179 protein-coding genes and 53 pseudogenes (1 of these 232 only partly in view) are annotated in these 229,548 nt (G+C 70.4%); 107 read left to right on the forward strand and 125 right to left on the reverse strand.

The window, feature by feature from the left end:
• From WJ438_RS38475 to tpg (WJ438_RS38495), 5 genes and pseudogenes are all read right to left on the reverse strand, one after another.
• Positions 1–295: pseudogene (locus WJ438_RS38475) on the reverse strand (ISAzo13 family transposase) (it extends 1,810 nt beyond the left edge of the window).
• A gap of 22 nt (positions 296–317) precedes the next feature.
• Positions 318–905 (reverse strand): annotated as a pseudogene (locus WJ438_RS38480) (IS6 family transposase); the annotation flags it as partial.
• Between the two features lie 265 nt (positions 906–1,170).
• Positions 1,171–2,607 (reverse strand): NAD(P)-binding domain-containing protein, encoded by a 1,437-nt coding sequence (locus WJ438_RS38485; protein WP_406729250.1) that lies wholly within the window; start codon positions 2,605–2,607, stop codon positions 1,171–1,173.
• Positions 2,608–3,138: 531 nt separating this feature from the next.
• Positions 3,139–4,020 carry a hypothetical protein gene (locus WJ438_RS38490; RefSeq protein WP_406729251.1) on the reverse strand — a complete coding sequence of 294 codons (882 nt, stop codon included), beginning with the start codon at positions 4,018–4,020 and terminating at the stop codon, positions 3,139–3,141.
• A gap of 210 nt (positions 4,021–4,230) precedes the next feature.
• Positions 4,231–4,784 (reverse strand): annotated as a pseudogene (gene tpg / locus WJ438_RS38495) (telomere-protecting terminal protein Tpg).
• Between the two features lie 484 nt (positions 4,785–5,268).
• Here tpg (WJ438_RS38495) and WJ438_RS38500 point away from each other — a divergent pair.
• The 6 genes and pseudogenes from WJ438_RS38500 to WJ438_RS38525 all read left to right on the forward strand — a co-directional run.
• A pseudogene (locus tag WJ438_RS38500) lies at positions 5,269–7,049 on the forward strand (aminotransferase class I/II-fold pyridoxal phosphate-dependent enzyme).
• Positions 7,046–7,414, forward strand: coding sequence for a hypothetical protein (locus WJ438_RS38505; RefSeq protein WP_406729252.1), 369 nt, complete (start codon positions 7,046–7,048; stop codon positions 7,412–7,414). The pseudogene WJ438_RS38500 and the gene WJ438_RS38505 overlap by 4 nt, the downstream one beginning before the upstream one ends.
• 96 nt (positions 7,415–7,510) lie before the next feature.
• Positions 7,511–7,834: pseudogene (locus tag WJ438_RS38510) on the forward strand (helix-turn-helix domain-containing protein); the annotation flags it as partial.
• Between the two features lie 112 nt (positions 7,835–7,946).
• Positions 7,947–8,543 carry a transposase gene (locus WJ438_RS38515; protein WP_406729253.1) on the forward strand — a complete coding sequence of 199 codons (597 nt, stop codon included), beginning with the start codon at positions 7,947–7,949 and terminating at the stop codon, positions 8,541–8,543.
• A 16-nt stretch (positions 8,544–8,559) separates the two neighbouring features.
• Positions 8,560–9,030, forward strand: a pseudogene (locus tag WJ438_RS38520) (phosphatidate cytidylyltransferase); the annotation flags it as partial.
• 259 nt (positions 9,031–9,289) lie between these two features.
• Positions 9,290–11,770 (forward strand): annotated as a pseudogene (locus WJ438_RS38525) (Helicase associated domain protein); the annotation flags it as partial.
• Positions 11,771–11,993: 223 nt separating this feature from the next.
• Here the strand turns inward: WJ438_RS38525 and WJ438_RS38530 are convergent.
• Together WJ438_RS38530 and WJ438_RS38535 are read right to left on the reverse strand one after the other, a co-directional pair.
• Positions 11,994–12,548: an SMI1/KNR4 family protein gene (locus WJ438_RS38530; RefSeq protein WP_406729254.1), complete on the reverse strand. Its 555-nt coding sequence runs from the start codon at positions 12,546–12,548 to the stop codon at positions 11,994–11,996.
• 809 nt (positions 12,549–13,357) lie between these two features.
• A complete protein-coding gene (locus WJ438_RS38535) occupies positions 13,358–14,344 on the reverse strand; it encodes an NAD-dependent epimerase/dehydratase family protein (protein ID WP_406729255.1) in 987 nt (328 codons plus the stop codon).
• 747 nt (positions 14,345–15,091) lie between these two features.
• Here WJ438_RS38535 and WJ438_RS38540 point away from each other — a divergent pair.
• From WJ438_RS38540 to WJ438_RS38550, 3 pseudogenes are all read left to right on the forward strand, one after another.
• A pseudogene (locus WJ438_RS38540) lies at positions 15,092–15,457 on the forward strand (transposase); the annotation flags it as partial.
• 148 nt (positions 15,458–15,605) lie between these two features.
• Positions 15,606–16,130, forward strand: a pseudogene (locus tag WJ438_RS38545) (PA14 domain-containing protein); the annotation flags it as partial.
• Positions 16,131–16,193: 63 nt separating this feature from the next.
• Positions 16,194–17,457, forward strand: a pseudogene (locus tag WJ438_RS38550) (IS701 family transposase).
• Between the two features lie 120 nt (positions 17,458–17,577).
• Here WJ438_RS38550 and WJ438_RS38555 read toward each other — a convergent pair.
• Complete coding sequence (locus WJ438_RS38555; RefSeq protein WP_406729256.1) at positions 17,578–18,783, reverse strand: erythromycin esterase family protein; 1,206 nt, start codon at positions 18,781–18,783, stop codon at positions 17,578–17,580.
• A gap of 58 nt (positions 18,784–18,841) precedes the next feature.
• Here WJ438_RS38555 and WJ438_RS38560 point away from each other — a divergent pair, with 58 nt between their 5' ends.
• From WJ438_RS38560 to WJ438_RS38585, 6 genes and pseudogenes are all read left to right on the forward strand, one after another.
• Positions 18,842–19,594 carry a TioE family transcriptional regulator gene (locus tag WJ438_RS38560; RefSeq protein WP_406729257.1) on the forward strand — a complete coding sequence of 251 codons (753 nt, stop codon included), beginning with the start codon at positions 18,842–18,844 and terminating at the stop codon, positions 19,592–19,594.
• A gap of 233 nt (positions 19,595–19,827) precedes the next feature.
• A pseudogene (locus WJ438_RS38565) lies at positions 19,828–20,609 on the forward strand (ABC transporter ATP-binding protein).
• Positions 20,606–21,409, forward strand: coding sequence for an ABC transporter ATP-binding protein (locus tag WJ438_RS38570; RefSeq protein WP_406729258.1), 804 nt, complete (start codon positions 20,606–20,608; stop codon positions 21,407–21,409). Before WJ438_RS38565 ends, WJ438_RS38570 begins: the two are co-directional and overlap by 4 nt.
• The gene (locus tag WJ438_RS38575; protein WP_406729259.1) at positions 21,406–22,302 is read left to right on the forward strand and encodes a branched-chain amino acid ABC transporter permease; all 897 of its coding nucleotides are present in this window, start codon (positions 21,406–21,408) and stop codon (positions 22,300–22,302) included. Before WJ438_RS38570 ends, WJ438_RS38575 begins: the two co-directional genes overlap by 4 nt.
• Complete coding sequence (locus WJ438_RS38580; RefSeq protein ID WP_406729260.1) at positions 22,295–23,446, forward strand: branched-chain amino acid ABC transporter permease; 1,152 nt, start codon at positions 22,295–22,297, stop codon at positions 23,444–23,446. The genes WJ438_RS38575 and WJ438_RS38580 overlap by 8 nt, the downstream gene beginning before the upstream one ends.
• Positions 23,443–24,728: pseudogene (locus tag WJ438_RS38585) on the forward strand (ABC transporter substrate-binding protein). The gene WJ438_RS38580 and the pseudogene WJ438_RS38585 overlap by 4 nt, the downstream one beginning before the upstream one ends.
• Positions 24,729–24,846: 118 nt before the next feature.
• Here the strand turns inward: WJ438_RS38585 and mgrA are convergent.
• Positions 24,847–25,890, reverse strand: coding sequence for an L-glyceraldehyde 3-phosphate reductase (gene mgrA / locus WJ438_RS38590; RefSeq protein WP_406729261.1), 1,044 nt, complete (start codon positions 25,888–25,890; stop codon positions 24,847–24,849).
• Positions 25,891–26,135: 245 nt separating this feature from the next.
• Between mgrA and WJ438_RS38595 the strand changes: the two genes are divergently transcribed.
• Positions 26,136–26,720, forward strand: coding sequence for a snapalysin family zinc-dependent metalloprotease (locus WJ438_RS38595; RefSeq protein ID WP_406729262.1), 585 nt, complete (start codon positions 26,136–26,138; stop codon positions 26,718–26,720).
• A gap of 275 nt (positions 26,721–26,995) precedes the next feature.
• On the opposite strand, the gene WJ438_RS38600 is transcribed toward WJ438_RS38595, so the two are convergent.
• The gene (locus tag WJ438_RS38600; RefSeq protein WP_406729263.1) at positions 26,996–28,165 is read right to left on the reverse strand and encodes an alpha-lytic protease prodomain-containing protein; all 1,170 of its coding nucleotides are present in this window, start codon (positions 28,163–28,165) and stop codon (positions 26,996–26,998) included.
• A 128-nt stretch (positions 28,166–28,293) separates the two neighbouring features.
• Complete coding sequence (locus tag WJ438_RS38605; protein WP_406729264.1) at positions 28,294–29,172, reverse strand: hypothetical protein; 879 nt, start codon at positions 29,170–29,172, stop codon at positions 28,294–28,296.
• A gap of 298 nt (positions 29,173–29,470) precedes the next feature.
• On the opposite strand from WJ438_RS38605, the gene WJ438_RS38610 reads away from it, so the two are divergent.
• From WJ438_RS38610 to WJ438_RS38625, 4 genes are all read left to right on the forward strand, one after another.
• A complete protein-coding gene (locus tag WJ438_RS38610; protein ID WP_406729265.1) occupies positions 29,471–30,121 on the forward strand; it encodes an HD domain-containing protein in 651 nt (216 codons plus the stop codon).
• Positions 30,122–30,216: 95 nt separating this feature from the next.
• Positions 30,217–31,212 (forward strand): GlxA family transcriptional regulator, encoded by a 996-nt coding sequence (locus WJ438_RS38615; protein ID WP_406729266.1) that lies wholly within the window; start codon positions 30,217–30,219, stop codon positions 31,210–31,212.
• 485 nt (positions 31,213–31,697) lie between these two features.
• Positions 31,698–32,897: an RNA-guided endonuclease InsQ/TnpB family protein gene (locus tag WJ438_RS38620; RefSeq protein WP_406729267.1), complete on the forward strand. Its 1,200-nt coding sequence runs from the start codon at positions 31,698–31,700 to the stop codon at positions 32,895–32,897.
• Positions 32,898–33,185: 288 nt separating this feature from the next.
• Positions 33,186–33,686 (forward strand): ATP-binding protein, encoded by a 501-nt coding sequence (locus WJ438_RS38625; protein ID WP_406729268.1) that lies wholly within the window; start codon positions 33,186–33,188, stop codon positions 33,684–33,686.
• On the opposite strand, the gene WJ438_RS38630 is transcribed toward WJ438_RS38625, so the two are convergent.
• From WJ438_RS38630 to WJ438_RS38640, 3 genes are all read right to left on the reverse strand, one after another.
• Positions 33,671–36,070 (reverse strand): ATP-binding cassette domain-containing protein, encoded by a 2,400-nt coding sequence (locus WJ438_RS38630; protein WP_406729269.1) that lies wholly within the window; start codon positions 36,068–36,070, stop codon positions 33,671–33,673. The genes WJ438_RS38625 and WJ438_RS38630 overlap by 16 nt on opposite strands.
• Positions 36,071–36,159: 89 nt before the next feature.
• Complete coding sequence (locus WJ438_RS38635; protein WP_406729270.1) at positions 36,160–36,573, reverse strand: VOC family protein; 414 nt, start codon at positions 36,571–36,573, stop codon at positions 36,160–36,162.
• A 10-nt stretch (positions 36,574–36,583) separates the two neighbouring features.
• Complete coding sequence (locus WJ438_RS38640; protein ID WP_406729271.1) at positions 36,584–37,027, reverse strand: helix-turn-helix transcriptional regulator; 444 nt, start codon at positions 37,025–37,027, stop codon at positions 36,584–36,586.
• A 183-nt stretch (positions 37,028–37,210) separates the two neighbouring features.
• On the opposite strand from WJ438_RS38640, the gene msrA reads away from it, so the two are divergent.
• Entirely contained in the window at positions 37,211–37,723 is a 513-nt protein-coding gene (msrA, locus tag WJ438_RS38645) for a peptide-methionine (S)-S-oxide reductase MsrA (RefSeq protein ID WP_406729942.1), read from the forward strand.
• 69 nt (positions 37,724–37,792) lie between these two features.
• On the opposite strand, the gene WJ438_RS38650 is transcribed toward msrA, so the two are convergent.
• Positions 37,793–38,266 carry a carboxymuconolactone decarboxylase family protein gene (locus WJ438_RS38650; RefSeq protein WP_406729943.1) on the reverse strand — a complete coding sequence of 158 codons (474 nt, stop codon included), beginning with the start codon at positions 38,264–38,266 and terminating at the stop codon, positions 37,793–37,795.
• Between the two features lie 332 nt (positions 38,267–38,598).
• On the opposite strand from WJ438_RS38650, the gene WJ438_RS38655 reads away from it, so the two are divergent.
• The 3 genes and pseudogenes from WJ438_RS38655 to WJ438_RS38665 form a co-directional block, all read left to right on the forward strand.
• Positions 38,599–38,823, forward strand: a complete 225-nt coding sequence (locus WJ438_RS38655; protein ID WP_406729272.1) for a hypothetical protein — start codon at positions 38,599–38,601, stop codon at positions 38,821–38,823.
• A gap of 76 nt (positions 38,824–38,899) precedes the next feature.
• A pseudogene (locus WJ438_RS38660) lies at positions 38,900–39,199 on the forward strand (ATP-binding cassette domain-containing protein); the annotation flags it as partial.
• A pseudogene (locus tag WJ438_RS38665) lies at positions 39,185–39,427 on the forward strand (iron chelate uptake ABC transporter family permease subunit); the annotation flags it as partial. The pseudogenes WJ438_RS38660 and WJ438_RS38665, both read left to right, overlap by 15 nt.
• A 93-nt stretch (positions 39,428–39,520) precedes the next feature.
• On the opposite strand, the gene WJ438_RS38670 reads toward WJ438_RS38665, so the two are convergent.
• Positions 39,521–39,973 carry a phospholipase gene (locus WJ438_RS38670; RefSeq protein WP_406729273.1) on the reverse strand — a complete coding sequence of 151 codons (453 nt, stop codon included), beginning with the start codon at positions 39,971–39,973 and terminating at the stop codon, positions 39,521–39,523.
• Between the two features lie 789 nt (positions 39,974–40,762).
• On the opposite strand from WJ438_RS38670, the pseudogene WJ438_RS38675 reads away from it, so the two are divergent.
• Positions 40,763–41,544 (forward strand): annotated as a pseudogene (locus tag WJ438_RS38675) (SAM-dependent methyltransferase).
• A gap of 99 nt (positions 41,545–41,643) precedes the next feature.
• On the opposite strand, the pseudogene yicI reads toward WJ438_RS38675, so the two are convergent.
• Positions 41,644–43,824: pseudogene (yicI, locus tag WJ438_RS38680) on the reverse strand (alpha-xylosidase); the annotation flags it as partial.
• A 96-nt stretch (positions 43,825–43,920) separates the two neighbouring features.
• On the opposite strand from yicI, the gene WJ438_RS38685 reads away from it, so the two are divergent.
• Positions 43,921–45,297: a GH1 family beta-glucosidase gene (locus tag WJ438_RS38685; protein WP_406729274.1), complete on the forward strand. Its 1,377-nt coding sequence runs from the start codon at positions 43,921–43,923 to the stop codon at positions 45,295–45,297.
• 65 nt (positions 45,298–45,362) lie between these two features.
• On the opposite strand, the gene WJ438_RS38690 is transcribed toward WJ438_RS38685, so the two are convergent.
• Entirely contained in the window at positions 45,363–46,025 is a 663-nt protein-coding gene (locus WJ438_RS38690) for a CBS domain-containing protein (protein ID WP_406729275.1), read from the reverse strand.
• A 219-nt stretch (positions 46,026–46,244) separates the two neighbouring features.
• Here WJ438_RS38690 and WJ438_RS38695 point away from each other — a divergent pair, with 219 nt between their 5' ends.
• Positions 46,245–46,445 (forward strand): type II toxin-antitoxin system VapB family antitoxin, encoded by a 201-nt coding sequence (locus WJ438_RS38695; protein WP_406729276.1) that lies wholly within the window; start codon positions 46,245–46,247, stop codon positions 46,443–46,445.
• 10 nt (positions 46,446–46,455) lie between these two features.
• Here WJ438_RS38695 and WJ438_RS38700 read toward each other — a convergent pair whose 3' ends face one another.
• A complete protein-coding gene (locus tag WJ438_RS38700) occupies positions 46,456–47,238 on the reverse strand; it encodes a YqjF family protein (RefSeq protein WP_406729277.1) in 783 nt (260 codons plus the stop codon).
• 115 nt (positions 47,239–47,353) lie between these two features.
• Positions 47,354–47,518: pseudogene (locus tag WJ438_RS38705) on the reverse strand (sulfate ABC transporter substrate-binding protein); the annotation flags it as partial.
• Here WJ438_RS38705 and WJ438_RS38710 point away from each other — a divergent pair.
• Complete coding sequence (locus tag WJ438_RS38710) at positions 47,519–47,992, forward strand: dihydrofolate reductase family protein (RefSeq protein WP_406729278.1); 474 nt, start codon at positions 47,519–47,521, stop codon at positions 47,990–47,992.
• A gap of 136 nt (positions 47,993–48,128) precedes the next feature.
• On the opposite strand, the gene WJ438_RS38715 is transcribed toward WJ438_RS38710, so the two are convergent.
• Positions 48,129–49,034, reverse strand: a complete 906-nt coding sequence (locus tag WJ438_RS38715; RefSeq protein WP_406729279.1) for an endonuclease/exonuclease/phosphatase family protein — start codon at positions 49,032–49,034, stop codon at positions 48,129–48,131.
• Between the two features lie 303 nt (positions 49,035–49,337).
• On the opposite strand from WJ438_RS38715, the gene WJ438_RS38720 reads away from it, so the two are divergent.
• Positions 49,338–49,637 carry a hypothetical protein gene (locus WJ438_RS38720; protein ID WP_406729280.1) on the forward strand — a complete coding sequence of 100 codons (300 nt, stop codon included), beginning with the start codon at positions 49,338–49,340 and terminating at the stop codon, positions 49,635–49,637.
• 17 nt (positions 49,638–49,654) lie between these two features.
• Here WJ438_RS38720 and WJ438_RS38725 read toward each other — a convergent pair whose 3' ends face one another.
• The 7 genes and pseudogenes from WJ438_RS38725 to WJ438_RS38755 form a co-directional block, all read right to left on the reverse strand.
• Positions 49,655–50,446: an enoyl-CoA hydratase/isomerase family protein gene (locus WJ438_RS38725; RefSeq protein WP_406729281.1), complete on the reverse strand. Its 792-nt coding sequence runs from the start codon at positions 50,444–50,446 to the stop codon at positions 49,655–49,657.
• Entirely contained in the window at positions 50,443–51,729 is a 1,287-nt protein-coding gene (locus WJ438_RS38730) for a cytochrome P450 (RefSeq protein ID WP_406729282.1), read from the reverse strand. The genes WJ438_RS38725 and WJ438_RS38730 overlap by 4 nt, the downstream gene beginning before the upstream one ends.
• Positions 51,730–51,831: 102 nt before the next feature.
• A pseudogene (locus WJ438_RS38735) lies at positions 51,832–53,132 on the reverse strand (cytochrome P450).
• 103 nt (positions 53,133–53,235) lie between these two features.
• A complete protein-coding gene (locus WJ438_RS38740; protein WP_406729283.1) occupies positions 53,236–53,838 on the reverse strand; it encodes a GTP-binding protein in 603 nt (200 codons plus the stop codon).
• A complete protein-coding gene (locus tag WJ438_RS38745) occupies positions 53,813–54,187 on the reverse strand; it encodes a DUF742 domain-containing protein (RefSeq protein WP_406729284.1) in 375 nt (124 codons plus the stop codon). Before WJ438_RS38745 ends, WJ438_RS38740 begins: the two co-directional genes overlap by 26 nt.
• The gene (locus WJ438_RS38750; protein ID WP_406729285.1) at positions 54,184–54,585 is read right to left on the reverse strand and encodes a roadblock/LC7 domain-containing protein; all 402 of its coding nucleotides are present in this window, start codon (positions 54,583–54,585) and stop codon (positions 54,184–54,186) included. The genes WJ438_RS38745 and WJ438_RS38750 overlap by 4 nt, the downstream gene beginning before the upstream one ends.
• A complete protein-coding gene (locus WJ438_RS38755) occupies positions 54,582–55,787 on the reverse strand; it encodes an ATP-binding protein (RefSeq protein WP_406729286.1) in 1,206 nt (401 codons plus the stop codon). Before WJ438_RS38755 ends, WJ438_RS38750 begins: the two co-directional genes overlap by 4 nt.
• Positions 55,788–56,165: 378 nt before the next feature.
• On the opposite strand from WJ438_RS38755, the pseudogene WJ438_RS38760 reads away from it, so the two are divergent.
• Positions 56,166–56,908: pseudogene (locus tag WJ438_RS38760) on the forward strand (class I SAM-dependent DNA methyltransferase).
• Between the two features lie 126 nt (positions 56,909–57,034).
• Here WJ438_RS38760 and WJ438_RS38765 read toward each other — a convergent pair.
• The 3 genes from WJ438_RS38765 to WJ438_RS38775 all read right to left on the reverse strand — a co-directional run bounded on the left by WJ438_RS38765 (position 57,035) and on the right by WJ438_RS38775 (position 59,075).
• Positions 57,035–57,610: a TerD family protein gene (locus tag WJ438_RS38765; RefSeq protein WP_406729287.1), complete on the reverse strand. Its 576-nt coding sequence runs from the start codon at positions 57,608–57,610 to the stop codon at positions 57,035–57,037.
• Between the two features lie 85 nt (positions 57,611–57,695).
• Positions 57,696–57,962, reverse strand: coding sequence for a GlsB/YeaQ/YmgE family stress response membrane protein (locus WJ438_RS38770; protein ID WP_406729288.1), 267 nt, complete (start codon positions 57,960–57,962; stop codon positions 57,696–57,698).
• Between the two features lie 108 nt (positions 57,963–58,070).
• Positions 58,071–59,075 (reverse strand): sporulation protein, encoded by a 1,005-nt coding sequence (locus tag WJ438_RS38775; RefSeq protein ID WP_406729289.1) that lies wholly within the window; start codon positions 59,073–59,075, stop codon positions 58,071–58,073.
• A gap of 357 nt (positions 59,076–59,432) precedes the next feature.
• Here WJ438_RS38775 and WJ438_RS38780 point away from each other — a divergent pair, with 357 nt between their 5' ends.
• Entirely contained in the window at positions 59,433–60,584 is a 1,152-nt protein-coding gene (locus WJ438_RS38780; protein WP_406729290.1) for an acyltransferase family protein, read from the forward strand.
• 119 nt (positions 60,585–60,703) lie between these two features.
• On the opposite strand, the gene WJ438_RS38785 is transcribed toward WJ438_RS38780, so the two are convergent.
• The 3 genes from WJ438_RS38785 to WJ438_RS38795 all read right to left on the reverse strand — a co-directional run bounded on the left by WJ438_RS38785 (position 60,704) and on the right by WJ438_RS38795 (position 64,396).
• Positions 60,704–61,456 carry a cation transporting ATPase C-terminal domain-containing protein gene (locus tag WJ438_RS38785; protein WP_406729291.1) on the reverse strand — a complete coding sequence of 251 codons (753 nt, stop codon included), beginning with the start codon at positions 61,454–61,456 and terminating at the stop codon, positions 60,704–60,706.
• Between the two features lie 113 nt (positions 61,457–61,569).
• A complete protein-coding gene (locus WJ438_RS38790) occupies positions 61,570–63,471 on the reverse strand; it encodes a cation-translocating P-type ATPase (protein WP_406729292.1) in 1,902 nt (633 codons plus the stop codon).
• Between the two features lie 127 nt (positions 63,472–63,598).
• On the reverse strand, positions 63,599–64,396 hold the full coding sequence (locus WJ438_RS38795; RefSeq protein WP_406729293.1) for a VOC family protein: 798 nt from the start codon (positions 64,394–64,396) through the stop codon (positions 63,599–63,601).
• A 1,043-nt stretch (positions 64,397–65,439) separates the two neighbouring features.
• On the opposite strand from WJ438_RS38795, the pseudogene WJ438_RS38800 reads away from it, so the two are divergent.
• Positions 65,440–66,305, forward strand: a pseudogene (locus WJ438_RS38800) (RNA-guided endonuclease InsQ/TnpB family protein); the annotation flags it as partial.
• Between the two features lie 3 nt (positions 66,306–66,308).
• Positions 66,309–67,474: pseudogene (locus tag WJ438_RS38805) on the forward strand (glycoside hydrolase family 1 protein); the annotation flags it as partial.
• A gap of 462 nt (positions 67,475–67,936) precedes the next feature.
• Here the strand turns inward: WJ438_RS38805 and WJ438_RS38810 are convergent.
• Positions 67,937–68,959: a LacI family DNA-binding transcriptional regulator gene (locus WJ438_RS38810; RefSeq protein ID WP_406729294.1), complete on the reverse strand. Its 1,023-nt coding sequence runs from the start codon at positions 68,957–68,959 to the stop codon at positions 67,937–67,939.
• Positions 68,960–69,097: 138 nt separating this feature from the next.
• Between WJ438_RS38810 and WJ438_RS38815 the strand changes: the two genes are divergently transcribed.
• The 6 genes and pseudogenes from WJ438_RS38815 to WJ438_RS38840 all read left to right on the forward strand — a co-directional run bounded on the left by WJ438_RS38815 (position 69,098) and on the right by WJ438_RS38840 (position 76,938).
• Positions 69,098–70,402 carry an ABC transporter substrate-binding protein gene (locus tag WJ438_RS38815; RefSeq protein WP_406729295.1) on the forward strand — a complete coding sequence of 435 codons (1,305 nt, stop codon included), beginning with the start codon at positions 69,098–69,100 and terminating at the stop codon, positions 70,400–70,402.
• 10 nt (positions 70,403–70,412) lie between these two features.
• Entirely contained in the window at positions 70,413–71,366 is a 954-nt protein-coding gene (locus WJ438_RS38820; protein ID WP_406729296.1) for a carbohydrate ABC transporter permease, read from the forward strand.
• Positions 71,363–72,182 (forward strand): annotated as a pseudogene (locus WJ438_RS38825) (carbohydrate ABC transporter permease). Before WJ438_RS38820 ends, WJ438_RS38825 begins: the two are co-directional and overlap by 4 nt.
• Positions 72,179–74,554, forward strand: coding sequence for a glycoside hydrolase family 3 N-terminal domain-containing protein (locus tag WJ438_RS38830; protein ID WP_406729297.1), 2,376 nt, complete (start codon positions 72,179–72,181; stop codon positions 74,552–74,554). Before WJ438_RS38825 ends, WJ438_RS38830 begins: the two are co-directional and overlap by 4 nt.
• 11 nt (positions 74,555–74,565) lie before the next feature.
• Positions 74,566–75,023 (forward strand): annotated as a pseudogene (locus WJ438_RS38835) (FAD-dependent oxidoreductase); the annotation flags it as partial.
• Positions 75,024–75,474: 451 nt separating this feature from the next.
• A complete protein-coding gene (locus WJ438_RS38840; protein ID WP_406729298.1) occupies positions 75,475–76,938 on the forward strand; it encodes a short-chain fatty acid transporter in 1,464 nt (487 codons plus the stop codon).
• Positions 76,939–77,669: 731 nt separating this feature from the next.
• On the opposite strand, the gene WJ438_RS38845 is transcribed toward WJ438_RS38840, so the two are convergent.
• Positions 77,670–77,870, reverse strand: coding sequence for a DUF397 domain-containing protein (locus WJ438_RS38845; protein ID WP_406729299.1), 201 nt, complete (start codon positions 77,868–77,870; stop codon positions 77,670–77,672).
• Positions 77,867–78,739 carry a Scr1 family TA system antitoxin-like transcriptional regulator gene (locus tag WJ438_RS38850; protein ID WP_406729300.1) on the reverse strand — a complete coding sequence of 291 codons (873 nt, stop codon included), beginning with the start codon at positions 78,737–78,739 and terminating at the stop codon, positions 77,867–77,869. The genes WJ438_RS38845 and WJ438_RS38850 overlap by 4 nt, the downstream gene beginning before the upstream one ends.
• A 162-nt stretch (positions 78,740–78,901) precedes the next feature.
• Here WJ438_RS38850 and WJ438_RS38855 point away from each other — a divergent pair, with 162 nt between their 5' ends.
• Positions 78,902–79,405, forward strand: a complete 504-nt coding sequence (locus tag WJ438_RS38855; RefSeq protein ID WP_406729301.1) for an ATP-binding protein — start codon at positions 78,902–78,904, stop codon at positions 79,403–79,405.
• Here the strand turns inward: WJ438_RS38855 and WJ438_RS38860 are convergent.
• A complete protein-coding gene (locus tag WJ438_RS38860) occupies positions 79,350–81,938 on the reverse strand; it encodes a DUF262 domain-containing protein (protein ID WP_406729302.1) in 2,589 nt (862 codons plus the stop codon). The two genes, WJ438_RS38855 and WJ438_RS38860, sit on opposite strands and share 56 nt — an antisense overlap.
• A gap of 741 nt (positions 81,939–82,679) precedes the next feature.
• Between WJ438_RS38860 and WJ438_RS38865 the strand changes: the two genes are divergently transcribed.
• Both WJ438_RS38865 and WJ438_RS38870 read left to right on the forward strand, forming a co-directional pair.
• Positions 82,680–83,198: an SRPBCC family protein gene (locus WJ438_RS38865; RefSeq protein ID WP_406729303.1), complete on the forward strand. Its 519-nt coding sequence runs from the start codon at positions 82,680–82,682 to the stop codon at positions 83,196–83,198.
• A 56-nt stretch (positions 83,199–83,254) separates the two neighbouring features.
• Positions 83,255–85,564 (forward strand): annotated as a pseudogene (locus tag WJ438_RS38870) (FdhF/YdeP family oxidoreductase).
• A 40-nt stretch (positions 85,565–85,604) separates the two neighbouring features.
• Here the strand turns inward: WJ438_RS38870 and WJ438_RS38875 are convergent.
• The 5 genes and pseudogenes from WJ438_RS38875 to WJ438_RS38895 all read right to left on the reverse strand — a co-directional run bounded on the left by WJ438_RS38875 (position 85,605) and on the right by WJ438_RS38895 (position 90,814).
• The gene (locus WJ438_RS38875; RefSeq protein WP_406729944.1) at positions 85,605–86,867 is read right to left on the reverse strand and encodes an amidohydrolase; all 1,263 of its coding nucleotides are present in this window, start codon (positions 86,865–86,867) and stop codon (positions 85,605–85,607) included.
• Between the two features lie 144 nt (positions 86,868–87,011).
• A pseudogene (locus WJ438_RS38880) lies at positions 87,012–88,944 on the reverse strand (TOMM precursor leader peptide-binding protein).
• A 29-nt stretch (positions 88,945–88,973) separates the two neighbouring features.
• A pseudogene (locus WJ438_RS38885) lies at positions 88,974–89,282 on the reverse strand (ABC transporter permease); the annotation flags it as partial.
• Positions 89,283–89,604: 322 nt separating this feature from the next.
• Positions 89,605–90,133: pseudogene (locus WJ438_RS38890) on the reverse strand (BTAD domain-containing putative transcriptional regulator); the annotation flags it as partial.
• A 510-nt stretch (positions 90,134–90,643) separates the two neighbouring features.
• A complete protein-coding gene (locus tag WJ438_RS38895; RefSeq protein WP_031128743.1) occupies positions 90,644–90,814 on the reverse strand; it encodes a thiazolylpeptide-type bacteriocin in 171 nt (56 codons plus the stop codon).
• Between the two features lie 250 nt (positions 90,815–91,064).
• On the opposite strand from WJ438_RS38895, the gene WJ438_RS38900 reads away from it, so the two are divergent.
• Entirely contained in the window at positions 91,065–91,649 is a 585-nt protein-coding gene (locus tag WJ438_RS38900; protein WP_406729304.1) for a TerD family protein, read from the forward strand.
• 262 nt (positions 91,650–91,911) lie between these two features.
• On the opposite strand, the gene WJ438_RS38905 is transcribed toward WJ438_RS38900, so the two are convergent.
• The 8 genes and pseudogenes from WJ438_RS38905 to WJ438_RS38940 form a co-directional block, all read right to left on the reverse strand.
• On the reverse strand, positions 91,912–92,298 hold the full coding sequence (locus WJ438_RS38905) for an ASCH domain-containing protein (RefSeq protein ID WP_406729305.1): 387 nt from the start codon (positions 92,296–92,298) through the stop codon (positions 91,912–91,914).
• Positions 92,299–92,415: 117 nt separating this feature from the next.
• The gene (locus tag WJ438_RS38910; protein ID WP_406729306.1) at positions 92,416–92,781 is read right to left on the reverse strand and encodes a hypothetical protein; all 366 of its coding nucleotides are present in this window, start codon (positions 92,779–92,781) and stop codon (positions 92,416–92,418) included.
• Positions 92,782–92,925: 144 nt separating this feature from the next.
• Positions 92,926–93,696, reverse strand: a complete 771-nt coding sequence (locus tag WJ438_RS38915; RefSeq protein ID WP_406729307.1) for an ABC transporter ATP-binding protein — start codon at positions 93,694–93,696, stop codon at positions 92,926–92,928.
• On the reverse strand, positions 93,693–94,493 hold the full coding sequence (locus WJ438_RS38920; protein ID WP_406729308.1) for an ABC transporter ATP-binding protein: 801 nt from the start codon (positions 94,491–94,493) through the stop codon (positions 93,693–93,695). The genes WJ438_RS38915 and WJ438_RS38920 overlap by 4 nt, the downstream gene beginning before the upstream one ends.
• Positions 94,490–95,335, reverse strand: coding sequence for an ABC transporter permease (locus WJ438_RS38925; RefSeq protein WP_406729309.1), 846 nt, complete (start codon positions 95,333–95,335; stop codon positions 94,490–94,492). Before WJ438_RS38925 ends, WJ438_RS38920 begins: the two co-directional genes overlap by 4 nt.
• Positions 95,332–96,296: pseudogene (locus WJ438_RS38930) on the reverse strand (ABC transporter permease). Before WJ438_RS38930 ends, WJ438_RS38925 begins: the two are co-directional and overlap by 4 nt.
• Positions 96,296–97,816: an ABC transporter substrate-binding protein gene (locus WJ438_RS38935; RefSeq protein WP_406729310.1), complete on the reverse strand. Its 1,521-nt coding sequence runs from the start codon at positions 97,814–97,816 to the stop codon at positions 96,296–96,298. Before WJ438_RS38935 ends, WJ438_RS38930 begins: the two are co-directional and overlap by 1 nt.
• 53 nt (positions 97,817–97,869) lie before the next feature.
• A complete protein-coding gene (locus WJ438_RS38940; RefSeq protein ID WP_406729311.1) occupies positions 97,870–98,616 on the reverse strand; it encodes a DUF1684 domain-containing protein in 747 nt (248 codons plus the stop codon).
• 115 nt (positions 98,617–98,731) lie between these two features.
• Between WJ438_RS38940 and WJ438_RS38945 the strand changes: the two genes are divergently transcribed.
• A complete protein-coding gene (locus tag WJ438_RS38945) occupies positions 98,732–99,448 on the forward strand; it encodes a hypothetical protein (protein WP_406729312.1) in 717 nt (238 codons plus the stop codon).
• On the opposite strand, the gene WJ438_RS38950 is transcribed toward WJ438_RS38945, so the two are convergent.
• A complete protein-coding gene (locus WJ438_RS38950; protein ID WP_406729313.1) occupies positions 99,375–100,301 on the reverse strand; it encodes a LysR family transcriptional regulator in 927 nt (308 codons plus the stop codon). The two genes, WJ438_RS38945 and WJ438_RS38950, sit on opposite strands and share 74 nt — an antisense overlap.
• A gap of 49 nt (positions 100,302–100,350) precedes the next feature.
• On the opposite strand from WJ438_RS38950, the gene WJ438_RS38955 reads away from it, so the two are divergent.
• The gene (locus tag WJ438_RS38955) at positions 100,351–101,307 is read left to right on the forward strand and encodes a nitrilase-related carbon-nitrogen hydrolase (protein ID WP_406729314.1); all 957 of its coding nucleotides are present in this window, start codon (positions 100,351–100,353) and stop codon (positions 101,305–101,307) included.
• A gap of 163 nt (positions 101,308–101,470) precedes the next feature.
• A complete protein-coding gene (locus WJ438_RS38960; protein ID WP_406729315.1) occupies positions 101,471–102,676 on the forward strand; it encodes a cysteine desulfurase-like protein in 1,206 nt (401 codons plus the stop codon).
• Between the two features lie 184 nt (positions 102,677–102,860).
• On the opposite strand, the pseudogene WJ438_RS38965 reads toward WJ438_RS38960, so the two are convergent.
• Positions 102,861–103,459, reverse strand: a pseudogene (locus WJ438_RS38965) (ABATE domain-containing protein).
• An 86-nt stretch (positions 103,460–103,545) separates the two neighbouring features.
• On the opposite strand from WJ438_RS38965, the gene WJ438_RS38970 reads away from it, so the two are divergent.
• Together WJ438_RS38970 and WJ438_RS38975 are read left to right on the forward strand one after the other, a co-directional pair.
• Entirely contained in the window at positions 103,546–104,094 is a 549-nt protein-coding gene (locus WJ438_RS38970) for an MBL fold metallo-hydrolase (RefSeq protein WP_406729316.1), read from the forward strand.
• Positions 104,095–104,215: 121 nt separating this feature from the next.
• Entirely contained in the window at positions 104,216–104,776 is a 561-nt protein-coding gene (locus WJ438_RS38975) for a DUF6939 family protein (protein WP_406729317.1), read from the forward strand.
• 614 nt (positions 104,777–105,390) lie between these two features.
• On the opposite strand, the pseudogene WJ438_RS38980 reads toward WJ438_RS38975, so the two are convergent.
• Together WJ438_RS38980 and WJ438_RS38985 are read right to left on the reverse strand one after the other, a co-directional pair.
• Positions 105,391–106,770, reverse strand: a pseudogene (locus tag WJ438_RS38980) (IS1380 family transposase); the annotation flags it as partial.
• A 117-nt stretch (positions 106,771–106,887) separates the two neighbouring features.
• Entirely contained in the window at positions 106,888–107,136 is a 249-nt protein-coding gene (locus WJ438_RS38985; RefSeq protein ID WP_406729318.1) for a Rieske 2Fe-2S domain-containing protein, read from the reverse strand.
• A 412-nt stretch (positions 107,137–107,548) separates the two neighbouring features.
• Here WJ438_RS38985 and WJ438_RS38990 point away from each other — a divergent pair, with 412 nt between their 5' ends.
• From WJ438_RS38990 to WJ438_RS39015, 6 genes are all read left to right on the forward strand, one after another.
• On the forward strand, positions 107,549–108,307 hold the full coding sequence (locus WJ438_RS38990; protein ID WP_406729319.1) for an ABC transporter ATP-binding protein: 759 nt from the start codon (positions 107,549–107,551) through the stop codon (positions 108,305–108,307).
• A gap of 1 nt (position 108,308) precedes the next feature.
• Positions 108,309–108,992 (forward strand): ABC transporter ATP-binding protein, encoded by a 684-nt coding sequence (locus WJ438_RS38995; RefSeq protein ID WP_406729945.1) that lies wholly within the window; start codon positions 108,309–108,311, stop codon positions 108,990–108,992.
• Positions 108,993–109,177: 185 nt separating this feature from the next.
• Positions 109,178–110,425: an ABC transporter substrate-binding protein gene (locus WJ438_RS39000; protein ID WP_406729320.1), complete on the forward strand. Its 1,248-nt coding sequence runs from the start codon at positions 109,178–109,180 to the stop codon at positions 110,423–110,425.
• Between the two features lie 77 nt (positions 110,426–110,502).
• A complete protein-coding gene (locus WJ438_RS39005) occupies positions 110,503–111,369 on the forward strand; it encodes a branched-chain amino acid ABC transporter permease (RefSeq protein WP_406729321.1) in 867 nt (288 codons plus the stop codon).
• Positions 111,366–112,463: a branched-chain amino acid ABC transporter permease gene (locus WJ438_RS39010; RefSeq protein WP_406729322.1), complete on the forward strand. Its 1,098-nt coding sequence runs from the start codon at positions 111,366–111,368 to the stop codon at positions 112,461–112,463. Before WJ438_RS39005 ends, WJ438_RS39010 begins: the two co-directional genes overlap by 4 nt.
• Positions 112,464–112,675: 212 nt before the next feature.
• Positions 112,676–113,752 carry a P1 family peptidase gene (locus WJ438_RS39015; RefSeq protein WP_406729323.1) on the forward strand — a complete coding sequence of 359 codons (1,077 nt, stop codon included), beginning with the start codon at positions 112,676–112,678 and terminating at the stop codon, positions 113,750–113,752.
• A 73-nt stretch (positions 113,753–113,825) separates the two neighbouring features.
• Here the strand turns inward: WJ438_RS39015 and WJ438_RS39020 are convergent, their stop codons facing one another.
• The 4 genes from WJ438_RS39020 to WJ438_RS39035 form a co-directional block, all read right to left on the reverse strand.
• On the reverse strand, positions 113,826–114,110 hold the full coding sequence (locus WJ438_RS39020; protein WP_406729324.1) for an MGMT family protein: 285 nt from the start codon (positions 114,108–114,110) through the stop codon (positions 113,826–113,828).
• A gap of 7 nt (positions 114,111–114,117) precedes the next feature.
• Entirely contained in the window at positions 114,118–114,645 is a 528-nt protein-coding gene (locus tag WJ438_RS39025; RefSeq protein ID WP_406729325.1) for a DUF488 family protein, read from the reverse strand.
• 123 nt (positions 114,646–114,768) lie between these two features.
• Positions 114,769–114,978, reverse strand: a complete 210-nt coding sequence (locus WJ438_RS39030; protein WP_406729326.1) for a DUF2945 domain-containing protein — start codon at positions 114,976–114,978, stop codon at positions 114,769–114,771.
• A 374-nt stretch (positions 114,979–115,352) separates the two neighbouring features.
• Positions 115,353–117,224 (reverse strand): SpoIIE family protein phosphatase, encoded by a 1,872-nt coding sequence (locus tag WJ438_RS39035; protein WP_406729327.1) that lies wholly within the window; start codon positions 117,222–117,224, stop codon positions 115,353–115,355.
• A 412-nt stretch (positions 117,225–117,636) separates the two neighbouring features.
• Between WJ438_RS39035 and WJ438_RS39040 the strand changes: the two genes are divergently transcribed.
• The gene (locus WJ438_RS39040) at positions 117,637–117,843 is read left to right on the forward strand and encodes an STAS domain-containing protein (protein ID WP_406729946.1); all 207 of its coding nucleotides are present in this window, start codon (positions 117,637–117,639) and stop codon (positions 117,841–117,843) included.
• A gap of 393 nt (positions 117,844–118,236) precedes the next feature.
• On the opposite strand, the gene WJ438_RS39045 is transcribed toward WJ438_RS39040, so the two are convergent.
• From WJ438_RS39045 to WJ438_RS39060, 4 genes and pseudogenes are all read right to left on the reverse strand, one after another.
• Positions 118,237–118,722 carry an Asp23/Gls24 family envelope stress response protein gene (locus WJ438_RS39045; RefSeq protein WP_406729328.1) on the reverse strand — a complete coding sequence of 162 codons (486 nt, stop codon included), beginning with the start codon at positions 118,720–118,722 and terminating at the stop codon, positions 118,237–118,239.
• Positions 118,723–118,845: 123 nt separating this feature from the next.
• Positions 118,846–119,133 (reverse strand): hypothetical protein, encoded by a 288-nt coding sequence (locus WJ438_RS39050; RefSeq protein WP_406729329.1) that lies wholly within the window; start codon positions 119,131–119,133, stop codon positions 118,846–118,848.
• Positions 119,123–119,830: a 2-phosphosulfolactate phosphatase gene (locus WJ438_RS39055; RefSeq protein ID WP_406729947.1), complete on the reverse strand. Its 708-nt coding sequence runs from the start codon at positions 119,828–119,830 to the stop codon at positions 119,123–119,125. The genes WJ438_RS39050 and WJ438_RS39055 overlap by 11 nt, the downstream gene beginning before the upstream one ends.
• 170 nt (positions 119,831–120,000) lie before the next feature.
• Positions 120,001–120,380, reverse strand: a pseudogene (locus tag WJ438_RS39060) (ABC transporter permease); the annotation flags it as partial.
• 197 nt (positions 120,381–120,577) lie between these two features.
• On the opposite strand from WJ438_RS39060, the gene WJ438_RS39065 reads away from it, so the two are divergent.
• A complete protein-coding gene (locus tag WJ438_RS39065; RefSeq protein WP_406729330.1) occupies positions 120,578–121,681 on the forward strand; it encodes an amidinotransferase in 1,104 nt (367 codons plus the stop codon).
• 406 nt (positions 121,682–122,087) lie between these two features.
• Here the strand turns inward: WJ438_RS39065 and WJ438_RS39070 are convergent, their stop codons facing one another.
• The gene (locus WJ438_RS39070) at positions 122,088–123,326 is read right to left on the reverse strand and encodes a PP2C family protein-serine/threonine phosphatase (protein WP_406729331.1); all 1,239 of its coding nucleotides are present in this window, start codon (positions 123,324–123,326) and stop codon (positions 122,088–122,090) included.
• Positions 123,327–123,634: 308 nt separating this feature from the next.
• On the opposite strand from WJ438_RS39070, the gene WJ438_RS39075 reads away from it, so the two are divergent.
• Positions 123,635–124,729, forward strand: coding sequence for a glutamate--cysteine ligase (locus tag WJ438_RS39075; protein ID WP_406729332.1), 1,095 nt, complete (start codon positions 123,635–123,637; stop codon positions 124,727–124,729).
• A 242-nt stretch (positions 124,730–124,971) separates the two neighbouring features.
• Here WJ438_RS39075 and WJ438_RS39080 read toward each other — a convergent pair whose 3' ends face one another.
• The 4 genes from WJ438_RS39080 to WJ438_RS39095 all read right to left on the reverse strand — a co-directional run bounded on the left by WJ438_RS39080 (position 124,972) and on the right by WJ438_RS39095 (position 127,649).
• Complete coding sequence (locus WJ438_RS39080) at positions 124,972–125,400, reverse strand: hypothetical protein (protein ID WP_406729333.1); 429 nt, start codon at positions 125,398–125,400, stop codon at positions 124,972–124,974.
• A 77-nt stretch (positions 125,401–125,477) separates the two neighbouring features.
• Positions 125,478–126,062, reverse strand: coding sequence for a class F sortase (locus WJ438_RS39085; RefSeq protein WP_406729334.1), 585 nt, complete (start codon positions 126,060–126,062; stop codon positions 125,478–125,480).
• Between the two features lie 52 nt (positions 126,063–126,114).
• Positions 126,115–126,951: a DUF4397 domain-containing protein gene (locus tag WJ438_RS39090; RefSeq protein ID WP_406729335.1), complete on the reverse strand. Its 837-nt coding sequence runs from the start codon at positions 126,949–126,951 to the stop codon at positions 126,115–126,117.
• Positions 126,952–127,040: 89 nt separating this feature from the next.
• Positions 127,041–127,649 carry an RNA polymerase sigma factor gene (locus WJ438_RS39095; protein WP_406729336.1) on the reverse strand — a complete coding sequence of 203 codons (609 nt, stop codon included), beginning with the start codon at positions 127,647–127,649 and terminating at the stop codon, positions 127,041–127,043.
• A gap of 161 nt (positions 127,650–127,810) precedes the next feature.
• Between WJ438_RS39095 and WJ438_RS39100 the strand changes: the two are divergent.
• The 6 genes and pseudogenes from WJ438_RS39100 (at position 127,811) to WJ438_RS39125 (ending at position 134,621) form a co-directional block, all read left to right on the forward strand.
• Positions 127,811–128,813 (forward strand): annotated as a pseudogene (locus WJ438_RS39100) (MerR family transcriptional regulator).
• A gap of 236 nt (positions 128,814–129,049) precedes the next feature.
• Positions 129,050–130,297 carry an NAD(P)/FAD-dependent oxidoreductase gene (locus tag WJ438_RS39105; RefSeq protein ID WP_406729337.1) on the forward strand — a complete coding sequence of 416 codons (1,248 nt, stop codon included), beginning with the start codon at positions 129,050–129,052 and terminating at the stop codon, positions 130,295–130,297.
• Positions 130,298–130,379: 82 nt separating this feature from the next.
• Positions 130,380–131,105: an SDR family NAD(P)-dependent oxidoreductase gene (locus WJ438_RS39110; protein WP_406729338.1), complete on the forward strand. Its 726-nt coding sequence runs from the start codon at positions 130,380–130,382 to the stop codon at positions 131,103–131,105.
• Positions 131,102–132,328, forward strand: coding sequence for a lycopene cyclase family protein (locus WJ438_RS39115; protein WP_406729339.1), 1,227 nt, complete (start codon positions 131,102–131,104; stop codon positions 132,326–132,328). The genes WJ438_RS39110 and WJ438_RS39115 overlap by 4 nt, the downstream gene beginning before the upstream one ends.
• Entirely contained in the window at positions 132,325–133,056 is a 732-nt protein-coding gene (locus WJ438_RS39120; RefSeq protein ID WP_406729340.1) for a class I SAM-dependent methyltransferase, read from the forward strand. Before WJ438_RS39115 ends, WJ438_RS39120 begins: the two co-directional genes overlap by 4 nt.
• A 56-nt stretch (positions 133,057–133,112) precedes the next feature.
• Entirely contained in the window at positions 133,113–134,621 is a 1,509-nt protein-coding gene (locus tag WJ438_RS39125; RefSeq protein WP_406729948.1) for an FAD-dependent oxidoreductase, read from the forward strand.
• A 9-nt stretch (positions 134,622–134,630) separates the two neighbouring features.
• Here WJ438_RS39125 and WJ438_RS39130 read toward each other — a convergent pair.
• From WJ438_RS39130 to WJ438_RS39160, 7 genes and pseudogenes are all read right to left on the reverse strand, one after another.
• Positions 134,631–135,636, reverse strand: a pseudogene (locus tag WJ438_RS39130) (DUF5914 domain-containing protein).
• Positions 135,629–136,627, reverse strand: a complete 999-nt coding sequence (locus tag WJ438_RS39135) for a phytoene/squalene synthase family protein (protein ID WP_406729341.1) — start codon at positions 136,625–136,627, stop codon at positions 135,629–135,631. Before WJ438_RS39135 ends, WJ438_RS39130 begins: the two are co-directional and overlap by 8 nt.
• Complete coding sequence (gene crtI, locus WJ438_RS39140) at positions 136,614–138,194, reverse strand: phytoene desaturase family protein (RefSeq protein ID WP_406729342.1); 1,581 nt, start codon at positions 138,192–138,194, stop codon at positions 136,614–136,616. Before crtI ends, WJ438_RS39135 begins: the two co-directional genes overlap by 14 nt.
• Positions 138,191–139,333 carry a polyprenyl synthetase family protein gene (locus tag WJ438_RS39145; RefSeq protein WP_406729343.1) on the reverse strand — a complete coding sequence of 381 codons (1,143 nt, stop codon included), beginning with the start codon at positions 139,331–139,333 and terminating at the stop codon, positions 138,191–138,193. Before WJ438_RS39145 ends, crtI begins: the two co-directional genes overlap by 4 nt.
• A gap of 137 nt (positions 139,334–139,470) precedes the next feature.
• Positions 139,471–140,055: pseudogene (locus WJ438_RS39150) on the reverse strand (cryptochrome/photolyase family protein); the annotation flags it as partial.
• Between the two features lie 70 nt (positions 140,056–140,125).
• On the reverse strand, positions 140,126–141,499 hold the full coding sequence (locus tag WJ438_RS39155; protein ID WP_406729949.1) for a cryptochrome/photolyase family protein: 1,374 nt from the start codon (positions 141,497–141,499) through the stop codon (positions 140,126–140,128).
• A 200-nt stretch (positions 141,500–141,699) separates the two neighbouring features.
• Entirely contained in the window at positions 141,700–141,984 is a 285-nt protein-coding gene (locus WJ438_RS39160) for a DUF2867 domain-containing protein (protein WP_406729344.1), read from the reverse strand.
• Positions 141,985–142,183: 199 nt separating this feature from the next.
• On the opposite strand from WJ438_RS39160, the gene WJ438_RS39165 reads away from it, so the two are divergent.
• The gene (locus tag WJ438_RS39165) at positions 142,184–142,639 is read left to right on the forward strand and encodes an SRPBCC family protein (RefSeq protein WP_406729345.1); all 456 of its coding nucleotides are present in this window, start codon (positions 142,184–142,186) and stop codon (positions 142,637–142,639) included.
• An 80-nt stretch (positions 142,640–142,719) separates the two neighbouring features.
• Entirely contained in the window at positions 142,720–144,339 is a 1,620-nt protein-coding gene (locus tag WJ438_RS39170; protein ID WP_406729346.1) for a phytoene desaturase family protein, read from the forward strand.
• A 165-nt stretch (positions 144,340–144,504) separates the two neighbouring features.
• Here WJ438_RS39170 and WJ438_RS39175 read toward each other — a convergent pair whose 3' ends face one another.
• Positions 144,505–145,338, reverse strand: a complete 834-nt coding sequence (locus tag WJ438_RS39175; RefSeq protein ID WP_406729950.1) for an SDR family oxidoreductase — start codon at positions 145,336–145,338, stop codon at positions 144,505–144,507.
• 1,058 nt (positions 145,339–146,396) lie between these two features.
• On the opposite strand from WJ438_RS39175, the gene WJ438_RS39180 reads away from it, so the two are divergent.
• Positions 146,397–147,812, forward strand: coding sequence for an FAD-binding oxidoreductase (locus tag WJ438_RS39180; RefSeq protein ID WP_406729347.1), 1,416 nt, complete (start codon positions 146,397–146,399; stop codon positions 147,810–147,812).
• A 1,335-nt stretch (positions 147,813–149,147) separates the two neighbouring features.
• Here WJ438_RS39180 and istB read toward each other — a convergent pair.
• Complete coding sequence (gene istB / locus WJ438_RS39185; protein ID WP_406729348.1) at positions 149,148–149,972, reverse strand: IS21-like element helper ATPase IstB; 825 nt, start codon at positions 149,970–149,972, stop codon at positions 149,148–149,150.
• Positions 149,972–151,204 (reverse strand): IS21 family transposase, encoded by a 1,233-nt coding sequence (gene istA, locus WJ438_RS39190; protein WP_406729349.1) that lies wholly within the window; start codon positions 151,202–151,204, stop codon positions 149,972–149,974. Before istA ends, istB begins: the two co-directional genes overlap by 1 nt.
• A gap of 357 nt (positions 151,205–151,561) precedes the next feature.
• Here istA and WJ438_RS39195 point away from each other — a divergent pair, with 357 nt between their 5' ends.
• From WJ438_RS39195 to WJ438_RS39205, 3 genes are all read left to right on the forward strand, one after another.
• Entirely contained in the window at positions 151,562–152,869 is a 1,308-nt protein-coding gene (locus tag WJ438_RS39195) for an acetyl-CoA carboxylase biotin carboxylase subunit family protein (RefSeq protein ID WP_406729350.1), read from the forward strand.
• 77 nt (positions 152,870–152,946) lie between these two features.
• Positions 152,947–154,995: a CocE/NonD family hydrolase gene (locus tag WJ438_RS39200; RefSeq protein WP_406729351.1), complete on the forward strand. Its 2,049-nt coding sequence runs from the start codon at positions 152,947–152,949 to the stop codon at positions 154,993–154,995.
• A 961-nt stretch (positions 154,996–155,956) separates the two neighbouring features.
• Positions 155,957–156,553, forward strand: a complete 597-nt coding sequence (locus WJ438_RS39205) for a hypothetical protein (protein ID WP_406729352.1) — start codon at positions 155,957–155,959, stop codon at positions 156,551–156,553.
• Between the two features lie 62 nt (positions 156,554–156,615).
• Here the strand turns inward: WJ438_RS39205 and WJ438_RS39210 are convergent.
• Positions 156,616–157,427 (reverse strand): annotated as a pseudogene (locus WJ438_RS39210) (IS5 family transposase); the annotation flags it as partial.
• Between the two features lie 200 nt (positions 157,428–157,627).
• On the opposite strand from WJ438_RS39210, the gene WJ438_RS39215 reads away from it, so the two are divergent.
• The gene (locus WJ438_RS39215) at positions 157,628–158,464 is read left to right on the forward strand and encodes an MBL fold metallo-hydrolase (protein WP_406729353.1); all 837 of its coding nucleotides are present in this window, start codon (positions 157,628–157,630) and stop codon (positions 158,462–158,464) included.
• 596 nt (positions 158,465–159,060) lie between these two features.
• On the opposite strand, the pseudogene WJ438_RS39220 reads toward WJ438_RS39215, so the two are convergent.
• Positions 159,061–159,213: pseudogene (locus WJ438_RS39220) on the reverse strand (IS5/IS1182 family transposase); the annotation flags it as partial.
• A 283-nt stretch (positions 159,214–159,496) separates the two neighbouring features.
• Here WJ438_RS39220 and WJ438_RS39225 point away from each other — a divergent pair.
• The 3 genes and pseudogenes from WJ438_RS39225 to WJ438_RS39235 all read left to right on the forward strand — a co-directional run bounded on the left by WJ438_RS39225 (position 159,497) and on the right by WJ438_RS39235 (position 160,568).
• Entirely contained in the window at positions 159,497–159,823 is a 327-nt protein-coding gene (locus WJ438_RS39225) for a hypothetical protein (protein ID WP_406729354.1), read from the forward strand.
• 66 nt (positions 159,824–159,889) lie between these two features.
• A pseudogene (locus WJ438_RS39230) lies at positions 159,890–160,102 on the forward strand (DUF2382 domain-containing protein); the annotation flags it as partial.
• Between the two features lie 196 nt (positions 160,103–160,298).
• Entirely contained in the window at positions 160,299–160,568 is a 270-nt protein-coding gene (locus WJ438_RS39235; RefSeq protein ID WP_406729355.1) for a hypothetical protein, read from the forward strand.
• Between the two features lie 29 nt (positions 160,569–160,597).
• Here the strand turns inward: WJ438_RS39235 and WJ438_RS39240 are convergent.
• Positions 160,598–160,868, reverse strand: a pseudogene (locus tag WJ438_RS39240) (SDR family NAD(P)-dependent oxidoreductase); the annotation flags it as partial.
• A 167-nt stretch (positions 160,869–161,035) separates the two neighbouring features.
• On the opposite strand from WJ438_RS39240, the gene WJ438_RS39245 reads away from it, so the two are divergent.
• Together WJ438_RS39245 and WJ438_RS39250 are read left to right on the forward strand one after the other, a co-directional pair.
• Entirely contained in the window at positions 161,036–162,844 is a 1,809-nt protein-coding gene (locus WJ438_RS39245; protein WP_406729356.1) for an acyl-CoA dehydrogenase, read from the forward strand.
• Positions 162,845–163,433: 589 nt separating this feature from the next.
• Positions 163,434–163,592 (forward strand): annotated as a pseudogene (locus WJ438_RS39250) (DNA-binding protein); the annotation flags it as partial.
• Positions 163,593–163,752: 160 nt separating this feature from the next.
• On the opposite strand, the gene WJ438_RS39255 reads toward WJ438_RS39250, so the two are convergent.
• The 8 genes from WJ438_RS39255 to WJ438_RS39290 all read right to left on the reverse strand — a co-directional run bounded on the left by WJ438_RS39255 (position 163,753) and on the right by WJ438_RS39290 (position 170,988).
• On the reverse strand, positions 163,753–164,049 hold the full coding sequence (locus tag WJ438_RS39255; RefSeq protein ID WP_406729357.1) for a GYD domain-containing protein: 297 nt from the start codon (positions 164,047–164,049) through the stop codon (positions 163,753–163,755).
• 790 nt (positions 164,050–164,839) lie between these two features.
• Positions 164,840–165,877 carry a hypothetical protein gene (locus tag WJ438_RS39260; protein ID WP_406729358.1) on the reverse strand — a complete coding sequence of 346 codons (1,038 nt, stop codon included), beginning with the start codon at positions 165,875–165,877 and terminating at the stop codon, positions 164,840–164,842.
• A 293-nt stretch (positions 165,878–166,170) separates the two neighbouring features.
• Positions 166,171–166,881 (reverse strand): hypothetical protein, encoded by a 711-nt coding sequence (locus tag WJ438_RS39265; RefSeq protein WP_406729359.1) that lies wholly within the window; start codon positions 166,879–166,881, stop codon positions 166,171–166,173.
• Complete coding sequence (locus tag WJ438_RS39270) at positions 166,878–167,429, reverse strand: RNA polymerase sigma factor (RefSeq protein ID WP_406729360.1); 552 nt, start codon at positions 167,427–167,429, stop codon at positions 166,878–166,880. The genes WJ438_RS39265 and WJ438_RS39270 overlap by 4 nt, the downstream gene beginning before the upstream one ends.
• 34 nt (positions 167,430–167,463) lie before the next feature.
• Entirely contained in the window at positions 167,464–168,468 is a 1,005-nt protein-coding gene (locus WJ438_RS39275) for a serine/threonine-protein kinase (protein WP_406729361.1), read from the reverse strand.
• Entirely contained in the window at positions 168,465–170,348 is a 1,884-nt protein-coding gene (locus WJ438_RS39280) for an ABC transporter ATP-binding protein (protein WP_406729362.1), read from the reverse strand. Before WJ438_RS39280 ends, WJ438_RS39275 begins: the two co-directional genes overlap by 4 nt.
• Positions 170,349–170,423: 75 nt before the next feature.
• Entirely contained in the window at positions 170,424–170,558 is a 135-nt protein-coding gene (locus WJ438_RS39285; RefSeq protein ID WP_406729363.1) for a hypothetical protein, read from the reverse strand.
• Between the two features lie 97 nt (positions 170,559–170,655).
• Positions 170,656–170,988 (reverse strand): hypothetical protein, encoded by a 333-nt coding sequence (locus WJ438_RS39290; protein ID WP_406729364.1) that lies wholly within the window; start codon positions 170,986–170,988, stop codon positions 170,656–170,658.
• Between the two features lie 384 nt (positions 170,989–171,372).
• Here WJ438_RS39290 and WJ438_RS39295 point away from each other — a divergent pair.
• A pseudogene (locus tag WJ438_RS39295) lies at positions 171,373–172,114 on the forward strand (IS5 family transposase); the annotation flags it as partial.
• Here the strand turns inward: WJ438_RS39295 and WJ438_RS39300 are convergent.
• A complete protein-coding gene (locus WJ438_RS39300; protein WP_406729365.1) occupies positions 172,099–172,761 on the reverse strand; it encodes a hypothetical protein in 663 nt (220 codons plus the stop codon). The pseudogene WJ438_RS39295 and the gene WJ438_RS39300 sit on opposite strands and share 16 nt — an antisense overlap.
• Positions 172,762–172,988: 227 nt before the next feature.
• Here WJ438_RS39300 and crcB (WJ438_RS39305) point away from each other — a divergent pair, with 227 nt between their 5' ends.
• The 3 genes from crcB (WJ438_RS39305) to crcB (WJ438_RS39315) are packed head-to-tail and all read left to right on the forward strand — an operon-like array spanning position 172,989 to position 174,237.
• Complete coding sequence (gene crcB / locus WJ438_RS39305; RefSeq protein WP_406729366.1) at positions 172,989–173,519, forward strand: fluoride efflux transporter CrcB; 531 nt, start codon at positions 172,989–172,991, stop codon at positions 173,517–173,519.
• Positions 173,519–173,866, forward strand: a complete 348-nt coding sequence (locus WJ438_RS39310; protein ID WP_406729367.1) for a DUF190 domain-containing protein — start codon at positions 173,519–173,521, stop codon at positions 173,864–173,866. The genes crcB (WJ438_RS39305) and WJ438_RS39310 overlap by 1 nt, the downstream gene beginning before the upstream one ends.
• Positions 173,863–174,237, forward strand: coding sequence for a fluoride efflux transporter CrcB (crcB, locus tag WJ438_RS39315; RefSeq protein WP_406729368.1), 375 nt, complete (start codon positions 173,863–173,865; stop codon positions 174,235–174,237). The genes WJ438_RS39310 and crcB (WJ438_RS39315) overlap by 4 nt, the downstream gene beginning before the upstream one ends.
• A 38-nt stretch (positions 174,238–174,275) precedes the next feature.
• On the opposite strand, the gene WJ438_RS39320 is transcribed toward crcB (WJ438_RS39315), so the two are convergent.
• From WJ438_RS39320 to WJ438_RS39335, 4 genes are all read right to left on the reverse strand, one after another.
• The gene (locus WJ438_RS39320; protein WP_406729951.1) at positions 174,276–174,623 is read right to left on the reverse strand and encodes a DUF190 domain-containing protein; all 348 of its coding nucleotides are present in this window, start codon (positions 174,621–174,623) and stop codon (positions 174,276–174,278) included.
• Positions 174,624–175,554: 931 nt separating this feature from the next.
• On the reverse strand, positions 175,555–176,802 hold the full coding sequence (fmdA, locus tag WJ438_RS39325) for a formamidase (RefSeq protein ID WP_406729369.1): 1,248 nt from the start codon (positions 176,800–176,802) through the stop codon (positions 175,555–175,557).
• 159 nt (positions 176,803–176,961) lie between these two features.
• Positions 176,962–177,615 carry an AmiS/UreI family transporter gene (locus WJ438_RS39330; RefSeq protein ID WP_406729370.1) on the reverse strand — a complete coding sequence of 218 codons (654 nt, stop codon included), beginning with the start codon at positions 177,613–177,615 and terminating at the stop codon, positions 176,962–176,964.
• A 174-nt stretch (positions 177,616–177,789) separates the two neighbouring features.
• Entirely contained in the window at positions 177,790–178,068 is a 279-nt protein-coding gene (locus WJ438_RS39335) for an FmdB family zinc ribbon protein (RefSeq protein ID WP_406729371.1), read from the reverse strand.
• A 387-nt stretch (positions 178,069–178,455) separates the two neighbouring features.
• On the opposite strand from WJ438_RS39335, the gene WJ438_RS39340 reads away from it, so the two are divergent.
• Complete coding sequence (locus tag WJ438_RS39340; protein ID WP_406729372.1) at positions 178,456–179,613, forward strand: NAD-dependent formate dehydrogenase; 1,158 nt, start codon at positions 178,456–178,458, stop codon at positions 179,611–179,613.
• Between the two features lie 84 nt (positions 179,614–179,697).
• Here the strand turns inward: WJ438_RS39340 and WJ438_RS39345 are convergent, their stop codons facing one another.
• The 5 genes and pseudogenes from WJ438_RS39345 to WJ438_RS39365 all read right to left on the reverse strand — a co-directional run.
• Positions 179,698–180,126, reverse strand: coding sequence for a hypothetical protein (locus tag WJ438_RS39345; protein ID WP_406729373.1), 429 nt, complete (start codon positions 180,124–180,126; stop codon positions 179,698–179,700).
• 477 nt (positions 180,127–180,603) lie between these two features.
• Complete coding sequence (locus WJ438_RS39350) at positions 180,604–181,020, reverse strand: hypothetical protein (RefSeq protein ID WP_406729374.1); 417 nt, start codon at positions 181,018–181,020, stop codon at positions 180,604–180,606.
• Between the two features lie 261 nt (positions 181,021–181,281).
• Positions 181,282–181,563, reverse strand: a complete 282-nt coding sequence (locus WJ438_RS39355; RefSeq protein WP_406729375.1) for a hypothetical protein — start codon at positions 181,561–181,563, stop codon at positions 181,282–181,284.
• Positions 181,564–182,070: 507 nt separating this feature from the next.
• The gene (locus tag WJ438_RS39360; protein WP_406729376.1) at positions 182,071–182,898 is read right to left on the reverse strand and encodes a restriction endonuclease; all 828 of its coding nucleotides are present in this window, start codon (positions 182,896–182,898) and stop codon (positions 182,071–182,073) included.
• 1,385 nt (positions 182,899–184,283) lie between these two features.
• Positions 184,284–184,619, reverse strand: a pseudogene (locus WJ438_RS39365) (transposase); the annotation flags it as partial.
• Between the two features lie 312 nt (positions 184,620–184,931).
• Between WJ438_RS39365 and WJ438_RS39370 the strand changes: the two are divergent.
• Both WJ438_RS39370 and tpg (WJ438_RS39375) read left to right on the forward strand, forming a co-directional pair.
• Positions 184,932–187,715, forward strand: coding sequence for a glycosyl hydrolase (locus WJ438_RS39370; RefSeq protein ID WP_406729377.1), 2,784 nt, complete (start codon positions 184,932–184,934; stop codon positions 187,713–187,715).
• A gap of 73 nt (positions 187,716–187,788) precedes the next feature.
• Positions 187,789–188,293: pseudogene (gene tpg, locus WJ438_RS39375) on the forward strand (telomere-protecting terminal protein Tpg); the annotation flags it as partial.
• A 76-nt stretch (positions 188,294–188,369) separates the two neighbouring features.
• On the opposite strand, the gene recA reads toward tpg (WJ438_RS39375), so the two are convergent.
• Together recA and WJ438_RS39385 are read right to left on the reverse strand one after the other, a co-directional pair.
• The gene (gene recA, locus WJ438_RS39380; RefSeq protein ID WP_406729378.1) at positions 188,370–189,413 is read right to left on the reverse strand and encodes a recombinase RecA; all 1,044 of its coding nucleotides are present in this window, start codon (positions 189,411–189,413) and stop codon (positions 188,370–188,372) included.
• A 232-nt stretch (positions 189,414–189,645) separates the two neighbouring features.
• Positions 189,646–189,869, reverse strand: a pseudogene (locus WJ438_RS39385) (hypothetical protein); the annotation flags it as partial.
• 243 nt (positions 189,870–190,112) lie between these two features.
• On the opposite strand from WJ438_RS39385, the pseudogene WJ438_RS39390 reads away from it, so the two are divergent.
• Positions 190,113–190,337: pseudogene (locus tag WJ438_RS39390) on the forward strand (PD-(D/E)XK nuclease family protein); the annotation flags it as partial.
• A gap of 154 nt (positions 190,338–190,491) precedes the next feature.
• Here WJ438_RS39390 and WJ438_RS39395 read toward each other — a convergent pair.
• The 11 genes and pseudogenes from WJ438_RS39395 to WJ438_RS39445 form a co-directional block, all read right to left on the reverse strand.
• On the reverse strand, positions 190,492–192,963 hold the full coding sequence (locus WJ438_RS39395) for an AAA family ATPase (protein ID WP_406729379.1): 2,472 nt from the start codon (positions 192,961–192,963) through the stop codon (positions 190,492–190,494).
• 18 nt (positions 192,964–192,981) lie between these two features.
• Complete coding sequence (locus tag WJ438_RS39400; protein ID WP_406729380.1) at positions 192,982–194,154, reverse strand: exonuclease SbcCD subunit D; 1,173 nt, start codon at positions 194,152–194,154, stop codon at positions 192,982–192,984.
• A 281-nt stretch (positions 194,155–194,435) separates the two neighbouring features.
• Positions 194,436–194,657 carry a hypothetical protein gene (locus WJ438_RS39405; RefSeq protein WP_406729381.1) on the reverse strand — a complete coding sequence of 74 codons (222 nt, stop codon included), beginning with the start codon at positions 194,655–194,657 and terminating at the stop codon, positions 194,436–194,438.
• A gap of 29 nt (positions 194,658–194,686) precedes the next feature.
• Positions 194,687–195,172 carry a single-stranded DNA-binding protein gene (locus WJ438_RS39410; RefSeq protein WP_406729382.1) on the reverse strand — a complete coding sequence of 162 codons (486 nt, stop codon included), beginning with the start codon at positions 195,170–195,172 and terminating at the stop codon, positions 194,687–194,689.
• A gap of 11 nt (positions 195,173–195,183) precedes the next feature.
• Positions 195,184–196,026, reverse strand: coding sequence for a hypothetical protein (locus tag WJ438_RS39415; RefSeq protein ID WP_406729383.1), 843 nt, complete (start codon positions 196,024–196,026; stop codon positions 195,184–195,186).
• Complete coding sequence (locus WJ438_RS39420; protein ID WP_406729384.1) at positions 196,026–196,538, reverse strand: hypothetical protein; 513 nt, start codon at positions 196,536–196,538, stop codon at positions 196,026–196,028. Before WJ438_RS39420 ends, WJ438_RS39415 begins: the two co-directional genes overlap by 1 nt.
• The gene (locus WJ438_RS39425) at positions 196,535–197,455 is read right to left on the reverse strand and encodes an ATP-binding protein (protein WP_406729385.1); all 921 of its coding nucleotides are present in this window, start codon (positions 197,453–197,455) and stop codon (positions 196,535–196,537) included. The genes WJ438_RS39420 and WJ438_RS39425 overlap by 4 nt, the downstream gene beginning before the upstream one ends.
• 202 nt (positions 197,456–197,657) lie before the next feature.
• Positions 197,658–198,364 (reverse strand): annotated as a pseudogene (locus tag WJ438_RS39430) (DNA replication and repair protein RecF); the annotation flags it as partial.
• Positions 198,365–198,487: 123 nt separating this feature from the next.
• Complete coding sequence (gene ruvB, locus WJ438_RS39435) at positions 198,488–199,576, reverse strand: Holliday junction branch migration DNA helicase RuvB (protein ID WP_406729386.1); 1,089 nt, start codon at positions 199,574–199,576, stop codon at positions 198,488–198,490.
• A gap of 14 nt (positions 199,577–199,590) precedes the next feature.
• Positions 199,591–200,208: a Holliday junction branch migration protein RuvA gene (gene ruvA / locus WJ438_RS39440; protein ID WP_406729387.1), complete on the reverse strand. Its 618-nt coding sequence runs from the start codon at positions 200,206–200,208 to the stop codon at positions 199,591–199,593.
• Complete coding sequence (locus WJ438_RS39445; protein ID WP_406729952.1) at positions 200,205–200,744, reverse strand: crossover junction endodeoxyribonuclease RuvC; 540 nt, start codon at positions 200,742–200,744, stop codon at positions 200,205–200,207. Before WJ438_RS39445 ends, ruvA begins: the two co-directional genes overlap by 4 nt.
• 481 nt (positions 200,745–201,225) lie before the next feature.
• Between WJ438_RS39445 and WJ438_RS39450 the strand changes: the two are divergent.
• The 5 genes and pseudogenes from WJ438_RS39450 to WJ438_RS39470 all read left to right on the forward strand — a co-directional run.
• Positions 201,226–201,928: pseudogene (locus tag WJ438_RS39450) on the forward strand (magnesium chelatase domain-containing protein); the annotation flags it as partial.
• On the forward strand, positions 201,925–202,812 hold the full coding sequence (locus WJ438_RS39455) for a RecB family exonuclease (RefSeq protein ID WP_406729388.1): 888 nt from the start codon (positions 201,925–201,927) through the stop codon (positions 202,810–202,812). The pseudogene WJ438_RS39450 and the gene WJ438_RS39455, both read left to right, overlap by 4 nt.
• A gap of 215 nt (positions 202,813–203,027) precedes the next feature.
• Positions 203,028–203,279 (forward strand): hypothetical protein, encoded by a 252-nt coding sequence (locus tag WJ438_RS39460; protein WP_406729389.1) that lies wholly within the window; start codon positions 203,028–203,030, stop codon positions 203,277–203,279.
• Positions 203,280–203,290: 11 nt separating this feature from the next.
• Positions 203,291–203,419: pseudogene (locus WJ438_RS39465) on the forward strand (IS6 family transposase); the annotation flags it as partial.
• A 154-nt stretch (positions 203,420–203,573) separates the two neighbouring features.
• Positions 203,574–204,655, forward strand: a pseudogene (locus WJ438_RS39470) (integrase core domain-containing protein).
• 114 nt (positions 204,656–204,769) lie between these two features.
• On the opposite strand, the gene WJ438_RS39475 reads toward WJ438_RS39470, so the two are convergent.
• The gene (locus WJ438_RS39475; protein ID WP_406729390.1) at positions 204,770–205,183 is read right to left on the reverse strand and encodes an HIT family protein; all 414 of its coding nucleotides are present in this window, start codon (positions 205,181–205,183) and stop codon (positions 204,770–204,772) included.
• A 131-nt stretch (positions 205,184–205,314) separates the two neighbouring features.
• Here WJ438_RS39475 and WJ438_RS39480 point away from each other — a divergent pair, with 131 nt between their 5' ends.
• From WJ438_RS39480 to WJ438_RS39490, 3 genes and pseudogenes are all read left to right on the forward strand, one after another.
• Positions 205,315–205,665 (forward strand): DUF2071 domain-containing protein, encoded by a 351-nt coding sequence (locus tag WJ438_RS39480; RefSeq protein ID WP_406729391.1) that lies wholly within the window; start codon positions 205,315–205,317, stop codon positions 205,663–205,665.
• A gap of 123 nt (positions 205,666–205,788) precedes the next feature.
• Positions 205,789–206,642 (forward strand): annotated as a pseudogene (locus tag WJ438_RS39485) (IS5 family transposase).
• A gap of 219 nt (positions 206,643–206,861) precedes the next feature.
• Positions 206,862–207,038, forward strand: coding sequence for a hypothetical protein (locus tag WJ438_RS39490; RefSeq protein ID WP_406729392.1), 177 nt, complete (start codon positions 206,862–206,864; stop codon positions 207,036–207,038).
• 488 nt (positions 207,039–207,526) lie between these two features.
• Here WJ438_RS39490 and WJ438_RS39495 read toward each other — a convergent pair whose 3' ends face one another.
• Entirely contained in the window at positions 207,527–208,036 is a 510-nt protein-coding gene (locus WJ438_RS39495; protein WP_406729393.1) for a hypothetical protein, read from the reverse strand.
• Positions 208,037–208,268: 232 nt separating this feature from the next.
• On the opposite strand from WJ438_RS39495, the gene WJ438_RS39500 reads away from it, so the two are divergent.
• The gene (locus tag WJ438_RS39500) at positions 208,269–208,415 is read left to right on the forward strand and encodes a hypothetical protein (protein WP_406729394.1); all 147 of its coding nucleotides are present in this window, start codon (positions 208,269–208,271) and stop codon (positions 208,413–208,415) included.
• Positions 208,416–208,627: 212 nt separating this feature from the next.
• Here WJ438_RS39500 and WJ438_RS39505 read toward each other — a convergent pair whose 3' ends face one another.
• The 3 genes and pseudogenes from WJ438_RS39505 to WJ438_RS39515 form a co-directional block, all read right to left on the reverse strand.
• Positions 208,628–209,398 carry an IS3 family transposase gene (locus WJ438_RS39505; protein ID WP_406729395.1) on the reverse strand — a complete coding sequence of 257 codons (771 nt, stop codon included), beginning with the start codon at positions 209,396–209,398 and terminating at the stop codon, positions 208,628–208,630.
• 319 nt (positions 209,399–209,717) lie between these two features.
• Positions 209,718–209,870 (reverse strand): hypothetical protein, encoded by a 153-nt coding sequence (locus tag WJ438_RS39510; protein WP_406729396.1) that lies wholly within the window; start codon positions 209,868–209,870, stop codon positions 209,718–209,720.
• A gap of 53 nt (positions 209,871–209,923) precedes the next feature.
• Positions 209,924–210,516, reverse strand: a pseudogene (locus WJ438_RS39515) (IS6 family transposase); the annotation flags it as partial.
• A gap of 275 nt (positions 210,517–210,791) precedes the next feature.
• Between WJ438_RS39515 and WJ438_RS39520 the strand changes: the two are divergent.
• From WJ438_RS39520 to WJ438_RS39535, 4 genes are all read left to right on the forward strand, one after another.
• Positions 210,792–211,352, forward strand: coding sequence for a molybdopterin cofactor-binding domain-containing protein (locus WJ438_RS39520; RefSeq protein WP_406729397.1), 561 nt, complete (start codon positions 210,792–210,794; stop codon positions 211,350–211,352).
• Positions 211,353–211,559: 207 nt separating this feature from the next.
• The gene (locus WJ438_RS39525; protein WP_406729398.1) at positions 211,560–212,930 is read left to right on the forward strand and encodes an MFS transporter; all 1,371 of its coding nucleotides are present in this window, start codon (positions 211,560–211,562) and stop codon (positions 212,928–212,930) included.
• A gap of 162 nt (positions 212,931–213,092) precedes the next feature.
• Positions 213,093–213,653 carry a MarR family winged helix-turn-helix transcriptional regulator gene (locus WJ438_RS39530; RefSeq protein WP_406729399.1) on the forward strand — a complete coding sequence of 187 codons (561 nt, stop codon included), beginning with the start codon at positions 213,093–213,095 and terminating at the stop codon, positions 213,651–213,653.
• Positions 213,654–213,767: 114 nt separating this feature from the next.
• Entirely contained in the window at positions 213,768–213,965 is a 198-nt protein-coding gene (locus WJ438_RS39535; RefSeq protein ID WP_406729400.1) for a winged helix-turn-helix domain-containing protein, read from the forward strand.
• A gap of 40 nt (positions 213,966–214,005) precedes the next feature.
• Here the strand turns inward: WJ438_RS39535 and WJ438_RS39540 are convergent.
• From WJ438_RS39540 to WJ438_RS39550, 3 genes and pseudogenes are all read right to left on the reverse strand, one after another.
• Positions 214,006–214,764: pseudogene (locus tag WJ438_RS39540) on the reverse strand (IS6 family transposase).
• Between the two features lie 1,011 nt (positions 214,765–215,775).
• Positions 215,776–216,006, reverse strand: a complete 231-nt coding sequence (locus tag WJ438_RS39545) for a hypothetical protein (RefSeq protein WP_406729401.1) — start codon at positions 216,004–216,006, stop codon at positions 215,776–215,778.
• A gap of 175 nt (positions 216,007–216,181) precedes the next feature.
• Positions 216,182–216,631 carry a copper chaperone PCu(A)C gene (locus tag WJ438_RS39550; RefSeq protein ID WP_406729402.1) on the reverse strand — a complete coding sequence of 150 codons (450 nt, stop codon included), beginning with the start codon at positions 216,629–216,631 and terminating at the stop codon, positions 216,182–216,184.
• Between the two features lie 367 nt (positions 216,632–216,998).
• Between WJ438_RS39550 and WJ438_RS39555 the strand changes: the two genes are divergently transcribed.
• Entirely contained in the window at positions 216,999–217,652 is a 654-nt protein-coding gene (locus tag WJ438_RS39555) for a transposase (RefSeq protein ID WP_406729953.1), read from the forward strand.
• A 33-nt stretch (positions 217,653–217,685) separates the two neighbouring features.
• On the opposite strand, the gene WJ438_RS39560 is transcribed toward WJ438_RS39555, so the two are convergent.
• Positions 217,686–218,090: a PPOX class F420-dependent oxidoreductase gene (locus tag WJ438_RS39560; protein ID WP_406729403.1), complete on the reverse strand. Its 405-nt coding sequence runs from the start codon at positions 218,088–218,090 to the stop codon at positions 217,686–217,688.
• Positions 218,091–218,433: 343 nt separating this feature from the next.
• Here WJ438_RS39560 and WJ438_RS39565 point away from each other — a divergent pair, with 343 nt between their 5' ends.
• On the forward strand, positions 218,434–218,595 hold the full coding sequence (locus WJ438_RS39565; RefSeq protein WP_406729404.1) for a hypothetical protein: 162 nt from the start codon (positions 218,434–218,436) through the stop codon (positions 218,593–218,595).
• A 28-nt stretch (positions 218,596–218,623) separates the two neighbouring features.
• On the opposite strand, the pseudogene WJ438_RS39570 reads toward WJ438_RS39565, so the two are convergent.
• Together WJ438_RS39570 and WJ438_RS39575 are read right to left on the reverse strand one after the other, a co-directional pair.
• Positions 218,624–219,285: pseudogene (locus WJ438_RS39570) on the reverse strand (response regulator).
• Positions 219,282–220,409, reverse strand: coding sequence for a sensor histidine kinase (locus WJ438_RS39575; RefSeq protein ID WP_406729405.1), 1,128 nt, complete (start codon positions 220,407–220,409; stop codon positions 219,282–219,284). Before WJ438_RS39575 ends, WJ438_RS39570 begins: the two are co-directional and overlap by 4 nt.
• A gap of 229 nt (positions 220,410–220,638) precedes the next feature.
• Here WJ438_RS39575 and WJ438_RS39580 point away from each other — a divergent pair, with 229 nt between their 5' ends.
• Complete coding sequence (locus tag WJ438_RS39580; RefSeq protein WP_406729406.1) at positions 220,639–221,013, forward strand: DUF6223 family protein; 375 nt, start codon at positions 220,639–220,641, stop codon at positions 221,011–221,013.
• An 11-nt stretch (positions 221,014–221,024) separates the two neighbouring features.
• On the opposite strand, the pseudogene WJ438_RS39585 reads toward WJ438_RS39580, so the two are convergent.
• Positions 221,025–221,783, reverse strand: a pseudogene (locus WJ438_RS39585) (amino acid permease); the annotation flags it as partial.
• A 96-nt stretch (positions 221,784–221,879) separates the two neighbouring features.
• On the opposite strand from WJ438_RS39585, the gene WJ438_RS39590 reads away from it, so the two are divergent.
• The 5 genes from WJ438_RS39590 to WJ438_RS39610 all read left to right on the forward strand — a co-directional run bounded on the left by WJ438_RS39590 (position 221,880) and on the right by WJ438_RS39610 (position 225,845).
• A complete protein-coding gene (locus WJ438_RS39590) occupies positions 221,880–222,590 on the forward strand; it encodes an IS6 family transposase (protein WP_406729407.1) in 711 nt (236 codons plus the stop codon).
• A gap of 137 nt (positions 222,591–222,727) precedes the next feature.
• A complete protein-coding gene (locus WJ438_RS39595) occupies positions 222,728–222,874 on the forward strand; it encodes a hypothetical protein (protein ID WP_406729408.1) in 147 nt (48 codons plus the stop codon).
• On the forward strand, positions 222,871–224,304 hold the full coding sequence (locus tag WJ438_RS39600; RefSeq protein WP_406729409.1) for an L-lactate permease: 1,434 nt from the start codon (positions 222,871–222,873) through the stop codon (positions 224,302–224,304). Before WJ438_RS39595 ends, WJ438_RS39600 begins: the two co-directional genes overlap by 4 nt.
• A gap of 906 nt (positions 224,305–225,210) precedes the next feature.
• Complete coding sequence (locus WJ438_RS39605) at positions 225,211–225,558, forward strand: hypothetical protein (protein ID WP_406729410.1); 348 nt, start codon at positions 225,211–225,213, stop codon at positions 225,556–225,558.
• Complete coding sequence (locus tag WJ438_RS39610) at positions 225,555–225,845, forward strand: hypothetical protein (protein WP_406729411.1); 291 nt, start codon at positions 225,555–225,557, stop codon at positions 225,843–225,845. Before WJ438_RS39605 ends, WJ438_RS39610 begins: the two co-directional genes overlap by 4 nt.
• 113 nt (positions 225,846–225,958) lie before the next feature.
• Here WJ438_RS39610 and WJ438_RS39615 read toward each other — a convergent pair whose 3' ends face one another.
• The gene (locus WJ438_RS39615) at positions 225,959–226,381 is read right to left on the reverse strand and encodes a PaaI family thioesterase (RefSeq protein WP_406729412.1); all 423 of its coding nucleotides are present in this window, start codon (positions 226,379–226,381) and stop codon (positions 225,959–225,961) included.
• Between the two features lie 270 nt (positions 226,382–226,651).
• On the opposite strand from WJ438_RS39615, the gene WJ438_RS39620 reads away from it, so the two are divergent.
• The 3 genes from WJ438_RS39620 to WJ438_RS39630 all read left to right on the forward strand — a co-directional run bounded on the left by WJ438_RS39620 (position 226,652) and on the right by WJ438_RS39630 (position 229,261).
• A complete protein-coding gene (locus WJ438_RS39620; RefSeq protein ID WP_406729954.1) occupies positions 226,652–227,227 on the forward strand; it encodes an AfsR/SARP family transcriptional regulator in 576 nt (191 codons plus the stop codon).
• A gap of 4 nt (positions 227,228–227,231) precedes the next feature.
• Positions 227,232–228,392, forward strand: a complete 1,161-nt coding sequence (locus WJ438_RS39625; protein WP_406729955.1) for a glutamate--cysteine ligase — start codon at positions 227,232–227,234, stop codon at positions 228,390–228,392.
• A 140-nt stretch (positions 228,393–228,532) separates the two neighbouring features.
• Positions 228,533–229,261 (forward strand): transposase, encoded by a 729-nt coding sequence (locus WJ438_RS39630; RefSeq protein WP_406729413.1) that lies wholly within the window; start codon positions 228,533–228,535, stop codon positions 229,259–229,261.
• Positions 229,262–229,548: the final 287 nt, after the last annotated feature.

Raw genomic sequence — 229,548 nt, forward strand, 5'->3', positions numbered from 1 at the left:
TCAGCAGAGCCGGAACAAGCAGCGGGTCCAGCTCCTCGGCACTCTTACGGCCCCCACCACAGCGGCGGACCTGGCCATCGGGCAGCGGATCCTCGCCGCCCTCCAGTTCGAAGACCCCTTTCCGTACGGTCGTCTCGCTCACGCCCGCAGTGCGCGCGACGGCCCGGACCCCGCCGTGGCCCAGCAGCCGGGCCTCGGTGGCCAGCGCCAGCCGCCGCTGCCGCTCATCCAGGTGCGGAAACAACACCCTGAACCTCAGGGCGAGTTGATCACGAACCTCACTCGGTATGCGCATACCAGACCAACGCGCCAGAGACCGCGAAGCAACGTGTTGATTCTTTACAAGCCCCGACGCTGCGGAAGCCTTTCATCGCCCGTTCGCGCTGGCGGGTGGGCTGGTGGCTGTGCTCGGCCCGGTGGTTCAGACCCTTGTGCGAGCGGTGCTCGACCGAGGGCATGACCTCGCGGTGGGCCGCGCCGTAGGAACGCAGCTTGTCGGTGATGACCACCCGCGGTACCGAGCAGGTCTTCTTGAGCAGTGTGCGGAAGAACCGCCTGGCCGCGGCTGTGTCCCGTCGGTTCTGGACGAGGATGTCGAGGACGGTGCCGTCGGCGTCGACGGCCCGCCACAGGTACTTCTGCTCGCCGTTGATCTTGATGAATACCTCGTCCAGGTGCCATTTGTCCCCGGGCCGGGGCTGCCGGCGGCGCAGCGCATCGGCGTAGGCCTGCCCGAACTTCGCGCACCAGCGCCGGACGGTCTCGTACGAGACGAGCACGCCGCGCTCCAGCATCAGCTCCTCGACCTCACGGAAACTGAGCGGGAAGCGGAAGTACAGCCACACGCAGTGCGAGATCACCTCGACCGGGTACCGATGCCCCCTGTACGACGGCGCACTGTCCACGGGCGGTCCCCCTCCATCATGACCAACCCGAAGATCATCCCACCCGGTCAGCCAACGTGACAGCACCCTTCGCAGGGCTGCGGCTCGATCCCCACCCCTCACACACAAGCCATCCGGCACGGCCCACGGCGCACTCCCCCTGGCCCCGGCAACCGGCAACCGACATCCCCCAGTTGTGCCCACCCCATGGATACGGGTCAGGGGCCCGCAGTGAGAGCTGCTGGGCCCCTGACCCGTAGTGGGGTCCGCCCCCGACCTCGGGGAGTTACGCCGCTGCGCTGAGCTCAGCGTTCTGCGGGGTCTTGGCGGGGTCTTCGGCGAGGTAGCGCTCGATCGAGTCGTCGAGTTCTTCGAGCCACGGTGTGTGGTGCTCGGCGGCCAGGGTTTCCGTCATGACCGAGCGGTAGACACGGTCGCGGTAGCCCATGATGTCGGCCTTCTTGTCGCGCTTCCACGCGAGGAAGATCTCGACGACCCGGTCGAGGTCGAACTCGGGGTAGTCCGTCTGCCGCAGCAGATCACGCACGTAGTCGGCCTGGAAGCGGACCTCTTCGGCGTCCGAGGAAAGCTTCTCGAAACGTTCCCGCCACTCGGCGATGGACGCGGAGCGTTCGGTCTCCGACGGCAGCTCGGCGCGGCCCAGGATGAGGTCGCGTACGTACCAGGCCTGCGCGTCGAACATGTTGAAGGTGAACCACTGGTCCTGCGCGCCGAGGTAGGCCAGACGCGGGTTGTCCTGCCACACGACACCGCGGTAAAGGCCGTCCGGGTACACGTTGTTCGGGGAGGCCAGCGCGAGCTCGTCGGGCAGGAACGGGTACTTGTGCAGGTAGCCGGTGCACAGGATGACGGCGTCGATGTGCTTCGAGGTGTCGTCGGCGAAGTGGACCGTGTTGCCCTCGATGCGCTTGATGACGGGGCGTTCCTCGAAGCCCTCGGGCCAGTCGTAGCCCATCGGCGCGGAACGATAGCTCGCCGTCACCGAGCGTGCGCCCATCTTGAACGCCTGGCTGCCGATGTCCTCGGCCGAGTAGCTGGAGCCGACGACGAGGACGTCCTGCCCCTTGAAGGCTTCCGCGCCGCGGAAGTCGTGCGCGTGGGCGATGTACCCGGGGAAGGTCTCGATGCCAGGGAATTGCGGCACGTTGGGGAAAGCGAAGTGGCCGCTGGCGACGACCACATGGTCGAACTCCTCGGTCGTCGTTTCTCCGGTGGGGAGATTCTCGACCGTGAGCGTGAAGACCTCACGCTCGGCGTCGTATTCCGTCCAGCGCACGACGGTCTGGAAACGGATGAAATCGCGCACGTTCGTCTTCTTCAGCCGGGCGGCGATGTAGTCCCACAGAACCGGGCGCGGCGGGTATGAGGAGACGGCGCGACCGAAGTGCTCGTCGAAGGTGTAATCAGCGAACTCCAGCGCTTCCTTCGGCGCATTCGACCACAGATTGCGGTACATGCTCGAGTGCACGGGCTCGCCGTACTCGTCGAGTCCGGTGCGCCAGGTGAAGTTCCACTGGCCACCCCAGTCAGCCTGTTTCTCAAAACAGACAATCTCGGGGATGTCCACCCCCGCGCGCGCTGCGGTCTCAAAGGCCCGCAACTGAGCCATGCCCGAGGGGCCGGCACCGACAATCGCTACTCTTTTTCTGTTCGTCACGTATGTCCCTTTATTTTCGCCATGCGGCCCCGTGCCCACCCTCACGGGCAGGACGGAGCCATCCGGTCGCCAGAATCCGCACGTATCGACCGGTTCAGAGAGGCGGCTTTCTTTTGACCGTAGCAGGATTGGCTCAGTTGCGCTAATTTGCTGTCGCAATCAACGACGTCAACCCGTCGGAGGTGCGGGCCGCGACAGCCGGTCCGGCCGTGCGGCTACAGGGCGACATCAAGCCCCACTCTCGGCGGATGAACTGCAGCTTCGTCACCTCGTCGGGTGCGACGGGGGGTCGTCCCCCGGGCTGGCCACGAAGGTCGTCGCCCTGCATGTCTTCACCCTTTGAACTTCACATCGGCAACGCAGCAGAAAGGGTGGATGGCGCCCTGGCGGAAATGTGCCCGACCGCAGCTCCTTCCCGGTCTGCGCAATCTCATTCCTCCGAGATGCAGAAGGAAGCGGATCCGCAATCTGGTTCTCCGTCTTGTCCGGTCCTCCCGCCGGCGCGGGGGAGCAGGTGCCGGTCTCCTCAAGCTGTTCAAGGGCAGAGCACGGGAGCACCGCATGGAGGGGCTGTGCTCATCGCCGCATCGGCAGCTCCAGCAGGCCGGCGAGCTCAGCGTCGGTCGCCGGCCTGAGCGTCGACAGAATGTGCCGGGCTGCGGACAGATCGGTATGGAAGCCTTCCACGGTCACGGTGTAGACCAGGCCGTCGCGGCGCAGACGCAGTTCCTGGTGCTCGTAGTCGCCCTCGTAGGTCAGCAGCTGACGGCCTCCGCCGTCGTCCGCGCAGCGGATCGGTTCGCCGATGGGAACGGGGCAGCCGCGGGCGTCGACGCGCCGGGGGTCGTGTCCCACGCGTGTCACGCCGAGGTGTAGTCGTGTGGAGTGGGGCCGCTCGTAATCGGCACCGAAGCCGTCCTCGCTCGCGCCCAGGACGTGCAGTGCGTAGCCCGGCGGCGGGTCGCCGACCCGTAGCAGGGTGTAGTCCACGCCATTGGCGGTGATCCACTTGTCGAGAGTGGGGGGCTGCGTGGCCGCCCAGGTGGCGTACACCCCGCCAACGGCGAGGGCGGTCGCTGCCCCGAGAGCGCCCAGCCTGACGCGGGTGCCTGGAAGGAAGAGCGCGGCTGCGAGCGCGTAGCAGGTGCCTCCGGCTAGGTAGAGCAGAAGACTTTTCTCCAGGTGATTGATCTTGAAGTTCACCACGGCGGCCCCGAACGCGCCGACCGTGCCGAGCGCGTAGACGCTCGCTGCCCATGCCCACAGCCCGCGCGCCCGTCGCATGAGCGGCACGACCGTGCGGACGGCGGCTCCGAGCCCCGCGAGCGCGACTACCGACAGAAGAGCCACACCGACGAGAGCGGCGGTGAACGGAGCCGCTCCATCGGCGAAGAGGGCGACGAGCACCGCCTGCAACTGCACGCCGGTCAGGGCGCACCCGGCCAGCCAGACAGCCACCAGATGAGCGATTGCGCGCCCCGCTTTCCTTCTCTGCGTCATTCGCATGATCACACCGGGCGATCGACTACGGTTCCCCGACCGCAGCAGAGAGCGACACAGAACTCGCCCGACCTGTTCGAACAACCACACTGGCCAGCCAAAGCGCTCAGCGGCCGACCGAGACGCTCAGTCACAGCCGGGAGCGTGACACCCAGTGTCCGGCCGGCTCTACAGGTCGAACTCCAGGTGCTCCACGTCGGTGAACTCCACCACCAGGCCGTGGGCCCGCCTGCTGCTGTCGCGGAAGTAGACCTCGCCGAGGGCTTCCCCGGCGATGCCGCGGAGCTGCTGTTCGCCGGCGCCGGCGTCCTGGGCGTCGAAGAGGCGCGCCGCGTGCTGCGGGGGCAGGGCGAGGGTGAGGTGGCGGACGCGGGCGTCGTCGGTGGTGCCGGGCGCGGCGGTGAAGCCGAACCGGGCACGGGTGTCGACGACCAGGCCGGTAGTAGTGGCGGCCTGGCGGCGGGCGCGCTCGCGGATGCGGGGCTGCCAGCGGGCGCGCACCGCCTCCTGAAGGCGCTGGGCGAGGTCCGCGCGGGGCCGGCGGATCTGGTCCTTCACGTACCGCTCCACGGTGCGCTGGGAGATCCGCAGCATCTGGGCGACGGCCTGGTGCCGTTGAGCTGCCTGACCAGGTAGCGCATCCGCGCACCGGCCGACTTCGGTATGGGGCGGGTGAACGCCTGCTGGACGGCGCGGTGCAGGCCGGCTCCGACGATGCCCATCGGGGGTCTCCGTTCATGATCGGCCGGGGGATAGCTGCCCGGCGCCGGGCGGAACGGGCCGCACAGCGGCGTCCAGGGCACACCGCGGAGCGGCTGAACGCGCTGGCGGAGCTGGGCACGGAATGGGCGTAGGCGGGTGCGGTACCGCCGTTCCAGTTTTCTGGAACGGCGGTACCGCACCCGCACGACAACGGGGGCGCAGCCGCCGCCGGACGCGCCCCAACCACCGTGCGGGTGGGGTCTCTTGCGCTTGGCTGAGAAACGGAAGGCCTGGATCGGATACTGAGGACCTGCGTCTGATGCGATTGCTGCAGCACGTGGGGCAGCAAGTTGTGATCGCTGTGGCGAACCTCCCTGGACGAAGCACGCGGGTGACAACTGCGCCTGAGTAAACGTACTCAGGCTGGTTGCGCCGCTCGGCCCTGGCACGGCCGGTCCAGATTCCCCACCATCAAGTGCTCCCCCATGTCGAGAGAGGATTCCTATGGGCCGTGACCTGCTGCAGCTGCGCCCCGCCACTCCGGAGGATCTGGAGTGGATCTACGAACTGCGTCACCGGGTGTACGCACAGGAGCTGGGCCAGCATGCGCCGGATCCGGCCGGGCGGCTTCGCGACGGACTGGACGGCGACAACGTCTACCTGGTCGCGGCGCGAGGAGCGGCCCGCATCGGCTTCGTCAGCCTGACTCCGCCCTGGTCGGGGCGGTACGCGCTGGAGAAGTACCTGCTCCGTGACGAGCTGCCGCTGCTGATGGAAGACGACCTGTTCGAGGTGCGCATCCTCACCGTTGAGCCGCGCTGGCGGACCACCGCGGCGGCCCCCCTGCTGATGTGGGCGGCGCTGCGTTGGATCGCCGCCCGGGGCGGTCGCCGGGTGGTGGCGATGGGGCGTACCGAGCTGCTCGACATGTACCTGGCCGTCGGTCTGCGCCCGGTCGGCCGCACCGTTCACAGCGGTGCGTTGACGTTCGAGGTGCTGACCGGCAGCGTGACCGAGCTGGCGAAGCTCACGATGGACCGGTACGGCACCACGCTGGAGTGTCTGCGGTCCACCTTGGACTGGCGGCTGGACATGGCGTTCGCACCCCGGCCGGACGGCTGTGAACACGGCGGGGCCTCGTTCACCGCCATCGGCGCGGACTTTCGTACACTGCACCGGCGCCATCACATCGTGGCGGCCGACGTGCTGGACGCCTGGTTCCCGCCGGCCCCGGGGTGCGGGCGGCACTGGCGGACGACCCGGCCTGGGCCGCCCGCACCTCGCCACCGACCGGCGCCGAGGGCCTGCTGTCGGACATCGCCACGGCCCGGGCGCTGCCGGCCAAGACGCTCGCGGTGGGCGCCGGCTCGTCCGACTTGATCTACAGAGCGTTCGGCCAGTGGCTGACCCCGGAGAGCCGGGTGCTGCTGACAGACCCGTGCTACGGCGAGTACGCCCACGTCACGGAAAGGGTGATCGGATGCCGGGTGGACCGGTTCCGGTTGCGCCGTGAGGAGGGCTGGCGGATCGATCCGGACCGGCTGTCCGCTGCTGTTGAAGCCGGCCGCTACGACCTCGTGGTGGTGGTCAACCCGAACAACCCGACCGGACGCCACGCGCCGGCCGCGGAGCTGCTTTCGCTGATCGCCGCCGCGCCGGCCCGCACCCGCTGGTGGATCGACGAGGCATACCTGGGCTATGTCGGCCTGACCGAGTCGCTTGCCGGCCTCGCCGCAACGGACCCGCGGGTGGTCGTCTGCACCTCGCTGTCCAAGATGTATGCGCTGTCCGGTCTGCGGGCCGCGTACCTGGTGGCCGAGCCGACCATTGCGGCACAGCTACGCCGATGGACCCCGCCCTGGCCGGTCAGCCTTCCGGCGCAGTTGGCCGCCGTGGCGGCCCTGCGCGACCCGGCGTACTACAGCGACTGCTGGCTCCTCACTCACGCGCTGCGCCGGCAACTGGCCGGCGCCCTGGCAGGGTTGGACAAGTCCGTGGTGGTCGAGGAGGCTGTGGCGAACTTCCTCACCGTGACCCTGCCGTCCGGGGGGCCGAGTGCCGCGCAACTGGTGAACGAGTGCCGCCGCCACGACGTGTACCTGCGCGACCTGTCGCCGTTGTCGCCGCAGTACCAGGGGCGCACCGTGCGCATCGCGGTCCGGGACACCGCCGAGAACGCGCGCATCGTGGCCGCGTGCCGGGCCGCCCTGGACGTGCTGCGGCCGGATCCGGCCCCGCGTGGTGCGATACCTGCGGGCGTTCCGGCTGCCGGATCCGCTCGATGATCACTGTGGCCTCCCTGGCGCCCTACCTCGGTGGGGCGCTGGTGCTGGGTGGCATCGCGGTGGCAGCCTCCCGGCGCCGTGAGCTGCTGATCCGGTGGTGTGCTTGGGCGGTTGGGGTGCCACTGGTCACCGGGGCGTTCTGGTGGGGCCGCCCGGGCGCTGCTGCTGTCGCCATCGTGGTCGGGGTGATCGCGGTGATGGAGTTCGGCGGGCTGATGCGGCTGGGCTGGGCAGACCGGCTGGTGCTGGCCGCGGCGGTGACAGGCGTGGTGCTGGCCGCCTGGCTGGCGCCCGAACAGGTGCTCCGGGTGGTCGCGATCGGGGCGCTTCTGAGCTTTGCGCTTCAAGGTGCCGGTTGTCCTTGATGGGTGTAGGCCGGTGGTATGAGGTATCCCGATAGCGGCGGCCAGAGTCCGGCCGAGCGGGACCGGCGGGAGCGGGTGCGGTTCGAGGCCGCCGAGATGTTCGAGCAAGGGGTGCGGCCGCCGGAGGCGGCCGGGCGACTGAGGGTGTCGCGCAAGTCGGCCTACGCCTGGCACGCCCGCTGGGAGACAGGGGGCGTGGAGGCCTTGCGCTCCAAGGGGCCCAGCGGCCGGCCGAGCCGGATCAGGCCGGAGTGGCGGGCGTGGCTGGCGGCAGAGCTGGAACGGGGGCCGGCGGCGCACGGCTGGGTGGAGGACCAGCGGTGGACGCTGGCGCGGGTGGCCACGGTCCTGGGCCGGCGTTTCCACGTCTCGCTGAGCGTCGCGCAGACCTCGAGGATCTTGCACCAGATGGGCTGGACGGTGCGCATGCCGGCGCACCGGGCCGCCGAGCGGGACGAGGAGGCGGTGGCCACCTGGGTGCGGGTGGGGGTGCCCCCGCTTGCGGGGGAGTGTGGCCGCGCGTGGAACGACGGTGAGGGACCAGGGCGCTTGGCTGTGCTTCGCCGACGAGGCCGGGCAGGGCCTGCGTCCGCCCAAGGCCAGGACCTGGTCCCGGCGCGGAATCACCCCGGTGGTGCGGGTGAGCGGCAAGGGCTCCGGCCGCATCTCCCTGGCCGCCGTGGTGTGCTGCCGCCCGGCCGCGCGTACCCGGCTGGTCTATCGCATGCTGGTCCGCCATCCCCACCGCAGGGGCGAGAAGACCGGCTTCAGGGAACCGGACCTCGCTGCCCTGCTGGACGCCGCCCACCGGCAGCTCGGCCGTCGGCCGGTCGTCCTGGTGTGGGACAACTCCACCCAGCACACCGACCATGCCATGCGCGAACTGCTCGAGGGGCGTCGGTGGCTGACGGTCTTCCGCCTCCCGTCGTACGCCCCGGACCTCAATCCGGCCGAAGGCGTGTGGGCGCACCTGAAGAAGTCCCTGGCCAACCTGGCGTCCTGCAGCACCGATCAGCTTGCCGCGCACACCCGGACCCGACTCAAACGCATGCAGTACCGCCCAGCACTCCTCGACGGCTTCATCGCCGGGACCGGACTGGTCCTGACGCCCTTACAGACCCCACCTTGAAGCGCAAAGCTCAGTTGCGGTGGCCGCGGTGCCGCTCCTGGCCGGCGATGCCGGCCATGGCCTGCACCGGCTCGGTGCCGGCCTGCTCGGGCTGGCCTGGCTGAGCGTGCTGGCCGCGTTGGTGCCGCTCGGGGCGAGCGCGCTCGTACTGTTCGTGGCGGTCTCGATCGCCGACATCGCGGCGTACTTCGCCGGTCAGGGGCTCGGCGGCCCGCGACTGTCGCCACTGTCACCGGCCAAGCGGTGGAGCGGCACTGTGGTCGGGGCCGCGGCCGGCCTCGCCGTGCTCGCCGTGCTGTCTGTTTTGAACTGGCCGATGGCGGTTGCGGTGGCGGTCGGCGGCCCAGCCGGCGACCTTCTCGAATCCATGATCAAAAGAGGTGCGCAGGCCAAGGACGCCGGCCGCTGGCTGCCCGGCTCCGGCGGGCTGCTGGACAGGATCGATTCGCTGCTCATCGCACTGGCCGTCCTGCTCATCCTGCGCTGACCTGTGAGGCCAGCCGACTCACACCGACATCCCTCATCCACACCCCCGAGCAGACCAACACTCGCCGGCCAGTGGATCAGAACTCACGAAACTGAGACAGCGTCACCCCGCACGCGATAACACCCCCGCGACAGCGATACCCACGGAACTCTCACCCTCATGACAGTGGCCCTACGCCCCGAAACCGCCACCCACCAGCATCAACACGCCCAGGCCCCGCTGTCTCTCACCCCACTGTCCCGAAACCGAGAGATCGCACCCGGGCGGCCGGATCCTGGTGACCGTCCCGACCCTGGATCTGCTCGCACAGACCGCTGAGGCGTGGCGGCTGGTGGGCCACCGCTCCCCGATGGTCGCGGTGTGCTCGCTGGAGAAGGACGAGGTCCTGGAGCGGCTCGGGGTGCGCACCACCACCAACGCGATCCAGCTCGCCCTGTGGGCCGGGAGCGGGCCCGTCGTCGTGTTCGCCACGTACGCCTCTCTCGTGGATCGCGAGGACCCAGAGGACCCCTTGGGCCAGAGGAAGGTGCGTGGGCCGCTGGAGGCTGCCTTGGCGGGCGGGGAGCTCCTGTACGGGCAGCGGATGAGCGGTTTCGACCTCGCCATCGTGGACGAAGCCCACTCAACCGCAGGGGATCTTGGCAGGCCGTGGGCGGCGATCCACGACAACGCCCGCATCCCGGCCGACTTCCGGCTGTACCTGACCGCCACCCCGCGCATCCTCGCGGCGCCCCGGCCGCAGCAGGGCACGAGCGGCCAGGCGCTGGAGATCGCGAGCATGGCCGACGACCCGGACGGGACGTACGGGCCGTGGCTGGCCGAACTCGGGCTCTCGGAGGCGATCGAGCGGGGCATCCTCGCCGGGTTCGAGATCGACATGCTGGAGATCCGCGACCCTTCGCCGGTCCTCGGGGAGTCGGAGGAGGCGCAGCGGGGCCGGCGCCTCGCCTTGCTGCAGACCGCACTGTTGGAGCACGCGGCGGCGTACAACCTGCGCACGGTCATGACCTTCCATCAGAAGGTGTAGGTGACCGCTGTGTTCGCGGACAAGCTGCCGCAGACGGCCGCGGAGCTGTACGCAGGCGACGCCTCCGACGACGACCTGGCGGCCGCAGATCGGCTCCCCGCGTCGTCGATCGACGCGGAGTTCTACGAGCTGGGGCCGGCCGTCACGTCCCGTCGGACCGGGTGTGGTCGGCGTGGCTGTGCGGCGACCATTTGGTGTCCGAACGGCGCGAAGTTATCCGGCAGTTCGCTGGCGGCATCGACGCCACGGGCCGGCGCGTCCACCGCGCGTTCCTGGCGAGCTGTCGCGTGCTCGGGGAGGGCGTGGACATCACCGGCGAACGGGGCGTGGAGGCGATCTGCTTCGCCGACACCCGCGGCTCGCAGGTGGAGATCGTGCAAAACATCGGCCGGGCCCTGCGGCTCAACCGGGACGGCTCCACCAAGGTCGCGCGGATCATCGTGCCGGTGTTCCTTCAGCCCGGCGAGGACCCGACCGACATGGTCGCCTCCGCCAGCTTCCGCCCTCTTGTAACCGTACTCCAGGGCCTGCGCTGTCACGATGAACGCCTCGTGGAACAGCTCGCCTCCCGTGCTCTCACCAGCGGACAGCGCACAGTGCACGTGAGGCGCGATGAGGACGGGCGGATCATCGGCGCCGGCGGCGACGGGGAGGACCAGGAGCAGGACGACGCGCAGGCCGCCGCCGAATCGGCCCTGCTGCACTTCTCCTCCCCCGGGACGCCAGCACGATTGCGGCGTTCCTGCGCACCCGGGTGTACCGGCCGGAATCGCTGGTGTGGCTGGAGGGCTATCAAGCCCTCATCCGCTGGCGGGCCGAGAACGGCATCACCGGCCTGCACGCCGTCCCCTACGACGTCGAGACCGAGGTCGGGGTCACGAAGGACTTTCCCTGGGGAGGTGGGTGCACCAGCAGCGGAAGGCGCTGCGGGCCGGGCAGCTTGAGGAGCGGCGCAAGATCCTGCTGGACGCGCCGGAGGCCGGGATGGTCTGGGAGCCCGGCGAGGAGGCGTGGGAGACGAAGCTCGCCGTGCTCCGGTCCTACCGGCGGGCCACCGGACACCTCGCACCCCGTCAGGACGCGGTGTGGGGTGAGGACGAGGCGATGGTGCCCATCGGGCAGCACATGGCCAACCTCCGCCGCAAGGGCGGCCTCGGGAAGGACCCGGAGCGGGCCGCCGTGCGCGCACAGCAGCTGACCGCGATCGACGCGGACTGGAACTGTCCCTGGCCGCTGGACTGACAGCGCCACTACCGTGTCCTCGCCGACCTGGTCGACACCGACGGCCACCTGCCCGATATCGCACCCGGCGTGCTGATGGACGGCGATCACATCGGGCGATGGCTTCAGCGGCACAAGCAGCCGGCCACCTGGGCACAGCTGTCGAGCGAGCAGCAGGAACGGCTGTCGAAGCTGGGCGTGCAGCCCGCCCAGACGCCGTTTGGCGCCCCGGCAGCCGCGCGTGCGGCGAAGGGCTCCAGCAAGGCCCAGGCGGCGTTCCAGCGCGGCCTGGCGGCCCTCGCGCAGTGGGTGGAACGGGAAGGCCAGCGACCGGTACCGCGCGGCCACGCTGAGGAGATCACGGTCGACGGCGAGACGGAACCCGTGGCCGTCCGGCTCGGCGTGTGGGTCTCCAACACCAAGTCCAGGCGAGACAAACTCACCCCCGAACAGCGCGCCGCACTCGCCGAACTCGGCATGGAGTGGGCGTAAGCGCGCCTGCTGGTCGTCGGAACGCGGTCCAGGCCCCTGGCCGATCGCCCAATCCAGGGCGTCGCCGTCGGCGGCTGCCGGAACCAGGCGGATGGTACTGGCGTGCGGCGGGCGGGTCGGGCTGGAAGCCGACGCCGGCTGGTGCTGCCTCGCGAATGCCGGAACCGCACGCAGGGGCCCCTTATTCACCGGTCGGTGAGGACTCCTCCCGGGGTCCCGCCGCTCAGTCGATGCGGTCGCTCAGGCCCAGCACCTGCGGGAAGTCACTGGGGCAGTTCCCGGGCATGCCCGGCACGTGGAGGGTCCGCCCGTACACGCCGGCCAGGAACTCGACGGCACCAACCGGGAACTCAATCCACTCGCCGTTGTCCGTGCGGACGACCACCGGCCATGCGTCCGGGTCCGCAGGGCTCGTCCTCCAGCAGAAGCAGTCCCCCGAATTGGACTCCGCCCAGCTGATCAGGCCTCCCGGCTGCGGAAAGGGGACGCAGTCCTCGGTGTCGCCCATCTCGTACAGATCCTGAAGGATCTCGTCCTCCCTGGACGCGGACGCCCACAACGCCTCGCCCCCGGGCCGGGGAACGGACACCGCGAGGAAATCGTCGATGAGCAGCAATGGGTACGCCTCCGCCAGCGAGCGGAAGTCCGAGAGCAGTGCCGTCCCGAGGTCCGCCTCGAGGGCGGCCCAGTCCACGCTACGCCGCGCCGCCGCGCGCCACCGTGTCATCGACGGCAGCACGGCCTCCAGCTCCTCGACCCTCAGCATGTCGTCCGCCAATCCGTGAGGTTCTTTGGCACGGGCCAGCTTGACCGCGTCCGCAACCACGACGCCGAGGCGGCCACCTCCACCCCCCGGCACGAGCAGCTCGCCGCACACCCTCCGGCAGCCCCGGCTGGGATTCGCGCGCCGGGCGCGGCACCAGGGCGCGGAGGGAGCGCACGGTACGTGGCCGGCCCGGGCTCTTCGGCCGGGACGCGGCGGCGTGGCGGCACGCGACGGCAGCATCGGGGTGCTCCTGGTGAAAAGTGCTGGTCATGCCGCGGATGTCGAACCTGCGTTCCGCGTAATTCGTCACGCCTAGAGGCTCGAACAGGCTGGTGACCTGCGAAAACAGGTAGGAGCGCATCGGTGGCGCGTTTCTCTAGGCATAGAGAAACGCGCAGGTCAGCAAAGCGCCAGACCATGCTGGTCGGCCGACAATGCCCCAGCAGCTCGCCCCATCAAAGCACCGCAGGGCGGCACAAAACGCCACCTGTACGCCGAGTGAAGCCCTGGGCCTCTATCGTGTAGATCGAACCTGGCGGTCGGACTGCCACCCCGCCGACCGTCGCAGGAAGCCCGCTGACCTGCGCGAACATCAGCACCTAGAGAAACGCCTCTCAGGTGCTCTCACCCATGTCCGCCCAGGTCACACCCCAGATTCGCGTCTCCAGGCCGCGGAATTACGCGGAACCCAGGTCGAAGGTTGAGCCGTACGCCGCGATCCGGCACGACCACCGAGCCGACATGACGATGCGGGAGACCGCAGCAGGCACCAGGCCGCGACAGCACCAAGGTGCGGTGCACACAGCAGCGGCCCGAAGCCGTCAGCCCAGAGCATCGAGCAACTCTCGCTCGCGTTGGGCGCTGAGACCGGCCCGTCTTGTCCGGTCCAGACCCTGTTCGCGTTCCCAGAGCAGCGTGTCGGCCAGCATCTCCGCCCGGGGCCGATGACGCAGCCCCGCGGCGCGCGCCGCAGAGCCGTTGCGGGCCGACCATCCTTCCCAGCCCGGCGCGACCAGCCACATCGGCAGCGACTCGGGCCCCATGTACTGGGCCACCCCGTGCGCGAGCAGCCATGCCGAGTCGGCGGTGATCACCGGACCGGTGTGCCCGCCAATGGCGCGGCACAACTCGATCCATTCTCCGAACGGAACGACCGGACCGACAGCGTTGTAGGTACCGATGCTTCCCGTCTCCGCGGCGTCGAGCAGCCAGGCGGTGAGGTCCCGCACATCGACCACCTGGGTCGGCATGGTCGGTGTGTCGGGAACCAGCAGCGGCCCTTGCGGATCGCGGGCGGCACGGGCCACCCAGTAGCCGGAGCGTCCACTGTGATCGCCCGGGCCGCCGATGAGACCGGCGCGCGCGATGAGCAGGCGGTCGCCCACGGCGGCCGTGGACGTCTGCTCGCAGGCAACCTTCGCCTCACCGTACAATGCGCGGTCGACCTCGCTGCGGTCGGTGGGAGCAAGGAGGGCCGCGGACTCGTCCGCGTCCGGCGTGGCATGGGAGGCGTAGGCGTTGCCGGAGGAGACATAGACCCAGTGCCCGGCCTGGCCGCCCAGTGCGTTGAGCGCCGCACCAACGAAGCCCGGCTGCCATGACACCTCGATGACCGCATCCCATTCCCGGTCGAGCAGCGGCGCGTACGCCGAAGGATCACTTCGGTCGGCGGCCACCAGCACCGCTCCGTTTGCGACTTCTCCGCTTTCGCCGCGGGCGAGGCACGTCACCCGATGACCGCGCTCGATCGCCTGCCGCGACAGCTCCCGGCCCACCCACGCCGTCCCGCCCAGAACCAAGATCTCCATCCCGACACCCAAGCACCGCGAACGCCGAACACCCAGGCGGGTTCGCCGACAGCGGACCCGATGCCGTCAACCGATCGCCGCAGCCCGCACGCAGCGCATCGGGCAAACGCCAAGCAGCCGCAGCCGACCGTCCCCGCGCTCGCGGCCCCGGAGTGCCGTCATTCTCCATGAACATCGGCACGCGCTCGGATCGCCCAGCGCCTCCCCGACCGGTGGACAAATGCTGCTGTGAGCAGTGCACGAAGCCAACTGCGTGAGCTCGGCGTGGAGTGGGCGTAGCCGCCCTGTCATCGGTACTCTCCCCGGGCTCTCGTAGCCGACGCCGGCTGGTGCTGTCTCGCGAATGCCGGAACCGACGGTCAGGGGTGGGCAGCGTGGGAGAACGGACGCTAGGGGCCGCAGAATGCCGGCCCTGTCGGCCGGCCGCTGGGGGAGGCGGACGTGGGGCAGATCGAGCAGGGGCTGGAGCACGCGTTGCGCACCCGGCCCGTTCCCTCAAGCAGCGAGGCCCGTCTGCGGTTTCTGCTGGCGACGCACCAGGGTTCCACCCGGAGGGTGGCCGCCGTGCTGGGTGCGCCGCACTGGAAGCTCCGGACGCGGCCGGGCCTGCTACAGCTGCCCGGCACACCCTGCGTCTGCCAGGCCCGCCGAATCCAGCACCTGACCGAAGAGATCGGCGACCTGAACCAGCGGATAGCCGAGGCCGTCAAGGCAAGTTCGCCCGGTCTGCTCGACGTACGCGGCGTCGGCCCGGACAGCGCCGCGGCCCTGCTCATCGCCGCAGGTGACAACCCTGAACGCCTCACCGGCGAGGCGTCGTTCGCGGCCTTGTGCGGCACCAGCCCGGTCGAAGCGTCCTCCGGCAAGACCCAGCGCCGCAGGCTCAACCGCGGCGGCGACCGCCAGGCCAACGCCGCCCTCTACCGGATCGTCCTCAGCCGCCTGCGCTGGGACGACCGCACCCGGAACTACCTGCAGCGACGCCTTGCCGAGGGCAAGACGCGCCGAGAAGTCATCCGCTGCCTCAAGCGCTACATCGCACGGGAGGTCTACCGGCTCCTCGCCACTCCGAGCCCCGCAGCCAGCCGCGCACGTGCCGCAACCGCTACTTGACATCCATAGGGGCATCAGTGCCTCTCCGTTCAATGGCAGCGAGTCCCGTAACGGTGTCCTGCCTGGGTATCGGCGTACAACCAAGCGCGTTCCTCACGTGTCATGATCGGCGGCGAAGTCCCGCCGCCGATCACGACCGGAGGAACGTATGACCCGACCCAGAGGCACAACTGTCGCCATCGCCAGCGGCGTCGTGCTCGCCACCACGGGCGGCCTGCTCACCGCGGCCACTCCCGCCTCTGCCGCCGTGACCTGCGCGTCTCCCGTCTTCAAGCGGACGTTCTACGCGAACACCACCTTCTCCGGGACTCCCAAGCGCACGGACTGCGACTCTGTGATCAACGAGAACTGGGGCATCCGCGCACCCGGCTACAAGGGCATGCCCGCCAACAACTTCGGCGTCCGCTGGTCCGTGACCCGTGACTTCGGCTCCGGTGGCCCCTTCACGTTCACCGCCTCCTCCCGCGACGGCATCCGCGTCTACCTCGACGGCGTCCGCAAGTTCGACATGTGGAAGGACGTGTCCAAGACCGTCTCCAAGACCGTCAACGTGACTATCCCGAAGGGCAAGCACAGCCTCCGCGTCGACTTCGTCAACTGGAAGGGCGCGGCCAACGTCAAGTTCGCCTACACACCTCGTACTTCGGTGGCCGTCGACAAGGTCAAGCCCCTAGTAGGGCTTTGTTAGGTACCCCGATTGTTCGTGCGTAGGTAGTGTTGTGATCTTCTTTCGGGTGTGACACCGGAGGAGATGGAGACGGTCCGCCCGCGCCTGGAGGCGTTCGCGGCCGAGATGCTGGGCTCGCTGCCGCGGCGGGACCAGCGGGCCAAGGGTGAGCTGTACCTGCGTGGGCTGATGCTGGACGGCAAGCGCAAGTCGATGCAGCCGATGGCCGAACGCCTGGGCGTGGACCACCAGCAACTCCAGCAGTTCGTCTCCTCCTCCACCTGGGACTGGGTCAAGGTCCGTGAGCGGATGGCCCGTTGGGCCGCCGCCCACATCTCGCCGGAGGCGTACGCCATCGAACGACGTGGGCTTCCCCAAGGACGGCTACGACTCCCCGGGGGTGGCCCGGATGTACTGCGGCGCGCTGGGCAAGCGCGGCAACTGCCAGATCGGCGTCAGCGTCAACCTGGTGTCCGACCGCGCCTCGGCGGCCGTCGACTGGCGCCTGTTCCTGCCCGAGAGCTGGGACGACGCCCAGCACGCCGGCGATGTGCTGCTGGCGGAGGCGATCCGGCACCGACGTGCCAGGGCCGGCATCCCCGAGGCCGAGCGGCACCGGGAGAAGTGGCGCCTGGCCCTGGACATGCTCGACGAAGTGCGCGGGGACTGGGAACTGCCGGACCTGCCGGTCGTCGCCGACGCGGGATACGGGGATGCCACCGGCTTTCGCGAGGGGCTGACCGAGCGCGGCCTGGCCTACGCCGTGGCGGTCAAGGGCACCACCACCGCTTACCCGGGTGACGCGGTCCCCGAGCGCCCGCCGTACTCCGGTCGGGGTCGCCCACCCGTCCCGACCTACCCCCAGCCGCACACCACCTTGCGCCAACTCGCCCTGGATGCAGGAAGGTCGGTGGTGCGGACGGTGACCTGGCGCCAGGGCAGCAGGGTCGGCAAGCACAACCCCCGCGCCGAGATGCGCTCGCGCTTCCTGGCGCTGCGGGTCCGCCCCGCCAACCGCACCATCCGCCGCTTCGCCGACGGCTCCCTGCCCGAGTGCTGGCTGCTGGCCGAGTGGCCACCGGGCTCCGCCGAGCCCACCGACTACTGGCTGTCCACCCTGCCTGCCGACACCCCGCTGCGTGACCTGGTCCGGATCGCCAAGATCCGCTGGAGAGTTGAGCACGACTACCGCGAGCTCAAGGACGGCCTGGGCCTGGACCACTTCGAGGGCCGCAACTACTCCGGCTGGCACCGGCACACCACCCTCGCCTCCCTCGCCCAGGCGTTCTGTACCCTGCTGCGACTCGACCCAAAAGTCCCTGCGCCGGCCTGACCCTGTACGCGGTCCTCCGCGAACTCCAGGCCCTCCTGGCCACCTGGGCCGGCGCCTGCTCGATATGCGGCCGGCCCGCACCGACACCAGAACCACACCACAGGACCTAACAAAGCCCTACTAGCCCTGCGGGACGTCCTTGACGAACACCACCCCGTCGATCTCGGTCAGGTGGGCCGGGTCGAGCGGCATGTAGCCGAACCAGGGGGACTCCCGGGGGACGGGCGGCCGGTCGCCGAGGAGACCGGCCAACCGGGTGCCGTCGACGACGCAGCGGTCCTCCGGGAGCGCGTACAGGAGTCCTTCGACGGTGTCCGCCGGCGGGGTGTCCACTCCCCGGTGTCGGATCGTGCCGAGGGCCGTGGCCAGGAAGGCGTACTCCTCGTCCAGGCGGGCACTCACGAGCGCGCCGGCGCTCCACCACTTCAGCAGCGGCTGATCCCACATGCGCATCGTGCTCTTGTCCCGCTGGAGATGGCTGTTGTGGGCGAAGACCAGGGTCGGGCCCCGTTCGGCGAGGGCGAGGAGGTTGTCGGCCATCATCCGGTCCCGCTGGCCCAGCAGCCGTGTCATGCGGCCCGGTGAGGTGCCGGCCAGCCAGTAGTGGTAGCGCAGCAGGCCGGTGGCGGTGCGCCCGTACAGGCGCGCCCGGTCCCAGTCGTCCCGCGAGGTCGCCGCGATCAGGTGCGGCGTCTCGGCGTCGAGCAGCGCCACCAGGTCGTCGGCGAGCAGCAGCAGCTCCCCGGCCTCTGCCGACTGCCCCACGGACCGGGCCGGGTCCATCATGACGGCGGGATGGGTCCACCGGTCGTCGGCGCCGAGCAGGCGGTCCAGCGTTTCCGCGGTGCAGGGCAGCAGATCCGGGGCGACCCGGGCGGCGAGGTAGCCGTGGAGCGCGGTGAGGGCCTGCCGGGGGCTCGCGGCGCCGGTGATCTCCAGCGGACCGTCGAGACCGGCGAAGCGGAGCCGCTCGGACACGGGCCGGCCGTCGTTGTACTCCCGCATCCAACGCACGAGTGCGCGGTTGGCCGCGGACGCGCCGAACCCGTGACTGAATCCGCGCTCCATGACCTCGTCGAGGGTGCCCGTGCCCGAGGTGACGTAGTCGTCCACGACCAGGCCCATCAGACAGTCGCTCTCAATCGCGACGGTCCGGTAGCCCTCCTGCTCGACGAGCTGCCGGAAGACGTCGTTGCGCAGGTCGAGCAGAGTGTCCTCGCCATGTGTGGGCTCGCCGAGGGCGAGCACCCGCGGCCGAGCCCCGAGCAGCTCCATGACGGCGGCGGCGTCGACGGCGTGGGCGGTGTCCTTGATGTCAGTAGGCATGCCATCAACGCTATCGTTGAACTTCCAGTGGAAACCTTCCCGCGATATCGTCGGGTTCGTGGGACGAAACCTTCAAAGCGGGGAACGACTCAGGCCGATCGACCTGGCACGCGGGCACGGTCTGTCCACGCAGGCCGTCCGGAACTACGAGGAGGCCGGCATCCTCCCGCCCGCCGGCCGCACGCCCCATGGCTACCGCACCTATACCCCGCTGCACGCGCGTGCCCTGCGCGCCTTCCTCGCCCTGGTACCCGGCCACGGCCACGCGGCGGCGGGATCGATCATGCGGGCCGTGAACCGGGGCGCGGTCGATGAGGCGCTGCGGATCGTCGACGAGAGCCACGCCCAACTGCTCGACGACCGGCGGACACTGCAGGCGGTGGAGAGCGCCCTCGGCGACCTGGCACCCCCCATGGCGGCCGAACCCGACACGGCGGCCGAACCCGATACGGCGGTGCCCGGGACCGGCGGACGGTTCATCGGGCCGCTGGCGGGGGAGCTCGGCATCCGGCCCGCGACGCTGCGCAAGTGGGAGCGGGCCGGGCTGGTGAGCCCGCGCCGCGACCCGGTGACGGGATACCGCGTCTACGAGGAGGCCGACGTACGGGACGCCCGGCTGACCCACCAACTCAGGCGGGGCGGCTACCTGCTGGAGCAGATCGCCCCGCTCATCGCGCAGGTGCGGTCGGCCGGCGGGCCGGAGCCGCTGGAGGCCGCACTGCACGACTGGCACGGTCGGCTGTCCGCCCGCGGGCGGACCATGCTGACCGGGGCCGCCGAGCTGGAGGCCTACCTCCGCGCGCGCGGCTGAGCCCCCGGCCGTCGGCCCTCGACCCCGGGCAACCGTATCCAGCCGCGGGCCCACGGCTTCGGACAGCCGCGCACCCCTGCCCTGGGCAGCCGCACAACCCACGGCCACCCCCGTTGGGACGTCGCAGCGGGCGGGGCCCGGGACCTGTACCGCCTGCCCGCGCCCGTGCTGTCGTGAGCTCCCCTTCCCGCCGAAGCCGTCGCCGCCGTGCGGTACGGCCCCGAGGAGCCGTGATGCCCGAAGCACCACCCGACGACCGGCCCGCGCTGTGCGTCGAGCACGTCGACGTGACGTACGGGCGAGCCCTGTCCGCCCTCCGCTCCGTGTCCCTGACCGTGCCGCACGGCGGCGTCGTCACCCTGCTCGGCGCCAACGGCGCGGGCAAGACGACCCTGCTGCGCGCCGTGTCCGGCACGCTGCGCCTGCACCGTGGCACGATCACGGCCGGCCGTATCCGCTGTGGCGACACCGTCCTCGACGGCAAGGACCCGGTGACGGCGGTACGCGCCGGGGTCGTCCAAGTCCCCGAGGGACGGCGGGTGTTCGCCGGGCTCACAGTCGACGAGAACCTTCGCAGCGGTGGTCTGGGACTCGGCAGGCGCGGCCGGAAACAGGTCCACGAGGCTCGGGAGCGTGTGTTCGCGCTCTTCCCCGGCTCGCCGAGCGCACCCAGCAGGCCGCGGGCCTGCTGTCCGGGGGCGAGCAGCAGATGCTCGCCATCGGCCGCGCCCTGATGGCCGCCCCCCGGCTGCTGCTCCTCGACGAGCCCTCCCTCGGCCTGGCACCGCAGATGGTGTACCGGATCGCCGAGGTGATCCGCGAGATCAACACCCAGGGCACCGCCGTGCTCCTGGTCGAACAGAACGCGGGCATGGCACTCTCCCTCGCCGATCACGCCCATGTCCTCGAGGTCGGCGAGACCCGCCTGTCCGGCCCCGCCGACGAACTCGCCCGCACCGACGCCGTACGCCGCCTCTACCTGGGCGAGGCGGCCGAGGACCAGGGGGCCGCGTGAACGACCGCACCACCACCGCGCCCCCCGTGCTCAACGTACGGGGCGTCACCGTGCGCTTCGCCGGAATCACCGCACTCGACGCGGTCTCCTTCACCGTCGAACCCGGCTCGGTGCACGCGCTCATCGGCCCCAACGGCGCCGGCAAGTCGACCTGCTTCAACGTACTGTCCGGCCTGTGCCGTCCGGCCGCCGGCACGGTCGGGCTCGGCGACACCGAGCTGACCCGGCTCGCCCCGCACCGCATCGCCGCGCTCGGCGTGGCCCGCACCTTCCAGAACATCGTCACGACCCACGGCACGGTCGCCGACAACCTGATGCTCGGCCGCCACGCCCTGTCCCGCGCCGGCTTCGCCGCCGGCGCGCTGCGCCTGCCACGGGCCGTGCGTGAACAGCGCGAGCACCTCGTCCGGGCCCGCGAGATCGCCGAACTGACCGGTCTCGGCGCCCACTTCGACAGCCCTGTGGCACTACTGCCGTACGGCGACCGCAAGCGTGTGGAACTCGCCCGCGCTCTCTGCCTGGAGCCACGCGTGCTCCTGCTCGACGAACCGGTGGCGGGCATGAACTCCGCCGAACGCGCCCGCACGGCCGAGGTCGTGGGCGAACTGCGGTCCGAACTCGGCCTCTCCGTCGTCCTGGTGGAGCACGACATGGGACTGGTCATGCGTCTCGCCGACGACGTCACCGTGCTCGACTTCGGCCGTCCCATCGCCCACGGCACTCCCGACGAGGTCCGCCAGGACCCCGAGGTGCTGCGCGCCTACCTCGGCACCGACACACAGGGGGAGGACGCGGCATGACCGGGTTGCTGGACAGCATCCTCGGCGGCATCGCGCTCGGCGCGGTCTACGCGCTGGTCGCCCTCGGCTTCGTCGTCATCTTCAAGGCGTCCGGCGTCCTCAACTTCGCCCACGGCTCCCTGCTCCTGTTCGGCGGGTACCTCACCGCCGTCCTGCACGACGACCTCGGCTTCGCCGGCGCACTGGCGCTGGCGGTCCTCACCACCGCGGCCCTCGCGGGCGCACTCGACCGGTTCCTGCTGCAACGCGGCGGACAGGACGCGCACTCCGCCCATGTGCAGACCATCGTCACCATCGGCGTCGACATCGTCCTGCTGACCGACCTGGCCCGGCGCATCGGCGGCGACCTGCTGTCGCTGGGCAACCCGTGGGGCGACGCGGTGACCGACCTGGGGCCGGTGACCGTCGCCGACAGCCGGCTCGCGGCGATCGTGGTGTCCGCGGTGGTCATCGGCGCCGTGTTCGCGCTCTTCCGGTTCACCTCGTGGGGGCTGTCCCTGCGGGCGGCGGCGGAGGACCTGGAGGCCGCCGCCCTGATGGGCGTACGGCTCAGCCGGGTGCGGGCAGGCGCCTGGTGCCTGGCGGGCGCGCTCGCCGCGCTGGCCGCGGTGTTTCTCGCCGCGTTCCCGGCACCGGGCCTGGAGCGCACCACCGGCCAGATCGCCCTCAACGCGTTCCCGGCCGCGATCCTCGGCGGGCTGGCCTCCCCGACCGGCGCCCTCGCGGGCAGCCTGCTCATCGGACTGACCGAGGCGCTGGTCGTCGGCCACCAGTCCGACCTGCACGTCCTCGGTGAGGGCTTCGGCGACGTCGCCCCGTACGCCGTGATGCTGCTGGTGCTTCTGGTACGGCCCACCGGACTGCTCGGCGCGAAGGGAGCGGCCCGTGTCTGACCGCCTCCTCGGAGTCCTGACCCGCCGCCCGGCCCGGATCCTGCTCCTCGCCGCCGTCCTGTGCCTCCCGCCGTTCTACCTGGACGCCTTCTGGCTCCGCATCGGCCTGTTCTCCATGGCGGCGGCCATCGGCGCCGTCGGCCTCGCCCTGCTCACCGGAACGGCGGGACAACTCTCCCTCGGCCACGCCTTCTTCCTCGCCGTCGGCGCCTACGGCTACGCCTATCTGGCGGGCGAGCCCGGACCGGGACTGCCCCCGGCCCTCGCCGCACTCCTCGCCGTGGCGCTCACCGGAGCGGCGGGCGGGCTGTTCAGCCCCGTCGCCGCCCGGGTGAAGGGCATCTACCTGGGCATCGCCACCCTCGCCCTGGTCTTCCTCGGTCACCATGTGCTGCTGACCGCCGACTCCGTCACCGGCGGATTCAACGGCCGCTCCGTGCCCCCGCTCACCCTCGGCGGCTTCACCTTCGGGGAAAGCGACCCCGAACTGACCATGCTCGGGGTGCCGTTCGGTGCCGAGGAGCGGCTGTGGTTCCTGGGCCTGGCGCTGTTCGCGTTCACCTGGTTCACCGCCCGCGGCCTGCTGCGCGGACGTCCCGGGCGGGCACTGGCCGCCCTGCGCGACAGCGAGACCGCGGCGGCGGTGATGGGCGTCGACGTCGCCCGCCACCGCTCGGCGGCCTTCGTGGTGTCGTCCATGTACGCGGGCCTGGCGGGCGTGCTCCTCGCACTCTCCTTCCGCCGGGTCGTCCCGGACTACTTCTCCCTGGTCCTCTCCGTCGACTACCTCGCCATGATCGTCATCGGCGGGCTCGGCTCCGTCGCCGGAGCCACCGCGGGCGCCGTGTTCGTCACCGCGCTCCCGCTGCTGATGACCCGCTACGCCGACCAGCTCCCGCTGGTGGCCGCCCCCGGCTCGGGCGAGGGCTCCGTGGGTCCCACCGAGGCCGCCCGTTATCTCTACGGCGCCGCGATCGTCCTCGTCCTGCTGTACGCGCCCGACGGGCTGCACGGCCTGGCCCGCCGGGTCCGCGACCGCGTACGACGCAGCCGCCCCCGTGCCCCCGCCACGGACCCGGCCGACCCAGTCCCTTCACCACCGCAACCGGCCGCAGCCGCACGATCCAAGGAGCACACCCCGTGAACACCACGCATCACCGGCCCCGCGACCGGCGCCGCACCGCCCCCGCCGCGCTCGCCGGCACTCTCGTCCTGCTGCTCGCGGCCACCGGATGCAGCTCCAAGGCGGACGACGGCAACGGGGGCGGCGACGCCGCCGGCGGCGTCGCCGCCGGCCCGGCGTCAGCGCCGAGACCATCAGGCTGGGCGCACTCACCGACCTGACCGGCCCCTACGCCACACTCGGCAAGAGCATCGTGCAGGCCCAGCAGATGTGGGCCGACGAGACCAACGCCGACGGCGGCATCTGCGACCGCAAGGTGGAGATCGTCGTCAAGGACCACGGCTACGACGTGCAGAAGGCGGTCACCGCCTACGCCGACATCGCCCCGGACGTCGTCGCCCTGCCGCAGGTCATCGGTTCGCCGGTCGTCGCCGCCCTGCTCGACGACATCGAGCGCGACCGGATGCTCACCTTCCCGCAGGCCTGGGCGGCCTCCCTGCTCGGCAGGGACGCCATCCAGGTCCTCGGCACCACCTACGACGTCGACATGATCGCCGCGGTCGACTTCCTCACCCGCACCAAGGGGCTGAAGAAGGGCGACACCATCGGCCACGTCTACTTCGAGGGCGACTACGGCGCCAACGCGCTGGAAGGCTCCACCTGGGCGGCGAAGCAGGCCGGGCTGAAGGTGGCCGGCCAGAAGATCCAGGCCACGGACACCGACCTGTCCGCTCAGGTCTCGGCCCTGCGCAAGGAGGGCGTGAAGGCCGTCCTGATCAGCGCGGGACCCGCCCAGACGGCCTCTCTCGTGGGCGTCGCCGCCTCCCGCGGCCTGCGCGTCCCCGTCGTCAGCAGCGCGCCGGGCTATGCGCCCCAGCTGATGGAGACCCCCGCCGCGCCGGCGCTGGCGGCCATGCTGCACATCGTGAGCGCCGCGCCCGCCGTCAGCTCCGAACTGCCGGGCGTCGAACGCATGGTGGCGTCGTACAAGAAGAAGTACCCGGACTCGCCGGTCGACTCCGGGGTGCTGTCCGGCTACAACGCCGCGCAGCTCATGGGCGCCGACCTGAAGGCGGCCTGCGAGGCGGGCGGCCTCAGCCGCGAGGACGTGGTCAAGGCGCACCGCTCCCAGAAGAACGCCGACACAGGCCTCGGCACCGCGCAGAACTTCTCCGAGGCCGACCGTCCGGCGAGCGTCGAGACGTATGTGCTGAAGCCCGACGCGGAGGCGGTCGGCAGCGTGGTGAACGCCGAGGAAGCGCACCCGGCCCCGGGCGTCGAAAAGTACCTTTCTTCGCGTTAGGTGCGCCGGACACCCGGATGGCCCCGGCGGTTCCCGGGAGGGAGGCGCCGGGGCCGCTGGGAACGGCCCCGACCGACTGGTCCTGCGCGAGTACGACCCGGTGGCCCGCCGCTGTGGCTCAGCCCATGTTGCCGAGGCGGGCCTCGCGCCACAGGTCGACGCCGCCGTCGGTGGCGTACTTGTCGATCTCGGCCAGCTCCTCGCCGCTGAAGTCCAGGTTCTCCAGCGCGGCGACGTTCTGCTCCAGCTGCTCGGTGCGGGACGCGCCGATGACCAGCGAGGTGACACGCCGGTCCCGCAGGGCCCAGGCCAGCGCCATCTGGGCGAGCGTCTGCCCGCGGCGGGCCGCGATGTCGTTGAGGGCGCGCAGCCGGTGCAGCATGTCGTCCGTCAGCCATGCGGCGTCGAACGACTTGCCCTGCGTCGCCCGCGAGCCCTCCGGAACGCCGTCGAGATACCGCCCGGTCAGCAGGCCCTGCGCCAGCGCGGTGAACCCGATGATTCCGAAGCCCTCCTCCTGGGCCACGTCCAGCAGCCCTTCCGTCTCGATCCAGCGGTTCAGCATGCTGTACGACGGTTGGTGGATCAGCAGCGGAGTTCCCAGGTCCCGCAGGATGGCGACCGCCTGCCGGGTGCGCTCGGCGTCGTAGGAGGAGATGCCGACGTACAGGGCCTTGCCCTGGCGGACCGCGGTGTCGAGCGCGCCCATGGTCTCCTCGAGGGGAGTGGTGGCGTCGAGCCGGTGGGAGTAGAAGATGTCCACGTAGTCCAGGCCCATGCGCTCCAGCGACTGGTCCAGGGAGGCGAGCATGTACTTGCGCGAGCCGCCGCCCTGGCCGTAGGGGCCCGGCCACATGTCCCAGCCGGCCTTGGTGGAGATCACCAGCTCGTCCCGGTAAGGGGCCAGGTCCTGCTTCATCAGCCGGCCGAAGTTGATCTCCGCGGCCCCGTAGGGCGGACCGTAGTTGTTCGCCAGGTCGTGGTGGGTGATGCCGAGATCGAAGGCGCGCAGGGCGATCTCGCGCTGGGTCTCGAAGGCCCGGTCGTCGCCGAAGTTGTGCCAGTAGCCCAGGGACAGCAGGGGGAGGTCGAGTCCCGAACGCCCGGTGCGCCGGTAGCGCATGGTGCCGTTGTAGCGCTCGGGATTGCTGACGTGGTTCATCGGGTGTTCTCCGGGTGCGATTCAAGGATGTTCCGTGGGACGTGGGAACCCTGCCCACACTGCCTCCGCGTGATCCGGAAGTCCAACCGATCCTTCCCGCAGGACTCAGCGATACGGCTTCTGAATCGTGGGGGATCGTTGTCGGACAGGCGGGGGCCGATTGACGGATTGCCGCCCTCGCCCGACGGGCAGGGAGACCCTGACTGTCATGAACACGACTACCTTTCCCCACGAGGAGGTCGACCATGCGCATCCGTACGCTGACCGGAAGCCTGGCCGCGGTTCTGGTGATGTCCTTCCCCCTGTTGTCGAGCGGTCAGGCCGTGGCCGCCCCGCCCGGCGTGCCCGAGCCGTCCCTGGCCGCCCGCGTGCTCACCTACGACGCGAGCGGCTCCGCGGAGTTCGGGTCCGCCGTCGACCGGGGCGCGGCGGTCTGGAACGAGAGCGTCGACGCCGTGGAACTCCGCCCGGCCGTGTCCGGGCAGCGCGCCGACATCCGGGTCCTGGCGGACAACGGCTGGCCCCGCGCCCTGCCCGCCACCCTGGGCAACGGCACCGTCTACATCGGACGCCAGGCCGTGAACCAGGGGTACGACACGATCCGCATCTCGGCCCACGAGCTCGGGCACATCCTGGGCCTGCCGGACCGCAAGCCAGGCCCCTGTTCCAGCCTGATGTCCGGCTCCAGCGCGGGAACCGCGTGCACCAACCGTTACCCGAACGCGGCGGAGAAGATGGAGGTCGAGAAAAACTTCGCGGGCGCCCTCTCCGGCGCGGGCGAGACGGAACAGGCGGGCTCGGTGCCGCGAGCCGTGCTGATCAGGGACTGACCGGCGGCGTCGCCGCACCCACCGGACCACCACCCGTGCTGCTCACCCGCCCGATGTGACCGACCGAGGCGGTTGTGGTTATGATTGACGCACGTCAAGGCGCCGGAACCTCCGGAGCCCGCCCGTGCGTTGGTGGTCCAAGGAAAGACGCCCCGCTTCCTGCGGGGAGATGCAGGTGCAAGGCCTGCCCAGCGCTCCACCGCAAGCCCGGTTCCCGAACACATCGTTCGGGAACCGGGCTTGCGTCGTTGGCGCTACGTGCCGTTGGGGGTCGGTCAGGCCGTGTGCAGGGTCAGGCCGTAGCGGCCCAGGATCTCGTTGATCGGCTGGAACCAGGTCTCGCCGCCGGAGGAGCAGTTGCCCCAGCCGCCGGAGGTGACGCCCTGCGCCTGGTCACCGCTGATGAACGAACCGCCCGAGTCGCCGGGTTCGGCGCAGACGCTCGTCTTCGTCATCTGATGCACCGCGCCCTGGCTGTAGTTGACGGTCTCATTCTTGGCCAGGACCCTGCCGCAGTGCCAGTGGGTCGTCGAGCCGGAGCGGCAGATCGAGGCGCCGACGGGAGCCTCGTTCGAGCCGCGCACCAGCTGGTCGGAGACCGTGCCCCAGCCAAGCACCACCGGAACCGTCCACCAGCCGCTGCCCACGTTGACCCACGCGTAGTCGTTGCCCGGGAACGAGGAACCCTGGAAGTTGCCGATGTGCGAGCCGTCCCAGCCCCGCACCTGGCCGCCCACGCCACCGCAGTGCCCGGCGGTCACGAAGCCGCCGTGCACCGAGAAGCCGATGGAACAACGGACGTTGCCGGTGTAGTAGGGGTCACCGCCCACCGTCCCCGCGGCGAAGGTCTCCGCGGCGGCCTCCACGGTGCGCACGGTGACCGGTCCGGCCTCGCGGGCCTCGGAGAGGAACCGTCGGACATCGTTGTCGGCCCGTTCGCCCTCGACGACGTTCACGACCACCGTGTTGGCGGTCGGATCGACGGACCAACTGCTCACGCCCGAAGGCGCGTCGAGGCGGTCCAGCCGCGACTTGGCCGCGTCGAGCTGCCGTGCGCTGTGCTCGACGACGCGGACGGTCGCGCCGGAGGACCGAAGGTCACGGACCGTCGACGCATCCGCGTCCGACGTGACCGCGACGGTCAGTTTCTCGCTCTTCGCGTCGAACCAGGCGCCGCTGTAGGCGGATCCGGCGGCCTGGGCGGCCTCGGGTGCGAGGTCGGTGGCCCGTCGTTCGGCGGCCAGCCGCCTCTCGGCCTGGGCGGGGGACAGGCCGAAGTCCCGCTGCATCGCCTGCAACAGGGCGTCGGAGGCCGGCGCGGAGTCGGTTGAGGTGGCGGAGTCGGAGGTGTCACTCGCCGAGGCGGGCAGGGTGCCGGCCGCGGTCCAGCTGCCGATCATGAGGAGGGCGGCCACGCAGGCATGCGTGAATCTGGTGCGTCTCATGGGAAGTTGCCCTTCGTCGTTCCAGCAAGGTGGGGGTGGAACAACCGCATCTGAGAGCGCTCTCATCAGAGTCGAGCAGAGCTTAGCGGGCCCGGACTATCAGGTCCATGCCAATGCAGGAAATCCGGTCAGTCTGAGCGGGTGCCGCCGTCCGGTGATCCTCGCACGCGCGATCCCAGCCGCTCTGCCTCCCGTGTGGCCCCTCCTCGCCTCACGTTCGGCCGGGAGAGCGCGTTCCCGGCCGTCCGGTGCCGCCCCTCCGCCGCCCGCTGCTCCTGCTCGGCCCGCTCCCACCCCTCGCGCGCGTCACGGAGTTCCTGCTCGGCGGCCGCCTCGCCCGCCGCCCGCGCCTGGGCGAGCCGTTCCTGCCGCTCCCCGCGCCGCTCGGCGAGTTCGTCCGTCTTCCGCGCCCGGACCGACGGCGTTGTCGACGGCGCGCGATCCGGTGTCCGGGGCGTCCGGGGGGATCGGCTCGCAGGGTGGTCCGCCGTGGCCGTGTCCGAGGGGAACCCCGACGGCGGGCTGAGCGCGCTCTCCAGCCGCCCCGCCGCCCACCGGCCGGCCGCGTCCGGATCGGCGAGCACGGCGCGCAGCGTCGTCTCGAGGTCCCGCTGGACCGCGTCCGACAGCGGGTACCCGGTGTCCCTCGCCAGAGCCGCGGCATGCCGGGACAGCTCCGGGACGATGCGCCGCCGCTGGGCGGACAACTCCGTCAGCCCACTGGGATCCGGCGTGGCGGAGGCCTCGCGCAGCGCTCGCCCCGGCTCCAGGAACCGCTGTGCCTCCTCGGGCCGAGAGCGCAGGAGCAGGCTGGCGGCCCCTGCGGCGAGGGTGGCCCGGTGGGCGGCGTGGAAGCGCCGGGTGGCGCCGGGCCGCTCCGTCGTCCGGGCGACGGCGGCCAGTTCTTCGCGTCGGGGGACGAAGTCGGACGGCGGCAGCGCGTAGAGCTCGTCGAGCACCACCTCCGCCTCGTACTCCCCGACGTCCCGCTCGCCATTGCGCCCCATGAGGCCCGGACTCCCTCGAGAGGGGAGACCTCGCACGGGACCTCGCACACCGGCGCGGAGCGATCGGCCAGGGCCTGATCCACACCACAGGACCCGAGTCCCGAGAGGAGCCGGCGATGTCCTGATCCGAGGGTGTCATGTCCTGAAGGACGGGCGCAGTAAGGTCTTGTTTGGGGTTGGGTGGTCCGCATGGCCTCCTTCTCGCGACCGCCCTGACCGCCCCGACCACCCCGACCGTTCCGAATCACTCGGCGGCCCCCGGCCGGCCCGCCCGCCCGCACCACCCTGGAGTCCAGCCATGACCGACACCCCGACCACCGCCCTCGCCGGCGTCACCCTGCCCGACAGCCGGCTCGTCCGCGAAGCCACCGAACTCGTCCGGGAGGCGACCAACGACACCGTCTACCACCACTCCCGCCGCGTCTACTTCTTCGGCACCCTGCGCGGACAGAGCCGCGGTCTGCAGGCTGACCCCGAACTGCTCTACGTCGGCGCGATGTTCCACGACCTGGGCCTGACCGAGCGGCACCGCGACAGCCGGCAGCGGTTCGAGATCGACGGCGCCGACGAGGCCCGGGACTTCCTACGCCGCCACGGAATCGCCGACGACGCCGCCCATCTGGTGTGGGAGGGGATCGCCCTGCACACCACACCGGAGATCCCCTGGCACATGGCTCCCGAAGTCGCCCTGGTGACCGCGGGTGTCGAAGCCGACGTGCTGGGCATCGGCCGCGACGAGATCCCCGCCCCGGCGCTCGCCGAGGTCGTGGCCGCGCACCCCCGCCCCGACTTCAAGCGGAACATCCTCAAGGAGTTCACGCAGGGCATCGCGCACCGCCCGGAGACCACCTTCGGCAACGTCAAGGCCGACGTGCTGGAGCGCTATGTGCCCGGATACGTGCGCCAGAACTTCGTCGACGTCATCCTGGACTCCGACTGGCCCGAGTGACCGATTCCCGGTTTCCCGCACCTCCCGCCCGCACCGAGAGCCGCACACCAGGACCGGCGGCGGCTCTCGGCGGGATCCACCCGCCCGAGGACCCCATGCCGAGCCCCTCCTCCCACACGGTCGCCGTCCTGCTGTACGAGGGTGTGCAGTTGCTGGACGTCGCCGGACCGCTGGACGCCTTCTCCGCCGCCAACGAGTACGGCGGCGGATACGACCTGCGGGCCGCCTCGCTGAACGGCGCGGCCGTCCGCACCAGCTCCGGCGTCCTGCTGGGCGCCGACTGCTCCGTGGACGGCCTGCCCGGGGAACTGGGCACGCTGATCGTGCCCGGAGCGCCGGACTGGCGGCCCTCGGTCCTGGACCGCGACCTGCGGCAGGCCCTCACGGAACTCGCCACCGGTGCCCGCCGCACCGCCGCCGTGTGCGCCGGCGCTTTCCCACTGGCCTCGACCGGCCTGCTGAACGGCCGCAGGGCCGCCACCCACTGGGAGCTGGCCCCGCACCTCGCCGACCGCTTCCCCAGGGTCCAGGTCGACGCGGACTCGATCTTCGTCCGCGACGGCACCTTCTACACCTCGGCCGGGGTCACCTCCGGCATCGATCTCACCCTCGCGCTGATCGAGGAGGACCTGGGCGCCGACGCGGCCCGTGCCGTCGCCCGGCACCTGGTGGTCTTCCTCGCCCGGCCGGGCGGGCAGTCCCAGTTCAGCGTCCGCGCCCGGGTCCGCCAGCCCGGCACCCCGGCGCTGCGCACCGTGCTGGACCTCGTCACCGAGAATCCGGCGGCCGAGCACACCCTCGACTCCCTCGCCCGCCAGGTCGGGCTCAGCCCTCGGCACCTCACCCGACTCTTCCGGGCCGAGACCGACACCTCGCCCGCGCGGTTCGTGGAGCAGGTACGTCTGGAAGCGGCCTGCACCTTGCTGGTGACCGGGGCCGACCCACTGGACGCTGTCGCCCGGCACGCCGGATTCGGCAGCCCGGAGACCATGCGCCGCGTCTTCCAACGCGAACTCGGCGTCACCCCCGGCACCTACCGCACCCGCTTCAGCACCACCGCGGGCTCGGCCCACCACGTACCGAACGCCTGAGGCACAGACCCGGCGCTTGCCCGCTGCCGGAGGGGAAGCGGGAACGCCCGCTGACATCGGGCGGCGTGACCGGTGATGCGGCGGAGCGCCAGGGGCACCGTACTCGAGGAGGGCTGCACACTCGTCGGCTTCTTTCCACACCACAGTCAAGAGCCCGTTGAAACAGGGCAGCGCCATCGGCCTCGGAGTGTCGGGCAGTCAGGGCGCCGTGGTGCCCGGTGCCGGGCGGGGCCGCGTACCGGCTGAGCCGCGAACCGGCCCGGGCCGCCCGCTTCGTAGGCGAGAGGGCCCCTCGCGTACACCGAGGCCAGTACTCGGGGCTACTCCAGATGTGGGACGTCCGCAGCGTCCGGCCCGGGCGCTGCGGGGCAGGTGGAACTCACTCAGGGCGGAGAAGCCGAATCCGGGATCGTCCAGCTCCAGGCTGAGGAGGAACTTCCAGCCACTCGCACCAGGTCACAATCTGATGGTCTGTCCTGTGAGACGTGACGTCCCCTCATGTGAAGCGGGTGTTCAAATACCGCTTCCCTCCGACCGAAGCGCAGGCAGCGGAGCTGTCGCGTACGTTCGGCTGTGTGCGGAAGGTCTACAACCTGGCCTTGGCGGCGCGTACGGAGGCGTGGACACTGCGGTCCGAGCGGGTCAACTACCACGCCACCTCGGCGATGCCGACCGCGTGGAAGAAGACCGAGGAACTTGCCTACCTCAACGACGTCTCGTCCGTTCCCCTGCAGCAGGCCCTGCGTCATCTGCAGACCGCCTTCACCAATTTCTTCGGCAAGCGGGCGAAGTATCCGCGATTCAAGAGCCGGAAGAAGTCCCGCAGATCGGCGGAGTACACCACCAGCGCGTTCCGCTTCCGGGACGGGAATCTGACGCCGGCGAAGGTGGCCGACCCGTTGGACATCGTGTGGTCCCGTCCCCTGCCGGAGGGTGCCACGCCGTCGACGGTGATCGCGTCCCAGGATCCGGCCGGCCGCTGGTTTGTGTCCCTGCCGTGCGAGGACCCAGCCGTTGTCCCGCTCCCCGCCATCGATGCGGCGGTCGGCGTGGACGCCGGACTGGACCACCTGCTGGCCCTGTCCACCGGCGAGAAGATTGCCAACCCGCGGCACGAGCGACGCGACCGCACCCGCCTCGCCAAGGCCCGGCGGGAGCTGTCCCGCGAGGCAAAGGGGGACGGCGCGAACCGGGCCAAGGCCCGCCGGAAGGTCGCCCGTATCCACGCCCGGATCGCCGACCGCCGGCGTGACCACCTGCACAAGCTCACCACTCGGCTCGTTCGTGAGAACCAAACGATCGTGAGCGAGGACCTCACCGTGCGCAACCTGCTGAAGAACGGCAGGCTCGCCCGTGCCATCTCCGATGCGGCGTGGCGAGAGTTCCGCAGCATGCTGGAGTACAAGGCACAGTGGTACGGCCGCGAAGTGATCGTGGTTGACCGCTGGTTCCCCTCCTCCAAGCTGTGCTCGGCCTGCGGACGACTGCAGGAGAAGATGCCGCTGCACGTCCGCACCTGGACGTACGCCTGCGGTGTCACCCACGACCGTGACGTGAACGCGGCGCGGAACACTTTGGCCGCCGGGCTGGCGGTGTCGGCCTGTGGAGCCGGTGTAAGACCTCAACGGAGCACTCCGGGCGGGCAGCCGACGATGAAGCAGGAACTCCTACGGCGCGAGCCGTAGGACTCCCCCTTCTTCAGGAGGGGGAGAAGGCCAAGACGGTGATCTCGCTCCTCAAGCCCTGCGGCCCGACCCGTCGGGGCCGCCGCCTGCGCGCCGGGGCCCGAGCCCCGAAACCGGCCGAACCGGTGGGTGCCCCGGCACCGGACGGTCGGCGCCCCGCATGACGCGCCCGACACGTTTCGCCGGACGGGTGGTGAGCTACCGCCCGGCCCGGCCCGGTGGGTCGGGGAGTGCGGCCGGACATTGCGGGTAGTCGCGCGGTGTGATCGGTGAGCGAAGGCGGACCGAATGGAGCCAGTTCCGGTGGACGAGGGGGACACGGTGCCGGGCGCACTGCGGCGGGCGACGTACGCCCTGGACGGTGACGGCGCGTGGATAGCGAAGGCCCGGCAACTGGCCGCCGCGTTCCTGACGCGGGCCCGGGCGGAGGGCGGGCTGCCCGTCTCGGCGCGCGCGGTGGAGGTCACCCAGCTCGTGGTCAGCGAGCTGGTCACCAACGCCCGCAAGTATGCGCCCGGCCCCGTCCGGCTGGACCTGTGCCTCACCGGTGACGCCCTCGAGGTGATGGTCCGGGACGGCAGCAGCGTGCTGCCCGTGGCCAGGGTCGCGAACCCGGACCGGGTAGGACAGCACGGCCTGGAGATCGTGATGGCCGTCGCCCACGAACTGGACGTGCAGCCGGAACCGACCGGCAAACGGATCACGGCCCGCATCTCCCTCGTGGAGACGGCCGGCGCTGACGGCCGGCCGTCTCCACGCGGGTGCCGCTCGTCTCAGGCGCCGACGTAGGACGCCAGGTGCTCGCCCGTGAGGGTGGAGCGCGCGGCGACGAGGTCTGCGGGGGTGCCCTCGAAGACGATCCGGCCGCCGTCGTGCCCGGCGCCCGGCCCGAGGTCGATGATCCAGTCGGCGTGCGCCATGACCGCCTGGTGATGCTCGACGACCACGACCGACTTGCCGGAGTCGACGAGCCGGTCCAGCAGGCCGAGCAGTTGCTCGACGTCGGCGAGGTGCAGGCCGGTGGTCGGCTCGTCGAGGAGGTAGACGCCGCCCTTCTCCGCCATGCGGGTGGCCAGCTTGAGCCGCTGCCGCTCGCCACCGGAGAGCGTGGTCAGCGGCTGGCCGAGGGTGAGGTAGCCGAGCCCGACGTCGGCGAGCCGGCCGAGGATCCGGTGCGCCGCCGGTGTGCGCGCGTCACCGGCACCGAAGAACTCCTCGGCCCGCGCCACCGACATCGCGAGCACCTCGCTGATGTCGTGGCCACCGAGGTGGTATTCCAGCACCGCCGCCTGGAACCGCTTGCCCTCGCAGTCCTCGCAGGTGCCGGCGACCCCGGCCATCATCGCCAGGTCGGTGAAGACGACACCGGCGCCGTTGCAGGTGGGGCAGGCCCCCTCGGAGTTGGCGCTGAACAGCGCCGGCTTGACGCCGTTGGCCTTCGCGAACGCCTTGCGGATCGGGTCGAGCAGCCCGGTGTACGTCGCCGGGTTGCTCCGCCGCGAACCGCGGATCGGGCTCTGGTCGACCGAGACCACGCCCTCGCCGTCATCCCCCTTCAGCCGGCACAGCGACCCCTGCACGAGCGAACTCTTGCCGGAGCCGGCGACGCCGGTCACGACGGTGAGTACCCCGAGCGGGACGTCCACGTCGACGCCGCGCAGGTTGTGCGTCGTCGCACCGCGGATCTCCAGCGCCCCGGTGGGTTCGCGCACCGACTCCTTGAGGACGGCCCGGTCGTCCAGATGGCGGCCGGTGACGGTGTCGCTGCCCCGCAGCCCCTCGACGGTGCCCTCGAAACACACGGTGCCGCCCGCCGTACCGGCGCCGGGGCCGAGATCGACGACGTGGTCGGCGATCGCGATCGTCTCCGGCTTGTGCTCCACGACCAGCACCGTGTTGCCCTTGTCCCGCAGCCGCAGCAGCAGGTCGTTCATCCGCTGGATGTCATGGGGGTGCAGGCCGATGGTGGGCTCGTCGAAGACGTAGGTGATGTCGGTGAGCGGGGAGCCGAGATGGCGGACCATCTTCACGCGCTGCGCCTCGCCGCCCGACAGCGTGCCCGACGGCCGCTCCAGCGAGAGGTAGCCCAGGCCGATCTCCACGAACGAGTCGAGGCTGTCGCTCAGGGCGGTGAGCAGCGGCGCCACCGAGGGCTCGGACAGACCGCGGACCCACTCGGCCAGGTCTCGGACCTCCATCGCGCAGGCGTCCGCGATGGAGATGCCCTTGATCTTCGACGACCGGGCCCCCTCGCTGAGCCGGGTGCCGTCGCACTCGGGGCAGGTGGTGAAGGCGACGGCCCGCTCCACGAACGCCCGGATGTGTGGCTGCATCGACTCCTTGTCCTTCGAGAGGAAGGACTTCTGGATCTTGGGGATCAGTCCTTCGTAGGTGAGGTTGACGCCGTCGACCTTCACCTTGACCGGCTCCCGGTAGAGGAAGTCCTCCCTCTCCTTCTTGGTGTACTTCCGGATGGGCTTGTCCGGGTCGACGAAGCCCGACTCGGCGTAGACCCGGACGGTCCAGAAGCTGTCCGACTTCCAGCCGGGAATGGTGAACGCGCCCTCGGCCAGCGACTTGGAGTCGTCGTAGAGCTGGGTGAGGTCGATCTCGGAGACGGCGCCCCGGCCCTCGCAGCGCGTACACATGCCGCCGGTGCGCTGGTAGGTCGCCTTCACCGCCTTCTTGTTCCCGCGCTCGACGGTGATCGCCCCGCTCGCCCGGACCGAGGCGGTGTTGAAGGAGTACGCGCTGGGCGGACCGATGTGCGGCGTGCCGAGCCGGCTGAAGAGAATGCGCAGCATCGCGTTGGCGTCGGTGGCGGTGCCGACCGTGGAGCGGGGGTCGGAACCCATCCGCTGTTGGTCGACGATGATCGCGGTGGTCAGACCCTCGAGGACGTCGACCTCGGGCCGGGACAGGGTCGGCATGAACCCCTGCACGAAGGCGCTGTAGGTCTCGTTGATCAGCCGCTGCGACTCCGCGGCGACGGTGTCGAACACCAGCGAGCTCTTTCCCGAGCCGGAGACGCCGGTGAACACGGTCAGCCGGCGCTTGGGGATCTCGACGCTGACATCCTTGAGGTTGTTCACGCGCGCGCCGTGCACGCGAATCAGTTCGTGGCTGTCGGCGCCGTGCGGCGCGGTCGACCGCGCCTTCGTCCTCGTGGCCATGCTGGTGGTGTCTTCCTCTCGTGTGTGATCCCCGGCTCGGGTGCGATCGCCGAGCCGGGGCCGGGCGGTGCCTGCGGTGCCCGGGCGGCTCAGCGCAGCTGCTGGATGCGGATCAGGTTGCCCGAAGGGTCGCGGAAGGCACAGTCACGCACACCGTACGGCTGCTCGGTCGGCTCCTGGACCACCTCGGCGCTGTCGGCCGCCTGCAGCCGCGCGAAGGTGGCGTCCAGGTCGTCGGTGGCCAGCAGGAGACCGGCGTACGTGCCCTTGGCCATCATCTCGGCGATGGTGCGGCGCTCGTCGTCGGTGACACCGGGGTCGGCGGCCGGCGGGGTCAGGACGATGGAGGTGCCGGGCTGGCCGACGGGACCGACCGTGATCCACCGCATCCCGCCGAGTCCGACGTCGTTGCGGACCTCGAAGCCGAGGGTGTCGCGGTAGAAGGCCAGGGAGGCGTCCGGGTCGTCGTGCGGGAGGAAACTCGCGTGAATGTTGATGTCCATGGACGGCACGCTAGAGGGGGCTCGGCGCGAGCGCTTCTCGATTCCTGACCGGTCTGGTCACCTGCTTCGCCACGCACGGAGGCAGCCCCGCCGTCACGCTCGCCGCGCGGCGCCGGTAGGCACCGGGCGGCATGCCGACGAGCTCGGTGAAGCGCGTGCTGAACGTGCCCAGCGACGAGCAGCCGACCGCGAAACAGACCTCGGTGACGCTGAGGTCGCCACGGCGCAGCAACGTCATCGCACGCTCGATGCGCCGTGTCATCAGATAGCTGTACGGCGACTCGCCGTACGCCGCCCGGAACTCCCGGCTCAGATGCCCGGCCGACATGTGCGCGCCACGGGCGAGCGCCTCGACGTCCAGCGGCTGCGCGTACTCCCGGTCGATCCGGTCGCGGACCCGGCGCAGCCGCGCGAGGTCGCGCAGGCGCTGTGCCGAGGCGGGGGTGTCGGTCATATGCGGAAGCGTACACACGGCCGCCGCCCGACCTGGGCGGAATCCTCCAGGTCGGACGGTCTTGGACGGAACAACAGGGCTCCCGGCATGGTTGAGACCGCTGTACGTACGGCTGCGACGGTGCGGGACCATGAAGACGAGGCGGAACCGTCCGTCCAGGACGCGGGAGAAGGGCGAGAGCAGATGACGAGGACCGAGGAGAAGGCGCTGCTGGCGGGCGGCTGTTTCTGGGGCATGGAGGAACTGATCCGCACGTTCCCGGGCGTCCTGAGCACGCGGGTGGGCTACAGCGGCGGTGACGTCCCCAACGCCACGTACCGCGACCACGGCACCCACGCCGAGTCGATCGAGATCACCTACGACCCGGCCGTCACGGACTACCGCACGATCCTGGAGTACTTCTTCCAGATCCACGACCCGAGCACGAAGAACCGGCAGGGCAACGACATCGGACCGAGCTACCGCTCCGCCATCTTCTACCTCGACGACGAGCAGAAGCGCGTCGCCGAGGAGACGATCGCCGACGTCGACGCGTCGGGTCTGTGGCCGGGCCCGGTGGTGACCGAGGTCGCGCCGGCCGGCCCGTTCTGGGAGGCCGAGCCCGAGCACCAGGACTATCTGCAGCGGTACCCGGACGGCTACACCTGCCACTTCGTCCGCCCCGGCTGGCGCCTTCCCAGGCGCGCGGAGTCCTGAACCCCATGAGCACCTGAGGTCGCACCCCCGGGGCGCGCACGCGAGGCGGCGCGCCCCCTGTGTCGTCCGTCAGCCGAACTGGCCGGGCTGGTAGTCGCCGGCGGGCTGCTGGTTGATGACGTTGATGCGGTTGTAGGTGTTGATGACGGCGATGAGGGAGATGAGGGCGACGAGCTGGTCCTCGTCGTAGTACTTGGTGGCGTTGGTCCAGGCTTCGTCGGTGACACCGCCGGCGGCGTCGGCGATGCGGGTGCCCTGTTCGGCCAGTTCGAGAGCGGCGCGCTCGGCGTCGGTGAAGACGGTGGCCTCGCGCCAGGCGGCGACGAGGTGGAGGCGCTGGGCGGTTTCTCCGGCGTGGGCGGCGTCCTTGGTGTGCATGTCGGTGCAGAAGCCGCAGCCGTTGATCTGGCTGGCGCGGATCTTCACCAGTTCCTGGATGGCATGTGGCAGACCCGAGTCGGACACCGCCTTGCTCGCCGAGTTGATGTGCTTCAGCACCTTGGTCGCGAGCGCGTTGCCGAAGAGGTTGAGACGGGCGTCCATGGTGATCTCCTGGTTCGCGTGTGCGGTTACGTACTCCTGACGGGACAGCCCGCCGAGGTGTGACAGGTCCCGGGAGGTGACGTACGTCTCCCGGTCGGAGACGGCCCGCGGGGTGCGCGGAGCGGGCTGCGGCGGTCCCGCGGAGGCGTCGTTCACGGAGCGGCGAACGAGCGATAGCCTGACGGCGTGCAGGACCACTCCTCCGTGCCGGCGGCGGCCGCCGCCGATCACGTCGACGTCCGTCCGACCGGGGGCCGTGACCAGGACTGACACCCCGGCCCGGCACGGGAACAATGAGGGGACAGGAAGGCCGGACGGGGAGCGGAGCGTCGGTGAGTGAGCGCCAGGAACGCGACTGGACGGACATGACGCCAGGAGATTTCGACCATGACGCCCCGCTGCGCCTGAACGTGGGCACCGGGCCCGTCGTGGTGCCGGCCGAGCCGGACGAGTACGGCACGGTGCCCCTGTTCGGCGAGGAGGCCCCGGCCCGACGCCCCGTCCCGCGTCGCCCCGCGCGCGGTGGCGCGCCCGCCGAACAGGAGCACCTGTTCTGACTCCGGTCGCCGGCACCGGCGACCGGTTCGCCACCGAACGCCGCTGTGGGGTCGCTCGGCTCAGGTTCTGAGGTGAGTGGGACATCGACCGGGCGAAGTGACGGTACTGGTCGGTCCCGACGGCAGCGGCGGGTCGACCCTGCTGCGTACCGTCACCCGGCTGCGATCACCCCGCCGGGCCATTCTCACGATCGACACCGAGACCGACGGACTGGCCCTCACCCTCCGGGAGTCCTCCCGCCGGGTGGCTCTGCTGCAGGGCCGGCCCACGCCCAGCGGCCTGAGCGTGCGCGACGTCGTCGAGTTCGGCCGCGGCCCCCACCGGGGCCGCCGGGGCGGCGGGGACCCCGGCGGCCGTGCCGCCGTGGCCGCCGCGGGCACCATCGGCTTCGTGTGACTGGTCGCCCCGCACACGGCACGCGCCCTCGTCGGGCGGCGGCACACCCGCGTCGTCCCCGTCGTGCTGCTGCTCGGCGCCGTACTGGTGTGCTCCGCGGGCCTGTTGGGCCGCACCGTGATCGCTCCGGCGCAACTGGGCGCCGGCCGCATGACGGCCGTGATCGGTACGCCGTACTTCCTGTACGCGCTGGTACGCAGCCGACGGTGGCGGAAGCGGGGCGCCGCCGGCGCTTGGGGCGACCGGCGGCACCCGGCTCGTTCGTACCGGGTGGTCGGAGCTGTCGAGCCGGCGGAGTGGTCAGCCGAAGGCCCTGACCGCCTGGTAGTAGGTCCACGCAGTGCTGTTGCAAGTGGTCTTCGTGCCGCCGGTGTAGCGGGCGCAGACGCGCTTCAGGTCTTCGTAGAAGGCGCTGTCGAGGCGTGACTTGTTGGCGTCGAAGGAGCCGGCCGCCTTGTAGTTGCGGTAACCGAAGTCGTGGCGCGCGCAGGAGGTGGCGAAGGGGAAGCCGAACGGGTTGTCGGGGGAGGTGGAGCAGTAGTCGGTGCTCCAGTTGAACTCGTAAGCAGCCCAGGCGGCTTGGTTGGAACGCGCCGTGACCCACTGGTTGTAGCTCGAGGCACTGGTCTGGGTCCAGCTCGAGAGGACCTGGGCCTTGTCGGCGGGAACGGCGTCGGCGGCTGTGGCGGTGCCCAGCACACTGACGGCGGCAAGGGCCGAGGTGGCCAGTGCGGTGGCGAGTCTACGGCGCATTCCAAACCTCCATGGGGATGCGACCCGACCACCGGGTCGCAGGTTCATGACAAGAGGATGCCCGTGCCGCTGACATTTTCCCACCCGTTCGACTCAACAGATTGTCAATTTACTTGCCGTGCAGATGCCATGAGTGAGTATCACCGATGAACGACGTCTCCGGAACCGCCGCCGGACAGAGCGGGAGGGTTGCTGAACGGGGCGTCGTGAATCGCTGCACGGGCTTCGCCGCGGCCCTCGGAGCGCGCCCCCGGCCGGACGCCCCCGTGGTGCCGACCGGCGGTCGGACGTCCTGGCCGGAGAGGCGGCTCCTGCGCCGGACGATGGTCGGCCTGTTCCGGCGCCGCCGCGCGGTCGACTCCTTGCGCGACGAGGACAACTCCGAGTCCCGGCGCCAGGGGATCAAGGCACCGACCGACAGCGGGATGCGGTCGGACGAGCGCGGGTCGGACTGCGTCAACGCGTCCGGGATACGCCGTGGCCCTGGTGAAGGCAGGGGTGGACCTGACGGGCCTCAAAGCCGGACCGGGTCCGCCCGCCGCCGGCGTCCCCCACCGCTCAGGAGGCCGGGGAACTGGTGGCCATCCTCACCGCCGACCGGGCCGTACTCGCCTCGTGACCGCGCCCCCGCGCCCGGACCTACCGACCGGTGGTCCGGGGCGCGGGAGCGGGAGGGGATCGGGGTGGTGCTCCGCTCCCATGGTCAACTCTCCTTGTATGGAAACGCGTTGATGTGCGAGACATCGGCGATCGTCAGCAGCCTTGATCCACCGTGGGACGGAGTCCTCCATGCCGGCCGGCAGGTCCGATCCTCCGCAGATCGGCACCGGCAGGGCGCACCCCGCTCGGGTCTACGACTGGTTGCTCGGCGGCAAGGACAACTACCCCGTGGACGAGGTCGTCGGCGAGAAGCTGCCGCCCGAGGCGCGGGCCGGCGCCCGGCAGGACCGTCAGTTCATGCACCGGGCGGCGGCCTGGCTCGCCGGGCAGGGCACCGACCAGTTCCTCGGCATCGGCACGGGCATCCCCACCGAGCCGAACCTGCACCAGATCGTGCAGTCCGTCGTCCCGGCCGCGAGGGTCGTCTACACCGATAACGACCCCATCGTCCTGCGGCACGCGGAGATCCTGCTGATCAGCAGTCCTGAGGGCGCCACCGACTACGCCCAGGCCGATGTGCGCGGTCCGGGGGAGATCATCGAACACGCCCGGACCGTCCTCGACTTCGGGCGTCCGGTCGCGCTGTCCCTGACCGCCCTCCTGCACTTCGCCCCCGACGACCAGGAACCCCTCGCCGTCGTCGGAGAGTTGCTCTCCGCACTCCCGCCGGGCAGCCACCTCGTGCTGTCGCACGCCGCGTCCGACCGCCACGCGGAACTGGCCGCGCAGGTCACCGCCGAGTACGCCAGGGCCGGCATCCGCATCGGCTTCCGCACCCGCGACGAGGTCGCCCGCTTCTTCGACGGCCTGGACATGGTGGAACCGGGCCTGGTGACCGCACCGGAATGGTTCCGGACGGCCCCGCACCCGAGGACAGCGGCATCCACGCGGGCGTCGCACGGCTCCGCTGACGCCGCACCGCTCCTGACCCGGCCACCGTCACGCGGCCCCCTCCGGCGCAGCGCCGTAGTGCGCCGCGCCCGGCGTGTCCGCCGCGTTCGGTGCGTCCGTCATCCCAGCGGCACCGTCACCTCACCCGCCCCCGGGCCTCCGACCCGCCCGCGACACGCACCGTGAACGGCCGCTCGGTCCCCGACACGGTGACCCGCAGGACATCGCCGTCGCGCGGGGCCCGGAAGGCCGCGGCCCGCGCACCCGTGGTGCCGGGCACGGTGATCTCGGCCGCGTAGTCGGGCGAGGCCGGCGGATGGACGAGGAGGACCGGCGCGTCCAGCCAGTCGCCGTCCGGCCGTGAGTCGTCGTCGGCCAGTGGCAGGACGGCGCCCTCACGGATGTACAGCGGGAGGCTTTCGTAGCCGTGCCGTTCGGTGCGCCAGCCCGGACCGGTGGCCTCCTCGCCGCTCAGCAGGTGGGTCCAGGTGCCCTCCGGCAGGTAGACCTCGACCTCGCCGTCCGGGCTGAACACGGGCGCCACCAGGAGCTCGGAGCCCAGCATGTACTGGCGGTCGAGCGGACGGCACGCCGGGTCGTCGGGGAACTCCAGCACCATCGGCCGCATCATCGGCACACCGGTGTCGTGCGCCTCGACGGCCGCGCCGTACAGGTAGGGCATCAGACGGTGCTTGAGCAGGGTGAACCGCCGGGCGACGTCGACCGCCTCGTCGCCGAACCCCCACGGCACCCGGTACGACGAGGAGCCGTGCAGTCGACTGTGCGAGGAGAGCAGACCGAAGGCGAGCCAGCGCTTGAACACCGAGGGGTCGGGCGTGCTCTCGAAGCCGCCGATGTCGTGGCTCCAGAAGCCGAACCCGTTCAGCGACAGCGACAGACCGCCCCTCAGCGACTCGGCCATGGCCTCGAAGGACGACCAGCAGTCGCCGCCCCAGTGCACGGGGTACTGCTGTCCGCCGAAGGTCGCGGACCGGGCGAACAGCACGGCTGCACCCTGCCCGCGCTCCTTCTCGAGGAGCTCGAACACCGTTCGGTCGTACAACTGCGTGTAGTAGTCGTGCATCCGCTCGGGGTCCGAGCCGTCGTGCCAGACCACGTCGGTGGGGATGCGCTCGCCGAAGTCCGTCTTGAAGCAGTCCACTCCCTGGTCGAGCAGGGCCTTCAGCTTCGACTGGAACCAGGCGCGTGCCTCGGGGCCGGTGAAGTCGACCAGGCCCATACCGGCCTGCCACAGGTCCCACTGCCACACGTCGCCGTCGGGCCTGCGCACCAGATGACCGAGGGCGGCGGCCTCGTCGAAGAGCGGAGACTTCTGAGCGATGTACGGGTTGATCCAGGCGCTGACGCGTAGGCCCCTCTCCTTGAGCCGGACCAGCATGCCGTCCGGGTCGGGAAAGACCTCGGGGTCCCACTGGAAGTCGCACCACTGGTACTCGCGCATCCAGAAGCAGTCGAAGTGGAAGACGGACAGCGGGATGCCGCGTTCGCTCATGCCGTCCACGAACGACGTGACGGTCCGTTCGGCGTAGGACGTGGTGAACGAGGTGCTGAGCCACAGGCCGAACGACCAGGCCGGGGGCAGGGCGGGGCGGCCGGTGAGGGCCGGGTAGCGGCTGAGTACGTCCTTCGGGGTGGGGCTGGCGACGACGTAGTACTCCAGCGACTGTCCTCGACGCTGAACTGCACCTGGCCCACGGACTCCGAGCCGATCTCGTAGGAGACCGCCCCGGGGTGGTTGACGAAGACGCCGTAGCCGCGGGAGGGGACGTAGAACGGGATGTCCTTGTAGGACTGCTCGCTGCTCGTGCCGCCGTCGGCCTGCCAGACGTCGACGGTCTGACCGTTCTTGACGAACGGGGTGAAGCGCTCGCCTGGATCTGTTCCCCGACACCGAGCGCCAGCCGGGTCAGCATGTGAGGGGCTCCGTCGCCGGTGGTGGCGAAGGCGGTGCCCTTGGCGTCCGCGCGGGTCAGTTCGCGCCCGTCCGCGTCGTGGAAAGCGAGCGAGAAGGGGCCGGACCCGTCCAGGCGGAGGGTCAGCGGGCCGCTGTTCAGCTCCGTGACCGGGCCGTCCGTGCGCACCGTCCCGGCGTCTTTCGCGTCACCGGTGAGGGCGAAGTCGGGTCCGGGACGTCGCTTGCCCGCGTGGTGGGTGACGCGGACGCCGATGACGCCCTCGGCGGGTGAGAAGCACTCGACCGTGACGAGTGGCGCGTTGAGGGTGTCGCCTCGACGTGTCACTCTCTTGACTGCGGCATAGCTGGTGAAGCGCTTCGATTCCGATCCTGCTCGTCCTCGCCCAGAAGTACATCGCCGCCGGCATCACCGGAGGCTCCGTCAAATGACCACCGCACACCCCGAGGAGGGCCTCCCCGCGTGACCGGTTTCCCGAATTTCCCGCCCGGATTCGTCTTCGGCGCCGCGACCGCTTCCTACCAGATCGAGGGCGCGGCGCGGGAGGACGGCCGCGGACCGTCGATCTGGGACACCTACAGCCACACACCCGGCCTGGTGGAGGGCGGCGACACCGGTGACGTCGCCTGCGACCACTACCACCGCTACCCCGAGGACGTGGCTCTGCTGCGCGACCTGGGCGTCGGCTCCTACCGCTTCTCCCTCGCCTGGCCGCGCATCGTGCCCGACGGCGGCGGCCCGGTGAACCCCAAGGGCCTGGACTTCTACTCGCGCCTCGTCGACGAACTCCTCGCCGCCGGCATCGAACCCGCCGCCACCCTCTACCACTGGGACCTCCCGCAGGCCCTCGAGGACCGGGGCGGCTGGCGCGTACGCGACACCGCCGAGCGGTTCGCCCAGTACACGGCCGTCGTCGCCGACCACCTCGGTGACCGCGTGCCCCGCTGGATCACCCTCAACGAACCGTGGTGCAGCGCCTTCCTCGGCTACTCCGTCGGCCGCCACGCCCCCGGTGCCCGCGAGGGCCGGGGTGCCCTGGCCGCCGCCCACCACCTGCTCGTCGGCCACGGACTGGCCGTACAGGCGCTCCGGGCGGCCGGGGTCCGTGAGGTGGGCATCACCCTCAACCTCGACCACCACCTGCCCGCGACCGACTCCGCCGCCGACCGGGCGGCCGTCGTCCGCGCCGACACCCTGCACAACCTGATGTGGACCGAACCCCTCCTGGCCGGCCGCTACCCGGACACCGAGCAGGACACCTGGGGCGAGTTGATCACCGGCCAGGACTTCCGCCGCGACGATGACCTGGAACTGATCTCCCGGCCCCTGGACTTCCTCGGCATCAACTACTACCGCCCCCTCACCGTCGCCGACGCCCCGCACCGCGAGAGCGACCCCGGCCGGCGCGTGGCCACCGACAACCGGTACACGGAGGAACCGACGCCCGCCGTCCGGCACACGGCGATGGGCTGGCCGGTGGTTCCCTCCACTTTCACGGACCTGCTGGTGGACCTCAAGGAGCAGTACGGGGACGCCCTCCCGCCCGTCCACATCACCGAGAACGGCTCCGCCGAGGACGACCGGGTCACCGACGGCGCCGTCCGCGACCCCGACCGCGTGACCTACCTGCGTGACCACCTCACCGCGCTGCGCGCCGCGATGGACCAGGGCGTGGACGTACGCGGCTACTACGTATGGTCCCTGCTCGACAACTTCGAGTGGGCCTTCGGCTACGGCAAGCGCTTCGGGATCGTCCGCGTCGACTACGACACCCAGCGGCGCACCCCGAAGGACAGCTACCACTGGTACCGCCGGATGATCGCCGCGCAACGCCCCTGACGGGCGGGCGGCGGCATCGGGGCCGTCCCGTCCGCGACGGCCCCTGTCCGGCCCCCGCGGCGCGGTCAGCCCGACGGCACCGGGCCGCCGGCGCCGGAGTCGGGCACCGCACGGAACTCCACGTCGACGACGCCGTCGACGTTGCGGCACAGGTCCTCGAGCTTCTGGGCCGTCGCCGGCGAGGACAACTGCCCGCTGAGCCGGACATGACCGTGCGTCACCGTCACCTCCACCGCGGAGGGCGCCTCGCCGAGCGCCCTGACCAGTACGTCCTCGACGATCTCCGTGCGGATCGCCCGGTCCTCGCGCACGAAGACGCGGAGCAGGTCGCTCCTGCTCACCACGCCCCTCAGCCGCCCGGCCCCATCGATCACCAGCAGCCGCTTGATGCCGTGCCGCGCCATCACCCGGGCGGCGTCCACCACGCTCCAGTCCTCGGCGGCACAGAGCGCGGGCGACGTCATCAGCCCGGCGGCGTCGGTGGCCCAGGCCTTCTCCGGCCGGGGCACCACCCCCAGCCCGCCGGCCTCGCCCTCCTGCCGTCCCCACATCTTGTGCAGCAGATCCGCCTCGGACACCACGCCCACCGGACGGTCCTCGGCGTCGACCACGGGGACGGCGGTGATGTCGTACTCGAGCAGCAGGTGCGCGATCTCCTTGAACGGTGTCCCGCCCTGGATCCGGACGACGGCGTCGCTCATCACGTCGCGCACCTTCTGGTGGCTCATCGTGGTGATTCCTCTCTGCTTCTGGCACACGTCCGACGGACGGGCGACCACTGTGCGCACGCGGCCGCCACTGCCATCATCGCCGGTCGGAGGGGCCGAACGGGAACAGGAGGAGTGCGTTCCGGCCCCGTCGGCGGGGGCCGGGCCCGGCGAGTGGCCCGCCCTGTAGAGTTCGGTGATCCGGGTTCACGCAGTGCCCGACGCCGTCAGGGGAGCGCCATGGCCAAGGTCACCGTCACACTCGACGCCGAACTCGTCGTGGAAGTCATGGTCCTGGCCGGAGTCGGGTCGCCACAGGACGCCGTCGAGGTCGTGGTGCGGGACTACATCGCCCGCGGTCACCGTACGGAGACACGCACCGAGCTCACGGACCAGAACCTGCGCGAGGTGGACACCAAGCCGCAGGAGCCTCAGGGCTGAGCCCGGGGCGTCAAGGGTTCCGCATGTCCGCCGGGCGGGCGGGGCGGCCGAAGCGGGCGGGAACGCCCGGCGAGTAGAGGACGCTCACGGGGTCTCCCGCGGGCTTCGGCAGACCCGCCGCCGTCAGCAGGTCCTCCGCGCAGTCGAGCGCCTCAGCACGGTGCAGGGACCAGCGCGGATGGGTGTTGGGCAGGTACATCGACCGGCCGAAGAAGGCGCCGTGCATGCCCCAGCGAGCGGTCAGGAAGTGTTCCAGCTCGGTGGGCTCCTCGATCCGCTCGCCCACCCGCACGGTGATGCGGCTGTGGGCGCCGCGGGGGCCGGGCCATCGCCGGGAGCTGGTGTACGTGACGGTGTCGCCGCTGTGCCGGATGGCCATACGGGACCAGAGGTAGGGCATCCGGAAGCCGATCCGGCCGACCGCCACGGGCAGCAGCCGGGAGGCGTCGAGGGAGAGGAACACCACGCCGCGGCGTCCGTGCGCGTCCACCGAGTAGAGGCGGACGTTGGTCTCGGGGAAGGAACCGAGGTAGGGGAGCCCCGGGAGGCGCAGCCATCCGACCCGGTGCATCCGGAAGGCGACGAGTCCGACGTAGGTGACACCGTCCAGTGTGTCGGGCACCGTTCCGGGCGGCAGCAGACCGGCCACGTCGGCCGGGTCCGCGGCCCAGTGCAGAAAGGTCAGGTCGAGCCAGGACTGGGTGAGCAGCGGGCGCGCGATGGTCGTCGGCGCATCGGCCGTGATGGGGTCCGGGGGCACCGGGCGCGGCTGTGACTGCGGAGTCGACGGCATCGCACCAGTGTTCCAGAGGAGCGGGGCGCCGCGGCCACCCGGCATGCCGGACGGGCGGAGCGGCGGCCGTGGCATCGACCGCCGCTCCTGCGAACTCACCTGGATCGGGCTGAAGTTACCGCTTGACGCCGAGACCCGCGTCGTTCACCTCGTCCTTGCCCTCGGCTTTGAGCACCTTGTTCAACGGTGCGGGGTCGTAGATGCCGTCCAGGGTGGGCTGCGCCAGCAGGCCGGCCTTCACCGGGTGCTTCGCCTGCGAGTCGAGGATGGCGACCGGCGGGTGTCGAGGAAGACGAGGGACTCCCAGGGCGGCGATCACCACGGCGGCGTACCGGTCTTCGTTCCGACGCACCGGGCACCGGACGGTGCGCCACCGGGAAACATCCGGTTCGTCACCGACGGCATCGAGTCCTGCGTCGCCCGGGCCAAGGCCGCCGCCGGCGACCGCGACGTCATGCTGCACGGTGCGAGCACCGCGCAGGCGTGTCTGCGCGCCGGTGTGCTGGACGAGCTGGAGACCCACTTCGTGCCGGTGCGGCTCGGCGAGGGCCGGCGGCTGTCCGACGGTCTGGGCCGTGACCGCATCGAACACGAGCCGGTCCGGCAGCCGGGGGCCCGCGACGTGACCCACCTCCGGTACCGGGTGGTCCGGCCGGCGGTCGGGAACGGCGATGAGTTCTCCGGACGTGCCGGGCCCACACCCGCGACGGCAGTCCGGGACTCACGGAACGCGGGCGGAAACGAGGAGATGTGATGAGCAGGGTAGTGAGGCACGACGTCGCCTCGGTGGACGGCTGCTCGAGGACCCGCACACGGTGATCCAGGGCGACCGCGTCCTGCACCTGCCCTCCCGGACCCGTCCTCAGGGATCGCCCGACCGGCCGGTGGCCTCAGCCGAGGGTGATGCGCGCGGCGACCGGCAGATGGTCGCTGCCGGTGGCGGGCAGGGTGCGGATGTGGCGGACGGTGGCCGAGCGGGCCATGACCTGGTCGATCCGGGCCAGGGGCAGCGCGGCGGGGAAGCTCGGGGCGAAGCCGCGTTCCGCCACGTTCATCCGTGAGGTCAGCGGGTTCAGGCCGCGGTCGTCGACGGTGCTGTTGAGGTCGCCGAGCAGGATCACCGCCTCCAGCTCCTCGGCGGCGACGGCCCTGCCCAGCAGACGGGCGCTCTCGTCCCGGTGGGCGGAGGCGAGGCCGCTCGCCCCGACCCGGATCGAGGGCAGGTGCGCGACGTACGCCGCGACGTCCCCGTGCGGTGTGCGGACCACGGCCCTCAGCCCGCGGCTCCAGGGCTCGGTGATCCCCGGGGGTTTGATGTCCAGCCCCCGGGCATCGGCAAGCGGATGCCTCGACCAGAGGCCGACGGTGCCCCGGACCTCGTGGTACGGGTAGCGCCGGGCGAGCGCCCTCTCGTAGACCGGCAGCGCCGTCGGCACCAGCTCCTCCAGCGCGATGAGGTCGGGCCCGGTGTCGGCCAGGGCGCGGGCCGTGGCCGCCGGGTCGGCGTTCTCGTCGCTGACGTTGTGCTGCACCACCATCAGTTCCCGAGGGTGAGCGGGCGGTTCGGGCAGGAACAGCCCGCCGAAGAGGTACGTCCAGGCCGCCACCGGAAGCAGCAGGGCCACCAGCGCGACGGCCGAACGCCGCAGCAGCGCCAGGGCGAACAGCACCACGACCACCAGGCCCAGCCAGGGCAGGACCGACTCCAGCAGGCTGCCCACCCGGCCGACGGCGTTGGGCACGGCACGATGGAACATCAGCAGCCCCGCCGTCAGCACCGCTGCCGCCGCGACCACCCGCCCGCGCGTCCAGGCGGACCGGCCGCGACCGTCCCCTCGCGTGTCCCCCCGTGCGTCCCGGCGCGCATCGCGTCGCCTCTCCCCGCCCGGAGCCCACTGCCCCGCCCACCGGGGCGTCGCCGCCCGCACCGCCGGTGTCGCACCGCTGCCCACCCGTTCCCCCACGTCTCCCCGTCCACATGACCGACCTTGTCCTCCCCAGGACGCGCCACCACGCCACGCGGTTGCGGGCCTGCCGGCAGCCCTCGGGCAGTTGGGTCACCTTCCGACGGACCGCCGGAGAGCGACGTCCACCGGCAGGTGGCGATCGCGTCCGGCTCCGGGGCCGGCGCCTCCTCCGCCGACGTCGCGAAACTGACCGCCTGCGTCGTCGACCGGACCCCCGACAAGATTCCTCGGTTCCCAAAGGGCGCGGCCCGCGTGACCGCCGCGCCGGGAACCATTCCGGTGCCGCCGGCCAGCCTGCCGGGCGTCCAGACGCTGGACATCCCCGCCCGCCTGGTTGGGATCGAGGCGACCGCAGTGCTCGACCGAAACAGCCCGGCCCGGCGGAACCCACCACAAGGCCCCCGGAAGTCGGCGTGCTCCGGGGGCCGGTGACGCTGTGAAGGGCGTGATCAGCGGGTCGTACGCATGTGGTGCACTTCGCTGGCGACCGCCGCCATCAGTTCGGGATCCAGGACCGACGCGTCGGCGAGGCGGGTCGAGGCGGTCAGGGAGTTCAGCAGCGTCTTGGTGACCCGCACAGCGGGCAACGAGCGCCGCAGGAGCGGTTTGGCCCACTCGTCGACCGCGTCGTCGAGTGCGTCCTCGGGCACGACCCGTTGCAGGATCGACAGACCGAGGGCCTCCTGGGCGGGGAGGGGGCGTCCGGTGAGGACGAGTTCGCGCACGGACGCGGCTCCGACCTCGCTGATCAGCCGCGGCAGCAGGCCGCCCCACGCCGTGGGCAGGCCGAGGGCGAGTTCGGGCAGCCGGAAGGTCGCGGTGTCGGCCCCCACCCGCAGATCGCAGGCGAGGGCGAGGGCGAAGCCGGCGCCGATGGCCCTGCCCTGGACGCGGGCGATGGTGACGGCGGAGTGGGACGTCAGCGCGTCGCACACCCGCCGGGCCTTGACGCCGGATACACGGATGCCGTTGCCGGTGGCGTCGTGGGCGAGGTGCCCGGCGAACTCGTCGCGGTCCCCGCCGAGGCAGAAGTCCTGCCCGGCGCCGGTCATCACCAGGACGCGTACCGAGGGATCCTGGTCGTCCAGCACGGTGAGCAGGTCGTCCAGCATGGCCTCGCTGACGACGTTGCCCTGCTCGGGAACGTTCAACTCGATGGTGAGGACAGGGCCCTGCCGGTGGGTGCGCAGGGTCTTCAGTATCCGGTCGTCGGGGTCGCCGGACAGGAACAGGGCGTTCATATCGTCACTTTCAGGGAGGTGATGCGGCGGAAGACGACACGGGTGGTGTCGTACGCGGGAGGTGCGACGGACCGCAACGTGGGGAAGCGTTCCAGCAGTTGGACGAGGAGTTCATGTGCCTCGAGCCGTGCGAGAGCCGCTCCGAGGCAGTAGTGCGCACCTCCGCCGAAGGTGAGGTGCCCTCCGTTGCGCAGGATGTCGAAGGTACCGGGGTCCGGATTGCGGCGCGGGTCGTGGGCGGCGGAACCGTACAGGACGTGGACGGTGGTGTCCTTCGCGATGGGCACGCCCGCGAGGAGGGTGTCGTCGGCGGCGATACGGGAGTTGACGAACACGGGCGGGTCGTAGCGCAGCGTCTCCTCGATCGCGTCGTCGATGTGGTCGGGGTGCTGCCGCAGCCAGGCGGCACGCGACGGGTCCTGGGTCAGTAGCCGGACGGCGTTCGTCATCAGGACGGCGCTGGTCTCCAGGGAGGCGATGGTGATGAACATCGTCAGGTCGTAGACCACCTGGTCCGCCGCGGCCCGGTCGTCCGGGTACTGGGCGTCCCAGTAGTGGATCCAGCCGGTGAGGACATCGTTGCCGGGGTGGGCGCGCCGGTGCCGGATGAGCTCGGTGAAGTAGGCCCGCATCTCCAGGGTGGCCTGGGCCGATATCGCGAGTTCGCTCTTGGTGGGGAGCAACTCCTGTGCGTAGACCTGCCGGTGGGTGAAGTTCAGGATGTGCGCGTAGTCGTCCGGGTCGAGGCCGAGCCACTGGCCGACGGTGCGGATGGGCAACTGCTCACCGACGACGGTGCCGAAGTCCGCCTCGCCGTCGGCGTTGAGCCGGTCCGCGAGTTCGTCGAGGAGACCGGAGACGAGAGCGGCGATCTGGGGGCGCAGGCGTTCGATCGAGGAGCGGTCGAAGGGGTTGCCCAGGGCCCGTCGCTGGCAGGTGTGGGCGGGGGCGTTGAGACGGGGCAGGGTTCTGGTCATTTCGCGGGTGGCGGGGGCTTCCCAGCGTTTCTGGTCGGGCTGGCGTTCCTGCCAGGCGAAGTCCGGGACGAGCCAGTTCCTGCCACGCAGGACCTGGCTGCACGCCTCGAATCCGGTGACGAAGTAGCCGCCCCAGGGGGCGCGTACGACGTCTCCCATGGAACGCAGCGCCTCCCAGACGGGAAGCGGGTTGGCCTGTCCTTCACTCGAACGCAGTCGACGGAGGAGGGAGATGACGGCTCGGCGGTCCGTGTTACTGGCGCCGGGGATGGTGCTGGTGCCACGTATTTCGCCAACGGCGGTCACGCGAAGCTCCTTTGGCTGGGCGCTGCCGGTACCGCCGGAACCTACCCTTCCACCCTCCTCCGTCATGCGCCTCAGAGTGTTGCTCCTGTCACATGCCGTGCATCAGACGCGGAAGACATCGAGGAAGCTGCTCCAGAAGCCCTTCCTCCGGCCCGAGTTCTGCCGTGCCGGGGCGGACTGGGTCACGGGCAGCGGCTGCTCCGCACCGGCCGACGCGGCCCGGTGCTGGAGGGCCGCCGCCATGCGCGTGGCCGGCGACGGACTGAACGTCGCCGGCAGGGACACCAGCGCGCGGTGGAACGGCCCCGGCCGCCACTGCAGTTCCTCCTGCGGTACGGCCAGGGTCAGGTCGGGCAGCGCGTTGAGCAACCGCTCGATCGCGGTGATCGCGATGACCTGCGCCGGGTCCTTGGCGGGGCAGGCGTGCGGGCCGGCCCCCACGCCAGGTGGGCACCCCTGCTGCGGGTGCGGCGGGCCTCGGCGAGCGCGGGATCGCTGTTGGCGCCCGCGAAGGAGATGACGACCGGGGTGTTGGCCTCCACCACATGGCCGCCGAGATCGACGTCCTGGACCGGGTAGTGGGTCGCGTAGTTGGCGATGGGGGTCTCGTTCCACAGCACGTGATCGAGTGCCTCCTCGATCAGCATGCCGCTCTGCCGGCCGCCCGCGCCGGACAGCAACAGCACCAGGGCGTTGCCGATGAGGTTGCGCTCGGGTTCCACCCCGGCGCCCATCAGCATCACCAGCTGGTCCTTGAGCTCCTCGTCGGTGAGCCCGGCCGGATGCTGGATCAGCCAGGAGGTGATGTCGTCACCGGGCTGGCGCCGCTTGAGGGCGATCAGCTCCATGAGGCAGGCGGTGAGGTCCTCGTTGGCGCGCAGGGCGTCCTTGCCGTCGAAGATCGCCGCCATCGAGGTGGTGAGGGTGTCACCGATGTCCGCGGGGCAGCCGAAGAGCTTGTTGAACAGCAGCAACGGCAGCAGCTTGGCGTAGTCGTTGAGCAGGTCGGCGCGGCCCCGCTCGCTGAACTGGTCGAGGAGGTAGTCGGCGATCGGCTCGACGTCGCGGCGGACCCGGGTGATGTTGAGCTGGGCCAGGCTGTCGGTGACCGCCTTGCGCAGCCGCAGGTGCACCGCGCCGTCGGTGAACAGGCAGTTGGGCCGGTACGCCATCATCGGCAGCACCGGGTTGTCCATCCCGATGCGTCCCTCGTTGAGGGCCTTCCAACGGCGGGCGTCGCGGGCGAAGAGGTCGGTGTTCTGCAGGACGCGCAGTGCCATCTCGTGCCCGACGACCAGCGTGGCGTCCGCGCCCGGGGCGAGTTCGACCGGACCGGCCGGGGCGTGGGCGCGCAGCTGGTGGTAGAGCGCTTGCGGGTCGGCGGCGAACGAGGCGTCGTGCATGGGGCATCTGCTGCCCGTGGGCGCAGACGTCGGCTGAAGATCCATGAAGTATTCCTTGGTGGTCCGGGAACCGCGGTTCCCGGGTGGGGTGGGCGCGTGACGGTCAGGCGGCGCGCTCGAGCAGATGCCGGACCAGCGCGATCAGTGCCTTCGCGGAGGACTGCTGGTCACGGGCGTCGCAGTAGACGACGGGAGTGTCCGGCAGCAGGTCGAGCGCCTCACGCACCTCTGCTTCGCTGTATGTGGTGGACGGGTCGAAGGTGTTGACGGCGATGGCGTACTCCAGGCCGTACCCCTCGACGAGGTCGATGACGGGGAAGGTCTCCTCCAGCCGTGCGGGGTCGACCAGGAGCAGGGCTCCCAGCGCACCGCGCGCCATGTCCTCCCACAGCTGCATGAAGCGCTGCTGTCCCGGCGTGCCGAACAGGTACAGCACGAGGTCTTCGCTCAGCGTGAGACGACCGAAGTCCAGGGCGACCGTGGTGGTGGTCTTGTCCGTCACGCCCCGCAGGTCGTCGACGTGGACGGAGGCCTGGGTCATCTTCTCCTCGGTGCGCAGCGGAGTGATCTCCGACAGCGAACTGATGAGAGTCGTCTTGCCCACGGCGAAATGCCCGACGACCAGGATCTTCGCGGCGTTGGTCACCGCGTTGGAGACGTAGATGGAGCCCTGGGCCGTCTCAGCTGATGAGGGATTGGAGTCCATGCAGAACCTTCTCGAGGGTCGCTCTGTCAACGTTCTGGGCCTGCGGCGGTTCGGCGCGGTGCAGCAGGTGCCCCTGCTCGAACAGGTCGGTCAGCAGCAGGCGGGCCACTCCGACCGGTAGACCGAGGTGGCCTGCCACCTCGGCCACCGACAGGTAGCCCCCCGCGCACAGGTCCCAGATCGCCGTCACTTCGGGCCCGGCCCCGAGCGGGAGGGTCCGCTCGGGAGCCAGCGTGACGAGGGTGTGCAATGCAAGATCGTCCGAAGACGGCAGGCTCCGGCCGCCAGTGATGACGTAGGAGCGGACGAAGTCGCTGGAGACGGACTCTTCCTCGCCGGGAACCGTCATGAGCCGACACCGTGGTCCGCGCGTGGCGCCACGCTCATCGCCTTGCTCAGTGCCGCCACCGTCTTCTGCATGCGGAACGACACGGCTTCCATGTCGACGTCCGGAGCCGCCGAGACGGCCAGGTAGGCGCCCTGCCCGGCGGCACTCAGGAAGATCCAGCCGCCGTCGTACTCCAGCAGCGTCTGCTTCCAGAGGCCGTTCCCCGCTCCGACGAAACCGGCGACCGCCCGGCTGAGGGACTGCATGGAGCTCATGGCGGCGGCGTTCGTTTCCGCGTCGTCGCGCGAGATGTCGTCCGAACGCTGAAGCAGCAGGCCGTCACCCGAGACGAGCACGGCGTGACGGGCACCGCGCACCTCGAGCACGTCGTTCAGCACCCACGACAGGTCGGTGTTCACTGCTGATCAGGTCCTTCCATGGTGTTCGTGATCCGACCGAGTTGTGTGCCCCGGGCGAACGCCCCGAGGCGTGACGCGGTCACCTCGCTGGCCGGTTCGGAGATCTGCCCGTCGACATCGGCCGTGTCGTCCGGCGCGGGCACCACCGAGATCGGACCCTGCCGCCGGCGCCGCTTGGGAAGTCCGCCGTTCGTCTTGCCCACCACATGGGAGGGGCCCACCGGAACAGGAGCCAGCCGCTGCGGGGCGGCCTCCGGGCTCACGGCCTCCTGTACGGGCTCGGCGGGTGCGGGCGCGTCGGCGGCCAGGAGACTTTCCGGTACACGGATCACTGCACGCACTCCGCCGTAGGGGGACACCGAGCCGACGGAGACGGAGAAGCCGTACCGCGCGGCGAGCATGCCGCACACCGCGAACCCGAAACGGGGCGGATCGCCCAGACCGGTGATGTCGACCGCACCGTTGGCCGACAGCAGGGCCGCCGCCCGGTCCTTGGTCTCCTGGTCCATGCCCAGGCCGGCATCGTCGACGATGAAGCACACACCCGTCGGCACGGCCTGGATGTTGACCTCGACCGGGGTGCCCGGAGCACTGTAGGTGGTCGCGTTGTCCAGCAGCTCGGCCAGCACGACGGCCACCGGTTCGACGGCCTTGGCGGAGACGGAGACGCTGACCTGTGCGTGGATGCCGACCCGGTCGAAGTCCTTGATCCGTCCCTGGGCGCTGCGCGCCACGTCGTACACGGTCGCCACACCGTCACGCCGACCCAGCCAGCCACCGCACAGGACCGAGATGCCCTTGGCCCGGCGGCCGAACTGGCTGCCGGTGTGGTCCACCGACATCAGGTCGGCGAGGACCTCGGTGTCGTTGCCGTATTTCTTCAGCAGGCCGTCCAGCAGGAGCTGCTGTTCCTCGGCGAGGGACTGCAGCGTTCCCATCGCCGACTTCAGTACGGCTTTGGTCGACGACTCGGCATCCGCGCGGACGTCGGCCAGGTCGACCTGGTGCCGTGCGTTGAGTGTGGCGATGTGCCCCTGCTGCTGGGCGAGCTGGCCCTGGGCCTGACCCAGGTCCGATTCCAGGTCCTTCCTCGTTCTGCGGAGCGCCAGGTTGGTTCTCCGTGCCCTCATCACTGCGAACGCCGCAGCGATGAGCACTACCAGCAAGATCCACAACAATGGATCCCTGATCAATGACGTCATGAGACTCTCTTCAAGTCGCATCGTGCCGGGAGCGCGGATGGTCCACCGATCCGACCTGAGGATCCCGGCCGTCGAACGGCTCGAACCCACGGGCGGACCACACCTCACACCTTGGCGACGGGGCCTTAGAGACTGTCCCCCGTACGCGTTCATGACGCGCCGTCAGTCTACTGAAAGTTCGATGATCTTATCAGGTGCATATGCACAAAATGCTCGCCCTCCTCCTCACTTGGTGACCCTCACCAGACCCTCACACGCCCGCCTTCCAGAGGCCATTGAAGTGGAACGCGGCGGCGCGGGACGGGCCGGGCCACGGGGTGAGACCGACCCTGAGGAATCCGGTGGACAACTTATGGGTCGCCGGTGAATGGTGGCGGCATGCAGCAGGAGGAGATCTGGGACGCCGACACCGCACAGCGTTACGACACGCCGGGCACCGGCATGTTCGCACCCGAGACCCTGGAACCGGCCGTCGACCGGCTCGTCGGCCTCGCCGGGGACGGAGCGGCGCTCGAGTTCGCCGTCGGGACCGGCAGGGTGGCGGTCCCCCTCGCCGAGCGGGGAGTGCCGGTCACCGGCATCGAACTGTCCGTCCCCATGGTGGAGCGGTTGCGGACCAAGGCGGACGAGGCGACGATCCCGGTGGTCATCGGTGACATGGCGACCGCCGTCGCGCCGGGGGAGTACAGCCTCGTCTACCTCGTCTACAACACCCTCTCCAACCTGCTCACGCAGGCCGAGCAGGTCGAGTGCTTCCGCAACGCCGCCCGCCACCTCGTCCCCGGTGGCCGATTCGTGATCGAGCTCTGGGTGCCGGAGCTGCGCAAGCTCCCCCGGGCCAGGAGGCCACGGTCTGGCAGTCCGAGCCCGGCTACATTGGCCTGGACACGTACGACATCCTGCGTCAGCAGGTGGTGTCACACCACTTCCGGTTCGACGGGACGCAGCAGGCGCGGCTGTTCCGCAGCCCCCACCGCTACATCTGGCCGGCCGAACTCGACCTCATGGCCCAGCTGGCCGGCTTCGGACTGGAGACCAGGCACGAGGACTGGGCCGGGGCCCCCTTCACCGCCGAGTCACGCTCCCACGTCTCGGTCTACCGCATCCCGCCCGCTCGGTGACCCGGCTTCGGACGTCGAGGACGCCCGTGTCCCGCCCGGCCCCGAGCGCTCCATGTTCCTCGGCCGGAGAGCACCGCGCCCGGCCGGCCCGCACGGGGCCGGCCGGGCGGTTGGTCCGGCAGGGTGTCAGACGTTGACGCCGAAGTCGGCGGCGATTCCGGAGAGCCCGGAGGCGTACCCCTGGCCGACGGCGCGGAACTTCCACTCGGCGCCGTGGCGGTACAGCTCGCCGAAGACCATGGCCGTCTCGGTGGAGGCGTCCTCCGAGAGGTCGTAGCGGGCGATCTCCTGATTGTTCGCCTGGTTGACGACGCGGATGAAGGCGTTGCGGACCTGGCCGAAGCTCTGGCCGCGGTTCTCGGCGTCGTGGATCGACACCGGGAACACGATCTTGTCGACCTCGGCGGGCACGCCGGCCAGGTTCACCTTGACGGTCTCGTCGTCGCCCTCGCCCTCACCGGTGAGGTTGTCACCGGTGTGCTCCACAGAACCGTCCGGGCTCTTCAGGTTGTTGTAGAAGACGAAGTGCTGGTCGGACGGGACCTTGCCGGAGGCGTCGAGCACCAGCGCGGAGGCGTCGAGGTCGTAGTCGGTGCCGGTGGTCGTGCGGACGTCCCAGCCGAGGCCGACCAGGACCGCGGTCAGACCCGGGGCCTCCTTGCTGAGAGAGACGTTGCCGCCCTTGGACAGGGAAACTCCCACTGCGTACTCCTTCTTGGTTGTCCTTGATTGTTCTCGGTCGTGCCGGGCCGGCCTGGGCGGGCCGCGTCAGGTTCGTGCGGGCCGCTCAGTCGCGCGAGTTGCCGAAGAGGACGCGGTAGCCGATGAGGAGGACGAGCGCGCCGACGACGGCCGAGCCCCAGGTGGCGGGGTCGAAGAACTCCCGCTGCACCGTGCGGCCCAGCAACTGCGACGACAGCCAGCCGCCCAGGAAGGCCCCCGCGATGCCGATGACCGTCGTGCCGATGAGCCCGCCCGGATCGCGTCCGGGCAGGATGGCCTTGGCCACTGCCCCTGCGAGCAGCCCCAGCGCAAGCCATGCGATGACGCCCATGTCCACCCACTCCTTGTCTGTCGCGTCCGTGCGTCGGCAGCTTATCTTCTACAAATATGTAGAAAGCGGGGGGTGGGGTGCCGTGCGGTGCTCGGGGATCGAACTCGGTCAGTCCTCGTCCTCTCCTTCGTCCTCGTCGCCCTCGAAGAAATCCCCGACCTCGTCGACGACTGCGGCCGCGACCATGCCGCCGACGACACCGACGGCGAGCCCGGCCGCACCCGCCGCGACGACGGTCCCCATACCGGGGCCGGAGCGGTGGCCGCCGTGGTGGTGTTCGTCGTACGCGTAGTGGCTGCCGTGCCCGCCGTGCCCGTGGTCGGCGTACGCGCCGTACGGGGCCCGGTGCTCCACGAGCCGGCGCATCCAGTCGTCGACGACGGCGTTCCAGTCCTGGTGCTCGACGCCGTCGTGGGAGACGGTGAACCGGTTGACCGCGTCGTGGCCGGAGGAGAAGAGCCTGCCGCGCTTGTCCGCCTCCAGGACGACCTCCATGCCGTCGGGGCCGGCGAGGAACGTCACCTCGATCTCGTTGACCCGGTGGGCGTACTGCGGGGCCGGGGTCAGCTCGATCTCCTGGTAGAAGGGCAGCTGCTGGCCGGTGCCGCCGATGCGGCCGTACTCGAGGTCGGCGGACTTGAAGCCGAAGCCCAGCCCGCCGAACGCCTCGAGGACCGCCTCCTGCACGGGGAGGGGGCCGACGTTCAGCCGGTCCAGGTCGCCCTTGTCCCTGGCGCCCGCCACGGCGAGCTCGGTACGCACGCCCAGGACGATGCCGAGGCCCTGACCGTGCAGCTCGGTGAGGGGCGTCTCCCAGGGCAGCATCATGGAGAACGGCACGCTGTGCGCCGCGCCCGCGGCGAGCCGGAAGCCGCCGCCCACGGTGAATCGCTCGAAGGCGACGACGCCTTCGCTCTCGCCCTCCTCGTGCTCGGCCTCGACGCGGGCCACCAGCTCCAGCGTGATGTGCTCGATGTCGAAGTCGGCGTCTCCGCCCTTGAGGTGGACCTGCCCGGTCAGCGCGGCTCCGGGCCGGGGCGCACCGGGGTCGAGGACCGTGTCGACCGTGGGGCCACCCACTCCGAGCGAACCGAGCAGTCGTTTGAACACCATCGCGGCGTTCACTCCTTCACGTGCGATTGTTCCGTAGGCGCGGTGCCGCACACCCCCGCGGGCATCCGGCAAGGGCCTTCTACAAGCACGTAGAAGCATAGAACGGTGGCGATCGAGGAGGGGGGCGCTGAGTGCCCCCACGGCGTGAATGGCCGAAAGTGGGCACCCGTGGTGTGGGCGGATTCCGCGGGCCCGGGAGCCGGGGGTGTACGCGCTCGCAACGGTGACAAGACCACGGGTCCGGGTTTACCCCGGCGTCCGCCACGGTTACGGTTTCCCGAGTCGTCACTCTCGTGTCACATACGCAACTCCCGTAAGAGGTGTTCTGCTCTGTCTGGGTTCCCGAAGGAAGGAATCGTGAACGAAACGCTGCCCTCGCGCAGCCCCGGGGAGACGGACGGGCCACCGACGACGCCTGACGGGACGGCGCCGGCCACGGGGGCGCCCCGCGCCGCCACCGCGCCGACCGAGGCGCGGGCCCGGTCGGCGAAACCGCGGGACGCGCTCTTCGACAACGCCAAATACCTGGCCATCGTGCTGGTGGCGGTCGGTCACGCATGGGAACCGCTGCGCAGCGAGAGCCGCACCGTCACTGCCTTCTACACGCTTGTCTACGCCTTCCACATGCCGGCGTTCATCGTCATCTCCGGCTACTTCTCACGCGGCTTCGACTGGAGCGCCGGACGGATCAAGCGTCTGGTCACCGGTGTCGCCGTGCCCTACGTCGTCTTCGAGGTGGCGTACACCTTCTTCACCCGGTGGAGCGACGGCAAGCCGGACCGCTCGATCAGCCTGCTGGACCCCCTGTATCTGACCTGGTTCCTGGCCGCGCTGTTCATCTGGCGACTGACCACCCCGATCTGGCGGTCCGTGCGGTGGCCGCTGCCCCTCGCCCTGACCATCGCGGCACTGGCCACCCTCGCCCCGTCCCTCGGCAAGGACCTCGACCTCCACCGCACTCTGCAGTTCCTGCCCTACTTCGTGCTCGGTCTGTCCCTCAGGCCGGAGCACTTCGAAGTGGTGCGGCGCCGTCAGGTGCGCATCCTGGCCGTACCGGTCTTCCTCGGCGCGCTGGTCATGGCGTACTGGGCCGTGACGCGGATGAACTACGCCTGGTTCTTCCACAACTCCAGTGCCGAAGATCTCGCGGCACCCGCCTGGTACGGGCCCGTCATGACGCTGGCGATCTTCGGCTGCTCGACGGTCCTGGTCGCCTGCTTCCTCGCCCTCGTTCCGCGACGCCGGACGTGGTACACCGCGCTGGGCACCGGCACGCTGTACGGCTACCTGCTGCACGGCTTCGTCATCCAGGCCGCCAACCACTGGCACTGGTCCCGCAACGACTGGTTCCACCGCCCGCTCGGCGCGATCACCGTCACCGTCGTCGCCGCCGTGGTCGTGACCGTACTGTGCACGGCGCCGGTGCGGCGGGTCTTCCGGGCCGTGTTCGAGCCGAGAATGGACTGGGCCTTCCGGCGGCGGGAACCGGCACCACCGAGATCCGGGTGAAGCCCGAGGGGCGCCGAGCTCACAAGCTCGGCGCCCCTCGCGTTCGGGCGTCCCGCGGGCGCGCAGACTCCGCGGGACGCGGCAGACAGGGCCACGTGGTCGTACCGCTCGCCGTGCCGTCAGGCCGTCCGGCGGGATGGCGGCCGCGTGGCGGTGACGCGTGCGCGGCGGGCTCGGGCGCGCAGTACGGTCTTGAGTACTTCCCCGGTCCAGAGGATGGCGGAGCCGACGGCCGCACATGCCAGCCACTGGCCGGGGGTGAGGTCGGTCGTGGTGAAGAAGCCGTGCAGGGCGTCCGTCTCGACGATGAGCACGAGCAGGACGATCACAGCGGCGGTGGCGACGAACGCGGAGGTGTTCTGCAGCGTCTCCCGGCTGAACACGCTGCGGGTGTCGTGCCGCACATTGAGCAGGTTGAAGACCTGGAAGAACACGAAGGTGACGAAGGCCATCGTGCCCGCCACGGTCGCCACTCCCAGCTCCGCCTCCGGCCCGGGGGCCCAGATGAGCACCGCGAGGGTGCCGACCGCCATCACCGTGCTCGCCAGGAGGATCCGGGCGAGGCGTGGTCGGCTGAGGATGCGTTCGCCGGCCCGGCGGGGCGGCCGGCTCATCGCATCCGGGTCGACCGGGTCGACGCCCAGGGACATGGCCGGCGGACCGTCCATGACCAGGTTCACGAACAGGATCTGCAGGGCGGTGAACGGTGCCCCGCCGGCCAGACCGGTCAGCGAAGCGATCAGGAACGTGGCGACGAAGCCCAGGGCGGTGGAGACCTGGAACCGGGTGAACTTCACGATGTTGTCGTAGATGCCCCGGCCTTCGCGGACGGCGGACACGATGGTGGCGAAGTTGTCGTCGGTCAGCACCATCGTGCCAGGCCTCCTTGGTGACCTCCGTCCCGGTGACGCCCATGGCCACCCCGATGTCGGCCTTGCGCAGCGCGGGTGCGTCGTTGACCCCGTCTCCGGTCATCGCGACCACATCACCGCGGTCCTGCAACGCCCGGACGATACGGATCTTGTGCTCGGGGGACACCCGGGCGACGACGCCCACCTCGTCCAGGCCAGGCCAGCACGGCGTCGTCATCGACACGGTCCAACTCGGCGCCCGTCACCGCTTCTCCGGGGATGCCGAGCTCGCGGGCGATGGCGCCTGCGGTCACCGCGTGGTCGCCGGTGATCATCCGGACCCGGATTCCGGCGTCCCTGCACTCGGCGATGGCCGCGCGCGCCTCGGGACGTGGCGGGTCGACGATGCCCACCAGCGCCGTCAGAACGATCCGGTCGAGGAGGTCCTTGGGGTCCTCGGGAGCCTGGAACCCATCGGCCGGGAAATCCTCCATCCCCAGCGCCATCACCCGCATGCCCTGCTCGGCCAGGGAGGCGTTGCCCTCGTCGAACCGCCGCCGTGCCGCCTCGTCGAACGGCAGGAGCCCCTCGTCGCCGAGGTAGCGGTCCGCGCGGTCCGCGAGGACGTCGGGGGCACCCTTGACGCAGCATCGGATCACCGCACGCCCGGAATCGTCCGTCCAGTCGTGGAAGGTCGCCATGAACTTGTAGTCGGAGTCGAAGGGGATCTCCAGACGTCGTGGCCGCTCCTGACGCAGCCCGGCCACGTCGATGCCGCCCTTCTCGGCCAGTACGACCAGGGCGCCCTCGGTCGGGTCGCCCACGACCTGACCGTCGCGGATCACGGCGTCGGTGCACAGGGCCATCGAGATCAGCGCGTGGTCCAGGGTCGCCGGCACCGGCTGCCCGTCGGTGGTGCGGATCCGCCCCTCGGTGGAGTACCCCTCGCCGGACAGGGTGAGCCGGCGGCTGGCCAACAGCAGCTCCCGCGCCGTCATCTGGTTCAGCGTCAGCGTGCCGGTCTTGTCCGTGCAGATCTGGGTGGTGCTGCCGAGGGTTTCCACCGATGCCAGCTTCTTGACGATCGCGCCCTTCTTGGCCATCCGGCCGGTGCCCATCGCGAGGGTGAACGCGACCACCGCGGGCAGCCCTTCGGGGATGGCGGCGACCGCGAGCGACACGGCGCTGACGAACAGCTCGCCGAAGTCCTGTCGGCGCACCAGGCCGAGGACGAAGACGAGGGCGATGACCAGCCCGGCGACCAGTGCGAGGGTGCGGCTGAGCGTGTCGATCTGGCGCTGCAGCGGAGTCGGTCCCGGCTGGGCCTGGTGCAGCATGTGGGCAATACGGCCGGTCTCGGTGCTCATGCCGGTGGCGGTGACCGTGACCTCGCCGCGGCCGCGGGTGACGGCGGTGTTCATGAACACCGCCGTCACCCGGTCGGCCAACGGGGCGTCCGGCGCGACCTCGGCGTCCGCGTCCTTCGCCACGGCCAGGGCCTCACCGGTCAGGACGGACTCCTGCACCTCCAGGGACGCCGACGTCAGCAGCCTGCCGTCCGCCGGCACCCGGTCACCCGGTGCCAGGGTGATCACGTCCCCGGGGACCAGTTCACTGGCGGCCAGTTGCAGCAGCCGCCCGTCGCGGCGGACGGTGGCACGGGTCACCGTCATCTCCCGCAGGGCGTCCAGGGCCGCCTCGGCCCGGTACTCCTGCACGAACCCGATCGTCGCGTTGAGCAGTACCACCACCGCGATCGCGATCGGTGTCTCCCACTCCCGGGACACCACCAGGCTGACCACGGCGGCCACCAGCAGAATGATGATCAGCAGATCCTGGAACTGCCGCAGGAAGGCCCGCCAGCGGGGCTCTCGCGGAGCCTCGTCCAACTGGTTCGGCCCGTGCTCCATGAGCCGCCGCGCCGCCTCGTCGGACAACAGCCCCGCACCTGGTTCCACCTCGAGCCGGTCGGTGACATCGGTGGTGGGCAAAGCATGCCAGGCCGGTGGTGTGGCGGAGGTGTTGAAAGGCAACATCGCTCCATTCTCCACGCGGCCGTGCAACCGGGCATGCGCGTGAGGTCAGGTGCTCGGCCCTGCCGCTGCCTGCCCGATGCCCCCCAAGGCCTGCCTGCGCGCCCCTAGTTCGAGCCATGACCGTGATTCAGCTCTCCGCCGGGGTGAGCACCACGAAATCCGCGTTCCAGGGGTCGAGGCAGACGGCGAGCCGGCCGACGCCTTCCGCGTCCTCCGGGCCCATCTGCACACTGCCGCCGTTGTCCGTGACCGCCGTGACCGCGGCGTCGCAGTCGGCGATGGCGAAGACGGGATGCCAGTACGGGCGTCCGCCGGTCAGGGCGAGGTTCTCCTCGGCCAGCTCCATCACGCCGCCGTGCATACGCTCCTCGGGAAGCCCGGCGGGGATGATGAGGGAGTACGTGCCCCCGCCGCCCGGCAGTTCCATGTCGCTGAACTGCCAGCCGAAGACACCGCCGTAGAACTCCTTGGCGGCCGCCGCGTCGCTTGTGTACAGCTCGGTCCAGGACAGCGAGCCCGGCTGGTCCACCAGCTCGACGCCCTTGCTCGTGCCCGGCTGCCAGACCGCGAACTGGCCTCCCATCGGATCGCTGTACTGGGCCATCCGGCCCCACTCGTCGAGGTCCGTCGCAGCCACCCGCACCGTACCGCCGCCGCGCCGCACGGCCTGGGTCGCGGCGTCCGCGTCGTCGACGCGGTAGTAGATCATCCAGGCGGGCCGCGCACCCTCCTCGGTGAGCTTCCCGAGCCCGGCGACGATCTTGCCGTCCTTCCGGAACATCCCGCCTTCCATGTCCTCGCCCTCACCCATGGACTCGTAGTCCCAGCCGAGCACCGCGCCGTAGAAGGCCGCGGCGGCCCGGACATCGGGAGTGCCGAGGTCCAGCCAGCACGGGGAACCAGGGGCGAACTCATTGGTGATCACGACGAATTCCTTTCGCTGTTCCGCGTGATTCCATGTGATCTCAGAGTGACATGCGCCACTGACAACCGCCCCTCAGCCGCCCTGCCGCACTCCGGGGCCGGCTCCACCCGCTCCGGTGTTCCGGAACCGCACGACATGCGGGCGACGGACGGCGGCGCAGGGCACATCGCGCCGAACGGGCCCGCGACACAGGGCCGTTCGGCCGACGAGCCCGGACCTCCGGCATGCCGCGCGGAGAGGTGCCGGGCATCAGGATGAGGGGTGTCAGGAACCGTCCGGACCCGTCCGGATCCATCCGGGCCGTCCCCGAAGGGGGCACCTGGTTTCTTGCGGGGAGGCCCCGGCGTTCGCGCAGGGGAAGAATCACATCCCGCGTCGGCGATGCGGAGCGTCGCCGCACCAGGCCCCCCGGGGCACCCTGACGGCCGACCCGGCGAAGCCGGGCGAGTGCGAACGTGCGTGCTCTGGTTCGCGGGTCGGGGTGATCGTGACGGAAGGGGCATGCGGGTGTGCGGGGCCCGTACGTACGGTCAGTTGGTCGGATTCGGCTGATCGGGACGGAGGCGGGGGGTGTGGCGGTGGTACGGAAGGCCTGGGAGGCGGCGGGGCACGCCCGGTACACGTACCGGTTGCGGGTGTCGGCTACGGCCCGGGCCGGGCTGGCGGGGGAGCGGGGGCGGTGCCGGTGGCTGTGGAACGGGTGCGTGGCCCGTTCCAGGAAGGCTTAGTACTCCAGCCGTAGATCGTACAGACCGAGCACATCATGCACCCATGCCGTCTGGTAAGCGATCTCAACATCGTGCGGATACTGCTTCGTCAATATCAACAGCTGCTCCCGGGCCTGCGCACTCTGCCCCTGCCGGCGCAGCCGTATCGCCTGTGACAGCGCCGCATCCCGCGCGTGAGCACCGTTCGTGGCGCCTCACGCTGACACAACACGGCTCGGGCAGTAAACGGCCACCCGCTGTAGTTGCTCAACACATCGAGTCAGCGATTCATCGCCTGCTAGCAACGACTCGATCTGCGCGGCCTCTTATGCCGAGGGGGAGGAGTGCGGTCCGGCCCGGCTGGATGGAATGCTGACCCGGGCCCGCGCGGCGACACCCTGGCTGGCGGCGGGCGCCTCGGTGCCGCAGCAGCAGATCATCCGCGCCTTCGCCAAGGCCCGGGCGAAGGCGCGGAAGGACTTCAAGGACCGGCTGCCCGTGAGGCGGCGGGCGGCCCTGCCGAAACACAGAAGGAAGCGTGGAGCTGATCCGATCCTGAACTACACGCGGCGTGGCTTCCGCCTCAAAGGCGGGCGGCTGCACCTGGCGGGCGGGATCGTCCCGACCGTGGTGTGGTCGCGTCCGCTCTCGGCCGAACCCTCCTCGGTGCGGGTCTACCGCGACCACCTCGGGCACTGGTACACCTTGTTCGTCGTCCCCGCCGAGTCCAGCCGCTCCCGCCGACCGGCGCGGTGATCGGCATCGACTGGGGCGTGCGGGAGACCGCCACCACCACCTCCGACGCCCACGACCTCCCGCACACCCGGCACGGCCACAAGGCCCGGGCGAAGCTGACCCGCTACGCCCGGATGACGGTCCGCCGCAGGCCCGCCAGGGGCCAGGCCGCCTCGAAGGGCTACCGGGAGGCGAAGCGGTGGCGGGTGAAGACCTACGCGAGGATCGCCCGGCAGCGGCAGGACACCGCCCGAATGGGGTCTCCCCTGCTCGGAGCTTGTCGGAGAGCTTGGGGAAGGGTGAAGAAGGTCGTGCGCGACCATGCTGTGCTCGCGGTGGAGGACTTCCGGCCCACGGTCCTCGCCCGCACCAGCAGGGCCCGCAAGGCGACCGACGCGGCGATCGGCGCCACCAAGCGGGCCCTGCTCGAGAGGGGCCGCAAGCACGGGCGGGACGTGCGTCTGGTGCTCCGCTTCTCCCTGGCCTGGGCCCGGATCCAGCCCACCGGCCGCGGTCCCGCCATCCAGAAGGACCTGGACTTCTACCGGCGCCTCGTCGACGACCTGCTGGACAAGGGCTTCCGGCCCATCGCCACCCTCTACCACTGGGACCTGCCGCAGGAGTTGGAGGACGCCGGAGGCTGGCCCGAGCATGCCACGGCCGAGCGGGTCGCCGCCCTCGCCGCGGACGCCCTCGGCGACCGGGTGAAGACCTGGAACACCCTCGACGAGCCCTGGTGCAGCGCCTTCCTCGGCTATGGCTCCGGAGTGCACGCCCCCGGCCGCACCGACCCGGTCGACGCCCTGCGCGCGGCCCACCACCTCAACCTGGGCCACAGCCTGGCCGTCCAGGCCCTACGTGACCGCCTCGCCGCCGACGCCCAGTGCTCGGTCACGCTTAACATCCACCACGTCCGCCCGCTCACCGGCAGTGACGCCGACGCCGACGCGGTCCGCCGGATCGACGCGCTCGCTAACCGGGTCTTCACCGGCCCGATGCTGCAGGGCGCCCACCCGGAGAACTTGCTCAAGGACACCGCGGCACTGACCGACTGGTCCTTCATGAGGGACGGCGACCTCCAGCAGATCCACCAGCCGCTGGACTTCCTCGGCGTCAATTACCACACACCCACCCTGTCTCCGAGGCCGACGGCAGCGGTACCCACACCTCCGACGGGCACGGCAGGAGCCCGCACAGCCCCTGGCCGGGCGCCGACCGGGTCGCCTTCCACCAGCCGCCCGGCGACACCACCGCCATGGGCTGGGCCGTCGACCCCACCGGCCTGTACGACCTGCTGCGGCGGCTGGCGTCCGACTTCCCGAAGCTGCCGCTGGTCATCACCGAGAACGGCGCGGCGTTCGACGGCTACGCCGACCCCGCAGGACAGGTCAACGACCCCGACCGGATCGCCTACGTGCGCGGCCACCTGGCCGCCGTCCACCGGGCCATCGCCGACGGCGCGGACGTGCGCGGCTACTTCCTGTGGTCGCTGCTGGACAATTTCGAGTGGGCCCACGGCTACGGCAAGCGTTTCGGCGCCGTGCACGTGGACTACCCGACCGGCACCCGCATCCCGAAAGCCAGCGCCCGCTGGTACTCCGAGGTGGTCCGCAGCGGGGTCCTGCCCGGCACCTGACCGGACCCGGCGGTGCACGCCATGCCGATGACCACCGCGCTGTTTGCCGAGGGTCAAGTGGCCCCTGGTGCACCACCGTGGACGGGCAGCACCCCGGCGGCGCCTCCGGGATGTCCCCCTGCGACTTCCGGCAACAGCCTGGGCGGAAATCTCGATCCGCATGTCGACTTGATCGGTCGGATACGAGGGCTCGCGTGACTTCGTCATCAGAGTTGACGGCGTGAAGGCGGCCAATACGGTGCCGCAACGCGAGTTCGGGAAGATTCGAAACATTCGAAGTTCTCTTGCGTTCCTCGGGCTTTCGCCCCTCTGCCGCCACCCGAGGCCAAGTCCGCCTACCGCACCCTCCAGACCACGCTCACGGGCCGTGCGAGGCGGTAGCACGCAAGGGCGCGGCCGTCTCCTGCCCGGCGTCTTTTACGACCGCCTGGCGCCTCCTGGGACCGCCGTGCCCGCGCCCCTTCACGCACCCTCGGGCGGAGCCGTGCTCTGCCGTACCACCAGGTGCGTCGCCAGTTCTATGCGCTGGGCGGCCGTGCCGGGGTCGTCCGGGCGGAGCAGCATCCGGGCGGCCTCCTCGGCCATGTGCCGCAGCGGCTGGTGGACCGTGGTGAGCGGCGGACTCGACCACTGCGCCAGCGGTACGTCGTCGTAGCCGACCACCGACAGGTCCTCGGGCACGCGCAGGCTCTTGACCCGCGCCGCCTCCAACACGCCCAGCGCCTGGAGGTCGCTGCCCGCGAAGATCGCCGTCGGCCGGCCGGGCCCGTCCAGCAGGTCCATGGCGTGCTCGAAACCGCCCTGCACGTGGAAGTCGCCGAAGCGCATCAGGCGCGGGTCGGTCCCCAGGCCCGCCATCGCCATGGCCGAGCGGTAGCCGTCGAGGCGGGCCAGCGAGCACAGCATGTCCTCGGGGCCGGTGATGATCGCGACCCGCTCGTGCTTCCGGTCGGTCAGATGACGGGTGGCGGCGAGGCCGCCGGCCCAGTTGGCGGAGCCGACCGAGGGCACGTCCGGGTCGGGGTCGCCCGCCGGGTCGATGACGACGAAGGGGATGGCCGCCGCCCTGAGCCGGCGCTTGACGTCCTCCGGGAGTGTGGAGAAGACCAGCACGACGCCCAGCGGCCTGCGTTGCAGCACACCCGGGAGCCATTCCGGCGCGGGCGTGTGCCGGGTGCCGCTCTCGGTGAGCACCACCGTCGCGCGGTTCTCCCTGGCGACGTTCTCCACGCCCCTGATCAGCTCCATCGACCAGATGCTGTCCAGCTCGTGGAAGACGAGCTCGATGAGCGGGGAGCGGGACGTGGGCTGCCCGCGTCGACGGTAGCCCTGGGTCTCCAGAAGCCGCTCCATCTTGGCTCGCGTCGCGCGGGAGACATCCGAACGGCCGTTGAGAACCTTCGAAACTGTCGGCACCGAAACGCCGGCCTCTTTCGCGACCGCGGCCAGGGTGACTCTGCCGCTCGCCTCGTCGTCATCCTGCATATCCGCAGGTTAAGCCACCGCACCTCGGTAACGGTTTGGGTGAGCGCCGACCCGACCGTTAACCGAAACGCTGGTCTGACCTACTGTCCCACGGCATGTACTTTCGGTAATGGTGCCAAAACTTTCGAAAGGCGAACGATGAAGACACGTGCGCGCTTGCCCAGACTGGTCGCCTGCGGTGCGACGCTCGCCCTGGCACTGAGCCTCTCGGCCTGCGGTGACGGGAACGGCGGGGCGTCGCAGGACGACGGCAAGATCCATGTCCTGGTCTACGGGGACGCCACCAACAAGGTCGAGAAACAGATCGTCGAGACGTTCAACAAGACGTCCGACGTCAAGGTCGTCCTCGACACCATCCCCGGTGCGGACTACCAGAAGAAGCTTCAGACGATCATCAGCACCCCGCAGGCCCCGGATGTCTTCTTCAACTGGGGCGGCGGCAGCATCAAACCGTTCGTCAAGGCGGATCTGCTGTTGCCGCTGGACGACTTCATCAAGAAGAACCCGGACCTGGAGAGCAAGTTCCTGCCGTCCGTCTTCAACAACGCCGTCGTCGACGGCAAGCCCTACGGCATACCGATGCGCGGCACCCAGCCGGTCCTGCTCTTCCACAACAAGAAGGTCCTCGACAAGGCGGGCGTCAAGCCGCCGAAGACCTGGGACGAGCTGCTCGAGGCGGTCGGGAAGCTCAAGGACGCGGGCGTCACGCCGATCGCGCTCGGTGGCGGCGACATCTGGCCGACGCAGATGTGGCTCCAGTACCTCTTCGACCGCGTGGCCGGCCCCGGGCTGTTCGAGAAGGCCGTCGGGGGCGACAAGAGCGCCTGGGAGAGCGCGGACAGCAAGAAGGCCCTGAGCATGATCAGGGAGCTCGTCGACGCCGGCGCCTTCGGCAAGAACTACGACTCCGTCAAGTACACCAACGGCGGCTCGGTCCAGTTGATGTCCTCGGGCAAGGCCGGCTTCGAGCTGATGGGCTCCTGGTACTACTCCCAGCAGCTGACGGACGCCAAGGAGTTCGCCGAGAAGGACCTCGGCTATACCGCCTTCCCGACCATCGAGGGCGGCAAGGGCGATCCGGCCAACGTCGCCGGCAACACCAACAACTACTACTCGGTGATGAAGAAGACCAAGCACCCCGAGGCCGCCGCCGAGTTCCTGAAGCTCATGTACTCCGACGAGTTCGTCAAGGTGCAGTTGGACATCGGCAACCTGCCGACCACGACCAACACCGACCAGTTCATCGACTCCTCGGCCACCCCCGAGTACTCGCGCTTCCAGTACGACCTGGTCGCCGACGCCCCGTCGTTCCAGCTGTCCTGGGACCAGGCGTACCCGCAGAAGGCGAGCTCGTCCATGCACCAGGCCATCCAGCAGTTCTTCAACGGACAGCTCGACGCGGACGGCTTCATCAAGGCCATGCAGGCCCTCCCGACCGAGTGACGAACGGTTCATGACCACTCAGACCAAGAGCGCCCCGCCCGCCGCCGGACCCCGCAAGGGGCCCCGGCGGCCGCCCGCCTCGTCCGCAACGACGGTGGGCCGCCCCGGCTTCGCCTGGGCCCTGCCCGCCGCAGTGTTCTTCGCCCTCTTCGCGATCGCCCCGCTGATCATGGTGGCGGTGCTGTCCTTCATGAGCTGGGACGGGATCGGCTCGCCCCAGTTCGTCGGCACGGACAACTGGTCGCGCCTGAGGGACGACCCGGTGATGCTCAAGAGCGTCTGGCTGACCCTGCTCCTGACCGTTCTCGGCGTGGTCATCCAGACGCCGCTGAGCATCGTGCTCGGCGTCTGGGCCGCCGGTCACCAGCGCAACCGGGCCGTGCTGTCCGTCATCTACTTCATTCCGCTGCTGCTGTCCGCCACGGCCGTCTCCGTGCTGTGGCGGGCGCTGCTCGACCCGAACTTCGGCATCCCCGCCGAGGCCACCTGGCTGTTCGGCGACGGCAACCTGTTCGGTGAACAGGCCACCGCCATCGGGGTGCTGGCCTTTGTCAGCACCTGGCAGTTCACCCCCTTCCACACCCTGATCTACCAGGGCGCCGCCCGGGCCGTCCCGCAGGTGCTCTACCAGGCGGCGGAGATCGACGGGGCGGGCCGCTACCGGCAGTTCTTCCACATCACACTGCCGCAGCTGCGCAACTCGATGATCACCTCGATGATCCTGATGATCGTCGGCGGCCTGACCACGTTCGAGACGGTCCTCATCCTGACCCAGGGCGGCCCCGGCACCGATACCACCATCAGCGCCTACTACATGTACGACAAGGCCTTCAAGGGCTTCGACTTCGGCGCCGGCTTCGCCATCGCCCTCGCCCTGGTCGTCGCGGCCACCATCATCTCGCTGATCGTCGTCCGGGTCTCCGGCTACGACAAGATGCGCAGCACCATGGAGGGTGTGTCATGAGGCGCCGCCCCCACTACCTGGCCGGCGCCGGCTCGCTCTTCTGGCTCTTCCTGGTCGGCCTGCCGCTGTACGTGATGCTCGCCGCGACGGTGCGCACCCGCCAGGACTACGCCGAGAACGGCCCGGTCTCCGTCCCGGACAGCTTCACCCGGGACAACTACACCGGCGCCTTCGACGCGGGCTTCGGCCAGTACTTCTTCAACACGCTCGTCGTCACCGCCTGCGTGATCGGCATCGTGCTGCTGCTGGTCCCGCCGCTCGCCTACGCGATCGTCCGCAGCCGGGGCCGGACCACGTCGGCGATCTTCCGGCTGTTCCTGCTCGGCCTCGCCATCCCGGCCCAGGCCGTGATCGTGCCGATGTTCTACCTGATCAGCGAGGCCGGGCTGTACGACAACCTGCTGGGCGTCATCCTGCCCACGGCCGCGTTCTGCCTGCCGATGTCGGCGCTGATCCTCAGCGGCGCGATGCGCGACATCTCCCCGGAGCTGTACGAGGCCATGGCCATGGACGGCGCCACCCCCCCGGCGCATGTTCTTCCAGCTCGTCCTGCCGCTGTCCCGCGGCGGACTGTCCACGATCGTGGTCTTCTCCGCGCTCCAGGCGTGGAACGGCTTCCTGTTCCCGCTCGTCCTGACCCAGTCCGACTCCACCAAGGTGGTCACCCTGGGTCTGTACAACTTCCAGACCGAACACGGCATCGACATCCCCGGTCTGCTGGGAGCCGTGGTGCTGTCCATGGTGCCCGTCCTGCTCGTCTACCTGTTCGCCCGTCGCGCCCTGGTCCGGGGTCTGATGGGCGTCGGAGGAAAGTGACCGCCAACGTGGCCGTAGAGACCACCCCCGAAATCCCCCTCTGGAACGACCCCGCCCACCCCGTCGCCACCAGAGTCGACGCGCTGATCGGCGCGATGACCCTTCAGGAGAAGATCGCCCAGCTGTACGGCGTGTGGGTCGGCGCCTCCGACAAGGGCGGCGAAGTGGCCCCCCACCAGCACGACATGGAGGAGACCGTCGACCTCGACGCGCTTGTGCCCACCGGACTGGGCCAGCTCACCCGCCCCTTCGGCACCGTCCCCGTCGACCCCGCCCTCGGCGCGCTCTCCCTGCTGCGCACCCAGTCCCGCATCGCCTCGGCCAACCGCTTCGGCATCCCGGCCGTCGCGCACGAGGAGTGCCTGGCCGGCTTCGCCGCCTGGGGCGCCACCGCCTACCCCGTCCCACTGTCCTGGGGCGCCACCTTCGACCCGGACGCGGTGCGCCGGATGGCCGGCGCCATCGGCCGCGACATGCGCTCCGTCGGCGTCCACCAAGGCCTCGCCCCCGTCCTCGACGTGGTCCGCGACGCCCGCTGGGGACGTGTCGAGGAGACGATCGGCGAGGACCCCTACCTCGTCGGCACCATCGGCACCGCGTATGTGCAAGGACTGGAGTCCACCGGAATCGTCGCCACCCTCAAGCACTTCGTCGGCTACTCGGCCTCCCGTGCCGGACGCAACCTCGCCCCCGCGCCCATGGGCGCCCGCGAACGGGCCGACGTCCTGCTGCCGCCGTTCGAGATGGCCGTCCGCGAAGGCGGCGCCCGCTCCGTGATGCACGCCTACAACGACATCGACGGCGTGCCCGCGGCCGCCGACGAGACGCTGCTGACCGGACTGCTCCGCGACATCTGGGGCTTCGACGGCACCGTCGTCGCCGACTACTTCGGCATCGCCTTCCTCAGGACCCTGCACGGCATCGCCGCCGACTGGGCCGACGCCGCGGGCGCCGCACTGAAGGCGGGCGTCGACGTCGAACTGCCCACCGTCAAGACGTTCGGCGCGCCGCTCGCCGAGGCCGTCGCCGACGGCCGGGTACCGGAGTCGCTCATCGACCGCGCCCTGCGCCGCGTCCTCGGCCAGAAGGCGATGCTCGGCCTGCTCGACCCGGACTGGAGCCCGGTCCCGCCCGCGCTCGAGGGCGTCGACCTGGACGAGCCCGAGGCGCTGCGCGGCAGGATCGACCTGGACCGGCCCGAGAACCGGGAAATGGCCCGTGAGATCGCCGAGAAGGCGGTCGTGCTGCTCACCAACGACGGCACCCTGCCGCTCGCCGCGCCGCGCCGCGTCGCCCTGGTCGGCCCCAACGCCACCGAGCCGACGGCCGTACTGGGCTGCTACTCCTTCCCGCTGCACGTCGGCGTGCGGCATCCGGAGGTCCCGGTCGGCATCGACCTGCCCACCCTGCGCGACACCCTGGCCGCCGAGTTCCCCGACGCGGACATCACGGTCGCCCGTGGCACCGGCGTCGACGACGGCGACCTCTCCGGCATCGGCGAGGCGGTGGACGCAGCCCGCGAGGCGGACGTCGTCATCGCCGTCCTCGGCGACCGCGCGGGCCTGTTCGGCCGCGGCACCAGCGGCGAGGGCTGCGACGCCGAGTCCCTCGCCCTGCCCGGCGCCCAGCAGCACCTGCTCGACGCACTGCTCGACTCCGGCACGCCGGTGGTGACCGTCCTGCTCGCCGGCCGCCCCTACGCCCTCGGCCGCGCCACGGCCGACTCGGCGGCGATCGTGCAGTCCTTCTTCCCCGGCGTCGAGGGCACCCACGCGATCGCCAGGATCCTCAGCGGCCGCACCAACCCCTCCGGACGGCTCCCGGTCAGCGTGCCACGCGGCCCGGGCGCCCAGCCGACCACCTACCTCGGTGCGCGCCTCGCCCAGGTCAGCGAGGTGTCCAACATCGACCCGACCCCGGCGTTCGGCTTCGGCCTGACGTACACGAGTTTCGCCTGGAGCGCCCTCACCGTGGACGCGCGTGAAGCCCCGACGGACGGCGAGTTCGCCCTCGCCCTCACCGTCCGCAACACCGGCGAACGGTCCGGCACCGAGGTCGTCCAGCTCTACCTGCACGACCCGGTCGCCTCCGTCGTCCAGCCGGTGCAGCGCCTCGTCGGCTACGTCCGGCTCCCGCTGCAGCCGGGCGAGGCCCGCCGGGTCCGCGTCACGGTCCCGGCCGACGTGGCCTCCTTCACCGGCCGCGACGGCTGCCGAGTCGTCGAACCCGGTGAGCTGGAACTCCGCCTCGCCGCGTCGAGCGCCGACCCCCGCCTGACGGCGACGGTCACCCTGACCGGCCCGGAACGGCAGGTCGACCACACCCGCCGCTTCCACGCGGCCTTCACCCAGGAGCCAGCACCGGAGGGGTGAGCCGAACCTGACACGACACGACCCGGCCGGCCCGGACCGCGCACGCGGTCCGGGCCGAGGGCACCGTCACCTTCGAGTACGGCGCCGCGTACAAGCGCAGCCGCAAGGTCGCCGACGGGCGTGTGTCCGGCGTCCACTACCTGATGCGCAAGAACGGCATCACCGAGTACGACGGGCGGGGCACCTTACCGACGTGAACATCCTGCGAGTCGTCCTCGGCGACGGCCGCACCGAGACGCTCACCTTCGACCACTGCGTGATTGCCACCGGCGCCACCATCCGGCTGCTGCCCGGTACGGAGCTGAGCGACCGCGTCGTCACGTACGAGGAGCAAATCCTCGCCGAGGAACTGCCGGAGAGCATCGTCATCGCGGGCGCCGGCGCCCTCGGCGTCGAGTTCGCCTACGTGCTGCACAACTACGGCGTCAAGGTGACCCTCGTGGAGTTCGCCGACCGGATCGTCCCCCTGGGAGGACACCGACGCTCGGGAGGGCGGGGCCGTCATCGAGATGAGCATGCGGGAGGTGCCCCGTACACCGATGGCCAAGGAGATCACCGGGGGACACCGTTGCCACTCCTTGCGCCGGAGCGAGCCGGGTCGTCTCCCTCGCGCCAGTCACGTGAGGGCTACGGCGTTCGTGGGTGCACCGGCACCGCCCGCGCGGTGAGGCACCTACATGATGTCTCCTCGGGTTGCCATGTCGATCAGGCCCATGAAACCGGTCGGCGAAGTGGCCTGCGTCGCCACCTTTCCGTCGTGTTCCTTCCCGTTGTGTGATCTTGGTGCAACGAATCGCGGGTACCCCTTCCCTTTCGGCTTCCCACCCGCGAAGATCTCCGCCCGAGTCACGGATCAACTGTCAGACGACGCTGTTCGCACGCATGGTGAACAGCCGTCCGAAGAGGAAGCGAGATGAACCATGGTCGGGGACGTCCACACCGAGCGGGACGCCGAGGTGCTTGAAGGTGACACCTGGCTGGCGCGGGTTGCGTTGCGGTTCACCGCCTTCACCGAGCGGTGGCTTCCGGACGCCTTCGGGTTCGTCCTCGTCGGCACGTTCCTGATCTTCGCTCTGGGGCTCGCGACGGGGGAGAGCCCCACCACCCTCGTGGACGCGTGGGGTGAGGGCTTCTGGTCGCTGATCCAGTTCACCCTGCAGATGGCGATGATCATCATCGGCGGATACGCGGTCGCCGTGTCCGCTCCGGTCGCCCGGCTGATCGCCCGCATGGCGCAGATCCCCAAGTCGCCGCGCGCGGCGATCGCGTTCACCGCCGCGGTGGCGATGATCAGCTCCTATCTCAACTGGGCGTTCAGCCTGATCTTCACCGCCATCCTGGCGAAGGAGATCGCCCGCGTCGTCCGCGGCGTCGACTACCGGGCGCTCGGCGCCATGGCGTTCCTCGGACTCGGTACGGTGTGGGCCCAGGGGCTGTCGGGTTCCGCGGCGCTGCAGGTGGCCAGCCCGGCCTCCAGCCCGGAAGCCGTGCAGGAGATCATCGCCGAGGGGCGGGACGGTGAGGGGATCATCCCGCTCACCGAAACGATCTTCACCTGGCAGAGCGTGCTGGCGACCTTCGTCGTCTTCGTGGTGGCGGTCGTCATGGCCTGGTTCCTCGCCCCCTCGCCCGCCCGCGCCAAGACCGCCCAGGAGATGGGGATCGAGCTGCGTCCGCTTCTGGCGGAGAAGGACGGGAAGGAGGCCGCGGCCTCCGGCTCCACCGGGTCGCGTCCCGGCGACTGGCTGGAGCGCAGCCCGCTGCTCACCGTCCTGGTCGGGATCCTGGGTCTGTGGTACCTGGTGCGCCACTTCACGAGCGCCGAGGGGAACCCGGTTGCGGCGATCGACCTCAACACGGTCAACCTCGTCCTGATCCTGCTGGCGCTCTGCCTCCACTGGCGCCCGATCCGCATGGTCGAGGCGGTTCGGCGGGGTGCCCCCGCGGCATCCGGGGTCCTGCTGCAGTTCCCCTTCTACGGCGGCATCTTCGGCATGATCGCATTCACCGGCCTGTCCAAGCAGATCGCCGGCTGGATGGTGAGCGTCTCCAACGAACTGCTCTTCCCGCCGCTCATCGCGGTCTACTCGGCGGTACTGGGCGTCTTCGTCCCCAGCGGCGGCAGCAAGTGGGTCATCGAGGCTCCCTACGTGATGGAGGCGGCGAACCAGCTGCACGTCAACCAGGGGTGGATGGTGGTCGTCTACGACCTCGGTGAGGCGTCGGCGAACCTGCTGCAGCCGTTCTGGATGCTTCCGACGCTGGCGGTGCTGGGCCTCAAGGCCCGGGACATCATGGGATACACGTTCGCGATGTTCCTCGCCTGCTTCCCCGTGGTGCTGATCGTGGTCACCGTCCTCGCGCAGACCCTGCCGTTCCCGTGACCACACCGCACGCGCGGCGCGCCGGACCAGCCGGCCGAGCTAGCGGTCCCCGCGAAGGTCGGGTGGCAACAAGCGCAGCCGTGCAGGAGGGCGGTGCGCGCACGAGGCGGCGTGGGAAGAACCAGCGCGTGCCCCACGTGACGGCCAAGGCGGCCGGAGTTCCGATCAGCGTGCCGGCGAAGCGGTCGGAGGCGAGGGACGCCACTGTGCCGCCGGTGCCGTCGGCTTCCCAGGAATCTCGTTCGATCTGACGGCCGGGCGGCGAGCCCGCTGCGGCGATTGTCACGAAGGTCTTCGAGAGTCGCCGCGTACGCTGATCCCGGCCGTTCGAGGTTCCGGCAGCGTCCCGGCCGCCGCCTCCGGCTGAGGGTCGATTTCCAGCGGGTGCCGGGCATGGAAGAGAACGAGCGTGCCGAGTGCATTGAGACCTTGGCGAAGTCGGCCATGGGCGTCCCGGTGCAGCAGGTCGTGCGCGCCGCGACCGAGAAGATCCTCAGCAGGAAGGCCGGAAACTGTTCGGTGTGGGTGTTGACCGCGATCACGCGGCCTGCTCGTCCACGACGTACGCGCCGCTCCCGATGGCCTCCAGCGCCCTGGTGAGCGGGGCAGCAGGTTCGGCCTGGGACTGTCAAGCCCCGGGTGCCTCGGTACCAGTGAATCCGGCCTCACTTCGAGCGCGCCCCCGAGGCCGTGCCAGGAAGCCTGAGTGCCACGGCCTCGGGCGCGGCAGGTCAGATCCGGTCCCGCTCCAGGCCTGCGACGAACCCGGACCACGCGCTCCGCGCGAACGCGAGCCGAGGTCCGTCGTGCTCCTTGGAGTCCCGTACGTGTATGGCGGTCGCGTCAGGGGCGACTTCGACGCACGCCCCTCCTTCGCCGCTGCTGTAGCTGCTCTTGAACCAGTCCAGCCGTGCGGGCTGTTCGGTGTTCATCGGTCTCCCAGCATTTTCTCGATCGAGGTCAGTGACTTTTCTGGCGTGAGCGCCTGTGCCCTGATGCTGCCGTAGCGTGCGGCAAGAATACGTACCTCGTCCGGATCTGTGATCAGGCGGCTGATGTGCTGGACTTCCAGGTATGCCACCTGGGTTTTGCCCTTCGGAGTGAGCAGGATGAACGGCCCGCCCAGACTGGGGTGCTCCTTGCGTTCCATCGGCAGCACCTGGAGCTCCACACTGCGTAGCCTGCCGAACTTCAGCAGCGCTTCGAGTTGTTTCCGATGAACGTCCCACCCGCCCAGCGGGCGACGCAACACGGATTCCTCGAGGATGAAGGTCGTGAACGGCGGAGGCCAGCGGTCGAAGATCTGTTGGCGGTCCAATCGTGCGGCTACGCGCTGTTCGATGGTCGTCTCGTCCAGCAAGGGCTGGCGAGTACCGAACACCACACGTGCGTGAGCCTCAGTTTGCAGGAGCCCGGGGACTGCGAGCGAGCTGTAGTCGTGCAGCTCGACCGCTTCCGCCTCAAGCCGCGCATAATCCCGGAACCACTCCGGATGCCGCATCCTTCGCCGGGTCTTCGCCCGCTCCACATCCTCCGCCGCGGACGCCAGCAGGCCCCCGCACTCCAGCAACCGGTCCACGGCGACCAGCAGTTCGGGTTGAGGTGTGCGTCGTGCCCGCTCGACCGAGGAGATCGTCTCCTCGCCGTACCCGATCCGGTCGCCCAATTCCTTCTGGCTCAGTCCGGCCCGTTCCCGGGCGACCTTGATCTGGCGGCCGAGGGCCCGGAACAGGTCCACGACCTCGTCCGTGCCGTCCGCCTCGCCGTTCGTGGGAACCCCCGTACCCGGCTGTGCTGTCATGCCGTACCACCATCCTGTTCCTTGTACCGGGGACGAACCGGTGAAAGCCCGGCCGAGGCACGGCCGTACGTCCGTACAGCACACCTTCCGTGCCGGGACAGTCGCCCTGCGTACCGCCCGGAATGCTCCACACAGTAGGACGGCTCGGTCACCCTCGGTGATGTGAATCAGGAAACCGTCACCGCACCTGGTGAACCGATCGTCGGCACAGTCCACATCCGCACCTTGTTCCCCACCACCGCGCACACCGCGCGCTACGCCGCCGAGCGCTGGTTGGCTGCACAACAGGGCGGGCCGGAGGCCGTCGACGACGACAGCGCGGCCGCCGCCTGTCTCCTCATCGCCGAACTGACCGCGAACGCGGCCCTGCACGGCCGGGTGAGAGGCAGGAACGCGCGCCTCGCCCTCACCCTGACCCCCGCCACCCTGCGGATCGAGGTCACCGACGCGCGAGGCGAACGTCAGCCCGTGCCGACCTCGGCCGCCGATACCGACGGCGAGTCCGGACGGGGCCTGCTCCTCGTCGCCTCGCTCGCGGACGCCTGGGGCTGCGAGCCGTGCTCGCCGGGCGGCAAGACGGTGTGGGCGGAGTGCGCCCGGCGGGCGGCCCTCAGGACGAGCCCCGACTCTCCCAGCGGTCCCGGAACCACGTCAGCGTCTCGGTGAGCAACTCCCGGTTGCACTCCTTCTCCAGCAGGGACAGCCGGATGTTGGGGCGCAGCTCCAGCTTCCCCTCCGGGAGGTCGACACCGTCCAGGGCGTTGAGGCGCGTGAGGAGCTCGGCGCGCAGCGCGCGGTCGGTGAACGGCTCCCGCGCAGCCATGTACTGGAACACCACCTCCGCCGTGCCGCCGCGTCCTGCACCGGGGTAGAGCGTCATCGGCCAGATGCCGCGACCGGGGCCGCCGGCCTCGCCGAGCATGAGGTACGCGCTCGTGGTGACGTGTCCCGCGCCGTGGCCGATCCAGCCGCCGAGCCCCTCCCAGTGGGCGAAGAGCGCGCGGACCGCTTCGACCGTCTCGGGGGAGTCGTCCGCGGCGAGCTGGCGGAAGAACCGTTCGGCGCGGGTCTCCGCACCCGGTGCTTCCGCGGTTCCGTCCTGCGCGGTGTCCTCGCCGTCCGCCCGGTCGTCGTCCGTGCCGGCGAGCAGCACGGCGAGGTCGTCGGCGGTGAGCCGCTGGGCCGGGTCGGCGGCTCCGGTGGCCGTGAAACGGACGCCGTCGGCGGCCAGCCGGGCGCGGACGTCGTCGCTTCCCGCGTCCTGGGGCGTCGCCCACCGGAAGCCGTCGGAGACCTTGCCCTCGGAGGTGAGGACACGGTACGCGTTGGCCACCCCGGGGGTGTTGGCCAGGTGGTTGCCCACGGCCTGGGCACCGGAGCCGAGGAACGCGGCGAGGTCGCCGTACGAGGTCCAGGTGCCGTGGGGGAGAGCGGCGAGGACCTGGTGGGCGAGCTGCCAGTCGCGGTTGCGTTCCGCGCGGCCGACTCCCCGCAACGGGGCCGGCCACAACGCGATGGCGCGGTCGGCGAGTTCGTCGGCGCGGGCCAGTATCTCGCGCACGCCCCAGCGCTCGGTGGCGGCGATGCGGCGGTTCATCTCCAGGTGGCTGCCCCGCAGCAGGTCCTGTTTGCGCTCGAAGGGGTGGTTGGACAGCTCTGAGTTGACCGCGGTGAGTGTGAGGTTGCCGAGGGTGTGCTGGAGCCGGGCGTGCAGTTCCTCCGCGGTCTCGTCGTCGGCGGCTTCCTCGCTCAGCGCGCGCAGCCACTCGTCGCCGGGCGACTGCGGCATGACGTGTTCGACGGTGAGCTGCGCGGCGGCGAAGTCGACCGGTTCGGGATGCCCGTAGCTCTCCTCCAGCCGTTGCAGCACCAGTCTGCGCTGCTGCCACCGGCCGTACTGGTAGAACGGCGCCGTCCTGATCTTGTCGTGCAGTTCGGCGTCGTCGGGCCAGAAGCGGTTCTCGGAGGAGAGGAGCCGGTGCAGTCCCTCGGTGACGGGCACGTCGAGCGGGAGCTGTCCAGGCACGGCCTGGAAGATCCGGTTGAGGTTGTTGACCGGGACCCGGCAGATCATCCGACGGACGAGGAAGCTCTCGATGTACGCCAGAGCGCGGGCGGTCTCGGAGGAGTCCAGTTCTCCGCGCTCGCGCCGGTCGAACAGCAGCATCAGGGCGGGGTAGGTGACGGCGGCCTGCCACGCGTCCAGGCGGCGGAGCGCGGCCTGGACCGTAGGATCGGGTTCCTCCTCGGGGTGCAGCAGTCGGCGGAAGAGGGCGCTGTGACGGTGCAGGTCCCTGATGTACTCCTCGATCTCCGCCTCGCCCGCCCTTCTTTCCTCGAAGCGCTTTTGCTGGGCCGAGTACAGGTCCTGGCGGCGGACCCGGTCGTCCCCGTCGAGCACCAGTTGCAGCCACATGAGCTGTTCCAGCTCGTCGTTGCTCAGACTGTCCTGCAGGGGGAGCCAGTGGGTCTCGTAGACGTGCTCGCCGCGCATCGGAAGCCGCATGAAGAGGTAGTTGCGCAGCAGGTCGGCCTGGCTCAGCTTGAGGCCGGTGTTGTTGAGCGACTCGAAGATGCGGTGCACGTTGTCACCGCGCTCGGCGGTCACCGCCACCAGCGTGAGCCGGGAGGTGATCGCCTGCTCGATGCGGAACACGTCCTGCGGAGCCGCCGGGTCGTCCGCCTCGACGAGCTTCTTGCGGAAGAAGGCATAGGCCGTGGCGACACCGCTGCCAGTGTCCTGATCGGTGAGGGAGCCGCGGATGTGGGCGGCGAACTGCGACCGGTCCGCCTGTGTCGGCAGCAGACGGAGGTGGTCGTTGCCGCTCTTCCGCTTGTTGATCAGGTATTCCTCGCCGATGCGCTCGGCCTCGTCCGGCTGGGTGGCCGCGACATGATCGCGGATGGCGGCCAGGGCCAGGGACAGCGTGGTCAGCCGCTGCTGGCCGTCGACGACGAGCCAGCGGGGGAAGGTCACCTCGTTCTGCGGTGACGGCGCGAGCACGACCGAACCGAGGAAGTGCGTGCTGCTCGCCTTGCCCTCCTCCGACTCGAGCAGCTCGGCCTGTTCCAGGATGTCGCTCCACAACTGCTTGAGGTGCTTCTCGGTCCAGGAGTAAGTCCGTTGGTAGAGAGGCACCTGGAACTGCTGGGCCCGGCCCTGCACGAGATCGGCGAACAACGTTTCCTTGGCCTGCATGATGGCCCCCTCGATCCTCGATCGTCCGCCGCCGATTACATCAGGCCCGACCGACCTCCGTATCGGAAAGCCCCATGATGTGTGGAACCCTTGGATATTCGGTCACATCGCATGAGTGACGGCTTTGCCGGCTCAAACTCACACGCGATATCAGCATCGCCGTCCCACGAGTACGAGCCCGGGGCGAGACGGTCGTCGTCTCGGAGGGGCCGGGCGGCGCCGGGTACGAGAGCCACGACTGGTGCGGTCGGGGCCGCCCGCACGCGCGTGCCGGATCCCGGGGCGCGGGACACCCTCATCCGCTGAGGAAAACCCTGCGCTCCGGCCTCCACGCGCTGCTGGAAGGTGCGCCACGCGCCGGGACGACATCGACGGCACGCTGCATGCACGAACCGAGGGAATGCCGTCGCTCCCGCTCTTCGGCAGGGTCAACCCCTACTGAGCGCGGCCCGGAAAGCAGCTGCTACGCATGCCTGCGAACCTTCCGGAACGAGCGCTTCCATGAGTTGCTGAGCCCTCGGGAAGCCGTATCACTCCTTCACGCCCTGAGCGGCGGGAGGGTTGGTCAATAGCGGGAAACGGACTCACGCCGAGGGGCTTCCGCCGGACCGCTTCACATGCGGACCGGTCGGCCTCGTCTCTCGTGCCGACCGCCGCACCCCGCCGCGGAGCAAGCCGTGTGGCGGACTGTCGGAGGCGCGGTGAGACTGGGAGGGAACGGCGTCTGGAGATGGGTGGGTCATGCACACCGTCGAGGAAACGATCGAGGTCGCGGTCCCGGTGCGTACCGCGTACGACGCATGGACGCAGTTCAAGAGCTTTCCCCGGTTCATGACCGGGGTGCAGCGGGTCGACCAGATCAGGCCGGCCGCCACCCGGTGGGTCGTCGGTGCCGGACCAGTGCGCCGTGAGGTCGGGATCGAGATCGTGGAGCAGGTGCCCGACTCGCATCTGGCCTGGCGGAGTTTCGAGCGCCGGCCCTCCCACCGCGGCGAGGTGTCGTTCCGGAGCACCGCGGCGGGCACGACGGAGATCACCGTGCGGGTGCGGGCCGAGGCGCACGGCGCCGCCGGTGTGCTCGCCGCCGTCCCCGGGGTGACCCGCCGTGTGGTGCGGTCCGGGCTTCGGCACTTCAAGACGTACATCGAGGGGGTGGGGGAGGCGAGCGGAGCCTGGCGCGGGACCATCCGCAACGGACGTGTGCAGCCCATGGAACCGAAACCGCCCCGAAGCCGGGTGCCCTGCTGGCCCGTCGGCTGAATCCACCGACTCCACCGAATCCACGGGCGGGAACAGTCCACGTGAGAGGCGACCCGATGAAGAAGCCCCCCGGCGAAGAACCGAAGGACGCGCTCACCACGACCCCGCCCCAGAGGTGGGCCGCGGGAGTCCCCGCGGTGAGGCACGCCCTGGAGTACTCCCTGGAGCAGACGTCCCCCGGCGTGTCGGCGAGACGCTGCTGACCATGAACCAGGTCGACGGCATCGACTGCCCCGGCTGCGCCTGGGCCGACCCCGCCCGGGGAAACGGCACCGCAACGAGTACTGCGAGAACGGTGCCAAACACATCACCGACGAGGCGACGGGGCGGCGGATCACCGCCGACTTCTTCCGCACCCACCCGGTCTCCGAGCTGGGCAGGCGCTCCGACATGTGGCTCAACCAGCAGGGCCGGCTCACCGAACCGATGGTCAAACGGCCGGGATCCGACACCTACGAGCCGATCAGCTGGCATGACGCCCTCGGCCTGCTCGCCGACGAGCTGACCGCGCTCGACTCCCCCGACGAGGCCGTCTTCTACACCTCGGGCCGAGCCGGCAACGAGGCCGCCTTCGTCCTGCAGCTCTTCGCCCGGGCGTTCGGCACCAACAACCTGCCCGACTGCAGCAACCTGTGCCACGAGTCCAGCGGCTTCGCCCTGCACGAGACGCTGGGCACGGGCAAGGGAACGGTCAGCCTACACGACCTCCACCACACCGACCTGATCTTCCTGGTGGGCCAGAATCCCGGCAGCAACCACCCGCGCATGCTGTCCGCACTGGAGGAGGCCAAACGCAACGGTGCCCGCATCATCGCGGTGAACCCGCTGCCGGAAACCGGACTGAGGCGGTTCAAGAACCCGCAGAAAGCGCGCGGGGTCATCGGCCCCGGAACCCAGATCGCCGACCGTTTCCTGCACATTCGCCTCGGCGGCGACATGGCTTTGTTCCAAGGTCTGAACCGGCTGCTGCTGGAGGCCGAGGACGCCCGGCCGGGGCAGGTGCTGGACCACGACTTCATCCGCGCCCACACCACCGGCTTCGACGAGTTCGCCGCACACGTGCGCACCGTCGACTGGCAGGACGTCGCCGCCGCGACCGGTCTGATGCGCGAGGAGATCGAGCAGGTCCGGGACGAGGTGCTGCGCAGCCGGCGCGTCATCGTCTGCTGGGCCATGGGCATCACCCAGCACAAGCACGCCGTCCCCACCATCCGCGAGTTCGTGAACTTCCTGATGCTGCGCGGAAACCTGGGCAGGTCGGGCACCGGCGCCTGCCCGGTCCGGGGGCACAGCAATGTGCAGGGCGACCGCACCGTGGGCATCTGGGAGCAGATGCCGGACTCGTTCCTCGACGCGCTCCAGCAGGAGTTCGGCTTCGACCCGCCGCGCGCCCACGGACTGGACTCCGTGAACTCGATCAGGGCGATGCGCGAGGGCCGCATCAAGGTCTTCCTCGGCCTGGCCGGAAACTTCGTCCGGGCCGCCCCGGACAGCGCGGTCACCGAGGACGCCGTGCGCAGGTGCCGGCTGACCGCCCACATCTCGACCAAGCTCAACAGGTCGCACACCGTGTGCGGCGACACCGCGCTGATCCTGCCGACCCTCGGCCGTACCGAACGGGACCTCCAGGCCTACGGGGACCAGTTCGTCACCGTCGAGAACTCGATGAGCGAGGTGCACACCTCCCGCGGCCGCCTGAGGCCGGCCTGCCCCTGCTGCTCAGCGAGGTCGCCATCCTGTGCCGGCTTGCCCGCCGCACCCTCGGCGACCGCGTCGACGTCCCCTGGGAGCAGTTCGAGGCGGACTACGGGACCATCCGCGACCGGATCTCCCGCGTCGTGCCGGGACTGCACGACTTCAACCGGCGCGTGGCCCGCCCCGGCGGCATCCAGCTGCCGAACCCGGTCAACGAGGGCGTGTTCCGCACCGCTTCCGGCAAGGCCCTGTTCACCCGCAACACCGGGGAGGCGCCGGGCGCCCCCGAGGGACACCTGCTGCTGCAGACCCTGCGCTCGCACGACCAGTGGAACACCGTTCCCTACACCACCGACGACCGCTACCGGGGCATCCACGGAAGCCGCCGGGTGGTCCTCGTCAACCCGCGCGACCTGGCGGAACTCGGCCTGACCGAGGGACAGCGGGTGGACCTGGTCGGCGTGTGGACGGACGACACCGAGCGCCGCGCCGAGGACTTCAAGGTGGTTCCGTACCCGAGCGCACGGGGCTGTGCCGCCGCGTACTACCCGGAGACCCAGGTCCTGGTGCCGCTCGACAGCGTCGCCGAGGTCAGCAACCAGCCGGCGTCGAAGGCCGTCATCGTCCGACTGGAGCCCACCGCCCCCCGGCCGGAGACCGCCGCGCGTTGAGCCACAACGGATCTCCGGGGCCGGGCGCGCGGTCGGGCCTTCACGTGGCGGCGAACCGGTCGAGTGCCGCGACCGTCAGCGCGGCGATCGCCGGGCGCAGGGCGCTGCCGATGTGAGGGGCGAAGTGCGGGGAGTGGTTCGGGGCCGGCGGTGGTGCGGCGTCCGGGCCGTCGGTCGTCGTCCGGCGCCATGCGTCCGGGTCCGCCACGCCCAGCATCCAGTAGACCAGCGGGATTCCGCGCTCCCCGTGGATCGCGGCTCCGGCGTCCCCGAACAGGGGGAAGTCCTCCGTGGCCATCGACCCCGGCCAGGGCAGCACCCGCGCGGGCCCCAGGAGCCCCGCATGGGCGCGCCGTACCGACCCGGTGGTGTGCGGATCGCACCGCAGGGCCGCCGAGCGGGAGGCGACGGTCACCTCGGGTTCCCGGGGAGCGCCCGCCGCGGCGCTCTCGGCGTGCACGATGCGGCGCACCGTGGACAGCGCCCGGTCCAGGGACGCCTCGCCGGCCGCGCGGACCGCGATGCCGAGCACGGCGTGGTCCGGTATGACGTTGGCGGCCGTTCCGGCCCGCACGGTCCCCACGGTCAGCGTCACCTGGTCGGCGGGTGCGGTCTCGCGGGCGACGACGCTCTGGAGCCGGGTGACGACGGCTGCCGCCATGACGACCGGATCCACCGCCAGGTGCGGGGTGGCGACGTGCCCGCCCCGTCCGTGCAGCACCACGTCGAGCACCGCGCCGGCCGCCGCCATCGGTGTCTGCTCCGCCGCGTGCGTGACGGTGCCGGAGGGCATCGGCGCGGCATGCTGGGCGAGGACGACATCGGGTCTGCCGAACCGTTCGTACAGGCCGTCGCGCAGCATGGCCTCGGCCCCGGCCAGCGTCTCCTCGGCCGGCTGTCCCACCACCAGCAGGGTGCCCCGCCATCGGTCGGACGGACGGGCGAGCAGGTCCACGGCACCGGCCGCCGCGGCCAGGTGCAGGTCGTGGCCGCACGCGTGCATGGCGTCGGCGCGGCTGGCGTACGGCAGCCCGGTCCGCTCGCGTACCGGGAGCGCGTCCAGCTCCGCCCGCAGCCAGACCCGGGGTCCGTCCCCGTTGCGGAGCACCCCGACGACGCCGTGGCCGCCCACCTGGTGGGTGAGCTCGCAGCCGGCCGCCGCGAGGCGCCGGCCGAAGTGGTCCGCGGTGCGGGCTTCCTCTCCGGGCACCTCCGGATGCGCGTGCAGGTCCAGGTAAAGCGTGAGGGCGGGCCGCAGCGCCTCACCGGCGCGGGTGAGGAGCTGCTCGGCGCCTGGCGGCAGCGAGCCGTGATCGGGTGCGGGCGGGGCCCCGGGCCCGGCACCGGCCGGTCCCGGGGCGTGGGGGGCGTGGGGGGTGAGGTCATGGACGTGCTTCGGGGAACGGCCGGGCCTCCGTCGCGGCGCGGGGAGGCCCGGGAGACGGGCTCACGGGAAGGGGTGCGGGGCCCGGCGGATCTCCGCGTCGGTGAGGTCGCGGTCCCGGTGCCCGCCGCGCCGCAGCGCGGTACGCAGCCGGGGCATCAGCAGAGCCCGCTGCCGGTTCCAGCCGAAGTCGATCGGCAGCAGCCCCGGCACCACCGTGCTCACCGTCCGCAGCCCCATCCGTTCCTGCTCGGGCGAGGTCTGGTCGACGACGATGACGTCATGGCCCGCCCGGACCAGTTCGTCCCGGACCACGCCGACGTCGTCCCGCAGGTCGCCGGTGCGGGGGCGGCCGTGGCACTCCCCGTCCCGGTACACCTCGTCGAAGGGGCGGACCTCGGACGGCTTCAGGTAGTCACGCGCGTACGCGGCCATGCGGGGCAGTCCGTAGAGCTGGGGGTGGTCCTTCAGGTGACGTACCAGGAAGAAGTCGTCGGCCATGGCCTCCAGCTCGCCGCGGCGTTCGGCGGTCTGCCGGGCCAGGTGCGGGATGTAGCTCAGTACTTCGGAGAGCGCCCCTCGACCGCGGACCTCGGGTCCAGTGAGGCCGCGGCCGCGAAGGACAGGGTGCCCGGGCCCCGTTCCGGCGGACGCCGACCACGGTGACGGCCGGGATCGCCAGGGCGATCCGGTTGTCGAGGACGTGGACGTCGTAGCCCTGCAGGGCGGCCCGCTCGGCCATGGCGACCGCCGTGGGACTGCCGACCGTTTCCAGGTCGATGCGGGGCAGCCGGGCCGCGCCGTACCAGCCGTTCAGGAAGGAGTCTCGCTCGACGAGTTCGAGCAGGCCGCCCAGGACGGCCTCCTCCAGGCACCCGCCGATGGCGCAGCCGTTGGAGCACTCGAAGACGAAGTTGTCGTCGGCCAGCGGGATGCTGTAGTAGACCAGCCGCGACGGCACCAGGACGGCGCGCTCGTCCCGCAGCGACCAGCCCCACTCCCAGGGAATGGGCCGACCCGGATCGAAGGGCTCGACCGAGGGGCCGCCCCGGTAGGTCTCCGGGCTGTACAGGCCGCACACCGCCGGGTCGATCGCGTCGGATCCCAGTTCGTCGTACGAGCCGATCACCGGCGCCGAGCCGCCGCGCCGGTGGGTTCCCGCGTACCGTTCCAGACCCTCGAGGAACGCGAGCCGGCGGCTGGTGGCGAAGGAGTTCTCCTGCCCGCTCCAGGTGACGTCGTGGAGCCCCGCGTACCCCCGTACGAAAGCGCTGCCGGCCACCGGGGCGGTGGTGGACGAGGTGACGTCCGTCCAGGTCCCGGCGCCCAGGGCGCCGCACACCGGATTGGCCAGGGCATCCGTGGGCAGCGGGTACGCGAAGGCCGAGCGCAGCCGGTAGGTGCCGGGATCCGGCTTGGGACGCGGAGCGAGGGTGAGCGACCGCACCTCGTCCGCCGCCTGGGCCCGGGCGCGTGGACCGCAGTCCGGGCACAGCGGGTCGGCGAGCAGCGGATACGTCCTGACCGTCAGGTTCGTCAGGTTCGTCAGGTCCAGCCGGGTCACCTGGGGCAGGGCGCGGTCCGCCGGGTGCTCGGCGGGAGGCACCGGGCGCGGTCCGTGCAGCAGGGCCTCGCACAGCGCGGCCACGGTGTCGTGCACGTGACCGGTGAGCAGCGGCCAGGCGCCGGCCGGGCGGGGCCCGTCGGTGTCGCTGGTCTCCAGGGCGTTGCGCTCACTGCGGCTGGGCGGCCGCTGCCACCGCAGGGCGAGGCAGCGGCCGCAGGCGGGAGCGTCGCCGTCGCCTCCCCAGGGGCCGAGCAGGACCGCCGAGGCGCTGACGTGGACCAGCGCCGTCGGACGCTCCGCGGCCCACGGGTCCCGGGCCCCGGCGTCCCCGCCGCCCGCGCCGACGGCGCCGACCGGCACGACCCGTGGGGCGTCGGCGCCGAAGCGGCCGTCCAGGAACGCCTGGAGGGTGCCGCGGGCCTGCTCCATCGGATGCGGAAGCGGGCGGGTCGCGGTGGTCAAGAGGTCTTCGTCCAGCGGAAGGTGCGCGCCGCGATCACCCCGAAGACGACGGCGAACGCGACGAGCCCGAGAGACCCCACGCCGATGTCGGACAGGTCGCCGCGGCCGATCAGGGCGGCCGACACCGCGTCGTTGAGATAGCGCAGCGGCATGACCAGCGAGATCTTCTGCAGCCAGTCCGGCATGGCGTCCAGCGGGAAGAACGACCCGGACAGGAAGGCCATGGGCAGCATCAGGAAGTTGGCGATGCCGACGACCGACTCCGGGGTGTCGGCGATGCTTCCGACGATCACCCCGAGCAGCAGGCCGGAGAGTCCCGGGTTGTTCCTCGTCGAGGAGCCCGGTGTCGAGGAGCCGCTCGAGCAACTCCTCGGCGTGTGTCTCGAGGACGGAGAGGGCACAGATCGCGGCCGGTGCGGTGATCTGCCCGTCCAGTCCCGCCAGGCCCAGGTGCGCATCGGCCACCGGGGCGAGCAGCCGGTCCAGGGCACCGTCGAGGGTCAGGGGCACCGACATCCGGGGGTCGTCGGGCAGCGCCAGCCGGGCGGGCAGGTCCCGCCGCAACCACGCGGCGTGGTCCGCCAGGCGCAGCTTCGGCCGGGTCAGCAGCCGGGCCGCGACGATCCGCAGGGCCAACTGGATCTCGCAGACACGTTCCAGCACGCGCAGGCGCTCCTCGACCAGCCGGGGCACCTCGTCGCGGTGCAGCAGCTCGGAGGGGACATTGGCGAGAAGCGGCCCTTGCCACAGGCCGAGTGCCGTGCGCAGCAAGGGGAGTTCGGACTCCCCCGCCCCGGCCGCATCGGCCACCAGGTCACGGAAGTGCAGCAGGTCCAGGGTGTCGCCGTCGGCCGGGAGACGGTAGCCCCCGGCGATCGCGACCACGGACTGCTCCTCTATGTCGTAACTTCGCGAAGAGGCGGCGTAACCGCAGGACGCAACTCTGCAGGGCCGCCTTCGCCGTCGCCGGCTGCTCGTCGCCCCAGACGACCTGCCGGAGACGATGCGTCGGGACCACCTCGCCGGGGCGGATCAACAGCGCCGCCAGCAGCGACGTCGGTTTGGCCGGCGGAAGGACGGCCACCTCGCAACCATCGGTGATGCTGAGTGGGCCGAGCAACTGAAAACGCGATATTCCCCGTTGACTTTCGAACATCTGCCGAACCGGCTTGTCACGGCCCGCTTCGGGAAGCGGATTCCTGTCGCCATGGCCGCCCTGGTCAAGAGCGGTGACTTGTACGGGAACCCCTTGCCCGCACTCCGACGAGGGCAGGTATGAGCACATGCGAAGTCGGTGTGCACGACATCAATCGGCCTTGTGGCAGTGGTGAGTTCCTATTGGCGTAGACCGACGGTCAAGAGGGGTCGTGAAGAGCTCGAAGGACGCACCGCTGCCACTGGTGATCAGTCAAATGCCGCTAAAAACAACATCGTTACTGGTGGATGGCCCTGTCGGTGTCGGCCGAGGCGGACGCGTCCGGCAAAGCAAGCGTCTTGCTTGTAGGGGTTTGCCTAAACGATGTCTGCAGCGGTCACTCCCGTCCCGGCCGCACCGGCGTCCGGCGCCTGGCGGCGCGGCCGGAGCGGGCATGACGAAGGCCCGGTAGGCGCCCACCCCTTGAGGGGAGGGAGCGCCGACCGGGCGACTACTTCGCCGGACTTGAGATCAGGCGGAGCAGGAGGTGGTGCTGCAGGTGGAGCTGGAGGTCGAGGTGGAGCTGGTGCTGGTGCAGCCGGCCAGCACGACCTCGCTGGCGTCCGAGTAGTCGGAGATCTCGAAGGTCTCGGCCTCGAGCTCGAGGATCTCGTCCGCGAGGGTGCTCAGGTCCTTGTTCACGGTGTCTCCCGAGCGGTCTGGGCGGACCGCCGTGGCCGGCTGCCTCCGCCGTGTGGTTACGGGACCATTCCAGCGGCCTCCGCTCACCGTTCGGCATGTCTCCCGCTGGCATCCCGCTGGCATTCCGCTGGCACGCGCCGCCGGTGTGCTCGGACCGGGCGCCGAGTCTGTGGGACCCCCCATACGGGACCACCAGGGCACCAGGCACACTCTGGTGTTGTAATCCCTCTTCACAAAGGATGACCCAGGCATGATCACGCTCACCAAGGAAGACGGCCCGGCCGACCTGGACGGAGTGACCCACCTGTCCATCGGCGTCTCCTGGGACCCCACCGCCGGCAGCAGTGGCGGGGTGCTGGGCAAGCTGCGCCGCAAGACCGGCACCGACCTCGACCTGATCGCCATCGCCGCGCAGGGCGGGGACCCGGTGCGCCTGGCCGGCCTGGACTCGCTCGACCCCATGGGCAACGGCTCCCTGGTGCACAGCGGCGACAACCAGACCGGGCACGGGGACGGCGACGATGAGACGGTGACCGTCGAGTTCGCCCGGATGCCGCCCCACATCACGTCGATCGTGTTCGTCGCCGCCGCCTTCAAGAAGGGCAGTTCCCTCCAGAAGGCACGCAACATCAGCTTCAAGGTCTACGACGCGACCGGGGGCAGCTCCCAGCAGGTCGCCGACATCTGGCCGAGCCTGCTCAGCCAGGACAACGGCTGCGCCGTGGCCAAGGCGATCCGGGTCGGCGGCACGTGGAAGCTCGAAGTGATCAATGAGACGGGCAAGATCAAGCAGGGTGACGAGCATGCCCTGATGCGCTTCGCCGTCAGCAAGTAGCACGTCCCCGGGGGCCCGGAATCCGAGGGGTGCCCGGGCCCCGGGACATGGCCCGTGCTGTCGGCCGCCGACGTCGGCCCTGTCCGGCGTGTCGCCGAATTGCCGGGAGCAGGCAGGAACGGGTGCCGTACGGCTGCCCATTCGGTCGCTGGCGGGTTCGGCCCGCTGGGCCGCAAGCCCGACGGAGAGTGAACGGTCCGGACGGGCTGTCTGTGTGGGTGGATTTCGAGGCCCGGCCCAGTGAGTACTACCGCCGGCTCGCTCAAGCCGTGGGCGGCCCTGAACGTGTCGGGGCCACGCGGAAGGCCAGGCACACGACGGGCGTGTCATCCTGAACCGGCGTGCCCTCACGCTCCCAGAAACGGCGGTGCCCGGCGCGCCACTCGTCGAGGGAGGCGTCACCCTCGCCCTCGGCGGCGGCATGTTCCCAGGTGACCCCGATGAAGGACGTCAGCTCCACCCCGGTGACCTCGATGGTGGCGATGGAGTCGCCGTCGTTGTTCAGGAGGGCCAACCGCTCACCGACGAACTCCAGACCCTCGGTCTCCTCGACGTACTCGGCCAGCAGACCAGTGGTGGCAGTCTTCCGTCCGGCCAGGACGAGAGAGTTCAATTCGGTCCGCAGGTCGTCGGGAGTACCGAGTTCCATCGCGCGCATACCGTTGACACGTGGCCACACTGCAGCACCGCCTCACTGGATCATCCGCGCCGATCGCGGTTCACTTCGTGAGGAGCATTATGGACTTGGGTCGGGAACGCCGTCCCCTCACGCCCGGTCCGTCAGTTCCTCCGCGTAGACCTGCGACAGCGGCTGGGGTCCGACGTACTGCTGGCAGTTGCACTCCCCGGCCTCGTAGCGCAGCGGTTTCCTGTTCTCGTCCCAGGCCGTCGGCACCTCGACGCGCTCGTGGCACCGCCCCTGTTTGTCGTGCTTGGCGAGGTGGTGGGTGCACCCGCACACCGGTTCCGGGGGCTTGTGCGCCGTTTCGACGGCCAGTCGTTCCCGCTTCGTCGCCTCCAGCAGTTCGAGCCTGCGCTCGTGCCGGTTGCGCAGTGCGGTGCGGACGAGGTCGGCGGCCCACGCGAAACCGCCTGTCCAGAAGAGAATGAGTACCCACCAGAACCAGTTCATCGGCTTCCCCCTGTCCGGCGCGCAGCCACCCCGCTGCCCCGGTGCCGGGTCTCCACACCGGGTACGAGGTCAGGAGAAGCGGGAGCGCAAGGGGGAGGTCGGAACGGGCATGCCGCAGCGCCGGACCGGGTGGCTCCCCGCGTCTCACACGGGAAGCCGCGGCACGCTCTCGAGGAGACGGCGGGTGTACGGGTGCGCGGGGGAGCCCAGTACCTGTGTCGTTTCTCCCTGTTCGACGACACGTCCGCGCTCCAGGACGGCGGTGCGTTCGCACAGGGACGCCACGACCGACAGATCGTGGGAGACCATGACGACGGTCAGACCCTGTTCCCGCTGCAGTTCGGCGAGCAGATCGACCACGGCGACGCGTGTCGTGACGTCCAGCGCGCTGACGGGCTCGTCGGCCAGCAGCACCCGCGGATGGCACACCGTCGCCCGGGCGATCGCGATGCGCTGGCGCTGGCCGCCGGAGAACTCGTGCGGATAGCGCTGTGCCGCGTCCGCCGGAAGGCCCACCCGCTCCAGCGCCTCGGCCACTTTGGGGGCCGCCGTGGCCTTCGAGTCGAGGCCCAGGGAGCGCAAGGGCTCGGCGACGATGCCGCCGACGCGGCTGCGGGGGTCGAGCGACGAGTACGGGTCCTGGAAGACGCACTGCACGCTGCGCCGGAAGTGCCGCATCTGCCGGCGGTCGCGCACGTTCAGCCCGGCGCCGTCGAAGCCGACCGTGCCCCGGGTCGGCCGGGCCAGGCCCAGGAGCAGCCGCAGCAGAGTCGTCTTGCCCGCGCCGGATTCGCCGACGAGCGCGACGCTGTGGCCGGCCTCGACGGTGAGGGAGACGTCCCGCACGGCGGGCGTGGCGCTTCCCCGGTGGTGCAGCGAGACGTTGTTCAGCTCCAGGACCGGCGGCGGTGTCATCGGGCGTCTCCCAGGTTCAGAGCGGACTCCAGCCGCCGGGCGCTGCCCACCAGTGCCTTGGTGTAGGCGTGGCTCGGTGAGCGGACGAGGTCGAGGAGGGTGCCCTCCTCCACGGCGCGGCCCCTGCGCATGACCAGGGCACGGTCGGTGATCCTGGCGACGACGGCGAGGTCGTGGCTGACGAAGACGACGGCCATGTCGCGTTCCCGGACGAGCGTGTCGATCAGGTCGAGCATCTCGGCCTGCACGGACACGTCGAGCGCGGTGGTCGGCTCGTCGGCGATGAGCAGCTTCGGGTCGCAGGCCAACGCCATGGCGAGCGCGACCCGCTGGCGCTGGCCGCCGGACATCTCGTGCGGGAAGGAGCGGGCGATACGGCCGGGTTCGGCCAGCCGTACCTGTTCCAGGGCCTCGATGACGGCCTTCTTCAGGGCGGCGCCCTTGAGCCCCCGTCGTCTGCGCAGAGGTTCGGCGACCTGCCCGCCGGCCCGCATCAGCGGGTCCAGGGCGGTGAGCGGCTCCTGGAAGACGACGGCGGCGTCTCGCCCCCGTACGCGCGTGAGGTGCTCCTCGCGCGCGCCGACGATCTGGGTTCCGGCGAGTTCGACGCTGCCGGTGGCGGTGATGCCCTCCGGCAGCAGGCCGAGGACCGCCAGCGCGGTCAGCGACTTGCCGGAGCCCGACTCGCCGATGAGGCCGAGCCGTTCGCCGCGTGCGACGGTCAGCGACAGATCGTCGACGAGCGTGGTTCCGTCCGCGGTGCGCAGGGTGAGGCCGCGGATGTCGAGGAGGGTCATGCGCGCCTTCGCCGGGTCGTCGGGTCGAGGGTGTCGCGCAGGCCGTCCGCGACGAGGTTCACGCCCACGACCAGCAGAACGAGCAGCACGCCGGGAGCGAGCGCGCCGGCCGGTGCGGTGGTGAAGGTGGCCTGCGCCTCCTGGAGCATGCGGCCCCATGAGGCGTGGGGCGGCGGTGCGCCCAGGCCCAGGTAGGACAGGCCGGCCTCGGCCAGGACGGCGAGCCCGAACTGCAGGGCCAGGTTGACCGCGAGGGTCGGCCAGATGTTGGGCAGGATGTGCCGGGCCACGGTACGCGGCCAGGACGTGCCGGAGATACGGGCCGCGGTGATGTAGTCCTGGTTCAGGACCCGTTTGGCCAGGATGCGGGTCAGCCGGGCCACGACCGCGCTCTGTGCGAGTCCGATCGCCAGCACGGCCGAGCCGAGCGTCGCCGAACGCGCGGCGACGATGAGCATCGCCAGTAGCAGTGTCGGGAAGGCGATCAGGATGTCGAGGAACGCGGAGAGGGTGTCGTCGAGCCAGCCCTGCGCGAAGGCCGCGAGCAGCCCCAGCAGTACTCCGACGGTCGCCGCGATCAGGACCGAACCCAGCCCGGCCTCGACGGCGATCCGCGAGCCGATCATCACCTGGGTGAACAGATCGCGTCCGAGTTTGTCGGTACCCAGCAGATGGCCGTTCCCGGGAGCGGTGAGGCGTCCGCCGGAGGTGTCGTCGGCGTCGTACGGGGTCCACACCAGCGAGACGAGCGCGAGCAGCGCGATCAGGCCCGCCAGTACGCACCCGGTGAGCAGGGTGTACGAGCGCACCGGGCGGCGTCGTCCGACGGCGGCCTCGGTCATCGGGTGCCCCCCGAGAGGCTGCTCCGCAGCCTCGGGTCGATGATCCGCTGGACGAGGTCGGCGGCGAAGCCGATGAGGAGGACGGCCAGGGTGGAGACGAACAGCACGCCCTGGACGACCGGGTAGTCGTGCTGGGCGATGCCGGTGACGAGCATCGAGCCGAGGCCCGGCAGGGCGAACACCGACTCCACGACCACCGCGCCGAGCAGGGTGGACGCCAGCTCGATACCGAGGACGGAGACCACCGGCACGGAGGCGTTGCGCAGCCCGTGACGCCACATGGCCTGCCCGAACGAGGAGCCCAGCGCCCGTGCCGTGCGCAGGTAGTCACTGCCCAGGACGTCCAGGGTCGCCGAGCGGACGTACCGGATCAGCGACGCGCTCATCACCAGCGCGATGGTCACCACGGGCAGCACCAGCGACCGGATCGCCTCGCCGGGCAGCGACCAGCCGTCCGGTGGGAATCCGCCGGCGGCAGCCAGCCCGCGTTCAGCGCGAACACGGCGATGAGAATCATCCCGAGCCAGAACACCGGTATGGCGATGCCCAGTTGCGAGACACCGCTGAGCAGGCCGCCGTACCAGGTGTGCCGCTTGTACGCGGCCACGAACCCGGTCGGCAGCGCGATCAGGACCGCGAGGACGAACGCGGCCAGCGTCAGCGGGACCGTCACGTCGAGCCGGGCGGTCACCTCGGGCCCGACCGGCAGCGTGCTGACGAACGAGGTCCCGAGGTCCCCGCTCGCCAGCTGCCCGAGCCAGTGCGTGAACTGCTCGGGCAGCGGTTTGTCGGACCCGATGGACTGCCGGGCCGCCGCGATCTGCTCGGGGCTCGCGCCCACCGTGGTGAGCGCGTTGGCGGGGTCGCCGGGCAGCAGGCGCAGCAGCGCGAACAGCACCACGCTGGCGAGCGCCAGCGACACCAGCAGGAAGACGAAGCGGCGCAGGAGGTACCGCGTCATCAGCTCTTCTTCTTGATGTCGTAGGCGAAGAACTGCGAGTTGAGACCGTTGAGCGGGTAGCCGGACAGCTTGGTGTTCGCCACGACGATCTGCGGGTAGAGGTAGAGCCACTCACTGGCCGCGTCCTCGGCGGTCTTGCGGTTGACCTTCTTCAGCAGCTCGGTCTGCTCCTCCTCGGTGGCGGCCGCCTCGGCCTCCTCGACCCAGCGGGTGACCTGCTTGTCGTCGTAGCCCCAGTAGAAGTCGGGGTTGCCGTACCAGACCAAGTCGCGGTCATTGACGTGCTCCTGGAGCGTGGCCGTGAAGTCGCGGTTCTGGTAGATCTTCGTGTACCACTCGTCCGACGTGATCGTGTTGATCTTGACGGTGATGCCGACCTTGGCCAGCTCCGACTTGATGAACGTCGCGGCGGTCGGGTGCGGGTCGTAGTTGGGGGTGTCGAGGGTGAAGGTGAAGCCGTCCGCGTGACCGGCCTCCTTCAGCAGCTCCTTGGCCCGTGCGGGGTCGTGGGTGTCGACCTCGGTGAGGTCCTCGTACCACGGGTCGGTGGGCGGCACCATCGAGCCGATGAGCTTGCCGTAGCCGCCCCAGACGGATTCCAGCAGCTTCTTGTCGTCGATCGCGGCGGAGACGGCCTGCCGCACCTTGACGTCGGTGAAGGGCTTGGCCTTGTCGTTGAAGGCGAGCAGCAGCTTGGTGGTGGAGTTGCCGTCGTTGACCTCGTAGTTCGGGTTCGACGTGAACTGGTCGAGGGCGTCGGGCGACTGCTCGCTCGTGACGACGTCGACGGCGTTCGTCAGGAGCGCGTTGTTCAGCGCGGTCGCGTCCTTGTAGTAGTGGAAGACGACCTGCTTGTTGGCCGCCGCCTCACCCCAGTAGTCGGCGAACCGGTCCAGGCTCAGGGCCGATCCGCGCGTCCACTTCTTCAGCCGGTACGGCCCCGTACCGTCCTCGCTCGTCTTCAGTTTCTTCGCCTCGGAGTTGATGATCCAGACGTAGGAGAGGTGGTAGACGAAGGAGATCGACCGCTTCGACAGCGTGACCTTGACCGTCCGTGCGTCGGGGGTGGCGATGTCCTTGATCACTTCGAGATTGCCCTTGCGGGCGGACTGCGAGTCCTCCGCGAGCACCCGCTCCAGGCTGTACTTGACGTCCTTGCTGCTGAGCTGCTTGCCGCTGTGGAACGTCACACCGTCCTGCAGGGTGAAGGTGTAGGTGAGGCCGTCCTCGCTGACCTCGTGGTCCTTGGCGAGCAGCGGCTCGACCTCGCCGTCGTCGGCGAGCCTGAACAGTCCTTCGTAGACGTTTCCGTTGAGGGCCTCGGTGACGCCCTGGCCGCCGCCCGCCGTGTTGTCCAGGTTCTGCGGCTCGTAGAGGGAGCCGATGTTGACGGTGGCGTCCTTGTCGTACGTGCCGCCCGCGGCGCCGCCGCCCCCCGAGCCGCCGCCGCACGCCGAGAGGACGAGGGCGAGGGTGACCGCGGTGGCGGTGCCGTACAGGGAGGCCTTCTTGATGTTCATGACAGGGTGTGCCTTCGTGCTGCGGGGAGGGGGAGGAAAGACAGCGGAGGGGATCAGCGCTGCGCCGGGAAGCCGTCGCGGAAGACGGGGAGCTTCTCGCCGGCCTCGACGGGCAGGTGGAAGCGGTTCTGCCGCGGCGGCATCGGACAGTTGTACTGGTCCGAGAAGCCGCAGGGCGGGACGAAGGCGCGGTTGAAGTCGAGCACGACCCGGCGGTCGTCGTCCGCCACCCGCCGTACGAACAGGAAACGCCCCGCTCCGTAGGTGGTGGCGCCGTTGGTCGGGTCGCCGAAGACCAGCAGCAGGGCGCCGTCGTCGTCGAAGGCGCTGAGCGTGTACGTGTGTCCGTCCAGCGTGAGCTCGATGTCCCCGGGGACCACCAGGTCACGGGTGCCGCCGTTGTCGCGGATGTGCTCGAAGGGGACACGCCGGGCACCCGGCGCCGGTGTGTAGGAGGCTTCCAGGACCCACGCCGGGTCGTGGGGGAAGACGTCGGTGCCGTCGAAGCGGAGGAGGGCCGGCGCCGCGGAGTCCCAGAACCGGAGCCCGTACTCGGACGCGCCGGTGACGGGGTCGGTGCGCTCCAGTGTGGTGACGGTCACCGTGTCCGGCTGCTCCGCACGGGCCGCCTCGGCGTCGGGAAGCTCACCGGCCGGCAGCCAGCGGGTCTCGACCAGGGCGAGGTTTCCGGTCGGTGAGGTGAGCGCGCGACGGCGCTCGGCACGCCAGATGTCCCACTCCGCCGCGGAATCCGCGGCGGGCGGGAAGGGGACGGCAGAGTGGGACACGGTCTGGCTCATTCACGTCGGGGTCGGAGGCGATCACGCCGCGCAGTGTCACGCCGCGTAAATTGATGCCCAAAGCATGGACTATATGATCCATAAGTCGATCTAATGTCAAACCGCGTGTCGGACCGTGAGATCGCGCACATGTGAGGGCGGCGTCCGGTTCCGTATTAGTCCGGCTCACGCACGCGGGCGCAGCCCCAGGGGGTCGCTTCCGCCAGGAAACGGTCGGCCCCTCCGCCGTGGCCCCACGCGGCGAGCGGTTCTCCCTCTACGGAGTAGCGGTCCCCGCGCCACGTCGAGGGCCCTGGACGCCCGTGAGCCGGCGGACAGCCGCCGGGGCTTCGCGGACGCGGCCCGCCACGCGGTCGCGGCGGGCTTCGACGGCGTGGAGGTGCACGGCGCGAACGGCTGTCTGCCCGACCAGTTCCTCACCGACCACCTCAACCGGCGCGAGGACGGATACGGCGGCAGCGTCGAGAACCGCGTGCGCCGGGCGGCGAGGTCGTGGACGAGGTGCTCCAGGCCGGGGCTCCCGAGATCGCGGTCGGCGTCCGCATCTCCCAGTCCGAGGGCAGCGCCTTCCACCACCGCTGGGCGGCGGCGTCGAGGAGGCCGAGACCATTTTCATCACCCTGACCCACCCCCCGCCACGGAGGGGCTCAACCTCCTGTTCGTGAACCTGCGTCCCGCCCGTCCGTCACAGCGGCGCCGCCCCCCGCAGCCGGGCTTCCGCCCTCAGGAGGGGGCGGCGGGTTCCGGTGTCCGCTCGCTCAGGGCTGTCTGTCCCCGAGGGCCGCGTCCTCGACGAGGCGGCGGAGCCATCGGTGGGCGGGATCGTCGGTGACGGTGCTGTGCCAGATCGAGCTGACCGTGTAGGTGGGCATCGGCAGGGGCGGCGGGGAGGTGGTCAGGCCCAGGGCCCTGGCGTAGACGGCGGCCGCGTGGGTGGGGAGCGTGGCCAGGGCGGGCAGGGTGGGAAGCTGGAGGGCGGCTCCGGCGAAGTGGGTGGTGGAGGCGATCACCCGGCGGTCGAGTCCACGTGCCTCCAGGATGTCGTCGACGATGCCGCGCCGGCCGTCGTAGGAGATCAGCAGGTGCGGGTGGGTCAGATAGTCGTCCAGGGTGATCGGGGTCCCGAGGGGCAGCAGGCGGTGATCGAACAGGCAGGTGTAGCCGGAGTCGAACAGGTCGTGGCTGCGGTGGTCAGCCCCGTGGGCGGGGGCGGCGGACACACCGAGGTCGATCTCGCCCCGGTCGATCATGCCGGTGACGGTGTTCCGGTTGGCCTGCCGTACGGCGAGCCGGACGCCCCGCAGTCCGGCGGTGGCGGCCAGCAGCCGGGGCATGAGCGCCGCCTCCAGATCGTCGGACATGCCCAGGGTGAAGACGTGCCGGGCCGTGCGGGGGTCGAAGCGGTCCCGGTCGGTGACCACGCCGTGGATCAGCCCGAGGGCCGGCTCGATACGGCGGGCCAGTTCGACGGCGCGCGGTGTGGGCTCGACACCGCCACCGGTGCGGGTGAACAACTCGTCGCCGAACAGTCCGCGGAGCCTGCCCAGGGCGGCGCTGGTGGCACTCTGGCTCAGGTGCAGGGCGGCGGCGGCCCGGGTGACGCTGCGCTCTCGCATCAGAGCGGAGAAGACGACCAGCAGGTTCAGGTCGGCCTTCCGGAATTCGGTCTCATAAATGTCGATCATCGCAAAGATGAGTTTGCCGGATGAGCGTGAGGGTTCCTACGGTCGACGCATGACTGCTGCCCCTGTCGCGCCCGCTCAGCCTCCTCGCACCGTGACCGTCGCCGTCGTCCAGGCGGCGGCCCCGTTGTTCGACACGCCGACCGCGCTGACCCGGGCGGAGGAACTCATCCGGGAGGCCGCCGGCCGGGGCGCCCAGGTGGTCGTGCTGCCCGAGGCGTACCTCGGCGGCTACCCCAAGGGGCTGGACTTCGGCATCACGGTCGGCAGCCGCACCCCGGCGGGCCGCGACCTCTTCCGCCGCTACCACGCCGCGGCCATCGACATTCCCGGTCCGGAGGTCGAGACCCTGGCCGCCGTCACACGAGAACTCGACTGCCACGCCGTGATCGGCGCCGTCGAGCGCAGGGGCGGCACCCTGTACTGCGTCGCGCTCTTCTTCGGCCCCGACGGCTACCTGGGCCTGCACCGCAAACTGATGCCCACGGCAGGCGAACGCTACCTGTGGGGACAGGGCGACGGCTCCACCCTCCCCGTCATCGACACCGGCACGGCCCGCCTCGGTGCGGCCATCTGCTGGGAGAACTACATGCCGCTCTTCCGCACCGCCATGTACGCCAAGGGCGTCGACCTGTGGTGCGCGCCGACGGTGGACGACCGCGAGGCATGGCAGTCCACCATGCGGCATGTCGCCCTCGAAGGCCGCTGCTTCGTCCTCAGTGCCTGCCAGTACCTGCGTCGCGACGCCCTGCCGGCCGACCTCCACCCCGTCCAGGGCGACGAACCGGACACGGTCCTGATCGGTGGTGGCTCGGTCATCGTCTCCCCACTCGGCGAAGTCCTGGCCGGGCCACTCCGCGACGGTGAGGGCATCCTGACGGCCGAACTCGACCTCGACGACCTCGCCCGTGCACGCTTCGACTTCGACCCCGTCGGCCACTACGCCCGCCCGGACGTCTTCACGCTCGACGTCGACGAGTCGCCCCACCTGCCCGTGGCCGGAAGCTGATCGCGTCCGCCCGGGAGCGGTGACATCCGCCGGTGTCCAAGGGGCTCGGCACCATCGCGTCCGGCAGCCGCCGGATGAGACCCTCAGCAGTGTCCAAAGGCCATGATCCGTTGACCGCTGACGGCCGCACCGCCTTCGCGCAAGTGACCGAACGGGAGTTCTCGTGACGTACGACATCGACGCCATCCGCGCGCAGTTCCCCGCCCTGGCCGCCGGGATCGCCCACTTCGACGGTCCCGGTGGTTCGCAGACTCCCCGGCCCGTCATCCAGGCCATCGCCGACGCCCTGTCCCTTCCGCTGTCGAACCGCGGCCACCGCGTGGCGGGGGAGCGCAACGCCGAGACCATCGTCACCGACAGCCGCCGGGCCATGGCCGACCTGCTGGCCGCGGATCCGGCCGGGATCGTCTTCGGGCGCAGCGCCACCCAGCTCGCCTACGACTTCTCCCGCGTCCTCGCCAGGACCTGGTCACCGGGGGACGAGGTGGTCGTGACCCGGCTGGACCACGACTCGAACATCCGACCCTGGGTCCAGGCGGCCGCCCAGGCGGATGTCACCGTCCGCTGGGCCGACTTCGACCCGGCCACCGGGGAGCTGACCCCCGCCGACATCGAGGCCGTCCTGTCGGAGCGTACGCGGCTGGTCGCCGTGACCGCGGCCTCCAACCTGATCGGTACGCGTCCCCGGATCGCCGAGATCTCGCGTCTGGCGCACGACGTCGGTGCGCTGACGTACGTCGACGGCGTGCACTACACCGCCCATTCCCTGGTCGACGTCGCGCAGTTGGGCGCGGACTTCTTCACCTGCTCGCCGTACAAGTTCCTGGGCCCCCACCACGGCGTTCTCGCCGCCCGTCCCGAACTGCTGGAGACGCTGCGTCCCGACAAGCTCCTGCCCTCCACGGACGCGGTGCCGGAGCGCTTCGAACTCGGCACGCTGCCCTATGAGTTCCTCGCTGGAACCCGTGCCGCCGTCGACTTCCTCGCCGGATTCGACGCGGGCGCCGAGGGGACCCGGCGCGAGCGGCTGGCCGCGGGGTTCCGGGTGCTCGAGGAGCACGAGGAAGCCCTGCGGGCACGGATCGACAAGGGACTGAGCACCCTCGACGGCCTCACGGTCCACTCCAACGCAGCCGATCGCACCCCCACTCTGCTGCTGACCTTCGACGGCCGCAGCACGACGGACGCCTACGAGTTCCTGGCGGACCGCGGCGTCCACGCGCCGTCCGGCTCCTTCTACGCCCTCGAGGCCTCCCGGCGACTCGGCCTGGGCGACAGCGGAGGCCTCCGCGTCGGCCTCGCGCCCTACACTCATGCCGGAGACGTCGACAGGCTGGTGGAGGGCCTGGCGGACTTCCTGCGCTCCTGAAAACCGTTCCCGACATGGTGTCAGGGTCTGCAGTGACTCCGGAGTGGGCTGTCGCACTGGACCAGCCACGGCCAGTCCAGTGCGAGACGCACAGGGTGTGTGGCGCAGGGCGGGATGATTCCGGGCCGAAAGGGAACTCTTCGGCGGCGCCATCGGGGCGGCAGGGTCCTCCTGGATCAGCGGCTCAGTCGGCTGTGGCCCGGGTGCGGCGGGCGTAGGTGCGGGCGCGGTCGCCGCAGCGGACGGAGCGCCAGTGGCGGCGTCCGGTCCGCAGCAGGTAGCGGCTGCACGGGCTGGAGGGGCAGGCCGTCAGGCGTCCGGCGTCGGGGCCGGTGAGCAGGTCGGCGGCATTGGCGTCGAGGAGGCCGAGGGCCTGATCGACGATCTGCTCGATGGGGTGGGGGGCGGTGCGGTGCAGGCCGCGGACGGGGTCCCAGCTCAGCGGCGAGGCGGTGGGAACGCGGGTGAGGGCGTCGTTGACGGCGGCCAGGGCTGCCGCGGGGCCGGCTGCTCGCCGACCCGGGCGGCGAGGGGGCCACGTACGTGCTCGCGCAGGGAGCGCATCCGTGCCGTGCAGATCTCCTGCAGTCCTGCGTCTGCCGGGGCCAAGCCATGGTCGACCAGCCGCTGGTTCGCCGCGGACGGTGTGCCGAGGAGGTCGGTGACGTGCCCGCCCGGCAGGGCGACGGTGCTGTTGGCCAGGTCGAGCGCGGGGTACTGCTCGGCGCCCGGCGCCGGTGGCAGTCCGGGGTCGATGGCGCCGGCGGTCACGGTCTCACTCATGCACTTCCCGGTATTGGTTGCACTCATCCGTGACAACGCCTATTGCCGCGGATGGTAATCCTTCTATCCATGAGGTGTTCTCGCTCATGTCAGCAATCAGCACGACCGGCGGGCAGGTTCCCGTCCGCGTCTTCGGAGGCCCGACCGCCCTCATCGAGTACGGCGGACTGCGGTTTCTGACCGACCCCACCTTCGACGCCCCCGGCACCTACGACTCGGGCCTGACCAAGACCGTACCCGCCTCCGCCGCGCCCGCCCTGCACGGCCCCGGAGCGCGCGAGGACCTCGAACCGATCGTCGGGGAGGTCGTCGTCTTCGTCCTGACCGGTGACGGCCTGCCCACGGTCTACGTCAGCGGAGGCAACGCCCAGCTCGGTCTGGTCCAGGAGATCGCCGACCGCTTCGGCCCCGTGTACACCGCCGTCCTCTTCGCCGGCGCGGTCCGCACCGCTCTCCTGGACCGGCAACTGCTCACCCTCGACAGCACCCAGGCGGCCGAGGCCGCCCGCATCCTCGGCGCCCGACGCGTCGTCCCCGTCCACTTCGACAGCTGGGCCCACTTCACCGAGGGCCGCGACCAGCTGGTGGACGCCTTCACCACCGCCGGACTGATGGATCGTGTCCAACTCACCTGATGACACCACCGCAGTGCACGAGCCAAACGTGAGGGCTCCTCGGTGGCGTCCTGTGCCGGGGGTGATGTCAGTGGTGTGGGGGATGCTTGGCGCCCATGTCACCCAGGCAGGAGCCGTTCAGATGCCGATCCGTGTTGCCAGCCGTCGCCGTGCGAGGGCGTCGCTGACCGCTGAGTTCCCTGGTGCGGAGATCATCGATGTGACCTCCAGGGCACCGGAACCGTGGGTGCGGCTGAGTCCCTTCTACCCGCACGGCGGCATCCCGGTCCCCTTCAGCGACGGTGTGACCGGCCAGTCGGTGGAGGGGATCTGGCAGGCCCTCAAGGTTTTCCAGCAGTCCGACGTCGACCCGGCGAAGCTGGAGATCACGACGATGAAGGGGCTGAAGCGGACGGTGCGTCGGTACGGCCCCGTCCAGGGGCACCGCACCGGTCTGCACGGCGACCGGCTGCTGCCCTATGAGACGGCCCGGCGCCGGATCTACCTGCCGGTCTACCGATGGGTCCTCGAACACCGCGTGGCAGACCTGGTCGAGCTGCTCCGCGACAAGAAGGATGTCGTACTGCTGGACTACACCACCAACGGCGACGTCACCCATCCCGCCACCCCGCTCTCCCACGCCGCGCTCGTCCAACTGCACATAGAAGGCCGCTGGCCGCAGGAAGCCACACCCGGGCACTGAGGACAAGGGGGTTGAGGCGGGCGATCGACGTCGGCGACGCATGCCCAGCGGGAGCTCGCTCCGGTCTCCTGGCATCCGCAGGCGGCGTGGCCCGGACCGGCCCGCGACGTCCGGTCCGTAGCGGGTGGGCCGTGATCGGCACGGTCCCCGACGTGATGCCGGCCGCATACAACGCCTCCGTCGGCCGCCGGCGCCCTCCACCACGGCGGCATCCCCGTCCCGCCGCTGGGCCCCACGGACGTGCTCGTCCGTGTCCAGGCCGTGGCCGTCGACCCGGTCGACACCTTCGTGCGGTCCGGCGCCCACGCGCCGCCGACCGCCTGCCGCTGTCGATGACGACGGAGGCCCACCGGAGGCTGGAGGCCGGCGAGGCAGACGAAGACGAGGCCGGCGAGGCAGACGAAGACGAGGCCGGCGACGGCGCGCACGTGCACGGACCTGAGGCCTAAGCCTCGATCCACCGACGTAGTCTGAAGTTGATCTTCTGGTGGGTCTCCGGGCCGGTGGCTGGGTGCGGGCAGGTGGTATCCGCTGGTCTGCCCAGCATTTCCACGGTTCGGTTCCGGTCGGGCCCTTGCGGACGGGGCGGACAGGGACTGTTCGTATCGGCCAGGCCCGTGGGCGGTGGAGAACAGGTGTGTCCAGGCGGGCTGCCAGGGCCAGTTGTGCGGCAGGTGCAGGGTGATGCGGCGGGCGGAGCGGGCGATCCGGGCCGGAACGTGGACCAGGTGGGTACGGATCGTGGCGGTGGTGGCCCTGGCGTGGAACGCGGAGGCCAAGGAACCGGTGGCCCGCAGCAGGTTGTAGGTCATCGCCCACAGGGTGAGCCAGGCGGCGTTGGCATGGAAGTGCCCGGACGGCAGGTGGGCCAGTGCCCCGGCCTTGCTGTCCGCGATGACCTGCTCGATGACCGCGTGGTGGCGGTGTTCCCGCTCGGCCTGGAGGGTTTGTGCGGGCTGGTCGGTGAAGAAGGGGTGGTAGCGCCATACGGGAAACAACTCGCCCTGCGCACCCACGACGGCGGGTTTGGCCAGGTCACGGACCCGACGCACGATCAGCCGCGCGGTGACCCGCTCCGCTTTCCTGCGGCCGGCGAACGCGGTGTAGGCGGGTATCTCGGCGACCTCGGCGTCCGAGATGAGGTCACCGGTCTCGGGATCGGGCACCGCGGTCGGGTACGTGATCGGCTGCCAGGCCTGGTCGGGGATGCCGAGGACGGCCCGCTTGACGGAGGGGTTCATGCCGGTGGTGATCGAGAAGTGGGCGCCGGCCCGGCGGCAGGCGGCGATCACCCCGGCGTTGTAGAACTGCGAGTCCGCGCGCAGGATCCGGGTGCCGGTGCAGCCCGCCTCGACGGCGGTGGCCAGGGCCTCACTGACGAACTTCGGGGCCCCACGGGAATCGGCCGCCTTGCCCCGGCGCATCCGCACTCCGGCGATCACCGGCCGGGAATGCGGGGTGCAGACCGTGGCGAGCAGGGGGTGCAGGGTGCGGATGCCCCTGAACCGGCCGTACTCGGCGCCCTGCTTGGCCCGGCCGTAGACCCGCTTGTGGGTGGAGTCGACGTCGATGAACGCCTTCTCGCCGGAGCCGGGAAGCAGCGGGGTGTGCGCGGCCAGTTGACCGAGGAACCTGCGGTGCACGGCGTGGAGTTGGAGGGCGTGACCGTGGGTGAACGCGCGCAGGAACGTGCCCAGCGTGGACGGCGCACGGACCCCTTGGAACAGGGCCGGCAGCGCGCCGTGCCGCAGGGTGTGGAGGTCGTCAATGCTGTTCGCACCGGCGGCCATGCCGGCCACGATGCTGCTGACCTTGGCGTCCGCCGCGGCACCCGCCCCGTTCTTCGCCCCGGTCAGCTTCACCCTCTCCGCCACCAGCCGCGACAGCCCGCACCGCTCGGCCAGCCGCAGCACCGGAACCAGCCCGGCCTGCGCGACCAGGTTCGGGTCATCGAACGCAGCGGAGACCGCCGCTGGGGTATGGGAAACTTGCATCTCGGAAGTGCCTTGCCGATCGTGCGTACTGGAAGCCTCAAGAACTCCCATCATCGCAGGTCACAAGGCACTTCCTCGTTTCTCGAAGAGTCATCCACAGCCATCAGGTCGGTGGATTCAGGCTAAGCACGAGGGGTCGAAGCCGGGCGCCTGCGACTCGGCATGGATCAGTGTGCCGTCCACGCCGTACGTCCAGTGGTGGTAGCCGCAGACGATGTTGCCCACGGAGCCGCGTTCCTCGTCGAGGATGCGCGCACCCCGGTGTCGGCAGACGTTGTGGAAGGCCCACACCTCCTCGTCGCCGTGCCGTTCGTCCTCATGGGGCCTGCCGGGTTCCGGTAAGTCGACCCTGCTGCGCGTGCTCAACCGCGTGGTGGACCCACCTCGGGCGAGTTGCGCATCGAGGGCCGCGACGTCCTGGCGAGGGCCGGGACCGGCCTGCGCGAGCTGCGCGTGCTCTTCCCGCACTTCGCGCTGCCCAGCACCGGACTGTGCGCGAGAACGCCGCCCACGGGATGTGGGCCCGCATCACCGACCTCGTCACACGCGCCGACGCCGGCTCCTGACGGCTCGGGCCCCGGCATCGGTCGAGCAGCAGGGGCACGGGAGTGGCCGCCGAGTGGTCGGCCGGCTGGGACGTGATGGCGCAAATGTGGTTTGCCCACACTTGCCGAGGTCGCCTTATGGGTCGCCTCTACGTAGTCCGCCCTGCAGCGCCGACCTTACCGTCTGCGCCACACCGACACTCGTCGGCCCCTCCACCACATCCGAGGTCGGCATGAGTCAACCGCAGGTCATATTGTCCACACAGGACCTGACCAAGGAGTTCCAGGGGTTCCGCGCCGTCGACGGGATTGCGCTGAGCGTGACCGAGGGGACGGTACACGCCCTGGTCGGCCCCAACGGGGCCGGAAAGACCACCTTGTTCAACCTGCTCACCGGGTTCCTCGCTCCGACCGCCGGGCGGATCGTCGTGGACGGGCATGACGTCACGGGCCTGCTGCTGGAGTGGATCGCCCGACGCGGGGTCGCCCGTTCCTTCCAGGTCACCAGCCTGTTCGCCGGGGTCTCCGCCCGCGAGCACGTGGAGTTGGCGCTCCAGGCGGGCACCGGTCTCGGCCGCCGCTTCTGGCGGTCCGAGAAGCTGATGCGGAGGTTCTCCACCCGAGCGGAAGAGCTCCTGGACGAGGTGGGACTCGGACCACTCGCGAACCGCCCCGCCGGAAGCCTCCCGTACGGCCAGAAGCGTGCCCTGGAACTGGCCTTGGCGCTCGCGCTCGACCCACGGATCCTGCTGCTCGACGAACCGACCGCCGGAATGGGGCTGGAGGACGTGGACCGCACGGTCGCACTCGTCGACCGGATCCGCGCCGGGCGCACCGTGGTGATGGTCGAACACAACATGAGCGTCGTCGGCTCCCTCGCCGACGCCGTGACCGTGCTCCAGCGCGGTCAGGTGCTGGTCGAGGGGCCCTACGACAGTGTCCGCAGCGACCCGAGGGTCGTCGAGGCCTATCTGGGAGCCGACGTTGCTTGAGGTGAAGGGCGTCAGCGCCCACTACGGCGAGGCCAGGGTGCTGGCCGATGTGTCCCTGCGGGTCGGCGAGGGAGAGGTGGTCACCCTTGTAGGGCGCAACGGAGCGGGAAAGACGACGCTGCTGCGCTGTGTGATGGGACTGCACCGCCGGATGGCCGGCACCGTCACCGTCGCGGGACGTGACGTGTCCGCTGCGGCCCCGCACCACCGGGCGCGGCTGGGGCTCGGGTTCGTCCCCGACGACCGCGGGATCTACGCGAGTCTGAACGTCGAGGAGAACCTGACGCTCCCTCCGGTCAAAGGCTCCTCCGCGTGGCCGCTCAGCAGGATCTACGACACGTTCCCGGTGCTGGCGGACCGCCGCCGGGCACCCGGAGCCAAGCTCTCCGGCGGCGAACAGCAGATGCTCGCGCTGGCACGTGTCCTGCGTACCGGCGCACGGGTGCTGCTCTGCGACGAGCCGACGGAAGGGCTCGCGCCCCTCATCGTCCAGCAGATCGGCGAGATCCTGCTGGAGGCCAAGAAACACGGCGTCGGGGTGTTGTTGGTGGAGCAGAACCTGCGCTTCGCCACCCAGGTCGCCGACCGGCACTACCTCCTGGCCCAGGGCCGCATCGTCGAGACGCTGGCCAACGCCGACGTACGCAGGCGTGAACACGAACTCCTCCGGTACCTCGGCCTGTGACCGCCCGGCCGCTCGCCGACAGTGGCCCCGACCCCGGCTCCGACCGCGACGCCTGCCTCCGCCCGTCACCGCGTGGACCAGGCGGCCGGACACTCCGCGGACCGGAGACGACGCACACCCCGCGCCCGCGAATCGCACGACCAGCACTGCCCCTTCTTCCCACGGCACCGACCCGAGGAATCCCGATGAGACGACGTATCTGGCCCGCCGCCACCACCGGAATCGCCATCAGCGCACTGCTCGCCGGATGCGGCGGCGGCCCCTCCGCCGGCGGAGGGAAGATCAGTGACGACAAGATCACCCTCGGAGTGCTCACCGACCTGTCCGGTGTCTACGCGGACCTCGCGGGCAAGAACGCCGTGGAGGCCGTGAAGATGGCCGTCGACGACTTCGAGAAGAAGCACGGAGACGAGGCGGTCACCAAGAACATCGAGGTGGTGTCGGCGGACCACCAGAACAAGCCGGAGATCGCCAACACCCAGGCCCGGGAAATGTACGACCGCAAGAACGTGGACGCGATCTTCGATGTGCCCACGTCCTCGGCCGCGCTCGCCGTGGCCACCGTCGCACAGCAGTCCAAGCGGCTCTACTTCAACATCGGTGCCGCCACGACCGAACTGTCGGGCAAGAACTGCAACAAGTACACCTACGCATGGGCCTACGACAGCTACATGCTGGCCAACGGCACCGGCAGGAACGTGACCGCCCAGGGCGGCAAGAACTGGTACCTCCTCTACCCCGACTACGCGTTCGGCCAGGACATGCAGGCGAAGTTCGAGACGGCGATCACCGGTGCGGGCGGCACCGTGGTCGCCAAGGACCCCACCCCGTTCCCCAGTGACAACTTCTCCACGTTCCTTCTCAAGGCATCCACGCTCAAGCCCAAGCCGCAGGTGCTCGGAGCCCTCCAGGCGGGCGGAGACCTGGTGAACGTCGCGAAGCAGTACCAGCAGTTCAAGCTCAGGGACAAGGACATCACGCTGGCCATCGGCTTGATGTTCGACACCGACATCGAGTCCATCGGAGCGAAGAACCTCGCCGGGACCCTGTTCACCTCGGCCTGGTTCTGGAACCTCGACGACACGTCCCGCGCCTGGGCCGACCGCTTCAAGGAACGCACCGGTGTCCGGCCGACCTTCGACCACGCGGCCAACTACTCGGCGGCCACGCAGTACCTGGAAGCCGCCCAGCGGGCCGGCACGGACAAGGCCGAGGCCGTGTCCGAGGAACTCGACGGGATGAAGTTCAACGACCCCTTCGCCCGCAACGCCGAGGTCCGGGCGGCCGACCACCGGGTCACCCATGACGCCTACCTCGTGAAGGTCAAGGACCCGGCCAAGGCCACGGAGGCCGAGGACTTCACCGAACTGGTCGACACCATCCCCGCCGCGGAGGCCTTCGGAAAGCCCTCCACCGACTGCCGGATGAGCTGACCAGGCGGTGCGGCGGCCCGGCACGCGCGGGCCGCCGCACCACGCCGCACCGCACGGCACAGACAGACGGGACCCTCATGACCTCGTTCCTCCAACAAGCGTTCAACGGCCTGGTCGGCGGCAGCTTCTACGCGCTGCTCGCACTCGGCCTCGCGGTGATCTTCGGCATGCTGCGTGTCGTGAACTTCGCCCACGGCGCGATCTACACCCTCGGGGCGTTCGGCGCGGTCGTCCTCGCCAACACCTCGGGCCTCGGCTTCTGGTGGGCGCTGCTGCTGGTCCCGATCGTCCTCGCGGCCCTCGGCGTCGTCGTCGAGCGGCTGCTCGTGCACCGGCTCATGGCCCTCGACCCGCTGTACAACTTCCTGCTGACCTTCGGTATCGCCCTGGTCTGCCAGGACCTGCTGCGAGCACGGTACGGTTCACACTCCCTGGAGTACGAGGGCGCTCCGTTCACCGGCTCGCTCGACCTGGGCCTGTTCACCTTCCCCACCTACCAGGTCTTCGTCCTCGCCGCGTCCCTCGTCCTGTGTCTCGCCGTCTGGCTGCTGCTCACCCGCACCCGCATCGGCACCGTGGTCCGGGCCGCGACCGAACGCCCCGAACTGACCCGGGCGTTCGGTATCGACACCGGACGGTGGGTCACTCCCGTCTTCGGATTCGGCGTCGGTCTGGCCGGACTCGCCGGTGTGCTGGCCGCTCCCATGCGGGCGGTCAACCCCGGCATGGGCGGCGACCTCATCATCACCGTGTTCGCTGTCGTCGTCATCGGCGGCCTGGGATCCATCACCGGTGCCGTCGCCGCCGGATTCACCATCGGCATGCTCCAGGCGCTCGGCAACCTGTACGTCCCCGTCCTCTCGCAGACCTCGGTCTACCTGCTCATGGCCGTCGTCCTGCTGGTACGTCCCGCCGGCCTGTTCGGCACAGAGGAGCAAGCGTGATCCTCACCGTTCTCGACCGAATGAGCGGCAGGCCCGCCTGGCTCCGCTGGGCCCTGCTCACCGTGGGACTGACCGCGGCCTTCGCCCTGCCCTGGATCCTGTACCCACCGGTGGCCGCGGACATCCTGTGCTGGGGGCTGTTCGCCGTGGCGTTCGACCTGCTGCTCGGCCATGCCGGACTGCTCTCGTTCGGTCATGCCGCGTTCTGGGGCACCTCCGCCTACGCCACCGGCCTGATCGCCATCCACAGCGGACTGCCGTTCTACGTCGCGGTCCTCGGCGGAGGGCTGGCCGCGGCCCTGATCGCCCTGCCCATCGGCTATCTCTCCGTGCGGTGCGGCGGAATCTACTTCGCCATGGTCACCCTGGCGTTCGCGCAGATGGTGTACTTCATCGCCAACCAGTGGGGCGACGTGACGGGCGGGGAGAACGGTCTGCAGGGCATTCCGCGCAGTATGCCGGGCATCGACCTGTCGGACTCGTTCGTCTTCTACTACGCGGCACTGCCCGTCGTACTGCTCTGCCTCGCCGTCGCCTGGCGGATCGTCCACTCACCGTTCGGCCGCGTCGTCGGCGCGGTCCGGGACAACCCGGCCCGCGCCCGCGCACTCGGTTACCCCACCCACCGTTACAACCTCACCATCTTCGTCATCTCCGCGTTCCTGGCCGGGATCGCGGGCGGGCTCTACGCCGTCAACCACGGATTCGCCTCGCTCCAGGAGGTCTACTGGACGACGTCGGGCAAGGTCGTCGTGATGACCGTCCTCGGAGGCATCGGAACCCTGTGGGGCAGCCTCATCGGAGCCACGGCCATCGTGCGCCTGGAGGACTGGCTGGCCACATCGGGCTTCGAGGAGGTCGGACTGGTCACCGGAACGGTGTTCATCCTCGTCGTGCTGCTCTTCCGGCGCGGTGTCTGGGGAACGGTCGCGCACGCCCTGAACAGCCGTGAGCCCCGGCTTTCCCCGGGCTCCGCGCCATCCGGGAAGACCGGAAAACCGGGTGCGCCCGGGGCCGCATCCGCCGAACCCCGAGCCGCAGGTGTCGCCTCCCCGGGGACACAGCACAGTGACGGGGGGCTCCCGCACCCGTGAGGCCATGGGGCCCGGTATGCCATGACAGTGCCCCTGGCCCCCCGCGCTGCGCAGACCGGTGGCCGCGCCGACCGGACCGGCCCGGGCCGGGGCGCCGGAGGCTGCGGGAGCGTGACGGGCCGGGACCGGCCGGAGGCGGCACCAGGGGCCCCGCGATCCGCCGCGGCCTTCCGCGTACCCCTCGGCCGGCGGGACGCGTAACGTCCGGCCGTATGGAACCATCGGCTTACCCACAACCCGCGTGCGGCGCCCGGCGCCGAGCCCGTGACCTCGGCATCGTCATCGGACGCGGCGCCACCGGGCCCTTCAACGCGCTCACCGATGTGCCGGGTGTCCGCGTCGGTCACACCACCGTCCGCCGGCAGCCCGACGTGCACAGCGGAGTCACCGCCGTCGTCCCCGACACCGTCGGCCCCCGCACACCGCTGCCGGCGGGGGTGTTCACCGGCAACGGTTACGGCAAACTCATCGGTACGACCCAGCTCACCGAACTCGGCACGCTGGAGACCCCGGTGCTGCTCACCTCCACCCTGTCGGCCTTCCGCGTCGCCGACGCCCTCGTCGGCTGGATGCTGCAGCGGCCCGGATGCGAAGAGGTGCAGAGCCTCAACCCCGTCGTGGGGGAGTGCAATGACGGCCTCCTGTCCGATATTCGTGCCCGGCCCGTCCACGAGGGGCATGTCCGGGCCGCCCTCGACGGAGCGTCCGGCGGGCCAGTGGCCGAGGGCTGCGTCGGCGCGGGAACAGGCACGGTCGCACTGGGTTTCAAGGCCGGCATCGGAACCGCCTCACGCAGCTTGGACCTGGGGGGCCGGCGCTGCACGGCGGGCGTCCTGGTGCAGGCGAACTTCGGCGGCACACTGCGGGTGCTCGACCGCACCGTCCCCCCGCGGTCCACGGGCATCGACGCCGACGGTCCGGCGCCGGTCGAGGAGACCGGCTCCTGCGTGATCGTGGTGGCCACCGACGCCCCCCTCGACGCCCGGCAGCTCACCCGTGTCGCACGGCGTGCGGTCTTCGCCCTGGCCCGCACGGGCGCGGCCTACAGCCATGGCAGTGGCGACTACGCCGTGGCGTTCGGTACGCGACCCGGCACCGGCGCCCCTGTGGCGGATGCCGAACTGGGGCCGCTGTTCGAAGCGGTCCTCGACGGGGTCGAGGAGGCGGTGCTCAACTCCCTGCTCGCCGCGACGACCACCACCGGCTTCAACGGCCGGACGGTGCCGGCGCTCCCGGCGGACCGCCTGCTCGCCGCGCTCACAGACCCTGCGCCACCACAGGCGCGCTGACAGCGGACAGCGCCCTGGGCGGGACGTCACGCGGGCCGGCGCTCCACACCTGCCAGCCCTGCGCATGAAGTCGTCACGGAGCCCAGCGGTACCGTGCCCGCTGCATGTCCACGCGCGTACCACGCATGGGCGTCGCCTCGTCGCTGAGCAGTTCCGGTGCCAGCCCGCCGTGGCAGGAGGCAGGTGTCCCGTCCGCGTGCACGACGCGCCACCACGGCACATTCTCGTCGAGCAGGCTCATGGCGCGTCCCACCTGCCGTGGACCGACACCGATCCTCCTACTGATGTCTCCGTAGGAGACGACAGAACCAGCCGGGACGGCAAGGACTGCTTCCCGGACGTCGTCGACGAAGCTCATGGCGGCCTCAGTCAGTCGGTGGGTAGGTCAGGTGCCCGTTGCGGACCCGCGCATGCTCGTTCAGGACGGCCGGCCGCGACGTCGTGCCCGACATGATGTGCACCACCTCCGCGCCGGCGACGATCAGTGCGTCGGAGACCAGTCTGCGGTGGCACCGCCACGGCACCGCCTCGCTGCACATGATTACCGGCCGTTCGTGTTCAGCCAGCTCGAGCAATTCTTTCAGGCCTTCTGCGAATTCATCACCGGCCATGTAGTCGGCGTAATCACGGAAGGCTTTCACCCGCCATGCGCCGTTCTCGCTCGGCACGCCCTTGGGTGTGTACCGTCGGCCGCCGAGCTTGGCGATCCAGCGGTATTCGATGTCGGACGGCAGGGCGTCGATGATCTCCGCCTGATTCCATTGCGGGTATTTCCTCGAAGACGGGTACGAGCGAACATCGACCAAGCAGGTGACGTCATTGTCGCGCAACATCTTCAGTACTTCGTCGAAGTCGCGTGTCGAGTGTCCGACCGTATGGATGTGGTTCGTCATCTCGCAGCCTCACCCGGATCGCTCGACTCTCCGGTCGTTCCGCTGATTCGGCCGTGCAGGCCACTGACTGGAGTGCGCCCTGAAGGCACGAATACCATTCTCCACGGTTTCGTCTTCGCCTCTCTACCGCTTCGTCAACGCACCCCCCTTGTGCATGGCGATGCGGCCGGTTTTATCACTCTTGATCTCGTATTGTGGATCGCCTTCCGAGCAGTGGCGCGTATGCCCCTTGTGCTCCACGTCGCGCGTGTGTTTCCTGACGATGACGCCTTCCACATGCCCGGCTTCCGAGTTCCACCGCACATGGTCTCCGACATTGAACTGCTTGGTCATTCCCCTTCCCTTCCCTTCGCTTCAATCTTCTTCCTGACGTTGGCCAGGCGTTGCCACCCTCATGGTCCCATGTGGCCAAGATGTCGACCATGCGAGAGGAGGAATAACCAGGACCGCCGCACGGTGTTCGACGGTCACGTAATTCGGCACCGCCCGAGCCGAACCGCCGATCGCCCGAGCCCCCGACTCCGTCCGCCCCGGCGCCCTCCCCACACGCTCCGGCACACCACGGCCCACCCCACCCGGCCGGGATGAACAGCCACGTCCGCCGGTCAGCCGCCTCCGAGCTGCCAGGCCGAGGCTTTGGCCCTCGAGCGTCTGCTTGAACAGGCGAAAGGTAGTCATGTTCGACTACTGGACCTCGAACGGCAAGTTCATTCCGCGGGGAAGTCGTCCTGGAACCTCTCCCGGACGCCGCGCGTGGGGTCCTGTACCGAGGCATCCAGCTGGACGGACCCGGGGGCGGCCCGGTTCGGGGCGGCGGGGCTGTACGGGGACTGCGGGGGCGGTGGCGGTCGGCTGTCACCATGAGTGCCCGCGCCGACCGGGGGCAGCCGCAAGGCGAGCAGGGCGACGTCGTCGCCACTCGGGTCGATGCGGGCCAGCAGGTCGTCACAGAAGCCGTCCACGGTGCGTTCGGTCAGGAGGGAGGCGTGGTGGCGGAGCTTGGCCATGCCGAGGTCGATCGGGCGGCCCCTGCTCTCCACGAGGCCATCGGTGTAGAGCAGCAGTGTGGACTCGGGGGGAAGTTCCACATACGCGTCCGGCCACTCCAGCCCCAGGTGCAGGGCGGCGCTCATGCCGATCAGCGGGCCGTGGCTGGTCAGAAAGCGAGTGTCTCCCTCATCGGTGACCAGCAGCGGAGGCGGATGGCCGGCGTTGACCCAGTGCAGTCGCCAGGGGCCGCCCTCCGGGCCTTCGATACGGGCGAAGACGAGCGTGGCCATGGGGGCGTCGCTGGTGTTCGTCACCGCCTCGTCCAGGCAGCGCATGATCACGCTGGGCGGCTCCTGGTGGTCCCAGGCCAGGGCGCGCAGCATGTTGCGGACCTCGGCCATGTGGGAGGCCGCCTCGAGGTCGTGGCCGACCACGTCCCCGATCACCAGCGCCGTGACACCGTCGGAGAGCAGGAAGGCGTCGTACCAGTCGCCGCCGATCTCCATGGCGCTCTGCGCCGGCAGATAGCGGGCGGCCATGCGCAGGTGGTCGACCTGGGGCAGCGGGGCGAGCAGTTGGCGCTGCATGGTCTCGGCGACGTTCCGCTGCTCGTGGTAGAGGCGGGCGTTGTCCAGCACCAGGGCCAGGCGCCGGCCGATGTCGGTGAGCAGCACGACCTCGCTGTCCGTGACGGCGGGGGAGTCCCCGGCGCGGGCCACGGTCAGCATTCCGTAGTGGCGCCGCCGGGCGCGGAGCGGCACCACGACGGCCGAGTGGCCCCCGAGCCGATCGAACAGCGGTCGGTGGGTGGCAGCGAACGGAGCGTTCGGGTCACCGAGCAACTCGGCGGCACTCAGCAGCACGGGTTCGTCCCCGCCCATGGCACGTGCCACCGCCGGACGGGACCTCGACGGTCGCGGCGGCAGGGGACCCTCCAGCAGTCGCGCCCGCCGAGGACGGGTGTGACTGCACACGGCGACCCGCTCCAGCACCCCGGCGGCTCCGTCCCGCTCGGAGCACAGATCCACCGCGGCCCAGTCACCGAACGCGGGAACCAGCAACCGAAGCAACTGGGCGATCCGGTCGGAAGCCGCCACGGTGGACATCAACAACGATGAGACGTCCGCCACCAGGTTCAGCCGGGTGGTCAGGGATTCCAGATCCGCGGTGTGCGCCGCCGCCCGCTCCTCCGCGTCGCGATGCAGACTGAAGTCGTTGAAGACGACCACCAGCCCGGCCCGGCGGCCCGCCAGCAGCAGGGGAGTGGCCGCCCAGATGATCGGCACGGTCGTGCCGTCGCCCCGCAGGAAGTACTCCTCGCTGCCCTCCTCGACGCATTGGTCACCGTCCAGAGGGGCCATGATGGAGCACTGGTCACGCGGCGCCGGGCCACCGTCGGGACGGCGGTGCAGCAGATCGTGCGCGTCCTGGCCGATCATCTGGGCCGCAGGCCGGCCCAGCAGCCGCTCGGTCCACGGGTTGACGAACGTGATGCGCCCCGAGGTGTCGACGGTGAAGACGCCGGTGCCAAGGGCCCGCAGGACCGCGTGCGGGAAGCCCGGCTCCAGAGCCTCATCGGGCGCCCTCATGGCCTCTCCCTCGTCGTCCGGACAGTCGTCCGATGTGGATCCACGGCGATCACCATGCTCCAAGCCGTCCCACCCCTGGGTACCCAATCATCCGGAACTGTGCGCTCCGAGCGGTTCCGGCTGCCCGGGGAGCGTGCTGCCTACCGCCTCAGGTGCCTCGGCCCGCCCGGCCCGTGACCGAGCGCACGCGAGCACGCGCCGTCGCGGCTTCGTGCTGGCTCCCCGCCGGCGTGATCCATACGGTGATGCCGGGGCCAGTCGTCCGCGCATGTGCAGAACGCGCGTGTGGCGGGCACCGTCCGCAACCTCTCCTCAGGGCATGGCTGTCGGGTGACCCATGCAGCCCGAATTCCGCATCAGCCACCGTGAAGAGGACGACTGGACCGTCGTGGAGGTCCACGGCGAAGTTGGCATGTACACGGTGCCGCGCATCAGGGACTACGTGGTCCACCGCCTCGAGGCAGGCCGCCGGCGTCTCCTCGTCGACCTGGCAGGGGCGGCGTTCATGGATTCGATGGGCCTGGGTGTACTCGTCGGAACCCGGAAGTGCCCCGCATCTTCCACGTCACCCGCCTGCACCGGGTCTTCCCGATCCATGACTCAGTGGAAGCCGCGATGACGGAGTGACATGAGAGGCGACCAGCACAGAGGCCCGGAACCCCTCCCGCAACCCAGGGTTGCCCACGGGCTGGACAGCCTCGACACCGACTGCGCGTGGTGCGGGCGACTCCTCGTACCGGACACTGACCGTGCCGCGCACGACATGCACACCCCAGGGCCGAGCAGGACAGATTCCTCGTTCCGGCGGTGCCGGATGGCACCCTGGCTCGACCGGATCCGCGTGGTGAGGGTGCCAGTGGCGGCGGTGGTCACCGTGGTAGCCGCGGTCGTGACCGCGTGGTTCACCTGACCCGGGGCACAGCGCGCGAACGAGCGCCGACACGGCGGCCTCGGAGACTTGCCTGGCTTGTGAGGGATCCGTCCGCTGTCCCTCCGTTCCTCTCGGGCCGCGTCACGCGACGCGCCGGGTGCTTTGCTCGGGTGCTTCCTCCTCGTCCGGCAGTCGCACGTCGTCGACGGCGACGTTGACTTCCACGACCTCCAGACCGGTCATGCGTTCAATCGCGGTGATGACGTTGGTACGCACGTCCGAGGCGGTCTCTGCGATGGCTGCGCCGTAATGGACGACGAGGGCCAGGTCCACGGCGGCCTGGCGTTCACCGACCTCCACCTTCACCCCTTGGGTGATGCTGCTGCTCCCGCCGGGCACGCGTTCACGCATTGCTCCGAATGCCCGGGCCATACCCGCGCCGAGGTTGTAGACCTCGGGAACCTCCCGGGCGGCCATGCTCGCGATCTTCGCCACCACGGTGTCCGCGATGGTGGTGTTGCCGCGGTTCTCCGCGGGGATGTGGGTGCCGCTGCGGCCTTGCCGTGTCGTCTTCTCCTGCTCGTCCGGTGTGGCAGCGGTGGTGCTGTGCTGTGTGCTAACTGACATGACCGTCACCTCGATCAGCGTGGGACTTGACGAGCTGCCTCACCTCCAACGTAGAGCAATGAGGCCAATGGGGTGAAACGTGATGAATGGGATGAGGGTCCGCGATCGGATCGGCCGACGAGATCACCACCAGTCGGCCGACTCACGCGCCCACCGGGCCGCAGCAGGGTGCACCTCGTCACGCACCGCGTCCGTGGCGGTCAGTGGTGCGCCGAGCAGGATGCGGACCGCGCAGTTGAGCACCCGCCGGGAGGCGCGGCCTCCCGGAGTGGCCTGGCCATGTTCCTGCGGACCCCGGTGACGGGTCAGCCGGCCCGGACCCCGCTGCTCGCCCCGGGCACCGGGGCCCACCGGCCCGAGGACTCGGCCACACCCGGATGTCCTCCACAGTTGCAGCAGGTCAGTGGGCATCGGGTGAATCGTCAGGCACCGCAACGGGACGCAGCACGGTCAGGGAGTCTTCCTGACGGGCCACCATCGCGAAGGAGAACCTGTCGACTTCCAGGCAGAGGTCGACATCGTCCGGATGAACCCCCTGGTATCCGCGTCGCAGCCCGTCGGCGAGATCGCCGGCGGCCCGGGAAGTCCTCGCGCGCTGGAGATACGGTGCAACCCCGGCATCGCCCCCGGCGAGACGTTGACCAATGTATTCAGCGCAGGCCAGATCCTCATCGGCCCTGCCTTCCTCCCCGGTGACAACGAACGTCACCGGACCGCAACCCTCGGTCTGCAGGAACCGCGTTGTCGCACCGGCCACCACGAAACTCGCGCACAGGACCAGCGGCGCGCTCGCGACGGCCAGCGCACCGACGGTTCCTGCCGTCGTCTTCTGCACCACCGTGCGGCCAGCCAGATCGAACGACCTGAGCAGAGCAGGTGAGTTCACCGCGTCGAAGCCTGCTGCCGGAGCACCGTCCTTCAGAGCCAGCCAGCCCGGACGACTCTCCTTCAAGGCCAGTGCCTCCTCCTCCGAAGAGGCCAGGACGATTCCCTCGGCGCCGCGCGAGAAGGCCCATGCGGCCACAGTGAAGGCGCGCATCATGTCGACGACGACTGCAACACACGGAACGTCAGTCAGTTCCGGAATGCCGACGAAGCGATTGCTCATCTCGCCATTCTCGCTGAGGCTCGCAACGCTCATGCCAAGGGTCGGACGCCAGTCGTGTCCCACGGCGGCCCACGGATGGAGTGCCTTGCGGTGAGGTGGCGGCAACTCACGGGGCGGTTCCCCTGCCGTTGGCGCTGAAGCAGCACATACCCACCATGGACAAAGTCGCCGGCCGCCTCGTCCGTGGACCTGAAGCCGATGGCCACGGTACCGACGGGGACCACGCCGGCGAGCGACTGCGGCACGCGGCCGACGACGTGCCCGATGAGCACGGAGCCTCGGTGGAGACGGACGCCGCGGACCCGATGACGGTGCCGCCAACGGTCATCCTCAAGACGCCCGGGACGATACGGGCGAGGTGCTCGGAGCGTTCCGCGCCGCCACCGCCGAGGCCCGCGCTCCTCACGGCGCCGAAGACGTGGACGAAGAGCAGCAGGACGATCGGCGTGAGCAGCGGATTCAGGGTGAGGGGCAAGTAGCGCCGCGCGCGCGGCAGACTGCGGCGCAGCATTGTGTTCGAGTCGCGTACGGCGAGGGAGAGGGCGCTCATTCTGTGCGTTGATGGTCAGGGGTCAGCCCTGAGAGCGCCGTTTCGGGTGAGTATTGGATGTAATGGATTGCTGCTCTCCTGCGCTCGGAAGAGGTTGAGTATGGCAATGGTGTGCAGGCCCGGCATTCTGACGGCGACGGTCGGCGACGGTGCCCGTACGCGGGCTGTGGAGCACGTGTGCGAGGGCGCCCTCGGCCATGACTGACGACGCTGCGGAACCCCCCGTTTCGCCGGTCAGTTCGCACAATGAGTGGGACCCGCTCGAGGAGATCATCGTCGGGCGTCTCGACAGCGCGACGATTCCCTCCCACCACCCAGTCGTGAGCTGCAACATCCCGCCATGGGCGGCGCGGATGCAGGGGCTTGCCGCCGGCTTCAGGTACCCGCGCATACTGATCGAGCGGGCCCAGCATGAGCTCGATCAGTTCGTCTCGCTCCTGCAGTCCCTCGGTGTCACGGTCAGGCGCCCGGACGCGGTCGACCACAGGCGGCGTTTCGGCACCCCCGACTGGTCATCGCGGGGGTTCTGCAACACCTGTCCGCGTGACAGCATGCTCGTGATCGGCGACCAGATCATCGAGACCCCGATGGCATGGCCGTGCCGCTACTTCGAGACCCACTCCTATCGCCCGGTCCTCAAGGACTACTTCCGGCGCGGCGCGCGATGGACAGCGGCACCGAAGCCGCAGCTCACCGACGCACTGTTCGAGAGGGATTTCCGTACCCCCAAGGCCGACGAGCCCATGCGCTACGTCCTCACCGAGTTCGAGCCGGTGTTCGACGCGGCGGATTTCGTGCGCGCGGGACGCGACCTGTTCGTCACTCGGAGCAATGTCACCAACCGCATGGGCATCGACTGGCTGCGCCGCCATCTCGGATCCGGCTACCGCATCCACGAGATCGAGAGCCGCTGCCGCACGCCCATGCACATCGACACGACGTTCCTCCTGCTCGCGCCCGGCAAGGCACTGGTCAATCCCGAATACATCGACGTCGACCGCCTGCCCGACGTCCTGAAATCGTGGGACATCCTGATCGCCCCCGAGCCCAATCCGATCCACGATCCCCTGCTCAAGATCACCTCGATGTGCGGCAAATGGCTCAGCATGAACGTGCTCATGGTCGACGAAAAACGGGTGATCACAGAGCGGCACCACACCGGCATGCTGCGCGCACTCGAACAATGGGGGTTCGAACCGATCCCGTGCAACCTGTTGCACTACGCGCCGTTCGGCGGTTCGTTCCACTGCGCGACACTCGATATCCGGCGTCGCGGCACGCTCGAATCCTATTTCGACTGATCCGGCCGCCGATGGCGAGCGGGGCCCGCCAACTGGTCATGCGGCAGTTCGCGGGCGGTCACGAGCTGACGGTCGGGCGGATCGCCGAGCGGTGCCGCCTCAAGCCGTCGACCGCGTCCGATATGTCCGGCGGTATCTCGCCCAGCGACCCTCGGGCGACGTACGGGACAGCCGGTGGAGGCATTCGCTCATGAACTGGGGCCATGAACCGCTGGCACGACATGCGGCGGAATGGTGACGTGCGGCTCGACAGTGCGGCTCACCCCGGGGTCGTCATTGCCGACGGACGAGGCGGGCACGGCGGCAGGACGCGGCCCGGTTGGATGAGCCGGCGGTCGTGACCGTCCCCGGACCATGGCCTGAGCCGTCTCGATCACCGGGTGGCGAGTACCAGTCGGAGGCCCGTCTACAGGCGGATGACGACCAAGGCGACGTCGTCGAGTCCGCCGTCGGCTACGCCGAGGCGGGTGAGCAGGACGTCGGCCAGGCGCTCAGGGCTCAGATGGGTGTGGCGGGCGAGGGCGTCGGTGAGGCGGTGCAGCCCGGCGTCGATATCCTCCCCGCGGCGTTCGATGAGCCCGTCGGTGTAGAGCACGAGGGTGTCGCCCGGGGTGTAGGGCACCGTGGCCCGGGCGCGTGGATCCTGGTCGACTACGACGCCCAACGGTGGCTCGGTGGCCTGGTCGAGCAGGACGACCGAGCCGTCCGCCCGGGAGAGGACGGGCGGGGGGTGGCCGGCGCTGGTGTAGGTGATGCGCTGATGGCGGGTGTCGATGACGGCTTTGGCCGCGGTTGTTGCCAGCGCGCCCTCGAAGCTGCGGGCGTACCGGCTCAGGACGTCCATGGCTGTGCCGGGTTCGTGGATGGCGCGCACGGCTGCGGACAGGGCGCTTCGGAGCATGCCCATGACGGCGGCGGCCTCCAGGCCGTGGCCGACCACGTCGCCGACCGCCACGCTGTACGTGTCCTCGGACAGATCCACCACGTCGTACCAGTCGCCGCAGACGTTGAGTGAGCTAGCGGCGGGCATGTAACGTACGGCGATCTCCCGGTGTGCGGCCAGGTCCGGGGAGTGCAGCATGGCCTCTTGCAGGGTGAGGGCAATGTGGCGCTCCCGGGCGTGTGCGTCGCGGAGTTCCTCGTTGAGGCGCTGGAGTTCCTGCGCTCGTGCGTACAGTTCGGACTCCAGCGCCGCGTGTTCACCCGCCGGATCCTCCGGTCTCGAGCGGGGGCGGGTCAGTACGAACTCGGTCATGTCCTCCACCCGGTGGAGGAGCCATTCCACCTGCCCGTCAGGTCCGAGGAGGGGTGTGTTGATGGGCGACCACCACTTCGTCTGGAACACTCCGGGACGTCCGGACACCGGGACGTCGTACTTCTGCACCGCCATCGTGTCCGGTTCTTTCGACCGCAGAACCCGCTGCAAGGAGGCGTTCAGATTGCGCACCCCGTCGGCGTCCGGATCCGCCGGATTGTCGGGGTGAACCTCAAAGAGGTACCGACCGATCATCTCCTCTCGGGTCCGGCCTGTGACCCGGAGATACGCCTCGTTGACGTCGGCGACCACCAAGTCGGGGTCCAGTACCAGGTACGGGCTGGGCGTCACAGCGAACAGCGCCTGGTAATCGATCCGTGGTGTGGTCACACGCGCTCTCCTGTCACGTCCACAGGTCTCCGTCCCCCAGCCTCAACTATGCCTCGGGCCTGAAGCGGCGACCTGCCACCCCGCGGAGGCGGGCAGCAGCGTCGCCCATGGTTCTGCCCCGGCGACGCCCGGGAGGCGGGTCGCCCGGAGGCCACAGGGCACCGCAGTCGTGTTTGACGTGCGGCTTTCGTGGCACTTGGTGCGGGCATCCTTCGGTGGCTCGGGGCGTCGTCGGGCGCGGTGGGCAGGGGCTGCGGCATGCGCCTCCCCTGCCCAAGCGGTTGGTGGCGGGAACGGAAGGATCGGCGATGGCGACCGTCGGCATAGAAGAGGAGTACCTGCTGGTCGACCCGATCACCGGTCGGCTGGCTCCGCACGCGGAAAGGGTCAGGGCCGCGGCAGGACTGCAGCCCTTCGTCGCCGGGGAAGAGATCCAGCCGGAGATTTCGCAGGCGCAGATCGAGGTGGCGACGCCCGTATGCGCCACGCTGGAGGAGGTCGGTGGCCACCTGCTGCGGCTGCGGCATGCCGTGGCCGGTGCGGCGGAGAAGAGCGGCTGCCGGATCATGGCCAGCGGCACGCCGCCGTTCCGCGAGGACGCACCCGTGCCGATCACCGACCAGACCCGTTACAAAGCGATGCAGCGACAGGCTCCGCGGCTGGTGGCGGAGCAGATGATCAATGGCATGCACGTGCACGTGGCCGTCCCCGACCGACGGATGGGGACGGAGGTCTTGAACCGGATCCGGGTGTGGTTGCCGTCCCTGACCGCCATGGCGGCGAACTCACCGCTGTGGGAGGGACAGGACACCGGCTTCGCCAGCTGGCGCACCGTCGTCTTCGGCCGATGGCCGGTCAGCGGCATCCCGCCGCGCTTCGCCGACGCGGCGGACTACGACGCACGGGTGCGGCGACTGCTGTCGACCGGGGTGATCAACGACACCGGTCAGTTGTACTGGCAAATCCGACTGTCCGAGAACTACCCCACAGTCGAGGTCCGTTGCATGGACGTGCAGCTGCGCACGGACGACGCGGTCATGCTCGCCGGCCTGACACGGGCGCTGGCCGATACCGCGCTGCGCGAAGTGAGGTCGGGCCGTCCGCCGACGGAGTCCGCTCCGGAGATGATGCGGGTGGCGATGTGGCAAGCAGCACGCCATGGGCTGAGCGGAGACCTGATCGACCCGACCGGCCGGCGTCGGCGCGCGGGTGATGTGGTGTATGGGCTGCTGGACCACGTCGGTCCTGCGCTGGATGCGGCCGGTGACACTCGCGAGGTGACCTCACTTGTCCACCGTCTGCTGCAACAGGGGACAGGCGCGGACAAGCAGCGCCAGGCCCTCGCCGAAGGCGGTCTCGACGCCGTCGTTGAGATGGTCGTCGAAGTCGGCGGCACGCCTTGACGGGCGCTTCCTGCCTGACAGCCGAGGCGCGTCGGAGCACGTCCCACCGTCGCAGTGGTGGGTAACGCGTCGGCGGCGGATGGAAGGCACTCGGCTGAAGCGTGAGGCAGAAGGCCGCGATCATGCAGGCTTGGGGCGGCCTGCCGACGTGGGGGCTCGTGCGGCGAGGGAGAGGACTGCTTGCGAGTGACGGCCCGGACGGCGTGGTGGAGGCCATCGGAAGTCACGCAGGGCCCTGTATTTCAACCCCACCAGTACCGAGGCAAGTGGCAAGGGAAACGCCTCCGCGCGAACCACCGGCCGACGACGAGTCCGATGAGAAGGCCGAGCAGGACCGGACGTGCCCGCGTCCCGTCGTCGCAGCGGCCGGGCCGGCGTTCCCCTCTCACTCCGTGGGGATGTTGACGAACGGCCTCCGCAGCGGGTGGCGAGGTCGCCTCCGCCTGTCCGGACAGCTCCAGGGTGATGCGTTCCCAGACCTGCTCCGGGGGCGCGGTCAGTAGATCCGACGTGTCGATGCTGCGTGCGGCGGTCACCACGCGAGTCAGCCGGGCCAGTTCATCCTGGCAGCGGGGACACACGGCGATGTGCCGGAATGCGCTGAGGTCGTTGCGTGAAACAGCGTTGCCCAAGGCCAGTTCCACCAGGTGCGCGGGCTCGACGTGGGCCACCGTACCCTCCCGTATCTCTTACTTCACGGGCCTCGATACCTGTGGGAGCAGGGCTCACACCGGGGCGATCACCCGCCTCACGCAGGAAGTGGCTCCGCCGTGACGACCAGGTTGGCCAGGTAGCCTCCGCGCTCGGGAACGAAGGGAGGCGCGCAGGTGACGAGTGTGAGGACCGGGTCGCCCGTCCGGCGGAAGGTGGAGGACGGCAGTTCGTTCTTCGGCATCGTCGAACGTGAGACGACGCGGTAGACGACCGGCTCCGCGCCGGCGCGTCGCACCTCGACCTCGTCGCCGGTGTGTACGTCGTACAGTGCGGCGAACTCGCCGAGGTCGCCGGTGTCGCTGTCCACATGTCCGACGAGCACGGCCGACCCCCGTGTACTTCCAGGTGCCGGGCCGAAGCGGTACCAGCCGGCCACGGCAGCGTCCGCGGGAACCACCATGGCGCCCTGTCCGGTCACGCCCACCGGTCGGATGCGGGCGTCGAGGCCGACGTCGCGCACCAGGACGCGCTGAGGTGGCGGGTCCTGGTGCGCGATGTCGGCGTGTGGCCCCGTGCCGCTCGGCAGCCCGGCCGCCGCAGCCTCCCGCACCGGAGCTGCGGGTCCGAAGTCGGGCGGGAGCGAGGCCGGGTCCGACGTCGCGCCCGGCAGGCTGAGCACGACTGCCAGAGCGGCAGACACGACGGCCGGACCGATCAGGCGTCGTGCTGTGTCAGACACGCCGACCCGCGACTCGACGGGCCACCAGGACGCCCGTGACCGTCACCGCCCCGGCCGCGGCGGCCCAGGCCAGCCACTGGTCGGAGGAGTTCGGGGTGACAGCGGCACCGTTGCCGCCCGCGCCGACGGCGTTGGGCGCCGATTCCATGCCACTCAACGTCTGCGTCGCCAGGGCCAGGTTCTCGTCCTCGGCGCTGCCCCAGGCATAGACGATGTTGCTCGTCCCTTCCTCGAGGTTCAGGTCGGCCGGACCGATGGCCACGGTGTCTGTACCGGCGAGCACGACGTCGGCGCTCACCGTGCCGGCGTCGACCTCCGCGGTGTCCTCCTCGGGGTTCTCCAGGCCGGTGAAGAGCGGCTGTCCGCCCGCGCGGACGTCGACCGCCGGAGCGGCCGCGACGTGACGAACCGTCAGGCGGGCCCCACCGGCATCGACCTGCGAGACGTCATTGACGAAGGCCGTCAGTTGGGGTTCACCGTCGGCGGTGAGATGGGCGGCGATCGTGGCGTTCGCACCCTCGGGCACCTTGATCTCCTTCTGCAGGGCCGGAGCGCCGTCGGGGCCTTGGCCCGCTTCGAAGATCTGGATGTCGTAGGTCCCGGCGTCGAGAGCCTGCGGGTCGGCCACCGTGCCGGGCTCGAAGTCGCCGAGGAGTTCGTCGCCGTTGGCGTAGACGTCGACCGTCATCCCGGGAATGCCGTGAAAGACGGACACCATGGCCTTGTCCTGCTCGTTGGCTGGAACCGCCATGGCGGGCACGGTGACACCGAGGGCCAGGGCACAAGCGCCGGCCGAGGCAGCGACGGCGAGGAGGGTCCGTGAGGTCATGGGGATCATCCCTTCGAGTGGAGTCTCGGTGGTGTTTCGTGCGTCGGCACCGCCGTGGATGCGCGAGCGGCACTCCTTGTTCGACACGCCTACGCGGCCGTCTCGGAGGAGCGACTCTGTTCGAGCGCCCCGCGCAACCGGTGCAGGCCGCGGCGGGCGTGACTCTTGACGGTGCCCAAGGGCATTCCGGTCCGTTCCGCGATCTGGGCCTGGGTCAGGTCCTCGAAGAAGGCCATGCACAGTACGTCCTGCTGGGGCCGGGGCAGCCGGGACAGTTCATCGGCCAGCAGCACCCGGTCCAGGACGTCCTCCGGCACCGCGTCCTTCCGCGCGAAGGCGTCGGCACTGTGGGCGGCCGAGTCCATGAGCGTCAGTCGTCGTGTCCGGGCGGCCAGCGCGTCGACGATCTTGCGGCGGGTGATGCCGACGAGCCAGGCGCCGAGGGGGCCCCGCTCCGGACGGAATCCGGCCCGTCCGCGCCAGGCGCCGAGGAACACCTGCTGAGTCACGTCTTCGGCCTCGTGGGGGTCACCGAGCGACCGGGTGGCCATGGTGTGGACCAGGGGTCCCCAGCGCAGGTAGATCGCCGCGAACGCGTAGTCGTCGGCGGCACGCAGTCCACGGGCCAGTTCGTCCTCGTGCCGCGTTTCGTCCACGGGCGCGGCGAGGCTGCTGATGGTTCGCGTGTTCGTGCTCATGGCCTGGTTCCTCCTGCCGTGCGTCATGTGAGGGAGGCGGAAGGGCGTCCGCTGACCGCACTGGTCGCCGCGGACCGTTAGGGCCGTCGCATGCCTTCCAGTGTTGTGAGGCATAAACGATGCGAGCAACCCGCGTCGTTTATGCGTCGTACAGTGGGCTCATGGGCGTGAGCAAACCCGACGGTGACGGCCGGGACGACGAAGACACGCGGCGCGGCGGAGGGCTGACCACCGGCGAGGTGGCCAGACGGCTCGGGGTGGCACCCACCACGGTCCGCACGTGGGACCGCCGCTACGGCCTCGGCCCCGACGCGCACACCGGTGGCCGGCACCGCCGCTGGACCGCCAGGGACGTGGCGCGGCTGGAGCGGATGTGCGCCCTGACGGCGACCGGACTGTCACCCGCCGAGGCCGCGCGCCTGGCGCGCAGCGACGCGCCGCTGGACGCCGGCCCGGCCCGTCGGGGCGCCGCTCTGCGACCGTCGGCCCGCGGGCCCAGCGGGGCAGACAGTGACCTTCGGCTCGGGGACGTCCGTCAGGAGTGCAAGGGGATCGTCCGTGCCGCGCTGCGCCTGGACACCGCCACTCTGGACGAGCTGCTGCTCGAGGCGATCGCCGAGTACGGCGTGGTTGCCGCCTGGACCGAGGTGATCATGCCTACGCTGCAGGCGGTCGGCCGCAAGTGGGAGAACTCGGGCGAGAAGTACGTGGAGGTCGAGCACTTCCTGTCCTGGCACGTTTCCGGTGCGCTGCGTCGCAGCGCACCTCCCGTGGTCGTCGACCGCCCGGGCGCCACCACGGTGCTCGCCTGCGTGCCGGGTGAGAACCACACACTGCCGCTGGAGGCACTGGCCGTCGCACTGGCCGAACGCGGTCTTCCGGTGCGTATGTTCGGTGGCGCCCTGCCCGTTCGAGTCACTCGTCGAGGCCGTGCGGAGAACGGGGCCGGTCGCGGTGGGGCTGTGGTCCCAGTCCCGTGCCACCGCCAGCCGGCCACTGGCGCAGCACGTGGCCGCGATGGAGTGGGGGGTGCGGGGTGCTCGTCGACGGCCGGTCGTCCTGGCGCTGGGGCCTGGCTGGACCGGGCAGGACATGCCCGGTCTGTCGCGTCCGTCGGGACTCGCGGAGGCGGTCGCGGTGGTGGAGTCGGTGGTGTCGGAGTGACAGGTCACTGTCGTTGGCGCACTCGGCTGTGGTGGCGCCTGGAATTCGCCGTCGTGACGTGATCCGCTGGACGCGCAATGCCTGCGCCGGGACCCGGCGACCAGTGCGTGGCGGACTGCGTGAGGCGTCTGCGTGCTGCTCTACGAAGCTGTGCTCCGGGTACTGGCTTACGCGAGCGAGCCGGAGGACGAGTCCACACCCCGCCCAACCGGTGCTCGCGCCGACAGAGGAGGACCATGACCGCCCATCACCGCGGGGCACCGGACACCGTCGTGGTCGGTGCCGGTCTCGCCGGTCTCGCCTGCGCAGGGGACCTGTGTCGTGGGGGACGCCGGGTGGCTCTGCTGGAGGCGTCCGACGGGCCGGGCGGCCGAATGCGAACAGACCGGCGGGACGGCTTCCTACTGGATCGCGGCTTCCAGGTGTTCAACACCTCCTATCCTCAGGTGAAGCGGCGGCTGGACCTTCGGAGTCTTCGGCTGCGGCCGTTCACCCCTGGATTCGTGGCACACACCCCGAGCGGGCCGGTTCGCCTCGTCGATCCGACCCGGAGGCCGAGCGCGGCGGGAGCCCTGCTGCCTGGGCGGGCCCTCGCGGCTCGCGACCTGGCCGCGTGGGCGGCGCTCACCGCGCAGGACGCTCTGCTGCCCGTGGCCCTGCTCAAAAGACGTCCGGACCGCGCCACCTCGGCCGCCCTGTCCCGCGCGGGGTTGTCGGACGCGGCGGTGGACCACATTCTGCGGCCGTTCCTGTCCGGTGTGTTCCTGGAGGATCGTTTGGAGACCTCCGCCCGCTTCTTCCACCTGGTCTGGCGGAGCATGGTCCGAGGGACCCTTTGCCTGCCCGCCGACGGCACCGGCGCGGTGCCCGCACAACTGGCCGAAGGTCTGCCCGACGGCATCCTGCGGCTGGAGACGCCGGTTGCCGAGGTCACCGCTTCGGGAGTGCTGCTGACGGACGGCAGTGAGGTGCCGGCCGCGACCGTCGTGGTCGCGACCGACGCCGTCACAGCGGCCCGACTGCTGCCGGGCCTGCCCGTGCCGGACGGACGTACGGTCACCACGTACTACCACGCGGTCGACAGCACGCCGATGGCGGAACCGACGCTGATGGCGGACAGCACCGGGACAGTGCTGAACACCTGTGTACTGACCGAAGTCGCCCCTACCTACGCACCGCCCGGTACCGCGCTGGTCTCCAGCTCCGTGCTGGGCAGGGACGAGCCCGGTACGAGCGACGCCGTGCTGCGACGCCTGGCTGATCTGTACGGAACCGACACGAGCGGCTGGCAGCAGATCGCCGCGTACACCGTCGAGGGGGCGCTGCCCGCGATGCTGCCGCCCTGGCCGCTCAGTCTCACGACCCGCTTCGGACCGGGGAGGTATGTGTGCGGTGACCACCGCGCGACCGGCTCGGTCCAGGGGGCCCTGGCGTCGGGTACGCGCGCCGCCCGGGAGGTACTGGCCGACTCGGCGCCTGGCTGATGCCACGCCGGCCGGTATCGACCGCATCCATGGGCAGCCGGCGCCCTGAAGAGATGCCGACTGGAAGAGACTCGTCGACCTGGTGCTCGGGGTGAACGTGGACGTCAACGGTGCGCGTGTTCTGGTGGCCGGGGCCACCGGTGTTCTCGGTGGTGCGATCACCGCCGAACTGGCCGGCCGAGGCGCGCGTCCGGCCCTCGCCGGACGCGACCCGGCCCGGCTGGCCCGCGCCGCCCAGGCGTACTCCAGTGCTCCGACCATCCCGTTCGACGCCTACGACGCCGACTCATGCGCCCGCGCCGTGCTCGATGCCTCGACTGCCCTCGGCGGCCTGGACGCCGTGGTGACGGCGTTCGGCTCAGTGGCCTTCGGCCGGGCGTACGAGGTCGGAGACGAGGTCGCGGAGTACCTGATGGCGGTCAACTTCCTTGCACCCGTCGCGTTCTGCCGGGCCGCGCTCGGCGTCATGCGACCCGGTTCGGTGCTCGCCGCCGTCACCGGAGCCGTTGTGGAGCGCCCGCAGGCGGGAATGGCCGACTACAGCGCCTCCAAGGCCGCGCTGAGTGCCTGGCTCGACGCCGTACGCCGCGAGGCACGGGGCGCAGGCATCCGGGTGCTGGACATCCGGCCGGGGCACCTGGACACCGGTTTCGCCGACCGACCCGTGGCAGGTGAGGCGCCGCCGATGCCTGCGGGAGGGGACCCGCGCCAGGTCGCCGTAGCCGTCGCGGAAGCGCTGGCGACAGAGGCCGAGCTCCTGCGTACGGCATCGGACGGAACCACGGTCGTCGAACGGCGGGCCCGGTGAGCCGACGCCCCGCACTTCCCGCCGACACATCCGATGTGCTCATCGTCGGCGGCGGCGCGGCCGGCCTCAGCCTCGCGTACCGGCTGACCGAGACCGGCACCACCACTGTGACCGTCATCGAACCGCCGGAGGGACCGACGCGCCCGCCCGAGCGAACCTGGTGTTACTGGGACCAGGACACCGGCGACTTCGATGAAGTGATCACCGCCTCTTGGTGCAAGCTGCGCGTCCGCGGTACCGACGGCAGCGAGGTCACCGTCGACCCGGCCCCGCTGCGCTATCGCATGCTGCGGTCCGCACCGTTCGAGCGTGTGGTGCACTCCCGGTTGGCTCGCTCTCCCGGCGGGCACATGGTGCGCGCGACAGCGGACACGGTGCGCGACGTGTCCGACGGTGCGGAAGTGCGTTGCACGGCACCCGACGGGCGGACACTGACGCTGCGCGCCCGCCACGTGTTCGACTCCCGCCCGTTGCGCGCCCTGCCGCCGGCCCGGACGCACCTGCTGCAGCACTTCCGCGGTTGGTTCGTGCGCACGGACGCGGACCGATTCGATCCTGCGGTCGTCGACCTGATGGACTTCCGAGTGCCGCAGCCGCGTCACGGGCTCGCTTTCGGCTATGTTCTCCCCCTGGCGCCGGACCGCGCGCTCGTCGAGTACACCGAGTTCTCCCGGACGCCGCTGACCACCGAGGCGTACGAGGCGGCGCTCGGTCGCTACAGCCGAGAGATCCTGGGCCTCGGTGCACTCACGGTGGAAGCGGCGGAGCAGGGGGTGATCCCCATGACCGACGCGCGCTTCCCCCGGCGGGCCGGGTCCGCTGTCTTCCGTATCGGAGCGGCGGGCGGCGCCACCCGCCCCGCTACGGGCTACACCTTCGCCGCGGTGCAGCGGCAGAGCCGGGCCATCGCCGCAGCCCTGCGTGACGGGCGCGAGGCAGCAGTGCCCGCACCCCATGGGCGCCGTGCACTGGCCATGGACGCGGTCCTGCTGCGGGCCCTGGACACCGGACGGATCGACGGCCCCGACTTCTTCACCACCCTGTTCCGCCGGACGCCCCCGGAACGACTGCTGCGCTTCCTCGACGGCGCCACCTCACTCCCGGAGGAGTGGGGCATCGGACTGCGGACCCCGGTCGGCCCGATGCTCCGCACCGCCCTCGAGCTGCCCTTCCTGCCGCGCCGCGTCCGTCCCGCCCCACGAATCGGAGAGAGCCACCGATGACACTGCTGCGCGACCACGATTTGGCACGCGCTTTCGACCACGCGTCGCACACCTACGACCGCCTCACGGCTTTCAACCCCGGCTACCGCACCGATCTGCTCCGCTCGGCCCGCCGGCTCCGGCTGCCCGCAGGCGGAGCCGGACTGCACGTCCTGGATCTGGGCTGCGGCACCGGTACCTCTACCCGGGCCCTGCTGCGTGCCGCGCCCCGGGCCCGGATCACGGCCGTCGACGCCTCTTCGGGCATGCTGCGATGCGCACTGGCCAAACCCTGGCCCGCACGCGTGCGCTTCCTGCATCTGCCCGCCGAAGAAGTGGTGACGGCCGGGGAAGGCCCGTTCGACGCGATGTTCGCCGCCTACCTGTTCCGCAACGTCACAGACCCAAACCGGGTCCTCACCGCCATCCGGGGTCTGTTGCGACCGGCTGGGCGCCTCGCCGTCCACGAGTACAGCCTCAGCGGCTCACCGGTGCACCGCGCCCTGTGGGCGGCCGTGTGCCACGGGGTCCTCGTCCCGGCGGGCACACTCACCGGCGACCGCGCCCTGTACCGCCACCTGTGGCAGAGCGTCCTCGCCTTCGACACCGCACCCGCCTTCGCCGACCGTCTGACGCGGGCCGGCTTCACAGGCGTGCGCGTCGCGCACGTCGCAGGCTGGCAGACCGGCATCGCGCACACGTTCCTCGCACGCAACGGCTCGACCACGGCAGGGGAGCGGACCCGGTGAGCGCCCGCTCGCACGGTGGTGCCCGGCGGGGCCGCGACCGCAAGGCCGAGGTCCTGATGCCCGCACCCGGCCGGGGCCGCTTCGAGCGGGAGGACGCGCCGTCGGTTGCCGTGATCGGGGGCGGAATCGCCGGTCTGGCCGCAACTACTCTGCTGGCCGAACGCGGCGCCCGTGTCACTCTCTACGAACGGGAGGAAGCACTCGGCGGCCGACTCGCCGGATGCCGGACCCACCTGGCCGACGGCTCCGCAGCGACCATGAGCCGCGGCTTCCACGCCTTCTTCCGTCAGTACTACAACCTGCGCGGCCTGCTGCGACGGACCGACCCTGATCTCGCACGGCTCACCTCACTGCCCGACTACCCTCTGCGGCACAGCGGCGGCCTGACCGACAGCTTCGCCCGTGTTCCGAGAACCCCGCCGTTCAGCGCACTCGGATTCGTCGCCCTGAGCCCCACCTTCGGCTGGCGTGACCTTGCCACCATGGACGCACGGGCGGCGCTGCCCCTCCTCGACGTCCGTGTGCCCGAGGTCTACGAACGCTTCGACGGCATCAGTGCGACGACGTTCCTGGAGGGCGTCCGCTTCCCCGAGGCGGCGCACCACCTCGCGTTCGAGGTGTTCTCGCGCAGTTTCTTCGCCGACCCGCGCGAACTGTCCGCCGCGGAGCTGCTGCTGATGTTTCACATCTACTTCCTCGGCTCGGCGGAGGGCCTGCTCTTCGATGTGCCGAACGACCCCTTCCCACAGGCGCTCTGGGAGCCGCTCGGCGACTACCTCCAGCGCCTCGGGGCGATCCTTCGCACCGGCACACCCGTGCATGGCGTCCAGCCCCACGGCGCCGGGGGAGTGGAAGTACAGACCGACACCGCCGTATACCCCCACGAGGCGGCGGTGCTCGCCCTCGATCCCGGCGCTCTGCGCCAGGTCGTCGCCGCGTCACCCGGCCTGGGCACCGCCCCCTGGCGCGACGACGTCGCCGCCCTGCGTACGGCACCGCCGTTCCTCGTCTCCCGGCTCTGGCTGGACCGGCCGGTCCGCGCCGACCGTCCCGGCTTCCTCGGCACCAGCGGGTACGGCGGACTGGACAACATCAGCGTCCTGGAACGCTACGAGGGCGAGGCCGCGCGCTGGGCCGCCCGGAACCGGGGCTCGGTGGTGGAGCTGCACGCCTACGCCCTCGATGCCGGCGCTGAACCGGAGAAAGTGCGGAGCATGCTCGTCGACCGTCTCCACGAGGTGTACCCGGAGACCCGCGAGGCGCGCATCGTCGACACCCGGCACGAGTGGCGCTCGGACTGCCCGCTCTTCCCCGTCGGCTCCCACCACCGGCGCCCCACCGTGCGGACACCCCACCCGTGGGTGACGCTGGCCGGCGACGCGATCCGCTGCGACCTCCCGGTCGCGCTCATGGAACGCGCCGCCACCACCGGCTTCCTCGCCGCCGGCGCACTGCTCGCCGCGTGGGGCGTCCGGGGAGAGGTGCTGTGGACGGTTCCTCGGGCGGGCCGTTCCCCCGCGCTGCGGGCCCTCGGCGCACTCGCGGGGCGTCGCGCGCACCCGTAACCGGCGAGCTCACCCCGGGAACCGTCCGGTACTGCGCAGGGCCCAGCGACGCTCGGCATACGCCAGGTCGTCGCGCCACAGGCGCCCGGCCGTACGACGCATCAGCGGGCGCAGTACCGGGGCGGCGGCCCGGGCCAGCTCGAAGCCGCGCCGCCCGGAGGTGGCGACGACCGCCTCGACCACGGCAGTCAGCGGCTGTTCGTCGGCCTCACCGGTCAGCGGCGTGGCATGGGTCTCCACCACGGACGTCGCCCCCTCGCCGTCGGTGACGCGCATGACGACCGTGCGCGGATCGGGCGCGGTGAACTCGGCCCGCACCGGCACCACCAGGCGCCCCGCCACCCGGAAGGAGACGTCGACGACAAAGGCGTCGTCCTCGTTACCCTGCGGTTCCCCCACCACCGTCAAGTCGACGAACGAGTACGGATGGAACCACGAGCCGTGCCACGGATCGAGCCGGTTGGCGACGATGTCCTGCGCCTCGCACCGCCCCACCGCCGTGAAGACGGCGTCCACTCCGCTGCCCATGGCGGGACGTGCCAGGCACCACAGGACGATTCGAAGGCGCCTCACCGCCCACCGTGTCCAGACGCACCCAGACCAGCACCCCGTCGTCGTGCACGGGGTAGGGGCTCCAGCCGGCGGACGGACTACCGTCCAGGGCCAGTCCGTGCCAGTGACACACCAGCGTGCCGCAGACCACTCGGCTGTCCCGCAGAGGTGCCCCGAGGTGCGGGCAGGCGCCCGGACCCGCGTGCAGTCCTCCCGCGTCCGAGCGCCACAGCACGACCTCGACGCCACCCACCGTCCGGCCGCACGGGCGCCCACCCACGCGCACGTCCCGTGAGGCGCCGACCACGAACCAGTTGCCGGAGGGCCGTGCGGACGCCCGCTCGAGCGCTTCGGCGATCAAGGTCGGCCGCGCCTGCCGCCACGTCGGCGTCTGCGCTGCCCAGCCCGGGCCACGGCGCCGCCGCAACGGCGATGTCCAGCGCTTGTCCGCTCGGTCACTCACTGTCCTGCCCCTTCCCCTTGTGTGACGTACCGCCTGCCGCACGGGCCGGATGCGGCACGCGGTTGCGCCACCGAGCGCCGACCACCTGGACGGCACCCGCCGCGGCGGTGGCCGCGCGCCGAGCGCGGGACACCGCCGCACGGTGATGCAGCACGCTGTAATCGTGGTCCGCGATCGCGTCGAGGATGCCGCCGTACAACGTGAAGGCGGTGCGGATGCAGGGGCGCGCCCGAGGGTCGAGCATGGCGATGCCCGGCTCCGCCGACCGGTACACGTGCCGGGTCATCGCCTCGGCGGCGACGAGCGCCGCTCGGATCCTCGGGTCGCGCCGCCCCGTGCGCCGGCTCCACTCCAGCAGCGGCCTGTCCACGCCGTGAGCGGCGAGCAGGTCCGCCGGCAGGTAGACGCGGCCCCGGTCCAGGTCCTCACCCACGTCCCGCAGGAAGTTGGTGAGCTGGAACGCCACCCCGAGGGCCGCCGCGTGCGGCGCCGCCTCCTCGCGGGGTACGACTGTGCCCAGCACCGGGAGCATCTGCAGCCCGATCACCGCGGCCGAGCCGTGCATGTAGGCCCGCAGGTCGGCGTAGCTCGGATAGTCGGTGACGGTCAGGTCGGCACGCATCGAGGCCAGGAAGTCGGCGAACAGCGAGGGCTCGATGCGGAACCGGTCGGCGGTGTCGGCCACGGCCCGGACCACGGGCTCCCTCCCGCCGCCAGTGCGCAGCTCGTGCGCGAGGTCGCTCTCCAGGCGCTTCAGCAGCCGGTCGCGCTCGTCGGAGGTACGGCGCCGGTCCAGGTCGTCCACGATGTCGTCCGCCCAGCGGGCGAACCCGTACAGCGCGTGTACGGCCGAGCGGCGTTCCAGCGGCAGCAGCCGAGTGGCCAGGAAATAGGTTCTGCCGTGGCGGGCGTTGAGCCGCCGGCACTGGGCGTAGGCGGCGCGGAGCGTGGGATCGGTGATCCCGGCGGCGTCCAGTTCACGACGGGTCATCGGCGCCTGCCGCGAACGGCGCGGACGGGACATTGGCACCGGCCGAAGCCGGCCGGTGCCGGGAGGGGCGGCGGCTGATGTCTGCGGTGACACCGGTGACGCGAGCGGCGGCGAGCTTGCCGCTGACGAGCACCGTCGGGATGCCGACGCCGGGGGTGGTCCCGCAGCCGGCGAGCACGACGTTGTCCAGCCCTCGTACAAGGTTGCGCGGACGGAAGGGGCCGGTCTGGGCGAACGTGTGGGAGACCGAGAAGGGACTGCCCGCCGCATGACCTTGTGCCGTCCAGTCCTGAGGGGTCACCAGCATCTCCTCGTCGATGCTGTCCGCGAAACCCTCCAGGCCCCGGCGCTCCAGCTCGGCGACCAGGCTGTCGCGGTAGCGCGGGCCCAGGTCCCGCCAGGCGGCGGCGGAAGGCCCGACGGTGGTGTTCGGACAGGGGGCCAGGACGTAGTGGAGGTGTCGGCCCGGCGGCGCCAGGGTGGCATCGTGTGCTGTAGGGCGGCTGATCAACAGGGACGGGTCGCTCATCAGCATCCCCGAGCGGGTGAGTTCGTCGAACGTGCGCTCCCATGCCGTGCCGAAGGAGAGTGTGTGATGGGCGAGACCGGGCCAGGTGCGGTCGGTCCCGGCGTGCAGGATCACCGCGGACGGTGAGTGACGCAGCCGTACCGGGCGCCGGGGTGCGCGTCCCAGGAGCCGGTGAGCGGCGGACAGTTCGCAGGTCAGCACCACCGCATCGCAGGCAATCCGCTCACCCGACGCCAGGCGTACTGCCGTGACCCGGCCCGCCGATCGCTCCAGTGCGCTCACTTCGGCCGACCATCGGAGGTCGGCGCCGGCGTCGGCCGCCGCCTCGGCCATGGCGCGGGGCAGCGCGTGCATGCCCCCCTTGGGGAACCAGACGCCGGCCACGGTGTCCATGTAGGCGATCACCGCGTAGGCCGCGAGGGCTCGGGCGGGGGCGACTCCGGCGTACAGGGCTTGGAAGGAGAAGACACGGCGCAGGCGGGGGTCGGAGAGGAAGCGGCCGATCTGGGCGTCCAGCCGTCCGAAGCCGCCGAGTGCCGCCAGACGCGCCAGGTCCGGATGCAGGAGCTGGAAGGGCGAGTCGAAGTTTGTGTCGATGAAGCGGCGCATCTGCGCCCGGTACAGCCGTTCCAGCCAGGTCCGCAGCCTGCGGTAGCCCGCCGCCTCCACCGGTCCGGCGAAGCGCCGCACCTCCGCCTCCATCGCCTCTCCGTCGGTGTGTACGCCGAGAGAGGTCCCGTCCGCGAAGCACGCCCGGTAGGCGGGGTGCAGGGCCACGAGCTCGACGCGGTGACGGAGGCTGTCGCCGACGGCTGCGAAGGCTTCGTCGACCAGCTGCGGCATGGTCAATACCGTGGGGCCGGTGTCCAACCGGTATGCGCCGAGTCGCATCCGACCGGCCCGGCCGCCGGGGACGGTGTCCCGTTCGAAGACGGTGACCCGCCTGCCTGCGCCCAGCAGGTGGAGGGCACAGGCGAGGCCGGACAGGCCGGCACCCACCACGACGACATGGTCGGTCTGTCCGGTTACCGTCCTCACATGCTCTCCTTCTTGCGGTCCGGGACGATGCCCGATGCCCGTTCGACCAGCGAGGCGAACTCCCCTCGCACTGCGGGTCCCGCACCGGTCCTTGCAAAGTGCCGCAGGCCGGCGGCCGCCAAGTCCTCGATCTTCGACTCCACCACGGCCCGCGCTCCGGTCCGCTCCAGTGCCGCCCGCATCCGCTCCACGGTGTCGTCGGACCGGGCTGCGGCGCCGGGGGCGAGCACGGCCGAGGCCTCCTCGTCCCTGCCGGCGTCGGCGAGCTTGAGGGCGACGGCGAGGAGGTAGGTGAGCTTGCGTGAACGCAGGTCGTCACCGGTCGGTTTGCCGGTCAGCTCGGGGTCGCCGAAGGCACCGAGGAGGTCGTCGCGGAGCTGGAAGGCCAGCCCCGCGCATCGGCCGGCGGAGCGCAACGATTCGACGGTCCACTCGTCGGCAGCGGCCAGCGAAGCGCCCAGCGCCAGTGGCCGCTCGACCGTGTACAAAGCGCTCTTGAGCGTGGCGATGGTCAACGCGTCGTCGACGCCGGACGAGCCGGTCGCCTGCGCGTGGATGTCGCGGTACTGACCGGCGACCATCTCACTGCGCATCGCCTGCCACTCGCGGTACAGCCGCGGGCCGTGCGGCGAGCCGAGTGCCGCCTCCGTCAGCAGATCGTCCGCCCACGCCAGCGCCAGATCACCGGCGAGTACCGCGGCGGAGGTCGCGAAGGACTCCGGCGAGCCGGTCATCCGTGCCGTGCGGTGCATACGGGCCAGGTCCACGTGCATCGCCGGCCCGCCCCGGCGCAGCGGCGACCCGTCCATCACGTCGTCGTGTATGAGAGCGCACGCCTGCAGCAGTTCAAGTGCGGCTCCCGTCCGCAGGAGCGCCGTGGCGTCGCCCGAGCCGCCCGCGGCCCGCCAGCCGCACCACGCGAACGCCGTGCGCAGCCGCTTCCCGCCACGCCGGACGAACGCGGTGACAGGACCGGCCACGTCGCGGGCGAACACCGCGTCCACTTCACCGGCCCGGCGCAGTCGCGCGTCGAGGACAGCTCCAAGGACCGTCTCGACGGCCCTGGTGGCATCCGCAGCGGTGAGCGGATCGTCGGCGAGTCCTGCCAGTTCGGCCACCGTCGGCCGTGGTCCAGGCATCTCAACCCCTTTCTCACTCTCGGTCACCTGCACACCAGTGCCTGCGCCGAGTGCCCCGGTGTGGATGCGCATGATTCATGCCCGGCGCGGGGCCCGTCCGTAGAACCGCTCACTCCACCGGCCCATCGGCGCAGAACTCATGGCGGTGTGCCACCGCGTGCCCGTTCCTGGTGCCAGACCTCGTCGAGGTCGTCGAGCCGGTCCAGCCCTCGCACCGCGCGGGCGGTGCGCGGGCTGTGCTCCAGTCGGGAACGGCTCCGGTCGAGGAAGGTCCGGTAGCCCGCTGTGCGGGGGCAGCGTGCGCGCCGGTCCGGTCACCGGGTCGGCGTACTGGGACATGCCGACGACGTGGGGGGCCGTCACCCAGTCGTACCCGTCCACGAAGCAGCGGTGGAACCAGTCCGTGACCGCGGCGGGGCCCCAGCCCCGCCGGAGTGCGTAATTGCCGAGGATCATGAGTCGGGGGATGTGGTGTGTCCGCCCGGTGTCGCGTACCTGGGCCAGAACGGTGTGCGGGCAGCGGGCCCGGACGGGGTCCGCGTCCAGGTCGTCCCACCAGTCGGGCGGCGGAGCGGTGTGACGCAGCACGGGGGTGCCTGTCCGGCACGCCACGCCGTTTCCGCCCGCTCGACGCACTCGGCGGGATCGAGCAGGCCGAGGTCGGGCGAGGAGGACAGCCGGCTGTGGTTCATGACCGGGTCGGCGGCGAACATGGCGTCCTCGTCCGTCGTCCAGGGCGAGGAAGCGTGGACCGAGCCGGTCGCCGAAGAGTCGGTGCACGACGGTGTCTCCTCAGTCGCGGCCGCGGGCGTGCTTGAAGCGAGCCAGCCCGTCGGCGAGATCGATCAACGGGGCGGGATAGTCGAGCCCGGCGCGTTCGTCCGCCGGCAGCCGCCAGGGTTCGTGCACCGTACGGTCATCCACGTCCGCCAGTTCGGGCACCCAGCGGCGTACGTAGGCTCCCTGTGGGTCGAAGCGTTTGCCCTGGACGACCGGGTTGAGCACGCGGTGGGGGCGGGTGGCGGTGCCGGTTCCGGCGACCCACTGCCAGTTGAGCTGGTTGTTGACGATGTCGCCGTCCACGAGCAGGTCGAGGAAGTGCCGGGCGCCGATCCGCCAGTCCACGTACAGGGTCTTGGTCAGGAAACTGGCCACCAGCAGGCGCGCCCGGTTGTGCATCCAGCCCTCGTGGCGCAGCTGGCGCATCGCCGCGTCGACGATCGGGTATCCGGTACGGCCGTCCCGCCACGCGGTGATGTCCTCGGACGCCTCCTCCTCGGTCCGCCACCGGTCGTGCCGCGTGCGGTAGTCCTCGACGGATGCCGCCGGTCGTGCCGCCAGCACCTGGTGGTGGAAGTCGCGCCAGCACAACTGGCGCACGAACGCGTCCGCCCCGGGCCCGCCGTGTGCGCGGGCCCGCAGGATGAGTTCCACCGGCGAGAGCGACCCGAAGTGCAGGTACGGCGACAGCCGCGAGGTCACGTCGCCCGCCATGTCGTCGCGCCGTTCCTCGTACTGCGCAAGACCGGCCCGGGACCACCGCGAGAACCGGCCACGCCCCGCCGTCTCGCCTCCTGTCGGAAGGCCCGGGGAGAGGCCCCGCACCCCTTCACGGGACGGCACCGGCTCGCTGCGCACCGCATCGGGGACCCGCACGGTACGGGGTACGGGCAAGGACGTCCTCAGGGATTCCTTCGCCCACTGACGGAAGTAGGGGGTGAACACGGCGTAGTGGTTGGAACCGGTCGGTGTCACGGTCCCCGGGGCCACAGCGGTGATCACGTTGTCGTGCACCCGCAGTGCCACGCCACGATCGCTGAGTTCCTTGCGCAGCCTCTCCTCCCGGCGGTGGGCGTATCCGGTGACGCCCGCGGCCATGTGCACCTCCGTGGCCCGGCACTCCGCGGCGACCGCGCAGACTTCCCGGGCGGCCGGTCCCGCACGCACCACGAGCCGGCCGCCACGGCGCCGCAGTGAGGCGTCCAGGTCGGTCAGGCAGTCGACCAGAAAGGCTTTCCGGTTGGGTGCGTCGAAGCCGGCCGCATGAACGCCGGGGTCGCGTACGAACAGCGGCACCACCTCGTCCGCCGCCGCGAGTGCCGCGCGCAGTGGGGGATGGTCGTGCAGACGCAGGTCCGAGGTGAACAGGACGACCGCGACGGTCATGGCGTCACTCCTGGTGCGGTGATGCGGGACGGGTGCGCTACTGCCGTACTTTCCCTCGCGGCGGGGCTGCCGGATGCGATCGGTGCGCGACGCGCTCATGCCCTTGGCCGCGGCCTGGGTGATGTCGCGGGCCGTGCCGTCGAAGACGGCGGCGTGAAAGGGGGAGACGGACCACCAGTAGGCGCGGCCCAGAGGCCGCATCAGTGGAGCAGCGCGCGCTGCCGGTAGCGGGTGCGGCCCCGGTGTCCGTCTCCGGCCGTGCGAGGCTCGGCAGCCGCATCTCCGCCCGTAGCCGCGGCAGCCTGTCCGGGCTCGCTCTCCTCCACCCGCCAGAAGGCCAACGAGTCGCCGACCCGCAGGTGCTCGGCATCGCGTACGGAGCTGTCGTCCGACTGCTCACGGGCCTTGCGCGCCGCGTCCCTCGTCAGACCATGCCTTCGCGTCTCCTGCCGAAGAGACCGGTGTGGGCGGCGCCCACCGCCCACGCGACCTCTTCACACTTACCGGCATCGATGGACGCACATCGCGTCTGGACCGCCCGTTCAGCCATCCGCGGAGGACGCGGCAGCCGGCGCGGTGTCCGGCGGGCGGCGGATCCCTCGGACGCCTGCGATATCGAGCGAATGAGGCCGAATGGTCCGGGTACTGGAGGGTTCGGTGTATCCGACGAGTGCTGGAGGACCGATGGCCGTGCGACACCGATTGGTCAAACGTTCCGTAGAGGATGTCTGGGCGGTTCTCGCGGACAGTACGCGTTACGGCGACTGGGTGGTGGGCACGTCGGATTCGCGGCCCGAAGAGGGCGTATGGCCGCAGGTCGGCGCCAGCATCACGTACACGGTCCGGCTGGGACGGTGGTCCGCGGCGGGGAGCACCGTCGTCCGGCGTTGTGAGGCACCGCACGTGTTGGAACTGGAGGCCGCCAGCGGGTGGCTCGGCACCGCACGAATCGCCGTGGAGGTTCGGCAGTGGGGCGAGCACGCCTTGGTGACCATCGACGAACACCCCTTGCGCGGACCGGCCGGGAAGCTCCACAACACAGCCATGGACGCGCTGATCCAATTGCGCCACCGCGGCATGCTCGCCCGATTGGCGGACGTCGTCGAGAAGACCTCGAAGCGCGTACACCAGGCAGCCTGACGGCGACGCGCGCAGCTGTCTGAAGGGCACAGCACGGCGACTGGGCAGACTTGGACCGGCGAGAACACGAGGAGGTACCGATGCCGGACGCGGTGGTTGTCGGCGCGGGCCCCAACGGTCTCGTCGCGGCGAATCTGCTCGCCGCTGCAGGGTGGAGCGTGGAGGTTCTGGAGGCGCAGCCGGAGCCCGGCGGTGCGGTCCGCAGCGATCGTGGCGTCCACCCCGACTATGTGAGCGACCTGTTCAGCACCTTCTATCCGCTGGCAGCCGCCTCCCCGGTCCTCGCCGGTCTGAAGCTCCAGGAGGAAGGGCTCTGCTGGAGCCGTGCTCCGCGTGTTCTGGCGCACCCGCTGCCGGACGGCCGGTGCGCGGTCCTGGAAAGCGGGTCCGAGGACACAGCGGCCGGCCTGGACACGTTCGCGGCGGGCGACGGGGCGGCCTGGCTCGACCTGTGCGCCACGTGGAATCGCCTCGGCCCCGACATTCTGCGCGCCCTCTTCACTCCCTTCCCGCCAGTCCGGTCCGCCGTCCGCCTCGCCGCCGGACTCCGAGCGGCCGGCGGCCTTCGGCTGGCACGGACCCTGCTGCTGCCTGTCCGCCGCCTGGGAGAGGAGGAGTTTCGCGGCGAGGCAGGGGGGTTGTTGCTCGCGGGCAACGCGCTGCACGCGGACCTGGGCCCCGAAACGGCAGGCAGCGGGGGTTACGGATGGCTGATGTCCATGCTCGGACAGACCTACGGCTTTCCGGCGCCGGTAGGGGGAGCCGGGGCCTTCACCGCGGCCTTGGTGCGTCGGCTGGAGCGGCACGGTGGCGTGGTGCGCTGCGAAGAGCGCGTGAACGAGATCGTCGTACGCGGCGGACGCGCCCTCGGCGTACGCACCGCGGGGGGCGAGCCCGTATCGGCGCGCCATGCCGTGCTCGCCGATGTGTCCGCACCGGCACTGTACGGCGAACTGGTCGACGCACAGCACCTCCCCGGCCTGCTGCTGAATGATCTGTCCCGATTTCAGTGGGACTTCGCGACTTTCAAGGTCGACTGGGCGCTGAGCGGCCCTGTGCCCTGGACAGCCGGGCAGGCAGCCTCGGCGGGGACGGTCCACCTGGCCGACGGAGTCGACGGTCTCACCCGCTTCGCCGCCCAGATCGCCATGGGTCAGGTGCCCGACCGCCCCTTCCTCCTCTTCGGGCAGATGTCCACCACTGATGCCACGCGTTCACCGGCCGGCACCGAATCCGCTTGGGCCTACACCCACGTACCGCACCGGATCAGGGGAGACGCGGGTGAGGACGGGCTGACCGGACGATGGGACCGGCGCGAACAGGAAGCCATGGCCGACCGCATGGAGAACGAAGTCGAACGCTGGGCACCGGGATTCCGCTCCCGCATCACGTCCCGGCGCCTTCTCGCGCCGTCCACCCTCGAAGCGATGGACGCCAACCTGCGCGGTGGTGCGATCAACGGCGGAACGGCAGCCGCTCACCAGCAACTGGTGTTCCGGCCGACACCCGGCACCGGGAGGCCCGAGACGCCCGTGAAGGGCTTGTACCTCGCCTCGGCCTCCGCACACCCCGGCGGCGGCGTGCACGGCGCCCCAGGCGCCAACGCCGCCCGCGCCGCGCTGCGCGGCAGGAGCGCCTCCCGCCTGCACTCGGCTTGCGTGCCGTGGGCCATCCGCGCAGGGCGGAGCGCCGAGGGATAGTCCCATCCGGCCGGAGGGCCCTCGGCCAAGACAGGGCATGGTGACACGCTCGGCCCCGGGAAAGAGACGCGAGGCGCGCTTCTGTCACCGGCATGCGTCCGGCCCAGGACGCGGCGGTCGCCTGAACGCCGGCAGTGGGCTCCCGCACGAGCGGCAGCCCGGCCGTCAGGCCCGCGACTGATCGATCGTCTCCGCTGCACGGCCGCCGGCCCCGAGCAGTCCCGTCGCGGTGAACTCCGAGCGCGTCAGCTCCCGGCGGGCCAGCAGGGCGACCGGCCCGGGCAGACCGGCACGCACCGCTTGGACGCTCCGCAGCCACCTTGGCACGTACACGGAGGGTGCCCGCCGCTCGACTGCGGTCACCAGGCGGCGGGCGATGTATTCCGCGGAATAGACCTTGCGGGCAGGCCGCGGCATACGGGCCCGGAGCTGACGCAGCACAAGGTGCTGATCGGCCTCTCGGACCATGTCCGTGTCGATCCAGTTCAGGTAGGCGATGCCCACACCGACCTTACGGGGGGCGAGTTCCGCGCGCAGCGAGTGCGCCAGCGCCTCCACGCCCGCTTTGGAAGCGCGGTACGCGCTCATCATCGGCGCGGCGCCGATGGATGCCAGCGAGGCGATCTGCAGAAAGAGCCCATGGGTGTCGAGAAGATGTGGCAGGAACGCCCGCGCGGTGACCGCACTGCCCACGAGGTTGACCTCGACCACGCGTCGCCAGCTGTCCGGGTCGGAGCCGACGAACGGGCCACCCTCGGCCACGCCCGCGTTGGCGACGACGACCGATGCAGGGCCCAGACGATGGCGCACCTCTTCGGCGACGCGGGCCACCGCCTCGTGGTCGGTGACATCCACGTGCCAGTGCTGTGACGCCGTCGGGAGGTCGCCGGCCACTCGGGCGAGTGGGTCTTCCTCCAGGCCGGGCAGTGCCACTTGGGCGCCCCGGACGGCCAGCTCCCGGGCGACGGCCTCTCCGAGGCCGCGCGCGGCGCCGGTCACCACGGCCGTACGCCGCGCAGAACCTGCTTCCGATCAGTCACGAAACTCCTTCAAGCCTGCGTGGACGGCGGGCACCCCGGCGCCCTACGCGAGCGGACGGCCCGAAAGGCAACGGACGAGGACCAGCCGGAACAACACCACCGACCGGTGACGCCGCCGTCGGACCCTGGCGAGAACGCACCTCACCCTGTAGGGAATTCTGCGCCTTTCATCCGGGTCGTGCGCCTCAGGGCGCACGGCGCCATGGTGAGGCTGCCGTTGTCCGAGGCGCAGGTGAAGAAGCCCCTCCGAAAGCGTCGTGCGAACGCCGATGTCCACTCGGAGACTCCGAACCCGGACATTTGGGCACAGCAACAGAAGGTCTCTTGGCAGGGGCAGGTACCGACCCGTCCCCTTTTCCTCGCTGCAACACCTCGTTCAGGAGCTGTGCAGCGCGTCCGAGCGCCGCCGGTCTGAGATACCGATAGGTCTTGGGCGGCGCCCCGGCCGAGCACCCCGGGCGAGGAGGGCCTGTCGATCGGCAACCCGAGCCACGAGTACGTCGCGTCGCTGCCCATCGGCCCTGACGCCTGCTGAAGCTGATCCGCGACGAAACCCGCGCACAAGACCAGGGCCCGGACCGGCGAGCGTTCGCGGCATCGGCGAGCTGCCGCCATGGACCTGGGCGCCACCGCAGGTCAGCGCTGCGCTCTACAAGGCCGCCGCGAAGATCCACCGGGGTCACGATGACCCGTGCTGCCGGCGGCACCTCGGGACGCGCAGGCGTCGCCGTCGCCCGTACGGCAGACGAGCGGCAAAAGCAGCGGATCTACCACCGGACCACACCAGTGGGTACCGCTCCGCCGGTCACGTGCGTGAGCCGTACCTCGAGTGCGAGGGCGGCCCGGGCCACTGGACGACCGGCCTCTCGAGCCGGCCGAGCCAGTCCGTCAGCCTGAGCCCGCTGTTTCCGGTGCGCGCCGTGGAGGGCTCGGGTCGCCATGCGGGCCCGACCCCTCCGGACTAGCGTGAGAAGCCACCACGGCAGCAAGCAGCGCACCCCGAGGAAGGTGACGCACATGCCAGGCAATCCAAGGGCCGTACCGACAGCCGCCGCTGGTCAGGCACTGGCGGACGAGCTTCGCTCCTCGCTCCGAGGTGAGGTGATCGACCGCGGGCATCGAGGCTACGACGAGGCCCGGGCCGTGTGGAACGGACTGATCGACCGCCACCCCGCGCTCATCGCCCGGTGCTCCGGTACGGCGGACGTGGTCGAGACGGTACGGGTCGCGCGCGAGTACCGCCCCCTCGCCAGCATCCGCGGTGGCGGACACCAGGTGGCGGGCAGCGGGGTGTGCGACGACGGGCTGGTGATCGACCTGTCGCATATGAAGGGCGTGCACGTCGACCCCGCTGCCCGCACCGCGCGGGCCCAGGCGGGTGTGACCTGGGGTGAGCTCGACCGCGAGACCCAACTGCATGCTCTGGCCACACCGGGCGGGGAGATCTCGGCCACCGGGATCGCTGGTCTCACGCTCGGCGGCGGCTTCGGTTTCGTGATGCGAACGTTCGGCCTGAGCTGCGACAGCGTCCGCTCGCTCGAGATCGTCACTGCGGACGGCGCGGTGCGCACGGTGAGCCGGGAGGAAGAACCCGAGCTGTTCTGGGCGGCGCGCGGCGGGGGCCGGGGTCTCGGAGTCGTCACGTCCTTCGAGTTCGACCTCCACCCGCTCGGGCCCGAGGTGGCCGGAGTGCTGGTTCTCCACCCCTACGAGCGCGCCGAGGAAGTGCTGCGGGCCTGGCGGGACGCGACGTACTCCGCGCCGGAGACGGTCACGCCGGAACTCCTGCTCTGGAGCGTCCCCGCGGACCCCGCGATCCCGCAGGAACTGCACCGATCGAACTGCGTGATGGTGGGCGCCGTGTACGGGGGCCCGCCGGGCGACGCTGCCACCGCCGCGCTGGCGCCGCAACGCGAACTGGGCCCGCCACTCATGGACTTGAGCGGAACCGTTCCCTACGTCGTGCTGCAGAGCGCGAACACCTGGCGGTTCCCCGACGGGGAACGCTACTTCATGAAGTCGCACTTCATGGACGAGCTGAGCGACGAGGCCATCAAGACCCTGGTGGAGTGGTACTCTCGGAGGCCGACTCCGGACAGCCTGATCGTCGTGCGCACCCTGGGCGGCGCCGTGGCGCGCGTCGGCCCCGACGACAGCGCGTTCGCGTATCGGTCCGCGCGCTACAACGTGAGCATCGACGCGGGCTGGCGGGACCCGGCGCTGGACGAGACCGCGATCGGATGGGCGCGCTCGGCGTGGGACGCGGTGAAGCCGTTCTCGAGCGGCGGGACGTACGTCAACTTCGCCGGGCTCGGGGAGGACGCGAGCCAGCTGCGGGGCGCGGTCTTCGGCTCACACGAGGAGCGGCTCGCACGCACCCGCGCCGCGTACGACCCGGAGGGCCTCTTCGGACCGGCCGCGGCAAGGCCGTGAGCATGTGAACAGACCGCGAGGCAGGCGGTCACGCCCCCTTCCAGGCGAGGCGTGACTCACCTCCCGCGGATCGTCCGGCTGGCTGCGGCGGCCACAGCCGCAACTCCGTAGCCAAGGCCGTCACGAAGAGCACCCGCTGTCGTCTCATCGTCGTCGACGACATCGGCATGCCGCCCTGCTGCATGCCCGAGGCACGACCTCGGTCAACGGCCGCGAGCAGCCGGCCGGGCACGGCCGGGGCGACGAGGCCACCGCGGGGATGCGCACGCCCGAGGACTCGCCCGGCGGCGTGGAGGACTGGATCGCCGACATGCTGCGCACCTGCACGCAGATCAGAACCGAGCCCAGGGCGGCCTGGACTGTCTCGACGCCCTCAAAGCGCGCCACAGCAGTGAGAAATGAGACCCCTTCAGGATGCGGTTCCCGTTGTTGGTCGCGTGCGGCCTACGCGAGGAAGCCGTCGCCGTCCTCGAACAGCACACTCCCGCCGACAGCAGCATCCTTGCCCGGCACCTCATCGATCTCGGCCGTGCCAAGGACGCCGTGACGCTTCTTCAACAGTGCGCACCTACGCCGATCGCGCCTACCGCTGAAGACCTGACGGTCATGCCCAGGCCCGGCCGACAGGTATGTGCGGTGCAGAAGGACCGCTGCCTGGCCAACGGGCAGGCCCGAGCGGCTGAAACAGAGGCAACCCGTACGCGGAGTCCCCACCCTCTGGGGATCGCCCACGGTTTCCAGCGTTTCCACCTCCGGGACTCGGCGCACTCGCGCGCTTTCAACCGCAGCAAGGCCGACCAGGACCTCGTCCCATGGCTCCCGCTCGCCGCCGACATCCACTGCCGGTACGCAGCCGAGTGGGTCGACACCGAGCTCCGCTGGGGCCTGGCCAGTCCGCCGGACGGATCCTCGCAGTGGGCGGTGCTCCACCAGGTGCCTTGCGCGCCGTGCCACGAGCGCACATCCAGTTCGTCGCCCGTCCGTACCGCCGGGCAGATCTACGGCGAACCCGCCACGTGGCAGGCCGACCTGGCGCGGTGCGTTCTGCTGCGCCCCGTGCCCCCCGGCGAGCAACTCCGCGACGACCAGGCTCCTCGGCCACGACTCCGCGCCACCCATGGCCCATCGGGAGGAACCGGGGTGGGGAATGACGCAAACAGATCGGCGCGATGACCGACGAGATCAGCGCCAAGGGGTGCCGGACCCGCAATGGGCCGTTTCACCCCACTCGGCCAGGACCCTGACGAGACCACCGCGGAGCGTGTCGGCGTCGGCTGAACCTGGACCCACTATGGACAGGTGAAATCTGACCCGGGTGTCTTCGGTTCGGTCGGTTCAGTCGTTGTTGTCGGTGGTGGGGACGCGTCCGAGTTCGCGTCCTCGCATGCGGTAGGAGTCGCCCTTGAGGGAGTGGACCTCGGCGTGGTGGACGAGGCGGTCGATCATGGCGGCGGCGACGGTCTCGTCGCCGAAGACCTCTCCCCGGCGTCCGAAGGGTTTGTTGCTGGTGACGATCACGGACGCGCGTTCGTAGCGGTTCGAGATGAGCTGGAAGAACAGGTTCGCGGCCTCGGCCTCGAAGGGAATGTAGCCGACCTCGTCGATGACGATCAGCGGGTAGCGGCTGAGCTTGGTGAGCTCGGCCTGGAGCCGCCCGGCGTGGTGGGCGGCGGCCAGGCGGTCGACCCACTCGGCGGCGGTGGCGAACGCGACGCGGTGCCCGGCCTGGCAGGCGCGGACCGCGAGCCCGATCGCCAGGTGTGTCTTTCCGGTGCCCGGCGGGCCCAGGAAGACGGCGTTCTCCTTGCCGGCGATGAAGTCCAACGTGCCCAGATGCGCGAGCTGTTGTCGCGTCATGCCGCGCAGATGGGTGATGTCGAGTTCCTCGATCGTCTTGATCGCGGGGAACCGGGCGGCGCGTACTCGGGCCTCGCCGCCGTGTGATTCGCGGGCGGAGACCTCGCGCTGGAGGCAGGCGACCAGGTATTCGGCGTGGGTCCAGGACTCCTTGCGGGCGCGTTCGGCGAGCCGTTCGGCGGCGTCCAGCAGGGCCGGGGCCTTCATCGCCCGCGCCAGGAAGGCGAGGTCGGCGGCGGTCTGGGAGCCGGTCCGGCGGCCCGCTGCGGTGCTTTCGGCCGCGGCAGTGGTGGTGCGGGGCATCAGCCGGCCTCCCTGTCGCCGCCGCCTTCAATGACGGTGAACAGCCGGTCATAAGAGTCCAGTTCGCGTTGCTCGACCTCCACGACCGGGCCGGCCTGGGCCGGGGCGCGGTGGGCCTGCCCGCGCATCGTCTGGCCCGCGGCGGCGTGGTCGGGATCGGTGATGGTCTGGTGGCGGGCCCAGCAGCGGGGGTGCCGGGCGACGATTTCGCCGCCCGGGGCAAGGGCGATGACCTCGTCGTTATCGGTGAGCACGGTGACGGTGCGTCCGATCGCCTCGGGGTGCACGGAGTAGTCGTTGGTGTCGACGCGGACGTAGTGGTCGCGGCCGATCCGGGTCTGCATCCGCCACCAGGCGGGTGGATCGACGGGTGGCAGGGTGAGCATCCCGGCCCGGTCGGCCTCCCAGCGTTCGGCGGGCCGGGCCTGCAGGGTGCGGTGGATGCGCCGGTTCGCGACGGCCAGCCAGGTGGTCAGCTGGGTGTTGAAGTCGCCGGGGCCGCTGAACGTGCGGCCGGGCAGGAACGAAGTCTCCAGATAGCCGTTCGCCCGCTCGACCAGCCCTTTCGCTTCGGGGTCGCGGGGCCGACAGAGATAGATCCTGGTGGCGAGCAGGCCCGCGAACGCGGCGAACTCCGCGGTGAGCCTGCCGCGGCCGACCCCGGCCTCGTTGTCCCAGACCAGTGTCTTGGGCACGGCACCCCAGGCGGACAGCAGCCGCCAGTGGCCGTCGATCAGGTCTCCGGTCGTGCGGGAGGGCAGCATCCGCGCGGCGATCACCCGCGAATAGCCCGACACCATCACCAGCACCGGCGGGCGCCCCGTCTGCCCGTAACCGAGCGGGATGTCCGCCTCGGGAAACCACAGGTCGCACTGGGCCAGCTCGCCCGGCCGATAGGTCGTGCGGGAGACCGGATCGACCGGAACGTAGGCGGGGCGCAGTTCCCGCACCCGCTCCTTGAGCACCGTCATCCCTCGCTCCCACCCGATCCGCTCGGCGATCACCGTGGCGGGCATCGACGGGGTCTCTCGCAAAAGCTCTCGGATCTGCACCTCGACGGCGTCGACCACCGAGCCCTTGGCCGGCCGCTCGTACTTCGGCGGCCGGTCGGTGGCCAGCGCTCGTTTCACCGTGTTCTTCGAGATGCCCAGATGCCGGGCGATCGCCCGGATCGGCATCTGCTCGGCCCGGTGCAGCCTGCGGATCTCTGCCCAGTCCTCCACGCGGATCACCCTTCCCTCCTGACCTTCCGATCAAGATCAGGTTCAGGCGAAGATCACCAAAAGGGTCACTTTTGATCCGCCGCCAGAGGGTCAGAATTCAGGCGTCGCCGAGAGAGCGGCTGATGTCCGTGATGCGTGCGCTCAGGAGGCGGCGGACCGGCGGCGTGGATGGCCGGGCCGTACGTGGGCGACTGACGACAACACCGCGAGGGTACGTGCCAGGCGTCGCCACCGGACGAGAGTGTGAAGACGGGCCTACCGGGGGACGCGTGCCGACTGCCGGCGACAATCCTGATTGCCGGCGTCTCCCGGGGTTAGACGACAACGCGAGTCCACAAACAGCGTGAGCCAACCGGAAGAGGAGTCGTGGAGAAGAAGAACATCTTTGTGATCGGTCTTGAGGAGTCCAACCTCCCGACGCTGCACGAGGTGCCGGACGCCCAGTCGCTGCGGTTCCATCAGCTGCTCACCATTGAGGAGCTTCAGGCCGGCGAGGTCTCTCTGGAAGGTCTGATCAAGAAGGCCGAAGGGGTGCTCGACGCCTTCGAGGAGAGCATCGACGCGATCGTCGGTTACTGGGACTTCCCCGTGAGCACCCTCGTCCCGATACTGGCCGAGCGGTACGGGACCCGCAGCACGAGCCTGGAGTCCGTCGTCAAGTGCGAGCACAAGTACTGGAGTCGGCTGGAGCAGCAGAAGGTCACCGACAGGCACCCGTGCTTCGGCATGGTCGATCTGGAGTCCGACGATCCCGTGCCACCGGACGGCGTGACCTTCCCGATGTGGCTCAAACCCGCGCTGTCGCATTCGTCGGAGCTGGCTTTCGGCGTGAAGGACCAGGAGGAGTTCCGTGCGGCCGTCGAGGAAATCCGCTCGGGCATCGCCCGCGTGGGACGGCCCTTCGAGGACATCCTTGCCCGCCTCGACCTGCCGCCCGAGATGGAGGGCGTGGGCGGTCAGGTCTGCCTGGCCGAGGAGGCCATCGAGGGTGTCCAGGTGGCGGTGGAGGGATACGTCCACCGGGGCGAGGTCACGGTCTACGGCGTGCTGGACTCCATCAACTACCCGGACTCGTCCAGCTTCCTGCGCCACCAGTACCCGTCCATGCTCCCTGAGCCCGTGCTGCGCAGGCTGCGTGAGGTGACCAAGCGGGTGATGCGGCAGATAGGCATGGAGGCGGCGACCTTCAGCATCGAGTACTTCTACGACCCGCGGCAGGACGAGATCAACCTGCTGGAGATCAATCCCCGGCACTCCCAGTCGCACGCGGAGATGTTCCACTACGTCGACGGCGTCCCCAATCACCACAGCATGATCGCCCTCGCTCTGGGCCAGGACCCCGCACTGCCGCACCGCGCCGGCCACTATGCGATGGCAGCGAAGTGGTACTACCGCTGGTTCGCGGACGGCACCGTGCACGACGTACCGACGCCGCAGGACATCGCGCGCGTGGAGCGGGAGATTCCGGGCGTACGCATCGACATGGTGCCCGCCGAGGGGCAGCGGCTGTCCGAGTCCACCGGCCAGGACAGCTACAGCTACGAAGTCGCCCACATCTTCACCGGTGGTGACAGCGAAAAGGACCTGCGGGAGAAGTTCGACCGCTGTGTGGCCGCGCTGGGCCTGGCCTTCGACGTGACGCACCCCGGCGGACGGGGCGAGAAGAACCCCTGACCGCCGGAGCCCCGCGGGACCGGCCCCGGCCGCTTCTCACCGGGGCCACACCATGAGGAAAGGAGAGATCCGGCCGCATGCGCTACGTGACCAACCTCCCTTCGGAGACGAAGGAAGAAGAACACGTCGTCATCCCCATGTCCGACGGCACCCGGCTGTCGGCACGCATCTGGCGCCCCGTCTCGTCCGACGACGAACCGGTGCCCGCCATCCTCGAATACATCCCGTACCGCAAGCGCGACCTGACGGCCGTACGCGACTCCATGCACCACCCCTACCTCGCCGGCCACGGCTACGCCTGTGTCCGCGTCGACCTGCGCGGCACCGGTGACTCCGAGGGAGTGCTGAAGGACGAGTACCTGGAGCAGGAGCAGCGCGACGCGGAGGACATCCTCGCCTGGATCGCCGACCAGCCCTGGTGTGACGGCGCCACCGGCATGATGGGCCTGTCCTGGGGCGCGTTCGCGGCGCTCCAGGTCGCGGCCCGGCAGCCGCCGAGCCTGCGGGCGATCGTCATCGCGTCCTTCACCGACGACCGCTACGCCGACGACATGCACTACATGGGCGGCGCCATGCTGTCCGACAATCTGGCCGAGGCGGGCACCATGTTCGCCTACGCCACCTGTCCGCCCGATCCGGCAGTGGTCGGGGAGCGCTGGCGCGAGATGTGGCACGAACGGCTGGAGAGCACCCGCCCGTGGGTGGTGGAGTGGCTGCGCCACCAACGGCGCGACGAGTACTGGCGGCACGCCTCGGTCTGCGAGGACTACGGGGCCGTGCGCTGCCCGGTGCTCGCGTCCAGTGGGTGGGCCGACGGGTACTCGAACGCGGTGATGCGGCTGCTCGGCCATCTCGATGTACCGCGCAGGGGGCTGATCGGGCCCTGGTCGCACAAGTTCCCGCACCTGGGCGAGCCCGGCCCGGCCATCGGCTACCTCCAGGAAGTCGTGCGCTGGTGGGACCACTGGCTCAAGGGAGCCGACAACGGCGTCATGGACGGCCCGATGCTCCAGACCTGGATGCAGGAGAGCGTGCCGCCCTCGACGTCGTACGAGGAACGGCCGGGCCGTTGGGTCGGCGAGCCGAGCTGGCCGTCGCCGAACGTCGAGCGCGTGACGTACCCGCTCACCCAGCACGGCATCGGCGCACCGGGCGACACTGCGGCGAAGCCTGCAGGCGGCGACGGCGAGAAGGAGCCGATGACGGTGCAGTCCCCACTGTCCGTAGGACAGTTCGCGGGCAAATGGGCCTCGTACAACGCGCCTCCGGACCTCCCGTACGACCAGCGTGAGGAGGACGGCGGCTCGCTGGTGTTCGACACCGAACCGCTCACCGAACCGGTGGAGATCCTGGGCCCTGCCACCGTCGAACTGGACGTGTCCGTCAGCGAGCCGGTCGCGACGGTCGCTGCGAGGCTGTCCGACGTGGCGCCGAACGGCAGCGCCACCCGTGTCTCGTATGGTGTCCTGAACCTCACCCGGCTAGACGGCAGGGACGCCCCCGAGGCGCTGGAGCCCACCCGCCGCTACCGGGCCACTGTCGACCTCAATGCGGTGGCGCAGTCCTTTCCGCGCGGGCACCGCATCCGGCTGTCGCTCTCCACGTCGTACTGGCCCCTGGCCTGGCCACCGCCTCGGCCGGTGCTGCTGAGCGTGTACGAGGGATCCAGCACGCTCACGCTGCCTGTCCGTCCCGCGACCGTGCCCGACGGGCTGCCACGGAACGCGTTCGCCGAGCCGGAGAGCACCCCGCCACTGGACGCCACTCAACTGACGGACCCGGAGGAGCGCTGGCTGGTCACGCGTGACCTTGTCGGATACAACGCCGAACTGGAGATCGTCAAGGACCGGGGTCTGGTCCGCTTCGAGGACATCGGCCTGGAGGTCGGCCGCCGGGCCTGCGAACGCTACGCCTCCGTCGCCGAGGACTTCACGTCCGCCACCGGTGAGTCCACCTGGACCATGCGCTTCCGGCGCGACGACTGGGATGTGCGGGTGGAGACGCACACCCGGCTCACGTGCGACGAGACACAGTTCTTCGTGGACGCCACCCTCGACGGATACGAGGGCGGGCGCCGCGTGTTCTCCCGCACATGGAACGAGACCATTCCACGCGACCTCCTCTGACCCGCAGGCCAAGGGGGAGCAAGCAGGCGCCGCCCGGTGGTCAGGGCGGTGGGGGCCACCGGTGGCGTTGAGTGCCCCGCCGGTGCCGCGCGAGCTGCCGGCCTCGCCGTCGGCCGGGATCGCACTGGGTCCGTAGCCGGGCGTACGTACGCGGCGACAGCCGCACATTCCGGCCGACGGCGGTGAACGGACTCGCGCCGGAAGGTGAAGAGCCGCCATGACCGAGTACTTCGACCGGCCCGCGCGTCTCACTTGCCACGGTGTCCCGATTCCGATCGGAAAGAGGACAGGCGTCCTGGGTTCCCTGTGACTTCGAGTGAGTAGCCGACGTGGCTGGGAGGGCCGGCGAAGGCTGCGCGTTCGGGCACGTCATGTGCGGGGCAGGGCGCGGCCGGTGCGGGCGGTTCGTCCGCCCCTTCGCGGCCGGAGGGGCACATGCGGGCGCGGCGGTGCCTCCCGGCAGCCCAGAGCACCCGGGCGCGGTCGCGGGCTGGTCGGGGCGCTGTCTCTTCCGGTGTGTCCGGCGGTCGCGCGCCATGACCGGGCCGAGCCCGGCCCGGGGGATGCCCTGTGACCGTGCGGGGCGGGGGGCCCCGGAGTTGTTCCGGACGGGATCCTCGTCGGAGGGCCGCGGTGCACCCTCGTCGTATTCCGGGTGTGGCCGCGGCATCCTCCGGGTGGCCTGCGGGTGCACGCAGTGCCGGCGGTGGCCGTCGGGGGTGCCGATCACCGTGGGAAGGCGGTGGTGCACGCGTCGTCCGTCTTCCAGCAGCGGATTCCGGACAGCAGCACACCTCGACGCTCCTACCGCCTGACGGACACAGTTCTCGGGTGTCCGAACCGGAGACCGCACGTATGGACCAGTCGTGATGGCGGGCGTACCAGGATCGGGCGAGGGTGGAGTGGTGATCGACGTTGCAGTCGACCGATCCCCTTTGTCGTCCCCCGAAGGAGCACCGTCATGTCTGGACGCAATACCTGGATCCGCAGCCTGCACGATGTGGGTCTGGCCGCCTGGTTCGGCGGCTCACTCATGGGCGCGGTCGGCCTCAACGGCGCGGCCCGGGCGGTCGGCCTCAACGGCGCGGCCCAGGAGGAAAGCGGAACCGATGAGACCAGTTCACGCATCGCTTCGGTGGGCTGGGCGAAGTGGGCACCGGTCAACGCCGCCGCCATCGGCGCGCACCTGTTCGGCGGCGGTGGGTTGCTGGCCGTAAACGCCCATCGGGTCGCCACGCAGAAGGGCGTGGCCGCCTCCACCACGGCCAAGACCGTCGTCACCGCCGCGGCCCTGGCCGCCACCGCCTACGCCCGCGTCCTCGGTAAGAAGATCGAACTGGCCTCCTCCCAAGATCCTCAGGATCACGAGAAGGCGGCCCAGCACCCCGTCGACATCAATCAAGCGCGGCGTCACCTGGCCTGGGCTCAGTGGGCGGTGCCGGCGCTCACCGGAGGCCTGGTCGTACTCAACGCTCTACACGGCGAACAGCAGCGTCCTGGCGAGCAGTTGCACGGCATGTGGGAGCGAGCCCGCTCTGCCGCCCCGCTCATCCACTGAGAGGCCGTTTTCTCCCGATGCTTCATCCCGGAACGCATGTCTGGCTCCAGGGGTGTCGGGTCGCGCCGGGAGACGGTGGCTTCGCCGGCGAGGCGGCGGGCCACCAGGTCGGTCATCACGAGGTGGATCATGGCTTCGGGGCGGGCAGGGTTTCGTGGTCGCGGGCCAGGCGGCGGTGGAACATCAGCCACCCGTAGGTCCGCTGCACGGTCCAGTGTTTCGGCAGCGTGGTGAAACTCCCGCTGCCGGGCGTGCGTTGTGCGACTTCCCTGTCGATGCAGAGGGTCGCGCCGTGCTCGACGAGGTGTCGGCGGTAGTCGCCGTCGACCCAGGTCTTGCGGACGGTGGGATGTTCCGCGGCGACTCGTTCGATGAGGGTCTGGCCGGCGACGGAATCCGGCGCGCTCGCGGCCGTGAGCAGCAGTCCGAGGGTGTCGGTGACGATGCTCCGCTTGCGGCCCACGATCTTCTTCGCCGCGTCCGTGCCCTGCCCTGCGGCCGGACGCTTGTGGAGGTCTTCGCGCTCTGCGCGTCGATTACGCATGCGGACGGCTCCGCTTCCTTGCCGGCCTTCTGCCGCAACCGCTTGCGCAGCACTCCGTGAGCTCGGTGAACACACCGCCTTTCTGCCACTTGGCGAAGTAGCCGTACACCGTTTCCCAGGGCGGGGAGGCGTGCGGCAGGTAACGCCGTTGCACCCCGGTGCGGTCCACGTACCGGATCGCTTTCGCGATCTCGCGCAGGTCGTGCTCGGCCGGGCGCCCGATGTCCAGCGCATGCCGGCGACGCGCGGCCCACCAGGCGGACAGCACCGCTCGACCAACTTCCAGCGTGCATCGGACAGGTCACTCGGGTACGGACGACGTTCGGTCATGACCTGGAGAACCTCGGGTCGAAGTCATGCGCCGCACTCCGTCCCAGCCGCCACGCCGGCCGGGTCGGCCATTAATCCTCGCTTACCGGGGGACCCGCTGCGGGCGGGGCCCGGACTCCCTGTCGGCCCGAAGGTGTACATCCGCGGACGCCGATCACTCGGGGCGGGACGGGGGGCACGAGCGACGAAGGGAGTCAGCCGTGCAGCCCACCCCGCCCGAGGGCACTGCGGAAATCCTGTTCATCGGCAACGCCACCCTGCTGATCCGCTACGGAGAGCTGACGCTGTTGACCGACCCGAACTTCCTCCACCGCGGGCAGTTCGCCCACCTCGGGTACGGGCTGGTCTCGCGCCGGTTGACCGAACCGGCCATTGACGTGGCGGACCTGCCCCACGAGGACCTGGATGCCGTTGTGCTCTCCCATCTGCACGGCGACCACTTCGACCGGGTGGCCCGGCGCGGGCTGGACCGGGGCCTGCCGTTCGTGACCACTCCGCACGGCTCCCTCCTGCTGAAGGGCCTGTACGGCTTCCGCCGTGCCACCGGCCTGCGCACCTGGCAGAGCTGCACCCTGCGGCACGGGGACTCCTCCGTGCGCGTCATTTCGCTGCCCGGCCGCCACGCGCCCGGTCCGGCGCGGGCCCTGCTGCCGCCGGTGATGGGCAGCTTGCTGGAGTTCGGCGACCGCTCGGGGGAGACCCGGCTGGTTTTCTACCTCTCCGGCGACACCCTGATGTACGACGGCCTGCGGGAGATCGCCAAGCGTTACCCGGACATCCACCTGGCGGTCCTGCACCTCGGCGGTACGACCTTGCCCGGCGGTCTGATGGTCACCATGGACGCCGAACAGGGCGCCGACCTGTTCGACCTGCTGCGCCCGCGACGGGCGCTGCCCATTCACCACAGCGACTACACGGTCTTCCGTTCCTCACTCGAGGACTTCCTCGCAGAGGCCGGGCGCCGCGGCCACGAGGCGCGCCTGGTGCAGTGCGCCCCGGGCGAGCGGGTGAGAGTCGGTGCCGAAGCCGCGCTCTGACCGGCACGCTTTCACCGGGGACACCCCGATGCCGCCTGGCAAGTCCCACTGCTCTCAGCACCGGTGAAACCCCGCCCAGACCTGGATCCGGGTGACACCGAAACCCGTGTACGGCCACTCTCACGACTTTGTGGATAAAACCGCCAGGAGGGTACGTCGTCGGCTTCGTACAGGAAGGTGGTCCGCATGGGGACAACTCGCTTTCTTGCTGAGGTGGGGTCTTGGTGCTGGGCTGTCGCGCCGGACGGCACGGCGGTTGGCGGGGCTTGAGCGGCGCCAGGTGCGTCAGGCACGGTGAGGACGGTCTTTCCATGGGCCCCTTTGAGAGCGGAGCCGTTCGGTGGCCTCGGTGGCGGTCTCGAAGGACAGGGTGCTGTCATTCAGGCTGTACTCGTCCGTCTGCGACCGCGGGCGGCAGCTCCTGTCCGGCCGTGGCGATGACGGCGCCCGGTTCGGCGGGCCGGTGAAGCCGAAGGACACTCCTGGACGCGCAGGTGAGGAGAGGACAGGGCGTCCAGGTCGATGGTGGAGCGGCTGCCGACGGCAGGCGTCTGGACACCGTCGCCCGACGGCGGTGAACATCGAGGCATCGGCGTTGTGGCACGTAGGCAGAGGCCTGCGAGGTAGCTGTCCGGGGTCTTGTCGTACCGGGTGGCGATGCTTCGCCAGGCCTTCAGCTTGCTGGTCAGGCGCTCGACGGTGTTGCGCTCTTTGTAAAGGCCGACGTCGTGGCTGAGGGTCCGGCGGCCAGGGGACGAGCGAACCTCGCCGTCGTGCCCGTGTCTCACCAGCCACGTCATACAACACCGAGTAACCACCGCGAACACGCTCACGCAGAATCTCCCTCCATCGGTTATTTACTCCGATATCGGGCTATTCATCAGAGAGTGTCTGAAGACTCCGAAGGAGGGTGAGCATGATCACCCGTGAAGATCTCGGTACCGTACTGGACCACCCGGTCCACGACCCCGACGGCAACAAGATCGGCGACGCCGAGCACGTCTTCCTCGACGACGCGACCGGAGAATCGGCATGGGCCGCGTTAAGACCGGTTTGTTCGGCACCAGTGAGTCGTTCGTGCCGATCAAGGACGCGTCCGTGGTGGAGGGCCACCTGGAGGTGCCCTACCCCAAGGCCTGGGCCATGGCCGTGGATGCGCCCCACGTCGATGCGGACGCCGGCGGGCACCTGTCCGAGGACGAGGAGCACCGCCTGTGCGGGCACTACGACATCGCGTGGGACGCCGCCTGGCAGCAGGCCAACCAGTCCGGCGAAGGCGGCTGGGCCCACACCGGCACCGGCACGGCCAGGACAGGGAGGCGACCGGGAGGCGACCGGGCGGGGCCGCGCCGAGGATGACGCGTTCATCCGCTCCGGGGAGCGGATGAACGTCGGCGCCGAGCGTCACACGTCGGCCGGGTCCGGCTGTGCAAGTACGTCGTCACCGAGAACGTCCAGCAGACCGCCCTGGTGCGCCGCGAGGAAGTACGCGTGGAGCGCGAGCCGATCACCGCTGCCAGCCGGGACGCCGCGATGTCCGGTACCGACATCACCGAGGCCGAGCACCAGACCACCCTGCACGAGGAGCGCCCGGTGGTGGAGGCCGAGGACGTCCCCGGCGAACGCGTCCGGCTGGCCACTGAGGAACACATCGATCAGGAGACCGTCCACGGCGAGGTCCGCAAGGAGCACATCGACACCGACCTCCCCGAGGACACCGGCAGGGACCGCCGCCGGCCGTTGCGCGCCCGACCGCTGAACGAAATCCGCCACCCCGGAGCGCTCATCGCTCTGACCGGTGTGCTGCACCCACACATCCCTGAGGGAGAACATCATGGCCAAGGTCACTCAGCCCGTCACCGACGACAGCATCAAGGTCCGCCAGCTCAGCCACTACCAGTTCAGCTGGGTCGCCGGAGAACCCGGCGGCCCCGGCACCTTCACCCTCCAGCTCGTCCTGGACGAAGGCGCCTGGGAGGAAGTCCTCACCGTCGACGCCGCGGACGCCGACGCCCTGCAGGATCTACTGGTCAACACCGAGACCGTCCACTACGACGTCGCCCGCCGCACCCTGATGTTCGGCGTCACCCCCACCGGTCACTGACCTCCACGGCGCTTGCGGTCACGGGCCGACTCCGCGCGGGGCACCGGACTGAACTGCAGGATCTCCCTCGGCCCCTCTCCTCGGAGGCTGTCTGCAGTGCCGTGGTGGGGGAGGCGGGGTCGAGGACGTCGGCGGTGAAGCCGCGGGCCCGGACGCCGTCGCTGTCCAGTTCGGCCACGAGGCCGTCGAGGTGATCGGCACTGCGGGCAGGAGGGCGATGCTGCGGCCGGCGGCGCCGAAGCGGCGGGCACAGGTCAGTCCCAGATCAGGGCCGGCACCGACGAGGGCAAAGGTGGTCACGGTGAGTCCTCGGCGAGGTCGCGCCCTCGCCGGCATGAGCGTGGAGTAGTACGCCAAGCTCGAAGACGCCCACCCCGCCGATGCCGATCACCGTGCCCCCCACCTACTGAGCTCCCTCAGTCGTGGCCGTGATCATGATGTGATCAACAACGGTAGCCTGTGCGTCTGTGATCGACACTCAGCTTTCTCGCCTGCAGCCTGCGCCGGACGAACTCGCCACCGCTCTGTTCGGTACCCGCGCCGCGACTTTCCACCATCCCTGGATGCGGCTGTTCAGCTCTGCACCGTTCTCCTATCAGGAGGGACTCACCCACGAGGCACGCATCCGGCTGTCGTACGAGCGTCTGCGTCTGGTCAATAACGCCATCGACGATCCGCTGGCCTTCGCCAGCGACCCTGCCGCGCTGAGCGCGATGCACGAGTGGGCCGGTGTCGTCGATGCCGGCATGGCGACCTGCGCCAGCATCCACTACAACCTCTTCCTCGGCAGCCTCCTCGATCACGACCATGACGATCGGGATCTGACCGAGTACGTGCAGATGGCTCGCGTCGGAACGTTTCTGTGCACCGAGCTCGCGCATGGCAACGACGCCGCCCAGATGGAAACCACCTGCACCTTCGACCGGGACACCGGCGGCTTCGTCCTCAACACCCCTCGCCCCGACGCCTGCAAGTGGATGCCCAACACCAGCCCCGTGGGCGGGCCCAAGGACGCCGTGGTCGCCGCCCGCCTCCTCGTCGACGACCGCGACCTGGGCGTCTTCCTGTTCCTGACCCCGATACACGATGCCCACGGCACACCGATGCCCGGCGTGGAGATACGCCACTTGCCCCAGACCGCCAGCAGCCCCGTCGACCACTGCGCCACCAGTTTCCACCACCTCCAACTGCCCTACACCGCACTCCTTCAGGGCGACCACGGACGCCTCACCCGTGACGGCCACTTCACCAGCAGCCTCGGCAGCCCCCGCAAACGCTTTCTACGCTCCATCGGCCGCGTCACCATGGGCAAGCTCTGCATGAGCGCCTACAGCTTGGGCACCACCCGCCACGCTTTGACCATCGCCATCCGCCACGCGCACAACCGCCACACCTCCGGCATGACCAGCGGACACAAGGTTCCGCTGTTCGCGCACCGCAGCCACCACGCACCCCTGCTGGAAGCCACCGCCACCGCCTACGCCGCCACGCTCCTGCAACGCAGCGTCACCCAGCAGTGGACCGACGCGGCAGACAACGATCTGGAGCAGTGCGAACGGCTCATCGCCGTCACCAAGGGGTGGATCACCTGGCAGGCCCGCGCCATCATGACCGAGTGCCGTGAACGCTGTGGTGCTCAGGGCCTGATCCTGGCCAACGGCATCGCCGGCCAGCTCGCCGCGAACGAAGGCACCATCACGGCCGAAGGCGACAACAAGGTCATCTGGGTCAAGGCCGCCGGTGAAATGCTCCTCGGCGGCTTCACGCCCCGGCCGGTCAGCGACATTCCGCCCGAGCAGCGCTCACTGGATGACCCGCGGTACCTGCAGGACCTCCTGGCGGACATCGAGCGAATATGGCACGAGCGGGCCCGCGCCCGCCTCCGCACAGGCCGTGCCCCCTCACCCCTGGCGCGGTGGAACACGACCGTCACTCCTGCGCTCCAACTCGTCGACGTGCACGCCCATCGCCTGGCCGGCCAGGCGCTGTCCGACTCGGCCGACCAGGCCGGTACCGCACAGACCAGGCAACTGCTCACCGACCTGCACCGGCTGTTCGCCTTTCGCAGGATCGCGGCGCACAGCGGCGACTTGCTGGCACAGGGGCGGATCACCGCGGACCAGGTACAACAGCTGCCCGACGCCGTTGACGGCGTGGTCGCAGCCCTGGAGCCCCACGCGTTGACGCTGATCGAAGGGTTCGACGTGCCGGAGGAACTGCTGGACAACCACCCCATGCTGCATGCCGACAGTCCAGCTGTCCTCGTGCCGGCGTAGTCGAGGCGCCGCCGCGAACAGGGGGACCGGCACGCCTCGCCGGGACTGTGCCCTCCCACCACCTGCCAGGGGGCTTGTACGAGACCGTGCTCGAAAGGGCGCGACATGCGTTTCCTGCAGACGCAGCGCCCTTCCGAGCCCTCGCCGAGTAGAGGCCCTGAGCTGGGGATCAGGAGTACAAGGCCAGGTGGGAGGTGCGGGTGAACCTGTCGCCGGCGCTCAGGGCGTACACGATGCGGCTACCGGGATTCATTCGCAGTGCACCGGCGTTCACGCCGGTGGTGAAGCGAACCCGGCGGTTGCGGCGCGGAGCGTTCCGGCGGAGCCGGAATGCAGCTGAGCCGCCCCGTACTGTCAGTGACCGGTGCTAGCCGTCTGGAGCATGCAGCTTCGGGGCCCCTCCCCTCGAAAGAACACTGAGGGGAGGGGCCCCGGGCCGGCCCGACACCGCTCGCGGCTCTCGACGACGTAGACCTCGCCTGGAGAAGGCGCGTGCCGTGCTTGATGAGGAGCACGATGCCGTTCAGCGGGCTGCCCACGCCGCGGGCTATCGGGCGCCGTCGGCCTCTGCTTCTGCAGCACGCCCGTGCTCCTCGCCGACGCCGGTCTGCGCGACCACAAGTACGCCATCGACGCCATGCTCAGCGTCACCGCGCTGACAGCGCCCGGACCGGTCACGATCCTGACCTTCGATCCGGAAGACGTCACAGCGCTGTGTGACGGGCATGTCACTGCCACAAAGGTCTGACCCCGTCGCATCATGCGAAAACTGCTCGGGTTCTGACCTCGCTGGGTGCGAGTGATCACGTGGGGTGACGCCCCGCATCTGGCGCAGGAGGTGTTGCGGCTGCGTGCGGTGGCCGCAACAGTAACGGGGTGAAACCGCGAGTACGTGACGTGGCAGTCCCTCAGCCGGTGGTTTTGGCGATGATGCGGTCCATTTCTTCCCGGCCGAAGGCTCGCAGGGTCGTGCTACGGACGTTGCCCATCCCGCCGACCTGCAGGAGCGCTGCGGTCGCGGTCTCGTCGTCGGACGCCTCTACGACGGCCACGAGGTCGTACGGACCGACAGTCCAGTAGAGGTTCAGGATCTTCACCCCAAGCTTCTGTGCCGCTGCGGCGAAGGCCTCAGCGCGTTGCGGGGTGTCCTTGTAGTTGCGGACCCCCTGATCGGTCCAGTTCAGCAGCGCGACAAACGTGGGCATGATCCTTTACTCCTGTAAGTAGGGGCAGGACATCGTGTGTCAATTGTGGGCATGGTGTTCGGAATTACGCATGAGGGGTGCATCGGAACGAGTGATACGCGCCATCACCCACTCGAACTCCTCGAGCGGTGGGCAGCCGTCAACACGGAGGGACGTGACAACGGCAAGGGGCGCGGACAGCGACGGCAGTCGGCAGCGCCCACGGCTGTGACGCCGGCCGCTCGGGCCCGACTTCACGGCCTGCCCGACACGCACCCCCGCTGCCACGACTCGTCATCCGCGCCGGAAAGGGCGCCGGAATCACCTGGCACCGCACAGGCGACGGGCCCCTGCCAGGAAACCGGCTACAGAGCGTGCCGCGGAGCTTGCCCGTGAATGACGAGGGCAGCGCATGCCGAGCGCCTGAAGGCTTTGATACGCGCGTCTCGCTCTTTCGTGCTGGTTTCTCGGCTGCTGCCCTTTCGGCACGGTCCCTTCAGTGCGCGCCCTTGCCGCTCAGGCCGTTCCGTCCGTAATCCGGTTGCCCGGTGAATCGGGTTGCGAGGTGGTAGGCGACGGTGACGTCGCCGTACTGCCGGCCGGGGACGACCCTGTCGGGGAGGTTGGTCCGGTCGCTGTGGGACGTTGATTCGCGTTCGCCCGTGCCGGGGAAGCTGACGGCTGCCCGCGGTTCCTCCGCGAAGCGGAGGCGTTCGGATCGGACCGTCGCCTGGAACGAGACGTCCGGTTCCGATTCCTCGCCGCCGACGGCGGGCCGGCCGACGCCCTGTGGCCTCGGGGCGTCAGCCGTTCAGGGCGGCTCGTCCCGCCTCTCGGTGGTGCGGCGGGTGGGCCGACGTGATTCCTTCCCGTCCTCGCCGCGGGCCCGGCGCGAGCGGGTGCCGCTCTCGCTCCGGGCGGTCCGGCCCCGGTCTCCACCGGCGGGCCTGCGCGACGTGCTTGATCCGGCCGACCTCGTTCGGCGTGTGGTGTCGCCTGCCGTCTCGGTGGCGTCCTCGACGGTTGCGCCGCCCTTCTGCGCAGTGTCGCCCGCGACCTCAGCCACGTCCCCGGCGGTGTCGTCGACAGCCTCACCGACATCACCGACGACCTGGCCCGCCCCACCACCGACATCCTCCACCGCTCGCCCGGCGCCACCACCCACGTCCTGCACGGCCCTCCCGGTGCCGCGTCCCACGTCCTCGACCGCACCACCGGCACCACGCCCGACGTCCTGTACGGCGGACCCGGCGCCCTGGCCGACGTCCTCGACGGCCCTCCCCGCGCCCGTGCCCAGCTCACCAACGGCTTGACGGGCGCCGCCACCGACGTCCTGTACGGCGGACCCGATCCCGCGCGCCAACTCCTGGACGATCTCCGGGTTTCGATCGAGCGTGGTCAGTACCCGGTTGACGATCGTCACGACGTTGTCGAGACGCACCTTGAGCTGGGCCTGCGCCTCCACGCCCGAGATGCCCAGGTGCACCCGGCCGAGCGCGACATCGGCGCCCACGTTCAACTTCAACAGGTCCAACACCTCGGCTTGTAGTGAGACATGCGCCCGCAGGTCCTCCACGTCCAAGTCGATCTGGTCGACCTTCAGCACAGGAACGTCGAGGAAGACGTCAGGAACCGCGTCGGCCGCCGCACGCCTGTCGGCCGGCCCACCGCCGGGAGCTTCGGTGTCTTCGTGGGCTGTGGCCGCCTCGTCCTCGCTGTAGGGTTCCGGCTCCTCGCCGTCGTACGGCTCCGGCTCGACGGACCTGTCGACGTCCTCGGCGATGGGTTCGCCGCCGTCCAGGTCGCGCTCCTCGACGGGGCCCTCGTCGCCCTCGGCGTTGTCGTGCATGGGTCCGCCTCCGTGAGCTCGCCGGACGGTTCGCACCTTTTGGGACAGTATGGCGCACAGGTGTGCGGCGCGGTGCTGTCGGCCGCGGTGGAACCGGAGGTCGGCCGGGGAACGCCCGGAAGGCGCCGGGAGGGTGCCCGCGCGAACGGGGCCGAACGGGTGCCAGCCGCCGTGGCCGGCTCTGCGGTCGCGGATGGTGCTGGAGTGCGCCAAGGGGCGATTCAACCCGTCTCTTTAACCCGATCGAAGGTGGGCCACGGGGCCGGCCCGGGCAGGGCCCTGGCCGGCCCAGCTCAGTCGGACGGATGGAGGGTGGCGCTGGCCACGACCGAGCTGTCGGCCGCGAGCAGGTGCACCTCGGTCACGGGCGGCGAGCCGGCGGGGTAGGAGGCGACCCATTGGGCGTAGCCGGCGTCCAGGGAGAAGGTGCCGATGGTGGTGGTGGAGCCATCCGCCCGTTCGATCTGGCAGGTGAGTGTGCCGTGCAGGGCCGCCCGGGCGCGTGCGGGGAGGTCGTCGGCGTCCACCGACATGTACACCCAGTGCGGCCGACCCGTGTAGGCGAAGACGCGTCCGACGTCCTGGCTGTGGGAGGTGAGGTCGGCGCTGAGCAGCCGGTCGGGCCGGTCGGGGCCGTCAGCGGACGGTGAGGAGGCGGAGGTGACGCCGATCGCCCATCCGCCCACGGCCAGCGCCGCGGCTGCCACAGCGGTTGCCAGGCCGAGGGCGAACCGCTGGCGCAGTGTCCGGCGACGGCGTTGGGGCGATAGTCCGATGCGCTGGAGCACGCGGGTTTCGAACCCCACCGGCGGCTCGCGTCCGGGAATCAGGTGGAGCAGTTCGTCGGCCGTGCGCGCCAGCTCCCGGACGTCCTCCAGGCAGGCGGGGCAGCGCTGCAGGTGAGCCAGGGCCGCGGCGCGCTCCTGGGCGGGCAGTACTCCCAGTGCCACTTCGGCGGCGATGCCCCGCAGCCGTTGGCACGCGAACGTGTCGTCGCCGGTCATGATGTCGTGTCCTGCCTGTTCGTCAGGGCCTCGCGCAGCTTGGCCAGCGCCGTCCTGATCCGGGTCTTGGCGGTGCCGAGGGGTACCTGCTCCAGGTCCGCCACTTGCTGCGCGGTCATTCCGTAGACGCCGGCCATGACGATGGCGCGGGCCTGGCCCGGCGGCAACTCCGCGATGGCCCGCCGCAACTCGGCCGACTCCTCGTCGGCCACCACCAGCCGCTCGGGGGTGTCGGTGATCGCTTCCAGCAGCGGTGCCATCCGGGTGGGGTCCACGGGGACAGCTCTGCGGGAGCGCACGGCGTCGATCGCCAAGTTGTGGGCGATGGCCGTCAACCAGGTACGGACCGATCCGCGGCGCGAATCGTAGACCTGGGCGTGGCGCCAGGCCTGTTCGAAGGTCTGCTGGGCCACGTCCTCCGCGAGCTGGACGTCACCGGTGACCGTCATGGCCACCCCGAAGACCTTGTGCTGGAATCGGCGGACGAACGCCACCGCGAACTCGGGGTCGTCGGTCGTCAGTCCCGCCAGCAGCGCGTCATCGGGCATCCGCTCCAGAGAAAGCCCCAAAGGGTGCATATTCCTAATACGTAGCATCCTCACGGAGGGATTGTCCGAGGGTCGGCTCGGATGCCGGTGGTTCCACATCCCTGCGGTGGGAGGGCAGCAGCGCGTCGAACGCCGCGGCGAGGGAACCGATCCTGGGCCGGGCGGCGGGGTCCGGTTCCAGGCACGCGTCGATCGCGGTGGCGAGCGCACGCGGCAGGCGGCGCCGGGTTCCCACGGGCGTGGCCCTGCCCTCCAGTTGCGGGTACCGGCGCTGTCGGCTGTAGGTGTCGCTGAGGCTCGCGGACGCCGACAGGGCGCAGGAGTCACCGGCCGCCTCTCCGCCCGTCGTGGTGGAGGTGACCTCGGGGAACGGGAGGTCACCGGTGGCGGCCTCGTACAGGGTGATGCCCACCCCCCACACATCTGCGGCGGCGGACAGGCTGACGCCGCGTGCCTGCTCGGGGGCAAGGTAGCCGCGGGTGCCGATGCCGGCGGGCGCGGGCCCCGGCGGGCGGGCGACGCTGAGGTCGAGGAGTTTGGCGCGTCGGCAGTCGATGATCACGTTCGAGGGCTTCACGTCCAGGTGCAGCAGGTTCCGGCCGTGCAGGTAGTGCAGTGCGGAGCACAGGTGCAGGCCCAGGAAGGCCACGTCATGGGCGGCGAGCCGGTGCCGCAGGCGGCCGATGAGGTGGGTGACGGTCTCGCCGGTCAGTGTCTCCAGGACGACGAAGGGCTCGGGCATCTCGACGGTCTCGTACGCGCGGACCAGATGCGGATGGCTGAACGCCTGCAGCCAGCGGCCCTCACGCAGGAGCCGTTCGCGCAGCCGTGGTTCGTGCCGACGGTCCGGACGCAGCGTCTTCACCAGGCAACGGCAGTCCCGCTCGTAGCTCCAGGTGTCGTACACGTCGAGCCATCCGGTCCTGGTCAGGTGGGCCAGGACCTCGTAGCCGGCGATCGGGGTCGCCCCCGGCGGCAGGGGCGGGGCGGTCCGGTGTCGGGGGACCACTCGCGGCGAGGGGAGGTTCGAACGGCTCATGGGAAGGCCTTGATCACGGAAGCCGTGGCAGCGGGGTCCGTAGGGGCGTGGAACTGGTGCAGTCGGGCATAGGTCTTGCCGCTCAGCAGTAGGTCGTGGTGGGTTCCCTGCTCGACGACCCGGCCGTGGTCCAGCACCAGGATCCGGGTGGCGTCGCGGACAGTGAGCAGGTTGTGGGAGATGACGATCGTGGCGCGTCCGGCCATCAGTCGGCGCAGTGGCTCCATGACACGGTGGCCCGACTCGGCGTCCAGGCCGGTGGTCGGCTCGTCCAGGATGAGCACGGGAGCGTCGCGGATCATGGCCCGGGCGATCGCCAGGCGCTGGCGCTGACCTCCGGACAGCAGCCTGCCACGCTGGCCCACGACGGTGTCGTAGCCCTCCGGCAGAGCGGTGACGAAGTCGTGCGCGTCCGCGGCGCGGGCCGCCGCGACGACCTCCCGCTCACTGGCGTCCGGACGGCCGTAGAGGATGTTCTCGCGCACGGTGCCGTGCAGGACGAGCGTCTCCTGGAGCACCACGGCCACGTTGTCACGGACGTCGGCGAACCGCAGGGTCCTCAGGTCCGCGCCGTCCAGCCGGACGGCGCCGTGCTCGGGGTCGTAAAAGCGCAGCAGGAGTTTGGCGACGGTGGACTTCCCCGCGCCACTGGGCCCGACCAGCGCCAAGGTCTGCCCGGGCTCCACACGCAACGACACGTCGCACAGCGCGGCCCGGTCGGTCCCCGGATAGGTGAAGCCGACACCATCGAACTCCACCTGCCCGCGAGCGCGCCCGAGCCGGACGGGAGAGGGGGCCTCGTTCACCTGCGGTCGCTGGTCGAGCAGCTCGACGATCCGCTCCGCGGCGGCGGAGGCCGCGTAGAAGGTACTGGTCAGGTGGGACATACCCCGGATCGGGCTGTAGAGCTTGCTCAGCAGGGCCAGGAAGACCAGCAGCTCGCCCAGGGTGAGACGGCCGCGGGCCAGTTGCCAGGTGCCCAGACCCATCACCAGGAGGGCCCCGCTCAGCTCGACGAGGTCGACCAGCGGCCCGAAGACGGCACGGATCCTGGTCGAGGCCATGGTGGCGCGGTACCGTCCGAGGATTTCGCGCTGGAACCTGCCCTGCTCCCACTCCTGGCGGTTGTATGCCTGTACCAGGGCGATGTCGCCCAGCACCTCCTCGGCGACCGCGCTGACCGACCCACTGCGCCGGCGGCGCTCCCGGGAGGCGGCCTTCACCAGCCGGGAGAAGTACCGGGCCGCGCACCAGAACAGCGGCACGATGACGAGGGCGAACAGCGTCAGGTCCCAGCTCAGGTAGAAGAGCATGCCCAGGAAGATGCCCAGCCGCATCACGTACCACAGCGCCTGGGCCACGCCCGAGAGCAGGAACGTCTCGACCGCGTCGACGTCACCGGTGACCCGGGCCAGCACATCACCGAGCCGGCGCCGTTCGAAGAACCCGAGGGAGAGGCGCTGCACGTGCCGGAAGACGTCCGCCCGCAGCGCGAGCAGGAATCGCTCACCGACCCAGGTGGAGGTCACGTCGTCAGCGAACGACACGATGCCCGAAGCGAGGCTGAGCCCGACGTACGCCAGGGCGATCGGCAGGAACGGGCTGAGATCGCGCTGGACGAGCACCTCGTCCACCACCACCTTGAACAGCCATATCTCGGCCGCGTCGATGGCGGGGCCGACGACACAGAACGCCACGAGCGGCAGCAGCCACTTCCGCCCGCCGCGCGTGTACGGCCAGAACCGCCGGAAGAGCTGCCGCACCGGCACTGCCGGCGCGGCAGCGACGATCTGTTCGCCCTCCGGCTCGGCGACAGAGAGCAACCGCCGCAGCGCCGCGATCGGGGCGGCGCTGCGGACGGCGTGACGGCGAAGGTTCATGGAACCGCGACTTGCCAGACGTCGTCCCCCGACGACCGGGAGATCATGCCCACCGGCCGCCGAGGGGCACCGGCGTCACTTGTGCGTGCCGGTGTTGGAGGTACGACGACGGTGTTTGCGGTGGTGGGACGTCCTCCCCTTCGTGGTGGTCGTGGTCTTCTTGCCCTTGGAGTGTCTCTTGGCGGGTGCCAGGTGACTGAAGAGCGACATGATCTTTCCCTTCATCTCGCACGGTTCACTAGGACATACGTCCGATCTCCCTTATGGGATGGCGGTTCGGCAAGATTTTTCGCGTACGGAGTCCTCTTCAGCGCTCACGGGCGACCTGCGCCAGCACGTCGTATCCGACGAACGTGAACATGCGAGCCCCTACGGGGAGAGGGGCAGGTTCGCTCGCGAAACGGTGCACGCCGTCACCGAACCCGGCGCCTGGCGCCGACAGCCATTCCCTCACGAAACCGCGCTTCTCAAACCAGTCGCAGATCTTCGGGAACACGTCCGGCTGCTTGTGATGCCGGGTCCACACGAGCGTTCCGCCGGTGGCACACAGCTGGGTGCAGAAGCCGACAGTGCGCTCGATGTCCTCGTCGGAGATGTTGCCGAACACCCCACACATCAGCGCGAGATCCGCGGGCGTCACGCCTTCGTGGAGCTCCGTCCGCGCAGCGTCACCACCACCTCGACGCGCTCCAAGCCCAGAGCCGAGGCCTCTCGCCGGGCCACCGCCACATTGCGCGGTGACATCCCCACGACGGGGGTGATCAGTCAGAACTCCGAGCAGGTCCCCTCCCTGACCGGCACAGACGCTCACTACGCGGACAGCGCCAGGCGGGTCGGGCGTCCAGGGCCATCGCGATCCGTTCCTGGACGACGTGAAGCCTGCGTCCGGGAGCGGAGTCCGCACGGTCGTAGTCGTCGTGCCACGCATGCCAGTCCACGCGCGGACCCCAGGGCGCGTATCGAGTCGTGCTCAATCTGCGGGATTCGCCATCGCGGTGAGGCCCGGACCGGTAGATCGTCTTGCGTGACTCGAGTGCAACTGACGAACCAGGAGTGGGAGTTCATCGAGCCGTACCTGCCGATCGGCGGGTACGGCCCGTACCCCGAGCGGCTGCGGCAGCAGTTCGAGGGCGTGATCTGGCGGTTCAAGACCGGCGGGCAGTGGCGGGAGATGCCGACCGAGTTCGGCGCCTGGTCGACCATCTCTAACCGCTTCCGGCAGTGGCGTGACGCCGGGGTCTTCGAGGCCCTGCTGGAGGGTCTGATCGCGGAAGCCGCGCAGCGCGGTGAGGTGGACCTGTCCCTGGTCAGCGTCGACTCCACCACCGCGCGCGCTCACCACGACGCAGCCGGGATGTATCTGGGTGAGGACGTCCTCGCAGCCCTGGAGAAGGCCGCGGCCGAGGAGGAGAAGGCCAGGTCAAAGGGGGCGGCCGCGATGAACAAAGCGGGCAGGACAACGGGGACGCCCCCGAGCGGGAGGAGCGAGGCCTTCGGCGCCGGCGCAAACTCCGGCTGAAGGCTGCCCTCCTGGGACGCTCGAGGGGCGGGCAGATCAGCAAGGTCCACCTGGCCGCCGACCGGAAGTGCCGCCCGCTGGCGTTCGTGCTGACTGCGGGCCAGGCCGCGGACAGCCCGCAGTTCGTTCCCGTCCTGGGGAAGATCCGGGTCCGCGGTCCCGTCGGCCGCCCCGCACCCGACTGGACGCGGTCGCCGGCGACAAGGCCTACTCCTCCCGCGCCAACCGTGCTTACCTAACGAGACGATCAAGGTCTTGGTCGGAGAGCCGGTGGAGGACGTTGATGCGGCCGGTGGCGTCCCAGACGTAGCAGTCGTCGATGCGGTGCCGGGTGAAGGCTTCCATCTGTTCGTCGATGACGCGGCCGACGCCGAGGAACAGGTCGTCGACGAAGCGGAACGCAGTCACGCCGTATTCGTCGTGCAGCTGGTCGAGTTCGCCGATGCTGTTCTCAGGGGAGCGTACGCGGATGGTGACGTCCGGGTTGGCGGTGACGGCGGCGCCGCAAAACGTGCAGTTGTAGGGGCAGCCGCGACTGCCGACGATGTCGGCCTCCATGTGCCCGGTGCGGGCGGCGGTCACGAAAGGAGAGCCTTGGGAGGCCAGGCGGCGGTCGATGGGGGTCGAAGCGGCCTGGTAGGGATCCTGCGGCAGGAAGGCCCGGTTGACGTACGGAAGAGTGTCGATGTTGGGCCCATCAACGCTGCACTGGCCTTGGAGTCGGGGATGCCGGCGGGCGGCCCGGGTGCCGAGCAGAAGGTCACGCCACAGGAAGCCGGGCAGCGTCCGCCGGTTCTGCTCGTCCTCCAGGAGGGCGTCGACGCGGTAGCCCGGCATGTCACCGGCCAGGACCGGCCGCCCGACGACGGAGCTGACGCGTTCGGAATCGGCCACGGCACGCGTCCAGCGCATTTCGGTTGCCCGCCGGCAACGGCGCTGGCCTGCGATCCGATCAAGATCATTCTTAACGTCAACCGCTGCACTCCTGCTGCTCAACCGCTGCTCCTCAGGAGCAAGGTTTAGGGTGGTCGTACGGCATCGGTGGGGTCGCAGGGGATGGTGCCCGACGGGCGGCAGTGACGCGATGACAGTCCTTGCTCACCTAGAGCGGGGGCGGGTACATGGTGGTCGGTGTGCAGAGGCGTGTGGGGCGCAGCGGTCTGAGCAGTGTGGCTGGAGGGCCGAGCACGGTTGCCGGGCCGGCCGAGCGGACTACGGCTGCTGAGAAGGCGCGACTGCGGGGTGAAGCGCGTCGGCGGGAGTTGGCGGTGCTTTTCGTGATCGCCGTCGGTGGGGCGGTGGGGGCGGGCGCCCGCTATGAGGCGGGGCAGTTGTGGCCCACGGGCAGCAGCGCGTTCCCGTGGACGACGCTGGGTGTCAACGCGGTCGGCTGTCTGATCATCGGGGTGTTTCTGGTGGTGGTGACCGAGGTGTGGTCGGTGCACCCGCTGGTGCGGCCGTTCTTCGGCACGGGAGTGCTGGGCGGATTCACCACCTTCTCCACGTACTGCGCCGACATCGAACGTCTGGTCGCACAGGAACGGGCCGGTATCGCGCTGGCCTACCTGGCGGTGACCGTGGTGGCCGCGATGGCCGCGGTGACGATCGGCGTGGCGGCGGCGCGCCGCGCCCTGGCCGGGAGGAGACAGTAATGGAGCTTACGGGTCGCGCACTGCGCATGACGGTCTTCGTGGACGACACCGACACCTGGCATCACAGGCCGCTGTACACGGAGATCGTGCACCGGGCTCACGAGGCGGGGCTGGCGGGGGCGTCGGTCTTCCGTGGGGTGGAGGGTTTCGGGGCGTCCTCGATCGTGCACACCACCCGGTTGCTGTCGATGGCGGACGACCTGCCGGCCGCGGTGGTCATCGTGGACGAGGAGGACCGGATCCGGGCCTTCCTGCCGCAGCTGGACGAGTTGGCCATCGAGGGGCTGGTGACCCTGGAGGAGGTTCAGGTGGTGCACTACGTGGGGCGGGAGGCCGTGAGCCGATGAGATTGCTGCTGGTGCTGCTCGGCGGCGCGATCGGGGCCCCGCTGCGGTATCTGACCGACCGGGCGGTCCAGGCGCGCCACGACACGGTCTTCCCGTGGGGCACCTTCGCCGCCAACATCACCGGCTCGGCGATCCTCGGCGCACTGACGGGGGCGGCGCTGTCCGGTGCCGCGTCGAAGGACATGCAGCTGTTCTTGGGGACCGGGTTGTGCGGGGCGCTGACCACGTACTCGACGTTCTCCTATGAAACGCTGAGCCTGGCCGCGGCCGGCGCGAGGTTCCTGGCGTTCGTCAACGTGGCGGCCTCGGTCATCGCAGGGCTCGGAGCGGTGTTCATCGGCTTGGCCGTGGCCAAGGCGGTGTTCGGATAGGCCCCTGGCCCTCACTGTCCGGATACCGCCTGAGCGACTCACTCCGCTCCCACAGCGCCGCCGGTCCAAACGGCGTCCGCGCGCGCCTGGCCGACGCGGACCACCTCGACCTTTTCGACGATCATCAGGCCATCGGTGACCAGTTCTTTCACCGTGGACAGGAAGCGCCGGATGCGTTCCTCTTCGTCGACGATGACGATCGCCAGTGGGAGATCCTGCTTGCCCGACAGCAGCCGGAAGGCATGGATCACCGTGGACGCCCCGAAGCCCTCCACCCCACGGAAGACCGACGCCCCCGCCAGCCCCGCCTCGTGAGCCCGGTGCACGATCTCCGTGTACAGCGGCCTGTGATGCCAGGTATCGCATTCCTCGATGAACACCGTCAGCCGCAGGGCCCTGCCAAAATTGGCCTCATGATGTCCTCCTGGCCGCCACGCGGCGCGTGACGCGCCGCACCCCCGCACCGCTCGCGGTGCCACCACTCGTGAACGCCCGACCGGCGTGGGCAAGGCGCCCGACGTCGTCCATGGAGAGGGAGAACCTGCGCGCCGCCCGTTCACGGTGCCGCGCATGTGTGAGTCGATCAGCCTGGGGATCGGTGTGCGCCGCGACCTGGGGCTTACTGCCTTTCATGCCGTAGCACTCCTACTCGCGCGGGCCCATGACGGGCGGACCAGATTTCAGGAGCAGGGACTGTCGGCGGCGTCGAAGGTGCCGCGGTTCGGGTACGGCGAGCTCGACCGCCGCGTGACCGCCGCTGAGAGGAAAGAGGCATCACTTACAGTTAAGGATAGTCCTGCAGACGCCCGGCGGCCGATCACCACATTCCGTGCAGCCCCGGCCCGCAGCCAGGCCCCGCCGCCCAGCCGGTAGCCTCTCCGAGGCGGCAGGCTCACCCCCACCGGCGAGGTTGTCCCCTGCCTGCCGTCTGGGCTGTCATGACGGCCAGCAGCACCAGGCCCTGGCCCGCTCCGAGGGCCGCACCTGGCGAGGCTGGCACCACCACGTCACCCTCGCCTCCGCCGCGCACGGCTTTGGCACCCTCCAGCGGCTGACTCGATCCCCAGAAGAGACGGCGTCGGCCTGATCCTCTACCGGGCCGCACGCGAACTGCAGTTACTCCTCGCGGTCTGGACCGGCGCCTGCCCCACCTGTCACCGCGACATGCCAGAACCGATACCAACCTGACCAAGCACTACCAGGACCTGTCCGGGCAGTCGTGTGACCGCCCCGCTGCCGGGCCCGGCAGCGGGGCGGCTTGTGCCGATCGGAGGCCGGGCCCGGTGGTGCCGGATCCCGGTCAGGGGGCGGTCTGCTTCAGGTGGTCACCGCGCACTGACCGCGGTCTGCGGCCTGCGGTCCCTCCGTAGTGGGACGGACGTCGAAGTCGAAGATCCCGGTCGGGAGGTAGAGGGAGCAGCAGGCGTTGGGGATGTCGACGATCCCGCTGATGCGTCCCTCGATAGGGGCCGCGCCGAGGAGCAGGTATGCCTGCTCTCCGGTGTAACCGAACCTCTTCAGGTACTCGACGGCGTTGAGGCAGGCGCGGCGATAGGCGACCGTCGCGTCCAGGTAGTAGTTGGTGTCGGTGTCGTGGTCCACGGAGATCCCGATGAAGGAGATGAACTCCGAGTACCGCGGCTCGACGTTGCCCGGCATGAAGAGGGGGTTGGTGGTGACACCGTACTTCTCCATGCCACCCTTGATCAGATCGACGTGGAAGTCGATGTAGCCGCCCATCTCGATGGCGCCGCAGAAGGTGATCTCACCGTCTCCCTGGCTGAAGTGAAGATCACCGCCTGACAGCTTGGCGTCCGCAACATGGACCGGGTAGAAGACGCGGGATCCACGAGTGAAGTTCTTGATGTCGTGGTTGCCGCCGTTCTCCCGTGCGGGAACGGTGCGGGCCCCTTCCTGGGCGACACGTTCGGCATCCGATCCGGTCGCCTGGCCGGCGAGGGCCTGATCGGGGTCGGGCGTGAGTCCCAGTGGCGGGATCCGGTCGGGGTCGGTGTCGATCAGGGCCTGCTCGCGCCTGTTCCACCGCTGCAGCAGATCTTCGGACGGCGCGGTGCCGAAGAGACCCGGGTGGGTGATGCCGGTGAAGCGGACACCGGGAAGGTGCCTGGAGGTCGCCACCTGCCCATGGAAGTCCCATATCGCCTTGTAGGCATCGGGGAAGTAGTCCGTCAGGAAGCCTCCACCATTGGCCTTGGCGAAGACGCCGGTGTATCCCCAGGCTTCACCCGGTGCGTCTCCGACCTGCTGCGGTACCGGCCCGAGATCCAGGATGTCCACGACGAGCAGGTCGCCCGGCTCCGCGCCTTCGACGCCTATCGGCCCGCTGAGCATGTGGCAGCGCTTCAGGTCGACGTCGCGGACGTCGTTGGCGGAGTCGTTGTTGCCGATCTGCGCATCGGTCCATTCGCGGCATTCGACGCGGAACTCGTCCCCCGGGCGGACCATCGCGGCGACCGGAACATCCGGGTGCCACCTGTTGTGTCCTGGTACGTCCTGGTCGTGCATCGACCGGGATTGGTCGACGCTGAAGATTACGTCAGGCATGTGAACTCCGTGATCTGTTCTGTGGGGGTGAGCGGGTGCGGCGTGTGGCCCGGGGTGCTCTGAACACCCCTCACGCCGCTTCTGACGTCTCCACTTCTTGCGTTTCAACCACCTCCCGGCGTTCCCATCGGCGAGTCGGCGGCGATCATCGGCAGGCCGCTAGCCGGGGCTGCCGGCCGGGTAGGCCGGGGCGCCGTACTCCTCCGCGGGCCTGCCGGGCCGCCTCCGGCGAAGTACGATCCACAGCGCGGCGAAGGTCAGGACGCCGAACGCGCCCAGCGCGATCGCCATTTCAAAGAAGTTCTCGGTGACCCAGTAACCGGACAGCAGCAGGAATGCCGGTATGACGCCGGTTACCCAGCCTTCGATCGCGGTCACCCAGCCGACATAAGGCGTCAAGGTCTCCAATTTCAGTCCCAGTAGCAGGAAGAAAAGGAACCAGAGGAACGCCCAGTAGAGCCATATCACGCCGAACGGCTGATCGTCGAACAACCGGAAGTTGACGAAGGAATAACCCAGGGCCACGATGGCCACGAACAGTGAGTAATAGCCCACGCCTGTCGTGTCGAGCCCCATGAGCAGTCCGATTCCTACATACAGGTATGTGAAACCGAAGAGGAAGATGCCCGATGCGAGTACGATTTGGTTGGGGTCCTGATTCGCGGCGATGATGAGATATGTGGGTGTGAGGACCTGAAGCCCGCCCACGAACAGATTGAATATGGCGGCTGCCCGGCTGTCGACCTTTCCCAGCAGCATCAACCCGTTCAGGAAGAGCACCGCGCCTACGAAGAGAAGTCCGACATTGGCCAAGGGGGACACCTCCCGAGATTTCGCTCCGCGAGCGATGGGCCCGCCGGGCGGTCATGTGACCGAGATGCTGTTGTGCGCAACCCGTGCCTCTGGCGAGGCGGCAGGGATCGAAACCGCCCCACGCCCCTTCTCCGAGGGGGCGTTGGACTGATTCCGCCGGTCCGCGACTTCCCCTCAGGGCCGGGGGAGCCGCGCGAGGGCCGGATGGGCCGGCCTCGGCGCAGCCTGGTTGGGAGGCACCCGCGTGACCACCGCGGGATTTTCCCGAGACTTTTCCTCCTGCTCGCGCAGGCCCGCGACGGCAGGCGAGGTGAACGCGGTCGCGGGGGACGAGTACACACGCCGAGCCGTATTCGAGCACTGCGGGCAGGCGTGCGCGGTCGGCGCTGTGCCGATCGGCAACTTGACGTCGAACGGTCCGCAGCGATTGCAGGAATACTCATACGTCGCCATGAGTCGTCTCCGCCCCGCCGCGCTTCCGGCCTTGGGCCGTGGCGCGGTTCTGGTCGAGCCAATGAAACCGGAGTAGCACCGCCTCTTATTCCAGGCAACGCCAGTGACGACGGCGTGTCAAGACGAGTGGGAGATGCCCCTGGGGCCGCCCTGCGCCGCCGTGCCGAATGGGCGGGGTATGACCCGGTGGGCCCCACCGGGTGGCAAGGATGTGACCCCCGCACCGCAGGCTGCTCGGTCGGGGCTTTGCGGGCGCGGTGATCAGCGTGTTTGGGCCCGTTTGTTGTGCGGCGACCCGGTCACTCGGCACTGGACAGCAAGGCCGGCCGGAGCGAATGCGCGGTTACCGGACCACGCCTGTGCGCCGGCCTTCGTAGGAGTACGGCCATGGCAAAGATTCTCACGGTGCTTTATCCGGATCCCGTTGACGGCTACCCGCCCAGGTATGCCCGAGAGGAGATCCCCGTCATCAGCGGCTATCCCGGAGGGCAGACGGCGCCCACCCCCCAGAGCATCGACTTCAGGCCGGGTGAGCTGGTCGGCTGCGTCTCCGGCGAACTCGGTCTGCGTCCGTTCCTGGAGGAACGGGGCCACACATTGGTCGTCACCTCCGACAAGGAGGGGCCCGACTCCGTGCTGGAACGGGAACTCCCCGACGCCGAGGTGGTGATCTCGCAGCCGTTCTGGCCCGCCTATCTCACCCCTGACCGGATCCGGCGCGCACCGCACTTGAAGCTGTCGATCACAGCCGGGATCGGTTCGGACCACGTGGATCTGCCGAGCGCCATCGAGCACGACGTCACCGTTACGGAGGTCACCTACAGCAACAGCATCAGCGTGTCGGAGCACGCGGTCATGCAGATCCTCGCTCTCGTCCACAATTACCTGCCCGCCCACGAGTGGGTCACCACCCGCCGAGGGTGGAACGTGGCCGACAGCGTCTCGCGGAACTACGACCTGGAGGGCATGGACGTCGGCGTTTTCGGTGCCGGACGGATCGGCATGGCAGTGCTCCGCCGGCTGAAGCCGTTCGATGTGAAGCTGCACTACAACGACGTGCACAGGTTGCCACCAAGCCTCGAGCGGGAGCTGGGGCTGACCTGGCATGCGGATGCCCGCTCCCTGGCGGCCGCCGTCGACGTGCTCTCCATCCACGCGCCGCTGCATGCGCAGACGATGAACCTCTTCGACGACGAGATGCTGGCGACCATGAAGCGAGGGTCGTACATCGTCAACACAGCCCGCGCGCTGATCGTCGACAGGGACGCCGTGGTACGCGCTCTGGAACGAGGCCATCTGGCGGGTTACGCCGGTGACGTCTGGTACCCCGAGCCGCCGGAAGAGGACCACCCGTGGCGCAGCATGCCGCACGAGGGCATGACACCGCACGTGTCCGGTTCGACGCTCTCCGCGCAGGCCAGGTACGCGGCAGGCGTCCGGGAAATCTTGGAGTGCTGGTTCGACAACCGCCCGATCCGTCAGGAGTACCTCATCGTGGAGGGCGGAAGGCTCGCCGGGACCGGGGCTCGCTCGTACACCGTCTGACGCACACGGGAGGAGTCGGCGGAGCGTGCCCTCCCGTGCACAGGTGGCCCGAGAGGGCACGCTCCGCTCTCCGTGTTCTCCGCGTCAGGGCGCCCCCGTGATCGCGCAGGCGCGGCACGGGGGCCGGCCGCAGGTGCACTGCAGGATGCCGTCCAGCACCTCATGGTCGTGGTAGAGGCACTTGTCCTGGCAGGTGTGGCGCGGGACGAAGCCCGCCTGGAGCTCGTCCGGCCAGGGCTCTTCGCCCTCCCGGCAGCGCACGAACCGCTCGGGATCCGTGGAGTGCAGCCGGTGCATGCTCTCCCGTGCCTCGCCCTCCAGGTCGTGCGTTTGGGAGACCATTGCTTTGAGCTGGTCGGCGAGACCGGAGAACCTGGCGTCGCCCGTTCTCACATGGGCTGCGCTCAGCGCCATGACAGCGTTGCCCAGGAACCGACGAGCGTCCTGGAGATCGGTCACGTGATGCAGTTGGATGCCCGTCACGCCTCTGACCCACACGGCGTCTTTACTCACTTGTCCACCTTCCGGGGGCCGGTCGCCCACTGGTAGTGCCGGCGCGAAGTACGTCGCATACTCCTCTGCGCCCTGAAGTCTGGTCCGGGCAGCTGCCCGAAAGGTCACTGGTGAACGTCCTGCTTCAGCCCCGGTCCGCCGCGCTGCGGAAAGGGCCATAAGGGACGCATGCTCTCAAGAAAGCTAATTCTGCGGTGCGAGTCAGTCCAGCCCTGTATCAGTGAGCTGCCACACAAGCGCTGCACCTCTGCTTCCCGGCAGTGGTGAGGTGCCGGGGATACGGCGGCATGCCGACCGGGTCCACTCCGGGCATCGAAGGCGGGGGGCGGGCCGGGGTAGCAAGGGCGGATCCAGCTGAACCGGAGGTGTCGGCGGAAGGCCGCCGCGCCGCTCAGCGCCTGCCCGCCCCGTTGGTACGAGTCACGGTAACCTTCGCTCTCCGAAAACGCTGAGGTCGGGCAACTTCGGCGGACATGCTCACGGCAGGTCATTGCGCCCCAGCCAGGCCGGTTTGACCGGCACCCCGTCTGCGTACCGCTCGACCTGCTGCTCCACAGGCTCAGCCACTGCAGCGGCGGGCGCACCCGACGCCTCCACCACAGGCTCCGGGGCGGCGGGCGCATCAGAGTCCTCGAGCAGCTCCGCCACCGTGAACCGGGTGACGAACGACTGCCACGCCCCGTCTATGACGAGCAGGAACCCGTCGTCCTGCCGCAGGAGCCGACGGCGCTTGGGGCTTCTGGGGTGCGCGGGTGAGTGGCTCCGCGCCCGCCGTTCCAGCTCCGCGAGTGCCTCCTCGCGCGATCCGGTGACGTGAGCCACCACGTATGCCTCGGTGTGCTTGCGTTCTCCGACACCCACGGTCGTCTCGATGACCAGTCCCCATGTCGTCATGCTCTTCGCCCCTTTGTTCTCGCTACGGCCGCATGAAGGCCGGGATCGTCCAACTTGCCGTCGGCGTCCTCGCTCCTGCCCTCTGCGACTCGTTCCCCCGCTTCGCGTCCTCCCCGGCCCTGCGCGGCCCGGGTGGGAACTTCGGCCTCGTCTCCGGTACCGCGATCATTATCGACACCATCCCACTCGTCCCCCCGCTGTCTGTTGCAAGGCCTGTGGGGGTCCGGTCCAAGTTCCATACGCCGGTTACGGAGCGTCAGCTCAATAGGGCACGCTATTCAATAGGGCACGCTTTCGAAGTAAAGGCAGTCCGGCTCGGCCGAACATCTGCCGTTTGAGCATCTTGATCCGGTTGACTGTGTCTCCTCCTGGCCCGGAGTCCCAGTCGGTGGTCAGTCCGGCGGTCCCGGCGTCGAGGTCGCTGCGCGGGCCGATGGCGAAGGTGCCGATGCCAGGCAGGTTCGCGTCAGCGGCCTGACTGATCCAGTCGGGTAGGCGGGTACCGCTGAACATGGTGAGTATCTCGGCGAACGAGCTGGTCAAGTCGCCGCGGTGGCCAGTTGCCGCGGTGGCCAGTTCTGGGCAGCGGCCAAGCGCCGCCGGTCGTGTCCACAGCCGCCCGGCAGTTGGCCGCGAGCGTGCTGACCTCGTCCCCCAACACCAGGCCGACGAGCCCCACCGGCCCCGACCGCCTGGACGCGCACCCGGCCATGCTGCGCAGTGCCCCGGCCTACATCGACGCCCCCCCGAGCGGCCCGTCACCGTCGCCGAATCGCGCCCGGGGCACACGTCATCCGTCCGCGCGCTGCAGTACGCCTCCGCCAGCACGTGGACATCCCGCCGCTCGCCCGCCGGGCCCGGCTCTCCCACGCGCACGGGGACCCGCTGGCCGCCGACCCCACGACGACGGGGCCACGATCACGGAAATCGCGGCCAGGTGAGGTTTCTTCCATCCGGGTTGCTTCGCCGCCCTCTACCGCGGCGTCTACCGCCGGCCCCCGCGTTAAACCCTGCTGGACTACTGACACCGGCCGCCCGTCCTCACCCGCCTCAGTCGGCCACGAACTCCGGCTCCCACGGCCGCGGCCCCACACCGTCCTGCCAGCGCAGGAGTTCTTGACCGTCCATGCACACGATGCCGCACTGCTCGGCGTACTCGATGGCGGGCGCGGTGAAGTCGCTGGTGGTGACCACGACGGCGACATCGGCCTCGTGAACGGTGAAACACGTGCCGCCGAACCGCTGCATGTCCTGGGAACCGACTCGGTTGGAGTCGCGGTACCGCTTGCACTGGATGACGACCAGGCGCCCGTCCGGCGTCCTCGCCACGACGTCGGCGCCCAGGTCGCCGGCCCCGCCCACGACGTCCACGTCGAGGCAGCCGTCGCGTCGACACAGCTCGGCTATCACCTGCTCGAACTCGGCGGGGTCCAGCGCCTCGGAGCCGCTCTCCCCGGTGTGCGCGGACACCTCGTTCACGGGCTCAAGGAGGGGGACGGTCCGTTCCACGTCGAGGCGACCGCCGCAGGGATCGGTCCGTGCTGCTACGGGGCCGGCGGCAGGAGTCGGTGGAGCGGTGTCGAGGGCTTCGACCGCCGTCTCCGTGGCCTCGTCCAGGGCTTCCGCGGCGTGGCGCGCGAGCCTCGCTGCCGATATCCGGCGCCTTCTACGGCAGCCGGCCACGACACCGCTGGCGCCCACGAGGACGAGCGCGACGGCCCAGGCAGGATGGCGTTCGGCGGCGGACGTCGCGGTACGGACGACCGTGCCCACCAATATCAGGATGACGGCGAGAAGGACGAAATACAGGGCCGTCGTCCGGAGTTCGAACCGGCGGGAGCGGCGCACGGAACGCGAAGCACGTGCGGGTACGGCCATGGTGATGCTTCCTCTCCGAGGACGACAACGAAAATCAAGAGGCGTCTGCCCAGGTACGGGGGTTCTACCGAGCCGGTGCGATCACCCGTGTCGCCGTGCTTCCACACCGTCGACGAGACCCGCGCCGCTGTGCCGGCTGTATCACTCTGGTAGTTCGCGGTCAGGGAGCGCACCCGCCTCCTCGGAGACGTCGGCACCCCGATCGACGTGCGGTTCACGCTGCGGCCCGCGCCCGCCCACAACGCCGCCGACGCCGACCCCCACGGGAGCCTGAGCGGGGTGATCGACTACTACCGCCGGCTGCGGCCCGGCCGACTGGTGAACACCGGGGCGGCCGGCGAGGCAAGACGGTCCTGGCCATCGAACTACTTCTCGCGCTCGCCGAGAACCGTGGCCGCGGGACCCGGTACCGATACGTACGTCACTCGCCTCCTGGACCCGAATGCCCACCGTCATCACCACACGCGACATCGGCGGCGCGGTAAGGGCGTGGATGCGGCGGCACCTGGGGGAGACCTTCCAGCTCTCCCGCGCCGCGGCCACCGCCCTGGTCGAAGACGGGCTGGTCCTGCCCGTCCTGGGCCTCGACGAGATGGACGCCGGAGGCGGAGATGCTCCACGGGCCCGCCGAGCGATGCAGGAACTGGACGCCTACCGACACGGACGCCCCCGCCCGGGCATGATCCTGACTTCCCGCAGCGCCGCGTACGACGCGCTGGGCACCCACGCACGCGACACCGCCCGAGTGGAGATCACCCCCGTCAGCGCGGCGCGGACCCACGCCTTCGTCCGGGCCCACATCCAGGACCCGGCCCGGTGGTGCGACGTACTCCGAGAACTCGACACCGCCCCCGCCGGGCCCCTCGCCCAAGGCTTGCCAACCCCATGGCGCCTGACGATGGCCGTCACCCTCTACGAGCAACGCGACCCCGTCACCGGAAACCATCCCCACGCGCCCGCCGACCTGCTCGTCCCCGTCCTCGCCGGCGCGGAAGCGGTGCGTGACCACTTCGTCGATCTGTTCTCCACCATGCCGCCACCGGTCGACCTCCCACCCCCCAGCCATGTGACCCAGCCTCAGGTCCACGCACGGCTGCACGTCCTGGCCCGACACCTCGAAGACAACATGGGCGGCACCCGCGTGATCCGGGGCCGGGCACTGTCCGGCATCGACCTCACCCCCACGAACTGTGGCCACGCGCAGGGAACCGACGCGTACGCGCCGCCCGGGTCTGCTCTACTTGGCGATCGTCGTCCCGGTGATCGTCATCGGTATGCGGTTCCCGAGCAGCGATGTCAATCACCACCCGGGACTCAGGGACATCCCCGACCGCGAATTGTTCGTCCATCTGCTGGCCATCGTGGCGCCGATCGTGATCTTCGAGGGCATCCGGGCGGAGCCCGTGGGTCACGTCCGCGGTCAGGACGAGGCGCCCGTCGGCGGCCTGCGGCTGCGGAAGAGCGGCCGGCAGGCGGCACAGCCTTCCCGCGTCCACATCTCCGCAGTTCAGCGCGTCGTACGTGGCCCCATGCCCGCGACGGTGCTCAGCCACCAACGTCAGATCGACCGGCGAGGTCACCGGTTCGTCCGCGCACAACAAAGCGTCCGTGAGCTCGAAGAGCGCATCACCCCGCGCGGTCAGGCAGGCGTAGAAGATGTCCCGGAAGTGTGACGCCCAGGCGAGCACGTCCCGTTCGGCGTCTCGTTGCTGCACACCCATGTCCACGGCCTGCGTGCTGGTCCGTGTGTTCTTGATCCGGAACACAGGATCAGGCGAAGGCCGCCCTGACATGAGGTGATTACCCGGTCAGGTGAACGCGTACGAGACTCGTTCGATAGCCGGAGGTGGAAACGTCTGCTCGGAGGGAGCCCCGCGCGCTCACATCGTCAAGACGCGAAGACATAACGGATTTGGGCTCGGTGTCAACTGCCCACTGTGTTCAATCTATTGACACGTGCATTACAGGGGCTTTACGTTCCGGCCATCTGAGAGCGCTCTCAGACCCCCTCCTGTGATGACTTGAGGTGCCGCATGCCATCCCCCCGCATCAGGCCAGCAGCAGTGCTGCTGCTGGCCTCAGCCCTCGCCATCGTCGGCCTGGGCCCGGCCGCCGTACCGGCGGCCGCCGCCCCCGTCCCCGTAGGCTCCGGCAGCTACTCTGACACCCGGCCCCCCGGTACGTCGGGCCCCACCACCAACACAGGAACGCCGGTCACGCCCAAGCTGACCGCCGCCGCCCGGAACCGGCCCGTACCCACCAACGACTGGTGGTCCTCCCTCGCCTTCCAGCGCTACGGCGACAACCCGTACTCGACCCCCATGTACGGACACCCCCTCACCTACCAGGCCACGGCCGGCGGGCTCGACGTCGGCTACTCGACGACCCCCGCGATCGTCGGTAACGGCCGCCAGTACGAGTACGCCCACAAGCGCGACCTCACCATCGGACTGACCGGCCTCAACTCACCCGACACCAAGGCCGACGACTGGTCCGACTGGACGGTCACCCCCCAATGGTCCGACGGCGCCCGCACCCTGCGCACCACCATCGGCCACGGCTCCCCGTTCGTATACGCCAAGGGCTCCGGCGGCAACGCCCAGATCACCACAGCCGGCGCGCCCACCATCTTCGCCGACCAGGGCAACGTCCTCGGCATCACCGTCGCCGGGCATCACTACGCACTCTTCGCGCCGACCGGCAGCGACTGGAACATCACCGGCTCCACCGTCACCGCGGGTCTCGGCACCAAGGACTACTTCTCCGTGGCCGTGCTGCCGTCCACCGGCGCGCTGGCGACCTTCAAGAAATACGCCTACAGCTTCGTCACCGGCTCCGAGGTCACCTGGAGCTACACCGGTGGCACCGTCAGGGCCACCTACACGCTCACCACCGAGGCGAAGGAAGGCACCGAGCGCGGCACGCTCCAGGCCCTCTACCGCCACCAGTGGCTGAACACCACGGACCCCCTTACCTCCTACACCTACGTCTCACCACGCGGCACCATGAAGGTCCGCGAGTCGGCCTCCTTCACCACAAGCCAGAAGGCAGCGGCGGTGCTGCCCGCGCTGCCCAAGTCGAACGGCGTGGACACCGCCAGACTGCGCGGTTACCTGAACGAGGTCGTGAACGCCGCCGACCCCTTCTCCGGCGCCACCGACACCTACTGGACCGGCAAGGCCCTCGGCCGCCTCGCCCAGCTCGTCCCGATGGCCGACCAGATCGGCGAGACCGGCGTCCGCGACAGGCTTCTCGGCCTGATCAAGAGCAAGCTCCAGGACTGGCTCACGGCGGGAGGCGCGAACGAGTTCAGCTACGACAAGGACTGGAAGACGCTCACTGGCTACCCCGCCTCCTACGGCAGCGACACCGAACTCAACGACCACCACTTCCACTACAGCTACTACGTCTACGCGGCGGCGATCGTCGCCCAGTACGACCAGGGATGGGCCGCCGACTCCGGCTGGGGCGGCATGGTCAAGACCCTCGTACGGGACGCCGCCAACCCCAGCCGTACCGACACCGTCTTCCCCTTCCTGCGCGGCTTCGACGTCTACGCGGGCCACAGCTGGGCCTCCGGCCATCAGGGTTTCGCCGCCGGCAACAACCAAGAGTCCTCCTCCGAGTCCACCAACCTCAGCGCAGCCCTCGTCCTGTGGGGCTCCGCCACCGGTGACACCTCGCTGCGTGACCTCGGCACCTTTCTGCTGACCACCGAGTCGGAGTCGATCGCCCAGTACTGGTTCGATGCCGACGAGCAGGTCTTCCCCTCCTCCTTCGGGCACGACACAGCCGGCATGGTGTGGGGCAGTGGCGCCGCTTACGCCACCTGGTGGACCGCCAACCCCGAGGAGATCCACGGCATCAACGTCCTGCCCGTGACCGGCGGCTCGCTCCACCTCGGCGGTGAGAAGGCCGCGATCCGGCGCAACATCGCGGAGATGGAGCGGGAGAACGGCGGCCCGGCCGTCGAATGGCGCGACATCCTCTGGGAGTTCCAGTCCTTCGCCGACCCGGCCGCGGCCAAGGCGAAATGGGACGCGGACCACGCCGGCTACACCCCGGAGCAGGGGGAGTCGAAGGCGCACACCTACCACTGGATCAACACTCTCGACGCCCTCGGCGCCCCGGACGCCACCGTGACTGGTGACATCCCCACCTCCGCCGTCTTCACCAAGGGAACGACCCGGACCTACGCGGCCCACAACCACGGACCGACGGCCCGCACCGTCACCTTCTCCGACGGCAAGACCCTCTCCGTGCCCGCCCGTTCCACCGCGAGCACCACCAAAACCGGCTCGGAGGATCCCGACCCCGGCCCCGACCCGGACCCGCCGACCGGCAACACCTTCCAGCTGCGCAGCGGTGGCGTCCTGACCACGGCGACCGGCGGTACGGCGGGCAGCGACACCATCGACTCCGGCGGCGGCGCCAACCACGACGGCACCCCGCACCAGCCCCTTATCTACGAGGTCCGCGGCGTCAACGGCACGCTCACCCCAGGTGCCGGGACCGCCTTCCGGCTCCAGGTGGACGCCGGCACCACGGTCGGCCTCGGCCAACAGGCGCGGATCAGTTACGACTTCACCGGCGACGGCACCTTCGACCGGACCGAGACGTACAACTACTTCGCGACCGACCCGATCACCGGATGGGAGGAGTACACGCAGGCCCGTGGTCTCAAGGCGTCCACGGGCGCACCGGGCGATCTGGACGGCGGCACCGTACGCCTCGAGGTGTGGAGCGCTATCGGCAACGGCACCTCGAAGCTCCAGACGGGCACGGACAAGTCCGTGCTGGTGATCCCTTACAGCTGAACCGGCGGAAAGCCGGAGGCGGGCATCGGCGTCAGGCCGATGCCCGCCTCCGTGAGGAGTAGTAGGTGAGGGTGTGTCCGGGGACGGTCTGGAGGCCGCGGTGCAGAAGGCGTTCACCCGCCCGGTGCCCAGGAGTGCGGGAGCGCAGATGAGGTACCTGGTCAAGCAGGTGGGCGGTACCGGGGCGGTGGCCCGGATGCTGCGGGTCTCTCCGCGCACCGTCGAGCGGTATGTGCAGGGCCAGATCAAGAAGCCGCGTGCGGGGCTTGCCGCGTGTCTGGAGCGTGAGGTCAAGAGGCGGTGGCAGCCGCGGGTCCGGCGAGGGCCCGGGCGAGGGCGGCGGCGGGCGGTGGCATCGTCCTCGACATCCGTGCCCGCCTCGGCTACACCGCGCCGGTCGGGTCGACGGACCAGGACCGCGTCCGGCACCTGACCCTGGCGCTGCCGCCCGTCTCTTCGACGCCCAGCAGGCCGGCGCCGGCGACCAGCAGCTCAAGGAGATCGCCGCCGAAGCGCTCAAGGAGGTCTATTTCCAGGACGGTGGCCGCCGTGCCGGTGGTCTGGAGGAGCCCCGTTTCAGGGCCACGAAGAAGGTAACGGGGCTGGTGTCCGAACGTGTCGCTGAGGGTGCGGCGTACCGGCGGGGGCGTCGGGTCAGGGGACGGCGGAGACGGCGCCGGGCTCCGCCGCCGGGACCTGGGGCCGCACCCCGCTACCGAGCCTTTCCAGGAGCTTCTTCTCGATCTCGTCGGCGAGGTCGGGGTGGTCCCGCAGGAAGGTGCGGGTGTTCTCCTTGCCCTGGCCGAGCTGGTTGCCCTCGTAGGTGTACCAGGCGCCGGACTTGCGGACGAAGCCGTGCTCGATGCCCAGGTCGATCAGCTCGCCCTCGTGGCTGATGCCCCGGCCGTAGAGGATGTCGAACTCGGCCTGTTTGAAGGGCGGCGCGATCTTGTTCTTGGCGACCTTGACGCGGGTGCGGCTGCCAACCGCCTCGGTGCCGTTCTTGAGGGTCTCGATGCGGCGGATGTCGAGGCGCACCGAGGCGTAGAACTTCAGCGCCCGGCCCCCGGTCGTGGTCTCCGGGGAGCCGAACATCACGCCGATCTTCTCGCGCAGCTGGTTGAGGAAGAGCATCGTGGTCCTCGACTGGCCGAGTGCGCCGGCGGTCTTGCGCAGCGCCTGGCTCATCAGCCGGGCTTGCAGGCCCACGTGGGAGTCGCCCATCTCGCCCTCGATCTCCGCCCTCGGCACCAGCGCGGCGACGGAGTCGATGACGATGAGGTCGACGGCGCCGGAGCGGATCAGCGTGTCGGCGATCTGCAGCGCCTGCTCGCCGGTGTCGGGCTGGCAGACGAGGAGGTTGTCCGTCTCGACGCCGAGTCTTTTCGCGTATTCGATGTCGAGGCCGTACTCGGCGTCGATGAACACCGCGGTCCCGCCGGCCCGCTGCACGTTGGCTATGGCGTGCAGGGCGATGGTGGTTTTCCCGCTCATCTCCGGGCCGTAGATCTCCACGACCCGCCCGCGCGGCAGGCCGCCCACGCCGAGGGCCAGGTCGAGGGCGAGGGAGCCGGTCGGGATGACCTCGAGGGGGGCCCAGGGGTCGTCGCCGAGGCGCATGACCGAGCCCTGGCCGAACCGCTTCTCGATCTGGGCGAGGGCGATCTCGAGCGCCTGCTCGCGGTCCTGTTCTTTCATGGTCGCCACCCTGGGTGATCTCTGTGCGCCTCCATGAACGGCTATCGGATGCTTGTTCGATTCTATCCGACAGGCCAGCCGAAAACTACCCTTTGATCGCAAAAGGGGCGCGGTGTGCAGCGCCGAGGACGAGGAGCGTGGGCGCGCGGGCAGCTCTGCACTGGTGGGGGCGGGGGTGGGTACTTCGGCGGCTACGTCCGGAGGCGTTCCCGGCGGGGAAGCTCCGTGCCCCCGCCTCGTCGGTCCTCGGTACCGGGTGTTCGATCAAGGCCGGCACCCGGTTGGCCATGAAACGCGCCGTGCGCACCACCGAGCCGTTGCGGGTGATCTCGCTCATCTCCACCATCCCCTGCGCACCGCCGTCTCCACCCGACGGCCGGCCCGCCCGGCCACCGCCTCGTACGTCCGTGTCGTGTCGCCGGCGTCCACCACTGTCTCCATACGGTCACCCTGCATCGATCCGATCCCCTTCTGCGATGGATCTTCGAGATCTCGCGGGGCCGCAGAGCACCGCTGCGGCAACCCTCGGTCCACTTCTTCAGGATCCCACCCGGCACCGACGATCCGTCCCCGCGTCGGTGGGGGCGGCGGGACGGCAGCGATCCGCAAGGCCCGGCGCAGGGTCGGAGTATGTCCCCGTCCGAGACCCCCGCCGCATCGGACGCGGCTCCGCCTGCGGCACCTCGGCCCGCTCCGGAGATGCCGTCGTCGCTGTCGCCGTCGCACGCGGACGATTTCATGACCTGCCCGCTGCGCTCCCGGCTGCGGGTGGTCGGCAGGCTGCCGGAGCCGCCGAACGAGGCGGCGGCCCGGGGCGCCGTGGTGCACGTGGTGCTGGAGCGGCTCTTCGACGACCCGGCCCATGCGCGTACGGCCGAGCGCGCACGGTCGATGGTCGTGAGCGAGTGGGAGCGGCTGCCGGCGGCGAAGCCGGAGCCGGCAGGGCTGTTCGCCGGGGAGGACGGCTCGGAGACCGTCTCGGACACCGGCGCGCAGGACGGCACGGAAGGCGACGCGGCCGCTCCGGAGCGGCCGGCCCGGTGGCTGGGTGATGCCGAGCAGCTGGTCGAGCGCTGGTTCACACGGGAGGACCCGACCCGGCCGGAGCCCACGGGGCCGGTCGCGGTGTTTCCCGCTGTACCGAGGCGGTCCCCCGGCCGCGGTGAACGGCGAAGCGGGTCGGCACCCGTTCGGCCAGGGCGCTGATGTGCGTGACGATGCCGACCATTTGGCCCCTGCGGATCGCGAGTTCTTCCAGCGTGGCGGCGACCGTCTCCAGTGTCATCTCGTCCAGCGTGCCGAATCCCTCGTCGAGGAAGATGGACTCCAGCCGGGCGGCGCCGGCTGCGGCCATGGCCGGCAGCTGCTCCGAAAGCGCCAGGGCGAGGGCGAGGCTGGCCTGGAACGTCTCACCGCCGGACAGCGTCTTGGCCGACCGACGGCCGTCCGCGTCGGTGTGGTCGATGACGAGAAAGTTCCCGTCGTCGTGGACCAGCTCGAACTGCCCATCGGACAGCTCGGCAAGCCTCTCGGAGGCATTCGCGACGAGTGTGTCGAGAGTCGTCGTGACAAGCCAGCGAGGAAACCCGTCTGCGCGCATCAGGTGGCCGAGCGTCTTTGCCACCTGGTGCGCCTGCTCCGCGTGTCGCCGCCCCGCGTCGAGCTTCGCGGCCTGCTCCCGTCGCTCGACGAGGCGTCGTGCCTCCTGACGAGCTCCCCTCAGCGCTGCCGCGACCGCCGGCTCGGCCGTCTCGGTGAACGGCCGTTCCGTATCGAACTCCACACCGGGGGCGGCGAGCATGTCGGCGAGCCGGTCCTCGGCAGTGGTGAGCCGGCCACGGACCCTCGCCAGCCTCTCGTGCGCGCCGGACAGCGCCGCGGTGCGGGTGGCGGCGGCGTCGGCCGCCCAGGAGACGAGGGTCGTCCACGCCGCGGTCAGGTCATCACGGTCCAGCACCGGAGCCCCGAGCGTGACGAGTGGGTCGCGAACCTGCTCGAGCACCGACCACACCGCCTGTGCTTCCTGGCGAACACCCGCCGCGGTCTTCTCGGCGCTCGCCCTGGCGGTCCGCGCACGCCGAAGCTGTGCGTCCGCCTCATCGGCGGTCCTTTCCAGCCGCTCCCGGCGGGCGAGCGCAGCGGCCACCTGCTCCGAGGCGGGGGCGTCGGCGAGGTCGGCGCGCAAGGCGGCGACCCGACCGATGAGCATGTTCAGTTCGCTGGTGGCCTCCTGCTCGGCCCGGGACGCCTTCGTCCACTCGCCACGCGACCGCTCCACCTCGCTGTCGGCCCGGATTCGTGTCCGTTCGGCCGCATCGAGATCGGGCGCGGTCAGCGGGCCGGGCATCGTCGTGACCCGCTGCTCGCACACCGGGCACGATGCGCCGACTCGCAGGTGCGGCCGCAACGCTGCGGCGAGATGCGATCGCACAGTGACCTCCCGCGCCTGTCGTGCCTGCTGGGCGGACCTTTCGGCTTCCTCCCTGACGGCGGTGACATCGCGGAGCGCCGCGGCGCGCCACTGCTGCAGCGCCCGCGCTGTGAGCAGCCTCTCTTCCGTCTTATCGAGCTCGGCATGATCGCGGCGGGCTTGTTCGAGTGAGGCCCGGGGCGGTGCCGCCGCAAGCTGCTCACGGGCGGTCGTGTCGGCCGTCTCGGCCGCAGCGAGCTCCTCGTCGGCCGTCTCGCACGCGGCCCTGATCTCGCGTTCCCTCTCCCCGAGTTCCTCGAACCCGGCCGGCACGGCAACCGCCCTCAGCTGGTCCCGCTCCTCGGTCAGCGCCGCACACGCCTGTTGTGCCTCGGCCACCGCCGCGCCGTGCTTCGCGAGTTCGGGCAGCAGCGCACGAATCCGCTCGGCGACCTTCTCCAGCGCGACCACCCGGTCCTGTGCCGCCTCTAGGGCGGGTTCGGTCGCATCAGTGAACTCCTCAAGCTGCCGGGCGAGGAGTTCGGCGCGCTGCTTCTCGTTCTCGGCCTTCGCGTTCGCCGCCTGCGCGATCCGGGTATAGACCTGCAGCCCCATCAGTCTGACGAGGATCTCCTGCCGCTTGGCCGGCTGCTCGTGCAGGAACTGGGCAAAGTCACCCTGCGGCAGCGCCACACAGGTGATGAAGTGCTCGAACGGTAGCCCGATCAGCTTTTCCACCGCGGGCGTGACCTCGGAGTCGGAGGCGAGCACCTTGGTGACGTCGTCCGGTGCGCCGAGCGCGGCCGGGTCGGCGAGTTGTTCCAGCCGGGCATTCTTCACATTGACGCCACCGACGGTGCGGCGCAGCTCCCGGACGGCGACGTAGCGGTGTCCGGCAAGGTCGAAGACGAGCCGGACGATGCCCCGGTTGGTGGTCGGCGCGAGCGCGTTCGCGACCATACGTCGGTCGCCCCAGCGCGGCACCGATCCATACAGCGCGAACGTGATCGCGTCGATGACGGTGGACTTGCCCGAGCCGGTGGGGCCGACGAGCGCGAAGTAGTCCGCCTCGCGGAAGTCCATCACGGTCGATGCCCGAAATGAGGCGAAACCGTTCATCTCCAGCAGCACCGGCCTCATCGAGGCTCCTTCCCGCCGTCAGGCGTTCGCGGTGGTGACCTGGTCGTGGAGCCTGGCGAACAGTGCTTCGACCCGTTCGTCGACCAGGTTCCGGGTGACGCAGTACTCGTGGAACAGCTCAGCGGGGCTGCGCTCCACGCCGTCGGCCGGCGCGGACGACCTGGCGGTGTGCACAGGTGCGGCGAACTCCGGATCGATGCGCACCTCCAGCGCGTTCGGTAGCAGCCGCTGCACCTCCTGCCGCAGACCCGCACGCGCCGGTTCGCACAGCAAGACCCTCAGGTAGTCGTCGCCGAGCGAGTCGGCGCGCCGGGTCAGCTCATCGACCGTGCCGCGTACGGTGCGCAACCGCCGCCCGGACCCGATGGGCGCCTCGGCGACGATATGGGCGGGCGCACCGACCTCAGCCTCGACGACGAGGACCATCGAGGGGTCGTCCTGCTCGCCGAAGTCCAGGGTGATCGGGCTGCCGCAGTAGTGCACCGGACACGGCGCGGGCAGCGACTGCCGGCGGTGCAGATGCCCGAGCGCGACGTAGTGCGCCTCGGGCGGGAAGGCATCGGCCGGCACCCAGTACTCGAGGATCGACTGGGCGGGCCGCTCGCCCCCGCCGAACTTTCCCCCGGCCACCATCAGGTGCGCCATCACCAGGTTGACCGCATCGTCGCGGAAACCGGCCGTGAGTGCGGCAAGCAGGTCCCGCACCAGCCGGCCATAACCGGTTGCGGCCTCCCTGGGTGTCGTGCTGACCAGTTGGGCAGCACGTACCGCGTAGCGCTGGGACAGGAACGGCAGCAGGGCGACAGTGACCGGCTCTCTCGTCGAGCGCGCGGTGAACTTCACCACCCCGCCGTCGGCCGCGATGCGCACAGTGCCGACCAGGGTGATCCCCGCGCTCGCCATGAGCGGCCGGTAGGCGTCGAAGGTGGGGGCGTGGTCGTGGTTGCCGGCGATCGCGATGACCTCGGCACCAGTGCGTCGCAGCGTGAGCAGCGCCTGCACCAGCAGCTGCTGGGCGTCCGCCGACGGGGCGGACGACTCGTACAGGTCACCGGCGATGAGGACTGCGTCAACCCGGTGGTCCCGTGCCACCTGGACGATCTCGCGCAGGACGGCCCGCTGCTCATCGAGTCGGCTGTGCCCCTTGAGCACCTTGCCGATGTGCCAGTCCGATGTGTGCAAAAACTTCATGTACTCGCCTCGTCGTCCCGTGGGGGTTGTCGACGGCGCACGCTGTCGGGTCAAAAGGCCGGTACATCGTCAATCGGCCGCGGTCGCCGCGCGAACGGGTCCGATCGCTCGCCACCGGCCTCCTGACCGGTCAGGCGCGAGGCCGTGGACCCTTGCCGCACTCGAAACCGGGTGCACGGGCAGCGAGAGGTCCCGCCCGGCCTCGGCCGCATGGCGCTGGCCGGAGGTGAACCGCTTGGCCGTCTCCCGGCCCGGGGATCCGGCCGGTTGCTGCAGCACGGTCATGCCGTTGCCGATGCACTGGAGGAGTCCAGGTCGGTGGGCGGCTCGTCCGCGCTGTCGTCGCCGGCCCTGCGGCAGGCCGTCCCGTTTTCGTTGTCCGGCCAGGGCGCGGGGGCGGTGTCCCGGTCTTCGGGGTGGCAGTCGGTACAGGTCAGGCCGAGGGCGGCTGCCGGGGTCCAGCCCTCGGGCGGTGTCGGGCCGCTTGGCGTGGGGACGTTCATGACGGTCACCTGGCAATGCTTCCACCGGGTCAGAAGGGGAAGGTGGGGCTGTCGTGGTGGGGGGTGCTTTTGTCTCCGTCGGGGACCTCCGGTGCGGGGTTCGGCGCGGACGGGGCGGTGTCGAAGAGGGGGTCGCCGGGTGCGCCCACGCGCGGGATCCTGCTGACCGTCGCGGCGGCGTAGCGCAGGGAGGGGCCGATCTCCAAGGCCTCCAGCTCGATGACGGTCCGCTTCTCGCCCTCCCTGGTCTCGTAGGTCCGCTGGTGCAGCCGCCCCTGGACGATGACGCGGGTGCCGCGCGTCAGGCACTGGGCGACGTGTTCGGCCGTCTGCCGCCAGGCCGAGCAGCGCAGGAACAGCGTGTCGGCGTCCCTCCACTCATTGCTCTGCCGGTCGAAGGTGCGGGGCGTGGAGGCGACGGTGAAGTGTGCGACCGCGTCGCCGGAGGGGATGCTGCGGATTTCGGGGTCGTCGGTCAGGTTGCCGACGACGGTGACGACGGTCTCGCCGACCATGAGAGGTGCTCCTAACGCGCGTGCGGGCGGGGGGAGTTGGCTGTCTGGCGGCAGTGCTGCCGCTGCGGGGTGTCTGCGGGCTCGCTGCCCGGCCCTTTCTCTTCTCGTTCGGCGGGCCCCGCCGCGATGAGCCTGGAAGCGTGGGCCGGGGCGTTCTTCAGCGGGGTGCCGAGCCGGGGGACGGTGCAGGGACGGCCGGCGGCAGCCCGGCACCAGGGGCAGGGCACGCCAAGGGCGTGGGCGCGGAGGTCGTTTTTCGAGCGGCGGGCGGGGGACGGCGGGGCCGGGACGGGGGGTGTCCGCCTGACGCGCTGTCCCGAGGCGATCGCGGTCACGATCGCGAGGAGTTCCGCGCGATAGCGGTGCGGGTCGTCCGGGTCGGTGTCCGGGAGCGGCAGCGGGTCGCGGGCGAGCCGCTCCTCCCGGATCGCGTGCACCTCGGCGCGGATGTCGGCGGCGTCGATGTGGGACTGTCTGCGGCCCAGCCGGATCACGGCCTCCCGCGTGTCGGCGACGTCCAGGTCGGCGAGCAGGAGGTGCCAGGCGTCCGTGGTGGTCTCCTCCAGGTGTATCGACGGGCACATCGCCGCGACCAGGGCAGCGAGCCCTGCGGTCTCGGTCGGCGTCATCCGTTCGTCCTTTCCGCGGGGGATCGTCCCGGGTGGTGCGGGTGCCCCGCCTCCCGCCCCGTCCGCCGGCTGCCGGTACTGGTACAGGACGGTCCCGCAGGCGCAGCGCAGCCGCCCGTCGCCGCCGAGACTCCAGCGGCCGCAGCCGAGGTGAGCGGCTTGTGAGATCAGGAACCACAGGGTGGCGGGCGAGTCCCTGTCACCGCGCGCCGGGGCGGTGGTCATCACGTCCGGCCACCGCCGAGGGCGAGCAGCCGGCGCAGGTCGATCTCGCCGGTGTGCCAGGCCCGGGCGACCCGTTCCGCTCCGCCGGGCACGGGCCGCAGGCTGAACGAACGCGGTTCGGGGGCCTGGGCCACCGCCAGTCCCGGGATCACCTCGCCGGTGTGCGGGTCGGCGACCGGGCCGGCGCGGGCGAGCCGGGCGAAGAACTCCCGCTGCCAGGCGGGGCGCACCCGGACCAGGGTCTCCACCTCGCCGGGGTGGTTCGCGGCCACCCAGGCGGTGAAGGCGTCCTCGTCGGTGACCACGACCGCCGGCTGGGGGTCGATGAGCGTGAGGGTGGCGATCGGGGTGTCGTCCGGCAGGGTCACCCGCACCGACTTGAGGGCGAGCTCGGCGCGAGCCGCGCGCAGCCCGTCGAGGACCGCGCGGCGCTCGGCCCGGTACGCGGCCTCCACCGCGTCGCGCAGCACCCTGAGCACGACGACCCGGGTGGCGCGGTCCCGGAGGTTCACGCGGCCTCACCCTTTTGCTCGGTCCCCTTCCCGGCCTCCTTCTTCGCCGAGGTGCCGCGGCGCACGATGAGCTCGCCCAGCGTGGTCGAACCCCCGGCGGGGTCCAGGACGGCGGCGGCGAGCAGGTTGTGCCGGCGCACCTCCTCGTAGAGGCCGCGGAGCTCCTCGTAGGTGGTGTGCGGGGCGGTGGCGGTCGTGAGGTAGTCGGACGCGCTCGGGGTGGGCTTGCCGGCGTTGAGCCACTCCAGGACGGCCTCGGCGAACGCCGCATCCGGCTTGCGGACGACGAGCCCGGAGAGCGGCTTCGCCCGGGACTTGGAGATCACCAGGGTGTTCTCGTGGTCGAGGTCGCCGACGATGTCGAACTCGTACTCGATGCCTTCCCGCTGCTCGGGCTTGAGCCCGACCTTGCGCGGCACCTTGCGCCCGCGCTCGTCCGCCTCCACGACGTACTCGGTCTTGGTACGCATGGTGGCGATGAGGTGGCCGGGATAGGCGAGCAGGGCGTCGATCATGGCCCGCTCCAGGGGGCGGGCCTCCTTCCAGCCGGCGAAGGTGTTGCCTCCCGCGACGCGCTTCGCGGCGTTGTCGACCTGCTCCAGCATCCCGCCCGAGCCGGACCAGAAGTGCGAGAGCGAGTCGACGATCACGACGTCGTAGCCGTCGTGGGCGGCCACCGCGAGCGCCTCGACGAGCGCGGGCGGCTCGAACGTCGCCAGCGCGAGGGTGTCGAAGGCGAACTCGTCGGCGTACTTGGAGGCGCTGCCGTGCTCGGTGTCGATCAGGGCGATCCGCTCACCGATCCCGGTGCCGAGGACGAGCGCGGTGTAGGTCTTGCCCAACCCGGTGGGCCCGGTGAGCGCGATGCGGGCCTTGGCCTGCTCCTTGGTGGCGGGGGTGAAGGTGAAGCTGTTCACGCCGTTCTCCTCTGGCGCATCCGACGGCGGTTCGGGGTGGGCTTGGGGAGGGACCGGAGGCGGTCCTCACCCGGCAAGACGTGCACCCACACGGCCGAAGCCCCAGTTCGAATACCAGTTCGAAACTGTCTGGAATCCCACGCTAGGCGCGGAGGGAGGCGGAAATCAACACTTTGCTCACAAAAAATCGCTCACGTCCTCGATGTCCGTATCGAGGCCGGGAAGGAGCGCGCCTGCGCCGGTGGCCGCACGCGACCGGTCCGCCGTCGGGTGCCGGCTGCGCGCAGGCCCGGCCGGGGAGCGGCGGCAGTGTGGCGAGGAGGTCCGGGCGCTGCGCGAGCAGCCCGGCTTCGGCGCGGGCCAGGTGCTGGTCCCCTACGTCGGGGGCGGACAGGCCCGCCTTCGAGCGGCCGCCATGGCGGCGGGCCGTCGCGGCGCTCCCGGGCAGGGTGCTGCGCTGCCCGGGCACCCGCTCGCAGTCGGAGCGCACCCCGGCCGTCCGGGGCGTCCGGGCGCGCGGGCGGGGATCGGCTCGCCGAGGAAGCGGCGGCGCTCGCCGGGGCCGCCCTCGACCGGGGCGAGGTCCTCGGGCGCGAACAGGACCGCAGGGACGAGGCCGAGCACCTCATGCGGCCGGACCCGTGCGGACCGGCCGGTCCGGGGGTGCGCTCCGGCTCGATGCGCTGCTGCCGGTCTCCCCTGTGCGCCCGCGGTCCGGAGGACGGCGCGGCCGGCACCCGTGCATACCAGCGAGGCGCCGGGGGAGCCCCGCTGGCTGCCGAGGGCGGCGAGAGGCAGGCCGTCTCGACGAGGTGGGTCCTGCCCTGGCCGTGGGCCGACGAAAGCGGTGACGCCCGGGTCGAGCGGGACCCCGGCCCGGGAGGACGCGCGGAAGCCGGCGAGCGACAGGTGCCGTACGTGCCTGTCCCGCTGCGGCTCGACGCCGCCGGCCTTTCCAGAGCGGAGGCGGTGGTTGCTTCTTGTCCTCGGCGGCGTGGCCACCGTCCTGGTTGTGCAGCGCGGCGCTCGTCTTCAGTGCGGGCCGTCCCGCCCGCCGGCGGGGCCGCCCTGCCGCGGCGGCACGAGGCCGAGGTGCTCCCACGCGGCGGGCGTGGCGACCCGGCCGCGCGGGGTGCGGGCGAGCAGTCCCTCCCGGACCAGGAACGGCTCGGCGACCTCCTCCACCGTCTCCCGTTCCTCGCCCACCGCGACGGCGAGGGTGGACAGGCCGACCGGTCCGCCGCCGAACAGCTTGAGCAGCGCGCCGAGCACCGCGCGGTCGAGCCGGTCCAGGCCGCGGGCGTCGACCTCGTAGACCGCCAGGGCCGCCGTGGCGACTTCGCGGGTGACCACGCCGTCGGCCTTGACCTGGGCGTAGTCGCGGACGCGGCGCAGCAGCCGGTTGGCGATGCGGGGCGTGCCCCGGGAGCGGCCGGCGATCTCCGCGGCGCCCTCGGGCGTCGTCTCCACCTCCAGCAGCCGGGCGGAGCGGTGGACGACCCGCTCCAGCTCGGTGGGCTCGTAGAACTCCATGTGCGCGGTGAAGCCGAAGCGGTCGCGCAGCGGGGGCGGCAGCAACCCCGCCCGTACGGTGGCGCCGACCAGGGTGAAGGGGGGCAGCTCGAGGGGGATGGCGGTGGCGCCCAGGCCCTTGCCGACGATGACGTCGACGCGGAAGTCCTCCATCGCCATGTAGAGCATCTCCTCGGCGGGCCGGGACATGCGGTGGATCTCGTCGAGGAAGAGGACCTCGCCCTCCTGGAGGGAGGAGAGGATCGCGGCGAGGTCACCGGCGTGCTGGACGGCCGGTCCCGAGGTGATGCGCAGGGGGGCCTCCATCTCCGCCGCGATGATCATGGACAGGGTGGTCTTGCCGAGGCCGGGGGCGCCGGACAGCAGGACGTGGTCGGCGGTGGCCCCCCGGGCGCGGGCCGCGCGCAGCACCAGGTCGAGCTGTTCGCGGACCTTCTCCTGGCCGATGAACTCCTCCAGGTCCTTGGGGCGCAGGGCGGCCTCGACGGCCTGTTCCTCCCCGTCGGCGACAGCTCCCACCAGCCGCTCCGCGGCGGGGCCGACGAGCCGCTCGATGAGGGCGGCGGTTTCGGGTTCGTCCCGGGTCATGCGGTCCACTCCTCTCAGCGGGCGCGGTTCAGCGTGCGCAGGGCGGCGCGCAGCAGCTGCGCCATCTTCGGGGCGCCGCCGTCGGCCGCGGCGGCGGGGGTGACGGCCGCGATCGCCTCCTCGGCCTCGCGCGCGGAGTATCCAAGGCCGACGAGCGCCGCGCGCAGCTGTCCGCTCCAGGGCGCGGGAGGGGCGGCGCCGGTCGGGTGGCCGGCCGCGGCGGCCCCGACCGGCTCGCCGAGCCGGCCGGGGAGCTCCAGCAGCAGCCGCTGGGCGCCCCTCTTGCCGATGCCGGGCACGGCGGTGAGCGCCTTCTCGTCGCCCTGGGCGACCGCGCGCCGCAGCGCGTCAGGCGTGTGGACGGCGAGCATGGCCTGGGCCAGGCGCGGCCCGACGCCGCTTGCGGTCTGCAGCAGCTCGAAGACCTGCCGCTCGTCGTCGTCCGCGAAGCCGTAGAGGGTGAGCGAGTCCTCGCGCACGACCAGGCAGACGGCGAGCCTGGCCTGCCGGCCGAGGCGGAGCCCGGACAGGGTGCTGGGCGTGCACCGGACCGCCATGCCGACACCGCCGACCTCGACGACCGCGGTGTCGGGGGCGAGCGCGGCGACCGGGCCGCTGACGAAGGCGATCATCGGATCGTGCCCTTCCGAAGTCGTGCGAGTGCGGGAGCGGGGCGGGCGGCGGCGTGCGTCCGCCGCAGGCGGTCCAGCGCCGGGGCGCGCCGGAGGGGGCAGAGGGCGAGCGCCAGGGCGTCGGCCGGCTCGGGCGGGGCGTCGAGCCGCAGCAGCCGGGCGACCCGGGCGCCGACCTGGGCCTTGCCGGCGCCTCCGCCGCCGGTGACGGCGGCCTTCACCTCGCTGGGGGTGTGCCAGGCGACGGGCAGGCCGCGCCGGGCCGCGCACGGCATCGCGACCGCGCTCGCCTGCGCGGTGCCCGTCACTGTGCGCACGTGGCACCGGCCGAACACCCGCTCCCCGGCGACGGCTGCGGGGCGGTACTCCTCCAGCCACCGCTCGATGCCGCGCTCGATGAGCAGGAGGCGGTGGCCGGCGTCCTTTGCACCCCGGCGGACGCGGACGGCGGCCACCGCGAGCGGCCGTCCAGGGGCGCCGTCGACCACCCCGAGGCCGCACCGGGTCAGCCCCGGGCCCACGCCGAGCACCCGCACGGCGCCCTCCTCGACGGGCGAAGTCTTCATGAGCGAGCCAAGCTTGTGCAGGGGATCGTGGGGCGCTGGCCGGGCGGCGAGTCCGCCCTGCGGACGCAGGGCGCAAGTCCTTTGGGCGCCTCACGCGTCGCAGACGGGGTCCGCCTGCGACGCTCGATGCGGACAGGGAGAGATGTTCCGTGGGCTCCGGTCGGCAAAGTGTGGATTTCCACCCCTGTCCGGCCTGGCCCGGACTTCATAGTAACTCGAACAGACGTGCGAGGAGGGGGGTGGCGGTCACACGGGTCCCGTCTCGCGGAGGCCGCCGGGACGGAACCGTCCCGGCGGGAAGACGGCCGCACACGGTCCGCAGCAATCGGCTCGTACCCGCGCGGCTTTTTTGCCCGCTCGGCGGGGGCCGGACACCACTCGTCCGCCCTGGCCACCCGGTCACGAGCCGCCGCTGTGGAGAGGCCCTGGCCGCCCAAAGCCGTACGGCGACCGCGCACCGCCCGTCCCACCGCTGCACCGAGTGCGGCCGGGCCGCCGTCCCCTGGTCGCCGAGGTGCAGGCGCTCACCGTCGACTCGCAGATCCCCTCCCCCCGCCGCACCACCTCGGGCCTGGAGACCTCCCGCGTCTCGATGATGCTCGCCGTCCTCGAGCAGCGCGGCCGCATCAGTGCCCTGGGCAAGCGCGACATCTACTCCGCCACGGTCGGCGGCGTGAAGCTCTCCGAGCCGGCCGCGGACCTGACCGTCGCGCTCGCCCTGGCGTCGGCGGCGAGCGACACCCCGCTGCCCAAGAACCTGGTGGCGATCGGCGAGGTCGGCCTCGCGGGCGAGGTGAGGCGGGCTACGGGCGTGCAGCGGCGGCTGGCCGAGGCGGCCCGGCGGGGCTGCATGCGCGTGCTCCTCCCCCAGCCCCGGCAAGGTCTCGGCGGGGATGAAGGTCACCGAGGCGGCCGACGCGGAAGAGGCACCGCGGGTGCGGCCCCGCCCATCGGCCGGCACCCGGACCCCCGGACCGATCACCTCGGAACCGAGGGGTCCGGGAAGAGCCCGGCGTAGGGTCGGAGTATGTCCCCGTCCGAGAGTTCCGCCGCATCGGACGCACCTTTGCCCCCGGCACCCCGGCCCGCGGCCCCGCCGCCCGCCCCGAGGCCGCCGTCGTCGCTGTCACCGTCGCGCGCGGACGACTTCATGACCTGCCCGCTGCGCTACCGGCTGCGGGTGGTCGACAGGCTGCCGGAGCCACCGAGCGAGGCGGCGGCCCGGGGCGCCGTGGTGCACGCGGTGCTGGAGCGGCTCTTCGACGTGCCGGCCGGACAGCGCACTTTGGACCATGCCCGCGCGTTGCTGCGCCCGGAATGGGAGCGGCTGCTGGGTAGCCTGCCCGAGCTGGCCGGCCTCTTCCCGAAGGACGCGGACGGCACGGCGCTGGCCGCCTGGCTGGCCGAGGCGGAACAACTGCTCGACCAGTACTTCCGGATGGAGGACCCGAGCCGGTTGGAGCCCGCCGGCCGCGAGCTGTACGTGGAGACGGTGCTGGAGTCGGGTCTCAAGCTGCGCGGGATCATCGACCGGGTGGACGTCGCCCCGACCGGCGAGGTTCGCGTGGTGGACTACAAGACCGGCAGGGCGCCCCCGCCGGACTTCGAGCACCGGGCCATGTTCCAGATGAAGTTCTACGCCCTGGTGCTGTGGAGGCGGCGCGCGGTGGTCCCACGCCGCCTCCAACTGGTCTATCTGGGCAGCGGTGACGTGGTGACGTACGACCCGGACGAGGCGGACCTGCGTGCGGTGGAGCGGAAGCTGCGGGCACTGTGGGCGGCGATCCAGCGGGCGGTGGCGACGGGCGAGTGGCAACCCAGCCCGAGCCGACTCTGTGACTGGTGCGGCTATCAGGCCTTCTGCCCCGCGTTCGGTGGCACCCCGCCGCCCTACCCCCTGGCCGTCGCCACCGTCCCGGCCCCGGGAGACAACGAGCACCCGGCAGCGCCCGCCGAGGCCGAACCGCCCACCCGGGAGCGGCGCGCCGGAGGAGAAGCAGAGACGGACCGCCGGCCCGGGCACAGCAGCCTGCCCTGACGCCCGCAGGCCGTTCAACGCCGGCGTTCGTATCGATGCGGTATTGGGCGTGATGCGGTATCGGGTGTGAGGGCGCCGATCCGTGCGGTGCGCCTGACAGCGGCTCGAACGGGGCTGCCCCGGCGGGCCATGGGCGATCATTTCGCGGACGAGGGGGCCGGGCCACAGGCCGACGGCGTTGTCCCGTTGGCCGACCGGCCTGGGGTGATCTTGCGGTGGGCCGTGCCGGGGAGGGGCTCGCTCGTGTCGTCCGCGCCGCCGTCGTACCAGGGGCACCGGTACCCGGTGGGATCATCGCGCACTGCGGGTGGCGGTATGTCCGCTTTCTGCTCGGCTTCCGCGAGGTCGAGGAGCTGATGCCCGGGCGCGATGTGCTTGTCTCCCACGAGACCGTCCGGCGCTGGTGCGTGACGTTCGGGCAGGCCTGCGCCGCTGGCGGCCCCGGCCCAGCGGCACGCGGCACCTGAAGGAGGCCTTCGTGAAGACCAACGGAGAGCCGAAGGATCGGTGGCGGGCCGCCGACGCCGACGTGCCCGGCATCCTGGCCCCGGGCCGAAGGGACAAGACCGCGGCCCGGCGCTTCTTCCGCAAACTGCTGGGGAGAACCTGCGCGGTGCCGTGGGTGATCGTCACCGACAAGCCCCGCTCCTACGGCGCGGCCCACCACGCCGTCATGCCCTTTGCCGAGCACCGTGTGCCGCTCGAAAAGTCATTGCCCCAGATTAGGAGTGGTGTGGGTCGGCCGATGGAAGCATGTCCGCGTGATCGTCTCACTGGCGTACAAGATGGTCCGGAAGCTGCTCTCCGCTCCGTCGGTGCTGCTGCGCCGCGAAACCACCAAGGACGCCGAGCTGCTCGTGCTGCGGCACGAGAACGCAGTCCTGTGCCGGCAGCGGCAGGCCCGGTCCGCCACGAGCCGGCCGCCCGGTTCTGGTTCGCCGCCCTCTCCGGGCTGATACCCCGACGGTGCCGGCGCGAGGTCTTCCCGGCCACCCCCACACCCTGTTCGGCCTGGCACGGCGGATTCATCGCCGCGAAGGGGGACCACAGCGCGCGTCGCCGTCCAGGACGGCCGCCCACTCGAGCAGCGGTCGGGACCCTCGTGCTGCGACCGGCCCAGGAGAACCCGAGGCGGGGCCATCGTCGCATCCAGGGGGAGTTGGCCCGGCTCGGGCACAGCATCGCCGCCTCGACGGTCCGGGAGACCCTCAACGCCGCAGGCGCAGAGCCGGCCCCGCGTCGCTCCGGCCCGACCTGGCGCGAGTTCCTCACCGCCCGGGCCGAGGGCATCATCGCCGTCGACTTCTTCCACCTCGACACCGTCCTCGGCCGCAGGCTCTATGCGCCGGCGTTCCTCGAGCACGACACCCGGCGCCTGCACCTCGCCGGCGTCACCGTCCACCCCACCCGCGACTGGGCGGTGCAGCAGGCCCGGAACCCGGCCACCGATCTCGGCACACGCATGGAGTCTTTGCGCTTTCTCCTCCGTGACCACGACAGCAAGTACGGGCAGTCCTTCGACGCCGTCTTCGAGGCCGAAGAGATCGAGATCCTCAAGACCGCGCCGCGGACGCCCCGGATGAACTCCCACTGCGCGCGGGTGATCGGCACTATCCGGCGCGAAGCCCTCGACCACGTCCTTTTCATGAACGAGGCCCGCGCCCGGCACGTCCTGGCCACCTACCAGCGTCACTGCAACGAACACCGCCCCCACCAGACCCTCAACCAAATCCCGCCCGGCGCCGGCCGGCAGTCCATCGCCGTGCACGAGTCTGAAGGCCGCCGACTCCTGCGGACCCGCGTCCTCGGCGGCGTCGTCACCGAGTACCGCTACGCGGCCTGACCTGCAGCGACGACTTTCCGAGTCCCACAAGGCGCTGTGAGCAGCCCGCCCCGCTGCATGGCACGTCTCAGGGAGTTCCACGACGGTCTTCGCCGCGGCTCAGGCACGCCCTGATCAGTGCGGCGTCGTGATCGAGGGCGGCACGGGACCGCTCCTGCCACCTGACCTCCAAGCGGAACCGGTCGTCCGCGGTGCGGGGAAGACGTGCACGTGGAGGTGGAAGACCGTCTGATCGGCGGCTTCACCGTCGGCGAGGAATACGTTCACTCCCTCGCATGGCAGCCCCGAGCGCCGCAGAACCCGCGCCAGCAGGTGGACGACGCGGAACAGATGGGCCATCAGGGCCTCATCGATGTCCTCCAGACCTGCCGCGTGCATCTTGGGGATGACGAGGAGGTCTCCAGGCGCAGCCGGGTGGATGTCCATGAAGGACAGGACCAGCTCGTCCTCGTACACGCGGCTGGCCGGCACCCGGCCGGAGACGATGCCGCAGAAGGCACAGGCCGGATCCCCGGCGAACAGCTTCATGGACACAGCATGCGGCAGCGGTCTCGGAGCCGCTCCTGGCCGGGCTGGCCTGCGCGTGGGAGTGCCGCCTCTTCCCTCGGGCATCCGCCCGACAGGTGTCTGTCTCTGTGGAGCAACCGGGCCGAGCCCCCGTGCTGACGGCGCGGTGGCAAAGCCGGACGTTCCTGCACTGGCCCTGCCATCTCGAGGAAGTCCAGACGCTGCTGCCGGACGGGCTGCGGGTGGACGTCTTCGGCGGCGCGGCTTGGGTCGGTGTCACGCCGTTTCGCGTGGCGTCGGTGAAGGCTCTGGGCATGGTGCCCGTACCGGGCCCCGACTTCCCCGAGACCGATGTCCGCATCTACGTGCGCCTCCCGAACGGCGATGAACGCCCACTGCGCGCGGGTGATCGGCACTATCCGGCGCGAAGCCCTCGACCACGTCCTCCTCATGAACGAGGCCCACGCCCGGCGCGTCCTGGCCACCTACCAGCGTCACTGTGAGGTTCCCGACTTGTATTTGTCAGAGGGGGTTAAGTCCCTTCTCTCTCGGTTCGTTATCGCTCGTTCGTGGTAGCGATCGCCGTCCAGGCCGATTGCTCGCCATGTGCATGCTGGGATCGGGGTATGGAGCGAAGACCGTGTCCGAGCGACTTGTCGGACAGGCAGTGGGCGTTGATCGAGCCGATGATCACAGCCTGGAAACAGGACGGGTGACGCGGTCGGCGGTCGGGGACCCCGGGTCCTGTGCTCTCCGGGAGGTCGTGAAAGCGATCTTCTACCAGAACCGGACGGGCTGTCAGTGGCGCTACCGGCCCCACGATTTCCCGGCCTGGTCGGCGGTGTTCTACTACTTCACCCTGTGGCGCGAGGACGGCCTCGACCAGCGGATCCAGGAGATTCTGCGCTGCCAGGTGCGGGAGCGGGCCAGACGATGAGAGGACCCGTCCCTGGTGATCATCGACACCCAGTCCGTCCGCGTGGCGGCCGGGGTGTCGAAGGAGACCACGGGACTGGACGCGAGCAAGAAGACGCCCGGCCGCAAGCGGGGGCTCGCCGTGGACGGCATGGGCCTGATCACCGGCGTGGTGGTCCTGGCCGCGAGCGCGCACGACAACGAGGCCGGCATCGCCCTGCTGGGCCAGGCGGCCGAACGATGCGGGACGCGCCGGGAGAAAGCCCTGGTCGACCAGGGCTTCAAGGACGCCGTGATCATCCACGGGGCGGTGAAGGACATCACCGTCGAGGTGGTCCGGCGCAACCCCGACGACGAAGGCAAGGGCTTCGTCCCGCAGCCGAAGCGGTGGGTGGCCGAGCAGGTCAACGGCCCCCTCATGCTGCAGCGCCGCCTCGCCCGCGACTGTGACCACCGGCCCGACAACGCGGCCTCCCGGGTCTACTGGGCCTCCACCGCCGGCATGCTCCGCCGCCTCACCACCCCCACCCCCGCCTGGCGCGACGAGGTGAAGCCGGCCGGGTGAACGTCAGCGAACTCCTGCGGCTGCTGCCGACCGAACACGATGAGACCACCGCACGAGCCGACAACCTGCGCGAGCAGATCGGTCAGCTCACCGCCGCCCTCGCCGTGGCCGAGGCCCGCCTGGCCGAGCTCGCCGCCACCCGCAAGGTCATCGACGGCCTCGCCCCGCCTGACCAGGAAACGGCCTCCGCGGAGACCGCCCCCCGTCTACCAGCGCATCGTGACTGCCTTCAACGAGCGCCCCGGGAGGGTCTTCCGCATCCGCGATCTGCACGAACACCTCGGCCTGCCCACCGACGAGCCCTCGATCAACGTCACCCGCTCCCGCCTGGGACGACTCGTCCGCCAGGGATTCCTCGAGCAGCCCGGACGTGGCCGCTACCAGAAACGGACTTGACGCCCTCTCATAGCGTCATGGCCGTCTCACTGGACTTGAAATCTTCCGCCCGCGTCCGCCGCTGACGAGGAGCGGCCTGACCTTCGTCATCGGACAGGTCGGTCGCCAGCATCATGACACCGGCCCGCCGAGGCCCGACGAGGGGATACCCGGGGCCGGCCACGAGACCGGTCCCCTCGTCCGGGTGTCTGTTGCCCCGCAGTGTCGGGACCGCCGGTCAGCCCTCCCGTGCGGCTCACCGCTCGGGGGAGGGATGGCGGAGTCTGCCGATGACGGCTCCGGCCCCCAGCCGTGATCGGCTGGGGGCCTTTGTGCCGGCGGGCGCGGACGGTTTCGAACCGCCGACATCTGCCGTGTAGCTCACCAGTGGCCAAGAGCAGACCAGGTACATGGAGCGAGCCGGAGTGAACGCGGTGCGAACATTCCTGGAGCCACTCACGTCCCTGAGGGAATCACGTTCGTCTCAGCGCAGGTGGGACGCTGTCCGTTCACGGTTCCGGCGTGGCTTCGGGCGTTGGCGCGTCGCGCTCCACCCACGTGCCGCAGCCAGTGATCACCGAGCCCGTGCGATCACAGGTGATGGTGTGCACGGTCCCGGATGTGGTGATCACGTCGATGACAATGTCACTGCCCTGACCGGTGGGGCCGACGTCAATGGATACCCCGCAGGCCCCGTCGGGTACGTCTCCTCCCTCATCGGAAAGGTCATCCCAGTCGATGGATCCGAGAGAGCTGAGCTCGTCACCGACATAGGCGACTCCACCACTTGTCGCCGCGTAGAACGCTCCGCCGCCGGCTGCTTCCTGGCGGACGGTGTCGATTTCGAAGCAACCGTCACCGGGGCCCGGCCTGTCCTTGTCCTTTTCCTTTTCCTTGCCGGGCTCAGGGTCCGCCGTGCGGAGGGGATCCGACTCGGTGGACACAAAGGTCGCGGCAGGTTCGGCGCTCAGGCCCTGAGCTGCTGCTGGTACGGCACCCAGCGTTCCCAACAGCGCCATTGCGGCCAGCGAGGTGCCCGCGACTATTCCGCGCCGCGAACGGCGAAGAGGCGATATGGGTCTGTCTTGAGCATGCATGTAACGACTCCCTGGTCGATCGGGTCCGGATTTTTCCGGGGTACCGTTCCATTCTTTGCGGCCGACTGATCCCTACCACTTCTATTGAGCTGGCCGAATGACTTCCGTTGAATTTCGCGTGGTCAAGGACGGGAACAGCCAGGCCGTTCTCCGGATGGCACAGGGTGTTGACCTCGATCTTTGTGCGATCTTCACCCTGCCCCGGAAGGTTGTGGGCGGGTCGACGGCCAAGGAGAAGCTCGTCTTCCTCGCACCGAGCGGCAGCCACGTCTGGCGCACGCCCCTGAACGAGGAGACATAGAAACCCGCCCTCGCAGCAGCCGGAGTGACGGCCCAAGGGCAGCGAAAAGCCGAGTGGCTGTTTTCGGGGCGCGGATTCACTGTCATGAGGGTGAGAGGTTGGGGTGGTGGCGCTGTTAATGGGTGCTCTCGCATGACGGGTGATGCTGTCTCAGTTTCGTGAGTTCTTGTCCACTGGTCGGTGGGTGAATCGCCCCGGGTTCGGTAGAGACCTCAGATTGTGGTTGTGACCTGGAGTTTCGTGGATTCCCTGGAGTGGTTGGCCTCGTACTCGACGGGTGGGACGTGGCCTCTCTCACCGTGGAGTCGGCGGTGGCAGTACCAGTCGATCCACTCGGCGGTGGCCAGCTCGACCCGGGAGAGCGTCCTCCAGGGCCGCTGCGGCTTGAGCAATTCGGTCTTGAACAGGCCGATCGTGGACTCCATCAGGGCGTTGCCGTACGCGTCGCCGACCGAGCCGATCGAGGCCGCGATGCCGGCCGTGTCCAGGTGTTCGGCCAGCCGGAAACTGGTGTACTGGCTGCCCGCGTCGCTGTGGTGTATCGACTCGCCGCGAACATAGCGATATTCATCGCGGTCGCGCAGCCACAGCGCCCTCGCCAGGGCGTCCAGGACGAGCCGGGTCTCCTTCGACGTCGCGCCGGACCAGCCGACGATCCGCCGGGAGAAGGTGTCCACGACGAACGCGACGCAGACCACCCCGGCCCGGGTGGCCACGTGCGTGAAGTCCGCGGCCCAGCAGCGATTCGGCGCGCCGGCGACGCAGTCGCGGGCCACCCGGTCCGGTGCCCGCTCGGCCTGCTGGTCCGGAATCGTGGTGATGACCCTCTTGCCGCGGACGGCGCCGGCGATGCCCAGCTCGCGCATCAGCCGTTCGACGGTGCAGCGGGCCACCGTGTGACCCTGCCGGTTCAGCTCCCGCCAGATCTTCCGGGCCCCGCAGCCCGATGGAGAGTTGACGGACGTCTCCACCGCGGGGGGCACGCCTCAATCGGGCTTGCGCAGCACGCTCCTATCAGGCCACTCCGAGGCGGAGACCAGGGCCGGCGGGACGGCACATCGCCGACAAGCCACCGTTGCCGGGGCAGCAAAGAAACGAGCCAGCCCCGCCGGTACCTGCCACTGTGTCACCACCCGTAGGCCCGTGTCCCTGACTCTGTCATTGACGCGGAGAAACTCGCCGCGGCCTTGAGGATCTCGTTGGCCCGCTTCAGTTGGGCGTTCTCCTTCTGGAGCGCCTTGGGCTGGGCGGGCTCCTGCGGCGTCGTCCCCGGGCGCGTGCCCGCGTCGCTCTCGTGCTGCTTCAGCCGGTTCCGCAGCGTCTCGCGGCGATGCCGAGCTTGTCGGTGACCGCCTGCAGGGCGGCCGTCTCGTTCGGGTGGTCGTCGCGCACCTCGGCGGCCATGCGCACCGCGCGGCGGCGCAGCTCAAGCGGGTAACGGGAGGGTCGTGCCATGACTCGATCCCTTCAGGAAATCGAGTCTCCATCCGAGCCGGGGCGGTTCAGGCGGCGGTCATCGGGTGGTGGCGGGGGCGGAAGTGGGGTGAGATGCCGCTGAAGGCGGCCAGGAACCGCTGCGCTGCGCCGGCGGAGCGGAAGCCCTTCCTCGCGCGTTCGTGCCGCCGGGTGGACTGGTGGGAGTTCTCGGTCCGGTTGTTCAGGCCCTTGGGGGAGCGGTGCTCCACCGACGGCATCGCCTCGCGGTGGGCGGCGCCGTAGGAGCGGAGCCTGTCGGTGACGATCACCCGGGGCACCGACTGGGTGGCCTTCATCAGCTTCCTGAAGAACCGCTTGGCCGCAGCCTTGTCACGACGGTTCTGCACGAGTATGTCCAGCACGTTCCCGTGCTGGTCCACCGCCCGCCACAGGTACTGCCGCTGTCCGTCGAGCGTGAGGAAAACCTCGTCAGGTGCCACGTGTCACCCGACCGCGGCCGGCGTCGGCGCAGCTCATTCGCATAGATCTGGTCGAACTTTGCGCACCAACGCCGGCTCGTCTCGTGGGAGACGAGCACACCACGCTCGAGCATCAGCTCCTCCGCCTCACGGAATGACAACGGGAAGCGGAAGTACCGCCCCACGCAGTGGGAGATCACCTCCACCGGGTACCGGTGCCCCTCGTACGACGGCGGCGTACTGCCCGCGGACGACCCCCTCCACCATGATCAACTCGAAGATCATCCCACCCGGTCAGCCAACGTGACAGTGAGCCTCTTCCGGCATGACGGTGACGGGCCGCGCCGTGCAGCTCGCCGCCGAGCAGGCCCGCGAGCGGGTACGGGAGTTCGCCGCCGGGCAGCTGGGCTGAAAAGCCTGCCGACCTTGAACTGGTCGATTGGAGCGTGCGCCAGGGGAGACGTTTCACCCGCTGACCCCTATGATCGCCAGAGTGTTCAGCGGCGACGGCTTCTTCAAGGCGCTCAACTCCCACGAGGCGCCGCTGGAGGCGCCCTGCGTGTTCTGGGAGATCGGCTGGGCGGAAGGCGAGGTCGCCCCGGACACCGGCGTGGTGACCGTGATCAGGCTGGTCGTCAGCGGCGACATGGGGCGCGCCGCCAACCGGCTGGTCGCGCGCGGACAGGAGGAGGGCGCTGCCGTGAGGGGGTACGGCCAGGCTCTGTTCGAGGAGACGCGGTTCGAGAACGGCGTGCTGATCAATGGCGAGGCGCTGGACTACCGGGTGCCGATGGCCGAGGACCTGCCCGCTTCCTTCGTCTCCGTCTCCCAGGAACAGGACCCCGGACCGGGCCCGTTCGGCTCCAAGGGCGCAGGAGAGGGCACCCTGGTGCCGGTCGCCGCCGCCATCGCGAACGCCGTACACGATGCCACCGGCGCCCGGATCACCACTCCCGCTGTTCCCGACGCGGGGCTTCCGCGCCTTGCGGGAGCTCCCCGGCCGGTCGGTCTGACCCCCTCCGTCCGGGAGGACGCGCGCTGATCACCGCCCGCGGACCGGGTCCGAATCCTGGGCTGCGGGTGACTCCGGCCTGCCCTGAAACGGCTCTGCGCAAGACTCGGGGCGACGATGCGAAAGTGTGGCACTTCCCGCCATATGTTTAAGCACTAAATTATTGACCTCTTAGGTAACACCACCTAGGGTCGCGGCAACTCTGCTGACTCCCGCTCTGCGCGCGGAAGGATTCCCATGTCGACCATGGCCACAGAAAAAAGCCTGGGCTTGGGCTCCATTGCCGCGAGACTCGAACGGCTGCCGCACTCGCGGTGGCACGTCAAGGTCCGCTTCCTGATCGGCGCCGTCACCTTCTTCGAGGCGTTCGACCTACTGCTCGCCGCCTCCGCACTGCCCGTCCTGACCGAGCAGTGGAACCTCTCCACCGGTCAGGCGACCTTCGCCGTCACCGCCGCCTCGGTCGGCATGCTGTTCGGCGCGTTCGGCGCCGGCTGGCTCGGCGACAAGATCGGCCGGGTGCGCACCGTCGCCCTCGGCGTGCTGATCACCGGCCTCGCCAGCATCGCGGTGGCCTGCTCCGCCAACATCGAGATGTTCGCCGGCTTCCGCTTCGTCCAGGGCATCGGCATCGGCGGCGTGGTGCCCATCGCCGCCACCTACATCAACGAGATCGCCCGCTCCGACAACCGCGGCAAGCTGGTGCTGCTCTACGAGTTGATCTTTCCCGCCGGTCTCTCGGCGGCCTCCCTGACCGCCGTCTGGGTCGTCCCCAACCTCGGCTGGCAGGCGATGTTCCTGATCGGCGGCCTGCCGGTGCTGCTGGCGCTGTTTTTGGTCCGCAAGGTGCCCGAGTCGCCGCGCTGGCTGGCTTCCCAGGGACGCCTGGAGGAAGCTGAGGAGGTCATCACCAAGATCGAGGCCGAGGTCCAGGCCTCGGTCAAGGAGCCGCTGCCCAAGCCCTCCCTGGACATACCGACCGAGGAGTCCCGCGGCCGCCTGCGCGAGATCTTCCAGGGCCGCTACCTGCGCCGCACCGTCATCCTGTCGACCATGTGGTTCGTGGCCTACTACGTGAACCACGGCATCATCACCTGGCTGCCGTCGCTCTACACCAAGCAGTTCGGGCTGGACCTCGCCACCGCGCTGATCTACTCCCTGATCAGCAACGCCACCGGTCTGCTGGGCACGCTGATCGCCGCGCTGGTGGTCGACCGCATCGGCCGCAAGCCGCTGCTGCTCACCGCGCTGATCGGCACCACGGCCGCGCTGGCCGCGCTCGCTGTGGCCGGCGCCACCTCCGGCGGTCAGGTCGCGCTCTTCGCCTCCTGCACCACCTTCTTCATCTTCGTCATCAACGCCTCGCTCTACCTCTACTCGCCGGAGCTGTACCCGACGCGCAACCGCGCCAAGGGCGCCGCGTTCGGCGGTGTGTGGAACCGCCTCGGCGTGATCCTTGGCCCGATCACGGTCGGCGCGATCATCGCCTCCGGAGCGAGCCTCAACGTCATCTTCATCCAGTTGGCGGTCGTCGCCGCTGTGGGCGCGATCGTCGCCTGCTTCGCAGTGGAGACCAAGGGCAGGACGCTCGAGGAGCTCAACGCCTGACGGCTGCCGCGCACCCCGCAGTCCGCCGCTCTCCCCGACGGCAGGAGGGCCGGAGGTCCCCGATTTCCGGAGTCGTCCGGCCCTTCTCACATCCGGGCGCCCACCCGAAGCCATTAAGGGAATAGTTTCTCATCCATAAGGAATTACCGGGAGGAGACCGCTGTGGCCGGCAGGGTTCAGAGCATCACGGACGCCGACGCGGTGTCGCGCATCATCGAAGAGTGGCACCGACAGCGGCCGGATCTCGACCCGTCCCCCATCGAAGTGCTGGGACGCCTACACCGGTCCTTCCTGCTGTACCAGTTGCGGATGAGCAAACCGGTGGCCGCGGCGGGGCTGTCGCTGGCCGGGTTCGATGTGCTGGCTGCGCTGCGGCGGTCCGGGGAACCGTACCGTCTGACGGCGGGTGAGCTGGCGGAGACAAGCCTGATCTCGTCCGCCGGCGTGACGCTGCGACTGGACCGGCTGGAGGGCGACGGGCTGATCGTCCGGGAACGGGACGTGAAAGACCGCCGGGTGGTGCACTGCCGGCTCACCCCGGCGGGGCTCAAGCTGATCGACACCCTGTTCGCGGAGCACCTGGAGAACGAGCGGTCCATGCTGGCGGGGCTGAAGCCGAAGGAGCGGGTGCAACTGGCCGCACTGCTGCAGAAGCTGGAGCGCAGCTTGGGATCGACGGCGGACTCCACGGCGCGGTCGGCCCGGGACGGCCTCGCCCCATAGGCCCCGGCGTGCCCTGTCGGACGCGGACCGTGATCGCGACGGACCGTCCGGCGGACACCGGCCGACCGTCCTCCCGGACCGGCAGAAGCGGCCTCCACCGGTCCACGCGGGCCGGTGTCCTGCGAGCGGGACCGGCTGAAGGCTGAGTTGAAGCGGGGGCCGCTGGCTCACGGTTTCACCGATGACCAGCGGTGGACGCTGGGCCGGATCAAGACCCTGATCGGCAGGCTGTTCCGCAAGGGCTGCACGGTTCAGGGGGTGGCCAAGCTTCTGAGAAGGCGTCGTCACATTGGTGGGGTATTGAGCGATTGAGGGCGCGTCAGGGCGTGGAGGGGGCGGGCGGGGGCCTGGGTCACACTGCGGTGGGCACGGCGGCAGCGCCGGTGATCCGGTCCCGGATGGCGAAGCGGATGGTCATCTCGGTGCGGTGGTCGGGGGCGGTCATCAGGTGGCGGCGTGGCCGGAAGTGGGGTGAGATGCCGCTGCAGGCGGACAGGAGTCTTTGTGCGGGGCCGACGGAGCGGAAGCCCTTCCTGGCGCGTTCGCGCTGCCGCGTGGGCTGGTGGGAGTTCCCGGCCCGGTGGTTCAGGCCTTTGGGGCAGCGGTGCTCGACCGAGGGCATTACCTCGCGGTGGGCCGCCCCGGAGGAACGGAGCCTGTCCGTGACGATCAGCCTCGGCACGGCTCCGATTCCTTTGAGGAGCCGACGGAAGAAGCGCCTGGCTGCGGCCCTGTCGCGCCGGTTCTGGACGAGGATTGTCCAGCACGTTGCCGTCCTGGCCGGCCGCGTGCCGGAGGTACTTCTGCTCGCCGATGAGCGTGAGGAAGACCTCGTCGAGGCGCCACGTGCCGCCGGGACGAGGACGTCGGCGGCGCAGCGCGTTGGCGTAGGCCTGCCCGAACTTCGCACACCAGCGGCGGAAGGTCTCGTGGGAGGCGGGCACATCGCGCCCGGGCATCAGCTCCTCGACCTCGCGGAAGCCGAGCGGAAAGCGGACATACCGCCACGCACGGTGCGCGATGATCCCACCGGGTACCGGTGCCCCTGGTACGACGGCGGCGCGGACGACACGAGCGGACTCCTCCCCGGCACGACCAACTCCAAGATCATCCCAGGCCGGTCAGCCAACGTGACAATGCCCCATACAGATCACCCGCCTCGACATCCGTCGCCACGACCGCCTCGGCGGATTGATCCACGGGTACCGACACACAGCCTGACCAGTACGGACGGGATACTCGGCACCTATAGGGTGACGCAGAGACCAGGACCATCACGTCCCTGGCCGAGGTGCTGGCTTCGCAAAGACCGGGAGAGAGGGTCCGGGTGACGTACATGCGCGAGGGGGAGGACGGAGCGGCGCCGGTCACGCTGGGTGAAGCGTGAGTTGGCGGAGTGCATTCGCGGTCACGGCGTGACCGGCGAACACTCATTTCGTGCCCCGCCTGCAGGAGGCGGTGACGTGTGCGGGTGACAAACGGCGCCAGTCCGGACGCGACAGGGCACCACACCAGCGACCGTCGTCTCCGAACGGTGACGGCCGGTTGGGTTGGTGGCCTGTCGGGGGGCGTCCGAAACGGTGTACTTCGTCAGTGGCAACCAAGGACTTCACCAATGGCCCAATCCGGCTACTCGTACCCCCTGGACCAGAGGACCTCGTCGACATCGAGGACCGGTGGGTGCATCCGCTCCTGAGGGCTCCGACCCCGGTCTCCGACCATTCAGGCGAGCGGCGTGTGCGTCTGGCCAGGTTGTCGAAGCCGACCCATCACGTCTCTTGCCTGCTGTGCGGCGAGGCGCACAGCCTGCACGGCGCCTTCCGGGGCGACGGTGGAGACGGGGAGGCGGGCGAATTGGCGGCCTGGAAACACATTGACAACAGCCACCGGGCCGGCCGCGCGTACGGCTACGAAGTCGACGCCTCGGGCATGCCGCCATGTGCCCATGCAGAAGCGTCCCGGACTCCAATGCCCCCGCTCGGTGGTGCCCCGCAGGCTGCGCCACCAATCCGGTTCGACCCTCGCCCCCAGGGGCCGTGCTCATCCCCAAGTCCGGCGCCCTCGGCCAGCACCACCAGATCACCGTCGCCGGGTGTCTCCGCGACCGTGTGTCCGACATGGATCAGCAGGCCCGACACGGCGCGGCCTGGACGATCGCCCGCATGCTGTCCCCGGAGACGTCCTTGCCCTGCCCGTCGGCCGCACGCTGTTCGACGGCCAGCGCGGTGAAACCGTGGGAAACACTCCAGCTCACCAGCACCCCGGCGTCGACCGCGCTTACCCGGGGCCCGGACGTCCTGTCGTCCTCGTCGCTGACCAGACAGAAACCCGCCTGGCTCAGGGCGTGCCGCACTTGCTCAACGAGATCGGAATCGGGTGGCACGATCCCATCGCAACCCTGGCCAGTAATGATCGCACCTCGAACAGCTGCCGATCGCCGGCGGAGACCACCTCGCCCGCCTGCGGCTGCCCGGCACCAGTTGACCACCAGCGGGTACGCGGCGTTCCCGGAGGCTTCGCAAGTCGGCTCACTGCGTTGGGGAGGGGCTTTCGTCGTAGACAGGGACCTGCGACTGGATGTTGAAGGTGATCGATCCCGCGTTCTTGAAGCGCATGGTGAACTTCATGAAGTCGCCGCCCCTGATCAGTTCGCACACGTTCCGCAGCATCAGGTGGGCCTTGCCTGGCTCCAACTCCACGAGCTGGTTCGCCGGCAGATCCACCCCGTCGGGAAGCGGCTTGCCGTCGGAGTCGACGATGTCCGCCGAGGCCGCATTCGGCGTGCTCGCGCCCACGAGCTTGTCGGCCTCGCTGCCCTTGTTGTAAAGCCACACGTACGCGGGGACGTCATCTCCCGGCTGCCACGGCCCGCCTCGCGGTTCAGCCACATGCGCGTACCGGATCATGATGTCGCCGACGCGGGCGTTCTGACCCGGCGCGTCCCACTCCGGCAGGGAGGAGCCGTCATCCCGCCGCATCCGCTTGCGGTCACAGCCAGGGCCACGACGGCCGACGCGAGGGTGCACCGGCCACGGAGCACGAAGAGGGCTGCCATGGTCGCTCCTCTCACCAGCCCACCGGTTCCACCTTGAGTACTCCCGCGTTCTACGGCAAGCGGGGCGGGGCTTTCGTACGCAGCTCCAACGGCGTCCGTTTGCAAGACGCACGGTGACCCTGGTGGCGACTGGTCCGGCCACCCCGCCCGGATCGTCAGCGCAGGCAGCCGGGAAGCGGCGCGACCTCCCCAGGCGCTACGCGGCTTCCCAGCCAGCACGCCCCGACTAATGTGTGGACGCACATGAAGTGAACCGTACGCGGGCGACGTTGGCGTTATTCGTGGCCGATGTGCTCGCCTTGATACCGCGCGAGGACCAGCGGGCCATGGGCGACTGCTATCTGCGGGGACTGATGATGGACGGTCGCCGCAAGTCCATCCAGGCCATGGTCTCGCGGCTGCCGGACGGCAATGAACAGAACCTGCAGCAGTTCGTGAACCAGTCCATCTGGGATCCGGTGCCGGTGCGCCGGCGGATCGCTGAGCGGCTGGTGCCGCTGATCGGCCCGGACGCCTGGGCGGTCGAGACGTGTCGTTTCCCAAGGACGGCCGGATGTCGGTCGGTGTCGCCGACCAGTATTGCGCTGGGCAAGCAGGCGAACTGCCAGGTCGCGGTCAGCGTGCTCGCTCCTCGAAGGAGGGGAGGGCGTCAACCGCGAGCTGGGCACAGAGGGCGTCCGCGGGCGCTATCACCGCGGCCATGGACGCGGGCCGGAGCGCTGAACGACGGGTCGGGATTGAAGTGGGGCTCCGGCGGTTGGGGGACCGGAAAGGGCCTGGGTGAGGGGCCCGGTGGGGGTTCGGGCACGGGACGCGGCGTGGGCGGGCCGGGAGCCGGATCGGGGCGGCCCGGTGGGCCCGGTTGCGGCCGAGGAGGAACGGGGAGTGGCGGCTCGACCACCATTGCCTCCTCAAGGCTCGAAGCGGAAGGGACTCGCCGCTGAACACAGACCACGATCTGTGCACGCGGCAGGCCGTCAGAGAGCTCCGACGACCCTGTGCGGCTTAATCCTCACGACCACACGGTCGGCGTCGTTGACCGACGCCGGATTGAACTCCGCGTACCTCTTGCCGGTGTATTTAACCGACAGCTCATCAATCAGTTCGCGGGCGCCATCGGTGGTCACCTCTGCGGTGCCGCGGATCTCGGCGTACGTGTACGGCGAGTCGGCGGGCTGCACGAGCACGCTGACCCGGGGGTCACGGGTGAGGTTCTTGTACTTCTGACGGTCCATGGTCGTAGAGAACAGCACATCGTCGCCGTCCCGCTTCACCCACACCGGGGACACCTGCGGTCTGCCGTCAGGCTGAATGGTGGCAACAATGATGAAGACGGGAGAGTCGAGGAGCGCCTTGAGGTTGTCGGACAGTTCGGCGGACATGGTGGCCTCTCTGCTGATGTCTGGGGACGCCTGTACGGCTGGGGCCAGCCGTACGCCTACCCGATACTGCGCCAACGCACCGATCAACACGGGTATCCACCCACTGTGCGCGTCGTCCCAGGGGCCGGATCGGCAGTGGGCCGGGCGACTGCTGCTGCGCCGCGGTGCGAAGGCACGGTGGGGTGGTTCACCGTGGCCGGATGATGCGGCGCGGCGTTGTCAGGTTGAGTGGTGGCCTCCTCGGGCGACATGATCATCCGTCTGGCCGAATCGCTGGAGGGGCTGTCCGTGGTGACGCCGTCGTGCCGGGGTCTCCGCTTCCCGCCGAGGTCATCTCCCCTGCGTGTGGCTGTGCCACCGCTTCCACCCGAGCCTGCGCGACATCGAGGAGCCGATGCCCGGGCGCGTCTACCGGGCGACCGAGGCCGGGAATAAGGCCCTGGCCGAGGACCGTCAGGCGCTCAAGGAGTTGGCCCGCGAGGTCCTGGGCGACGAGGCGCCGTAGCGTCCTGGCCAGTCAACGGCGCGCGGGGTCAGGAGTCGCGCGGGCCCACCAGGCCGGATTCGTAGGCGAAGACCACCAGTTGGGCCCGGTCGCGGGCGTGGAGCTTGGCCATGGCCCGGTTGATGTGGGTCTTGGCGGTCAACGGGCTGATGACCAGGCGGTCGGCGATCTCGTCGTTGGACAGGCCCTGTGCGGCCAGGGCGACCACCTCGCGTTCGCGGCTGGTCAGTTCCTCCAGCCCGCGGCCGGCGCGGTGGGGGGCGGCTGGGTGACGTACCGGTCGATGAGCCTGCGGGTGATGGCGGGCGCGAGCAGGGCGTCGCCGCGGGCGGCGACGCGTACGGCGTGCAGGAAGTCCTCCGGGACGATGTCCTTGACGAGGAACCCGGCGGCGCCGGCGCGCAGCGCGTCGAGGACGTACTCGTCCATGCCGTAGTTGGTCAGCATGACGACGTGCACGCCGGCCAGGGCCGGGTCCGCGGCGATGCGCCGGGTCGCTTCGATGCCGTCCATGACGGGCATCTGGATGTCGATCAGCGCGACGTCGGGCAGGTGCTCCTTGGCGAGCGCCAAGCCCTCTTCGCCGTCGGCGGCCTCGGCCACCACCTCGATGTCGTCTTCGAGGTCGAGCAGCGCGCGGAAGCCGCTGCGGATGAGCGGCTGGTCGTCGACCAGCAGGACACGGATCACGACGCTCCGTTCGTGGGGAGTTCCGCCTGGACGGTGAAGCCGCCCTCGCCGCGCGGTTCCGCCCGCAGCCGGCCGCCCAGGGCCGTGACGCGTTCGCGCATGCCGAGCAGCCCGAGGCCGGGCGTCGGCGCGGGGGGCAAGGTGGCCTTTCCGTTGTCGTCGACACGGATAGCGAGGGCGTCCGGCCGGTAGTCGATCAGCACTGAGGCAGTGGTGGCGGCGGCGTGCCGGGCGACGTTGGTGAGCGACTCCTGAACGATCCGGTAAGCGGTACGGCCTACCGCGGCCGGCACGGCGTGCGGATGTCCTTCGATCGTCAGCGTCGTCTCCAAACCGGTCGTTCGGAACCGTTTCACCAGGTTGGGGACATGGTCGAGTCCGTGCGGCGGGGTGGTGTCGTCGTCGCGCAGCGCCTCAAGGGTCGCGCGCAGCTCCCGGCTCGCCTCCCGGCCGGCTTCCTGGATCGCCAGCAGGGCCTCCGGCACCTGCTCGCCGCGGCGCCGGGCCACGTGGACGGCGACCTCGGCCTGCACCTTGATGACCGAGATCTGGTGGGTGAGCGAGTCGTGCAGCTCCCGCGCGATGCGCAGCCGCTCCTCGTCGGCCCGGCGTCGCGCGGTCTCCTCGCGGGTGCGCTCGGCTTCGTCCGCCCGCCGTTCGGCCTGCCGCACCGCCTCCCCGGCGGCGAAGGCGGCGATCAGCCAGGCGATCTCAAGGGTGTTCCGGGCCTGCGTCACGACCTCGCGCGCGGGCCCGTCCTGGGAAACCAGGGCGGTGAGGGAGAGCACGGCCAGCAGGCCCAAGGACGTAACCAGTGTGACGGCGCGGTGCCCGGCGCGTACCGCGCCGTAGACCGCGACCAGGTAGGAGACGGCGAGCACCTTGAACCCGGTCGCCTGGTAGCCCACCGCGCACAGCCCGGTGACTGCCAGGACCACGAGCGGTGCCCGGCGGCGCGCGGCCAGCGCCAGCCCGCCGGCCGCCAGCAGCGCGGAGCCGAGCAGCTCGCGGCTCCCGGCCGGGTGTGGCCCGAACAGCCCGGTGCCCAGCAGCAACGCCGCCACGCCCGCGGCGATCGCCCAGTCGGTGACCCCGGCCGGGACAGCGAACCGCCCTTTGTCCATGGGTGCACCGTAGCCGGATGCGGTTGCGGGCGAGTCCGGCTCATGGACGAGCGGTCGACTACCGCGTGTGCGGTATCCGCGCGCCGCCTGCCGCGTCCGCAGTATCCGGATGCCGCAGCGGCGGCAGCGGGAAGTGCCTGCGCCTGCTGGACGACCGGCAGGGGGTCCGGCGCGCATGCTCAAGGCACATCGGACCTCGCAATCAGCGACGGAGAAGGAGGAGAGCGGTATGGGTGCTTCAGCAGCGCTGATGGTGGCCGCCGAGGGCGGGATCATCGGCGACGGGCGGACCGGGGCCAACCTGGCCCTCGGGGTAGAGCTGCTCGGCCTGGCTATCGGCTGGCTGGCCCTGGCCCGCGCCGGCGGCCGGATCAGCACCGGCAACGCGCGGGCCGGCGGGATGGCGGCCATCGCGGTGGGGCTGGCCGGCACGGTCCTCGCGGTGCTGCACCTGGCCACCTCCAGCGGCGGTCCCGGCACTGGCAACGGGCTCGTCGGCGCCATCGCGGCCATCCCGCTGGGGCTGGGCGCCGTACTCCTCGGCCGCCGAGCGCTGACCCGCTTCCGCCGCGCCGACCGGCCGGCCGATCGAATGACCCTCTGACCGCCACCGGGTCACGGCGTGCGTGCGACCACCGCGCGCCGGGCCCCGTAGGCGGCAGCACCGACGACCAGCACCGCAGCCCCGGCGACCACCGAGGACAGGGGCAGGGCGAAAGCCAGGAGCAGGCAGCCGGCCAGCCCGGCCACAGGGATGATCCGCGTGGGACGGCCCTCCTGCGGCCGCAAAGTCCAGGCGGCGGCGTTGGCGACGGCGTAGTACGCCAGCACACCGAACGAGGAGAACTCGATCGCCCCGCGCAGATCTCAGGTCGCCGCCAGCACCGCCACCACCGCGCCGACCGCCAACTCGGCGCGGTGCGGCACCTTGAACCTCGGGTGGACGGCGGCCAGGGCGTGTGGCAGGTGCCCATCGCGGGCCATAGCGAGCGCGGTACGGGAGACGCCGAGGATCAGCGCCAGCAGCGAGCCGAGCGCGGCCACCGCCGCGCCGACGCGCACGACCGGCACCAGCCAGTCGGCACCCGCGACCCGGACCGCTTCCGACAGCGGCGCGGCGGCATTGGCCAGGCCGCCGGGCCCCCGAGCACCATCAGCACGGCGACAGCGACGGCGGCGTAGACGACAAGCGTGATGCCGAGCGCGAGCGGGTTCCCGGACCTCCTCGCCGAGAGTGGCGATCCGCGCGTACCCGGCGAACGCGAAGAAGAGCAGGCCCGCCGCTTGCAGCACACCGCCCACGGTGGCGTCCGAATCGACGTCCAGCCGGGCCATGTCCGCCGCGTTGGAGGTCAGGGCGGCGAGCTGCACGGCGCGGCCCGTCACCGTCATGCCGGAAGAGGCTCACTGTCACGTTGGCTGACCGGGTGGGATGATCTTCTGGTCGGTCATGCCGGGGAGGGATCATCCATGGACAGCGCGTCGCCGTCGTACCAGGGGCACCGGTACCCGGTGGAGATCATCTCCCACTGCGTGGGGCGGTACTTCCGCTTCCCGCTCGGCTTCCGCGAGGTCGAGGTGCTCATGCCCGGGCGCGGCGTGCTCGTGTCTTACGAGAGCGCCCGGCGCTGGTGCACCACGTTCGGGCAGGCCTGCGTCGACGGCCTGCGCCGCCGACCCGGGCCGGGGGACGAGTGGCACCTGGACGAGGTCTTCAGCGAGATCAACGGCGAGCGGCACTACCTGGGGCGGGCGGTGGACCAGCACGGGAACGTGCTGGACATCCTGCTCCGGTCGAGGCGCGGCGCCAAGGCCGCCAAGCGGTTCATGGCCAAGCTGATGAAGGAGCACCGGGTGCCCCGGGCGCTGGTCACCGACAGGCTCCGCTCCCACGGCGTGGCCCGCCGGGAGCTGATGCGCTCGGTCGAGCACCGCTCGCACCAGGGCCTGAACCACCGGGCGGAGAACTGCCACCAGCCCACCCGGCGGCACGAACGCGCGAGGAAGGGCTTCCGCTCCGCCGGCGCAGCGCAGCGGTTCCCGGCCGCCTGCAGCGGCATCCCACCCCACTTCCGCCCCCACCACCTGATGGCCGCCGCCGTCCCCCGCGCCGAGACGACCCTCCGCTTCGCGATCTGGGACCGGATCACCGGTGCCGCCGCCATGCCCACCGCGGCCTGACCCGAAATCGCCACCCGGCCCCACCACGCGGTGACACACCATCAGCCGATCACACCCCCCACCAACGTGACAACGCCCGCCCAAGCCCTCGACCACGCACTTCGGTAAACCCGCTGATTCGCCATAAGGAGCAATAGATGTTCACTGGCTGCGCACCCCCGGCCTTTGCAGGCATCGACCCGAACCACATCCGCGTGAACACAGCCGAGCACGGCGCCGCACCCGCCAATGCTGCTGCCAAGGTACTGAACGCCTGGCTCGACGGCGCCGAAAGCGTGATATGACCCCGGATACGGTCGGTTTCCTCGTCGCTCTCGCGCCCATCGCCGTCGTCCTGGCCCTGCTCGCGTTCCGTTTGTCCTCGCTGTGGGCCGGCGTCGTGGGTCTGGTCGTCGCGCTGGTCGGTGCCGCTGTTTCCTTTCCGCTCGAAGGACCACAGGCCGGGGCCGCTGCCTCGGGGATGGCCCCGACCGTCGTGGAAATCGCGGTCCTCCTGCTCGGCGGGGTCGGGCTGGCCGAAGCGATGACCCGCGGTGGTGCGCAGGACCGGATCGCCGCCTGGCTGGAGGGCACCGAGACCGGTGCCGACCGCACCGTGACGCTGCTGTTGCTCGTCTACGGGATGACGCCGTTCATGGAATCGGTCACCGGCTTCGGCCTGGGCGTGGTCATCACCGCCCCGCTGCTGATCCGCCTTGGCCTGACCCCAGTCAAGGCCGTCGTCTCCGGGCTGCTCGGCCTGGTGCTGGTTCCGTGGGGCTCCCTCGGACCCGGCACCCTCATCGCCGCGCAACTCGGCGGGCAGGACTTCGCCCAGCTCGGGGTGTGGTCGGCGCTGCTCAGCCTGCCGGTGCTCGTGGTCGGCATGGTCGCGGTGCTGGGCCTCAATTTCGGCTGGCCCACCCCGCGTCAGCTCGCCCTGGCCGTCGCGGTCGTCCTTGCCGAATGGGGCGCCCTGCTCGTGGCAAACCTCACGGTCGGGACGCCACTGGCCGGCGTGCTCGCCGCAACCGTCGTCATCGTCGGTCTCCTCGTCGTCACCCGTGTCGGCAACGGCCCGCTGCCGCACATGTCCCGGCCACTTCTCATAGCCGTCGTGCCGTACCTCGTCATCGTCGGCGGCATCCTTGCCACGAGGGGCCTGCTAGCTGCTACGGGCACCCACCACGCGATCGAATGGACCGCAAGCCCTGCGCTCTGGCTGGTCATCGCCGCCGCTGTCGCCGTCGCGACCGCCGGCCTGCCCGCCGCCGATCAGTGGCGCCTGGTGCGGCACGGGCTGAGGCGATGGGTGCCGATCGCCGGGAACGCGCTCGTGTTCATCGCCCTCGGGATCGTCATGGCCGCGACCGGCATGGCCGAGCATCTTGCCACCACTGCAGAGCACTCCGGCTACGGCTTCGTCGCCGCGATCCCCGCCATGGGCGCTCTCGGCGGCTACCTCACCGGCTCGAACACGGGCGCCGCCGCGATGTTCTCCCCCGCCACCACGACCGCCGCCACCGGCCTCGGCGCGAATCCGCTGATCGCACTCGCCGGGCAGAACGTCGCCGGGTCCTTCGCCATCATCGCTTCACCACCGCGGATCGCCCTTGCTGCCGGCGTCGCCCTCGCTCCCGGCGAACGCCTCCCACGAGCCATGAGCGCCATACTGCTCGGCGCCGTCGCCGCGACAGCACTCATCCTTGGCGTCATCGTCCTGAGCCTTGCCTGAACTTTGGAAGGAACCCCATCGAATGCCATACCCTCCCTCCCCGGCCGTCGATGACTTCGTGAAAAACATCGCCCTTGGGTGGCCCTCATCCGGGGCCGGGGGGACCGGCACCGATGACAGCGGAAGCACCCGAAATGCCGCGCTGGTTGAAGGGGGCCTGGCGTCGTGGAGTATGAGTTGCTGTCGGGGTACCGGTGTATGGGCACGGCGTAGCGGCGTCCAGGTCACCTGTGCCAGATGGGCCAGCAGGGTCGATGATCCGGCCCGACCGGTTGGCTTGCCACTCGTGCCTGGCAGCTTCTGCGGCCCCCGTAAGCACGACAGCCACACTCACTCCACGCCGGGTTCGGCGAGGGCAGCCCGCTGCGCGTCCGAGAGCTTGTCGCGCCTCGATTTGGTGTTGGAGACCCTGTACCGCTCGAAAAGTCGTCGTCGTAGGTGGCAGCGGTGGCGGTGCGTCGGCTGGGAGCATGTCCGGATAATCGTGTCCCTGTCGTGCAGGGTGACCCCAAAGTTGCCCTCGTTGCTGCTCCGCGGGAATGCGGCGAAAGACGCCGAGCCTCTCGTCCCGCGCCACCAGAACGCGGCGCTGCGCCGGCAGGCAGGCCCGGTCCGCTACGAGCAAGTCGATCGGTTCCGGTTCGCCGCCCTCTGGTCTGATACCTCGGTGTCGCCGGCGCGAGGTCTTCCCGGTCACTCCGGGCACCCTGCTCGGCCGGCACCGCCGATTCGTCGCCGTGAAGTGGGACTACAGCGCGCGGGCGCACCGGTCGGCCACCGACCGGTGCGGCGCTTAAGAACCTCGTCCCGCGACTCGCCGGCGAGAATCCGCGAGGGGGCCACCGGCGGATCCAAGGAGAGTCGGCGCGGCTCGGGCACCGGATCGCAGCCCCGGCGGTGGGGGAGATGCTCCACGCAGCGGGCATCGCCCCCGCGCCGCGTCGCTTCGGCCCTGCCTGGCGTGAGTTCCTCACCGCCCGGGCCGAAGGCATCATCGCGGCGAACTTCTTCCACCCCGGCACCGCGCTCGGCAGGCGGCGCTATGCGCCGACCTTCCTCGCGCACGGCACCCGGCGCCCGCACCTCACCGGCGTCACCACCCATCCCACCCGGGAGTGGACGGTGCGACAGGCGAGACATCCCGCCGCCGACCTCGGGGTACGCGGGGAGTCCTGCGGTTTCTGCTGCGCGATCGAGACGGCACGTACGGCGAGGCGTTCGACGCGGTCCTCGAGGCAGAGGAACTGGACGTGATCAAGAGTGCACCGTGGGCGCCTGGGATGAACGCCCACGGAGAGCGCGTCATCGGCAGCCTTCGCCGCGAGGTACTCGACCACATCCTGGTCATGGGAGGGGCGCATGCCCGGCAGGTGCTTGCGGCCTGCCAGAGACACCACCACGAGCATCGGCCCCCCGGCGCGCAACCAACTACCACCCATGCCCAGAAACAGCCCACCGCGATAGACAGTGGCGCCCGCAGGCTGCTGCGCACCCGGGTGGTCCTCGGCGGCCTCATCAGCGAGTACAGAAACGCCGCGTGACCTACGGCGACGACTTTTCGAGCGGCATAGGCTACGGCACCCCGAGGACCTCCCCGGCCCCGTGGGCGGCACCGATGAGGAGGGCGGCGGCCTTGGTGTGGTTGACGGACGGGCTACGCGCCGGGTTTCAGTACGACCTGGGTCTGAGTGGTCTGCGCCACCAGCCGGTCCCGGTCGTCCTGGAGTTCGGTCTGTACGACGATCACGGTCCGGCCGACGTGCAGCGGGCGGGCGGTCGCGTGCACGGTGCCCGAACCGACCGGGCGCATCAGGTTGGTCTTGGACTCCAAGGTCGTGGTGCCCGCGCCCGGAGGGAGATTGAGGAACGCGCACACGGCCCCCACCGAGTCGGCGAGCGACATGAGGGCTCCGCCGTGCAGGACGTTGCCCAGGGTGCACAGTTCGGCTTTCCAGGCCAGGGTCGCGGTGACCGCGTCGGCCGCGGCCTCCTCGAAGGTGATCCCCAGGCCGGCCGTGAAGGGCATGGCGGCGGCGAGGTCCGCGAGGGCTGGGGTGCTGGTCCCGGATGTGGTCACGATGGCAGCCTCTCGAGGAGCGGGGTGTTCTCAGACGGGTTCCGGGTCAGTCTGTAATATCGACGGGCTCTGGGCGAGGCCCCGCCACGCAACGCCGAGAACTCGCTGCACGGCCATATCGCCCAGCTGCGCCGCATCCTCGCGGCCGAGGCCGACGGGTGCTGGCCGCGCACCGTCGTACAGACCGCCCACGCAGGGTACACGCTGGTCCTCCCGACGGAGGCGGTGGACGCCGGGCGCTGCCAGACCCTCGTGAACCAGACAGAGGCCGTGCACGAGGCGGACCCGCGCACAGTTGCCGAACTGCTCACCCAGGCCCTGGACCTGTGGCGCGGTGCGGCCCTGCTCGACACCGGAGAGGGCCCGGTGTGCAGGATGGCGGGCACCCGGCTGGAGGAGACCCGGCTCACGGCGTACGAACGGCTCTTCGACGCCCGGCTCAGACTCGGCCAGCACCGCGCCGTCATACCCGACTTGGAGCAGCTGCACGCCCAGTACCCGCTGCGCGAGCACTTCTGCCCAGGCCCGTTGCTCCCACGGTGTCACCGCGTCCTGGTACTTGCCTCGGTCCACGATCACCGACGTCCGGTCCCCATCGGGCCATCCCAGCATCGCGCCCGCCGGGCTGCCACGGATTTCCCCCGGTCCCGACCGAACTCTCCCGGCACCGTCCCGCGCGGGGACGCCGGACGCGCGGTCGGCGGGCCCGGACGGCCGAGCGACGGAGGGGGTCGGAAGGCTTGTGAAGGTCCCGGGCTGGGCACTCGGAGCTCCGGAGCCGTGATGGTCCTCAGCGGGACGCGGACGCGACGGCCCAGTGATCACCCAGGCAAGGGGAGAACGTGACGTGATGTTGCGCATCGGGACGGAGGAAGAGTTCCACGTGCTGGACGTGGAGAGCGGCCGGCTGGTGCCGCGCGCCCGCGCCGTGCTGGACCGGCTGGACGGGCCCGGGTTCACGACCGAGCTGCAGCAGTCGGCCGTGGAGAGCAACAGCGGCGTCCACGGCACCCTCGACGCCCTCCACGCGGACCTGGTCGGCTCCCGGCGCCGGCTGGACGCGGCGGCCTCCTCGCTGGGCCTGGCGGCGGTGGCCGCCGGCACCGTGCCGCTGGCCCAGCTGAGCCCCCGCAATGTCACCGCCGGGCGCCGCTACCGGCACATGGCCGACGAGTACCGCAGGGTCGCCGACGAGCAGCTCATCTGCAGCGCGCAGGTGCACGTCGACGTACCCGACCGGGACACCGCCGTGCGCGCCATGTGCCTGGTCTCGCCCTGGCTGCCGCCGCTGCTGGCGCTGTCCGCCAGTTCACCGTTCTGGCTCGGCGCGGACACCGGCTACGCGAGCTGGCGCACGATGCTGTGGCAGCGCTGGCCCACCGCCGGGCCGGCCGGCCACTATTCGGACGCCGCCGCGTACGACGCGGCGCTGAAGGAGCTGATCCGCTCGGGCGTCATCAGCGACACCGGCATGGTCTACCACGACGTACGGCCCTCCGCGCACCAGCGCACGCTGGAGCTGCGGATCTGCGACGCCTGTCCGCGTGTGGAGACGGTCGTGCTGGTCGCCGGGCTCTTCCGGGCACTGGTCCGGGACGCGTGCGACCGGCTGGCCCGTGGGGGAGGCCCCCGGTGCGACGGCCACCACGAGTGGCTGCGGGCCGCCACCTGGCGGGCCGCCCGCTCGGGCCTGGAAGGCGCGCTGGTCGACCCGGTCGCCCGGCGCGCCGCCCCCGCCCGCGTGGTGCTGCACGGCATGGCGGTCCGGCTGCACCCGGCGCTGGAGGCGTCCGGCGACTGGGAGAACGTGCACGAACTGCTCGCGCGGGCTCTGGCCGACGGCAGTGCCGCGCACCGGCTGCGGCGGGCGGCCGAGGAAGAGGACCTGCTCGCCAGTGTCGCCCTGTTGGTCGCCGAGACCCGTGGCGCGCCCGTCCCGCGTGCCGCCGCGCCGACCGGAACCACCCGCGTCCGCCGGGCCGGCCCGGTCGCCGACGGGGTCGGAACCTGACGGCGCCGGCCGTGCCCCGTGTCCGCATGTCCAGCTCGCTTCCCCACCTGTCACCTGCGATGCCGTACGACGGCGTTGTCACGTTGGCCGACCGGCCTGGGAGGATCTTGGAGTTGGTCGTGCCGGGGAGGAGTCCGCTCGTGTCGTCCGCGACGCCGTCGTACCAGGGGCACCGGCGCCCGGTGGAGACCGTCTCCCGCTGCGTGGGGCCGTACTTCCGCTTCCCGCTCGGCTTCCGCGGGGCCGGGGAGCCGATGCCCGGGCGCGGCGTGCTCGTCTCCCACGAGAGCGGCCGGCGGTGGTGCGCGAAGTTCGGGCAGACCTGCGCCGCCGCCGACCCGGGGGACAAGTGGCATCTCGACGAGGCCCTCATCAAGATCAACGGAGAGCCGAAGTACCTGTGGCGGGCCGTCGACGCCGACGTGCCCGGCATCCTGGTCCGGGGCCGAAGGGACAAGGCCGCGGCCCGGCGCTTCTTCCGCCACCTGCTGAAGACGACCCGCACGGTGCCGCGGGGGGTGGTCACCGACAGGCTGCGCCCCTGCGGTGCGGCCCACCGCGAGGCGATGCCGTCGGTGGAGCACCGCTCGCACCAGGGCCCGAACCACCGGGTCGAGAACAGTCATCGGCCCACCCGGCAGCGCGAACGCGCGAGGAAGGGCTGCCGCTCCGCCTGCGGGGCCCGGCGGTTGCCGGCCGCGTGCAGCGGGATCTCACCGCGCTTCCGGCCCCGCCGCCACTTGATGACCGCCACCGAATACCGCACCGAGACGACCCCCCGCCTCGCCCTCTGGGACCGGCTCACCGGTGCCGCCGCCGTGCCCACCGCAGCGTGCCCCAGGCCCCCGCCCGCCCCCTCCATGCCCTGACGCGCCCACAATCGCTCAACACCCCATCCACGTGACAACGCCCGTCCAAGAAGGCAGAGCCACTTGTCACCGGGCCCCGGACGGCGCCGACGTGGAGCAGCGGCATAGGCCGGGCCGAACCGGTGCGTCCACGGGTGGACTGTCTCGTGGCCGACCTCGATGCCGCGCCCGGGCATCGGCTCCTCGATGTCGCGCAGGCTCGGGTGGAAGCGGTGGCACAGCCACACGCAGGGGAGATGACCTCCGGAGGGAAGCGGAAACGAGTGGAGTCGCCCTCCGGGGCGACC

This window comes from Streptomyces sp. GD-15H (assembly GCF_045291515.1).
Taxonomy (GTDB): Bacteria; Actinomycetota; Actinomycetes; order Streptomycetales; family Streptomycetaceae; genus Streptomyces.

Bases quoted from the DNA above. Each gene is read 5' to 3' on its own strand.
- crcB (WP_406729366.1), top strand. From the start codon at position 172,989: ATGGTGGTCGGTGTGCAGAGGCGTGTGGGGCGCAGCGGTCTGAGCAGT.
- WJ438_RS39165 (WP_406729345.1), top strand. From the start codon at position 142,184: ATGGCCGTGCGACACCGATTGGTCAAACGTTCCGTAGAGGATGTCTGG.
- WJ438_RS39605 (WP_406729410.1), top strand. From the start codon at position 225,211: ATGCTCCACGCAGCGGGCATCGCCCCCGCGCCGCGTCGCTTCGGCCCT.
- WJ438_RS39580 (WP_406729406.1), top strand. From the start codon at position 220,639: ATGGGTGCTTCAGCAGCGCTGATGGTGGCCGCCGAGGGCGGGATCATC.
- WJ438_RS38935 (WP_406729310.1), bottom strand. From the start codon at position 97,816: ATGAACATCAAGAAGGCCTCCCTGTACGGCACCGCCACCGCGGTCACC.
- WJ438_RS39005 (WP_406729321.1), top strand. From the start codon at position 110,503: ATGACCTCGTTCCTCCAACAAGCGTTCAACGGCCTGGTCGGCGGCAGC.
- WJ438_RS39135 (WP_406729341.1), bottom strand. From the start codon at position 136,627: ATGACCCGTCGTGAACTGGACGCCGCCGGGATCACCGATCCCACGCTC.
- WJ438_RS38920 (WP_406729308.1), bottom strand. From the start codon at position 94,493: ATGACCCTCCTCGACATCCGCGGCCTCACCCTGCGCACCGCGGACGGA.
- WJ438_RS38915 (WP_406729307.1), bottom strand. From the start codon at position 93,696: ATGACACCGCCGCCGGTCCTGGAGCTGAACAACGTCTCGCTGCACCAC.
- WJ438_RS39225 (WP_406729354.1), top strand. From the start codon at position 159,497: ATGGGCCGCGTTAAGACCGGTTTGTTCGGCACCAGTGAGTCGTTCGTG.
- crcB (WP_406729368.1), top strand. From the start codon at position 173,863: ATGAGATTGCTGCTGGTGCTGCTCGGCGGCGCGATCGGGGCCCCGCTG.
- WJ438_RS39410 (WP_406729382.1), bottom strand. From the start codon at position 195,172: ATGGTCGGCGAGACCGTCGTCACCGTCGTCGGCAACCTGACCGACGAC.
- WJ438_RS39590 (WP_406729407.1), top strand. From the start codon at position 221,880: ATGGACAGCGCGTCGCCGTCGTACCAGGGGCACCGGTACCCGGTGGAG.
- WJ438_RS38900 (WP_406729304.1), top strand. From the start codon at position 91,065: ATGATCACGCTCACCAAGGAAGACGGCCCGGCCGACCTGGACGGAGTG.
- WJ438_RS39275 (WP_406729361.1), bottom strand. From the start codon at position 168,468: ATGAGCCGTTCGAACCTCCCCTCGCCGCGAGTGGTCCCCCGACACCGG.
- WJ438_RS39050 (WP_406729329.1), bottom strand. From the start codon at position 119,133: ATGCCCACTGACCTGCTGCAACTGTGGAGGACATCCGGGTGTGGCCGA.
- WJ438_RS39030 (WP_406729326.1), bottom strand. From the start codon at position 114,978: ATGACCAAGCAGTTCAATGTCGGAGACCATGTGCGGTGGAACTCGGAA.
- WJ438_RS38810 (WP_406729294.1), bottom strand. From the start codon at position 68,959: ATGCAGGATGACGACGAGGCGAGCGGCAGAGTCACCCTGGCCGCGGTC.
- mgrA (WP_406729261.1), bottom strand. From the start codon at position 25,890: ATGAACCACGTCAGCAATCCCGAGCGCTACAACGGCACCATGCGCTAC.
- WJ438_RS39520 (WP_406729397.1), top strand. From the start codon at position 210,792: ATGATCGCCAGAGTGTTCAGCGGCGACGGCTTCTTCAAGGCGCTCAAC.
- istB (WP_406729348.1), bottom strand. From the start codon at position 149,972: ATGCCCCGCACCACCACTGCCGCGGCCGAAAGCACCGCAGCGGGCCGC.
- WJ438_RS38850 (WP_406729300.1), bottom strand. From the start codon at position 78,739: ATGACAGCACAGCCGGGTACGGGGGTTCCCACGAACGGCGAGGCGGAC.
- WJ438_RS38615 (WP_406729266.1), top strand. From the start codon at position 30,217: ATGCCGAGCCCCTCCTCCCACACGGTCGCCGTCCTGCTGTACGAGGGT.
- WJ438_RS39055 (WP_406729947.1), bottom strand. From the start codon at position 119,830: ATGAGCAATCGCTTCGTCGGCATTCCGGAACTGACTGACGTTCCGTGT.
- WJ438_RS38755 (WP_406729286.1), bottom strand. From the start codon at position 55,787: ATGACGTCATTGATCAGGGATCCATTGTTGTGGATCTTGCTGGTAGTG.
- WJ438_RS39170 (WP_406729346.1), top strand. From the start codon at position 142,720: ATGCCGGACGCGGTGGTTGTCGGCGCGGGCCCCAACGGTCTCGTCGCG.
- WJ438_RS38865 (WP_406729303.1), top strand. From the start codon at position 82,680: ATGCACACCGTCGAGGAAACGATCGAGGTCGCGGTCCCGGTGCGTACC.
- WJ438_RS38625 (WP_406729268.1), top strand. From the start codon at position 33,186: ATGGAGCCAGTTCCGGTGGACGAGGGGGACACGGTGCCGGGCGCACTG.
- WJ438_RS39600 (WP_406729409.1), top strand. From the start codon at position 222,871: ATGACCCCGGATACGGTCGGTTTCCTCGTCGCTCTCGCGCCCATCGCC.
- WJ438_RS39180 (WP_406729347.1), top strand. From the start codon at position 146,397: ATGCCAGGCAATCCAAGGGCCGTACCGACAGCCGCCGCTGGTCAGGCA.
- WJ438_RS38555 (WP_406729256.1), bottom strand. From the start codon at position 18,783: ATGCCTACTGACATCAAGGACACCGCCCACGCCGTCGACGCCGCCGCC.
- WJ438_RS39550 (WP_406729402.1), bottom strand. From the start codon at position 216,631: ATGCGGCGGGATGACGGCTCCTCCCTGCCGGAGTGGGACGCGCCGGGT.
- WJ438_RS39405 (WP_406729381.1), bottom strand. From the start codon at position 194,657: ATGAACGTCCCCACGCCAAGCGGCCCGACACCGCCCGAGGGCTGGACC.
- WJ438_RS39095 (WP_406729336.1), bottom strand. From the start codon at position 127,649: ATGAGCACGAACACGCGAACCATCAGCAGCCTCGCCGCGCCCGTGGAC.
- WJ438_RS39360 (WP_406729376.1), bottom strand. From the start codon at position 182,898: ATGGCCGTACCCGCACGTGCTTCGCGTTCCGTGCGCCGCTCCCGCCGG.
- WJ438_RS39065 (WP_406729330.1), top strand. From the start codon at position 120,578: ATGACTGACGACGCTGCGGAACCCCCCGTTTCGCCGGTCAGTTCGCAC.
- WJ438_RS38950 (WP_406729313.1), bottom strand. From the start codon at position 100,301: ATGATCGACATTTATGAGACCGAATTCCGGAAGGCCGACCTGAACCTG.
- WJ438_RS39145 (WP_406729343.1), bottom strand. From the start codon at position 139,333: ATGCCTGGACCACGGCCGACGGTGGCCGAACTGGCAGGACTCGCCGAC.
- WJ438_RS38990 (WP_406729319.1), top strand. From the start codon at position 107,549: ATGAGTCAACCGCAGGTCATATTGTCCACACAGGACCTGACCAAGGAG.
- WJ438_RS38745 (WP_406729284.1), bottom strand. From the start codon at position 54,187: ATGACGGTTCCCGGCGAGGAAGAGTCCGTCTCCAGCGACTTCGTCCGC.
- WJ438_RS38775 (WP_406729289.1), bottom strand. From the start codon at position 59,075: ATGGTGTTCAAACGACTGCTCGGTTCGCTCGGAGTGGGTGGCCCCACG.
- WJ438_RS39525 (WP_406729398.1), top strand. From the start codon at position 211,560: ATGTCGACCATGGCCACAGAAAAAAGCCTGGGCTTGGGCTCCATTGCC.
- WJ438_RS38725 (WP_406729281.1), bottom strand. From the start codon at position 50,446: ATGAACGCCCTGTTCCTGTCCGGCGACCCCGACGACCGGATACTGAAG.
- WJ438_RS38630 (WP_406729269.1), bottom strand. From the start codon at position 36,070: ATGGCCACGAGGACGAAGGCGCGGTCGACCGCGCCGCACGGCGCCGAC.
- WJ438_RS39370 (WP_406729377.1), top strand. From the start codon at position 184,932: ATGCCATCCCCCCGCATCAGGCCAGCAGCAGTGCTGCTGCTGGCCTCA.
- WJ438_RS38970 (WP_406729316.1), top strand. From the start codon at position 103,546: ATGTCAGCAATCAGCACGACCGGCGGGCAGGTTCCCGTCCGCGTCTTC.
- WJ438_RS38505 (WP_406729252.1), top strand. From the start codon at position 7,046: ATGATCACTGTGGCCTCCCTGGCGCCCTACCTCGGTGGGGCGCTGGTG.
- WJ438_RS39015 (WP_406729323.1), top strand. From the start codon at position 112,676: ATGGAACCATCGGCTTACCCACAACCCGCGTGCGGCGCCCGGCGCCGA.
- WJ438_RS38940 (WP_406729311.1), bottom strand. From the start codon at position 98,616: ATGAGCCAGACCGTGTCCCACTCTGCCGTCCCCTTCCCGCCCGCCGCG.
- WJ438_RS38905 (WP_406729305.1), bottom strand. From the start codon at position 92,298: ATGGAACTCGGTACTCCCGACGACCTGCGGACCGAATTGAACTCTCTC.
- WJ438_RS38670 (WP_406729273.1), bottom strand. From the start codon at position 39,973: ATGCGCCGTAGACTCGCCACCGCACTGGCCACCTCGGCCCTTGCCGCC.
- WJ438_RS38575 (WP_406729259.1), top strand. From the start codon at position 21,406: ATGACCGGGTTGCTGGACAGCATCCTCGGCGGCATCGCGCTCGGCGCG.
- WJ438_RS38785 (WP_406729291.1), bottom strand. From the start codon at position 61,456: ATGGTGCTGACCGACGACAACTTCGCCACCATCGTGTCCGCCGTCCGC.
- WJ438_RS39020 (WP_406729324.1), bottom strand. From the start codon at position 114,110: ATGAGCTTCGTCGACGACGTCCGGGAAGCAGTCCTTGCCGTCCCGGCT.
- WJ438_RS39500 (WP_406729394.1), top strand. From the start codon at position 208,269: ATGGCACAGGGTGTTGACCTCGATCTTTGTGCGATCTTCACCCTGCCC.
- WJ438_RS39415 (WP_406729383.1), bottom strand. From the start codon at position 196,026: ATGACCACCGCCCCGGCGCGCGGTGACAGGGACTCGCCCGCCACCCTG.
- WJ438_RS39285 (WP_406729363.1), bottom strand. From the start codon at position 170,558: ATGTCGCTCTTCAGTCACCTGGCACCCGCCAAGAGACACTCCAAGGGC.
- WJ438_RS39335 (WP_406729371.1), bottom strand. From the start codon at position 178,068: ATGGCGACGTATGAGTATTCCTGCAATCGCTGCGGACCGTTCGACGTC.
- WJ438_RS39260 (WP_406729358.1), bottom strand. From the start codon at position 165,877: ATGCACGACAACGCCGAGGGCGACGAGGGCCCCGTCGAGGAGCGCGAC.
- msrA (WP_406729942.1), top strand. From the start codon at position 37,211: ATGACGAGGACCGAGGAGAAGGCGCTGCTGGCGGGCGGCTGTTTCTGG.
- WJ438_RS39200 (WP_406729351.1), top strand. From the start codon at position 152,947: ATGCGCTACGTGACCAACCTCCCTTCGGAGACGAAGGAAGAAGAACAC.
- WJ438_RS38610 (WP_406729265.1), top strand. From the start codon at position 29,471: ATGACCGACACCCCGACCACCGCCCTCGCCGGCGTCACCCTGCCCGAC.
- WJ438_RS38690 (WP_406729275.1), bottom strand. From the start codon at position 46,025: ATGAGCCACCAGAAGGTGCGCGACGTGATGAGCGACGCCGTCGTCCGG.
- WJ438_RS39395 (WP_406729379.1), bottom strand. From the start codon at position 192,963: ATGAGGCCGGTGCTGCTGGAGATGAACGGTTTCGCCTCATTTCGGGCA.
- WJ438_RS39205 (WP_406729352.1), top strand. From the start codon at position 155,957: ATGTCTGGACGCAATACCTGGATCCGCAGCCTGCACGATGTGGGTCTG.
- WJ438_RS38635 (WP_406729270.1), bottom strand. From the start codon at position 36,573: ATGGACATCAACATTCACGCGAGTTTCCTCCCGCACGACGACCCGGAC.
- WJ438_RS39120 (WP_406729340.1), top strand. From the start codon at position 132,325: ATGACACTGCTGCGCGACCACGATTTGGCACGCGCTTTCGACCACGCG.
- WJ438_RS39040 (WP_406729946.1), top strand. From the start codon at position 117,637: ATGTACACGGTGCCGCGCATCAGGGACTACGTGGTCCACCGCCTCGAG.
- WJ438_RS39045 (WP_406729328.1), bottom strand. From the start codon at position 118,722: ATGTCAGTTAGCACACAGCACAGCACCACCGCTGCCACACCGGACGAG.
- WJ438_RS39000 (WP_406729320.1), top strand. From the start codon at position 109,178: ATGAGACGACGTATCTGGCCCGCCGCCACCACCGGAATCGCCATCAGC.
- WJ438_RS39280 (WP_406729362.1), bottom strand. From the start codon at position 170,348: ATGAACCTTCGCCGTCACGCCGTCCGCAGCGCCGCCCCGATCGCGGCG.
- WJ438_RS38845 (WP_406729299.1), bottom strand. From the start codon at position 77,870: ATGAACACCGAACAGCCCGCACGGCTGGACTGGTTCAAGAGCAGCTAC.
- WJ438_RS38740 (WP_406729283.1), bottom strand. From the start codon at position 53,838: ATGGACTCCAATCCCTCATCAGCTGAGACGGCCCAGGGCTCCATCTAC.
- WJ438_RS39075 (WP_406729332.1), top strand. From the start codon at position 123,635: ATGGCGACCGTCGGCATAGAAGAGGAGTACCTGCTGGTCGACCCGATC.
- WJ438_RS38910 (WP_406729306.1), bottom strand. From the start codon at position 92,781: ATGAACTGGTTCTGGTGGGTACTCATTCTCTTCTGGACAGGCGGTTTC.
- WJ438_RS39265 (WP_406729359.1), bottom strand. From the start codon at position 166,881: ATGACCGGCGACGACACGTTCGCGTGCCAACGGCTGCGGGGCATCGCC.
- WJ438_RS39035 (WP_406729327.1), bottom strand. From the start codon at position 117,224: ATGAGGGCGCCCGATGAGGCTCTGGAGCCGGGCTTCCCGCACGCGGTC.
- WJ438_RS39105 (WP_406729337.1), top strand. From the start codon at position 129,050: ATGACCGCCCATCACCGCGGGGCACCGGACACCGTCGTGGTCGGTGCC.
- WJ438_RS39455 (WP_406729388.1), top strand. From the start codon at position 201,925: ATGACCTGCCCGCTGCGCTACCGGCTGCGGGTGGTCGACAGGCTGCCG.
- WJ438_RS39495 (WP_406729393.1), bottom strand. From the start codon at position 208,036: ATGGCGCTGTTGGGAACGCTGGGTGCCGTACCAGCAGCAGCTCAGGGC.
- WJ438_RS38955 (WP_406729314.1), top strand. From the start codon at position 100,351: ATGACTGCTGCCCCTGTCGCGCCCGCTCAGCCTCCTCGCACCGTGACC.
- WJ438_RS38650 (WP_406729943.1), bottom strand. From the start codon at position 38,266: ATGGACGCCCGTCTCAACCTCTTCGGCAACGCGCTCGCGACCAAGGTG.
- WJ438_RS39155 (WP_406729949.1), bottom strand. From the start codon at position 141,499: ATGACCGTCGCGGTCGTCCTGTTCACCTCGGACCTGCGTCTGCACGAC.
- WJ438_RS39255 (WP_406729357.1), bottom strand. From the start codon at position 164,049: ATGCCCACGTTTGTCGCGCTGCTGAACTGGACCGATCAGGGGGTCCGC.
- WJ438_RS38815 (WP_406729295.1), top strand. From the start codon at position 69,098: ATGAAGACACGTGCGCGCTTGCCCAGACTGGTCGCCTGCGGTGCGACG.
- WJ438_RS39595 (WP_406729408.1), top strand. From the start codon at position 222,728: ATGTTCACTGGCTGCGCACCCCCGGCCTTTGCAGGCATCGACCCGAAC.
- ruvA (WP_406729387.1), bottom strand. From the start codon at position 200,208: ATGATCGCCTTCGTCAGCGGCCCGGTCGCCGCGCTCGCCCCCGACACC.
- WJ438_RS38770 (WP_406729288.1), bottom strand. From the start codon at position 57,962: ATGGGCGTCATCGCATGGCTTGCGCTGGGGCTGCTCGCAGGGGCAGTG.
- WJ438_RS39575 (WP_406729405.1), bottom strand. From the start codon at position 220,409: ATGGACAAAGGGCGGTTCGCTGTCCCGGCCGGGGTCACCGACTGGGCG.
- WJ438_RS38975 (WP_406729317.1), top strand. From the start codon at position 104,216: ATGCCGATCCGTGTTGCCAGCCGTCGCCGTGCGAGGGCGTCGCTGACC.
- WJ438_RS38860 (WP_406729302.1), bottom strand. From the start codon at position 81,938: ATGCAGGCCAAGGAAACGTTGTTCGCCGATCTCGTGCAGGGCCGGGCC.
- WJ438_RS39235 (WP_406729355.1), top strand. From the start codon at position 160,299: ATGGCCAAGGTCACTCAGCCCGTCACCGACGACAGCATCAAGGTCCGC.
- WJ438_RS38605 (WP_406729264.1), bottom strand. From the start codon at position 29,172: ATGGGGCGCAATGGCGAGCGGGACGTCGGGGAGTACGAGGCGGAGGTG.
- WJ438_RS38600 (WP_406729263.1), bottom strand. From the start codon at position 28,165: ATGAGACGCACCAGATTCACGCATGCCTGCGTGGCCGCCCTCCTCATG.
- WJ438_RS39270 (WP_406729360.1), bottom strand. From the start codon at position 167,429: ATGCCCGATGACGCGCTGCTGGCGGGACTGACGACCGACGACCCCGAG.
- WJ438_RS39310 (WP_406729367.1), top strand. From the start codon at position 173,519: ATGGAGCTTACGGGTCGCGCACTGCGCATGACGGTCTTCGTGGACGAC.
- WJ438_RS39510 (WP_406729396.1), bottom strand. From the start codon at position 209,870: ATGGCACGACCCTCCCGTTACCCGCTTGAGCTGCGCCGCCGCGCGGTG.
- WJ438_RS39090 (WP_406729335.1), bottom strand. From the start codon at position 126,951: ATGACCTCACGGACCCTCCTCGCCGTCGCTGCCTCGGCCGGCGCTTGT.
- recA (WP_406729378.1), bottom strand. From the start codon at position 189,413: ATGAAAGAACAGGACCGCGAGCAGGCGCTCGAGATCGCCCTCGCCCAG.
- WJ438_RS38840 (WP_406729298.1), top strand. From the start codon at position 75,475: ATGGTCGGGGACGTCCACACCGAGCGGGACGCCGAGGTGCTTGAAGGT.
- WJ438_RS39025 (WP_406729325.1), bottom strand. From the start codon at position 114,645: ATGACGAACCACATCCATACGGTCGGACACTCGACACGCGACTTCGAC.
- WJ438_RS39350 (WP_406729374.1), bottom strand. From the start codon at position 181,020: ATGACGACATGGGGACTGGTCATCGAGACGACCGTGGGTGTCGGAGAA.
- WJ438_RS38640 (WP_406729271.1), bottom strand. From the start codon at position 37,027: ATGACCGACACCCCCGCCTCGGCACAGCGCCTGCGCGACCTCGCGCGG.
- WJ438_RS39560 (WP_406729403.1), bottom strand. From the start codon at position 218,090: ATGTCCGCCGAACTGTCCGACAACCTCAAGGCGCTCCTCGACTCTCCC.
- WJ438_RS39475 (WP_406729390.1), bottom strand. From the start codon at position 205,183: ATGAAGCTGTTCGCCGGGGATCCGGCCTGTGCCTTCTGCGGCATCGTC.
- WJ438_RS39400 (WP_406729380.1), bottom strand. From the start codon at position 194,154: ATGAAGTTTTTGCACACATCGGACTGGCACATCGGCAAGGTGCTCAAG.
- WJ438_RS38700 (WP_406729277.1), bottom strand. From the start codon at position 47,238: ATGCCGTCGACTCCGCAGTCACAGCCGCGCCCGGTGCCCCCGGACCCC.
- WJ438_RS39340 (WP_406729372.1), top strand. From the start codon at position 178,456: ATGGCAAAGATTCTCACGGTGCTTTATCCGGATCCCGTTGACGGCTAC.
- WJ438_RS38595 (WP_406729262.1), top strand. From the start codon at position 26,136: ATGCGCATCCGTACGCTGACCGGAAGCCTGGCCGCGGTTCTGGTGATG.
- WJ438_RS38820 (WP_406729296.1), top strand. From the start codon at position 70,413: ATGACCACTCAGACCAAGAGCGCCCCGCCCGCCGCCGGACCCCGCAAG.
- WJ438_RS39625 (WP_406729955.1), top strand. From the start codon at position 227,232: ATGTTGCGCATCGGGACGGAGGAAGAGTTCCACGTGCTGGACGTGGAG.
- WJ438_RS38925 (WP_406729309.1), bottom strand. From the start codon at position 95,335: ATGACCGAGGCCGCCGTCGGACGACGCCGCCCGGTGCGCTCGTACACC.
- WJ438_RS38535 (WP_406729255.1), bottom strand. From the start codon at position 14,344: ATGGAGATCTTGGTTCTGGGCGGGACGGCGTGGGTGGGCCGGGAGCTG.
- fmdA (WP_406729369.1), bottom strand. From the start codon at position 176,802: ATGCCTGACGTAATCTTCAGCGTCGACCAATCCCGGTCGATGCACGAC.
- WJ438_RS38695 (WP_406729276.1), top strand. From the start codon at position 46,245: ATGGCCAAGGTCACCGTCACACTCGACGCCGAACTCGTCGTGGAAGTC.
- ruvB (WP_406729386.1), bottom strand. From the start codon at position 199,576: ATGACCCGGGACGAACCCGAAACCGCCGCCCTCATCGAGCGGCTCGTC.
- WJ438_RS38790 (WP_406729292.1), bottom strand. From the start codon at position 63,471: ATGTTGCCTTTCAACACCTCCGCCACACCACCGGCCTGGCATGCTTTG.
- WJ438_RS39125 (WP_406729948.1), top strand. From the start codon at position 133,113: ATGCCCGCACCCGGCCGGGGCCGCTTCGAGCGGGAGGACGCGCCGTCG.